Raw genomic sequence first — 229600 nt, forward strand, 5'->3', positions numbered from 1 at the left:
TGTCATCGAAGTCACCAATGTAGAGATCAGCACCCAAGTAGTCTGGCCCTGGACTTTCCTCTTGATGATCGGAACCAACAAAAGCCCTGAACCATATCAAAGTGATGACAGCCAACATCATCATAAAAAAAGTAACCAGCCAAACGCTGACAAGGAGCAAACCTCCGATCAATGCCAGCTTGGCAATCAGAAAGCTCCCGCGAACGAGTAATTTACCCGCAGGCATACCTGCCGTCACCGCACGCTCCGCCAGGTGGGACTCAAACGCTTTCAATTTGCGATAACCACGCTTTACCGACATGCCACAGGCGTACGCCCAGCGGAGGGCACGTGAATTCTGAACAGGGTTCTGAGTCGGCATGTTCTCGCCCTCTTCTGAGCGTTTTCATGATTGAGACAGGAGTAACAGCCTACTACTGAAAACTGTCCGTGCTTGACCGTTTATCAGCTTGCCCAGCCAAAAAATCTTCACTGGAAGATAGAAGACGAACATCAGGGCACAGCTTTTCTTCGGAGGTTGACCCGTATAAATCGCTACGCTAAATACAAGGTACGGATCGCTGTTATCGACAGCACCTTCCCAGGCAGCCAGAACCTTCAAGGCTACGTCACTTCGGTGATGGTTCTTCCCCAAGTGCGATGAGCGTTCGGTGGCTCGCACGGTCACCGTTTCTACGGTGATGAACGCCTACTGCTCTTTTGAGCGTCTTCCGAGCTCCGCTCGCCAGGCAAACCTTCTTGTTTTTCTTCAACCCACCGCGGGGAAATTCTCTCCCGCACGGGCAGGTTTCTTCGCGTTTTCAACGGAGGCACACCATGTCCGACCCACTTACGCCGGAAGCACTGAACACCCTACAGTTACCCATTGTGTTCACGCCTGGCGCGTGGCAACGCGCAGTACTGCTCGAGCGCTCAGGTCATCCTGAGAAGCTGCAGGTCGATCGCCTGAGCAACGTATTGCGCGCAGCCTTCGAGGCTCACCTGGCCCATCCACACGAGCCCTATGTGCTGTTCGAGGTAGCCCACATCGCGTCAACCGGTCATCCACGCCAAAACCCGTTGCTGCAACTAAACCTTAGCCTGCTCCTCGAGCCAGACCAGCCTAACGCCTTACTGATAGCGCTCGCAGAAGAGCATCAGCGCTAAGTGCATATGGCCGTACTCGGCACCCACATCCACAGTCGGAGCGCTTGCAAGACCTGCATCAATCCAACCCATCACCCACCGGGGAACCCTCCCCGACGGGCAAGGCGTTCCTCCGTTGTTGAGGAACATGCCATGCGCGATATCTACCAAGACGTGACTGACAAAATCGTTACCGCGTTAGACCAAGGCGTTGCTCCCTGGATCAAACCCTGGTCCTCAAGTGGCTCAGCTTACGTCGGCAATCATCAACCCTACCCCATCAACGCCATCACGCTTCGTCCCTATTCGGGTATCAACTTGCCACTGCTCTGGGCCGAAGCCAGGTTGCAGGGATTCACTCAAGATCGTTGGCTGACCTTCAACCAAGCCAGAAAGGCCGGTGGGCACATCCGTAAGGGTGAGCACAGCACCCTGGCGGTACTCTACAAGCCGATGGAGCGCGAGGAACAGACCGAGTCAGGCCAACCCGTACTCGATGAACACGGTCAGCCCAAGGTCGCTAACTTTGGCATTCTCAGGACGCATTTTCTATTCAACATCGAGCAAACAGAGGGGCTCGAAACGCTCAATGAAACCCTGCTCGAGACAGAACCGACCGATCCCTTCCTGGCCAACAGCGTTGCGGAAAATCTGCTGCTCAGTTCCGGGGCGAAAATCGTTCATCGATCTGCCGACGAAGCCTTTTACCACCCGATCAGGGATCTCATCCAACTGCCGACAAAAGCGCAATTTCACGATGAAGGTGGGTATTACGCCACCGCACTTCACGAGCTGACGCACTGGACCGGGCATCGCACTCGGTTGCAGCGCGAAGGCGTGACGTCAGTCTGTCCGTTTGGCTCGCCAGGCTACGCGTTTGAGGAGTTGATCGCGGAAATGGGCGCGGCGTTTTTATGTGCCTACTCCGGTATACAGGGAGAGCTTCGGCACGAGGGCTACATCGACTCCTGGCTCGGTCTGCTCAAGGCAGACAAGCGCGCGATCTTTCGCGCCAGTGGTCACGCCCGAAGCGCATCGGAGTATGTACTCGACTTGGAGCAGCAACTGAAGCAAGCGGTCATGGATGACTCGCCTTGCATGAACGATGGAGCTTAATCGATACCTCACCGTTGCAAACGCTTCAAAGGGCCTGACACGAGTTGGGCCCTTTTTTATGCTCAGAAGAAAGGCTCCATGCCGCGGGACTCTGGCGCAAAGAACAAGAGAGGCGCGCACACCAGCAGCCTGTCATTCCGCATCCAGGTTCTGCGCCAGAAAATCCACCAGCTCGAGTGGTCTCCGGCTGTCGATCACCTTGTAGATCAGATCGCGCTTACTGCGTGGCAACTTCTTGACCACGCTCCTCGCCGAGGCCCTGACGGCTTCGTCTGTCCCATGGATACGTGCCGCAAGGAGCAGCACCAGCGTGGCGTCAGTCAGATTCATGGCAAGCCCCGAGAAAATTCGCACCGCAGTGTACCGACTCTTGTCTTTTCCGTACCAGCCCTCCAACAAAATGATGCCCAGCCGTATCAATATTCCGATTGCGGCACAAAGGGACACGAGCCAAAAGGACAGGTAAGGGTTGGAAGGGAATGGGGATTCAAGGGTAAGAGCCCTATCCGAAAAGGCTAAAGGGCCACTGACCCTGTCACTTCCCGGAGGTCACGATGCTCAGTCTGTTTCGCCACAAAAAGCAGAAGCCTCCTCCACCACCGACCGTCAACGTCGCCGACGGTTACCTGCCCATCGAGTCGGTCCACAGCTTGTTAGCCGCGGAGCACCGCCGCCAGTTGCTCGATCGCATCTGGCAGTACACCGCCCTCTCCCACGCCCAATTCGCCCAGCTCTACTTAAATCCGATCCGTCGCTACGCCGAACAGGTCCAGCAACTCCCGGCCAGCGAGACGCACCACCATGCGTATCTCGGCGGCATGCTCGACCATGGCCTGGAGCTGGTCGCTTGCAGTTTGAAACTGCGTCAGTCGTATCTGCTTCCCACTGGCGCCGCGCCCGAAGACCAGGCCGCTCAGACCGACGCTTGGTCCGCTGGCATCGCCTATGGCGCCCTGCTCCATGACATCGGCAAGATCGCCGTGGACCTGCAGGTCGAATGCCAGGATGGCCGGCTTTGGCATCCTTGGCAGGGTCCCCTGGATCAGCCCTACCGTTTTCGTTACATCAAAGGTCGTGACTACCACCTGCACGGTGCCGCCGCAGGCTTGCTCTATACCCAAATTCTCGACCGCCCGATCCTGGACTGGCTCAGTGGATTTCCGTCGCTGTGGGCCAGTCTGCTGTATGTCCTGGCCGGTCAGTATGAACATGCTGGTGTGCTGGGCGAACTGGTGATTCAAGCCGACCGAGTCTCCACCACACAGAACATTGGCGGCAACCCAAGCAAGGCGCTACAAGCGCCGATTCATTCGCTGCAACATCACTTGATCAGCGGACTGCGTCATCTGGTTCAGCACGAGCTGAAACTCAACCAGCCGGGTGCCGCGGGTTGGTTGACTCAAGACACACTGTGGCTGGTCAGCAAGACGGTCACGGACAAGCTGCGAGCCTATCTGCTGTCGCAATCGATTGAGGGCATTCCCTCATCCAACATCGCTGTGTTCGACGAGCTGCAATCGCATGGGCTGGTCGAGTCGACCCCGGAAGGCAAAGCCATCTGGACCGCTATTGTCGCGCAGGGAAACTGGCAGCAGAGCTTTACCTTTCTGCGCCTTCAACCGGCGTTGATTTGGGGGAGCGAAGAGCGGCCTGAGGCTTTCCGCGGAATGGTGAGCGTTGCAGTCGATGAGCACCCGACTGACGCACCAGTATCATCACCAGCACCCAAGGCAGGCGGAACAGGATCGCATCAAAAACAATCGATGGAAGATCCAATGGCGATGGAAGATGCCGACTACCTCGGAACGTTGCTGGATATGTTCGAAATGGGAGAAGCCGAGGTGCGTGATACGCCGTCAGAAAATGCTCTCGAAGTCTCAGCCCCCCCTTTGGACAACCCAGGTCAGGCTTTCCTGAATTGGGTCAAGGAAGGCATCCAGAACCACAAGCTGATCATCAACGACAGCAAGGCTAAAATCCACACGGTGAGCGGCACCGTGCTATTGGTCACACCAGGTCTCTTCCAACGCTACGCGCGGGAGTTTCCTGGTATCTCACAGGAATCCGATCAAGAGATTGAAGAATGGCGTTGGGTGCAGAAGCAGTTCGAAAAACTGAAGGTCCACAGGAAACGGGACGATGGCTTGAACATCTGGATCTGTCAGGTCGAAGGTCCTCGGAAGAAAGCAAGACTCAAAGGTTATTTGCTAGAAAAGCCGGAACTGCTGTTCGAAACGATGCCTGCCGACAATCCTTTTCTTAAGGTCGAAAAAGCTTAAATTTCCGTAGCATCCCATTGGAGCTCGACACGCAGAATCGACTCTGGGGTGCACTCGCCACTGAACCGCTCTCTTGCCGCTCCCCGGCGGCTCATAGCGTTCGATGATGGATTGGATGCAGTGAACACCGAAAACCCCACCCTGTCAGACCTTTCCGCTCCACTCGGACTGTATTCGTCCGGGACGTTTGGGACAGAAGCGCCTGCATAGCGTGCGACCTCAAGCTGGAGCACACCTGAACGGTTCATAACCAGCTTGCTACGTGCAGACTGTTGTTTCGCAAGATTCCCTGCAGCTCGACTGAAGTCCCGCCATTATCTCTAAGCACGTCGCAAACCGATGCAGCAAACCCCGCGATAACGCGCAGACCCTCTTATTGAAACAACTACTACCACCGATTGGTAACGATCCAGTGGGCTGTCAGGGTAACGCGTTTTCATATGAAGCCGAGTTGATATGATCACTCCTAGGTCGTCACACTGTCCCCACAGTGTGCCCGCGCACTCAAGACCCCGGATTGCTTTACCTCATGGATTGAACAACGTCCGTCATCACGGACAGTACGGATAGTTGAGAGGCATAATGAGAGAGTCAACCAACACCATGACCTCAGGAGAGGGCGAACGCAACGCGCAACGCGGATTCGTTCAACAGTATCAATCCGGCGCAGCAGCCATCTATGCCGCGTTAGATAAAGACCAGTTGAATTGGGTTGGTCTAGCTGATCGTAGCGCAGGTATTGCTGACGATCTCGTACTAGGCCTTCCGGGAAAGGCAGTTGGTCACCAATTCAAGACCTCCACGTTCCCCAAAGCTTTCCAGATTGAAGCCCTGCTGCTTGGCGCAGAAGGCATGTTGCTGAAGCTGGTGACCGCATGGACGAGTCTGCGCCAATCCCATGGTGAGGCCTTGACAGAAGTTCGCTTCGTTACCAACGACATACCCACCACCAATGATCACTTGTTAAGCGACAAGGACGATCACAGCGCTGCTTTCTTGCGAGAGTTCGAGCTTTACCACAGCCGCACCTTATCCGAATGGAAAGCCACCCGCTGGCAGCCCTTCATTGACAAGCTTGCGGCGGCGTCGAAACTCCCTGTCGCGGATTTCGAGACGTTCCTACATGCAGTCCATTTTCTAACGGGATCAGCCGCTGACTTCATCTTGCGCCATCGCCTGTCGTCAGAGTCGTTAAAGCTAGTCCAGCAAATTGCCTCAAAGCTCCCCGACTTGGTCGCCGATCGGCGCAATAAGGATCGTTGGAGCCGCGCCGAGCTGCTTGCAGAACTTGGCTGGAAGGATCGCTTCATCGTGCACCGCCCCCACCAGTTCCCTATTGGCGAGCACGTTCAGCGTAATCGCAAAACCGAACAACAACTTCTCGAATGCATTGACCGACTGGACCACGGATACCTGGCCCTTGTCGGCCCTCCAGGAGCTGGTAAGTCCACCCTACTCCAATCGGCACTCAGTGGCGGGCCGACGCTGCAGCTGGTGCGATACCTTGCCTACATGCCTGGCGAAGGCCAAGGCATTGGCCGCGCCGAAGCCGATAACTTCCTCGACGATCTCAACACTCAGCTTAGGCAAAGTGGCTTGGCGGGACGCTTGGCCCGCAACAACACCCTTCAAGAGCGACAGCTAGAGCTTGAGCAACTGCTGCGCCAAGCTGGAGACCGTTATCGCGATGAAGGCATCCGCACACTGATCATCGTCGATGGATTGGATCACATCCCCCGAGAAGAGCACCCTGCTCGCTCACTGCTGGCAGAGCTGCCACTCCCAGAGGCGTTGCCAGCTGGCGTATTGATCCTACTCGGAACCCAGCGACTGGAACTGACTAGCCTGAAGCATCAGGTTCGGGAACAAGCCTCCCTGGCGGATCGTAATATTCAGATCGCACCGCTCTCACCAGAAGCCGTCAGCGAGATGGCACTGAAGCTTGGGTTGGACAAAGCCGTGCCCCGACCTAGCATCTATGAGCTTTGCCAGGGACACCCTCTAGTAGCGCGGTACTTGATAGAAGCTCTGCGTCAAGCAGACGTAGCTCGTCGGGAAGCACTGTTAAACGGGGCCTTCAGCTTTGAAGGCGACATTGAGCGTGTCTACAAGGCGGCATGGCGCGAAATTTCCGATGATGCAGACGCGAGAAAGGTCATCGATTTTATTGCACGTGCTGAAGGTCCAATCCCACCCGAATTGCTGGCAGTAGCCACGTCAGAGCACGCTGTAGAAACGGCATTGAGATCGACGAGCCATCTACTCAGCCAGACCACTCACGGCTGGAGTGTGTTCCACAATAGCTTCCGCCTGTTTGTACTGGAACAACCCAAACTTCGCTTTGGGAAACTTGACCCAGACTATGCACCATCCATCTATTGCAAGCTGGCGGAGCTCGCCCGCTTTGCAGAATCCGATAACCCGCAACGCTGGCTCGAGTTGAGGTACCTGGCACGCGCCGAGCTACACCAGGACGTACTCAGGCTGGCACAGCCGCGCCGATTCAGGCATCAACTGGCAGATTCACGCCCAGCGACTGAGATCCAAGGTGACATTCGCCTGGCATTGATTTGTGCCAAGCACGAGCCAGACGCATCTGCGGTCTTTCGTCTGCTGCTCGCACGAGATGAAATGGAACGCCGCTGCTCCGCAATTGAGTACGCCCCTGCAGTTGTCGATGCGCTGCAGGCGCTCGGCGATATTGATGGAGTCCGAACGATGGCAGAGGGACAAATCGGCGACCACTACAAGGCTATTGATGTGCTTCTTGTAGCGGGCGAAATCGATAGTGCCAAGGCTCTATTCAATAAGATTGACCCCTTCTCCAAGGATTCACAGCCGTCCCCTATTCACTCAGATTTGGAAGAGTGGGCACAGCGGGTCTTCCACTTTCGGGACGCGGAACAGATAGAGACATGTTTGGCGAAGTTGACCGCCACCGAAGGCGGACACGGGCTGGACGTTGAGGACATCACCACACTTCGCTGCAACGTCGCCCGTTCGGCCATGCTCGCCGATCCTGATAGCGACCCATCGCTCACGGCAAGGCAGCTTGGTGTCAGTGACTCTGAACTGCCCTACCTGTTGATCGAAGCCGGCCTACGCGCATACGATCACCGAGAACTTGATAGAGCACACACATTTGTCGACGCAGCGCATACACATCCAAGCTTCCCAGGCATTGCTAGTGGCATGCGTAGGCAATTGGCGACCCTCGCCCTACGCCTCGGTAACGAAACAGTGTCCACCACGATTTTTGAAGGACTGGAAACTCCATCCATCGCATTAATGGATGACGCCATCGGGGAGCATAATGCGGAGAACATCACCCATGCAGTCATACAGCACGCAGCACTCGCCTCAGCACTTAGGCTACCCGTTACCAATACCGCAAAGTCGAAGAGTCCGGTACTGAGACCACTGCAGCACCATGCCAACACAATTGGCATGCTGCTGGGTCGAGCACTTACAGGTCATGAAATCACGCCAGGTGAAGTCATTCAGGCGACTCAAGCTCTGCTTGGCTTTCTCGACAATGCTCGCGCGGCGAGTTCTAGTGAATTCTATGCGACCCATCAACTGAACAACATTGATCCGATCTTGAGCCGGATGATGATTCGGATCGCCTCAATGTGTGGCGAGCAAGAATTCAAAGCAGTGGTGCAACTGTTTGACTCGTCATTTGCCAATAGAAAGGGGACCGCCAAGCAGAACATTCCTTCCCGAAGAGCGGCGATTGAAGAGATTTTTCACAGCAATGGCGATATGCAAGCAGCCTTCGATCGACTGGAAGACCTTTTGGGTGTGATCCACGGTAATACCCCTGAAGAACACATCGATCTGATCGCAGGCCTGGCAAAACTGTTCGCTGAGATGGGCAACACCGAACGCGCCCGCGAACTGTTGCAACAGCTGCATACCAACACGCTTGGCTATGCCCTGCCGGCCAAAAAAGATCCACAATACTCTTTGTGGGGAGATCTTCTAGAATGCGCCAACCATCAGGATCCTGCTGGTCGCGCGCAGCGTGTAGTCCTTATGCTAAAACAGCTTGCTGGCATGACCCTGACGGAGGGCCGTGATGCCGCTCATCGTTTGGCCTCCAGAGCGCTGTCAGAGGCGGCGTTGTGCGATTCTGCACTCGGGTATCGCGCCGCCAAAGTACTCACCTCAGAGGGGCTTTTGAGCTGGGATCGCGCTATCAATGCGCTGATGATCGGAGTAGTCCGACGAAATCCAGAATTGGCCGCGTCATGCGCGGTCACTTGGCGATCACTTGCCCTTCCTTTCTACACTGAACCGTACTACCGGGAGGATCAAACTGGCGAGTTCGTCAGCCAAGTCGTTGCCATTGCTCCAGAAACAGACCTTTCCGCGGTTGTTGGAACCCTGCTGGATGGTGTTGAGATTCACAGCACGAGCGCAGCACGAGTCAGGTTGCTTCAGCGCCTTGTCGCGGCGCTGAAGCAAAGGGGAATCAACAACGAGCGTGCCCATGATGCACTGCGTCGTTGGCAAGCTGAGACACCCATACCTCATGATAGGGGCACGCCAGGAAAGTACGATGACATTGGCTCATTGAGCCTCCTTGATGATGAGCTTAGCCGCGACAAAGCTCCGAGCTACGACTCTGCCCGCGCATTCTCGCGCCTCTTGGATACCGCAACACTGGAAGAAGCGACTGCTATTTTTGAACGCTGGCCCTCCATCCAACGCGACAGTCATGCCCGCTTCTCACTGATCGAACGAGCGCTTGCCGAAGATGACAAGACACTGGCTAGGCGTCTGGTGAATGATAGCCAGAGCCATGACGATGGTCGCCCTGGCTGGAGCTACTGGAGAGGCGCAGCGAAGCTAAAGTACTTTCGAGCACTCATTGAGCTTGATGGATCAAAGGTGCATAAAGAAGCCTACGCAGACTTGCTCGAGGAACTCATTACCGCGCCGGACAATTCATCCCCGATCCTGTTTGACAGTAAGGATGTGCTGTCGACTATCTGCGCAACGCCAAATTGGGCAGCAGTGTGGGAGCTTCTTGCCGAACAACTTGCAACGACCAGAGAGCATTCGCTCGCTCAGATTAACCTTCCAACGCAGGCCCCTGAATCTGATGAAGCACTGATTGCGGCGCTGTTCCAATGGTCCTTTTCCCTTTCTGCCATTGAACTGACAAATCTTGCCCGCGCTGGTGCCCTGCAGCTATCGAGGGCACCTCAAGGCAGGGCGGCCTTTCATTTACTGGTAGACGCCCTATTGGAAGGCAACGCGGATGAGCCAGCGGAGGCGCTTCAGCTACTTCTGCGCGACACGCACGCTACTGCGACGGATTGGGCCGAGCGGATTTCGCCGTTGGTAAATGATCCGGACTACGTAGTGGCGGTCTTTGCAGGTTGTCTTCTGGATCGTTGGGGAAATGCCTGGGCAATGACACGACAGGAGCTACCATTTTTCTATCGTTTGCAGATGCCTGCCAGCAAGGGTGAACTCGAACCCTCGTTTCTGACCGACCCCTCGTCCGGGGCGATGCGTGTGAACGACCCACTCGGATGGACAGCTGCACTCACCTCTCAAGTCGATGACCTGGCCCGAACCGGCATCTCAATGGCAACCATCCGCCATCGCTGCTACTTCCTGATCGAGTCATGGGGTGGGCTGGAGGCATTTGGCCAATCCGAGACAACACGCTTGCAATCCGGGCTGTCTAAAGTGGACATGAAGATCACCTTCTTTAGACCGCATATGCTCGCAGCGCTCAGAGCGCTTCGCCATGTTGCGGGAGAGCTTCGTCTGGCAGGACAAGTGGGGGCTCCCGCCATCCCCAATTTGCTCTATGGCATGAACTATCAAGCCGACACGCCACCGCTCATTGGTCCGACGGTGCGACCAGCCTTCATGCCACGTCCTTTCGCGCACCATGACGCAGGATGGCATTCGGGGGAGATGCAGTGGCTGGATGAGACTGAACTCGACCTTTCGCCGCTGATGGATAACGGCGACTCTGTCATTGCCGAGATATCTCATTTTTACTGCCGTTTTGTGAGACGCAACCTTGAAATGACAAGGGCAAGAGCGCCGTTCTTTGCCGACAAGGAACGCAGGGCGAGTACGGGCTACTCACTTCCCGGCGCCCTGTGGATTGAAGGAGTGTGGGCGCCTGAAGAGCCATCTCCGACTATTGTCCGTAGGGTGTCGATCAGTCGCATACCTAGTTATCCAGAGCATTTCTTGGTGCTGTGCCCTGAGTGGCTGCAGCGTCTGGAGTGGCAACATGATCCAGACAATTGGATGAACTACATTGATCAGGTCGGCGAATGCGTTGCGAAACTAATCTGGTGGCGTGATGGCGCCTCGCTGGATGTTGATCAAGATCAATTCTGGGGAGAAGGAGTCGCGCTCGTCGTTACGTCGAAGGGTCGCAAAGCTCTAGAAGACGTTGCAGGTCCTCTTGATATCTGGGTACACGCTTGTCGCTCAGTGGACGGTGATAAACCTGCCGAAAGCTACCTGAGCCGAGTCGAGCGATAACCTGCTAACTGGAATAGCCCCGTCAGAACGATGATGGGGCGTTCTTGCTCCTTTACTGCCCCAATCAATCTGTGAGTTCGTTCATAGACCACATTGGTTGCGTCTACACGCAACACGCCACACATGATGCACCCTAAAGCCATGAGCAATGGGCTTATTAGGAACTAGTACTTCGCTTTCGTGGGCTTCCTCTTGGGGACCGCAGGCTTCGATGACGCCATACACTCTGATTTGTGCTGTCCCCAAGCTTTTAGGGCGGGAAATGGGAACTCCTGACCACAGCGTGGGCACGTATGTTTTGCGCTCCAATGAACATCCATTTTTTCGCCTCAATAGTTACCATAACTCAAGAGATCGCTCGGAATGCCCCGTAGTTGCAGCTATAGGGGCGCCCACTCAGAAAATGCAATTCAGTCCTGCCATTCTGACAGACTCTTACAAAATGATGCTAATGTGCCATTCATCAGCACTGCTTAATTAAGAATTCATCTGCGCATTGAAGCGCACGACGTAATGGGGGGCACCGTCCGTTGAGTTCTATTCCCATAGCCAGCGATCGTCAGAGCGCTGTACGACTTCTCGCTTGCATTGATGCTGGCTCCACAGACGTCATCAATCAATCTTGGGGAACCGATGTCGTCGCAACGTTGCGTGCTCAGTCTCGTCTTCAGGCCTTGGATTTCTGGATGCGAAATCCCGACTATCTTGCCAACGAATTGCTCACGGAGTTTGAAGCTGGAGGCGATCCGGCATCATTAGTTCTGGCGCAAAAAATACTTGATTCCCGAGAGCCCGATCTGCGTCGTGTCCCGATGATCCGCTATCGCTTTGGTGCTTTTGAACCGTTAGACAACGCACTATCGATTCTGCGCGCTGCCGAGTTTATCAGGATCAAACGTCAAGGCTCTCCCGGCAAGGTACAAGAGCATATCTACCTGCTGACGCTTAAAGGTAGATATGCCATGAACGAGCTGTCGGAAATGGCTGAGGAGATCGCCTGGTACAGAGATAGGGCCTGCGTGGTAGCCCGGATAGCCGGTGGCGCGGGAGGTAAGGCACTGAAAGACCGCCAGTACCTTCAGGCCGAGTACGCCGACACCGCACTCAAGCACATCATCGCGCCTATCACAGATCGCGTACGACAACGTTTGGAAGCTCTTTTGCAAGGAAATGCCGCATGACCATGAGTTGGCTTGAAACGGTCGCCAATGACACCGGATTGTCGGTAACAGAGGCAGAATCCCGCCTTCAGCGGCGCGGTGTTTATGTAGATCGGCCTGTAAGGCCCACGCCCAAGATGACCGTATCCGGAATTGCATTCAAGGGCCAGAAGGTGGGAAAGGTCAGCGGCCCCATCGACTTCACCTGGGCAGACTTGAGCTCGGGTGTCTGGGCCGTCACCAGCCATGGCAGCTTAGGAAAGTCCAATCTGGTGGGTAAATCGAGTGTCCTCGAGGTCATCCTATGGTGCTTGCGCGGTGATGCCAAGGACCTACAGGAGGACGTGCGCAGTTGGCTTTCATGGGTCCAGCTCAGCTTCAACCTTGATGATCGTCATCACATCGTCGAGTTTGACGTCAATGATAAAAGACCCAATGGAGTGCTCAAGGTTATTCGCCCCAATGGCATGCCCGAAGTCATTGACCGATTTAGCAGCGATGAAGGATTTGCTGCTGCCATGTCACGATTCATGATGAGCGCTTTTGATCTTCAGTCAATTCCATCCCGCAAGAATAACGATGAAGGCGGCAGCACCGTCTCTCATGGATGGCCAGCCTTGTCTGGGGCACTCTACTTTGGAGGGGATCACAAGGCACTGCTGGGTGACGTCCTGATGGCAGGGCTGCCGGCACGCATGCTCCAACTCTACATTGGCTTGCCATGGGCAAGCACTGTCATGCAAGCAGGCACTGCCAAGAAGGAAATAGAGCAGCAGTTGGCATATGCAAGTCGCACTCACTCCGCCCGAAACGAACAGGGTAAAGAATCGAGAGGTCGAATCACGGTCCAACTTGAGCAAGCCCGCCGTGACCTAGCGTTGCTCAATAGTACAGGCATAACTGCAGAGTCCCTTGACAGGTTGACTGTAAATGCCAGGGAGCTTTCCAACCAGACACTCCAACTGGAGCAGGCAACGCTCGGCGCAGCAGTTGAGCTAGCGGCACTCAGGGGGGTAGCAGATGGCGACCAGCGAGCACTCCGCGACCTGCGAGAAAATCTAGTGACTGCAGCTTTCTTCACCGGCCTGCAGCCGAGCAGCTGTCCTCGCTGCGAGAAAGCCGTGCCCAAGGCACGGATCAAGCGGGAGAGCGTTGAGCAGAGTTGCTCGTTGTGCTCAGAGCCCATCAGCCAAGACGGACAAGACGACAGTTCAGAGCTGCTGGACGAAGCAGAGGCCCGTACAGTCGCTTCGCAAGCCGCTTATCAAGCGGCGAAGGCAATACATCGGGATCTCGAAGCCAAGACCAAGACTGCGTCGCGAAATTTTTCCCTTGCCCAAGAAACGCTAGCAAGTGCAAGTACGAGCAAAAGTTATCAGCAACAGCGGGAGGCTGAACTTCTCGTCGCACGGCTAGAGGGGGAAATGCACGCACACAGCGACCCGACCCCGTCGCCACAACCACCCGAGGATGCAGGGTTGATTGATGTTGCCCTGAAAGAGGCGAAGAAAGCCTTTGATGAAGGCAAGGTCGATCTAATGGATAAACTCAATCAGGAGATACTTCGCCTGGCAAACGAATTCGGTGCGCTCGGGCTTGAATCTATTGAGCTTGGCTCCGACGCGAAGATGGCAGTACGCAAAGGCAATCAGAAATCAGCGTTCAGCAGGCTGACTCCCGGTGAACGTCTCAGGCTGCGCATTGCTACAGCCATCGCGTTGTTACGCGTCGGCCAGAATCTGGGCGTCGGGCGCCACCCTGGCCTGCTGATCATCGACTCACCCGGCTCCGAGGAAACCAGTGAGAATGATCTGGCAAAGCTTCTGACCGAACTTCGGCGAGTAGCCAACGAAACGCAGGGCCTGCAGATTTTCATTGCGAGTGCGAACGCGCCTGCCGTACTCAAGGCGCTTGGGGAAAAGCAGTGTCGTGTGGCTCCGGAAGGCGGCTATGTCTGGTAACCAGCAGCCTTGCTTGCTGGGTGCCATAGAGCAGCACCTGCAATCCGCGACGCCACTGACGATTGCGTCGCTGGGAGGGATGGCAGCCTTGATGGCACAAGCGCAGTCGTTGGTGGAGTCGCCGTATCTTGATGTGCTCGCAGAGTTTGCAAACAGCGCGCTCCCAGATGAGTCGGCTGACATTGACAAGCTGCTGCTTCAAGGATTCGCGGAGTGTCAGGATCCTTGCGCCATACGTTCAGCGGCAGACATCGTCATCTGCAGCCCCCCCCTCCGCCAGCGTATCAGCACCCGACTTGCTAGCGTACTGGAACAACGCATCGAATCTCAGACCACAAAAAAACAGGAGCTGATAGCCGCTTACGCGCTTGAAGCATTGTTCCGCCTGGCTCTGGCATCCAGCATCTCAAAGTTCATACCGCTCAAGATCCTGGCCTGCATCAAATCCAACGCGAACAACCTGTATGCGCAGCATGCGGCAAAACTAGCTGGCGTCGCCCTGTACGCCTGGCAAGAGCCAGAGCTAGTAGTCACCTTGAACGAGTTGCGCAAGATCGAGGATGCAGAGGGTGAGGCAGCCTTTGAACTTGCACTGGTGAGCCTATCCAAGGCTCTGGATGCTGGCTCCCTTGAGGAGATCAACCAGCATCTAGAAATCACTAAGGCTCTTTTGCGAGACGCCCAGGCAGTGGACGAGGACCGAGCTGATGCTGCGGCATATGCGGCAGTCGTAGACATCATTCGAGGATTCTCTACAGGTGCACCAGCGGAGTTCATGAATGAGCGCGCTGAGTCCCTAACCAGAGCCGTTCAAGACCGGAGACTCGCTCTAGGTAATCAGCACCTTCCAGATTGGCTCATGCCTCGAGCGGATCGAGAAATCCAATGGGTACGATTGATGAGATCAGTGCAGCAAGCATGCAGAGACTTAACACGTCCAAGCTGGCTAAAGGCGAGTGCCATCATCGAAAACCTGCTAGCGGTCTTTGATGCTGACCGCACCTTCGAAACCAAAGGTGGACTAGGCCAGCTTTTGCGCCCCCGGATAGAAGCCAGCTTCGTACGGGAGCGCGGGCAGCTAGCCCTTCTTGACGATCTTCTCGCTGAGCCCGACTGGGAGCCAGGACACAAGGATACCGCACGCATCCTTCGTGCTCGCATTGCGCAACTGGAGGTCAATAATGTCGAATTGGGAAAGCCGTCGCCTAACGAAAGCTATCCGATGCTTCAGCAGTTGCTCAGAAGCCCTGAACTTCCGCCCGAGTGGTCTTCCGACGCATTGCATCGCATCGAAACAGCGCTGAATGATCGGTACGACGTATCGAATGATTTCAGCAACCCGGTGGTCCAGCGACTACTCAAGGGGCTCACATCCCACCTAGAGGCCTGTCAAGACTATTCAGGGGAGGTCCGGATCCATTTCAACGAACTCCTTGCTCAAATTGTCCTCTTCTGCAAAACCCGTCAGGATGGGGGAACCAAGGAGCTACGTGATCGAGGTAAGTATCTACGTGATCCAGCGGCAACAGAGTTCCAGCTGCAGCAAGATCTTTGGCAGTGGCTGTCTGGCAACTATCGAAGCTGTGAAATCCTGGACGAAGTAGAAGGTGTTGCAACAGGGCGGGCGGATCTCTATGCCGGATTCGGTGGCCATAGGCTCGTCATCGAGATGAAGCGCCATCATGGACATCTGGACCGAGCGGCTGCGAGAACCTACTGCGATCAAGCCGCTAGCTACCAAAATACGAACGTGAAACTTGGCTTTCTGGGCGTCTTGGAGATTGTGGATCGCAAGGGTCCACCGCCCAGCCTGGAGGAGTGTATCTGGTACGATTCCGTCCTCCCCACAAACAGCAGCATTGTGCGTCACCTTGTTGTTTTCAGAGTGCCAGGAAATCTCAAATCACCTTCGTCGATGTCCCTGAAGACGACCAAACCTAGAAAGAGAGCTGCAAGCCAGTAGCAATGGAAGCAGTGCGCCTACCGTCCTCATCGCAGTACCTTCGGATCACATAGCAGTCGACAGAGAGCTATCTTTCAGAGAAAGATACTTCACCGCCACCCTCCCCTGATGCAACGTATCCGTCCGGCCAACTCACCTTCCGAACTCCAGCATTAAGGACGATGGTGTCCGCGTAAATATGATCTGACCCCGAAATGTTGGACGCCATCTATGCCCGCCGTGCTTGAGTCCTGTATTCCACAGGGCTCAGGCCACTTAGCTTCAGCCTGATTCGCGAATGATTGTAGTAGTGTATGTAGTCCTCTATACCTGCTTCAAGCTCATCGAGACTGTTGAATTTGTTCAGGTAAAAGAACTCGGATTTCAACGTGCCAAAAAAGCTTTCCATAGCCGCATTGTCATAGCAATTTCCTTTGCGGGACATGCTTGGCTTTACCGCATGCTCGTTCAGTACGCGGCGGTAGATAGGCATCCGGTACTGCCATCCCTGGTCGGAATGCAAGATTGGTTTATCGCGTGGCCGCAGCCTCTCAAAAGCTTGCCGTAGCATCGCACCAACCATGTCGAACAGCGGGCGCCTCGCGGTCTTGAAGGCGATTATTTCGCCGTTATAGAGGTCAAGGATCGGCGAGAGATAAAGCTTCTGCCCCCCGACCCGAAACTCCGTCACATCGGTTACCCATTTCTGGTTCGGTCGTTTGGCATCGAACTTCCGTTTCAGCAGGTTCGGCGCTACCTGACCCTCTTCGCCTCTGTAGGCCCGGTATTTCTTTATGCGCACACGGCTTTTCAACTGAAGCTCGCCCATGAGGCGCTGAACAGTCTTGTGGTTCACAAGATGGCCAGCTCGCCGAACGGCAGCAGTGATTCGGCGATAGCCATATCGGCCCTTGTGCTCGTCGAAAATTGAGCGAATTCTGGACTTCAGCTCTGCGTATTTATCAACGGATTGCTGCACCTTTTGTTGATAATAAAAAGTGCTACGGGCCAGGCCAGCCAATTTCAGAAGGCCTTCCAGAGAGTGCTCCTGCCTCAGTTCAATCACGATTTGCGCTTTTTCGGCTGCGCTGCTCGTTCCTTCACTTGAACCAAGGCATCGAGCTTTTTTAAATAAGCAATTTCCATCCGCAACTGGCTCAATTCGGCCAGCAAATCATCACGCGTACGAGCTTCATCGTCCGAAGATTCAAGCTGAATGGACGGGATGGGGTTTGTCATTTTTTTGTGAAGTCCGCTTGCTGGCTGCCGGGACAAGGCCTCCAAACCGCCTTCATCATACCTGCGCTCCCATTCGCCAATGATGTCGGATTTCCGGATATCAAACAGGGCAGCGACTTGGCGATAGGACAGCTCTTCCTCTCGCATACGCTGCAATACATTCAGCTTGAACTCAGGGCTGTAGTTCTTCTTTCTCTTACTTTTGAGGCCTGCGGCACCAAGCGCCTGATATGCCGCAATCCACTTTCGAAGCGAAGAGGCATTGACCCCGTGACGATGCGCGACCTCTCTGTGACCTGCGCTCCCCGAACAGTAATCTTCAACAACCGACAATTTCGCCTGCTCTGTGTACTTTTTCATGACACCCCTGGATGTTGATGTCCAACATTTCGGGGTCAGATCAATACGCGGACACCATCGTCCTTAATGGTAACCGATCCATCACTCACACATTCAAAGCCGCCCATTGAAGCCCGATGCTGCGCTCCCGATCTCTTTCTGGAGCCAGCACCTCATGATGCGTCCCGACGCCAAAGTCGAAAAAGTTTACCTTTACCCCAAGTCCGTGGACTTCCGAAAATCCATCGACGGCCTGGCCGCCCTGGTCGAGCTGGATATCAAGGTGGCCGTCTTCGACCCGGTACTTTTCGTTTTTCTGAATCGCTCCCGCAACCGGGTGAAAATCCTCTATTGGGAGCGCAACGGCTTCTGTCTTTGGCTCAAGCGCCTGGAATCCGAGCGTTTCAAAACCTCGCCCCACGTCACCGACGAAGCCATCGTATTGAGCGTCCAGGAACTGAACTGGTTGCTCGACGGTTTTGACCTTTGGCGCAACCGCCCTCATCAGGTTTTGACCCCACGCTACGTAGCCTGACCCGGTATAATCCGGGCCATGATTTCCCTGCCCGACGACCTGCCTGATGATCCTGTTTTGCTCAAGCAACTGCTGCTTGAGGCACTCAGTCGCCAGGAAGAAGTGGCCCAGGCTTATCAAACCCACATCGTCGACCTGAAAGAGCAGATCAAGTTGCTGCGCGACCGCTTGTTCGGGCGCAAGTCCGAACAGACTGTCGAGCCCAACACGCCGCAACTGGCGCTGTTCAACGAGCCCGAAAGCGAGCCGATGCCGCTCGTTGATGACCCTGACGAAGAAGCCGTTGCGCCGACGCCGCGCCGTGGCAAGCGCAAGCCGTTGTCGGCCGATCTGCCGCGTATCGAAATCATCCACGAACTGCCTGAACACGAACTGACCTGTGCCTGCGGTTGCCGCAAACACGCCATCGGCGAAGAAACCAGCGAACAACTGGACATCGTGCCGATGCAGATCCGTGTCATCAGGCACATCCGCAAGGTCTACGGTTGCCGGGGCTGTGAAACTGCACCGGTCACGGCTGACAAGCCTGCTCAGTTGATCGAAAAGAGTATGGCCAGTCCCAGCGTGCTGGCGATGCTGCTGACTACCAAATACGTCGATGGCTTGCCGTTGCACCGGTTTGAAACCGTGCTCAGCCGACATGGCGTCGAGATTGCGCGCCAGACGCTGGCGCGCTGGGTGATCCAGTGCAGCGAACACTTCCAGCCACTGCTGAATTTGATGCGCGACCGCTTGCTGGAAAGCCCGGTGATCCACTGCGATGAAACCCGCGTGCAGGTGTTGAAGGAGCCGGATCGTGACCCGACCAGTCAATCCTGGATGTGGGTGCAGGCCAGTGGCCCACCGGACAAGAAAGTCGTGCTGTTCGACTACACCTCCAGCCGAGCGCAGGATGTACCGTTGCGTTTGCTGGACAGCTATCGCGGCTATGTGATGACCGATGATTACGCCGGCTATAACGCCTTCGCGTTGCAGCCGGGCGTGGAGCGACTGGCATGCATGGCGCATGCACGCCGCAAGTTCGTGGATGCGCAAAAAGTGCAGCCTAAGGGTAAAACCGGGAGGGCTGATATCGCGCTGACGATGATCAACAAACTGTACAGCATCGAACGCGAATCCAAAGACGCCAGCGATGAACAACGGTTTATCGCTCGTCAGGAGAAGAGCTTGCCGATCCTGGCCCAACTGAAAAGCTGGCTGGCTAAGACCCAATCCCAAGTGACGCCGCAAAGCGCATTAGGCAAGGCTGTGCACTATCTGGCGAATAACTGGAACCGACTGGAGCGCTATGTCGAAGCGGGTTATTTACCCATCGACAACAACGCCGCTGAAAGAGCGATCAAGCCGTTTGTGATCGGACGCAAAGCTTGGTTGTTCAGTGATACCGTCAACGGCGCCGCCGCCAGCGCAAAGATTTACAGCTTGGTCGAGACCGCCAAGGTCAACGGCCAGGAGCCCTATACGTGGCTGCGCCACGTACTGGAGCGGTTGCCATATGCCTCGACGGTCGAAGACTACGAAGCCTTGCTGCCGTGGAACTGCTCACCGGAGATGCCACGGTAAACCGTTGACCCACCTTGGGATAGGTGGGGTTTATGGATCGCTTACCCTTAATGCTGGAGTTCGGAAGGTGAGTTGGCCGGACGGATACCCTTTAGCGACCGATAAAAATGTTATGGCACAGCCACTCATGGCGGGCCTCAACGGGTCCTTTACCGACCTTAAGCATAGGCAGCAAGCGGCCAACAACTGCCGCGTATGGAGGTGACGCCCTTGTTGAAGGGCGTCGGTCAGTCATTTGATACCTCCCGAAGTCTTCCGGCTGACACACCACCTTCAACAATGCGCCAAGGTTAGGGAGGCCCAAAGAAAATCCAGGTTCTGACCAGTTTCCTGCGAGAAGTTGACAAACTTAAAAACTCGGTCCATCTGATAACGAGTCATCGCGAGTCAGAAATCTCAATGCTCCTCGGATTTGGTTTGACCATGGATTGGGGATGAGTAATAGATCGCGTTCAATCTCTAAAATTCGCTGCCCTCCCCCAGCTTGTTCAGCGATGCGATGAAGTATCTTGTCGAGATCTCCTGCACGTGCGGCAGCCAGCGCTATGTCCGTAGCGCGCCAATTTGAATGCATAAACGCATCTACCAAATGATGGCGCGCAGTTTTGCACTTGTCCCAATCAGCGAAAAGAAAAAACTTCAGGATGTCAGGTGCGTTATTTTCTTTCATCAACAACTTGTAAACTGGTGGAAATGCAGCCGCTATCAGTGGCGAAACAGGATCGTGCCTCGCTTGCAATAGGAATGGCATTAACGCCGCAGATGCGTCGAGAAACCCGCGCTGGTGGCGGGCACCAGAATCCCAAAGCAAGTTGGCCGCATCCAAGACCGCCGACTCCGGATAATCAATTCGTCCTCTCGCGATAATAGCTGTAGCAAGTTCGGGAATTGCAGACATTATTTGCTGGCGAACTTCACTCGATGAATGATTAAAGGCTGATAAATGCCCTGCAAATACATTAGCCGATGTCTTCCTGTTCAATCCAATGAAGATAGCTCTGCGCCCGTCCAGGCAATCACCGGCGGTCTGAAGTAACAATGCTAATGCAGTACTGTCAACCTCACCCGCTTCGCGCGCTAGAATAACCTCCACCGCGCGCGAAGCCAGCCTTGCGACATCATCACCAGCTGCATATGGCAGCAGATGCAGCGTCATATTGATCGTTGAAGACGCAGACAGAACATTGGCGTTCAGGATCCGTTTAACAATATCGACGTTTTCACTAAGATCCTTCATCAATAGTTCTAACACGTCAGCTTCGTTCACACCTCCGAGCATAGATCTTAGTTGACCTAAACTGGCTGACTGCAACAATCGGGATACATGTTGAAGCCGTCGCTGATCCGTGATCAGACTAAGAGTCATCATCCATTCGAGGTCTTCCCTGACTGGCGCTATAAGATGAGTAAGGAGCGCATCTGCTCCCGCACTCTCTGGAAAACTAGCGGTCAGGGTGCGTAAAGGAGATAGTGCGCCTATTTCCTTTGCCCTTTCAGCCAAAGGTCGGTGCAGGCTCTCAGCAGCGAGACGGTTTGCCTCAAAGAGTAAGCTGGTTTCCGCCAACAGTTCTTCTTCATCAAGTTCAGCGATCAAGGACCGCGCGGCCGGAGCATATAGTTCTTCGACTAAGTATTTCAGAATACGCCGCGTCGCTAAGTCACGAGTTGATTTCGATGCGTTAGCAATTGCCGTCGCAAGCGGTTCTGAGAGGCTCGGAAATTTTTTTAGGGCCACTTTAGAGAGCGGGGAGCTTAGCAATAAGAGTTGAAGTACATTCGCCGGCTGAAGCGCGGCTATCCCTTCAGCAACATCAGTGTCAAACCGCTGGGACAATCCGTCTCCAATCGCACCAATCAGCAGCTTACGACCTCGACTAGAAGCAAGCATTTCGACACTGCGAATAGCATCGTTTGGGGACTTCGCGGCTAAGTTCATCGCCGCATTCCGGATAGCCTTGGCCGATGAAAGCTTTAGCCGTACGCCATTCAGCTTTTCCGTAAGTGCTAATAAAAAGCGCCAAGCGTCGGTGGACGGGAGCGTTTCAGCGGCACGTATTGCCGCACTACCGAGTTCCGGCTCAAGTCGCTTAATTGCCCTGATATTACGAGGAGATCGGCTATTTGCAATGTCCAACAGTCCCAATGCTGCGTTGGGTGAAACTTCCAGCTTTTCGTACAGCTCGTTCCAAAGAAGAGATATCCTCAAATCCGCCTCGGTTCCACCTTGAGCTGTCGATAGCTCACCCAACACGTCGTCGCTCAGCAGAACAGGCGGCTGATCCTGAAATACGCTCTGCACAATTTTTCGAGACCATCGGTGACGGCCTTCAGCAAAATTGCGCCCATCAATGCGACGACCCGGCCAATCACTGAAGCGAGACCTGGCATTCTTGGGCGCGAACACTAGGTCAAAGCTGATGCTGCCGATGGATCGAGGTGATAGAGCAAAAGTGGAGACAGCAAATCTTGTTCGCAAAGACGGCCATAGCGCTGTCAGAAGCCGAAGCGTAATTCCTTCCGGCTTAGAAGCGTCGAAAACGACAATCGGTTTACGATCCTCAAGGAACAACGCTTCGACCAATTCGATGCATTCAGAGGCGTCAACTGACGCAAACGTACCAGTTTCTCGAGCAAGATGAATTCGCTTAGCGGGCGCAGTGGGTCCTTCGAGAGTAAGCGATTTAACCAATGCCAGAATGTCAACATTAGTGGTCCAATCCGGTACCGGAATGAAATAACTTCGGGTTCGAACACAACCCGCTCTCGGCGCATCCAAGTCCTGCCATGTTCGTGCAATGACGTAGTACGATCCCGATGGAAGTGGGTAGCAGGTGAGGTAGGAATCAAAATGCTCGCCAGGTCGAAGCGGTCCGGCCACGTCAGATAGGCGGTCAACCAAATCCTGATCGGCCTTTGACAGCTTGGCCGAAGAAGAGAGGAGCTGATGCCCATTACGGTAGCCATGTAGCTGCTGATCTAAAATTGTCATGATTTCATTGGGCGCCAATCGCCCAAGCTACAGGTATTGTGACATCAGCATCTTGATACCATGCGCCATCACGCTCGAGAGTAACGGAACCACTCTCAGCCATGATCATACTCTGATATTTTTCCTGAAAGTCAGGGTCGTACTGCAGATCTCCGCCCACGATGCTGACCCCGTAGACTCGCGCCTCGACTCGCCGAGCATCCTCTAGCGCCCCAGCAAATAATGGAAATTGCTTACGTAAATAGGCCTGCGGACCAGCTTCTTGGCTAGCAGCGTCTAACTTATCCCAAGCAGTCACAACAATGGCCACTCGTGGTTTTTTACCATCTGGTCTCATAGAGAGACGCTGCTGCAAGAGACGTAAGAGCTCACAAAGAATCACTTGAGTAGGCAGCTCCACCTCCTCGTTCCCCTCTCCGATGAAGCTAAGGGCACTTCGTGTGGCCACCCAGTCGAGCGGTTGCACGTTCAGGGGTGAAAGTACTCGCACAAAGAGCAGCGCACCCTCAGCGCTCTCCAACGTGTCCAACCATTCACGTGGGATGTCTGAGTTTTTCACAGCGTCTCGCCAAAGCTCACCAGTAAAATCCGGGACGATTAATTCAGTCGGATTATTACTCTGCTCAAGTTTGAGCGGTACACAAAAATCCTGCCGCTCAGTATTGGTATCCGTTCGACCAGCGAATTCGCCTTGAAGCAAGTTTTCGCAGATGCTCTCTACATACTCAATATTTTGCGGCATACCTGCGCGTTGCAGTTGCCCTTTGCCAGCTTTCAGCGCGGCCCAAAGCCTCCCTACGTAATTGCTCTTACCGGAGTCAGGCCCGCCTACAAGAATTATAGACTTCCGATTCATAAATTCTTTCCGAAGTTGAGAAACGCCCGATGCGAATTTGACGCTTGGTCCATAGGCCATGGATCCGGAGTTTTCTCTGAAAGCTTAAGCGACCGACTAATTAGCTCAGCAAAACCAGAACCCGGTGCTACTTCGTGACTCTCAGAAAAAGATGCGATCGAAGCAAGCTCAATCTTGAAACCAAATTCTCCGCCCGAGTCCTGCACGCGCTTTAATACCTGCTCAGGGATGCTTCCGCTGTCTCGCCAACTGGCGACGAGAATAATTTTTGGCCGTGAGACTGGAAGCAGCAAAGAAAGACGCTCGAGGAGATTCGTCGTCCTATGGATTGCCAGTTCGCGAGTTTTAACGTCAAGAAAGTCTCGGCCGTTCACCATAATCCAAACAACCTCGGCGGCCTGGAGAAAGGTGAATCTCTCTGAATCGCCAGATTGAATCAGGCTCCGAGACCATTCGCCTGGGAGGTCAGGCATCAAAACATCGAATTTGTGAGCGTCTGAATGGCGTCGCAACCTCAGATGTAAAAAGCCCGCCTGCCTGTCATCGGGCAGTTCTGTATGGACCGTCATCTGTCTAGGAGGACGGCCATCATTCCAGCGTCGTGAACCGCGGGAAATCTCCTCCAACGCCATGAGCGTCATGCTATCTGCATAGCTGAAGCCCTCGAGGGAGTCATGAGCCAGTTGTAGATAAAGGCTTGCAATACAGGCTGTTTTACCGGCATCGGGTAGACCAACAATGCCGATCAGGTTGACGTATCTCTCGCTCATCAGTAGATCAGCCTCTGCTAATCCAAGTGTGCCACTGCGTGGCAACTGAGCCTTGTGCATGGGCGCATTTAGGACGGCCTCACCTAGACCAAGGTCTGCCTTAATTTCATAGACCGTCTTCCCCTCATAATCGGTGCTCGTCTCATCCCTCAAGAGGTCCAAATCGTCAGTCACGGACAAAAATGCGTGATGAGCTGGGCACTCCTCAAGCGTGGCATAGCTCTGCATGCATACCCCAGTCTGTGAGTATGTGCATTCCGGGACTGTACACACTGGCTCGGTCATAGTCCGTTGGCCGTCCCTTTACGCAAATGCTGAATTGCCCCCTCCAGTAATGCGCGGCCCCCCCATTCCCAAGCGGTCCTCTTTTCCTCCGATGCGCAAGCATCAGTACTCCCGGTTTTAATCGCCGCCATAAGCGGAAATACCGCGGATTCATCAGCCTTAATCGAACCAAAATTTGTGGCTAATTTAGTACGGCGCTCACCTAAAAGCTCGATAAGCTCCATGAGTGACAACGGTTCGCCATTCTCAATATTACGCAGAACGATGTTGCGGTGAGCGTCTGCTGGAAGTCTTCTCAATTTGAGCGCCCCATCCAATCCGGCGGCGACGGCGCGAACTGCACCCGGCAAGCTATCGAGCGGCTCGTCCAGCAACTCGCTCCGCCCGGAGAGGAGCCACCACATAAAGTCCAGCTCTTCACGGTCGAGTACAGCATTTTCACGCATCGCCGAGATCATTGGCTCTACGGCCTGGCTAAAGGCTTTATTGACTCTAGACGGCTGTGTTGAATCCTGACTGATGGACACGAGACCGATTGATGGCACCGTCTGCCGCGCACGCGCGGCATCGGCAATTTTCAGCGCATGCGTGCGGCTGGCTGTCAGCAAGTCTTGACGAAGGCGTTCAACCTTCTCCAATTCAAGAGGGCGCTGAAACGCAAGGGCTGACCAGAAGGCCGCCGCCAGAGCATCCACCGAAGTTCCACCGCTTTTAGCAGTGACACTTTGAAAAACGTCGATTGCGGCGACTGCCAAAACCACCTTGATTTGCAGATCATCTGGATTAGCGGACCGAACAAATGAGACAGCATGCCGCTGAATTATTTCTTCACCAATGACTGCAATTTCATCGGGAAGACATGTGCTGGTGCCGAATGAGGATGAAATACGACTCGCCGTACTAATGGCCAAATCCGGGGTGAGACTTTCAAACCACGCTTTGATTTCAGCCACAGCTTTTAATCGTTTCTCCACCAATCCGTCGTCAGTACCAGTATCAAAAATACGAGCATATTCGGCCATGTTGCTCATTGATTGTCCTTGTTGGTTTTACGCTTGGTGAGGGCTTCTTCCACCTTTTCGCGCAGTTGATCGAAACGATTCATTTTAGCGATATTTCGGAAAAGTTTGCTTTCCGTCTCGTGAGTAAAATGATCCATATTTTCATTAGGTACGGCGTCAAGCTCCACCAAAATACGAAGTCGTTCGCCCTCTGTAAGATCGCGGAAGAAACGCAAATGGAGATTCTGATACTCCGTCTCATCAACGCGCGAGTTGCCGGCCATCTCTTCCTCCGGCGGTAAGATAATCTCGACCGGCGCCGGCTCCATATCCTGGCCTGTTTTGACCCTGGTGCCGATGGAAGGCCTTGTTGCCTTAAGAAAATTGGGTGAACCTAAAACGGTTCGTTGCCCATGCCCACCAAGACGCATATCGTCCGACTCGAACCGCTTCATGTCGTCGTTCCATGCTCGGGCGTACAGTGTTACGGCAAGAGCATCGTCGTTCTCATCCCAGTCAAACTGGATAATGTTGTAAGCATAAGTGTAGGTGTCATCGAAGCTATCAGGTGTCGTAGCTCCAGCGGCAAGCATCATGAGGTCGCGCCCAGGTTCTACGTTTTGGACATCTACTGCTGCCAGGTGCTCATGGCCGGAAATGAAAACTCGAGCTCGGCTTCTTAAGAACCTCTTGGTCTCAGCCGAGTCGGCGTACCAATCAAGTGGATGATGAGTTAGCACCACCAGCTCTTCGCCGATCGCCTCATTCATAACCCGCTGGCGGGCTCCCAGAAGCAAATTTCCCTTTTCGTCTTTACGCCTCGAACAAATCAAAGCGGAGTTTAGTCGGACAAAGCGAATCGCTCGTCCATTGGCGAGCTCCACCCTACGCTCTGCACTGCTATTGCCGCTGCAGTCGAGCGGACACTGGTAAGCGTCGGCGAAGCGTCGGTACTCTTCAAAGCGACGATAAAGGACCTCTCTTGCCACCGCCTCTTCAAGAAAGTCATCCAGCTTCGCTTCACCTTCGTTACCGATCGCCGCGAGCATCATTTCAGTCAATCCTTTGATCTGATCTCGATCGACATCGTGATTTCCTGGGACCATTTGAATATCAGCTGCCGTACAACCAACGCGGGAGGCAAGTTCATCAAGCCACAATCCAGCTGCGTCATACTCATGACGTTTGCCCGCATATGCGATGTCTCCCGTCACTAAGATGCCCGAAGCTGTTCTGGTAGGTAGTGTAGCCACGTGTGCGGCCGCATCTTCGATTAACTGCCTGCGAGCGTCCTCGTTGACTATCCGAATGCTGCTAGCTTTTTCTTGTCCGAAGTGAATATCGGAGAGGTGGATAAATACGGCCGCCAAACTGAACTCCTTGTTTGCCTCACGCAACTGATGTGAAAGGGGCTGGAAGACTGTCCTTGCGCGCGATCTCAACCCTAGGCGGTACTTGGTTGTACCCAACAGAGCTGTAAAACGGGTCAGTCGACGCCGAAAAGGTCACCTAGGGAGTAACGGAAAATGAATCGAAGCTAGCAAAATGCTATACCCACGTCCACCCGTGGTTGCTGCTGATGGTTGCGGCTCGCTGAGCGGGATCATGCTTGATCAGCCCTCTCCACGTCACGCCGCTGAAACTGCGTGATACCTAATACCTCTGCCGGCCTGAGAGATTGTCTGAATGGCCTCCGCAGCAACCGAGACTATCACCCGCCAATACCCATCCCCCGGTGCTCGCCTCTCGGACCTCCGATATGGGCAATGCAGTAGACGAACGCACTTGCCACTTCAGAGCATCGCCTTGGCACGGAGAGCCTCCGGACATGAGATCAGAACACAATTGCGCCTTCGGAATGGCAACGCTATCCAGATCCAAAATATCCGTGGGAGTATTTTTTAGACATGAAAAAGCCCAACCGGTGAAGATTGGGCTAAGTCATAGAATATGGCCGGGACGGAGTGATTCGAACACTCGACCCCCTAGCACCCGATACTATTAATCAGCCGACTCCCGCTGTGCACTCAGACACCCCATTGAAATTCGCCCGGTATGCGGCATGTATGCTTCGGGCGTAGGCGGAGAAACGCCGCCCTCTAGCGCATCTAATAAATCCGCCCAATATTGCATCATCCTACGTCTCGGCTCGACGTATTCTGCATGATTGTATGCAGCCCGAATTTGGTTGGTATCAGCGTGTGAAAGCTGCGCCTCAATCCACTCTTCTACAAAGCCAACCTCATTAAGCGCCGTGGAGATGGTAGCCCTGATGCCATGACCGGTGAGCCTTCCTTTGTAACCCATACGGCTAATCGCGGTGTTAAGGGTATTTTCACTGATCATTTCCTGCGATTCGTATCGGTGAACCAGCAGGTACCGCGCACCGCGCGCCCTTAGCTGCATTAGCCGCTGCACAATTGCAATTGCTTGGGTAGACAGTGGAATTACATAAGGTGGGATCTCATTCCCCTGGGTTCGAACACGACTCCGGAGTTGCTTGACACCCTCCGGCGGCACCAGCCAGATCCCCTTGTCGAGGTCGAATTGGTCTGGCGTCGCCGCACGTAGCTCTCCTGTACGCACCCCTGTCAACAGCAATAGACGGATACCAAGTCGTGTCGCTTCTGCACACCCATAGTTGGTTACGGTCCTTAGCAGTCCTGGAAGTTCATTTACCTGGAGGAAAGGATTATGGCGAACTGGCCGCGGCGTCTCGGCAACGATATCAAGATCTGCTGCTGGGTTCACATCAAGGAGCCCTTCCGCCATGGCAAAACGGAAGATCTGGTTGAGCCAGGTGCGCACCTTTCGAGCAGAGACCAGCGCCCCTCTGCGCTCAATTCGCCTAATGAGCTCCAGCACGTCACCACGAGAAATATCTGAGATCGGAAGATCGCCCAAACACGGCAGCATGTCCTTCTTCAGGTATTTGCTCGCTTGCCCTGCACTGCCCCTCTTACTTTTCGTCAGCTTTTTACTTCGGAACTCATGCCAGCGACCAGCAACCGCTTCAAACGTGTTGTTGGCGGCGTGAGAGGCTTTTTGGCGCTCGGCGCGACGATGTGAGCGGGGATCGATATTGTTGGCCACCAGCGCGCGTGCAGCCTCTCTCCGCTGGCGAGCCTCCTTGAGACTGACGTCGGGATAGATGCCAAGGGAAATACGCAATTGCTTGTCATGCCAATAGAAGCGGAAATGCCAGCGCTTCGAACCCGTCGTGGGCACTTGCAGAGATAAGCCATCCCCATCAGTTAACGTGTAAGGCTTGCTGGCGGGCTTGGCTTGCTTGATCGCTGTATCTGTCAGAGCCATCAGACACCTCCTTTTGCATCAAGGAGGGGAATACAACCCAGCGGTAGACGGACCAATAAGAAAATTGATGCGCAAGGAATCGTAAAAGGCTGTGCCAGCGGTGTACTTAAATGTGTACTTAAAAACCGTGGCTGGAGATGGATTCCAATGGAATTCAGAAAACGAAAAAAGCGGCTCAAGGCCGCTATTTCCGTAGCTTCCAGGCGTTCAGTGGGCCTTAGTGGAAGCAAATATGGCGCAGCGGACGGGACTCGAACCCGCGACCCCCGGCGTGACAGGCCGGTATTCTAACCGACTGAACTACCGCTGCGCGTAACACTTGAAGCGAATGGTGGGTGATGACGGGATCGAACCGCCGACCCTCTGCTTGTAAGGCAGATGCTCTCCCAGCTGAGCTAATCACCCTTCGTTTCGGTGTGGCGCGCATTCTACGGAGCGACCCAAGGTCTGGCAAGCACTTTCTTAAATCTTTTTTTTGAGGCCTTCCAATGGCTTAGGCAGGGTTGGCCTCAGCCGCTATCAAGACAATAATGCCCCCCTTTGTATAAAGGAGAGACTCACCCCATGTGGTTCAAGAACCTGCTTATCTATCGCCTGACCCAAGATCTGCCTGTTGATGCCGAGGCGTTGGAAGCGGCCATGGCCACCAAACTGGCGCGCCCGTGTGCAAGCCAGGAGTTGACCACTTACGGTTTCGTCGCACCTTTCGGTAAAGGTGAAGACGCTCCCCTGGTTCACGTCAGCGGTGACTTCCTGCTGATCGCCGCGCGCAAGGAAGAACGCATCCTGCCAGGTAGCGTGGTGCGTGATGCGCTGAAAGAGAAAGTCGAAGAGATCGAAGCCGAGCAGATGCGCAAGGTCTATAAAAAGGAACGGGACCAGATCAAGGATGAAATCATCCAGGCCTTCCTGCCGCGCGCGTTTATCCGTCGTTCGTCGACCTTCGCCGCTATCGCGCCGAAACAGGGCCTGATCCTGGTCAACTCGGCCAGCCCGAAACGCGCCGAAGACCTGCTGTCGACCCTGCGTGAAGTGATCGGCACCCTGCCGGTACGTCCGCTGACCGTGAAAACCGCCCCCACCGCGATCATGACCGACTGGGTCACCACCCAGAAACCGGCCGATGACTTCTTCGTCCTCGACGAATGCGAACTGCGCGACACCCACGAAGACGGCGGCATTGTGCGTTGCAAGCGCCAGGACCTGACCGGCGAGGAAATCCAGCTGCACCTCACCACCGGCAAAGTCGTGACTCAACTGTCCCTGGCCTGGCAGGACAAGCTGTCCTTCATGCTCGACGACAAAATGACGGTCAAGCGCCTGAAGTTCGAGGACCTGCTGCAAGACCAGGCGGAACAGGACGGCGGTGACGAAGCCCTGGGCCAACTGGATGCCAGCTTTACCCTGATGATGCTGACTTTCGGCGAATTCCTGCCGGCATTGATCGAAGCGCTGGGCGGCGAAGAAACCCCACAGGGCATCTAAGCCCACTATCGCCTTACTGTAGGAGCGAGCTTGCTCGCGAAAATCGTCAACGATGACGCGGGCATTCTGCATGCACGCGGCGCGCTCAGGTTTTTCGCGAGCAAGCTCGCTCCTACAGTGGTGTTTCCGCCCAACTAATAATAAGGACCTCCCCATGCGCGCACTCGCCGCCTTGAGTCGCTTTGTCGGCAATACCTTCGCCTACTGGGTGTTGATCTTTGCCGTGCTGGCCTTCGTCGAACCCGGCTGGTTCATCGGCCTGAAAAGCGCCATCGTCCCGCTGCTGGGCCTGGTGATGTTCGGCATGGGGCTGACCCTCAAACTTGATGACTTCGCCGAGGTCGCCCGCCATCCGTGGCGCGTGGCCCTGGGCGTGGTCGCGCATTTCGTGATCATGCCGGGCGTGGCCTGGCTGTTATGCCAGGCGTTTCACCTGCCGCCGGAAATTGCCGTCGGCGTGATCCTGGTCGGCTGCTGCCCAAGCGGTACCTCGTCCAATGTGATGACCTGGCTAGCCCGTGGCGACCTGGCTTTGTCGGTGGCCATCGCCGCCGTCACCACCCTCCTCGCCCCGCTGCTCACACCGGCGTTGATCTGGCTGCTGGCGTCGGCCTGGCTGCCGGTGTCGTTCATGGAGCTGTTCTGGTCGATCCTGCAAGTGGTGCTGCTGCCGATCGTGCTTGGCGTGGTCGCCCAGCGCGTGCTCGGCGAACGTGTGCGCCATGCGGTGGAAGTGCTGCCGCTGGTATCGGTGGTGAGCATCGTGATTATCGTCGCGGCGGTGGTAGCCGCCAGCCAGGCGAAGATCGCCGAATCAGGCCTGCTGATCATGGCGGTGGTGATGCTGCACAACAGCTTCGGCTACTTGCTGGGCTACTTCACCGGTCGTCTGTTCAAGTTGCCTTTGGCGCAGCGCAAGTCGCTGGCCCTGGAAGTGGGCATGCAGAACTCCGGGCTGGGTGCTGCCCTGGCCAGCGCGCACTTTTCGCCACTGGCAGCGGTGCCGAGCGCGCTGTTTAGTGTCTGGCACAACATTTCCGGGGCGTTGCTCTCGACGTACTTCCGTCGCATGAGCGAGAAGGAAGACCGTCGCACCCTTGAGAACACGCCACAAACTTGATCAAGCGATCCATATTCGGCACTCTATCGACTTTCGCGGGGACGACCCCGCGACGCCATCGAGCGCTCACCAGGGGACGACCCCGCCTATAAAAAGGGAGGTCATCATGTCCTGGATCATTCTGTTTTTTGCCGGCCTGTTCGAGGTCGGTTGGGCCGTCGGCCTGAAATACACCGACGGTTTCAGCAAGCCACTGCCCACCGTCCTGACCATCGCCGCGATGGCCATCAGCCTCGGTCTGCTGGGGCTGGCCATGAAGGAACTGCCCCTGGGCACCGCCTATGCCATCTGGACCGGCGTGGGTGCCGTGGGCACGGTGATCGCCGGGATTATCCTGTTCGGCGAATCCATGGCGCTGTTCCGGCTGGCCAGCGTGGCATTGATCATTTGCGGGTTGATCGGGCTCAAGATCAGCAGTTGAGCCCTTGGAGCGTTCCCACTCACCAGGAACGCTCCTTACCTGAGATGACCGCGCAACGTTCCTACCCTCTCCTGCAACTGCTCGGGTGTCGCGGCCTCTACCCCGACGGGCTCACCGGCCACCAACACCACCCGCGACCAGATGCGATGAAAGAATCCCTTGTTCGGATCGCGACTGAAGAAACTCCCCCACAGCCCCTGCAAGGCCATTGGAATCACCGGCACCGGCGTCTCTTCCAGAATGCGCGTGACGCCACCGCGAAACGGGTTCATCTCCCCGTCCGCGGTCAACTTGCCTTCCGGGAAGATGCACACCAACTCACCTTCTTTCAGATACTGGGCAATGCGCGTGAAGGCCTGTTCGTAGATCTGGATATCTTCGTTGCGCCCGGCAATCGGAATCGCCCCGGCGGTACGGAAGATAAAGTTGAGCACCGGCAAGCGGTAGATCTTGTAGTACATGACAAAGCGAATCGGCCGACGCACCGCGCCGCCAATCAACAGCGCATCGACAAACGACACGTGGTTGCACACCAGCAAGGCCGCGCCCTCGTCCGGAATCAGCTCCAGATTGCGGTGCTCCACGCGGTACATGGAATGGCTGAGCAGCCAGATCATGAAACGCATGGTGAACTCGGGGACGATCTTGAAGATGTAGGCGTTGACCGCGATGTTGAGCAGCGACACCACCAGGAATAACTCAGGGATCGACAGCTTGGCCACGCTCAGCAGCAGGATCGACACAATCGCCGATACCACCATGAACAACGCGTTGAGAATATTGTTGGCGGCGATCACCCGCGCCCGCTCGTTCTCGGCGGTGCGCGACTGGATCAGCGCATACAACGGCACGATATAGAAACCGCCGAACACACCCAGCCCCAGGATATCCAACAGCACCCACCACGCCTGGCCGTAACCGAGCACCGCCAGCCAGTCGTTGGCCTGGAGGTTCTGCGGGAAGCCGCCGGAATGCCACCACAGCAGCAGGCCGAACACGGTCAGGCCAAAGGAACCGAACGGCACCAGGCCGATTTCCACCTTACGCCCGGAGAGTTTTTCGCAGAGCATCGAACCGAAGGCGATCCCCACCGAGAACACCGTGAGGATCAGCGTCACCACGGTTTCATCGCCGTACAACCACTCTTTGGCGTAAGCCGGGATCTGCGTCAGGTAGATCGCCCCGACAAACCAGAACCATGAGTTGCCGACGATCGAGCGCGACACCGCTGGGGTCTGCCCCAGGCCCAGGCGCAGGGTTGCCCAGGACTGGCTGAAGATGTTCCAGTTCAAGCGCAACTGCGGGCTGGATGCCGCCGCGCGTGGAATGCTGCGGCTGGCCAGGTAACCCAATACCGCCACGCCGACGATGGCCACCGACACCACCGGCGCGTAATGGGCGGATGACATCATGATCCCGGCACCGATGGTCCCGGCCAGGATCGCCAGGAACGTGCCCATTTCCACCAGCCCGTTGCCCCCCACCAACTCATCGTCGTGCAGCGCCTGGGGCATGATCGAGTACTTCACCGGCCCGAACAGCGCCGAATGCGTGCCCATGGCAAACAGCGCCAGCAGCATCAGTTCCAGGTGATTGAACAGGAAGCCCGTCGCGCCCACGGCCATGATCACGATCTCGCCGATCTTGATCACGCGGATCAGTGCGTCCTTGTTGAATTTCTCGCCAAACTGCCCGGCCAGCGCCGAGAACAGGAAGAACGGCAAGATGAACAGCAAGGCGCACAGGTTGACCCAGATCGCCCGGTCCCCGTCGATGGTGAGCTTGTACAGAATGGCCAGGATCAGCGATTGCTTGAAGATGTTGTCGTTGAAGGCACCCAGCAACTGGGTGATGAAAAACGGCAGGAAGCGCCGTGTGCGCAGCAAGGTGAATTGTGAGGGGTGGCTCATCGTCCGTGTTCCTGCGTGGCCTGAAGGCTGTTGTTGGTTTTCCAGGCCACGACTTTACCTAATCGCGCTTACTTATTCCCTAGTCCGGCAATACACGGTGAAACAAAAAGCTCACCTTTATAAGCGCCCTGCACGGTGCGCTTGGCGACGATCAACCACATCAGCGCCAACGCCACCACCAACACGCTGCCAAACACGCTGAAAAAGCCCAGGTGCAGCACGCTCGCCAGCTTGAGGGTGGCCAAGGCGTACACCCCCAACGGGAAAGTGAACCCCCACCAACCCAGATTGAACGGGATACCGGCGCGTAGATAACGCAGGGTGATCAACACCGCGATCAGCATCCACCACAAACCGAAACCCCACAGGGTAATCCCCGCCACCAGCCCCAGGCCGGCGGCGACCTCCCCGACACCGGGCATGCCATTGGCCGCGAAGATCGCCGGGGCATCGCCACCGAGCAGCAACATGCCGAGGGCACCGGTACCGATGGGACCAAGCGCCAGCCAGCTCGACGCCGCCATATTGGCGTGGGGCAGTTTATGCAGGGCCATGCGCAGCATCAGGATGGTCAAGATACTGAACGCCACCGGCAGGGAAAACGCCCACAACCCATAACTGGTCACCAGCATCACTAATTGGCCATGGGCATCCGCCAAGTGCGGCGCGAGCAAACCTCCGCTGGCCGCTGCGACTTCGGCAGCGACCACCGGCAACAGCCATACGGCGGTCATCTGGTCGATGCTGTGTTCCTGGCGGGTGAACATCATGAACGGGATCAGCACGCCGCAGGCCAGGGCCATCGCCACATCCAGCCACCACAGGGCTTCGGCCAACGGGATCACGTCGCTGCCCCAGCGCGGCAGGCCGAACAGCAGCAAGCCATTGAGAATCGTCGCCAGCCCCATGGGAATGGTGCCGAAAAACATCGATACCGTGGAATGTCCGAAAATGCGCCGGGCTTCGTGGAAAAACATCACCCAGCGCGCGGCATAAAGCACGCTGAACAGCACGAACAAGCCAATGGTGAATACCCACAGGCCTTCGGCAAGGGTGCGCAGCCCCGGCAGATCGGCCGGCAATTGCGCCAGAGCCAATGCCAGTACGCCGGTGCCCATGGTGGCGGCGAACCAGTTCGGCGTGAACTGGCGAATCACTTCCCGGGGACGGGTCAGATGGCTGAAGGGTTTGTAGCTGATGGTCGTCGAGCAGGTCATGATGGCGATCCTCTTCCTCGCATGAGGTTGAGGCCATGGTAGAACCTGAGCGAATATCTATATAACGGGTAATATCTCTATCTGTTATCTATTTTACAGATACACCCTCACTCGCTGCCTTCGCATTCGATCACTAGAATGCGCGCCGGGCCCTGGGGATGGGCCACATGCTCAGTGCCGACACTGGCGTAGAAGATGTCACCCACGGCCAATTCAGCCACCTGTTCCAGGCCGCCGTCGCGGTAGTGCATGTGCACCCGGCCATCGAGCACCACGAACACCTCGTCGCCATCGTTGATGTGCCAGCGATACGGCTGGTCGGTCCAATGCAGACGGGTGGTGATGCCGTTCATGTTGGCGATATCCAGTGCCTCCCAGGCACGGCTGCCGGTGAAGTCCTTGCTGCGGATGATCTTCATGCTTGAATCTCAAGGCTATGGGGGCCGGCGATTATGAACGCATCACGGGTTCGATGTCGCCCTGGCCCGGGCGCAATCCTGCAACAGCAGGGCCACCCGTGCACTGAGTGCCAGCACGATCAGCGACACGCCATACGCATCGGTCGTGGCAATCAAGCCGAACGTGCGCGTCAGGTTGCCGGCCAGCAGCGATGGCACGCAAAACGCCAGGTAGCTCAGGACGTAGAACGCAGACATCAAGCCCGCCCGTTCATGGGACAAGGCCAAGGGTACGACACTGCGCAAGGCACCGAGGAACCCGGCACCAAAGCCGCCGCCGGCGACCAACGTCGCGATGAAAAACAACGGCAGGCTGGCAGCGTGCACGGCGCTCAGGATCAGCCCCACCCCCACCGCCAACAACACCGCTCCCAGGCGCAGGGTCTTGTCCGCCGGACGATTGCGCAGGCTGAAAATCATCACCGCGCCGCTCAAGGTCAGCACCGCCACCAGGCCGCCGCCGATCAGGTTGGAGGTCGACCCCGTGGCCGCGCGCACCAGCGAAGGCGCCAGGGACAGATAGAAACCGCCCATGGCCCAGACGGCGACATCCACCGGCAAGGCAATCCATAATGCGCGGCGGGCCTGATGAGGCACATGCAAGGTGGGCCACAGAGACGCCAGCGCGCCCGGAATCCGGCTGACGGTTTCCGGCAGGCGCCATAGGTACAGGGCCTGCAGCAGCATCAAGCTCAGGAGTGTCCAGTAAATCAAGGTGGTCGGAAACGGTGCGAACTCCACCAGCAGGCTGCAGCCCATCGCACCGCATGCCATGCCCAGCAAGGGCGCGACGCTATTGATCAGCGGCCCCTGCTGGCGGTCGGTATCCAGCAGCGCGGCGCCCAGCACTGCGGTGGCCATGCCAGTGGCAAAGCCTTGCACGGTGCGCGCAGCGATCAACCAGGCCACGCTGTCTTCATTGATAAACAGCAGCATCGCCAGCATCTCCAGGACCAGCGCGGCAAAAATCACCGGCTTGCGCCCCAGGTGGTCCGACAGCGAGCCGACGGTCAACAGCGCCGTCAACAGGCTCAAGGCATAAACACCGAAGATCAGCGTGAGCATACCCGCAGAGAAATGCAGGCCTTCCTGATACACGTGATACAACGGCGTCGGCGCGCTGGACGCCGCGAGAAAGGTCAGCAAGGTGAACGCCAGGAACCCCAGGCTGCAACGATGAGAAGTAGGACTGGACATGGGCACGCCCCACTAAAGCTAATATTTTGCTTTTGTGCAGTGTGCTACCCATCAAGGCTTAAAGCAAATTCTTTGTGTTAAGGTCACAAACATGGCGATTAAAGAAGGCCTCCGCCCGGGGGGCCGTAGTGCCCGGGTACAAGAATCGGTCCATTCGGCCGTGCGTGAGCTGCTGGAAGACCATGAGCGCTCGAGTGTCACCGTACCGATGATTGCGGCGCGTGCGGGCGTCACCCCCTCGACCATCTACCGTCGCTGGGGTGATCTTTCCGTGCTGCTGGCCGATGTGGCCCTGGCCCGCATGCGCCCCGACAGCGAACCGGCCAACACCGGCAGCCTGCGTGGCGACCTGCAAGCCTGGGCCGAGCAATACCTGGATGAAATGAGTTCGGAGCCGGGGCGCAACATGATGCGCGACTTGCAGTGCATGATCACGCCGGGATACTGCGTGAGTATCTTGAGTGGGCAGTTGCAGGCGATTGTCGATCGCTATCCGGACCAGGCGCCGCCGAGCGTGGACCATTTGATCAATCTGCTGGCGGCGCCAACGGTGTTCCGCATTCTGTTTTCAACGGCACCGCTGACCGTTGAAGAGCTGCATGCCCTGATCGAACTGGCACTCCAGCGCTGAAAATCCCCCACCATCCGTAGGAGCCGACAAGCCGGCTCCTTGCGGATCGACGCTTACGTACGCATCCCGCGCCCGCTCACCAGCAACCGCGCACAGCCGATGTACAACACCACCGTGGCCACCATCATGAAGGTGATCGCCACGCTGATCTTGATATCCGACACGCCAAGGATGCCGTAACGGAACGCGTTGACCATATGCAGCACCGGGTTGGCCAGCGACACGGTCTGCCAGAACGGCGGCAGCAAGGTGATGGAGTAGAACACCCCGCCCAGGTAGGTCAGCGGCGTCAGCACGAAAGTCGGGATGATCGAGATGTCATCGAAGTTGCGCGCAAACACTGCGTTGATGAAGCCCAGCAGCGAGAAGATTGTCGCCGTCAGCACCACCACGATCAGGGTGACGCCGAGGTGATGCACCTGCAGGTGGGTGAAGAACAGCGACAGCAAGGTCACGATCACACCGACCATCAAGCCCCGCAGCACACCGCCCAGGGTGTAGCCGATCAGGATGGTGTGCGGCGACACCGGCGACACCATCAGTTCCTCGATGGAGCGCTGGAACTTGCTGCCGAAGAAACTGGAGACCACGTTGCCGTAGGAGTTGGTGATCACCGACATCATGATCAGCCCCGGCACGATGTATTCCATGTAGGTGAAGCCACCCATGTCGCCGATCTGGCGGCCGATCAGGTTACCGAAGATCACGAAGTACAGGACCATGGTGATCGCCGGCGGCAGCAGGGTCTGCGGCCAGATCCGGGTAAAGCGTTTTACTTCACGGTAAACGATGGTTTGCAGTGCGATGAGGTTGGGTTGCAGTTCGGAACTCATACCGCCACCTTCGCCAGATTTTTTTCCACCAGGGACACGAACAACTCCTCGAGGCGATTGGTTTTATTGCGCAGACTCAACACTTCGATGTTCTGCGTCGCCAGTTGGGCGAACAACGCCGTGATGCCCATGGCTTTGTCCACCTGGACTTCCAGGGTGCGGCTGTCCACCAGATGGCAGGGGTAGCCGTGCAGTTGCGGCGCCGCCGACAGATTGTTCTTCAGGTCGAGTACGAAGGTTTCCACATGCAACTGGCCCAGCAGATTACGCATGCTGGTGTTCTCGACGATGGTGCCATGGTCGATGATGCCGATGTTGCGGCACAGTTGCTCCGCTTCTTCCAGGTAATGGGTGGTGAGGATGATGGTGATGCCTTTCTGGTTCAGCTCGGTCAGGAACGTCCACATCGAACGACGCAGCTCGATGTCCACACCGGCGGTGGGCTCATCGAGAATCAGCAGGCGCGGTTCGTGCACCAGTGCACGGGCGATCATCAGCCGGCGCTTCATACCGCCGGAAAGCGAGCGCGAAGGCACATCGCGCTTATCCCACAGGCCCAGCTGGGTCAGGTACTGCTCGGCGCGCTCCTTGGCGATTTTCGCCGGAATGCCGTAGTAACCGGCCTGGGTCACGACGATGTCGAAGGTCTTTTCAAACTGGTTGAAGTTGAACTCCTGGGGCACCACGCCGATGCAACGCTTGAGCGCCGCCGGGGAGGTGTCCAGGTCGTGTCCGAAAATATTCACCGTACCGCTGGTTTTGTTGACCAGGGTCGAGAGGATACCGATGGTGGTGGATTTGCCGGCACCGTTGGGGCCGAGCAAGGCGAAGAAATCACCTTCGGCAACGTCCAGATCGATACCACTCAGGGCCTGGAAACCGTTGCCGTAGGTTTTGGTTAGCTGCCGGATGGACAGAGCGGAACTCATATCTGAATACGCACCAAAGAAGGGAATAGGAACAATAGATGAGGGTACACCGCACGTCGTTCAACGGCGGCGCACGACAAGCATGGTGCTTGCCCGCGCCGCACAAGTACAGTCACCTGTATTAATAGTCAGTATTAAGTCAACGCGGTCATGACCGCTTTGCGGTAGGCCGGGCGCTGTTGCAAGCGCTGGTACCAGGCCTCCAGGTGCGGCATTGGCGGGCGTTCGATGGGCATTTCGAACCAAGCGTAGATAAAGCAGCCCAGGGGGATATCGCCCATGCCGATCTCGTCGCCCGACAGGTAAGGCTGGGTGGCGAGGGCTTGCTCGACGGTGTTGAGCGCGTCGATACAGGCCTGGCGCCCGGCGTTGATACTGTCCCAGTTGCGCTTGTCAGCCGGGGTGCGCACGATGCCCCAGAACACCGCCTTGAATGGTTCGGCGAGAGTCGAGGTGGTCCAGTCCATCCATTTTTCCGCATTGGCCCGTGCTTTCAGATCGACGGGGTACCAGCTCGACGCCTGCTTGGCGCAGAGGTAGCGCACGATGGTGTTGGATTCCCACAGCACAAAGTCGCCGTCTTCAATCACCGGCACACGGCCATTGGGATTCAGCGCCCGGTATTGCGGCGTATCGACCACACCGAAAGCACCGCCCGCATCAATTGCTTCATAGTCCAGGCCGAGTTCCTCGGCGCACCACAGTGCCTTGCGGACGTTCGATGAATTTTTACGACCCCAGATCTTCAGCATGACCGCACCTTATTGTTGATGAACGCAGGAGCATACCCCGGTTCACGTGCGACTCAAATCGCTGTGCATGTCGCCCAGCAGCGCCGGCATGTCCCCGGCAAAAAGGTGTGGGTAGCACTGCTGAATATGGGCGAAGAAAAAAGCCTCGGGCACGTCAGGAAATTGCCCATGATCCACCACGTACTCCATCGACCGCTGGCCCTGGCGGTTGAACGGGTGGAACACACTATCGTTGACTCCGTCGAAATCCAGCGGTGCTACATCGAACACCTCGCACAGTTGGCGGTTGAACGCTGGCGTGGCCTTGACCCAGCGACCGTTCAGGTACAGCTCGGTATATCCGTGCATGGCGAACACATCGCTCTTGAGCAACGCGATCAGGCGCGGCGTCGACAGATGATTGCGCACATCCGCCAGGCCGATGCGCGCGGGAATGCCACAGTGCCGCGCGCACGCAGCGAGAGAGGTGGCCTTGGGCACGCAGTAGCTTTCGCTGGCGGCCAGGGCAAAGCTGGCGCTCAGGGTGTGTGGATCAAGACTGAAGGTGTAGGGGTTATAGCGAATCGCCTCACGCACGGCGTAATAAAGACTGACTGCCTGGTCACATAAATCCGCACTGGAACCGCGATGCGTTTCGGCGAACTCCACCACCGCAGGGTGGTCACTATCGATGAAGCGGCTGGGACTCAGGTACGTATCCATGAGCTTGATCTCCGAGGGAAGCCTGGAGTTTAACGACGGGCCTGCCATAGAGATAACGACGATTCGGCCAAATGTCGGCGCCTGACGATGGCTGCCCCCAGTACAACTCGTTACACCCTGATCACCCCACTTGCTCAGATGCCGACTAAGCTCCTTGTTGGTTTCGCCCCTGGTTTCACGGAGGATTGAATATGCTGTTGTTGTGGATACTGGTTCTGGTGGTCGGCATTGCCTACCTGGCACACCGCCGCACCGCGCCCCTGCCCGCCCTGGGCGTGGTCGCCGTCTACCTGTTGGCGATGGGTGCCTGGAGTCACGCACCGGGTTGGCTACTGCTGGTCTTCTGGGTATTGATCGCAATCGTGGCCGCGCCCTTGCTGCTGCCGGACCTGCGTCGCCAATACTTCACCAAGCCGCTGTTCGGCTGGTTTCAGAAAGTCCTGCCGCCGATGTCTGAAACCGAACGCGATGCCATCGATGCCGGCACCGTGTGGTGGGACGGTGAGCTGTTCAGCGGTCGCCCCGACTGGGACAAGTTGCTGGCCTACCCCAAGGCCCAACTGACCGAAGAAGAACAGGCATTTATCGACGGCCCTACCGAAGAACTCTGCGCCATGGTCAGCGATTGGGAAATCGGCCAGGCCATGGACCTGCCACCCGCTGCCTGGGAGCACATCAAGACCCATGGTTTCTTCGCGCTGATCATTCCCAAGGAATACGGCGGCAAGGGCTTTTCCGCCTACGCCCACTCCCAGGTCGCGATGAAACTCGCCACCCGCAGCGGCGACCTGGCCTCCACCGTAATGGTCCCCAACTCCCTCGGCCCGGCCGAATTGCTCCTGCATTACGGCACGGACGAACAACGCAACCACTACCTGCCGCGCCTGGCCCGCGGCGACGACATCCCCTGCTTCGCCCTGACCGGTCCGCTGGCCGGCTCCGACGCCGGCGCCATGCCCGACACTGGGGTGATCTGCAAAGGCGAATGGGAAGGCAAGGAAACCCTGGGCCTGCGCCTGAACTGGGAAAAACGCTACATCACCCTCGGACCGGTCGCGACTTTGCTGGGCCTGGCCTTCAAGGCCCATGACCCGGATCACCTGCTGGGCGAAGAAGAAGACCTGGGCATCAGCCTGGCATTGATTCCCACCGATACCCCCGGCGTGGAAATCGGCCGCCGTCACCTGCCCCTGGGCGCCGCGTTCATGAACGGCCCCAACTCCGGCAAGGACGTATTCATCCCCCTGGAATTCCTGATCGGTGGCCAGGAGATGCTCGGCAAAGGCTGGATGATGCTGATGAACTGCCTCTCGGTCGGCCGCTCGATCTCCCTGCCCGCCGTCGGCACCGGCGCCGCCAAGTTCACCAGCCTGGTCACCGGCCAATACGCCCAGGTACGTGAGCAGTTCAATGTGCCGCTGTCGGCCTTCGAAGGTATCCAGGAAGCCCTGGCACGCATCGGCGGCAACGCCTGGCTGATGGACAGCGCGCGCATGCTCACCGCCAACGCCGTGGACCTGGGGGAAAAACCCTCGGTGCTGTCGGCGATCCTCAAGTACCACCTGACCGAGCGCGGCCGTGAGTGCATCAGCCACGCCATGGACGTGCACGGCGGCAAGGGCATCATCATGGGCCCGAACAACTACCTGGGCCGCAGTTGGCAGGGCGCGCCGATCTTTATCACCGTGGAAGGCGCGAATATCCTCTCGCGCAACCTGATGATCTTTGGTCAGGGGGCGATCCGCTGCCATCCATTCGTCCTCAAGGAAATGGCCCTGGCCGGTCGCGAAGACCACGACCAGGCATTGAAGGAATTCGATGGCCTGTTGATGCAACACATTGGTTTTGCCGTGAGCAATGCCGCCAGCACCCTGGTGCTGAACCTGGGCGTCGGTCGCTTCGAGAAAGCACCGGGCAACCGCTTGAGCCAGGGTTACTTTCGCGCACTGAACCGCCAGGCCGCTGCCTTCGCCCTGCTCGCCGACCTGAGCATGATGCTGCTGGGCGGCGAGTTGAAACGCCGCGAACGCCTGTCGGCGCGCCTGGGGGACGTGCTGAGCCACATGTACCTGGCGTCGGCGGCGCTCAAGCGCTATCACGACCTGGACTCGCCGGACCACCTGGAACCGCTGTTCGCCTGGGCCATGGAAGAAAGCCTCGGCGAGTCGGAGCGCGCACTGGATGAACTGCTGAGCAACTTCCCGAACAAGGTCCTCGGCTGCCTGCTGCGGGTGATCGTCTTCCCGTTCGGGCGTCGCCACACCGGGCCGTCCGATGCATTGGATGCACAGGTGGCCGCCGTGATCGGACGCGCCAAGGGCGACCCGACCCTGGAAGAGCTGCTGGCCGGCTGCTACCGCCCGCAATCGGCGGACGATCCGGTGGGCGCCCTGCAACAGGCCTACGACCTGCTCGGCGCCAGCCATGGGCTGCAAAAGAAACTGCATACCGCGCTCAAAAGCGGCCAGGTCAAACCCGCTGCCGAGGAACATGCCATCGACGCTGCACTGCAGGCTGGCGTGCTGCAACCGGCCGAAGCGCAAACCCTGCGCGACGCTGAAGCGGCACGGCGCAAGGTGATCGACGTGGATGACTTCAGCAAGGAAGAGCTGACCCAGGCTGAAGGTAAAGTCCGCTGAGTCGAGCGGTCATATAAATACGGGCGCGAGAGGCATATACTCTCGCGCCCGTTTTTGCTTTAGAGGACTTATCTCGTGTCCAACGTCGTTGCCGATCATCTCGTCTTGCTCGACCACCTGCGCAGCATCCTGGTTGCCGTCGGCGAAGCCGAACAGGTACCCGAGGAAAGCCACACCCTGTTCCTGGAGCGCTTCGATGAACTGCGCGCCCTGCTGCCGATCGATCCGATCGAAAGCCAATACCTGGGCCAGGACCTGATGAGCCAGGTCATCCTGCGCTACCCACAGATTGCCCACCTGGTGCCCCGCGACCTGCTGTGGTTCTTCGGCGGCGATTGCCTGCACTTCATGCCCGACGAAGAACTGGACCTGTACCAGGCCCTGGAAGAACGTCGCTTTGAAGCCGAACAGAACGACGAACCGTTCGACTGGAACCAGGAAAAGCAACTGCTGGCCATGCCACAGGACCAGAGCAAGCACTGATCATTCGGGGCGCTACAGAACCCCATGTGGGAGGGGGCTTGCTCCCGATAGCGGTATGTCAGTCAGCCTATCGGACACTGATCCACCGCTATCGGGAGCAAGCCCCCTCCCTCAGTCAGATCGGCGCAACGTCGGTTCGGTGGCCATGCACGCCACCAGATAATCGATAAACACCCGCAACTTCGGTGGCAGGTAACGCGTTGGCGAATGCAGCAACCACGCCTCGCCATGGTAGGACGCGATAAAGTCCCACGCCGGCAACACCTGCACCAAGCGTCCCTCGTCCAGGGCATGGCGTGCCGTAAAGTACGGCAAGCTGCCGATCCCCACATGCTGCAACACCGCATCCAGGCGCACACCGGTGTGGTTGGCCGCATAACGCCCACGCACGCCAACCGTTACTGCCTTGCCGGCCTGGCGAAACTTCCAGCGTGAGTCGCCCGGCGTCTCCCCCAGGTAGATGCAACTGTGCGCCAGCAAATCATGGGGATGGCTTGGCGTACCGTGCTCAGCCAGGTACTGCGGCGTCGCACACAGCAAATGCTCAATGGGCAATAACGGTCGCCCGACCAGGCCCGGCGGCGGGCTGTCGGTGATGCGGATACTCAGGTCAACGTTGTCATCGATCAAGTCCACCTGCCGATCCTCAAGGATCAACTGCACATCCACCTTGGGATAACGACGCAGAAACTCCGGCATATGTGGGTGCACCACGAACCGCCCCACGGCCTTGGGCACGCTGACCCGCACCAACCCCTCGGCTTCGTCGGTGAACTGGCCACTGATTTCCATCACCGAACGCGCTGCGTTGACCATCTCCTGGCAACGCTTGAACACCTCTTCCCCACCCTCGCTCAGGCGCAACTTGCGCGTGGTGCGTTGCAGCAAACGCATGGCCAGGGCCTGCTCGAGACGCGAGATACTGCGGCTCACCGCCGAGGGCGAAACGCTCAATTGCCGTGCAGCTTCGGAGAAACTGCCGGCTTCCACCACTTTGACGAAAATCGCCATTTCACCCAGCAGCGGCAAAGGAAGATTGATGCTCATGACGCACAGGTCCATTGAAATATGAACGGATTATCACTCATCCAAGCACTATTTATACTGGCGCAGAACCTTGATGCGGATGCAAATGATGACCGAGCGCCTGTTTTTCACCCACGACCACCTGACGGCAGAGCTTGAAGTGCTGGACTGCAAGCCCCACGAAGACGTGTTTGCAGTGACCCTGCAGTCAACGATTTTCCACCCTCAGGGCGGTGGCCAGCCGTTCGACACCGGTTACCTCGGCGAGAGCCAGGTACTGCGGGTCATGCAGGAAGCCGATCATGTGGTGCACTACGTCGACCGTCCGGTGAAACCCGGCCCGACCACCGCGCGCGTCGATGAACAACGCCGCGCCTTGCACACCCGCCTGCATTCGGCCGGACACTTGATCGGCAATGCTGGCGAAACCCTGGGCTGGATGCCGATCAAGGCCCACCACTGGCCGGGTGAAGGCAAGGTCTCTTTCATCCGTGGCGATGCCGCGCAAGTCATGGATGTCGAGACGCTTCAACAGCAGATCGATCAATGGATCGCCGCGAGCTACACACGCCACATGACCCTGGAAGACGGTACCCGCAAAGTGGGCTTCGGCCCGTTGCCGGCCTATTCCTGTGGGGGCACCCATGTGCAGGCGTTAAACGAGTTGGGCCAGGTGACGATCCTGGCCCTGTCGGAGAAAAAAGGCGTGTTGTCAGTGCGCTACAGCCTGGATTAAACCGCGATAGCCCCGGCCCGCCCAGGTTCCACCACGAACGACTGGAGCGTCGAAACCGTGGCGGCCGGGTCACGCGGATCGGTAATCACGCGGAAATTCGTGAGCATGCGCTGTGCATCCAACGCCACCGACACGTACCCCCGCTGGCGGCTGTCGAAAAACTTTACATGGGGATTCAGCGGCAGCATCTGGGTGAAGGCATCATAGGGCGGCCCATCGGAGGTCACCGAGGTGCCGACGAACTCGGTGGCGAGCACGGGCGAGTCCGGGTTGTTGGCATCGGCATGCAAATCCGTGGCCCAGAATGAATGTATATCGCCGCCCCAGAACACCGGGTTCTTGACGTGATGGCGCGCGATGGACGCGAGCATCCGAGACCGGTTCGCCATGTAGCCATCCCAACCATCGGTCCAATGGCCCAGCGTGTGCTGGGTCAGGTCACGCTGGAGCAGCGGGGCCACCAGCAAGTCCTGGGCAATCACGTTCCATTGCGCTTTCGACTGGCTAAACCCCTGGTCCAGCCAGGCCTCCTGCTGCCAACCGAGCATGGTGCGAGCGGGATCGCGCAAGTCGGTGCAGGTGTTGGCGGCGATGTGGCCTTGGTGGCTGCCGCTGGCCTGAATGCACGGTTGCTCGGAGCGATACTGTCGACCGTCGAGTACATGGAAACGTGCCAGGCGGCCGTAGTCCAGGCGCCGATAAATCCGCATGTCCGGCCCGTTGGGCAGGCTACTCAGGCGCAGTGGCATATGCTCGTAATAGGCTTGATACGCCGCCGCCCGTTGCTTGAGAAACTGCGCCACGGCAACCTTCGGGTCCTGGGACCAGCGGTTGGCATAGTCGTTCTGCACCTCGTGATCGTCCCAGGTCGCAACGCTGGGCGCCGCCGCGTGCAAGGCCTGGAGATCCGGATCGGTCTTATACAGTGCATAGCGGTTGCGATAATCGCTCAGGGTCTGCGCGTTGCCGCTGCCGTGGGAACGAATGACCTTTCCCGAATCTGCCGCGTAGGAACTGTCGTAGATATAGTCACCGAGGAAAAACACCAAGTCCGGCTGCTCCGCCGCGAGGTGGCGATAGGCACTGAAGTAGCCGCGTTCCCAGTGGGAGCACGACACGAACCCCAAGCGCGCCGCCGCCATGGCATGCAGGGCCGGCGCGGTACGCGACTGGCCCACCGCGCTCTGTGCCCCCAGCCCTTCGAACTGATACCAATATGGCCTGCCGGCCTCCAGCCCCGCGACCTCCACATGCACGGAATGGGCAAAGCGCTCGCTCGCCATCACTTCACCCTGCCTCACAATGCGCGTCATTCCCGCATCGCTGGCGACCCGCCAACGCACCGGCACCGCACGCGCCAACCCGCCCCGACCGTCCGCCGCATTGAACAACGGCGCCAGACGCGTCCAGATCACAAAACCATCCGGCAACGGATCACCCGAGGCCACGCCCAACGTGAACGGATAATCGATCCCCGCACTGCGTGAAAACGGGCTGAGGATCGAAAAGGTGGTGGCCAGAGCCAGCCCGGCAAGCACCCGTCGCCGATCATGGTCAACCGCGCGACTCACGCTCGGCACTCCCAGACATTGCGCACGGCCGCAAACCCGAGCAAGTCCTCATACACCCCATTCTTGAGAAAAGCGGCGCGCATACAACCTTCGTACAGCAAACCGATTTTCTCCATGACCCGCGCCGACTCCTTGTTACGGGCAAAACACTGGCCGCCCACGCGGTACAGACCCAGTTCAGCGAACCCGAAGTCCATCACCGCACGCGCCGCCTCGGCGGCATACCCCTGGTTGCGACAATGCGCCGCCACCCATCCGCCCAGACTCCCGTAGTGGTGACGCGCATTGAGACGCAGGCTGACGATGCCGATCAATTCGCCGGTTTCGTGCAGGTGCACGCCCAGGCTCAACAGATCGCCGACGAGGTATTTGTCTTGCAACCCGTCAATAAACGTCCGGGCCGTTTCCAAGGTATAGGGCGATGGAATATTGGCCGTGTTGTCAGCAATCTTCGGCTCGTTGGCGAGACTGCAAAGCACTGCGGCCTGGTCGATTTCCAGCGCCCGCAACAGCAAACACGACGTCGATAAATACGGCAGTGACTGACTCATACAAGACGGTTCTCGGTGTAAATTTTTTGAGAATGTCCCGCGGACGTTTCAATTTCATTGCCCCCTCGAATTAATCGGAAACTGATCTGTAAGACACGTCCTAGACACGTCAAAACGTAAATTAAAGTTAACCGTTCGGTCATTTTTCGTTGTTAGCGTGTCGCCCCTAATTCAATAACGGGGTAGCGGAATGAGAACCTGGGATGAACCGAAAAAACGTAAGGCACACATCGAACTGATCCCGATGATCGACGTGATGATGTTCCTCCTGGTGTTTTTCGTACTCGTGAGTCTGAACGTGATTCCGGCACTCGGTATGAAGACTCAACTGCCCAGCGCCAGCAGTTCACAGCAACTCAAGCCGCAGAACAAATTCATCCTCACCTTGGGCCTGGAAGGCCAGTTGCAACTGGATGGCAAGGACCTCACGGTCGACGCTCTGGTACCGGCGCTGAAGGCGGCTGAAAAGCCGGATACCAAGTCGACGATCATCGTCAACAGCGACAAGGGCGTGGAAGTTTCGCGCCTGGTGGAGGTGATGGACACCCTGCGTCTGGGTGGCTTTACCTCCGTGTCCATCGCCACGCGTAAGTCCTGATCATGTACGTCCTGTTTCGTGCGCGTCGGCTGCTGGGGAGTGTCCCGGCCCTGATCGCCCTGGTGCTGATTGCACTGGGTATCCAGTCCCAGACGTTGAAGGTCGAACCGGTATATGACGAATCGGCGGTCGAGTTGGCATTGGTCGAACCGGAGCCCGAGGTGATGCCGCAACCCGTGGTGGAGCAAGAACCGCCACCGCCGGTGATCGAGGATGAAGAGGCCGAGCCGGCCCCTCCACCACCGCCCCCACCACCACCCAAGCCGTTGCCGAAACCTGCACCCAAGCCGGTGCCCAAGCCAGTGGTCGCCAAACCCACGCCTACACCGCCCCCGGTGGCGGCCAAACCCGCGCCCGCAGCGGTCGCACAGGCTGCGCCGACACCGGCCCCGCCCGCACCGCCCAAGGTCGATGGCCAGGCCTTGGAGGGTGGTTACCTCAAGGGTTTGCGTAACGAGCTGGACACTTACAAGCAATACCCCACCGGACGCCAGGCTTCCCTCGAACGCCCGAGTGGCGACGTGGTGGTCTGGCTGCTGGTGGACCGCCAGGGTCGGGTACTCGACTCCGGCGTGCAGACCCCGGCCTCGAGCATGTTGCTCAACCGGGCAGCCGCCAACAGCCTGCGGCGTATCAAGCAGGTCAAGCCGTTCCCCGAGCAAGCCTTCGGGGGCGCAACGAGCAGCGCTTCACCGCCACCTTCAACTACAGCGTGCAATAAGCACCCGACACTAGGACGACACTGATGAGGTTCACACGGATTCATCTGGCACTCGTTGCCGCGAGCATGGGGCATGGCATGGTCATGGCCGACACCGGCGACAGCGACGTCGGCACCATCGGCGTACAGGGCAAGGCCACTGCCGGTGGCGGTTATATGGTGCAGGAAGAAAGCATCAAGGGACGCTCCACGGTGACCAAGGAAGCGCTGGATAAACAAACCGCCACCGGCAACGCCATCGACAAGCTCAAGTACACCCCGGGCCTGAACATCTCCAGCGAAGATGCCACCGGCCTGTCGGGCTTTCGCTTCACCATGCGCGGGCTTAACTCCGACCAGGTGGGAATGTCGGTGGACGGCATGCCGATCAACGACTCCGGCAACTACGCGCTTTACTCCAACCTCTTGGGCGACCCGGAAAACATCGACCAGATTTTCGTCACCCAAGGCTCGTCGGAGGCCGACGGCCCGCACATCGGTTCCAGCGGCGGCAACATCGGTATCGTGACCATTCGTCCCACCAAGGAAACCGGGGCCTTCGTCAAGCAGACGGTCGGCAGCAACGCCACCCGCAAGACCTTTGCCCGACTCAACACCGGCGAGGTCAACGGCCTGAGCAACTGGCTGTCGGCGTCCCATACCGAAGGGCAGATGTGGCGCGGGTCAGGCGCCGTGCGTGCGGACAAGGTCGAGTGGAACAGCTTCTTCGACGCCGGCAATGGCAACACCGCCAACCTGATCCTCAAGTACCACGAGCAGGACAACAACAGTTACAGCCAACTGACCAAATCGCAGTTCCAGCAGAACGGCCGAAAGTTCGACCCCTACCCCGCCACGCCGACAGTCGGCAGTAACGGCAAGCTCAACAGCTACTACGCCCTCGCGCAGAACCCGTTCCAGACTTTTACCGGCGTGCTCAATACCCAGTTCAAACTGGCCGACAATCTGGCGCTTTCGGTGATCCCGTATTACTACTGGGGTAACGGTAGCGGCGTTGGTTCGTCGAGCTACGCGCTGAACCGCGGCTCGAACGCAGGCGGCGTCTTCGACCTAGGCAACTTGCCCACCGCTGCCCAATACAACGCCGATGGCTCCTCCACCACCGGCGTGTACTACCGCCCCTCGCGCACCCAGACCTGGCGCCCCGGCATTACCACCAAACTGAACTGGGACCTGGGCGATCACAGCCTGCAATTCGGCTACTGGTATGAGCGCGCACGCCAAAGCCAGACCCAACCGTTCATCGCGCTCAAGAGCAATGGCAAGCCTACCGACACCTGGCCGGACGGCGACGCCGTGGTCGATGCGAACGGCAACACCGTGCAGGGTCGCGATCGCTTCACCGTCACCCCGGCGCAAAAAGTCTGGACCCAGGACACCTGGTACATCAATCCAGACTGGACCCTGGTGGCTGGCTTGGCCTACATGAACGTCAAGCGCGACGGCACCAACAACGGCAGCCTCACCGAGCAGCCGGAAAAACGTCACCAGACCTACAACAAGCTACTGCCCAATGCTGGCCTCAAGTACCAGCTCGACGAACGCGACCAGTTGTTCTACAGCCTGTCGCGCAACATGCGTATCCCACAGAACTATGTGCTGTACGACAAGGGCGTGGACTCGATCAACTCCAAGCCGGAAACCAGCTGGAACCATGAGCTGGGCTGGCGTTTCACCGGCGACGACATGACCGTGGCCGCCACCTTGTTCTATATGCAGTTCAAGGATCGCCAGGTTTCATCCAAGGACATCAACGGCGATTTCGCCGACATCAACGCCGGATCGGTCAACAACAGTGGCCTGGAGCTGGAATGGAGCGGACTGCTGCCCCACCACTTCAACTACTACACCTCCTATACCTATACCAAGGCCGAGCAACAGGACGACTTGACCGTATACAACGCGGGCAAAGCCATCCTGTTGCCCACCAGCGGCAAGCAGTTCGCCAACGTGCCGAAAAACATGCTGGCCGCCAACATCGGGTATGACGACGGGCGCTTCTACGGGACTTTCGGAGGCAAATACACCAGCAAGCTCTATGGCGACCTGACCAACGACGAAGCCATCTCCGGCCGCACCGTGTTCAACGCCGGCGCCGGTATCTACCTGCCGGTGGACAAGAAAGTGGTGAAGGACGCAACCCTGCGCCTGAACGTCGACAACCTATTCGACAAGAAGTACCTGGACGGCGTGTACACCACCAAGACCAACGCGGCCAGCTACAGCGGTTTCCGCGACGGCGACCCGGCCTACATCGTTGGCCTGGAACGCACCGTGACGGTGTCCCTGGAAGCCAATTTCTAACGGCGAGGTAATCGAACATGAACATGAACCTGCTCCACGACATCACCTTCTATGTGATGTACGCCGCGATGGCCATCGCCATCTTTATCACCATCGAGCGCGGTATTTACTTCGCCTATGTGCGCCGCCAGGCCCGTGCCTTGACCGAGGTGCTGGGCGCCCATGTACACAGCGAACGTGACCTGCCGGAAAGCCTGAGCCGCCGCGACAGCCTGCCGCTGAACATGGTGATGCCGGTGCTGGCACAGAAAGCCTCGCAGGGTTCACGCAAGGACCTGGATGATGTGATCGAAACCCAGTACCTGACCACCCGCGCCCCGCTGGCCCGCAGCCTGTGGATCATCGAAACCATCACCACCGCCGCGCCGTTGCTGGGCTTGCTCGGCACCATCCTCGGCATCATCGACACCTTCAAGGCGTTGGCCAGCGCGGGGGTGTCCGACCCTGGGCAGATTTCCGGCGGTATCGGCACCGCGTTGTTCGCGACGGGCCTGGGGATCGCCATCGCGCTGTTCTGCGTGGTGTTCCACAACTTCTTCCAGGACAGCCTGGAACGCATCAACGATCAGTTGAAAATCTTGCTGATCCGCGCCGCCACCGGGGCCCGCGTACAGGGCGAAGTGCCGCACCTGGTGTCCACGCCGTTGCATAGCCGCACGGCATGACCGTCAGGGCTGGCGTCTGAGGCGCCCGCCCTGTCTTTTTCCCTGACGAGATGCCTATGAGCCTATCGATGAAATGCCGTATCGCCGGACTCGCCGGCTTGCTACTCAGTCCGCTGGCCCAGGCGGACTTTTCAATTCCGGGGTTTGAACTGGTACATACCGTGCCGCTGGACACCGAACTGGCTACCACCGATTTGCGCCAGCCGGGCCCGGTATGGATCGAGCTGTTCGACGGCGCGAAAAGCACGATCGACATCGGCCAGTTTTATGCCGCCGACCATCCAGGTTCAGTGCTGGAGCGGGTGATCGAGCGCCTGGAAGCCGCCGGTAAACGCGGCGTGAAAATTCGCTTCCTGCTGGAGGAAAAAGGCATTCGCCTATCAGAAGCCTCCACCCTGGAACGCCTGCGCGCGATTCCCAACCTGACCTTGCGCGTGCTGCCCTACGCGCAACTGAGTGGCGGCATCATCCACGCCAAATACATGGTGGTGGATGGGCGGCAGGCGTTTGTCGGCAGCCAGAATTTCGACTGGCGTTCCCTGGAACATATCCACGAAACCGGGCTGCGCATCACCGACGCCACGGTGGTCGGCCAGGTCCAGGCGATTTTCGATCAGGACTGGCAAGCCCAGGCGGCGCTGAGCGCACACAGCCCGGTGCCGCTGCCGATGGCCGGCCAGGCGCCTGCGCGCAGCGGCAATTACCTGGTGGCCAGCCCGCAACGCTACAACCCGCCCGGGGTGGGCGATTCCCAACTCGAATTGCCGCGCTTGCTCGGCGAAGCCAAGCATGAAGTGCGCGTGCAACTGCTGGACTACGCGCCGCTGTCCTACGGACCGGATAAAACCCGACCCTACTATGCGGTGATCGACAACGCCGTACGTGCGGCCGCCGCACGCGGAGTGTCGATCAAGCTGATGGTGTCCAACTGGAACACCGACGCGCTGGAACTGCCCTATTTGAAAAGCCTCGCGGTGTTGCCCAACGTACAGATCAAGATCGTCACCCTGCCCCAGGCCAAGCAAGGGTTTATCCCCTATGCACGGGTGATCCACAGCAAGACCCTGGAGATCGACGGGCAAGTGGCGTGGGTCGGCACCAGCAATTGGCTGGGCGGCTATCTGGATAATTCGCGCAACCTGGAGGTGGTCATGCGCAGCGAAGCGATGGCCAAGCGTATAGGACAATTGCATGAACAGTTGTGGGATGGGCCCTATGCTAAAGCACTGGACGTAACGGCCGATTACCCCGCGCCGCACCCTGGCCAACCTTGACCTGCACACGATTCAACGCCCGCACCCACAAGGATGTACTCACCGACGGGGGGGCGTTTGACTTAGAAATTTCCTACACCAAGGTCTGCCACTCTCAACCCCGGCGGTGGTAGTGTGTGGAAATATTTCTGACTTAATGATCAGAAACTTCCCACTCATTACCAGCAAAGGAATGCGTCCCGCCATGTACTTTCCACTCAAGCAATTGGCTGTCGCCAGCGTGTTCGCAGCGGGCCTCTCGACCTTAGTCAGCCCAGCTTTCGCCAACATCACCCCACAGCAAAGCACGGCGATTCTGAAGAATTTCAGCGAAACCTCGGTCACAGACTTCAACAGTTTCCTCGGCACCCTGGCACAGGGCGAGCTGGGCAAAACCAGCGATGTGGGCCAGGCGATCAACGCCTTTCTCGAGCACAAACCCCTTAGCGCCGAGCAACAGAACGAACTCAATCGCCTGCTGGGCATTTATGCACGGCTGAAATACGCCAAGGCCGCCACTGAGACCCTGCGCGAGCTGGTGGAAATTCCGACGTTCAACGTCGACGGCCTGCCGCAGTATAAAAACCCGCAATTTCTCAAAATCGCCGACAAACTGCAGGGCTTGGCGAAAGCCTTCAACCTGAATTTCCGTAACATCGACAACCGCGTGTACGAAATCTCCCTGGAAGGCAGTGGCGATGAAGTGGTGGGCATCCACGCGCACGCGGATGTGGTGCCGGTGACGCCGGAAAACTGGGTGCTGAAAGACGGTACCCGGCTTGATCCGTTCAAGTTCACGCTGATCGGCGACCGCATGTACGGCCGCGGGACTGAAGACGACAAAAATGGCATCGTGGTGGCGATGTACGCCATGAAGGTGATCAAGGAAGAGAAGCTGCCGCTGGCGCGCACGTTCAAGCTGCTGGTGGACACCACCGAAGAAACCTCCGGCGACGCGATCCCCTATTACTTTGAACGCAACCCGACGCCGCCTTACAACCTGGCGCTGGATGGCGGTTACCCGGTGGTCATTGCCGAAAAAGGCTACGGCACGGTCATGGCCATCTTCCCGCGCCGCAAAGGCGAGGGCAAAGGCGCAGAAATCATCGCTATGACCGGCGGTAAAGCTACCAATCAGATTCCCTCGGCGTCGGTCGCCACGTTGCTCAGTGACAAACCCGCCGAATTGGCGGCCAGCCTGCAAGAGGCCGGCGCGCAATACGCCAAGCGCAATGGCGCTGACTTTCAGGTGAATGCAAAGGTGGTAGGCAAAGAGGTGCAGTTGACGGTCACTGGAGTCTCCGCGCACTCATCCGAACCCGAATCCGGGGTGAACCCGGTCGCGCGTATGCTGGGGCTGATCCACAGCGTCGACGGCAAGATCGCCCTCAAGCACAACCACATCACCGACGCGGCGCGTTATGCCGCCGACAATTGGGGACTGGACTATCTGGGCGGCAAATTAGGCGTGGGTTTCGCCGATGACTTCATGGGGCCGCTGACCACCTCGCCGACATTCGTCGACCTGGATGACAAAGCCTTCAAGCTGGCGGTGAACCTGCGCGTACCCAAGGGTAAGTCGCCGGAGAAACTCAAAGCGGAGATCGCCGACAAACTCAGCACCTGGGACAAGAAAACCAAGATCAACGTGAACTTCACCTACTCGATCGCCGAACCGATGTACCGCAACCCGGAAGGTGAGTGGGTCAAGGCCTTGTTGGCGGTGGCCACGGAAAACCTGGGCATGAAACATGCGTTCGGCACCTCGGCCGGCGCCACCTCCGTGCATGAACTGCCCAACGGCGTGCAGTTCGGCCTGGCACGCCCGGAAGAGAAGTACACCGGGCACACTGACAATGAGTTCAAGACGGTCGAGCAGTTCCTCCTGGACCTGCAGATCGTCACCGAAATGATGGCGCGGGTCGGTCAGTTACCGAAGCTCTGAGTGCGGCAGGAGCCCGCCGCACTGGCGGGCTTGTTTGAGTTGGCGCAGATACCTTAAACGCTGGCAGCCGCCACCTGCATGGAACCGGTTTCCTGCAGGTTGATGTGCCAGCTCAAGGCCTTGCTCAAGACGTGAGGCGTATGCCCACCCTTGGCACACGCCGCCGTGAAATAGCTTCTCAATGCTTCGCGGTAATCCGGATGCACGCAGTTGTTGATGATCAACTCGGCTCGTTCCTTCGGCGCCAGGCCACGCAGGTCTGCCAACCCTTGTTCAGTCACCAGGATATCGACGTCATGCTCGGTGTGGTCGACATGGCTGACCATCGGCACCACGCGGGAAATCGCACCGTCCTTGGCGATGGACTTGGTCACGAAAATCGACAGCAGTGCGTTACGGGCGAAGTCTCCCGAGCCACCGATGCCATTCATGATGTGCGTACCGCCGACGTGGGTGGAGTTGACGTTTCCGTACAGGTCGAACTCCAGCGCCGTGTTGATGGCAATCACGCCCAACCGGCGAATCACTTCCGGGTGATTGGATATTTCCTGGGGTCGCAACACCAGGCGATCGGCGTATTTGTCCAGGTTGCCGAACACCCGCTCGCCACAAGGGCCGGACAGGGTGATCGAACAGCCAGAGGCAAACTTCAGCTTGCCCGCGTCGAGTAGTTCAAAGGTGGAATCCTGCAACACCTCCGAGTACTGCACCAGATCGCTGAACGGCGCATCGATCAGCCCACACATGACGGCGTTGGCAATGGAGCCGACGCCGACTTGCAACGGCGCCAGGCTTCGACCCAAGCGCTCGTGTTCTACCTCTTGCTCGAAAAAAGCCACCAGATGATCGGCAATCGCCTGGGTCTCATGATCGGGCGGCAGCATGGGAATGGCCGATTCCGGCGTATCGCAAAGCACGATGGCGACGATCTTGGCAGGGTCGATCGCGATGGCCTGGGTGCCGATGCGATCATCCGGGCTGATGATCGGAATCGGTCCGCGGCCAGGGCGTCCGTGGGGCAGGAAAATATCGTGCATCCCTTCAAAATAAGGGCTGCTGGCCAGGTTCAGCTCAACGATGACCTGCCGTGCCGTCTGGGCGAAACTGGCCGAATTGCCGACTGAAGACGTCGGCACGATATGACCCTGCTCGGTGATCGCCACCGCTTCAATCACCGCAACATCGGGATTGGGCAGGCTGCCGTCACGCAGTTGCTCGACCACTTCGCTCAGATGCTGGTCGATAAACACCACGCGACCTTCGTTGATCGCCTTGCGCAGCACCGGGTCGCCTTGAAACGGCATGCGCCGCGCCAGCAGCCCGGCCTCGGCCATCTGCCCGTCGAGGCCACGACCGAGGCTCGCGCCGGTAATCAGGTTGATCTTGAGCGGGTCTTGCCGAGCCCGCTCGATGAGCGCCAGTGGCACGGCCTTGGCGTCCCCTGCGCCACCGAAACCACTCATGCCCACGGTCATGCCGTCGTGAATGAACGCGGCGGCCTGCGCCGCGCTCATGATTTTTTCGTGCAAGGAATCCAGGCGGATGCGCTGGTGATGCATGGGGTGAACCTCAAAAAAGTTAGGCACAAAAACCAACGCGATGTCAGAACTGTTCGTCGTCCAACGCCATGATGCTCGCGCTCCCAGCGCTGACTGCTGCCAACAATGCGTGTACACGGGGCAGCAGTTGCTCGGCGTAGAAGCGTGCGCTGACGCCTTTAGCCTTGAGGAACTCGGCATCGCCCGTGCCGGCTTCCAGTTGCGCGTGCGCCTGCACGGCAGAACGTGCCATGAGCCAACCGCCCGACAGGTAGCCGAAGAGCATCAGGAAGTTAACGCTGACACTGCCGGCCCAATCCGCATCGCGCTTGGCGTTGTCGAGTAACAGCGACAAGGCCTCGCGTCCGGCGCCCAGCGCGGCGGCCAACGCCACTGCCTGATAGTCGAGGGCGTCGATGTGGCGCAGTTGCTCGACGGTTTGATCCATTTCTTCGAGCAGGCTGTTCAGCAACGCGCCTTGGTTCAGCAGGGTCTTGCGCCCTACCAGGTCAAGGGCCTGAATGCCGGTGGTGCCTTCATAAATGGTCAGGATGCGCGCATCGCGATAATGCTGCGCCGCACCGGTCTCTTCGATAAAGCCCATGCCGCCGTGGATCTGTACACCGAGGGAGGTGACTTCCTGGGCCAATTCGGTCAGCCAGCCTTTGACGATCGGGGTGAACACATCGACCCGGCCCTGATGCTGGTGCGCAAGCTCTGGGGTGGGCGCATGCGCAGCACGGTCGACCTCGGCGGCGGCCACCAGGGACAACGCACGCATCGCTTCGATGGACGCTTTCATCTGCATCAGCATCCGGCGCACATCGGGGAAGTGAATGATCGAGAAACGGCTGCCGTCCTTGCGCGTGCCTTGCAGACGGTCTTTGGCGTATTGACGGGCCTGCTGGTAAGCGCGCTCGGCAATCGACAAGCCCTGCAGGCCGACACTCTGGCGGGCGTGGTTCATCATGGTGAACATGCAGGCCAGGCCCATGTGCGGCTCGCCGACCAGATAACCGACCGCGCCTTCAGGATCGCCGAAATTCATCACGCAGGTCGGGCTGCCATGGATGCCCAATTTGTGTTCCAGGGAGATGCACTGCACGTTATTGCGCACGCCCGGCTGGCCTTGGGCATCGAGCAGGAACTTGGGGACCACGAACAGCGAAATGCCTTTGACGCCCGCTGGCGCATCCGGCAAGCGCGCCAGGACCAAATGCACGACGTTGTCGGTCATCTGGTGGTCGCCCCAGGTGATGAAAATTTTCTGACCAGTGATCAAATAGTGGTCGCCCTGAGGCACGGCGCGGCTCTTGATGGCCGCCAGGTCGGAGCCGGCATCCGGCTCGGTCAGGTTCATGGTCCCGGTCCATTCGCCACTCACCAATTTGTCCAGGTAGGCAGCTTGCAGTTCGGCCGAGCCGTGATGGGCGATGGCTTCGATAGCGCCCTGGGTCAACATGGGGCACAAGGCGAAGGCCATATTGGCGGAGTGCCAGATTTCATTGACGGCCGTGCCGATTACGTTCGGAAGGTTTTGCCCGCCGTATTGTTCCTTAGCGGTCAACGAGGGCCAGCCGCCTTCCTGGAATTGCCGATACGCATCGGCAAAACCCGGCGCTTCCTGTACCCCGTTCTCCCCCAGGTGCGTACCTTGGGTATCACCGACCCGGTTGAGCGGCGCCAGTACGCCGGAACCCAGGCGGCCCGCCTCGCTCAAGATGGCCGAGACCAGCTCGCTGTTGACATCCTGAAGCTGGGCGCTCGCGCACAGTTGCTCAAATCCGACCAGAGCCTCCAGCACGAATTCGGTGTCGCGGTACGGATGGGCATAACCACTCATTGTTACTTTCCTCATTCACTCGTTAGACAGGCCGCTCCCCCTTTGCCCATTGCCCCGTACTGGGTAATGAACCAAAACGGCCATTACCCTGAAAACCAGGGACGGTATCAAGCAGGGATAGCGCCAGCAGCGCATAGCTCTATTCAGCTTCCTCCGATCCAGCCCTGCGTGGCAATTACAAAATCAGTCTAAAAACAGACATAAACGGACAGTCACTTTTGGCTAAACTACCCTCCCCCTGCTACCGGACCACTGAACGATGGGCATCGAGCGTTATTCAATCTCCATGTACTTCGCCCATATCCTGATGGCGGCCGCGCGCCGCCTCACGCTTGACGAAGAGGTATTGCTCAAGGAAGCCGGCATCAGCCGAAAGCGCCTGGATAACCTTCACCTGCGCATCACTCCCGACCAGTTCAGTCGCTTGATGCAAGCCGTCTGGCGGTTGAGTGACGACGAGTTTTTCGGCGCGGGTTCGCAGCGCTGTCCGAAGGGCTGCTTCGCGATCATGGCCAAGCAAGTGATCCACTCGCACAACCTGCATTCGGTGTATTACAAGCTCAGCCACTTCTACAACGTGATGAACGACTCCCTGCACCTGGAGCTGAAAGTCGTCGGTGATGAGGCCATGTTTTCAATGGCCTTGAGCGATCCGAGCCTGGACCCCGAATACCTGCTGAGGGGATTTTTACTGTTGCTCTGGCATCGCTTCCCGAGTTGGCTGATTGGCCAGCGGATCACGCTCAAGCGGGTGACGTTCGATCATCCCGAGCCGGTCCACTCGGCGGAATACCGCTTGATGTTTCCTTGCCCCATACATTTTGACCAACCCGAGACCTGCCTGGTGTTCGACGCCCGGATCCTCACCGCGCCGCTGGTGCAGACCGCGGAAACCCTGGCCTATCACCTGCAGCGAGCCCCGGTGGACTGGTTCACTCGCCCCGCCTATTACCCGGTTTATACGCGGCGGGTGCTGGATCACCTGGAGAACATCGGCGATCTCGCCAAGGCCACCATCCAGAGCACCGCCAGTGAGCTGCACCTGACGGAAAGAACACTGCGGCGCAAGCTACTGGCCGAAGGCAGCAAGTTTCAGAAGCTCAAGGACGGGGTGCGCCGCGACATGGCCATTCACTACTTGAGCCAGACGTCGATGTCGATCAATCAGACATCGCAACAGCTTGGCTTCTCGGACCCTTCGGCATTCACCCGGGCCTTCCGCCAATGGACTGGCGAGTTACCCAGAACTTACCGCGACGCAGCGCTCAACCGGAAATGACTCAGGCGTCCAGGCGCGCAGGCCGAGACGCCTTGCCCTGGACCCGCTCGCGGTAACGACCAGGGCTCTCGCCAGTCCACTTCTTGAACGCGCGATGGAATGCACTGGGTTCCTGAAAACCGCTCTGCGCGGCAATGTCGCCGATGCTGGCACGTGTCTGGCACAGCAACTCCAACGCCACACTGCGGCGCACTTCGTCCTTGATCTCCTGAAACGAACACCCCTCACGCTCCAGGCGACGACGCAAGGTACTGGGGCTCATATGCAAGTCCGCCGCCAGGGCCTCCAGCGCCGGCCATCGGCTGTAGTGGCTGCCACGCAAGCGTTGATACACCTGGGTCGACACGCCGTCCTGGTTGCGAAAGCGGATCACCAGCCATTGCGGCGCGGTACGCAGAAATACCTTGAGCGACGCCAGGTCCTGCACCACCGCCAGACGCAGGTAGCTGCTGGCAAATTCGATTTCGGTACGGGCCGCGCCAAACGTGAGGTTGTAGCCCCACAGCAGTTGATCGTCGCTGAGGGGCGCACGCGCATGGCGAAAGTCCGCGCGATCGATGGGCACGCGCCGCCCGCCCAGCCAGCACAGCAGGCTGATCATCAACACCAGAAAGGTTTCCTCGCCGTAACGACGCGTCTCTTCATCGCCGCCGCCGATGTCCAGACTGAGTACCGCGCGCTTGCCATGCACGCTGAGGCTGCCGCGAAAGTCGCGCAGGAACAGGGCGAAGCTGGCCAGGCACTGGGTGAGCGCCTTGCCCAGGTTCGGCTCTTGGATCAGGCCGCGGCAGATCAGGGCAAAACTGCCCGGCGGCATGCCATGAGAGTCCAGGCGGAAGAACTCATCGTTCAACTCACGAATCTGAATCAGCCATAACGCCGCAAACGCACTGGCCGGCACCCGGGCCTCGGGCTGGGTCAGCAGCGCCGGCGCGATGCCCGCTTCGTGCAGCACGGCGGCGAGCCGCTCCGGCTGATCCCGCAGCGCATGGATCATGACCTGCACGAAGTAGACTGCAACCGAATCCTTTTCCCGCGTGGGCATCATTCTGAGTTCCTGTAGCGGACACATGGTAAGAAACGCCAATACAACTGACAGGTTTCGGCATAGGCCGCCACATTGTCGGGCCCTAGACTCTCGCCCAATAGACCGTATTGCAAGGCATGCCTGTCGTGCAACGGCACCGCACAATTGAAGAGAGAGTGACGATGAATCTGCACAATATCGGCGTGATCGGCGCGGGCACCATGGGTAACGGCATCGCCCAGATCTGCGCCGTGGCCGGCATCAACGTGACCTTGCTGGACATCTCCGCAGGTGCCCTGGAAAAAGCCCTGGCCACCGTAAGCAAGAACCTCGATCGCCAAGTCAGCAAGGGCATCCTCAGCGAACCCCAGAAGCATACGGCCCTGGGCAATATCCACACCAGCACCGACTACGCCAGCCTGGCCAATGCCCAGTGGGTCATCGAGGCGGCCACGGAAAACCTGGAACTGAAGCGACGCGTGCTGCAGCAGATCGCCGCTAACGTCAGCGAGCAGTGTGTGATCGCATCCAACACATCATCGCTGTCCATCACCGAACTGGCCGCCGGCGTTAATGCCCCCGAGCGCTTTATCGGCCTGCACTTCTTCAACCCAGTGCCGGTGATGGGCCTGATCGAAGTGATTCGTGGCCTGCAGACCAGCGACACCACCCACGCCCAAGCCATCGAGCTGGCGCAGTACCTGGGCAAAACCGCGATCACTGCCGGCAACCGCCCAGGTTTCGTGGTCAACCGGATTCTGGTGCCGATGATCAACGAAGCGATCCTGGTGCTCCAGGAAGGCCTGGCCAGCGCCGAAGACATCGACGCCGGCATGTCCCTGGGCTGCAATCAGCCAATCGGCCCGCTGGCCCTTGCCGACCTGATTGGCCTGGACACTTTGCTGGCGATCCTCGAGGCGTTCTACGAGGGCTTCCAGGACAGCAAATACCGCAGCGCGCCACTGCTCAGGGAAATGGTGGCCGCCGGTTACCTGGGGCGTAAGACCGGGCGTGGCTTCCACACCTATGGCTGAGTATCGCTCGCGCCTGTGCGAACACCGTAACAAGGCCCTGGAGTTGCTCGCCAGCAAAGGCTTCGGTCAAGTCGGCATGCGCGAGCTGGCCAGCAGCCTGGGGCTGACCCCGGGCTCGCTGTACCACCACTACCCCAGCAAGCAGCACCTGTTGCTGGATTGGATCGAAGAGTTCTACGAAGAATTGCTGACCACCCTGGGGCGCGTCGAACAACGACCACGCGCTCGCCAGGACAATCTGCAACGGCTGATTCACGCCCACCTGGATTTACATCAGGAAATGCCCTGGCATTTCCGCCTGGCGGAGCGTGATTGCAGCTGCCTCACGGAGGACCAGCAACTGCGGGTCCGACAACTGCGCGAACAATACGAGCGCCGACTGCTGCAAATGCTCGGGCGACCACGGCGGTTGAGCGTCCACGCTCTGCAAGCGGCCGGCCACGCCATCGCCACGCTACTGAACAATGCGCCGAGCTGGCTGGCCGGGCAGACGCTGGACGATGCCGAACGCACTGAGCTACTGGAAAACCTGCTGACCGGCGCCATCGAGCGCGTGCTGGCGCCGAGAGCCAGCGACAGGCCAAGCTTGCAGATCGCCGTGGCCTGAGGTCGATCAGCGCAGTTGCAAAGGGTCCACCAGGCCAACGGCAATCGCCATGCCCACCAACTCCGGCAAATGGCTGGCCGCCATGCGCTTCATGACGCGGGCGCGATACAGATCGATGGTCTTGACGCTGACGCCCAACTGCTCGGCGATTTCCCGATTGGTATAGCCCTGCACCAGCGGGAGCAACACATCACGCTCCCGTGGCGTGAGTTGCTGCATCCGCGCTTGTACCCGCGCAGGCCCTTCACCGAGGCTCTGGCGATGATCGGCCTTGCTCAAGGCTTGCAGCACACTGTCCAGCAGCAACTGCTCGTTGTAAGGCTTCTCGATAAAGTCATGCGCCCCGGCCTTGAACGCACGCACCACAATCGGCACATCGGCGTGACCACTGACGAAAATCACCGGCAGGTGCAAGTCACGGCTGCGCATGTGTTCCTGCACATTCAGGCCGCCCATGCCCGGCATGCGCACATCCAGCAGCACGCAGGCGTTGAGGCGGCTGTCGCAGGCCTCGAGAAACTCGCGGCCACTGGTAAACGGCAGCGCCTTGAGGCCCACCGATTCCAGCAACCACACGGTCGAGTCGAGCATCCCCTGGTCATCATCGACCACATACACCACCTGCTCCGTCACGCTCACCATGACTTGATTCCTCTTCTTATTGTGGGGCACCGCTCTGGGCGAGCGTCGGCAAGCGACAGCACATTTGCAGCCCGACCGGCATCGGCTCGGCCTGCAACTCGCCACCGAAACCTTCGATGATGCTGCGACTCATGGACAAGCCCAGGCCCAGGCCATTGGCCTTGCTGGTGTAGAACGGCGTAAATATCTGCTCCAACTGCGCCGGCGAAACGCCGGGGCCCTGATCGCTCACATCGATCTGCACCCACCCGTCACGTTGCGCCAATGCGCTCATGACGATCAGCGAAGGCTGGCCGGGATGGGCTTCGCGATTCGCATCAATGGCATTGCGCAGCAAGTTCAGCAGCACCTGCTCGAGCAGCACCCGGTCGGCGTAAATCAGCGGCAGATTATCCGGCAGGCGATCCTCGATCGCCACCTGACAATCGCTGGCCTCCCAGGCACACAGGCGCACCGCTTCGCGGGCCACCTCGCCGGGGTTGAGCGCCTCCATGCGGCGGCGCCCCTTGCGCAGAAACGCGCGCAAGCGCTTGATCACTTGCGCGGCGTGATTGGCATGCACCGAGATCCGCTCCAGGCCTTGGGCCACCCGCTCGGCTGCCGGCGAATCGCTGCCCAGAGCGGTCAAATAACGCTGGCTCGCATTGGCGTAATTGACCACTGCCGCCAACGGCTGATTCATTTCATGGGCGATGCCCGACGCCAGCTCACCCAGGGTCACCAGGCGCGCGGTGTGAGCCAGTTCGTCCTGATGATGACGCTGCTGGGCTTCACGCAATTCGCGCTCGGTAAGATCACGGACCACCAGCGAATAAAAGCGCTCGCCACTGGCGGAACGATGGGCCAGCACCATCAGCACCACCGGCACCGACACGGCCACACCCAACGGCTGCAGGCGCGTATCGAGGCTCCAACAGCCATCGCGTTCGGCGCCGCTCCAACCTTCGTGCTGCAAGCGTGCCAATACATCGCGACCCAGAAACTGCGCCAGGCTCGGCATGCTGGGCGATTCAGCCAGCCTCAGGATGCGTCGCGCGGCAGGGTTGAGATACGTGACGGCACCATCGGGCTGGATAAACAACACGGGGTCGGTATTGGCTTCCACGACATCGGCCAGGCGCCGTGTGGTTTCCTCGGCCTGGACCCTGGCGGTGATATCGCGGGACACGCTGACCACCTCCACCACCGCCCCCGTGTAAGTCTCGCGGATCGCCCGGCAAGCGGTTTCAAACCACAGGTAATGGCCACGGCGATGGCGGATGCGATAGGTCATGGTGTAATAACCGTCCTGCTCCAGGCCTTCCCGGGCCCGCCGCACCATGGCCGCCAAGCCCTGGCGATGGAACAGGCGTTGTGCCAGCGTCCCGCGCAACTCCCCCGGCCAATACCCCAACAAGGCCCAGGAAGCCGGCGAAGCATCGAGAAAACCGCCGTCCGGGGTATGCCGGGAAATCAAGTCGGTGGTGTTTTCGATAATCAGCCGATACAGCCGCCGTGCCTTGGCAGATTCGCGCTCGGCGACAATCTGCGCGCTGGCTTCCCGGCAACGGGCCAGCACGCGATTTTCGCCAGGGCCAGGAATGAAGGTCCACACCAGAATGCGGTCGGCGAATTGCGCCTCGACGCCTTCGATCGCCCGTTGCTGCACGAGGCAGGCCTGGACCAACGGCAAGCAATTGATCGGCAACAGGCGTCTACAATCGACCAGGGACAACTGCTCAAGCAACACCCGCAGTGCGGCGTTGAGCTCCAGCGGCTGCGCCTGAGCGTCCAGCAGGAGACTCGGCTGCGGATCATGCGCAAGCAGGGGTGAACCGCCGGGTAAATGTGCAGAATTACCGATCATCATCAAACCTTTGCAGGGGTAACGCCGCCGGTATCTGCGGAAGCGTTTAATCAAGATATAGTAGATATACTATACAACACAGGTAGTACTTCCATATATCCACACGAACAGTATATAAAAGCCGCCGGAGAGGTCTTCGAGCTTTTCCCGCAGGGATCGGCTTGCCAACGATAAAGCCCCCAGGCCAGCACCATCAGCCTGTCTGCCGTTACCAGCGTCTCGAACAATAGAGCTAATAATCAGCCACCGGGTATCCGCACCATGTCCATTTTTGACCAAGGCCTCGAGCCGACCAACGTTAACCATATTGCTCTTTCGCCTTTAAGCTTCATCGAACGTACTGCCAGCGTCTATCCCGATTACCCTGCCGTGATCCACGGGTCGATACGCGCCACCTGGGCACAGACCTACAGCCGCTGCCGGCGCCTGGCATCGGCCCTCGCCGGTCGCGGGATCGGTAAAAACGACACCGTGGCCGTCATGCTGCCCAACATTCCCGCCATGCTCGAAGCGCATTTCGGCGTGCCGATGATTGGCGCGGTACTCAATGCACTCAACGTACGCCTGGATGCCGAAGCCATCGCGTTCATGCTCGCCCACGGCGAAGCCAAGGTACTGATCGCCGACCGCGAATTCCATGATGTGGTGCATGCAGCCATCGGCATGCTCGACCATCCGCCCTTGGTCATCGACGTCGACGACCCGGAATACGGCGAAGGCCAGCCGGTCAGCGACCTGGACTACGAGGCGTTTCTCGCCGAGGGCGACCCGGATTTCGCCTGGCAGTGGCCTGAGGACGAATGGCAAGCCATTTCGTTGAACTACACCTCGGGCACTACCGGCAACCCCAAGGGCGTGGTCTACCACCACCGTGGGGCTTACCTGAACTCCCTGGGCAACCAAATGATCTGGGCGGTCGGCAACCACCCCGTGTACCTGTGGACACTGCCGATGTTCCACTGCAACGGCTGGTGCTACCCGTGGATCATCACGGCATTGGCCGGGGTCCACGTGTTCCTGCGCCGCGTCGACCCGCAGAAAATCCTCAACCTGATCCACGAACATCAGGTCACTCACCTGTGCGGCGCACCGATTGTGCTCAACGCCCTGGTAAACATGCCCGACTCGGCCAAAGCCGCCATCGATCATCCGGTGAACGCCATGGTCGCCGGCGCGGCACCACCCGCCAAGGTCATCGGCGCCGTGGAAGAAATGGGCATCAAGGTGATCCACGTCTACGGCCTGACCGAAGTGTATGGCCCGGTGACGCTGTGCGCCTGGCACTCGGAATGGGATGAACTGCCGCTCGACGAACGTGCGCAGATCAAGGCTCGTCAGGGTGTGCGCTATCCGACCCTGGAAGGGGTGATGGTCGCCGACCCGAAAACCCTCGAACCCACCCCCCATGATGGTCACACCATCGGTGAGATTTTCATGCGGGGCAATACGGTAATGAAGGGCTACCTGAAGAACCCTACGGCAACCGCCGAAGCGTTCGAAGGCGGCTGGTTCCATACCGGCGACCTGGCGGTGACCCATCCTGACGGCTACGTGGAAATCCGCGACCGGCTCAAGGACATCATCATCTCCGGCGGCGAGAACATCTCCACTATCGAACTTGAAGGCGTGCTGTACCGGCACCCGGCAATCCTCGAAGCTGCCGTGGTCGCACGCCCCGATGAAAAGTGGGGTGAAACGCCGTGCGCCTTTGTCACCCTCAAGGCTGACCACCAGAACATCCGCGAAGCCGACGTCATCAGCTTCTGCCGTGAACACCTGGCAGGCTTCAAGGTGCCGCGCACCGTGGTTTTCACCCAGCTGCCGAAGACCTCGACAGGCAAGATCCAGAAATTCATGCTGCGCGACATGGCGAAAAAGCTCTGACCCGCGCCCATCAATCCTGATCGCTGCGCCCACCCCATGGACGCCAGCGGGCAGGATTGATGCAGCCGGCCAAAAAAAATGCCCTCCTGATATGGAGGGCATTTTTTTTGGTTCAGGGGTGCGGTGCTCCGCCCCCCCCCCCCGAATCCCATTGAACTGAGATTCTGTATTTAATTTATTGCACAAACGAAAAAAGACGCCGAAGCGTCTTTTTTTCGCTGACTCCCAGGCCCAGCGGGCACTGCGAATCAAAAATTGGAGCGGGAAACGAGACTCGAACTCGCGACCCCGACCTTGGCAAGGTCGTGCTCTACCAACTGAGCTATTCCCGCAAATGGCGTCCCCTAGGGGACTCGAACCCCTGTTACCGCCGTGAAAGGGCGATGTCCTAGGCCACTAGACGAAGGGGACACGCTACTGAAATACATGGTGTGTATTCCAGTGCCCAGAGGCCTCGTCCGAAGACTTGGTCCTGGTTTCACTCAATGCCGCCCGAAGGCAACACTGCTTAAAATTGGAGCGGGAAACGAGACTCGAACTCGCGACCCCGACCTTGGCAAGGTCGTGCTCTACCAACTGAGCTATTCCCGCATTGGCGTCCCCTAGGGGACTCGAACCCCTGTTACCGCCGTGAAAGGGCGGTGTCCTAGGCCACTAGACGAAGGGGACACACGTACAACATTCACTCCCTACCGCGTTTCGCTGTGTGCTTTACGCTGTAAGTGGCGCGCATTCTATGGATGGATTGAAAGGTCGTCAACCCCTAAGGATAAATTTATTTAAATCAATGACTTCGCCCTGGTTTACCGGCCTGTGCGGGGATTCTGCCCGTCCGAGCTTTGACGCCTATATTCTGGCGCCCGACAAGGCGTTATAGTCCACCTCAGCAAATGATGGCAATGTGCATCTACCCACGGGACGCTTACCTATATAGAAGAAACTACCTGGGCAACTGGTCGATCAGTCCTATCCGCCGGATGACTCAGTCACTACACTCCACAGCAAACCCTATAAAGAGGTCGCACCGGTGACACCACTCATGATCACCCTGCTGGTAATAGCCGGGATCGTAATACTGATCGCCATTGGCTATATGAACCACATGGTGGAAAACAACAAGCTGGAAAAGAAGCGTACCGAGATCGAGCTTAACGATCGCCTGCGCCGTTGCGGTGAAATCACCGAGACATTCCCTGGCCAGTTGATGACCCCGGCGCTCAAGCTGCTGTTGACCCGGCTGGAGCTCAACGTCAACCAGCGTCTGTTGAACCTCAATCGAACCAGCGCGCCCCTCAAGGCCCGCATCGCTGAGCTGAACGCACTGGTGGCCCAGGGTGAATCGATCCCGGTGACCAACCCGCCCGCCCCGATCCAGACCGAAGCCAAGGCCAAGGATGTACGCTTCCTGCTGGAAGCCTTGCACGGCCAGGTCACCCGCGCCGCACAGGACGGTTTCCTGCCGACCAACGAGGCCAAGCACTGGATCAAGGAAATTCGGCATATCCTGGTGCTGCTGCACATCGAGTTTTTCAACAACCTCGGCCAGCACGCCCTGCATCAGGGCCAGCCCGGCCAGGCGCGACTGGCCTTCGAGCGTGGCGTGCAGTACCTGCGCAAGCAGCCGGAGCCCGCCCTCTATAGCGCGCAACTGCAATTACTGGAAGGTCAACTGGCCCGCGCTAACTCCACCGTACTGACCAACAGCAAGCAGACCGAAGACGAGGTCAACGAATTGACCGAAGGCATGAAAACGGTCGAAGCCGATGCCGAGTGGAAAAAGAAAGTCATCTACGACTGATAGGCCCCTTCACCGATATGGCGAACCCTGTTCGCCATATGCAATGCGGATTCCAGGCCCCAGGTATATCTCCAGCGGGGAAAACCGGCCGTTCGTCAATGGTGCGCCGCTGACGTTCCTGGCCGGCCGCAACCGAGCCCCCCGGCACATTGATCGCCCTCCGACGACGATCACAGCCGGAAGTGCCCCACCATCCCTTTGAGCTCCGCCCCCAATTGCGCCAGCTGGGTACTTGAGGCGGCATTGCCCTGCATGCTCAACGCCGACTGATCGGCGCTCGCACGAATACTGGTGACACTGCGATTGATCTCTTCGGCCACCGAGCTTTGCTCCTCGGCCGCAGCTGCGATCTGCTGGTTCATCTGCTGGATCAACGACACGGCCACCGCGATGCTGCCCAGGGCGCTTTCGGTTTCCAGGGCATCGCTGACCGCCAGTTTCACCAGCTCGCCGCTCTGTCGGATCTGCTGCACCGATGACTGCGCGGCGCCGCGCAACGTGCTGACCAGCCGTTCGATTTCTTCGGTCGATTGCTGGGTGCGCTTGGCCAATGCCCGCACCTCGTCCGCCACCACCGCAAAGCCCCGCCCCTGTTCGCCGGCGCGGGCAGCTTCGATGGCAGCGTTGAGCGCCAGCAGATTGGTCTGTTCGGCCACGCTTTTGATCACACTCAACACGGTGCCGATGTTCTGGATTTCCGCACTCAGGCTCTCGATACTCGCGCTGGCGCTGGTACTGGAGGTGGCCAGCAACTCAATGCGCTGCAAGCTCTGGCGCACCACCCGCTGGCCGCTGTCGACCTTGTCATCCGCCGTCTGCGCTGCTTGTGCGGCCTCTTCGGCGTTGCGCGCCACGTCATGCACCGTGGCGGTCATCTGGTTCATCGCTGTGGCGACTTGTTCGGTTTCTTCCTTCTGGCTGCTGACTTCGACATTGGTCTGCTCGGTGACGCTGGACAAGGTATGCGCCGAACTGGCCAGTTGCTCGATACCGGCCTGCAGGCCGCTGACCATCTGGCTCAAGCCATTGCCCATCTGTTGCATTGCCAGCATCAACTGGCCGATTTCATCGCGACGGCTGACGTCCATGCGCCCACTCAAATCGCCAGCGGCGATCTGCTGGGCCACGGCGATCACCCTGCGCAGCGGCGCAACGATCAGCCGGGTAATCACCCAGGCGGCAATCAACCCCACCAGCAAGGCCAGGGCCGACGAGCCGATGATCATCAGCGCGCTTTTCTTCAGCTGCGTCTGCATCGACAGGTCTTCGGCGGCATAGGCCTGGTTGACCTGGCTGACCACTTGGGCGGCTCGATCATGCAATTGCTTGTAGACCACTTTTTCCTGCGCCAACAGGCCGGTGTATTCGCCCAGTTTTTCGCTGAACGCGGCGATATGCCCCGAGACTTCGTTGAGCACCGTCTGGTAGCCGGCGTCCTTGACCGAAGTTTTCAGTTGCTCGACCTGGGCCAAGGCCTGGTCGGCCTGCTCGATCTTGCCTTGCCCGGCAGCGTCTTCATCCCCCTTGCGGCTCTGATCGAGACGCACATGGGCCTCGTTCATCGCCTGCAACATCAAGCGCGAAACCTGGCTGACCTGCCCCGCCTGCTCAATGAACTCGCCGCCCGCCTTGCCCTGGCTTTCCTTGAGAGCGTAAGCCCCATCGTCGGCCAGCCCGGCCTGCAAGACGTCAAGGTTATTGGCCACGCTGGACACTGACCAACTGGCCATTTCCAGGGCCAGGTCCTTGGTCTGGGTCAGTTCGACAAATTCATCGAAAGCCTTGCGGTAGGCGGCCAAGGCCTGTTCGACTGCAGCCATCGCCGGCCCATTGGCGGTTGACTGCGCCTTGAGCGTATTGGCCTGGGCCGCCAGGGCGTCGAGGCTTTCGTGCAAGGCGTCGACCGACTTGGGGTCGGCATGCAACGCATAGTCCTGCTCGATCAGGCGCACGTTCAATAAGCCACTGTTGAGCGACGACATGGCCTTGAGGCCTTCGAAACGCTGCCCGACCGTTTGCAGGGACCACACACCAATGGCGGCTACCAGCGCCGTCAGCAGCAGCACCAGGGTGAAGCCCAAGCCCAGTTTTTTTGCCATCCCAAGGTTGGCGAAACGTCGTTGTGCGCCCGAAATCATTGCGTTGAATCCTCTTGCAATGGCAGATGCCATGAAGCCTGGTTACAAGAAGTGAGATTGGCAATCACAAGCCACAGAACACAAGACGTTGGCGCCGGAATAATGGCAAAAAGCTACACGCCCGTCGTTTTCAGAATGGTCGAGGTCGATCTGGTGGGCCCCATGTCCCGGAACAACGCCACGGCCCGCTCGTCCGCCGCATAAGCTACGTTGATCCGCAGCCACTCACTGTGCTCGCAGGTCGGACTGAACAACGCCCCTGGCGACAACAACACCCCGAGCCGCCGGGCACACGCCTGCAGCCGGGAATGATCGGCTCTCCCCGGTCGCGCCCACAGGAACATGCCCCCGGCAGGCACGGCGAATACCTCCCACTCTTCATCCTCCAGCACTTGCAAGGTGGCGGCCATTTCCGTGCGCAGCCGTTTGCGCAGACGCTGCACCCACTTGCGGTACGTGCCATTGGCCAGCAGCGTCGCCACCACGGCCTCGGCAAACCGCGAAGTGCCGAAACCGGTCAAGGTCTTGAGGCTGGCCAATTGCTCGATGAGCGTCACGCTGGCACTGAGATAGCCGACCCTCAGCGCACTGCTCAGGGTCTTGGAAAAGCTGGCCACATAAATCACCCGATCCTCGTGGGGCAGTGCCGCAAGGCGTGTGCAACTGGCGTGTTGCAGATCGCCGTAGACGTCCTCTTCAATGATCAGGAAGTCGTGGCAGGCCGCCAACTCCAGCAAACGCTCGGCCACTGCGCGGCACAGGCTGCTGCCTGTGGGATTGTGATACAGGCTGTGGATGAACAGGCACTTGGGACGATGGCGCTGCAACAGCACTTCCAACGCCGGAATATCCGGGCCCCCACAAGTGCGCGGGACTTCCAGCAACCGGACCCCGTGAAACGCCAGTTGGCGATAGAGGTTGCCATAGCCAGGGGTTTCGACCACAACGCTGTCACCGGGCTTGAGCAGCGTACGGATGAGCAGGTCCTGGGCATGGCTGGCGCCTGCGGTCGTCAGGATACGATCGAGGCTGGTGGCGACACGAAGCCGGGTGAGGTGCTTGAGCAGTTGCTCGCGCAACGTCGGCAGCCCCAATGGCGTGCTGTAGTTGAACAGGCCGGCGGTGTCGGTGCGGGTGACTTCGCGAATCGCATAACTGATGTCGTCGCTTTCGCGCCAGGCATCCGGCAACCAGCCGCACCCCAGCTTCAGTTCACCCAATGGATTATCGGCAAAGGCGCCCCACTCCCGCTCTGCGCCTTCATACCAATGGCCTTCATGCAGCGTAGGCGGTTGGGCCACTACAAAACCAGAACCCTGCCTGGACGCCAGCAACCCCTGAGCGACCATCCGCTCGAATGCCTCGATCACACTGGACTGGCTGAGCAGGTTATCGAGGGCCAACTGCCGAATGGACGGCAGACGTGTACCGGGGCTCACGCCGTTCTTGCGAATCCACTCTGCCACGGCGCTGACGATTTGCTGCACCACCGGTACAAGGGCTTGTCGATCGATCCCTAAATCCATGAGCCACTCACTTCAACTGTCTGTTATCAACCCAAAGAGTTAAGCACAGAAGCCTGTATTGACCGGCCATAAACAATTATTAAAGTATTGATTTTATTGACTTATTTACCTGTTGATACATATTCGGCCACGGCGTTTTGCCAGCCCTGGAAAAGCCTCACAGCCCTCCCAGAACTTTTCAAATAGCCTGCGGCGCAAGGTCCTAGATGGCGGTCGCGCCGCCGTCCACCGTCAACGCATGGCCGGTGGTAAACGCAGCTCCGTCGCTGCACAGATACAGTACCGCGCTGGCAATTTCCTCGACCTTGCCAATGCGCCCGACCGGATGCATGGCCGCAGCGAATTCGGCTTTACGTGGGTCGGCTTCATAGGCACGCCGGAACATATCGGTATCGATCACTGCCGGACACACGGCGTTGACGCGGATTTTCTTCTTCGCATACTCGATGGCCGCCGACTTGGTCAGACCGATCACCGCATGTTTGGAGGCGGCGTAAATGCTCATTTTCGGCGCCGCACCCAACCCCGCCACCGAGGCGGTATTGACGATGGCCCCGCCGCCCTGGGCCAGCAGCAACGGCAACTGGTGCTTCATGCACAGCCACACGCCCTTGACGTTGACCCCCATGATGGCGTCGAACTCATCCAGGGTGCCGTCAGCCAGCTTGCCCTTCTCGATCTCGATCCCGGCGTTATTGAACGCATAGTCCAGGCGGCCATAAGCGTCGACGGTGCGCGCCATCAATTGCTGCACATCCGCCTCCAGGGTGACATTGCAGCGCACGAACAGTGCTTCGCCGCCGGCCTGCCGGATCAATGCAACCGTGCCCTCACCGCCGGCCACATCAAGGTCGGCGACGACGACCTTCAAACCTTCGGCGGCGAATGCCAGCGCAGTCGCGCGGCCAATACCGGCAGCGGCACCAGTGACCAGGGCGACCTGGCCGGAAAACGTCATGCTCATGAAGAATGTCCTGTGGGAGAAATAGCCGTGGGTCGAGTCTAGTCAACGGGCTGGCGCACACGTCAGCACTATCAGAAGGCCAGTTGGCCCTGCATGAATCGCAGTGATAAGGCTGCCCGGATCACTATCAACGACATCTATCGACGAGCATTCGTCCCCCCGGTGGGCCTTGCTCTCGAATCGTTCAGGGTCTATCACTTCAGGTTCATTTCCATAAGAGTCCCTGCCATGACCGCCCAGACCAATCGCCAATTCCTGCTCGCCAAGCGCCCGGTCGGCGCGGCTACCCGGGAAACCTTCACCTATCAGGAAGTGCCCGTGGGCACACCCCAGGACGGGCAGGTGCTGGTGCGCAATGAGTACCTGTCCCTCGACCCGGCCATGCGTGGCTGGATGAACGAAGGCAAATCCTACATTCCGCCTGTGGGTATAGGCGAAGTGATGCGTGCTTTAGGTGTAGGAAAAGTGATTGCGTCGAACAATCCGAATTTTGCCGTCGGCGACTATGTAAACGGTGCCTTGGGCGTGCAGGATTATTTCCTGGGCGAGCCGCGCGGCTTCTACAAGGTCGACCCGAAACTGGCGCCCCTGCCCCGCTACCTGTCGGCGCTGGGCATGACCGGCATGACCGCCTATTTCGCCCTGCTGGAAACCGGTGCGCCCAAGGCCGGCGAAACCGTAGTGATCTCCGGCGCAGCCGGCGCCGTGGGCAGCATTGCCGGGCAGATTGCCAAGCTCAAGGGCTGCCGCGTGGTTGGCATTGCCGGCGGTGCCGACAAGTGCACGTTCCTGGTGGACGAACTGGGCTTCGACGCCGCCATCGACTACAAAAACGAAGACCTGCCCGCCGCACTCAAGCGCGAGTGCCCCAAAGGCGTGGATGTGTACTTCGACAACGTCGGCGGTGACATTCTCGATGCGGTCCTCAGCCGCCTGGCAATGAAAGCCCGGGTCGTGATTTGCGGGGCCATCAGCCAATACAACAACAAGGAAGCCGTGAAAGGCCCGGCGAATTATTTGTCGCTGCTGGTCAACCGCGCGCGCATGGAAGGCTTTGTGGTGATGGACCACGCCGCCCACTTTGCCGCCGCCGGACAGGAAATGGCCGGCTGGATGGCGCAGGGCAAGCTCAAGAGCAAGGAAGATATCGTCGAAGGGCTGGAGACGTTCCCGGAAACGTTGATGAAGCTATTCAACGGCGAGAACTTCGGGAAGCTGGTGCTCAAGGTCAACTGACACGGCACAGCTATGAATGTGGGAGCAAACCCCCTCCCACAATTTTTGCCGTGTGCGCTTCAGGTTTCAGGCGATCTCAGCGACCACCGCTGCCAACGCCTTGGCCGGGTCCGCCGCCTGGCTGATCGGGCGGCCGATCACCAGGTAGTCCGAACCCGCATCCAGTGCCTGGCGCGGGGTCAGGATGCGGCGCTGGTCATCCTGGGCGCTGCCGGCCGGGCGAATACCCGGCGTCACCAATTGCAGCGACGGGTGCGCGGCCTTCAAGGCGTGGGCTTCCAGCGCCGAGCACACCAGGCCATCGAGACCGGCTTTCTGTGCCAGGGCGGCCAGACGCAACACCTGCTCCTGCGGCTCGATGTCCAGGCCGATAGCGGCCAGGTCCTCGCGCTCCATGCTGGTCAGCACGGTCACACCGATCAACAGAGGTTTGGGGCCGCTACGCTGTTCCAACACTTCACGGCAGGCCGTCATCATGCGCAGGCCGCCAGAGCAGTGCACGTTGACCATCCACACGCCCATTTCGGCGGCGGCCTTGACCGCCATGGCGGTGGTGTTGGGAATGTCGTGGAATTTCAGGTCGAGGAACACTTCGAAGCCTTTGTCACGCAGGGTGCCGACGATGTCCGCGGCGCAACTGGTGAACAGTTCCTTACCGACCTTGACCCTGCACAGCTTGGGGTCCAACTGGTCAGCCAGCTTCAGTGCGGCGTCACGGGTGGGGTAATCCAGGGCGACGATGATAGGAGTCTGGCAGACGGACATTGGAATGGGCTCTCAGGCAAGTCGAAATCGGCGCGGATTGTAGCGCAAGCGACACCGTTGCGGGATCCGGTGATCGGTAAATACTGACCAAGCGCTATCCGGCGGACATTTCGGTCTATTGTTTCAAAGCGGATACATTCACGACACGCCCACAACACGCCGCACGATTAGCCTCGCCCGCACGACCCCGACCAGCACTTCCAGCCATGGGGCTGGGCGCCTATGCTGACCGCAACAACCAGGCAGATGATCGCACTATGCATACCCCACCCGTCCCTGTGAAAGACGAGCAAAAAGCCGCGGTGATCGCCGATGACAAGCGCTGGAATACCCGCGCGCTGATCGTTGACGACGACGTACCGATCCGCGAACTGTTGATCGATTACCTGGCCCGCTTCAATATTCTCGCCACCGGCGTGACCGACGGCACCGCCATGCGCCTGGCCATGCAAGCCGAAACCTTCGATGTGGTCGTGCTCGACCTAATGCTGCCGGGCGAAGACGGCTTGTCGCTGTGCCGTTGGCTGCGCGGCGAATCGGACATCCCGATCCTGATGCTCACCGCTCGCTGCGAACCCACGGACCGCATCATCGGCCTGGAACTGGGCGCCGACGACTATATGTCCAAGCCTTTCGAGCCCCGTGAGCTGGTGGCGCGCATCCAGACCATCCTGCGCCGCGTGCGTGACGATCGCACTGAACAGCGCGCCAATATCCGCTTCGACAACTGGCGACTCAACAGCGTGCTGCGCCAACTGGTGGCCGACGATGGCCTGGTGGTGCCACTGTCCAATGCTGAATTCCGCCTGTTGTGGGTGTTTATCGAACGTCCGCGCCGCGTGCTGAGCCGCGAACAATTGCTGGATGCCGCCCGGGGCCGCTCCATCGAAGCCTTTGATCGCAGCATCGACTTGCTGGTCTCGCGCCTGCGCCAAAAACTGGGGGATGACCCAAAGGCACCGCAGTTGATCAAGACTGTGCGTGGCGAAGGCTACCTGTTCGACGCCCGGGATATCGGCTGATGCGTGCCCCCTTCAACACACTGTTCGGTCGGCTGTTCGGCGTGTTGCTGGTGGCAATTGTGCTCGCCCATGGACTGGCATATTTCTGGTTTCACCATTACGGCCAACCGCCCCCACCGCCGCCACCGCGCCCTGAACAGTTTATCGAACCGCCCGATGGAGCAAGGCCGCCGCCGCCACGCGAGAACAGCGACCGTCCCTGGTTCGGCGGTCCCGTGGTGCCCCTGACCTTTCAATTTTTCTCGCTGATCATCGCGGCCTGGTACGGTGCCAAACTGCTGAGCCGCCCGATCCAGCGCCTGAGCGAAGCAGCCGAACGTTTGAGCCTGGACCTGGACAGCCCCCCACTCGACGAATCCGGGCCTCGGGAAGCGCGGCAGGCGGCATTGACCTTCAATCTGATGCAAAAACGTATCCGCGAGCAGGTCAGCCAGCGCGCGCGCATGCTGGGGGCGGTCTCCCATGACCTGCGCACCCCGCTGTCACGCCTCAAGCTGCGCCTGGAACAGATCGAGGACACGCGGTTGCAAGGCCAGATGCGCCAGGACCTGAACGACATGATCGGCATGCTCGACGCCACCCTGAGCTACCTGCACGAACAGCGCACCAGCGAAACCCGGCAGTGGCTGGATGTGCAGGCGTTGGTGGAGTCCATGAGTGAAAACGCCCAGGATCAGGGCAGCGATGTGCAGTTCGCCGGCACCTGCGCGCCCTTGCAAGTGCAGCCGATGGCACTGCGTTCGTGCCTCAACAACCTGATCGATAATGCATTGCGCTACGCCGGCAGCGCGCGCCTGGAGCTGGACGACAGCCGCGAGGCCCTGGTTATCCGGGTGATCGACCATGGTCCGGGGATTGCCACGGATAAACGCGAGACGGTGTTCGAGCCGTTCTATCGGCTGGAAGGCTCGCGCAACCGCAACTCCGGCGGCGTTGGCCTGGGCATGACCATTGCCAAGGACGCGGTTGAGCGCCTCGGCGGCCGCCTGACCCTGGAAGAGACCCCGGGCGGAGGCTTGACCGCCGTGATGTGGCTGCCAAGGGCTTAGAGGGGCTTGTCTTCGTGACGCCCCTGGGCCTGAGTCGCGCTCCAATCCATCAGCAGACTGTACGCGACCGCCAGCAACGTTGGACCGATAAACAGGCCGATAAAGCCAAAGGCGATCAACCCACCGAACACGCCCAGCAATACGATCACCAGCGGCAGGTTGCCACCGCGACTGATCAGGTAAGGCTTGAGCACGTTGTCCACGCCGCTGATGACGAACGTGCCCCATACGCCGAGGAACACCGCGTAGGTGTAATCGCCCTTCCACGCCAGCCAGGCCGTGGCCGGGATCCACACCAGCGGCGGGCCCATGGGGATCAGGCTCAGCAGGAAAGTCACGATCCCCAGCACCAGCGCGCCCGGCACACCAGCGATCAGGAAGCCGATCAGCGCCAGCACAGCCTGGGCAGCGGCTGTGCCGATCACCCCATTGACCACCCGTTGCACGGTACCGGCCACCAGTTCGATGTAGTAACCCGCACGTTCGCCGATCAAGCGCTCCAGCAAGCGGTGCACGAACATGGCCAGACGCGGCCCGTCGCGGTAGAAAAAGAACACGAACACCAGGCTCAGGGTCAACTCGAGAATACCGCCACCGATCTGCGCGCTGCGTGCCAGCAGCCAGTTACCGACCTGCCCCAGATACGGCTTGAGGCTGACCATCAACGCCGCGCCCTGCTGATCGATGCTGTTCCACATCGCCACCAGGCGCTCGCCGACAAACGGGATCGCACCCAGCCAGCTCGGCGCCTCAGGCAAGCCGTCGACCTGTATGTCCTTGATCAACGCCACGGCATCGCGCACATGGTCAGCCAGGTTGAACCCCAGCCACACCAACGGCACCGCCACCAGCAGCATCCAACCCAGGGTCAGGATTCCGGCAGCCAGGGATTCCCGACCGCCCAGCCAGCGCGTGAGCAGCACCATCAACGGCCAACTGGCAAAGGCCAGCACCGCGCCCCAGAACAGCGCCGACCAGAACGGCGCCATCACCCAGAAGCTGGCCCCGAACAGCACCAACAGCAGGATTTGCACCAGCAGGCGATCGTTATTGAGCATGGAGTATCTCTAGAAGAAGGCTGTAAGAAGAGAGCTTAGGCGAACGGCACGGGTCCGTTCGCCCGGTGGCGTTCAGCGTATCAGATGCACATGCAAGCCTTTGGTTTCAGCGCTGCCGGTTTCCATGCGCGCGCCACGCACGCCCTTTTCGATCAGGGCCTGGCGCCAGGCTTCGGCATTCGGCCCGGTCAAGCTGACGCGCAACGTGGTATCGAGGTTCAACCCACGGGAAATCAGGGTCAGCCAGGTTTCATCCGGCTCGGCACCGAGCGCGGGGAAGTCCAGCTCGCCGGTGCTTTTCAGTTCGCGCAACAACGTCGCCGAGGTAGGCAACAGCCCACCCAGCGGCGCGCTGGCATCCAGTTGCTCGACGTGCAGGTAGGCGCGGCGGTTACCCCGCGTAATACCGTAAAGCGCAATCAGGGAGTTTGCCTGCGGCTCGGCCAGGCGCAGCAACAGGTATTCCTGCTGGCTGTCGGCCCCCACCAGCTTGGCATTGCCGAAAATCTCGTTGGCCCACAGGCTGCTCTCACCGCAATCGCGGGCCTTGCACCAGAACAACAATTGCGCGCCCTTTTGCTGCAAGGCTTCACGGGTGGCGGTAAAGGCGTCGCTGGAGGTGTGTTCGGCGGGCAGTTCGTAGGTGATGGCTGTGGCTTGGCCGCGTGCGATGGCCTGGTCTTCGTAACGCAGTTGGCCACTGATCTTGCGGATCGCCCCCATCGGGTAAATGCGCTCTTTTTCTTCGGCGGGACGGTAGTCGACGATTTGTGAGTCGATCTGGCGGGCTACTGCGGGCAAGTCCTGGCTGCCCGGCACATCGGCGGCGAATACCAATGGGCTGAATGCACACAGCCCCAGGAAACGGATACATCCTTTACGCAGGCTCATCGGATCGTTGAGCCCTGGCCATCGGAGGTCGCTGCTGTTTTCAGATCAGTGTCGAGATAGTGCATGGTTGACTCCCTTTCGATCCGCCCAGCCTCGGCAGTTGACCGCGCCAAGTCAAGGCATGGAGAAGAACCGATTGAAACAGCCTGCAACAAGGATCGCGCCAGACTCGTCATTCAAGTGCAAATGATGGCCACCTGGCAGGGTTGTCACGGTAAAGGGTAGCTGGGAAAGCAATTCGGGATGTTTCGCCAGCATGCCGTCAGCGGCGACCACCAACTGTGCAGGGCACCCTACGCGGCGCACGAATGCCATGGCTTGTTCGTCAGTCAGACGCACCGGCGAGGCCAGGGTCAAACGGCTATCCGTACGCCAGGTGTAGCCCCCCGGCACCGGCATCAAACCACGCTGGGCCAGCAGTTCGGCGGCTTCGCGACTGACGGCCACCAGGCCTTTCATCCGCACTTCAACCGCGCGTTCAAGGGTGTCGTAGACCGGCTTGCGCTTGTCCCGCAGGTCCAGTTGCGCCTGCAACGCCATGCCCAGTCGCTCGGCAGCGTTCTCGCCACTGGCGGTGGGAGGGATCACGCCGTCGATCAACGCCAGGTGCGTCACGCGCTCCGGCAAGGCACCGGCCAGCACCAGGGATACGATGGCGCCAAGGGAATGGCCAAGTAATGCAAAACGTTTCCAACCCAGTTGCTCGGCCACTTGCAGCACGTCTGAGACGTAATCCCACAAGGCATACCCCGCACCTGCGGGACGATGCGCCGAATGCCCATGCCCCGCCATATCCAGGGCCACGATGCGCAAGCCCACAAGCTTCGGCGCCAGGCGCGCAAAGCTGTTGGCATTGTCCAGCCAGCCATGCAGGGCGATCACCGGTAAACCGTCCTCGGGACCATACAGGTGGGCCGCCAACTCGATATGCGGCAGGCTCAGGCGAACCTCTTCGACGGATGTGCTCATGCGCAACTGCGCTCCCGGGCTTGCCAGCGGGAGAACAGATCCTTGATCAAGGTGGCGGTGTCCTGCGGGCGCTCAAGGGGGAACATGTGACCACCGGGCATGGTGAGCATTTCGCCCATGGGCAGGCGCCCGACGCCGGTGACGTGGTGACGCATCACCACCCGGCTTTGCCGACCGCGCACCACCGCCAGTGGCACTTTCAATTGACGCACCTGGCCTGGACTGGTGTGGGGCACGCCACGGTAGATACTGATTTCGGTGGCCGGGTCGAAGCGCAAGCGCAGGCGATCGCCCACTTGCTGAAGGCCATGTTGCAGGTAGGCATCGAAGCATTCCGGGTCGAAGCCGCGAAACAGGGTCTTGCCGGCAAAGTAGCTGCGGGCGGCATCCAGGTCGCTGAACTCCTCACGCCGGCCCAGGGTGCGACCGGCCGGAGTCAGGCGGTCGATGAAACCGAAGCGCTTGGCAGCGCGGATCACCCAGCGGTCGGCGCGGGTCAGTACCGGCGAATCCAGCATCACCACGCCGCGATACAGGTGCGGACAACGCATGGCCGCATGCAAATGCAACACGCCACCCAGGGAGTGGCCCACGCCCCATACCGGTTCGGGTTGCAACTCCAGATGGTGGATCAGTTCGTCCACCAGGTTCTGCCAGTTATCGTCCACCGGAAACCTGGGGTCGTGACCGTGCTGGGGCAGGTGCGCCACCGTATATTCCGGGGCCAGGGCGGCAAACAGCTTGCCGTAGGTAGCCGAAGGGAACCCATTGGCGTGGGCAAAAAACACGTGCTGCGACATACCGGCCCCACCTTCAAAAACAGAAATCGATTGTCACCATGCCCGGGCAGCTCAGCAATGACTGTAACTGCCAGGAATGATGACACTCACGCCACGCCTATCGCGCCGGCGGGTTCTCGCCCAAGGGCACCACGGCCATGGTCAGGCGCGAGACACAACTGGCCTTACCGTCATCGTTGCTCAAGCGAATGTCCCACACCTGGGTGGTGCGACCGATATGGATCGCCTTGGCCACTGCCGTTACCCGCCCGCTGCGCACCCCACGCAGGTGGTTGGCGTTGACCTCCAGGCCCACGCAATAGAACTTGCTGGCGTCGACGCACAGGTAAGCGGCCATGGATCCGACAGTCTCGGCCAACACCACCGACGCACCACCGTGCAGCAGGCCAAAGGGCTGATGGGTGCGCTGATCGACCGCCATGCTGGCGGTCAACGAGTCGTCGTCGAAGCTTTCAAAGCGGATATCCAGCAGCTCGCCGATGGTGTTTTTCTGGCTGGCGTTGAGTTGCTCGATGTGCGGTTGGGTACGCCACAGGCTCATAGGGTTGTCCTTTTGGGTTTTATGATGACCCTAATCCTGCCACAGAACGGCGTCCGTGCGCTCGCTCCAGGATTGGAACTGTGCACCATAAGTCGCTTCGATCACGTTGCGCTTGATCTTCAAGGTCGGGGTCAGAAAACCGTTTTCCACCGCCCAACTGTCCTTGACCACGACCAGTTGGCGCAAACGCTCATGTTTATCCAGGGCTTGGTTGACCTGTTCCAGCCAGCGTTCAAGGCTGCTGTGCAACGCTTGCCGGTCCTGGTCCACGGCCGACAGCACACACAGACCGATCGGCGCGATGAGGCCGTCGCCGACCACGCATACCTGCTCGATGCGCGCATGTTCGGCCAGGCGGTTTTCAATCGGCGCAGGGGCCACGTACTTGCCTTTACTGGTCTTGAAGATTTCCTTGAGCCGTCCGGTCAGGCGCAGGTGGCCATCGGCGTCCTGCTCGCCCTTGTCGCCGGTGCGCAGGAAGCCGTCGGCGGTGAGGGTCTCAAGGGTTTTTTCCGGGTCCTTGAAATAGCCGACCATGGTCGCACCGCTGCGTACCTGCACCTCGCCCGTGGGGTCGATACGCACTTCAACTTCCGGGCAAGGCAGGCCGATCCAACCGATTTTCTGCTGCCCTGGGCGGCAGACATGGGAGTAACCGCAGCTTTCGGTCATGCCGTATACCTCCAGTACATCCAGGCCCAGGCGCTGATACCAGCGCAACAGTGCCTCAGGCACCGGCGCCGCACCGGACAGCGCAATGCGCAAAGCGTCCAGGCCCAGGCCGGCAAGCACCTTGTGCCCCACGCGCTTGCCGATAAAGGGCAGTTGCAACAAGGTATCGAGGCGTTTCGCCGGGACCTTGGCGTAGACGCCCATCTGGAATTTGGTCCAAATCCGCGGCACACCGAACAATGCCGTCGGCCGCGCCCTGCGCAGGTCTGTCAGAAAGGTGTCTAGGCTTTGCGCGAAAAACACCGTTTGCCCGGTATAGATCGCGGCCATCTCCACAAACATCCGCTCCGCCACATGACACAGCGGCAAGTAGGACAGCAGCCGATCCTCCTCGCCCAAGCCAAACAACTCAGTGCCCCGCGTTGCCGCAAAGCCCAGGGCGCCAAAGCTGTGCATCACGCCTTTGGGCAAACCGGTGGTGCCGGAGGTATAGATGAGGGTGGCAAGGTCCGAAGCGCCGGGCAGCGGACCATCCTGGAGTGGCTGGCAGGCTTGCAGGTCGGCCCAACTGAAATCGAACGGGCCGGCCGGGCACAACGGCAGGCTGACGGTCGGCACGCCCGCCGGCACACCGGGGGCCATGGCAGGCCAATCGTCGAGTTTGCCGATAAACACCAGCGCCGCCTCGGAGTGGGTCAGCACATGGGCGACGGAATCGGCGGTGAGGTTCGGATACAGCGGCACCGACACATGCCCAGCCATCCAGATCGCCAGGTCGGCGATGATCCAGTGGGCGCAATTTTTCGAGATCAGGGCAATGTGCGAACCAGGCGGTAATGCCCTGGCGCGCAACCACTGCGCAGCGCAACGGGCCTGGTGGCCGACCTCACCCCAGGTGAGCGTCTGCACCTCGCCCGCATCAAGGGGCTGCACCAGAAAGGGTTTGCGCGGATGCCGCGCTTCACGTTCGAAGAAGACCTGCAACGGCAAACGAACAGCGACGGGCATGGGACGCGCTCCTTTGTGGTCCGACGATAGCCAACCAAGCACTTGCTCGGCTGACTATATAGCACACACAAAGCAGCGACAAAGCCTACGGATTCTTCACACTGACCAGGCTCATCAGCCCCGCCAGTGGGAACTCTCCCTCCAATTCCGCCAGGCTGGCGGTGTACATCGGTTGTGGCTGACGCTGATGACCATGCCGCAGAAAGCCGATCAAGTTGCCCACCAGCGGCTGGTGGCTGACCAACAGCACATTCTCATCGGCGTCGAGTTTCTCCAGCACCTGTTGCGGATTGCCTTCCGGCGTCAGCCACGGCACCGTGCGGATGTCCGGTTCGAAACCCAACGCCTCGCGTACCAACTGTGCGGTCTGCTGTGCCCGTACATAGGGGCTGGCGAAAATCGCGTCGATGGGCTGGCCGATCAGGTGCGCCGCGCTGCGCAACGCTTCGGCGCGGCCCTGTTCGGTGAGGTTGCGCTCGGCGTCCGTCCGCGCATGCGCTTGCGCCTCACCGTGGCGCAAAATCCACACCTTCACAGTTTTGGCTCTTCATCACGCACCGGATGTGGCGCCGGCGGCACGCTATGGGCCGCCTCGCCCTCGGGTACGCGCGGGGTGGGCCAATCGTCGAACGGCCAAGGCTTTTGCTCGGTATGGAAGCTGCCGAAACGGCCGATCTGCGCCAGGAACTGGCTGAGGCTGTCGCCGAAGTTCATCAGCCCCAGGTTCGGCGCGCCATAGATCAGGCGGTAAATCAGTTGCACCACCACCAACGCGCCGAGCAGGAACTGGGCCACTTGCCACACCAGGGCAAATACCAGCATCCACAGGATGCGCAGGGCAATGGATTCGTACTTGGGCGCTGCTTTCGGATCGTTCATGGCGCGTTCCTCAGTTGAAACCACTGGTGGAAATAAAGTCGACATCGGTTTTCGGCTCGGCACGCATCAGCAGCTCGATGACCTGGTTCAAGGTGCGCCCTTCAAACAGAATCGCATGCAGCCCGGCGACCAACGGCATATACACCCCCGTTTCCTGAGCCTTGGCCTTGAGCACCTTGAGGGTATTGACCCCTTCCGCCACTTCGCCCAGGCGCGTCACTGCTTCTTCCAGGCTCAAGCCCTGGCCCAGGGCGAACCCCACTTGGTAGTTACGGCTTTTCGGCGACGAGCAGGTGACGATCAGGTCACCCACGCCCGCAAGGCCGAGGAAGGTCATTGGATTGGCGCCCTGGCTGACCGCGAAGCGGGTCATTTCCGCCAACGCACGGGTGATCAGCATGCTCTTGGTGTTCTCGCCCATGCCCAGCGCCACCGCCATGCCGGCGATGATTGCGTAGACGTTTTTCAACGCGCCGCCCAGCTCCACGCCAAAGCGGTCGCTGCTGGCATAGACGCGGAAGGTACGACCGTGCAGCACCGCCTGGACGCGCTCGCACAACGCTTCGTCTTCACTGGCGATCACGGTGGCGGTCAGCGCGTGCTCGGCCACTTCCCGCGCCAGGTTCGGCCCGGACAGCACACCAATGCGCGCCTGAGGGGCGATCTCTTCGAGGATCTCGCTCATCAGCTTGAAGGTGTGCGCCTCGATGCCCTTGGTCAAGCTCACCAGCAGCTTGCCCGCCAGCCGTTCGGCATGGGGCGCCAGCACCGAGCGCAAGGCGCTGGAAGGCAGCGCGACGAAGCACAGGTCGCAGTCGGTCAACGTGGCCAGCAGGTCCGTCACCGGCTCGACCCCCGGATGAATCTTGATGCCTTTGAGGTAACGCGGATTTTCCCGGTGCACCCGAATGGCTTCGGCCTGCTCGGGATCACGCATCCACTGGCGCACGGCATGACCGTTCTCGGCCAGCAGATTAGCCACGGCGGTACCAAAACTTCCGCCTCCCAGGACCGCAATAGGGCGCTGTTCAGTCATATGCAATCCGTTAATCCATACCAGTGGCGATGGCGGCATTATACGGGGCGACCCGCTTGCGGCCAGCCCCCGTGTCAATTCGTACGCTTGTCGGAAAAGGCCAGACAGGTGTGACGTAATTGCAAGTTCCACGACTGGCAAAAGGCCCCACCTCAGTTAACATGGGCGGCTATCCGCAATTATCAAGGCCGTGCCGTGTATTTGGGCCCTCCTCGCCGTTCATCTGTGTTGCTATTGCTGTTGGGCATTCCGTTGGGGAGTAGCCCCGTGCTGGCTGACGATCTGTTCCTCGACAGTCAGCCGCTGCCGCAGGTATTGACCGCCACCCGGCTCAAGCAATCGGCCGCGGCCGTGCCCGGCAGCATGACCGTGATCGACAGCGAACTGATCAAGGCCAGCGGCGCCCGCGACATCAGCGAACTGCTGCGTCTGGTGCCGGGCATGATGGTCGGCTATACCACCGGCAACCAGGCGGCGGTGAACTACCACGGCACCAGCGCGAGCGATGCGCGGCGCATGCAAGTGTTGATCGATGGCCGCTCGGTATACCGCGCGGGCCTGGCCACCGTGGACTGGAGCGACATTCCGGTGGCCATGGAGGACATCGAGCGGATCGAAGTATTCCGAGGCCCCAACACCGTCAGCTACGGCGCCAATGCCTTGATGGCGGTGGTCAATATCCTCACGCGCTCGCCAGCCAACAGCCACGGTTCACGGCTGAAGGTGGTGCGCGGCGAACGCGGTATCAACGACTTTTATGCCAGCCAGGGCGAGGGCTGGGAAACCGGCGATTTGCGCCTGTCCCTGTCCGGGCAACAGGACGATGGCTTCGACAGCAATGCCGTCGGCGCCGACCGCCGTGACGGCCGGCGCCTCAACCGCTTCAGCCTGGCAGTGAGCCAGACCTTGAACACACAGCAAAGCATCGACTGGCAACTGGATGCCAAGGAAGGCACCAACCAGCGTCCATATACCTACAGGCCGGTATTTGCCGGAATTACCGAAAGCGGCAACAATTCCGACGTCACGGCCAAGGACTACGCCGGTTCCCTGCGCTGGAACTTTGATTTCAACCCCGAGCACAGCCTGTATATCCAGGGTTCGGCCCAACAGTGGGACCGTCGGCAAATCTGGAAAGCGTGCGACGCCAAGGTCTCGTTCAGCCCGGAACTCACCCAGCTATGGCAGCTCAATCCCAACTATGCCGAGTTACTGGCCCGGCACATGGACACCTACAGCCAAGGCTCGGCACCACCCGGCAGCGCCGCCGAGCAGGCCCTGGCCAATCAAGTGCTGGACCAATGGCGCAACGGTGCCAGCCAGAGCGTATGCGGCGACATCGACCAGAGCACCCGCGAAAGCCGCTACGACCTGGAGATCCAGGACACCTTGAGCCTGTCCGACAGCCTGCGCCTGGTCAGTGGCATGAACTATCGCTACGATCGCGCCGACTCCGACACCTACTTCAACGGCACCCTGGACGACACCACCTGGCGCCTGTTCGGCCAGCTTGAATGGCGCGCCAGCGAACATTGGCTGCTGCAGGGCGGCGCCATGTATGAAGATACCCACCTGAGCGGCAACTCACTGACGCCCCGGGTAGCGGTCAACTACCTGATCAACCCGCGCCATGGCCTGCGCGCGGTGTACTCCGAGGCGATCCGCTCGCCGGACATGTTCGAGAACAACGTCAACTGGAGCTACCGCGTCACCAACCTCAGCTCTCCGGCCTATGGGCAGTCGTCCGGGCAGTACTTCGTGAAGACACGTGGCCCGGGCAACCTCGACAAAGAACTGATGCGCTCGCGGGAACTGGGCTACAACGGTTTCTTTGCCGACATCGGGCTGAACCTGGACGTGAAGCTGTTCCACGATGAAATCACCGACATGATCAGCTCGCCACTGCGCAATAACCAGTACATTGCCAGCAACGCCAACAGCTCGCGGTTCACCGGCGCCGAATCCCAGTTCGACTGGCGCGTGAGCAACGCCGACCGCCTGCGGCTGACTTACGCTTATGTCGATGCCACCACCAGTAACCCACTGGACAAAGCCCAAACCGCGCGTAACAGTGGCTCGGCCGGATGGCTGCGCGAATGGGGACAAGGCTGGTCCAGCGCGCTGTTCTACTATGGCGACGACGCACTCAACCAATATCGCTTCGAACGGGTCGACCTGCGGGTGGCCAAGCGCATTGCCCTGGGCAAAGCCAATGTGGAGCTGGCCGGCATGTTGCAACAACGCCTCGATAACCAGCCCACTACATGGGCCGACAACACCTACGACCAGCGTCACGTCCTCTACTTCAGCGCGGAGTTAGAGTTCTGACATGGGCGACTCGTCACGGATGACCTTCTGCTTTATCTACTCACTCTGTCGACGCGCTGCGCTGCTGGCGTGCCTGTTGCTGGCACAACCTGCGTGGAGCGCGGACATCCTGCTGACCGCAGCCGAAGACGGGGTGGGAGTACAGACCTTTACCCGGGCCCTGGCCCAGCAACGCCCGGCAGACCGCATAACCTTCACTCCCCTCAAGGACTTGCCGCCCCCCAACCGCCTGCCCGCCAACACGCGCTTGATCCTGCTCGACCTGCCCGGCCTCGACTGGCGTCTGCAGGATGCCCAGGGCCCTCCGACCCTGGTGCTGCGCATCAGCCGGCTGCAAGCCCATCAGCGCCTGGGCAGCACGCAGCATGCACGAATCAGCCTGCTGTGGAGCGACCCGCCGCTGGAGCGTCAACTGCATCTGATTGCCGCCATCCTGCCCCAGGCGCGGCGTATCGGCGTGCTCTATGGCGCCGAGAGTGAGTTCCTGCTGCCCGAACTGCGCCAGCACGCCACAGCCCTGGGCCTGGAAATCGTGCCCCAACGCTGGGACAACACCAACGACAGCCGTCCGTTGCAGAGTCTGTTCAGAAGCAGTGACGTACTGCTCGGCCTCGACGACCCGCAACTGTATAACCCCAAAACCGCGAAGAACCTGTTGCTGAGCAGCTACTCCCAGCAATTGCCGCTGGTGGGACCGAATGCAGGATTCGTGCGGGCCGGCAGCCTGGCCAGCACCTACAGCGACCAGGCCGACTGGCTGGCCGTGCTCGACGACCTGCTGGACCACCCGCCGGCCAACTGGCCGCGCACACTCTACCCGGAACACTTCAAAGTCGTGGGCAACCCGCAAGTCGCGCGCTCACTGGGCATCGAACAGGTGGACGAAGCCGGCGTCGCCGCCCGATTGGCCGAAGGAGAAAAACGCCCATGACCTTGCGTCGTCGTTGGGACATCAATACCCGCACCCAGCTCATCACCCTGGGCCCGGCGCTGTTGCTGACCTTGCTGTTGATCAGCTTCTTCACCTTCGTGCGTATCCAGGACCTGCGCCAGGAACTGGACCACACCGGCCAACTGATCGCCAACCAACTGGCGCCCGCCACCGAATATGGGGTGATCTCCGGCAACAACGATGTGCTCGACAGCCTGCTGCGCGCCACGCTGGCCACACCCCATGTGCGCTTCCTGGAGATTCAGGACAGCAACGAGAACATTTTGGTGTATGTCGAACAGTCCACCGAGAAAAACGACCGCTCGTTGTCGGTGAAAGTGTTCCAGGCGCCGATCCGCCTGCAGCATATCCAGCTGAGCAACGACTTTTTCCAGGACAACCTCAACGAGCCCAAGGCGCCCCGCGCGGACTACTTGGGCCGGGTGATTGTCGGCATGTCCAACGACGCATTCAGCCAGCGTCAGCAGGAGATCCTGTTCAAAGCCGCGATTCTCGCGCTGTTCGCCCTGCTGTTTACCTACCTGCTCGCACGGCGCCTAGCGGCCAGCCTGTCGCAGCCGATCAGCGCCATGGGTAACGCCGTGAAAGCCATCCAGCAAGGCGATTACAAGACACCGCTACCGATCGTGGATGACTCGGAACTGGGCGACCTGTCGCGGCACATCAACAACCTTGCCGAAGGCCTTAACCAAGCCAGCCGCGAACAGCAGCAGGCCATGGCCCAACTGATCCAGACCCGTGAAGAAGCCGAGCGCGCCAACAACGCCAAGTCGGACTTCCTGGCGATGATGAGCCATGAACTGCGCACTCCGATGAACGGCGTGCTGGGTATGCTGCAGTTGCTGGAAACCACCGAGATGACCGAGGAGCAAGCCGAATATGCGGCGCTGGCCTCCGAGTCCACTGAGCACTTGCTCAAGGTCATCAACGATATCCTCGACTTCTCGCGCATCGAACGCGCCGCCCTGGAGCTGGAGCACATCCCGTTCAACCTGGCCGACCTGATCAACAGTTGCGCCCAGGTCTTTCAGCACAGCGCCCAGCAGCGAGGCCTGACGCTCACGCTGCCGATCCCACCGGGCATGGACACCCTGCGGGTGCTGGGTGATCCGACGCGTATCCGGCAGATCCTGGTGAACCTGATCGGCAATGCCCTCAAGTTCACCGAGCACGGCACGATCAGCATCGAGCCGCACTGGCAGAGCCTCGATCATGACCTGGTGTGGTTTACCTGCGCCGTGCGCGACAGTGGCATCGGCATTTCCGCCGAGCGCCTGGAACTGATGTTCGATGCGTTCCAGCAAGCCGACAGTTCCATTTCAAGACGTTACGGCGGCACCGGCCTGGGCCTGCCCATCGCCCGCACCCTGGCCGAACGCATGGGTGGCACCCTGCGCGCGCAGAGCGAAGAGAGCCGTGGTTCGGTGTTCACCCTGGAAATCCCCCTGGCCATCGACCAGCAAAACGTGCCGGCCATCGCCGCCAACGCCGAAGGCAAAGCCAGCGCGGGCAACGGTCGCCATGTGTTGCTGGTAGAGGACAACCCGGTCAACCGCACTGTGGTCGAAGCCATGCTGCGCAGCCTGGGGTTCGAAGTGAGCCTGGCCACCGACGGTGCCGAAGCGATCCGCAGCGCCGAGAGCCTGATTTTCACGGCGATCCTGATGGATTGCCGGCTGCCGCTGATCGATGGCTACGAAGCCACCCGGCAGATTCGCCAGTTGCCGGGCTGCGCCGACCTGCCAATCATCGCGTTGACCGCCAACGCCTTGCAGGGCGACCGAGAAGCCTGTCTCACAGCGGGAATGAACGATTACCTGGCCAAGCCGTTCAAACGCACGGATTTGCAGCAAATCCTGCAGCGCTGGGTGCAATAGCGCCGCGCCATCAGCCAACTCCGACTGGCGTGAAAGACGAAAGTGCGGCAGTCTTAGGCACCCGAACGGACCGATAAACAGGCCCGGTTTAAAATTTCAGTGAACAAGTGTACATTCAGTGCCTTGACGCTGTGACTTTCACTACAACGCAATAGTCTATGTGTAGGCTGCCGACATGAGGCATGAACGCTTCATTCGGTTCGGGAAGATTTGCCCCACCCTGCCGCATGGGATTATTGAGGAGCTCGCATGACCAAACAAAACGCCTTTACTCGGGAAGACCTGCTGCGCTGCAGTCGCGGTGAGCTGTTCGGCCCAGGTAACGCGCAACTGCCCGCCCCGAACATGCTGATGGTGGATCGCATCACCCATATCAGCGAAGAGGGTGGCAAGTACGGCAAAGGTGAATTGGTCGCCGAGCTGGATATCACCCCGGACCTGTGGTTCTTCGCCTGCCACTTCGAAGGCGACCCGGTGATGCCAGGCTGCCTGGGCCTCGATGCCATGTGGCAACTGGTCGGTTTCTACCTGGGCTGGCAAGGCCTGCCAGGCCGCGGTCGCGCCCTGGGTTCGGGCGAAGTGAAGTTCTTTGGCCAGGTCCTCCCGACCGCGAAGAAAGTCACCTACAACATTCAAATCAAGCGCGTCCTCAAGGGCAAGCTGAACCTGGCCATCGCCGACGGTTCGGTGACTGTCGACGGTCGCGAGATCTATACTGCCGAAGGCCTCCGGGTCGGCGTATTCACTTCCACTGACAACTTTTAAGGGTTATCCGCATGCGCCGCGTCGTTATCACTGGTCTGGGCATCGTTTCTTGCCTGGGCAATGACAAAGAGACCGTCACCGCTAACCTGCGTGCAAGTCGCCCTGGCATCCGCTTCAACCCGGAATATGCCGAAATGGGTCTGCGTAGCCAGGTTTCCGGCTCCATCGACCTGCCCCTCGAAGAGCTGATCGATCGCAAGATCTATCGCTTCGTCGGCCACGCTGCCGCCTATGCCTACCTGGCCATGAAAGACGCGATTGCCGACTCCGGCCTGAGCGACGACCAGGTATCGAACGTGCGCACCGGCCTGATCGCCGGTTCCGGCGGCGCATCGACCCTCAACCAGATGGAAGCGCTGGACATCCTGCGCGAAAAAGGCGTGAAGCGCGTTGGCCCGTACCGTGTTACACGGACCATGGGCAGCACCGTTTCGGCCTGCCTGGCCACGCCGTTCCAGATCAAGGGCGTGAACTACTCGATCTCCTCCGCATGCGCCACCAGTGCTCACTGCATCGGTAGTGCCGTTGAGCAGATCCAGTTGGGCAAGCAGGACATCGTGTTCGCCGGCGGCGGTGAAGAAGAGCATTGGAGCCAGTCGTTCCTGTTCGACGCCATGGGCGCCCTGTCCACCCAGTACAACGACACCCCGGAAAAAGCCTCCCGTGCCTACGACGCCAAGCGTGACGGTTTCGTCATCGCCGGCGGTGGCGGCATGGTGGTGGTCGAGGAGCTGGAACACGCTCTGGCCCGTGGCGCGAAGATCTACGCGGAAATCGTCGGCTATGGCGCGACCTCCGACGGCTACGACATGGTTGCGCCAAGCGGTGAAGGCGCTATTCGTTGCATGCAGATGGCCATGTCCACCGTGGATACCCCCATCGACTACCTGAACACCCATGGCACGTCGACTCCAGTCGGCGACGCCAAGGAAATGGAAGGCGTGCGTGCGGTATTCGGCGACAAGGCCCCGGCCATCAGCTCCACCAAGAGCCTGTCCGGTCACTCCCTGGGCGCCGCCGGCGTTCACGAAGCGATCTACTGCCTGTTGATGATGGAAGGCAACTTCATGGCCGGTTCGGCCAATATCGAAGAGATCGATCCGGTCGTCGCCGATATGCCGATCCTGACCAAGACCATTGAAAACGCCAAAGTCGACACCGTGATGAGCAACAGCTTCGGCTTCGGTGGCACTAACGCCACGCTGGTGCTGAGGCGCTGGCAGGGCAAATAAGCCCCGCAGGTCGATTACATGAAGACGCCCCGACTGGTTCGGGGCTTTTTCATGGGCAACTGAAAATCCTCAATCACGGAACACCCAAGCCCCTGCATGCTCTATAACTGCATGACCTTTATCCTGTCAGTCTGTGAGGTTTACCATGCCTGTTACCGTCAATACGCTGAACCACGACAACTTCCGCCACAGCGTCAACATCGACAACCATGAACTATTCACCGACCTGCCCAAGAGCCTGGGCGGTGATGATTCCGCGCCCTCCCCCCACGATTACTTCGATGCCGCACTGGCGTCGTGCAAGGCCTTGACCGTCAAGCTCTATGCGCAGAGAAAAGACATTCCGCTGACCGGCGTGACCGTGGAAGTCAGCCGCGATGACGCTGAAGAGCAAAAGGGCAAATACAAGCTCAACGTCAAGCTGACCCTCAAGGGCGTACTCTCCGACGAACAGCGCAACGACCTGCACCGCATCGCCGATCGCTGCCCGGTGCACAAGCTGATGACCACCGCCGACGTCACCATTGAGACGAAATTGTCCGAAGGCGCCTTCAGCCAGTAGCGCCAATCCTCCGTCGAGCGGGTTATGCTCTGGGTCATCCAACCCGCTCAGACTGGGACCCACCATGACCACCCTCACCGTAATCCGCCCTCGCCCCGAAGATGTCGAGGGCCAACCCATCCTGCGCCCATTGCCATCGCGCGAATGCCGCCAAGTCGGGCCGTTTGTGTTCTTCGACCATATGCTGCCGACCCGCTATGCGCCGGGCACCGGCATGAATATCCGCCAGCACCCGCATATCGGCCTGTCGACTCTCACCTACCTGTTCGACGGCGTGCTGCAACACAAGGACAGCCTGGGATCGGACCAAGTAGTGGAGGCCGGCGATGTCAGTTGGATGACCGCCGGCAGCGCGATTGCCCACGTCGAGCGCACGCCCGAGGCATTGAAGACCAGTGGTTTCAGCCTGCACGGGCTGCAAGTGTGGCTGGCTTCGCCCCAGGACCACGAGACGGGGCCAGGGCACTACAGCCATCACCCGGCCGCCAGCCTGCCCATCAGTGACAACCTGGGCGTGCAGATCCGCTTGATCGCTGGAAACGGCTTCTGCCTCACATCACCGGTGCCAGTACTGTCGCCTACGCTGTATGCCGACGTGCGGATGCAAACGGCCACGACGCTGCTGATCCCCGATGAACATGAGGAGCGCGCGGTGTACGTACTGGAGGGTGACGCGCAGTTGGATGGTGAAACGCTGGAAGTGCGCAGCCTAGTGGTATTGCCGAGCGGACAGGCGATGACGGTGTTCGCCGAGTCCGATTGCCACCTGGTGATCATCGGCGGAGCGCCGCTGGATGGGCCACGGCGGATCAACTGGAACTTCGTCGCGAGCGATCCGTTGAAGATCGAGGCGGCACGACAGCGTTGGGCCGCAGGGGATTGGCCGACGGTACCCGGCGAAACCGAAAGGATTGAGTTGCCGGTGAGGTAGCATTCGCGAGCAAGCTCGCTCCTACACACGAATGTGTGGGCTTGCTCGCGAAAAGGTCGGAACAGGCGCTGAAAAATCAGCCCCTGAACACTTCATCCAACAGGTTATGCATCGACTGGAACGCCCGCGCAGCGGTCTTCGCGTCGTACATCATCATGCCCGGCACATTCGCGTGGGGGTCGGTGAAGGAATGCACCGCACCGCCATAGCTGAGCAGTTGCCAATCCACCCCGGCCGCGTTCATTTCTGCTTCGAACGCTGGCAGTTGCTCTTTCGGCACCAGCGGATCGGAAGCACCGTGCAGCACCAGGACGGAACCCTTGATGTTCTTCGCGTCGGCCGGGTTCGGCGTGTCGAGGGTGCCGTGGAACGAGATGGCCGCCTTGACCGGCACGCCGGTACGGGCCAGCTCCAGGGAGCAGCAACCGCCAAAGCAGAAACCAAAGGTCGCCAGCTTCGATGTGTCGACTGCCGCTTCGGTCTGAGCTTGCAACTGCTCGAAGGCTGCCTTCATACGCTTGGTCAACAACGGGCGATCGTTCTTCAACGGCATCATCGCCGCACCGGCTTCATCGTTGTTCGACGGTCGCACGGTTTGCCCATAAAGATCGGCGATCAGCACCACGTAGCCCTTGCTGGCGACACTCTTGGCGATCTCTTCGGCCCCCGCACTCACCCCCATCCAGTTCGGCGCCATCAGCAAGCCCGGCAGCGGGCCTTTGTGGCTGGCATCGAATGCAAGGCGGCTTTCATAAGACTGACCATCAATCTGATAGACCACGGAACGCACAGTGACTTGGCTCATCATTTACTCCAGTTGAGGGTTTTGTGGGAGCCTGCTCGCGAATAATGTCAATGAGAACGCGGGTAGCCCGGATAGAACGCGACGTTCTCAAGTTTCTCGCGAGCAAGCTCGCTCCTACAACGAAAAAACCCGCCGAAGCGGGTTTTTCTACATCGGTGTCAAACCGACAGTTCAACCAACAGCTTGTTCAGTCGGCGCACGTAGGCGGCCGGGTCCTTCAAGCTATCGCCAGCGGCCAGGGCCGCCTGGTCGAAGAGGATGTGCGACAGGTCGCCAAAACGCTCTTCGCTCTGCTCGCTGTCGAGTTTCTCGATCAGCGGGTGAGCCGGGTTGAATTCGAAGATCGGCTTGGAGTCCGGCACCTTCTGACCGCTGGCTTCGAGGATCTGGCGCATCTGCATGCCCAGGTCCTGCTCGCCAATGGCCAGGATCGCCGGCGAGTCGGTCAGACGGTGGGAAACCCGCACTTCGCTGACCGCATCGCCCAGGGACGCCTTGATCCGCTCAACCAGGCCTTCTTTGGCCTTGGCGACCTCTTCGGCTTCTTTCTTCTCTTCTTCGGAGTCCAGGTTGCCCAGATCCAGGTCACCACGGGCCACGTCGACGAAGGATTTGCCGTCGAACTCGTTGAGGTAGCTCATCAGCCACTCGTCGATACGGTCGGTCAACAGCAGCACTTCGATGCCTTTCTTGCGGAAGACTTCCAGGTGCGGGCTGTTCTTGACCTGAGCGTAGGTTTCACCGGTCAGGTAGTAGATCTTGTCTTGACCTTCCTTGGCGCGTGCCAAGTACTCGGCCAGGCCTACCACCTGCTCGCCGTCGTCACCCTGGGTGGATGCGAAGCGCAGCAGGCCGGCGATTTTCTCCTTGTTGGCGAAGTCTTCCGCCGGGCCTTCTTTCATGACCTGGCCGAAGTTTTTCCAGAAGCCTTGGTATTTCTCCGGCTCGTTCTTCGCCAGTTTTTCCAGCATATCGAGGACACGCTTGGTCAGCGCCGACTTCATGGAGTCGATGATCGGGTCTTTCTGCAGGATTTCCCGCGACACGTTCAGCGACAGGTCGTTGGAGTCGACCACGCCCTTGATGAAGCGCAGGTACAGCGGCAGGAAGGATTCCGCCTGGTCCATCACGAACACGCGCTGCACGTAGAGCTTCAGGCCCTTTGGCGCTTCACGCTGGTACAGGTCGAACGGCGCGCGGGCCGGTACGTAGAGCAGCGAGCTGTATTCGAGCTTGCCTTCGACCTTGTTGTGGCTCCAGCTCAGCGGGTTTTCATAGTCGTGACCGATGTGCTTGTAGAACTCCTGGTATTCCTCGTCCTTGATCTCGGTACGCGGACGGGTCCACAGGGCACTGGCGCGGTTGACGGTTTCCCATTCCAGCGCAGGCTTCTCTTCGCCTTCGGCGGCTGCCTGCTCTTTCGGCAGCTCGATCGGCAGGGCGATGTGGTCGGAGTACTTCTTGATGATGTTGCGCAGGCGCCAGCCATCGGCGAACTCGTCTTCACCGGCTTTCAGGTGCAGGACGATACGGGTACCACGGTCCGCCTTGTCGATGGTGGCGATCTCGAATTCGCCTTCGCCTTTGGATGCCCAGTGCACGCCTTCGCTGGCGTCCAGGCCGGCACGGCGGCTGAACACTTCAACTTTGTCGGCGACGATAAAGGCCGAGTAGAAGCCCACGCCGAACTGGCCGATCAGGTGCGAATCTTTCTTCTGGTCGCCAGAAAGGTTCTTCATGAAATCGGCAGTACCGGATTTGGCGATGGTGCCCAGGTGGGTCACCGCCTCTTCGCGGCTCATGCCGATACCGTTGTCTTCGAGGGTGACGGTCTTGGCGTCCTTGTCGAAGCTCACACGGATTTTCAGTTCCGCGCCGCCTTCCAGCAACTCAGGCTTGGACAGGGCTTCGAAACGTAATTTGTCGACAGCGTCAGAGGCGTTCGAGATCAATTCGCGAAGGAAAATTTCCTTGTTGGAATACAGCGAATGGATCATGAGGTGCAGCAGTTGCTTCACCTCGGTCTGGAAGCCCAGGGTTTCCTTTTGAGTTTCCACACTCATGGTCATCAAACTCCAATTGGATGGCAGTGGCCGCGCCCTAGAGGGTTGGCGGCGGGTTGTCATCAAAGTTGGGGGCTAAGACCAGGATTTCAAGGGCGGGGCACTTCCTCGATCTTGAAATGGGCACGGGCGGTGGCGATGGGCTCGGTCGAGGTGCTTTGCCAGGCGGTGATCGCCACATTCGCCACCCGGCGCCCCTGGCGCCACACCCGGCATGTGGCGTAGGTGTCTCGAAACTGCCCGGCACGCAAGTAATCCAGGGAGAAATCGATGATCTTCGGGACGCCGGGCGCGCCGGTGAAGACCAGCAAGTGCAACGCCGCGGACAGTTCCATGAAGCCGGCAATGACCCCGCCGTGGAGCGCCGGCAATATGGGGTTACCAATATTGTCTTTATTGGCCGGCAGGCGAAACAGCAACTCATCACCCTGCCGGGTGCATTCGATGCCGATCAACTTGGCGTAGGGAATCAGGTCGAGCAGCGCCCCATAGTTGCCGCGTTCATGGGCCTGCTCCAGTCGGGTCTTGAATCGGTGCATCAGGCCTGCCCTCCCTTGATCGTCTCACCCAGCCCTTGCGTGCCCTTGAGACGTTTGCCCATACGCATGAACGTGCCCACGACATGGGCGATAGGCTGCTGTCGGTCATCCTGATAGGCGAAACCACGGGTGAAAATCACGTCGGTGGTGACCCGATAGCATTGGGCAAACCCATAGACAGGTTTGTGCGGTTCGGCGGGATGCATGTAGTCGACTCGCAGGTCAAGGGTCGGGCACACCTCGAACTCCGGCAGCACACACAAGGTCGCCATGCCGCAGGCGGTGTCCATCAAAGAGGTCAACGCGCCGCCATGAATCACACCGGTGCTGGGGTCACCGACCAGATGGGAGGCATAGGGCATGACGAGGGTGATGCCCTCCTCGTCAGCATAATGAGCGGCAATACCCAACACCTGGCAATGACGCAGGGCCGATACGAAGCGCGTCGCGCGCGCTAACAAGGGATTTTCGGTCATTCGTCGCAGACTCTTATTAGTGTTTATTTGCCGAATAGGCGGAGCAAGCGAAAGTTCCTTCACGCCCGCTATTTATATATCTATGGAATAAAAGGAACTAATGCCGAACACCCACGCTCGAAAGGCCAGTAGATATCTTCACTAAGGAGAAACACCCCATGCGCAAGACTTTAGCTATTTCCATGATGTTGGCCGCTGCCCTCGGTCTCGCTGCCTGCGATAAGAAATCCGAAGACAAAGCCCAAGACGCCGCCGCGCACTCTGAGCAAGCTCAAAAAGATATGGCCAAAGCACAGGATAAAGTGAACGACGCTGCGAAAGAAAACGCCGATGCTGCCAAAGCTCAGGCTGAATCGAACGAAGCGGCCGCAAAAGAAGCAGCACCTGCTACCCCAGCCACCGGTTCTTGAGACCGCGGCTTGAATTAGCTTCGTAGCAAAAAGTAAGCCCGCTTAAACAGCGGGCTTTACTTTGTCTACTGTTTTAAATCACCGCGCTAATACCCAGGTTCGGACTAAGCCGCCTCTTTGACCGCCTCCGGCAGCGGCGTATCAGTCTGGGTATACACCATCACTTGCAGTACGTCGGAATGAAACTCCCGGCGGTACAGTACGAACACCACCCCGCTGCTCATCAACATGAACAACCAGGGGCTGACAAACCACGCCAGCATGGTCATGCCGAAGTAATAAGAGCGCAGGCCGAAGTTGAACTGGTTGGCGGCCATGGAGATCACCCGTGCCGCGCGCAGAGCAAACGCCTTACGCTCCTGTTCCGACACATGCCGCTCACCGATCATTGGCGCCGACCCGACCAGTACCGCAGCGAAGTTGTACTGGCGCATGCACCAACTGAAGGTGAAAAAGGCGTAGACGAACACCAGCGCCAGGCACAGCAACTTGATCTCCGACATGCCCTGGGAGGCTTGTTGAACCATAGGAATGTCCGCCAGCAACGACACCGCACGTTCGGAAGCGCCCAGCACGGTGAGAATACCGGCGAGGATAATCAGGGTACTGGAAGCGAAAAACGAGGCGTTGCGCTCCAGATTGCCGATCACGCTGGCATCGGCGATGCGGTTGTCCCGCAGCAGCATGCGGCGCATCCAGTCTTCACGATACAAGTGCAGCACGCTAGCCAGGCAGGCGGTGTCGCGGGCCTTCCAGGTGGCGTAACGGGTGTAGCCGCCCCAGCACAGGACGAACCAGAGAGCGGCAAGCAAGTGGATCTGATTGGTTTCGATGAACGACATGCGGGTCCTTATACACGGGGTTTCGACTTAAAGAGGCTGGCAACTCTTTCGACGTTAGCCCATAGAAAAAGACACTGCCCATGGCCCATAAAAAATGCCCCGCATCAATCGATACGGGGCATTTCAGTACAACGCGAAGCCTGAGTGTCAGGCGATGGCTTCGCTGCGTTTACCCAGCATGCGGTCAACCACAATGGCCACCACCAGAATCATCACCGCCGGCACCAGCCAGGCCAGGCCTTGGTCGCTCAATGGCAGGTTCGCCAACTGCCGGGGCAACCGATCAGCCTCGCCAGCGCTCTTGAGCGCATCGATGCAACCAACGATAAACGACACCAGCATGACCGGGCCGACAATGCGCGTCTGCTCCTGCCAGAAGTCTTTGCAGAAGCTCAGGGCCACCAGCACGATGCACGGCGGGTAGATCGCGGTAAGCACCGGGATCGAGAACGCAATCAGCTTGGTCAGGCCCAGGTTCGACACAAACAGCGAGAACAGCGCCAGGATCACCACCAGGGTCTTGTAGGACAGCGGCAGGATGCGGCTGAAGTACTCGGCGCAGGCGCAGGTGAGGCCCACCGCGGTGACCAGGCATGCCAGGGAGATCAGCACCGCAAGAAAGCCGCTGCCCAGGGAGCCGAAGGTGTGTTGCACGTAGGCATGCAGCACCACTGCGCCGTTTCCGGCACCGGCTGCCACGGCATGGCTGCCCGAACCGAGGCGGAACAGGCTGATATACACGAGGGCCAGGCCCACGCCGGCAATCAGCCCGGCGATGATCGCGTAACGGGTGATCAACTTGGGCGATTCGACGCCACGGGAGCGAATGGCATTGACGATGACGATGCCAAACACCAGCGCGCCCAGGGTATCCATGGTCAGGTAGCCATTGATAAAGCCGTGGGAGAACGGTGCAGCCACATATTCCGGGGTGGCGACGCCCACCTCACCAGCCGGCAGGGCAAACGCGGCGATGCCGAGGATGGACAGCGCGACGATCTTCAGCGGCGCGAGGAAACGCCCCACGGTGTCCAGCAGCCGACCTGGATACAGGGAGACGAAGAACACCACCAGGAAATACACCGAACTGTAGAGGAACAACGCCAGCGGGCTTTCACCGGTCAACGGCGCCAGGCCCACTTCAAAGGACACGGTCGCCGTCCGCGGAGTGGCGAACAGCGGCCCTACCGCCAGATACGCCGCCGCCGCGAGCAGGCCACCGGCGATCTTGCCGATCGGGCTGCTCAACGCGTCCATACCGCCGCCGACCTTGGCCAGCGCAATCACCGTGACCACCGGCAGACCGACCGCCGTGATCAGGAAGCCCAACGCCGCCATCCAGACATTCGGTCCGGACTGCAAACCAACGATAGGCGGAAAAATGATGTTGCCGGCGCCCACGAACAGGGCAAAGGTCATGAAGCCCAACGCCAGGATATCCTGGCTTTTCAACACTTTCATTTGAGGAAATACCACACTACTGAATCGGAATTTAGAGAGGGATTCCCTGTGGATGAGGGAACTACTGCCGGCCCTTGTGGGGACCGAGCGGTCTAGCGCGCAGCTTCCTTTTGGGAGGCGGACGCATAAAGAGGCGGCTAGGGTACAGAATTAGCCCGATAAACGCACTGTTGCGGGGCAAACTGTCCGATAAGCGACATATCCGTGTCGCGTTTTCGTATCCAATATTGTAAGTAATCCCTGTAGGAGCCCTGCTCCCCAGCGATAACGGCCTTGAGAGCAGCGGTACGTCGAAGGCTGCATAGCTGGCAAGACGACGCCTACAGAGGAATATTTTCCGCCAGAATGCACAAAGGCCACCCGAAGGTGGCCTTTGTGTTGGTGAAGCGTCAGCTAAGCACGAGGCTTACTTGACAGCCCAACCAGTCAGCTCGGCCAGGGCCTTGCCGATGTCTGCCAGCGAACGCACGGTTTTGACGCCTGCGTCTTGCAGTGCAGCGAATTTCTCGTCTGCAGTGCCTTTGCCGCCAGAGATGATTGCGCCAGCATGGCCCATGCGCTTGCCCGCTGGGGCAGTCACACCTGCGATGTAGGAAACAACCGGCTTGGTCACGTGGGCCTTGATGTAGGCAGCGGCTTCTTCTTCAGCCGAACCGCCGATCTCACCGATCATGACGATCGCTTCGGTCTTCGGGTCTTCCTGGAACAACTTCAGGATGTCGATGAAGTTGGAGCCTGGGATCGGGTCACCGCCGATGCCGACGCAAGTCGACTGACCGAAACCGGCGTCAGTGGTCTGCTTCACAGCTTCGTAGGTCAGGGTGCCGGAACGGGAAACGATACCGACTTTACCTGGCAAGTGAATGTGACCTGGCATGATGCCGATCTTGCATTCGCCTGGAGTGATCACGCCAGGGCAGTTAGGGCCGATCAGGACAACGCCCAGCTCGTCGCACTTAACTTTAGCGTCCAGCATATCCAGGGTAGGAATGCCTTCGGTGATGCACACGATCAGCTTGATGCCGCCGAATGCCGCTTCCAGGATCGAGTCTTTGCAGAAAGGAGCAGGAACGTAGATCACGCTGGCGGTTGCGCCAGTGGCAGCGACTGCGTCCTTGACGGTGTTGAACACGGGCAGGCCCAGGTGCTCGGTGCCGCCTTTGCCCGGTGTTACGCCGCCAACCATCTTGGTGCCGTATTCGATGGCTTGCTGGGTGTGGAAACTACCTTGCGAACCGGTAATACCCTGGCAGATAACTTTGGTGTCTTTATTGATCAGGACGCTCATTATTTGCCCTCCGCAGCTTTGACAACTTGTTGAGCAGCGTCGGTCAGGCTGGTAGCCGCGATGATGTTCAAACCGCTTTCTGCCAGTACTTTAGCGCCCAGTTCAGCGTTGTTACCTTCAAGGCGAACAACAACCGGGATTTTAACGCCGACTTCTTTCACTGCACCGATGATGCCTTCGGCAATCATGTCGCAACGAACGATGCCGCCGAAGATGTTGACCAGTACTGCAGCGACGTTGGAGTCGGACAGGATGATCTTGAACGCTTCGGTCACGCGTTCTTTGGTAGCACCACCGCCCACGTCGAGGAAGTTGGCTGGTTTGCCGCCATGCAGGTTGACGATGTCCATGGTACCCATGGCCAGGCCGGCACCGTTGACCATGCAGCCGATGTTACCTTCCAGGGCTACGTAGTTCAGTTCGAACTTGGCAGCGTGCGCTTCGCGCGGATCGTCTTGCGACGGATCGTGGAAAGTCTTCAGCTTAGGCTGACGGTACATGGCGTTGGCGTCGATGTTGATCTTGGCGTCGAGGCAGTGCAGATCGCCATCAGCCTTGATCACCAGCGGGTTCACTTCCAGCAGGGCCAGATCGTGATCCTGGAACAGTTTGGCCAGACCAACGAAGATCTTGGCGAACTGGGCAACTTGCTTGCCTTCCAGGCCCAACTGGAAAGCCAGCTCGCGACCCTGGAACGGCTGAGCGCCAACCAGTGGATCGATAGTGGCTTTCAGAATTTTTTCTGGGGTTTCGTGAGCGATCTTTTCAATGTCCACGCCACCTTCGGTGGAAGCCATGAACACGATGCGACGGCTCGAACGGTCAACGACAGCGCCCAGGTACAGCTCTTTAGCGATATCAGTGCACGATTCAACCAGGATTTTGGTGACTGGCTGACCATTGGCATCAGTCTGGTAAGTCACCAGACGCTTGCCCAGCCACTGCTGTGCGAAGGCCTTGGCGTCCTCTTTGCTGCGAACCAGCTTAACGCCGCCCGCTTTACCGCGACCACCGGCGTGAACCTGGGCTTTGACAACCCATTCAGTGCCGCCGATTTTGTCGCAAGCTTCTGCTGCTGCTTCCGGGGTGTCTACTGCATAACCAGTGGAAACTGGCAGGCCGTATTCAGCGAACAGCTGCTTACCCTGATACTCGTGAAGATTCATGCTTTTTACCGTCTTCGTTAGGTACTGCGCATTCGGCGCTGCGCTCATTATGAGTGCCGCGCCACCTGTGACTGCTGCTTGCGCAACCCGCCGGACTTTGAAGCCCGGTCAAGCTGCGCAAGACTGCGTCCAGCGGACATTCCGCGGTGAGTCTTGCGCGCAAGGCTCACGACGGGCAGCCGCCGTGGTTTCTTATTATCTCTTTTAGCGCTTCTTCTTATTGGCGATGTGGATGGCGTGGCCATTCACTGCCAGCGCGGCTTCATGCAGCGCTTCGGACAGGGTCGGATGGGAGAAGACCATCATGCCGATGTCCTCGGCACTGGTGCCGAACTCCATACCGATCGCACCCTGCTGAACCAGTTCTGCTGCGCCTGGGCCAATCACGTGGACGCCCAATACGCGGTCAGTCTTGGCATCAGCGATGACTTTGACGAAACCACCGGTGTCGTTGGCTGCCATGGCACGGCCAGAAGCAGCAAACGGGAAGGTGCCGACGTTAACTTCAACGCCTTCAGCTTTCAACTGCTGTTCGTTCTTGCCTACCCATGCGATTTCCGGGTGGGTGTAGATAACCGATGGGATCAGGTCGTAGTTCATCTGGGTTTTATGGCCCTTGATGCGCTCGACAACCATGATGCCTTCTTCGGAAGCCTTGTGCGCCAGCATCATGCCGCGAACCACATCACCAATGGCGTAGACGCCTGGAACGGTGGTAGCGCAGTGATCGTCGACGTGGATGAAACCACGCTCATCGATGTTCACACCGCTGTCAGCCGCCAGCAGGTCGGTGGTCACTGGACGGCGACCCACGGCTACGATCAGCTTGTCGAAAGTGATGGTCTGTTCGCCATCCTTGTCGGTGTAGGTCACGACTACTTCTTCGCCATTGACCTTCGAGCCGGTCACGCGAGCGCCCAGCTTGATGTCCAGACCTTGTTTGGTCAGGGTTTTGTAGGCTTCTTTGGACACCGCGGTGTCGGCAGCCAGCAGGAACGTATCCAGGGCTTCCAGCACAGTCACTTTGGCACCCAGGCGGGACCAGACGGAACCCAGTTCCAGGCCGATCACGCCAGCGCCGATCACGCCCAGACGCTTAGGCACTGCCTGGAATTCCAGGGCGCCGGTCGAATCAACGATGACCTTCTGGTCAACCGGAGCCGGTGGAATGTCGATTGGACGCGAACCTGGGGCCAGGATCACGTTTTCAGCTTCGATGACTTCAACCGAACCGTCCGGCTTGGTGATTTCGACTTTCTTGCCGGCCAGCAGTTTGCCGTGGCCTTGCAGGGAAGTGACGCCATTGGCCTTGAACAGGGTGGCAACGCCGGAAGTCAGGCCCTTAACAATGTTGGCTTTACGGCCGACCATTGCTGGTACGTCCATGGTCACGCCAGCATGGTGGATGCCGTGAATCGCAAAGCCGTCTTGGGCTTCGTGGAATTTCCAGGAACTGTCCAGCAGCGCCTTGGAAGGAATGCAGCCTACGTTCAGGCAGGTACCGCCAAGCGCCAGTTTGCCTTCCTTGTCGGTGTATTTTTCGATGCAAGCAGTCGAGAGGCCCAGTTGTGCGGCCTTGATGGCGGCAACATAGCCACCAGGACCTGCACCAATCACTACAACGTCAAATTTCTGCGACATGAAAATAGTTCCTCTATTTAGCAGCAAGCTTTCAAGCCACAAGCCCCAAGCCCGACTGCCATATCCGGCAGCCTGTCACTTGAGGCCTGCAGCTGCTTCTATCAGATATCCAGCAGCAGACGAGCCGGGTCTTCCAGCAGGTTCTTGATGGTCACCAGGAAAGTCACGGCTTCTTTACCATCGATCAGGCGGTGATCGTAAGACAGTGCCAGGTACATCATTGGGCGGATCACGACTTGGCCGTTGATGGCCATCGGACGCTGGATGATGTTGTGCATGCCCAGGATCGCGGCTTGTGGTGGGTTGACGATCGGGGTCGACATCATCGAACCGAAGGTACCACCGTTGGTGATGGTGAAGGTACCACCGGTCATCTCGTCGATGGTCAGCTTACCGTCGCGGGCTTTCTTACCGAAGCCGGCAATGCCGCCTTCGATTTCGGCCAGGCTCATCAGTTCGGCGTTACGCAGAACCGGAACCACCAGGCCACGGTCGCTGGACACGGCAACACCGATGTCTGCATAGCCGTGGTAAACGATGTCGCCGCCGTCGATGGAAGCGTTGACTGCCGGGAAGCGTTTCAGCGCTTCGGTGGCCGCTTTCACGAAGAACGACATGAAGCCCAGGCGCACGCCGTTGTGGGACTTCTCGAACAGGTCCTTGTACTTCGAACGCAGTGCCATGACTTCGGTCATGTCGACTTCGTTGAAAGTGGTCAGCATCGCCATGTTCGACTGTGCTTCAACCAGGCGCTTGGCCACGGTGGCACGCACGCGAGTCATCGGTACGCGCTTCTCGGTGCGGTCGCCAGCAGCGAACACAGGTGCAGCGGCAGCCGGGGCAGCAGCCTTGGCCGGTGCGGCAGCGGGTGCGTTTTTCTTCGCTTCAACAGCAGCAACCACGTCTTCCTTGGTCACGCGGCCGTCTTTGCCGGTGCCTTTGAGGGAAGCCAGGTTGATGCCGTTTTCTTCGGCCAGCTGACGTGCAGCCGGTGCGGCGATTGGATCTTCAGCGCCAGCGGCCGGGGCAGCAGCAGGGGCCGAAGCAGCAACAGCCGGTGCAGCAGCGCCAGCGGCCGGGGCAGCAGCAGGGGCCGAAGCAGCAACAGCCGGTGCAGCAGCGGCGGCGGCAGGAGCAGGAGCAGCAGCGCTGCCCTCTTCGATCGAACCCAGTACCTGGTTCGACAGAACGGTCGCGCCTTCTTCGGCGATGATTGCGCCCAGCACGCCGTCAGCTTCGGCCAACACTTCCAGCACGACTTTGTCAGTCTCGATGTCGACGATCAGGTCGTCACGCTTGACGGCCTCACCTGGTTTCTTGTGCCAGGTGGCAACGGTGCCATCGGCAACCGATTCCGGGAATGACGGGGCTTTGATTTCGATAGCCATTATCTGTGTGTCCTTAAAATTCGGTTTCAGTCAGCGCAAAGGCGTTAGACAGTGAAAGCATCTTTCAGCAGTTTTTCCTGCTGCTCGGCGTGCATCGACGCATAACCACACGCAGGTGCCGCAGACGCATCACGACCGGCGTACTCCAGGCCCAAGGCCTTGTTGTGGTTACCGATACTGCGACGCAGATGATGCTGACTGCTGTACCACGCGCCCTGGTTCATCGGTTCTTCCTGACACCACACCACATTGGTGAGGTTGGTGTAAGGCGCGATGGCCTCCATCAGGTCGTCTTCCGGGAACGGATAAAGCTGCTCGATACGCACGATGGCGATGTCTTCGCGGCCTTCGGCACGGCGTTTTTCCAGCAAGTCGTAGTAAACCTTGCCGCTGCACAGGATCAGGCGAGTGACCTTGGCCGCGTCCAGGGTGTCGATTTCTGGAATCACGGTCTGGAACGAGCCGTCCGCCAGATCTTCCAGGGTCGAGATGGCCAATTTATGACGCAACAGCGATTTCGGCGTCAGCACTACCAGCGGCTTGCGCAGAGGGCGGATTACCTGGCGACGCAGCAAGTGGTAGATCTGGGCCGGGGTAGTCGGCACGCACACCTGGATGTTGTGCTCGGCGCACAGCTGCAGGTAACGCTCCAGACGGGCCGAGGAGTGCTCCGGACCCTGACCTTCATAACCGTGCGGCAACAGCATAGTCAAACCGCACAGGCGGCCCCACTTGTGCTCGCCGCTGGTGATGAACTGGTCGATCACCACCTGGGCACCGTTGGCGAAGTCGCCGAACTGGGCTTCCCAGATCACCAGCGCGTTAGGCGTGGTGGTCGAGTAACCGTATTCGAACGCCAGTACGGCTTCTTCGGACAGGAACGAATCGTACAGGTCGAAACGTGGCTGGCCGTCGTACAGGTGTTGCAACGGGATGTAGGTGCTTGCGTCTTTCTGGTTGTGCAGAACCGCGTGACGGTGCGAGAACGTACCACGGCCGATGTCCTGGCCGGTCATGCGGATCGGGTGACCTTCGAACGCCAGGGTCGCGTACGCCATGGTTTCAGCGTAACCCCAGTTGATCGGCAGGCCGCCGGCTTGCATCTTCTGACGGTCTTCGTAGATCTTCGAGACCTGGCGCTGTACCACGAAGCCTTCTGGAATTTCCAGCAGCTTGGCAGACAGTTCCTGCAGGGTCTTCAGATCGAACGAAGTGTCGTGACGCGCGGTCCAGGCGTGGCCCAGATACGGACGCCAGTCCACGAACAGCTCTTTGTTCGGCTCTTTGACCAGGCTCTTCACTACATGCAGGCCGTTATCCAGCGCGTTGCGGTATTCGTCGACTTTCGCCTGAACGCGCGCATCGTCAATCACACCGGCCTTGGTCAGGCTTTCGGCATACAGCTCACGGGTGGTGCGCTGCTTGGTGATTTGCTGGTACATCAGCGGCTGGGTGCCGCTTGGCTCGTCCGCTTCGTTGTGACCGCGACGGCGGTAGCAGACCAGGTCGATCACCACATCACGCTTGAACTGCATGCGGTAGTCGATGGCCAGTTGGGTCACGAACAGTACGGCTTCCGGATCATCGCCATTCACATGGAGGATCGGCGCCTGGATCATCTTGGCAACGTCGGTGGCGTACTCTGTGGAGCGCGCGTCCAACGGGTTGCTGATGGTGAAGCCCACTTGGTTGTTGATGACGATGTGAACGGTACCGCCAGTCTTGAAGCCGCGAGTCTGCGACATCTGGAAGGTTTCCAGGACCACGCCTTGACCGGCGAATGCCGCGTCACCGTGGATGGAAATCGGCAGAACCTTTTCACCGGTGGTGTCGTTACGACGATCCTGGCGAGCACGCACCGAACCCTCGACCACTGGAGAAACGATTTCCAGGTGGGATGGGTTGAATGCCATGGCCAGGTGGACTTCGCCGCCGGTGGTCATCACGTTGGACGAGAAGCCCTGGTGATACTTAACGTCACCGGAACCCAGCTCGACTTTCTTCTTGCCTTCGAACTCGTCGAACAGATCGCGCGGGTTCTTGCCGAAGGTATTGACCAACACGTTCAGGCGACCACGGTGGGCCATGCCGATCACGATTTCCTTGGTGCCGTAGGAGCCGGAACGCTGGATCAGCTCATCGAGCATCGGAATCAGGCTTTCGCCGCCTTCCAGGCCGAAACGCTTGGTGCCTGGGTATTTGGTGCCGAGGTATTTCTCGAGGCCTTCGGCCGCGGTCACGCGCTCAAGCAGGTGGCTGCGCACATCGGCGGACAGCACCGGACGGCCACGCACACCTTCCAGGCGATGCTGGAACCAGTGACGTTGTTCGGAGTCGGTGATGTGCGTGAACTCAGCGCCAATGGTGCGGCAATATGTCTGCTGCAACGCTTCGTGGATTTCGCGTAGGCTCGCCTCCTCTTTGCCGATGAACAGGTCGCCGGCACGGAAGGTCGTATCAAGATCGGCATTGGTCAAGCCGTAATGATTGATCGACAGGTCTGCTGGTGCAGGACGCTTCCAGAGCCCCAGCGGGTCGAGCTGGGCCGCCTGGTGGCCGCGCATTCGGTAGGCCTGGATCAATCGCAGTACTTCAACTTGCTTCTTCTCGTGCTCACTGCTCACGCTGCCGGCGGAAACCGGTTGGGCGCGGCGCTGGTTCTTTGCCAGCAGCACGAACTGATCGCGAATTGTTGCGTGCGATACATCGGTGGCAGCGTTGCCGTCTGAAGACAACGTCTGAAATTTGGTGCGCCATTCTTCTGGCACAGCGTTAGGGTCGTGCAGGTAGAGCTCATAAAGCTCTTCCACATAGGCAGCGTTACCACCTGATAGATAGCCGCTGTTCCACATGCGCTGCATCACGCTTTCTTGCATGCTTGGTCACCCTCAATTTGGGGACACCACCGGCGAAAACACCGAGTCTGCTTGCAAAAGGCCAAGTGCAGCGACCAAAACAAGCCACTAGGATCACGCTGATAGTTCGGGTACCAACCCGAATGCCCCTGCTTGTCTCATTTCTTCAAAATAAGAGCCGCGGCTTTGTAAGTCGCTGCTCAGGTTAAAACCACGGCGCCGGTTGAAGCCTGCGCCGTAGCATTTACGGGCACAACGGTCCTGCTTTGTTACAACGTCGGTTACACGCCGCTTTGCAGCAACATGTTACGGATGTGACCAATGGCCTTAGTCGGGTTCAGGCCTTTGGGACATACGTTGACGCAGTTCATGATCCCGCGGCAGCGGAATACGCTGAACGGGTCATCCAGCGAAGCCAGACGCTCGGATGTCTTGGTGTCACGGCTGTCTGCCAGGAAGCGATATGCTTGCAGCAGGGCAGCTGGGCCCAGGAACTTGTCCGGGTTCCACCAGAAGGACGGGCAGGAAGTCGAGCAGCAAGCGCACAGGATGCACTCGTACAGACCGTCGAGCTTTTCACGTTCTTCTGGGGACTGCAGACGCTCGATGGCCGGAGCCGGCGTATCGTTCTGCAGGAACGGCTTAACCTTCTCGTATTGCTTGTAGAAGATGCTCATATCGACGACCAGGTCACGGATAACCGGCAACCCTGGCAGAGGACGAATGATCAGCTTGTTGCCTTTCACCACGGCGGACAGCGGCGTGATGCACGCCAGGCCGTTTTTGCCGTTGATGTTCATGCCGTCGGAGCCGCATACACCTTCACGGCAAGAGCGACGATAGGAGAACCCTTCGTCCTGCTCTTTGATCAGGGCGAGCACATCCAGCACCATCAAGTCTTTACCACCGGTATCGACCTGGAAATCCTGCATGAACGGCGCAGCGTCCCGATCAGGGTTGTAGCGATACACACTGACTTTCAACATGGCAGCCACCCTTAGTAAGTCCGAATTTTCGGTTCAAACATCGGAACCGTCTTCGGCGAGAAGTTAACGGCACGCTTGGAGACGCGCTTTTCACCCGGGAAGTAGAGGGTGTGGCACAGCCAGTTTTCATCGTCACGGTCTTCGTAGTCTTCACGAGCGTGAGCACCACGGGACTCTTTACGAACCTCGGCGGCAATCGCAGTCGCTTCAGCCACTTCCAGCAGGTTTTGCAGCTCAAGGGCTTCGATACGAGCGGTGTTGAACGCCTGGCTCTTATCGTTGATCTTGACGTTGGCGATACGCTTGCGCAGGTCGGCCAACTGGGCAATACCCTTCTGCATGTATTCGCCGGTACGGAACACACCGAAGTAGTTCTGCATGCAGCTTTGCAGCTCGCGACGCAGGGTTGCCACGTCTTCGCCATCGGTACGCTCGTTCAGCGCATTCAGACGCGCCAGGGCGGCCTGGATATTGGCGTCGGTGGCGTCATCGTATTCGATGCCGTCGGTCAGTGCTTTTTCCAGGTGCAGGCCGGCGGCGCGACCGAATACCACCAGGTCGAGCAGCGAGTTACCGCCCAGACGGTTGGCACCGTGTACCGATACGCAGGCCACTTCGCCTACCGCGAACAGACCATGGATGATCTCGTCCACGCCTTCGGCGTTCTGAGTGATCGCCTGGCCGTGAATGTTGGTCGGCACGCCGCCCATCATATAGTGGCAAGTCGGAACAACCGGAACCGGAGCAACCACCGGGTCAACGTGAGCAAAGGTCTTGGACAGTTCGCAGATACCTGGCAGGCGGCTGTGCAGCACTTCCTCGCCCAGGTGATCGAGCTTGAGCAACACGTGGTCGCCGTTCGGGCCACAGCCGTTGCCGGCGATGATTTCTTTCACCATCGAACGGGCAACTACGTCACGGCCAGCCAGGTCTTTCGCGTTCGGAGCATAACGCTCCATGAAACGCTCGCCGTGCTTGTTGATCAGGTAACCACCTTCACCACGGCAACCTTCGGTAACCAGTACACCGGCGCCGGCGATACCGGTCGGGTGGAACTGCCACATTTCGATGTCTTGCACCGGCACGCCAGCACGCAGCGCCATGCCAACGCCGTCACCGGTGTTGATCAGGGCGTTGGTGGTCGACGCGTAGATACGACCTGCACCGCCGGTCGCCAGCACGGTAGCCTTGGCGCGGATGTAGGAGGTTTCACCGGTTTCGATGCAGATGGCGATCACGCCAACGAAAGCGCCGTCCTGGTTTTTTACCAGGTCAACCGCATAGTACTCGTTGAGGAACGTGGTGCCGGCTTTCAGGTTGCCCTGATAAAGGGTGTGCAGCAGCGCGTGACCGGTACGGTCGGACGCAGCGCAGGTACGGGCAGCCTGGCCACCCTTACCGTAATCCTTCGACTGACCGCCGAATGGACGCTGGTAGATACGGCCTTGCTCGGTACGGGAGAACGGCAGACCCATGTGGTCCAGTTCGAACACCGCAGCCGGGCCTTCCTGACACATGTACTCGATAGCGTCCTGGTCACCGATGTAGTCGGAACCCTTGACGGTATCGTACATGTGCCAGCGCCAATCGTCGTTCGGGTCGGCGGACGCGATGGCGCAGGTGATGCCACCCTGGGCCGATACGGTGTGGGAGCGTGTCGGGAACACCTTGGTGATCACGGCAGTCTTGTGACCGCCCTGAGCCAGCTGCAGCGCAGCGCGCATGCCCGCACCGCCGCCACCAATAATGATGGCGTCGAATGAAATAGTTGGAATGTTAGCCATGAATCAGATACCCCAAAGAATCTGCACACCCCAGACGAAATAAGCGAACATCACGACGCCGCATACTGCCTGGAAGAGAAAACGGACTGCTGTCGCGGACTTGCCCAGCGCCATCGGCGTCAGGTAGTCGGTCGAGATGGTCCACATGCCGACCCAAGCGTGAGCGCCCAGGGCTACAAGGGCCAGCAGACTGAAGATTCGCATCGCATTGTGGGAGAACAGGCCATGCCATTGCTCATAGCCGATACCCGGGTTTGCGACGAGGTATCCGATCAGGAAAATGAAATAAGCCGCGAGAACGACCGCAGACACACGTTGTGCCATCCAGTCATAGAGGCCAGAACGCGACAGATTCGTTACGCTGGTTACCATATCCAAACTCCTGCCAGAACGATCAGCACCACGGAAATGGCGATGACGATTTTCGAGCCCAGGCGGCCGCCTTCCAGCGTCTCACCGATGCCCATATCCATGATCAAGTGGCGCACGCCGGCTACCAAGTGATACAGCAGAGCGGACAAGAGACCCCATGCTACGAACTTGGCCAGCGGACTGGTCAAGCATGCCTTCACCTCGGCATAACCTTCCTCGGAACCCAGGGATTTGCTCAATGCATAAAGCATGATGCCCAAGCCCAGGAAGAGGATGATGCCGGAAACACGGTGCAGGAACGACGTAACGCCGGTGATGGGGAGTTTGATGGTCCTTAGGTCTAGGTTTACAGGTCGTTGGCTATTCACGGCTTTTTTTCACACTGAAGAGCCCCTAACAATCAGGGCAAAGTTGTTGGGGAGTGAACTGGTCAGGTAAGCACCACCCAGGGAGTGCGACCCCCAATGAAAGCAAGCCCAAAAGCCCTTGGCGGTCGGTGGCCGAGTATAGACAGTTAGGTTACTAATGACAACGCGCGCACCTCACGCTAATAGCGGATTGCGCTGACGCAATAAAAGGCGTAAATGGCGGCAAATTTCGAGAAAAAAGTCCAGTTAAAGCCCTCTGGAGCAAGACTTTAGGCAAATTGACATCTGAATTTATCTCACTATAGTGGTGCGGGCCCTGCGTGGGGGGTCTGTCTGATGATTTGAAGCATAAATAGGAGGCCACATGGCTGACAAAAAAGCGCAGTTGATCATCGAGGGCGCAGCCCCCGTCGAGCTGCCCATTTTAACCGGCACCGTTGGTCCTGATGTTATCGACGTACGGGGCCTGACGGCCACGGGCCGTTTCACTTTCGACCCAGGCTTCATGTCGACTGCATCTTGCGAGTCGAAGATCACCTATATCGACGGCGACAATGGCATTCTGTTGCACCGGGGCTACCCGATCGAGCAACTGGCTGAGAAATCGGACTACCTGGAAACCTGCTACCTGCTGCTCAATGGCGAACTGCCAACAGCCGCGCAAAAAGCTGAGTTCGTCAGCACCGTGAAGAACCACACCATGGTTCACGAGCAGTTGAAGACTTTCTTCAACGGCTTCCGTCGCGACGCCCACCCGATGGCCGTCATGTGCGGCGTGGTCGGCGCCCTGTCGGCCTTCTATCACGACTCTCTCGACATCAATAACCCGCAGCATCGCGAAATTTCCGCGATCCGCCTGGTTGCCAAGATGCCGACCCTGGCCGCAATGGTTTACAAGTACTCCATGGGCCAACCCATGATGTACCCGCGCAACGACCTGACGTACGCGGAAAACTTCCTGCACATGATGTTCAACACACCGTGCGAGATCAAACCGATCAGCCCGGTACTGGCCAAGGCAATGGACCGGATCTTCATCCTCCACGCCGACCACGAACAGAATGCCTCGACGTCCACCGTACGCCTGGCCGGTTCTTCGGGCGCCAACCCGTTTGCCTGTATCGCCGCCGGTATCGCCGCACTGTGGGGCCCTGCCCACGGCGGTGCGAACGAAGCCGTATTGACCATGCTCGATGAAATCGGCGATGTCTCGAACATCGACAAATACATCGCCAAGGCCAAGGACAAGAACGATCCGTTCAAGCTGATGGGCTTCGGTCACCGCGTTTACAAAAACCGTGACCCACGCGCCACCGTCATGAAGAAAACCTGTGACGAAGTGTTGAAGGAACTGGGCATCCAGAACGATCCGCAACTCGAACTGGCCATGCGCCTGGAAGAGATCGCCCTGACCGACCCGTACTTCATCGAACGCTCGCTGTACCCGAACGTCGACTTCTACTCGGGGATCATCCTCAAGGCGATCGGCATTCCAACCAGCATGTTCACCGTGATCTTCGCCCTGGCGCGGACCGTGGGCTGGATCTCCCACTGGAAAGAAATGCTTTCCAGCCCGTACAAGATTGGCCGTCCACGCCAGCTGTACACCGGCTATCCGTCGCGTGACATCACCAAGCTGGAAGATCGCAAGTAAGCTATCAGCCGCTTAGCTGCACTGAATAAGGCCTCCTCTGGAGGCCTTATTCGTTTAGGAACAATGGCACGCACTGCGGCGGCAAGCCTATCGGCGCTGCTCAATTTTCGCTGCCGCCGCTTGACGCACCTGCGGGGCTGATCTTGAATCCTGTCTACCGCTGCACCTGCGTAGTCAGCGCGCCCCTTCCGACCAATGTGCCAGGGCACACTCGCAACATGCCGCCAAAGCCGTCGTCGGGCCCCTTGAACTGATTCCTGCATACCGGGAACAAGGATTTGCCATGGCCAATCTAGTGATTTGCTGCGACGGCACTTGGAACACCCCCGACCAACTCGATAAGGGCGCCCCCGCACCCACCAATGTGGTGCGGCTGTACAACGCCGTAGCCGACGTCGACAACCAGGGCCTCGAGCAAACCAGGTACTATCACCCCGGTGTCGGCACCAATGGCGGCTGGTGGGATAAGGCCGTCGGCGGCGGCACCGGGGCCGGTCTTGATAACAACATCATGAGCGCCTACCAGAAGCTCTGCTATTGCTACCAGCCCGGCGATGCCATCTATCTGTTCGGCTTCAGCCGCGGAGCGTACACGGTGCGCAGCCTTGGCGGATTCATCGGCCGTTGCGGCCTGCTGCGCATCACCGACCTCCCTCCCAAAGAGGTATGGTCGCGAATTCAGACCCTGCTCACCCAAGGCTACCGCCGTAAAACCGAACAACGGGAAGACTGGAGCGCTCAAGGCTGGGAGTTCCACAACAAAGCGGGCGAGTCGATCCCCATTCATTTCATTGGCGTCTGGGACACTGTCGGCGCGCTGGGCATCCCCGACGACATGGCCCTGCTCAACCTGCTCGACAATCGCGAACGCTATACCTTCCACGACACCAGCCTGCACCCGTCAGTCAAGCACGCTCGCCACGCACTCGCGATGGATGAGCACCGCGCCTCGTTCCAGCCGACGCTGTGGAGCGAGCCACCGGAAAACACCGTGCTCAAACAAATCTGGTTTCCCGGCGTACATTCGGATGTCGGCGGCGGCTACCAGAACTGTGGCCTGGCCGATGGTGCGCTTAAGTGGATGATTGACGAGGCGAGCGCAACCGGCCTGAGTTTCAACGCCGACATCGTCAAACAGGTCAAACCAGACCTCTACGACACCATGCACGATTCGTGTGATGGAATATTCAACGTGCTGCCGACTCAGCCGCGCAGCGTGGCCGATATGACCGGACAACCGACACTGTTCCACAGCTCAGCCCTGGCCCGCCAGAAAACACCGCCCATTACCCAGTCGCCCTACCGCAAAGCGCGCTTGCTGACGCCATCCATGCCGCTGGTACTGGATATTTCCGCACGCCTGCCGTGGAATGAAACCGGTCTCTGGCTCAACGCCGGCACCTCTTATACCTTCAGTGCCAGCGGTGAATGGCTGGACGCATCGATCGTTTGCAACCCCGACGGCCCCGTGGACAACCATTTTCAACCCGGCGAACTGGCCTACCTGGCCGGCACAGCGCTGGGCAAGCTGGAAACCTGGTATGGCAAGCTCTTCAACAACAGCAACGCAAACTTTTACTTCACCCGCCGCCATGAAAATCATCCCTGGTTCAGTCTCATCGGGGCCATTGCCAACAGCGATGGCGTCGATGCCAAAGGCATATTACTGAAACCGGAAACCTTCCTCATCGGCCACGGTTGCACCTATACACCGAAGCGCTCGGGTTATTTCTATGCCTATGCCAACGACGCGTGGAATTGCTATGAGAACAACAAAGGACATGTGGCACTGACGATTCAGTGATCCATTGCCGATTAGCAGCCCACCGCACGCGCTTTATATCGTCAGCCCTCCAGCGCCTTCTAAAAGCGTGGTCACCGGGCAATAAAAAATGCCCCGGCCTTTCGACCGGGGCATTTCTTATTCAGCTACATCCTTAGTGGGCAACCGCCCCACTCGCCCCCAGACCAGTCTGCGAACGCACAAACTGCGGGAAGTACAGCGCACGTTCTTTCACTGCCGCCGCCGACTTGTCGGTGATGGAGAAGAACCAAATACTGATGAACGCAATGATCATCGAGAACAGCGCTGGGTATTCGTACGGGAAGATAGCTTTTTCATGATGCAGGATCGAGACCCAGATGGTCGGGCCCAGGATCATCAGGCCCACGGCGCTGACCAGGCCCAACCAGCCGCCAATCATCGCGCCACGGGTGGTGAGGTTTTTCCAGTACATGGAAAGCAGCAACACCGGGAAGTTACAGCTGGCAGCGATAGAGAACGCCAGGCCAACCATGAACGCAATGTTCTGGCTTTCAAACAGGATACCCAGACCGATGGCCAACACCGCCAAGGCGATAGTGGTGATCTTCGAGACGCGGATCTCCTCTTTGTCGTTGGCCTTGCCTTTCTTGATCACGCTGGCATACAGGTCATGGGACACCGCCGAAGCACCGGCCAGGGTCAAGCCCGCAACCACCGCGAGGATGGTGGCGAACGCCACGGCCGAGATGAAGCCCAGGAAGATACTGCCGCCTACTGCGTTGGCCAGGTGCACCGCTGCCATGTTGTTACCACCCAACAAAGCGCCTGCTGCATCCTTGAACGCCGGGTTGGTGCTGACCAACAGGATCGCGCCGAAGCCGATGATAAAGGTCAGGATGTAGAAGTAGCCGATGAAGCCAGTAGCGTACAACACGCTCTTACGCGCTTCCTTGGCGTCGCTTACAGTGAAGAAGCGCATAAGGATGTGCGGCAGGCCGGCAGTACCGAACATCAGTGCCAGGGCCAGGGAGAACGCGGAGACCGGATCTTTCACCAGGCCGCCGGGGCTCATGATCGCTTCACCTTTAGGGTGAACCTTGATCGCCTCGGAGAACAGCGTGCTGAAGTCGAAGTTGACGTGCTTCATCACCATGACGGCCATGAAGGTAGCACCGGACAGCAGCAACACTGCCTTGATGATCTGTACCCAGGTGGTCGCCAGCATGCCGCCGAACAACACGTACATGCACATCAGGATCCCCACCATGATCACCGCTACGTGGTAATCGAGGCCGAACAGCAGCTGGATCAGCTTGCCCGCGCCAACCATCTGCGCGATCAGGTAGAACGCTACCACCACCAGCGAACCACAAGCCGACAGGCTGCGGATCTGGGTTTGCCCGAGGCGGTAGGACGCCACGTCGGCAAAGGTGTACTTGCCCAGGTTACGCAGGCGCTCGGCGATCAGGAACAGAATGATCGGCCAGCCCACCAGGAAGCCGATCGAGTAGATCAGGCCGTCGTAGCCAGAGGTGTATACCAGCGCGGAAATACCCAGGAAGGACGCCGCCGACATGTAGTCGCCAGCAATCGCCAGGCCGTTCTGGAAACCGGTGATCTTGCCGCCGGCCGCATAGTAGTCGGCCGCCGAGTTATTGCGCTTGGATGCCCAGTAAGTGATGCACAACGTCGCACCAACAAAGACCACGAACATCAGGATCGCTGGAATATTCAGCGGTTGTTTTTGCACTTCACCGGTCAATGCTTCGCCCGCCCAAATAGCAGGGGCAAAGACCGAAGCGCCGAGTACAGCCAATAGACGACGGATCATTGCGCAGCCTCCTTGAGAATCGCATTGTTCAGGTCGTCGAATTCGCCGTTGGCGCGTCGCACGTAGATCGCAGTGAGGACAAAGGCCGATAGAATCAGCCCGACACCGATAGGGATTCCCCAGGTGATGGATGAGGTGGGGTTGATCTTAGCGCCCAGCAATTGTGGCCCGTAGGCGATCAACAGGATGAATCCGGAGTAAAGCCCTAGCATGATCGCCGAGAGAATCCAGGCGAACCTTTCCCTTTTTCTAACCAGCTCCTTGAAACGGGGGCTGTTTTGAATCGAGAGGTAAATGCTGTCGTTCATTGTTTTTATCCTCGCAGCACAGCTTTGTTATTATTGAAACAATAGCCACTGTATGCGGCTACGGGACAGGTTCCAGACGACCTTAGTATTAGAGGGAGTGTAGCGAGGGTTCGGAGGGACGCAGAAACAATTGTAGGAACGAGCTTGCTCGCGAAGTTCGTCAACGATAACGCGCTCATTCATGATGAGCGCGGTACCTTTGCGTTCTTCGCGAGCAAGCTCGTTCCTACAGTTTTATCGGGGGTTATTTACCGACCCACTCGGCCACACGCTCAGGGTGCTTGGCCACCCAATCCTTGGCCGCCGCGTCAGGCTTGGCGCCGTTTTGGATCGCCAGCATGACTTCACCGATTTCATCCTTGGAGGCCCACTGGAATTTCTTCAGGAAGGCCGCGACTTCCGGCGCTTTCTTCTCCAGATCCTTGCTGCCGATGCTGTTGACGGTTTCGGCAGCGCCATAAACCCCTTTTGGATCGTCCAGGAAACGCAGTTTCCACTTGGCGAACATCCAGTGTGGCACCCAACCGGTGACCGCAATGGATTCCTGTTTGTCTTCGGCACGTGTCAGTTCGGCGATCATCGCCGCACCCGAACTGGCTTGCAGCTTGTAGTCCAAGCCGTAGGCCTTGATGGCTTCGTCGGTCTTGAGCATCACGCCTGAACCGGCGTCGATCCCGACGATCTTGTTCTTGAAGGTGGTATCGGTCTTGAGGTCTTCGATGGACTTGGCCTTGACGTACTCCGGCACGATCAAGCCGATTTTCGCATCCTTGAAGTTGGGGCCGTAGTCGACCACCTTGTCCTTGTTCTTGGCCCAGTACTCACCGTGGGTCACCGGCAGCCAGGCGGAGAGCATGGCGTCGAGTTTGCCAGTGGCCACACCCTGCCACATGATCCCGGTGGCGACCGCTTGCAGTTTTACGTCATAACCGAGCTTTTCCTTGATCACCTCCGCCGCCACATGGGTGGTGGCTACGCTGTCGGACCAACCGTCCACGTAGCCGATGCTCAGGGTTTTGCTGTCGGCACTGGCCAGTGTGGAGCTCATCGCAACTACCAGCGTGGCAGCTGCGCCCAAGAGTCGTCGCATCTTCATAGTACTTCCCCGAAAGTGCTGCGCCCGACGGATGCCGAGCGACGTCAACCTGTTGTTGTGTGGTGCATCGCGCCCCCTTCACGCGCATCGATCCGGCTGCTGCGACATCAGTGGAGTGCTGACGCGTCGATCATCAACCTGCCGGGGACGTCGACCTGCTCTGTCAGCGACCTCACGCAAGCAAGAAACGACATCACATCGCCAGCAGATTGTTTTGTAGGCGTTGACGCCAAAATCCCGCCCGAACTTTGCATGTCAAAACTATGCCGCCCCACTGGGACGAGTTAAATCCGGGTAAGATGCGCGCCTTTGCCCCCCAGATAAGCCGACCATGCCCGCGACTGCCCGCTTCCCCGCCCTGCCCTATTGCTTCGCCTTGATTCTCGGCCTGCTGGCCCTTGTCGGCTATTGGTATGGCCTTGGCCGGCCGGTGGTGTTGCCGGATGTCGCCAGCGCCAGTCATAAGCTGCAATGCGCGTCGTACACCCCATTCGACAAGGACCAGTCACCGTTCGATCAGCCGTTCACCCTGCGCCCTGAGCGCATGGACGCCGACCTGGCCTTGCTGGCTACCCGCTTCGAATGCATCCGGACTTACTCCATGACCGGCCTGGAAGGCTTGCCGGACCTGGCCCGCAAGCATGGGTTGAAGCTGATGGCTGGCGCCTGGGTCAGTAGCGACCCGCTGGCGACCGAAAAGGAAATCGACTTGCTGGTCGCCTCCGCCAACGCCAACCCGGATGTCGTGACGTCAGTGATCGTCGGCAACGAGGCCCTCCTGCGCAAGGAAGTCACCGCCAAACAACTGGTGGCGCTGATTCATAAAGTCAAAAGCCAGATCCGGCAGCCGGTCACTTACGCCGACGTCTGGGAATTCTGGCTGCAGCACCCGGAAATCGCCCCGGCGGTGGATTTCCTGACCATCCACCTGTTGCCGTACTGGGAAGATGACCCTTCCGGCATCGACCAGGCCCTCAAGCATGTGGGCGATGTGCGCCAGACTTTCGGCAACAAGTTCGCCCCCAAGGACGTGCTGATCGGTGAAACCGGCTGGCCCAGCGAAGGTCGCCAGCGCGAAACTGCGGTGCCGAGCCGGGTCAACGAGGCCAAGTTCATGCGTGGTTTTGTGGCCATGGCCGAAGCCAATGGCTGGCGTTACAACCTGATCGAAGCATTCGACCAGCCGTGGAAGCGCGCCAGCGAAGGCGCAGTCGGTGGTTACTGGGGCCTGTTCGATGCGGATCGCCAGGACAAGGGCGTCCTCGTCGGACCGGTGACCAATGTGCCGTATTGGCCGCTGTGGCTGGGTATCGGTGGGCTCATCCTGCTGGGCACGCTGGTGCTCGGTGGCCGCGTTCACAGCCGTCGCGCCGCACTGGCCTTGCCACTGCTGGGTGCGGTGGCCGCCTGCTCCATCGGCACCTGGGCCGAATTGACCCGCGTGACCGCGCGCTTTAATGACGAGTGGGTCTGGGCCGGCTTGCTGGTGGCGCTGAACCTGCTGGTGCTGGCCCATGCCGCCCTGGCCCTGAGCGCCCGTGAAGGATGGCGCCAGCGGGCTTTCGACTGGCTGGAACAACGCGCAGGCTGGCTGGTGGCATTCGCTGGGTTTGCCGGTGCGGTGATGATGCTGGCGCTGGTGTTCGACCCACGTTATCGCAGCTTCCCCAGCGCGGCCCTGGTGCTACCGGCCCTCGTCTACCTGGTTCGCCCGGTGACCGGACCCCGCCGGGAGATTGCCCTGCTGACCTTTATCATCGGAGCCGGCATTGCGCCGCAGTTGTTCCGCGAAGGTCTGTTGAACCAGCAGGCGTGGGGCTGGGCGGTGGTCAGCGGATTGATGGTGGCGGCTTTGTGGCGTTGCCTGCGGGTGCGCAGGGGCTGATGCTTCTTGCTGTAGCCGTGGGCTTGCTCGCCACGGCAAGCTCGCGCCTACAGGGGAACGGGGTTATTCAAGACGCCCTTGGCTTCCTGACCAACCGCAACCCCGCAATCACCACCGCAAATACCGCAAAAGTGGTGTTGTACAACGCCAGCGCCGGCAACCCGAACGCCAACCCCAACACAGCCAGGCCCCACCCTGCGCGACCCGGCACAAAGAACCCCGACACTGCGGTGATCAAGGCCGCCCAGCCCAGCATCTTGAAGTGAATCATCAAGCCCAGGTTCGAACGCACCTGGCATTCCCAACGGCTGGCTTCGTCAGCGCAGATGCCGACCCACTGGCCATCCTCCATAAAGCCATAACGCGCGGCATAGCTGGCAGCCAGCCATAACGGCAGGGCAATAAGCAGCAGGATCAACGGCAAGCGGCGGGACATGGGGCACTCCGATAGGCAAAAACGGCGCTCAGCTTAATGCGCCGGGAGCCGTAAGCAAGGTGCATATGCACAATTAGTGTCCACCGATACGTGGCAAAGTGTATCGTCTCGCGACTATTGCCCCGATTCCGACGTTATTTTCCGACTTTTCGTGCCGAGAGCTGGCACTTCGGTGGCAACGCGGTGGTCATAGCCTGCGAACTTCATCAAGCACGTTTCCTCTTAGGGATTAAGTCATGCTCCGTTCCTTGCGCTGTGCTGCCTTGCTGGGTAGCGTTTTTTTAAGTGCGTCAGCACTGGCCGTCGATATCGACCAAGCCAGCTATGGCTTCCCTTTGACGAACCCGTTCGAAGCGACCATCGCCACCACCCCGCCCGACCTTCGGCCAACACTGCCGACTGACGATCAGATCAACCAATCCGACTACACCTTGAACATGCGTCCCGAGCGCGAGTTCAGCCTGCCGGACAACTTCTGGGCAGTGAAGAAACTCACGTACCGCATCGCCAAGCAGGATCGCGCCGCGCCGCTGATCTTCCTGATTGCCGGCACCGGGGCACGGTTTGACAGCAGCATCAACGAATACCTGAAAAAGCTGTACTACCAGGCCGGCTACCACGTGGTGCAACTGTCGTCGCCCACCAGCTTCGACTTCATCGCCTCGGCTTCGCGCTTCGCCACCCCCGGCATCAGCAAGGAAGATGCCGAAGACATGTACCGTGTGATGCAAGCCGTGCGGGCACAGAATGCCTCGCTGCCGGTGACTGACTTCTATCTCACCGGCTACAGCCTCGGCGCCCTGGATGCAGCGTTCGTCAGCAAGCTGGACGAGACCCGCCGCAGCTTCAACTTCAAGAAAGTGTTGCTGCTCAACCCGCCAGTGAACCTCTACACCTCGGTCACCAACCTCGACAAACTGGTGCAGACCGAGGTCAAGGGCATCAACAACACCACCACCTTCTATGAGCTGGTGTTGAACAAGCTGACCCACTACTTCCACGAAAAAGGCTACATCGACCTCAACGACGCCCTGCTCTACGACTTCCAGAACTCCAAACAGCACCTGACCAACGAACAGATGGCCATGCTGATCGGCACCTCGTTCCGTTTCTCGTCGGCCGACATCGCGTTCACCTCGGACCTGATCAACCGTCGCGGCCTGATCATCCCGCCCAAATACCCGATCACCGAAGGCACCAGCCTCACGCCATTCCTCAAGCGTGCGCTGCAATGCGACTTCGATTGCTACCTCACCGAACAAGTGATCCCGATGTGGCGCGCCCGTTCCGACGGCGGCAGCCTGCTGCAACTGGTCGACCAGGTCAGCCTGTACGCCCTCAAGGACTACCTGCATGCCAGCCCGAAAATCGCGGTCATGCACAACGCCGACGACGTCATCCTCGGCCCCGGCGACCTCGGTTTCCTGCGTAAAACCTTCGGCGATCGCTTGACCGTCTACCCCCTGGGCGGCCACTGCGGCAACCTCAATTACCGCGTCAACGCCGACGCCATGCTGGAGTTCTTCCGTGGCTAAATATCTTCTGCTGCTTGCCGCCCTGATGTGCGCAGGCATGGCCAATGCCGACAACAGCAAGGCCCACGCCCCCACTGTGGTCGGCGCCGACGGTTTCAAGGAACCGCTGACCAAGCTCAAGTTCAATCCGGGCCTGGACCAGCGCGAGTTCGAGCGTTCGTCGCTGAACGCCCTCAACGTCTATGACCCGCTGGAGTCATGGAACCGTCGCGTGTACCACTTCAACTACCGCTTCGACCAATGGGTGTTCCTGCCGGTAGTCGACGGTTACCGCTATGTCACGCCAAGCTTCCTGCGCACCGGCGTGAGCAACTTCTTCAACAACCTGGGCGACGTGCCCAACCTGTTGAACAGCCTGTTGCAACTCAAGGGTCACCGCTCCCTGGAAACCACCGGGCGCCTGCTGCTCAACACCACGATCGGCATCGCCGGCCTGTGGGACCCGGCGACCGCCATGGGCCTGCCGCGCCAGACCGAAGACTTCGGCCAGACCCTGGGCTTCTATGGCGTGCCCGCCGGCGCCTACTTGGTGCTGCCGATTCTCGGCCCGTCGAACCTGCGCGACACCGGCGGTTTGATCGTCGATTACAGTGCGGAAAACGAGATCAACTTCCTCAACGTGGCCGAAGTCAGCTCCAACCACCCGGAGATCTGGGCCCTGCGCGTCGTCGACAAGCGTTACCAGACCAGCTTCCGCTATGGCCAACTGAACTCGCCGTTCGAGTATGAAAAGGTGCGCTACATCTATACGGAATCGCGCAAGCTGCAGATTGCTGAGTAAACGCTGACAAAAAAGGCCATTCGATTGAATGGCCTTTTTCATTGCAGTGTCCGCGAAACCAACACCGGCATTCGCCCCCCGCCCCTTTCCTGCGACAGCCCAGCCCCGCGCTGACCTTCAGCAAGGGAGCCCTCAGTCGTCGAGCAAAACCAATCCGCTGCGTCCTGCCATGAATCGGAGATCCGTAAAACGTGAGACGGTACAGGCATAACGCGGCGCAGGGCTTCTCGGGCACATTGTTGAGGCTCGCGGATGGCCGGTGCTACCATGCGCAACCGCCTGTCATGGCAAGGAATCTCCTGGTTTATGAGCACCATTCGCGAGCGCAACAAAGAAAAGATCCTGCGGGCGGCGAGCGAGGAGTTTGCCGACAAGGGCTTCGCCGCGACCAAAACCAGCGACATCGCCGCCAAGGCCGGGCTGCCCAAGCCCAACGTCTACTACTACTTCAAGTCCAAGGACAACCTCTACCGCGAGGTGCTCGAAAGCATTATCGAGCCGATCCTCGCCGCCTCCACGCCATTCAACCCCGAAGGCGAACCGGCGGCGGTGCTGAGCAACTATATCCGCTCGAAAATCCGTATCTCCCGCGACCTGCCTTTCGCCTCCAAAGTGTTTGCCAGCGAAATCATGCACGGCGCCCCGCACCTGAGCGTCGATCAGGTCGAACAGCTCAATGCCCAGGCCAAGCACAACATCGACTGCATCCAGAGCTGGGTGGATCGCGGCTTGATCGCCGCGATTGACCCCCATCACCTGATGTTCAGCATTTGGGCCGCGACGCAGACATATGCGGATTTCGATTGGCAGATCTCGGCGGTGACGGGCAAGGCCAAGTTGGAAGAGGCCGACTATGAGGCGGCGGCGCAGACGATCATTCGGTTGGTACTCAAGGGCTGCGAACCCGACTGAACGAGCGCGGTGCCTGTGCCAATCGGGAGCAGGCCCCCTCCCACACCTGACCGTATTCACCGATAGAAATGTGTAAACCCAATCAAATGTGTGGGGGCTTGCTCCCGATAACGCCATTGCAGTCATTGCAATATCAAGCACTCACCCCGGCATCCGCCCACAACCCCACCCCCTCGATCGCCGTGATCGCGCATTGTTCATCAATATCCGGCGTATCCCCGCTGATCCCGATCGCCCCCAGTACCCCGCCGGCCTGATCCCGAATCAACACCCCACCCGGCGCCGGCACCACGCTGCCCTGCCCCAGACTGTTCAATGCGGCGATAAACGCCGGGCGTTGCTGTGCGTCCAGTGCCAGCAAGCGCGAGCCTTTGCCCAGGGCAATCGCGCCCCAGGCTTTGCCAATGGCGATGTGCGGGCGTAACAGGCTGGCGCCGTCTTCACGTTGCAGGGCGATCAGGTGGCCGCCGCTGTCGAGGACCGCGATGGTCAGCGGTGCGGCTGAAATCGTGCGGCCCGCGGTGATGGCCTGACTGGCCAGTTGAGTGGCGATTTTCAAGGTTAAAGCGCTCATGGTGCCGTCCTTCTTTGGTTATGGGGAAAGCGATGGAGGCCTGTTAAATCAGATGCCAGAACGACAAATAGAACACAATATTTTTATACTATGTATACAATAATTCCAAATACTCTCTACAAAACCCGCAAAACGGGCAAAAATATCCGAAAATAAAATGCATTGACCTGTGCCGCCAGCCATGAATACACTCCAATCAAACACCACTTGTATACAATTACAAAACGCAAGAGGCACCAATATCATGAGCAAAATGAGAGCAATCGAAGCCGCCGTTCTGGTGATGCGCCGCGAAGGCGTGGACACCGCCTTCGGTATCCCAGGCGCCGCGATCAACCCGCTGTATTCGGCCCTGCAGAAGATGGGTGGCATCGATCACGTCCTTGCTCGCCACGTAGAAGGTGCCTCGCACATGGCCGAGGGCTACACCCGCGCCAAGGCCGGCAATATCGGCGTATGTATCGGCACCTCCGGCCCGGCGGGCACCGACATGGTCACGGGCTTGTACAGCGCCTCGGCCGACTCGATCCCGATCTTGTGCATCACCGGCCAGGCGCCGCGCGCACGGATGCACAAGGAAGACTTCCAGGCCGTGGACATCACCAGCATCGTCAAGCCGGTGACCAAGTGGGCGACCACCGTGCTTGAACCGGGCCAGGCGCCTTACGCGTTCCAGAAAGCCTTCTACGAAATGCGCTCCGGCCGCCCCGGCCCAGTGCTGATCGACCTGCCGTTCGACGTGCAGATGGCCGAGATCGAATTCGACATCGACGCCTATCAGCCGCTGCCGTTGGCCAAGCCACTGGCCACGCGCATCCAGGTCGAGAAAGCCCTGGCCCTGCTGGACCAGGCCGAGCGCCCGCTGTTGGTCAGCGGGGGCGGGGTCATCAACGCCGACGCCAGTGACCTGCTGGTGGAATTCGCCGAGCTGACCGGCATCCCGGTGATTCCGACCCTGATGGGCTGGGGCAGCCTCCCCGACGATCACCCGTTGATGGTGGGCATGGTCGGCCTGCAAACCTCCCATCGCTATGGCAATGCCACGTTGCTGAAGTCGGACGTGGTGCTGGGCATCGGCAACCGCTGGGCCAACCGTCACACCGGTTCGGTGGAGGTCTACACCGAAGGGCGTAAATTCATTCACGTCGACATCGAGCCGACCCAGATTGGCCGCGTGTTCACCCCGGACCTCGGCATCGTTTCCGACGCCGGTTCCGCGCTGACGATGTTCATTGAAGTGGCCCGCGAATGGAAAGCCGCCGGCAGGCTCAAGGACCGTAGTGCCTGGCTCCAGGACTGCCAGCAACGCAAGGCCACTTTGCAGCGCAAGACCCACTTCGATGCGGTGCCGGTCAAGCCGCAACGGGTGTATGAAGAGATGAACCGGGTGTTCGGCAAAGACACTTGCTATGTCAGCACCATCGGCCTGTCGCAGATTGCCGGCGCGCAGTTCCTGCATGTATACAAGCCACGGCACTGGATCAACTGCGGCCAGGCCGGCCCGTTGGGCTGGACCATTCCGGCGGCGCTCGGCGTGGTCAAGGCCGACCCGAGCCGCAAAGTCGTGGCGCTGTCGGGCGACTATGACTTCCAGTTCATGATCGAGGAGCTGGCCGTGGGCGCGCAGTTCAAGCTGCCGTATATCCACGTGGTGGTGAACAACGCCTACCTGGGACTGATCCGCCAGGCCCAGCGCGGGTTTGAAATGGACTACTGTGTGCAGTTGTCTTTCGACAACCTCAATGCCCCGGAACTCAACAGTTATGGTGTGGATCACGTCGCCGTCGCCGAAGGCCTGGGATGCAAGGCCCTGCGCGTGTTCGAGCCGGGCCAGATCCAACCGGCGTTGCGCAAGGCTCAGGAAATGATCGAAGCATTCAAGGTGCCGGTGATCGTTGAGATTATCCTTGAGCGCGTGACCAATATTTCCATGGGCACCGAAATCAACGCCATCAACGAATTCGAAGACCTGGCTCTGGTCGGCAACGATGCGCCGACTGCCATTTCCCTGCTCGATTAAGGAGAACCCTATGCCGCGCTTTGCCGCCAACCTGTCCATGCTGTTTACCGAACAGGATTTCCTCGCTCGCTTCAAGGCCGCTGCCGATGTCGGCTTCACCGGGGTGGAGTACCTGTTCCCGTATGAATTCAACTGCGCCGAGATCAAGGCACAACTCGATGCCAACGGCCTGACCCAAGTGCTGTTCAACCTGCCGGCCGGCGACTGGGCCAAGGGCGAACGCGGGCTGGCGTGCCACCCGGATCGGGTCGAGGAGTTCCGTGCCGGGGTCGACCTGGCCATCGCCTATGCCCAGGTGCTGGGCAATACCCAGGTCAACTGCCTGGCGGGCATCCGGCCGCAGGGCGTGGACGACGAAACCCTGGAAAAAACCTTTGTCGCCAACCTCAAGTACGCCGCCGACAAACTGCAAGCGGCAGGCATCAAGCTGGTGATGGAAGCGATCAACACCCGCGACATGCCTGGCTTCTACCTGAACAACACCGCCCAGGCCCTGACGATTCGCGAGCAGGTGGGCAGCGCCAACCTGTTCCTGCAATACGACATCTACCACATGCAAATCATGGAAGGCGACCTGGCCCGTACGCTGGCCGCGCACTTGGGTGAGATCAACCACATCCAACTGGCCGACAACCCAGGCCGTAACGAACCGGGCACCGGCGAGATCAACTACCGCTTCCTGTTCGAGCATTTGGACCGCATTGGCTACCAGGGCTGGATCGGCTGTGAATACAAGCCGCTGACCACCACCGAAGCAGGTCTGGGCTGGCTCAAAACCCATAACGCCATCTGACTGACAACACCTGATCCCTATGGCAGGTCGCTGCCTACCGAATAAAAAGAGGATTGAATCATGGCTAACATCGGATTTATCGGCACCGGCATCATGGGCCAACCCATGGCCGCCAACCTGCAGAAAGCCGGCCACCAACTGTTCCTGTCCGAACACCACGGCAAAGCCCCACAAGCGCTGATCGACGCCGGCGCGGTGGCCCTGGCCAACCCGCAGCAGGTGGCCCTGGAAGCCGAGTTCATCATCGTCATGGTGCCCGACACCCCCCAGGTGGAGGACGTGCTGTTCCGCGCCGACGGTGTGGCCGCCGGCCTGTCGCCGGACAAGGTGGTGATCGACATGAGTTCGATCTCCCCCACCGCCACCAAAACCTTTGCCACCAGGATCAACCAGACCGGCGCACAGTACCTCGACGCACCGGTGTCTGGCGGCGAAGTCGGGGCCAAGGCCGGTACCTTGAGCATCATGGTCGGTGGCGAACCGCAGACATTTGAACGCGCGTTGCCACTGTTGCAGTGCATGGGCAAGAACATCACCCTCGTCGGCGGCAATGGCGACGGCCAGACCGCCAAGGTCGCCAACCAGATCATCGTCGCCCTGAACATCCAGGCGGTGGCCGAAGCGCTGCTGTTCGCCGCGAAAAACGGCGCCGACCCGGCCAAGGTGCGCGAAGCACTGATGGGCGGCTTTGCCTCGTCGAAGATCCTGGAGGTCCATGGTGAACGCATGATCAAGGGCACCTTCGATCCGGGCTTCCGTATCAACCTGCACCAGAAAGACCTGAACCTGGCCCTTACCGGTGCCAAAGAGCTGGGGATCAACCTGCCGAACACCGCTGGCACCCAGCAAGTGTTCAGCACCTGCACCGCCCTCGGTGGCGGCAACTGGGACCATTCGGCGCTGATCAAGGGGCTGGAGCATATGGCGAACTGCTCGATCCGCGACAAATAACCCCACCACGCCCCCTGTAGGGGCGGGCTTGCTTGCGAAGGGCGCGACCCGTTCATTCGTGCCTGTTGGTTGGCGCGTACCGGCCGTCGAACACTCAGGAAACACCGCATGGACAGCCCCTTCGAATCCCCCTAGGCTTGCTCGATATTCGATTCAGGCAGGTTTTATGGACAGCAACAACGACTGGCGCCAGCGCCTCTACGTCATGGTTTTTCAAAGCGACACCGTCGCCGGGCGGCGCTTTGACGGCATCCTGCTGCTGATCATCCTCGCCAGCCTGGTGGTCGTGATGCTCGACAGCATCGACCAGGTGCACCAGGACTATGCCGATGTACTGGCCTATATCGAGTGGGGCTTCACGCTGATTTTCCTGATCGAGTACGGCCTGCGCCTGTACTGTTCGCCCAAGCCGCTGCGCTATGCCTTCAGCTTTTATGGGCTGGTGGATTTGCTGGCCATCGTGCCCGGCATTCTCGCGCTGTATTACAGCGACGCGCAGTACCTGCTGATCATTCGTATCATTCGGATGCTGCGGATTTTCCGCGTACTCAAACTCAGCCCCTACCTCAAGCAAGCCAACTACCTGATGGCGGCACTGCGCGGCAGCAAGCAGAAGATCGTGGTGTTCCTGCTCAGCGTGTGCACCCTGGTGACGGTATTCGGCACCTTGATGTACGTGATCGAAGGCCCGGAACATGGGTTTACCAGTATCCCCAAGGGCATCTACTGGGCGATCGTGACGCTGACCACCGTGGGCTTTGGCGATATCGTGCCCAAGACACCCCTGGGCCAGGTGATTTCGTCGCTGGTGATGATCACCGGTTATTCGATCATCGCCGTACCCACCGGTATTTTTACCGCCGAACTGGCCAGTGCCATGCGCGGTGAGCAACTGCAAACCGACTGCCCGGTGTGCAAGAAGAGCACCCATGAACCCAACGCGGCGTTCTGCTCACGCTGTGGCAATGCACTGTTTAAGAAACTGGAATAAGCAAAGTGCGTTTTAATCTTTAAACGTCTATGCGGCCCCGGCTATAGTCGCTGGCAAAATGCCTCCCCTCTTCTCTCGAACAATAAGGAATGAGCAGTGAAAAAACTCGTAAGCGCCTCTCTTCTGGCCGCCGGCCTTGCCCTGGCGAGCGCCGTCCAGGCGGCCCCGGTCACTCTGCTCAACGTCTCCTACGACGTAATGCGCGATTTCTACAAGGACTACAACGCAGCCTTCCAGAAGCACTGGGATGCCGAGCACCCGAACGACAAGCTGACCTTGCAGATGTCCTTCGGCGGCTCCAGCAAACAAGCGCGCTCGGTGATCGACGGCCTGCCGGCCGACGTGATTACCATGAACATGGCCACCGACATCAACGCCCTGGTCGACAACGGCAAACTGGTGCCGGACAACTGGGTCACCCGCCTGCCGGACAACAGCGCGCCGTTCACCTCCGCCACCGTATTCATCGTGCGCAAAGGCAATCCGAAAGCCCTGAAAGACTGGCCGGACTTGCTCAAGGATGGCGTGCAGGTGATCGTCCCCAACCCGAAAACCTCGGGTAACGGCCGCTACACCTACCTGTCGGCCTGGGGTTATGTGCTGAAAAACGGTGGCGATGAAGAGAAGGCCAAGACCTTTGTCGGCAAGCTGTTCAAACAGGCACCGGTGCTGGACACCGGTGGCCGCGCCGCAACTACCACGTTCATGACCAACCAGATCGGCGACGTACTGGTGACCTTTGAAAACGAAGCGGAAATGATCGCCCGTGAATTCGGCCGTGATCAGTTCGAAGTGGTCTACCCAAGCGTCTCCGCCGAAGCCGAGCCGCCGGTGTCGGTGGTCGACAAAGTGGTCGACAAAAAAGGCACCCGCGGGGCTGCCGAAGACTACCTGAAATACCTGTGGTCACCGGAAGGCCAGGAAATCGCCGCCAACAACTACCTGCGCCCGCGTGATCCAAAGGTACTGGCCAAGTACACCGACCGCTTCCCGAAAGTCGACTTCCTGTCGGTGGAGAAAACCTTTGGTGACTGGCGCACCGTGCAGAAAACCCACTTCAATGATGGCGGGGTGTTCGACCAGATCTACTCCGGCCAATAAGTGAATCGCCCCCTGTAGGAGCCGGCTTGCTGGCGATGCAATCTTGAAGCTGGCGGCGTTGCCACTGGCCTCATCGCCGGCAAGCCGGCTCCTACAGTATTCGGGTTACATCGGTGGGGTCACGCCATCCTTGCCTGCGCAAATGTCCTGGGCCGTAACGGTCCTATCCGCCTCTCCTGATCAACGTTTCAGTCATCAATGCCCGGCATGAGTGTTATCACCGCCAGCGGCCTACTACCCTTTGGGTCTTGCCTTTATTCTCGCTCGCTATCTTCCTTCGCTTTTTTGAGAACACCATGAACGCTACCTCACACACCACGAGCACCATGACCCGCGGGATGGTCATGCTGTTTGCATTTTGCTGCGGCGCCATCGTCGCCAACATCTACTACGCGCAGCCGATCATCGAACTGATCGCGCCGGACATCGGCCTCACACCCGCCATGGCCAGCCTGATCGTGTCCCTGACACAAATCGGTTATGCCCTGGGCCTGTTTTTCCTGGTGCCCCTGGGCGATCTGCTGGAGAACCGCAAGCTGATGATCGCCACCACCGTGGTCGCCATCGCCAGCCTGCTGGGTGCGGCGGTCACCGAACAGCCGAACCTGTTTCTGCTGGTGTCGCTGCTGATCGGTTTCAGTTCGGTGTCGGTGCAGATCCTGATCCCGCTGGCCGCCCATCTGGCACCGGCGGAATCGCGAGGCCGGGTGGTGGGTAGCATCATGGGCGGGCTGCTGCTGGGCATTCTGCTGGCACGGCCGGTGTCCAGCGTGGTAGCGGACCATTTCGGTTGGCGTGCGATGTTCATGGCGGCCGCTGCGCTGATGGCGTTCATCAGTATCGTGCTGATGCTCACCATCCCCAAGCGCCAGCCCGACCACAGCGCCAGCTACAGCCAACTGCTGCGCTCCCTGGGCACCCTGCTGCGTGAACAACCGCTGCTGCGCCAACGTGCCTTTTACCAAGGTTGCATGTTCGCCACCTTCAGCCTGTTCTGGACCGCCGCCCCACTGGAGCTGGTACGCAACCATGGCCTGAGCCAGACCCAGATCGCGATCTTCGCCCTGGTCGGTGCCATCGGCGCCATCGCCGCGCCCATCGCCGGACGCTTGGCGGATGCCGGCCACACTCACCGCGCTTCGCTGCTGGCCATGCTGTTTGCCGTGCTGAGCTTCCTGCCGGCCTTTGTGCACCCGCTGTACAGCGTGATCGGCCTGGCGGTGACCGGCGTGGTCCTGGACTTCTGCGTACAGATGAACATGGTGCTCGGCCAACGCACTATCTACGCCCTCGACGCCAACAGCCGCAGCCGCCTCAATGCGCTGTACATGACCAGCATCTTCATTGGTGGCGCGTTCGGCTCGGCCATCGCCAGCAGCGTGTACGAGCACGGCGGCTGGCTCGGTGTGATGCTGGTGGGCAGCGCGTTCCCGCTGGTGGCGCTGCTGCGGTTCCTGAGTGCATCGCGGCAAGTGGCGGTCGCAACCGCCTAGGAGCGCACCAACTTCTCCAAAGCCGCGTCCGCCAGAAATGACGAGCGGCTTTTGACCTTGTGTTCACGCACATAACGGTCGATGCGCTGGATGACATAGCCGGGCAAGGTCACATTGACCTTCTCGGTCTTGCCCAGATAGGGCGAGATGTCCAACTCCAGCATTCCCCAGCCCATTGCCGCGTACGCCTCATTACCGTGGTGATTGGCGACCGAAGTCGGCATCGGTATCGCCGTGCCCTCTGCCGCCATCTCCTGCAGCAGAATGTGTGCGACTTCCACGGCGGCGTTGTACGCCTCTTCGAAACTGTCCCCGGCGGTGACCGCCCCTGGGATGTCGGGGATCTGAATGCCGGTGGCGGTAAAGTCGTCACCCCACTCGATACAGATTGGGTATTGCATGAATGCTCTCCTTAAAACTGAAACAGTCCGGCGCGTTTCCTGATGCTTGTGACGGTGCCCAGGGGCAGGTCCTTCTTGGGATGCGGCACCGGAATCGTGTACGGGCTATAGCGATGGATAAAAATGTGGTGGCTGCCCGTGACTCGATCCAGCACCCAACCCGCTTCCTGCAACTCCTTGATCAATAGCCTGCTTTGCACCTCAGCCTCCTTGGCTCGGCCCGAATTAAAGTAACCCTAGAGTTATCTTTAACTCAAGCACAGAATCGCTCAGCCTGACTGGTGGTTGTTTTGCTTCATGTTGAAATCCCTCCAGCGGATGACACCTCACGGCCATTCCCCTTAGGCTTGTAGGCCGCAACACTTCACGTTGCGCCCAACCCAGCAAGGAACCGTCGATGGACCGCCTCACCGCCATGGAAACCTTCGTCCACGTCGTCGAAACCGGCTCGTTCTCCGCCGCCGCCAAGCGCCTGGGCATCGGCCAGCCAGCGGTGTCCAAAAGCATCGCGCAACTGGAGGCGCGCCTGGCGGTACGCTTGGTGATGCGCTCCACCCGGGGCCTGACGCCCACCGAAGCGGGCCTGGCGTTTTTCGAGAAGGCCAAGCGCGCCATCGAACAGGCCAACGACGCCGACGATGCCGCACGCGGTGCCGGTGCCGGGCTGTCGGGCAACCTGCGGATCAGTGCGGCGGTGACCTTCGCCCGCATGCACATCATTCCGCACCTGGGGCCCTTCCTGGAGCAGCATCCCGAGATGACGGTGGACGTTGTGCTCGACGACCGCAGCCTCAACCTGGTGGAAGAAGGCATCGATGTGGCCCTGCGCATGGGCAACCTGAGCGATTCGAGCCACACGGCGCGCAAGATCGGCGAATCGCCCTGCGTCATCCTGGGCACCCCGGCCTACTTCGCACGCTTCGGCGAACCTGCGACCCCGCAGGATTTGCTGCAACACCAGGCCATCATCTACACAAGGGTCGAAGGCTCGCACTGGAACTTCACCCGCGGCGACACGCAATTCCCCCTGGTCGCCCATGGCCGCGTGCGCGTCACGGCGGCGGAGGGGGTGCGCGCCGCCGTGTTGAGTCATTTGGGGTTGACCCTGTCGTCCACCTGGATGTTCGCCCCGGAGCTGGCCAGCGGCGAGGTCAAGACCGTGCTGGACGACTGGCATTTGCCCGCAAGGGACTTGTGGGCGGTATACCCCACCGGCCGCATGGCGAGCGCCAAGGCGCGGGCATTCGTGGAGTATGTGGAGCAGTTGTTAAAGCGCTGACGAGTCCAGGCAGCACAGCAACCGCTCGACCGTGTGCGCCAGCGGGCCGGAGTTATCCAGCACGAACAACCCTGCGCCATTGGCGGCGATCAGCGCTGCTGTAAACCGCGCATTGCGCGCCAGGCGCGCCTCGATATCCGCCAGCGACTCACGCCCCCGCGCGACCAGGCGTTGACGCAGCACCGCTTGATCGACCGTCAGCAGCAACACCAGCAAGGTGGGATAGCGCTCGCGGGTTTGCGCCAGATGTGCACGCGAGCCGTTGACCAGCACATCGTCCCCGGCTGCCAGCCAGTCATCGATTTCCCTGGGAATACCGTAGGACAGCCCGTTGGCGTGCCAACTCAAGGCAAACGCCCCGTTGGCGTCCATCGCGGCAAACTGCTCCGGACTCACCCCGTGGGCCGCCTCCCCCACCGCCTCGGCCGAACGTGTGATTACACGGCGCACAATGCGGCAACCGCGCTCGGCCAAGGATTGGCGCGCGGCATCCAACAAGCTGTCCTTGCCCGAACCGGATGGCCCGATGAGATAGATCAACCTGCCCGCCATCAAAACACCCTCTTCGCCTGTCGCCAGACGTATTGCACGACTGAAAGCCTTTCGCGGCGGCCACATTACCCGACTGTGCACTGCGGTGCATCACGTTCGGGGTAGCAATTCTTGGAGCCGGCTTGCAAGCGATGGTCGTCAATAATGACGTGGGCATTCAGGATGGCCGTGGTGGCTGGGCGTTTTTCCCTGGCAAGCCAGCGCCTACAGGGGGTTATGGCAGAGGTGTGGCGTACAGGCATTAAAAAGGCGACCCGCAGGTCGCCTGTTGTCATTGTGCGTAATGCTTGCTCAACCCCGGCGGTACGCCGTGTACGTCGGTGTCTTCCCATGGCCCGTTGGGGCTGATGGAGCGGCTCCAGCCGTTACTCCAGCGGTAGTAGGTGCGCTGGCGGTAGAAAGTGTCGGGCTGGTCGTCCAGCACGTATACCTGCATCTTGCCGTCCCAGTGGCTGGCCGCGCCTGGTGGCGGGGCGAAGGTGGGCGACGAGCTTGGCGGTGCTTTTGGCGGCGCTGTGACCGGGCCGGAAGGTCGGCTACCTGGCTGGGTCGATGGGGGAATGGTCGGGCCGCTCGGCGCGGCAGGTGGCCGGTGGACCGCACAAGCGCTCAGCCCCAGTACCAGGCTGAGCAGGGTGATGCGTGCAAGGGCGGTCATGGGCGTTTCCTCGAAGTTACTTGTCCGGACGGTCGATGGTCAGCTGCTGCAAGGCAGTCGTGGTGCTGGCCAGGGGTTGGCTGCGGCCGATCCACTCGCCAGCGGTCGGTCGACCGGCCCGGGATATGCGCGCAACCAGTTGGACTTCAGGGAAGTTGGACAGTTTCAACTGCGGCATCATCGCGTCGACATCGCCCAGTTCGACGGTGACGGGCAGCTCGGCAACGGTAACGCGTTTAGCCGCCAGCGGCGCCGGCGGGCCGTTCACGGCGCGGGCGAAGATGAACACGCTGTCGGTTGGCAGCGCCTGAGCCTTCACCTCGGCCGACAGGTCCACACGCACTTTCATCACCGCCTTCTGGGCCACGGTGCCACCGCTTTCTTTAATCTTCTCGGCGGCACGATCGATACCGCCTTGTAGCGCCACACGGGAGTTGTCTTCCGGTGGCAATTGGGCCAACAGACGGCTCCAGTAATCGATCGCGTCCTGATAACGCTGGCCCTCGAAGGCAGCGATACCAAGCAGGCCAAGGCTGGTGACTTCCTTCGGATCGAGCTTCAACGCCTCGTCGGTCAACGCCTGGACCTTGGGCGACCACTGTTTATTGTCAGCGAAATACTGCGCCTGGGCCCACTGGCCGAGCAGCTCCGGTTGGCGCCCGGCCAGGGCCACGGTGCGCTCGAAGATTCTGGCGGCGTCGGCGGAACGGTTCTGGGCCATGTAGGCACGGCCGAGGAAGTACAAGCCTTCCGCCGAATCCGGTTGAGCAGCGGCGGCGCGTTCCAGACGGCGGGTCATGTCTTCCATGGACACCGGCGGCTGGGAGAATTCGCGGGTCAGCTCGACCTTGTCGCTGGCGCCAAAGTGCAGGTACAGGCCCAGGCCCAGCACGGGGACCAGAATCGCAGCGAGCACTGGCAATGGCTTGCCCAGACGCGATTCGCGGGGCTTTTCCACGCCTTCGGTGTCGGCCAGCAATTCGCGCGCGGCTTCGGCACGGCCCGTGTCGAATTGTGCGGCATCAAGCACGCCCTCGCCCTGCTGCACTTGCAGTTCGGCCACGCGTTCTTGGTAGAGCGCCACGTTCAGCGCGGTGCGATCCTCTTCACGCTGGGCACGGCGGCCGCGCAATACGGGGATCAGCAGGAAACTCAGGGCAATCAGAAGCAGCAAGCCGGCTGCGAGCCAGAAATCAATCATCAGTCTTGGTGTCCAGCAATTGGTCGAGGCGTTTGCGCTCTTCGAGGGATAGTGCGTCGCTGCCATCGGTAGGTGCGGCGCGGCGACGGCGGACGATCATGACCATAACGACCACACCGGCCAGCAGCAGCCCGGCAGGGCCGAACCAGAGCAGCGCGGTCTTGCCGGTAAGGGCCGGCTTGTAGCGCACGAAATCACCGTAGCGGTCGACCATGAAATCGATGATCTGCTGGTTGTCCTTGCCCTCCCCCAACATGCGGAAGATCTCTTTGCGCAGGTCGGCGGCGATGGGGGCGTTGGAATCGGCGATGTCCTGGTTCTGACACTTAGGGCAACGCAGTTCCTTGGTCAGATCGCGAAAGCGCTCACGCTCGGCGTCGTTGGCGAATTCGTAGGTGTCGATGGCGGCGTGGGCGACGCCGGCCAATCCGAGGGCCAGGACCGCAGCGGCTAGCAGACGCTTCATGGCTTGGCCTCATCGACCAGGGCCTGGTACTTGGCGGCCAGTTGTTCGCGCCAGACCACTTCGTCGATCACGCCGACGTATTTGTCGCGGATCACACCCTTGGCATCGATAAAGAAGGTTTCCGGCGCGCCATAGACGCCGAGGTTCAACCCGAGGTTGCCATCTTCATCGCGGATATCCAGTTGGTAGGGGTTGTGGAATTCCGCCAGCCACTTCAAGGCCGCCGCGTTGTCGTCCTTGTAGTTGATGCCGTAGATCACCACGCCCTTCTCGGCCAGTTTGTTCAGCACCGGGTGTTCGACGCGGCAGGAGATGCACCAGGTCCCCCACACGTTGACCAGCGCCGGCTTGCCCTGCAGGTCGGCCTGGGTCAAGGTCTTGTCGCCCTGCACCGTCGGCAGCGAAAACGCCGGGAACGGCTTGCCGATCATCGCCGAGGGCAACTCGGCCGGGTCCAGGTACAAACCGCGATACAGGAACACCGCCACCACCAGAAATGCCGCCAGCGGCAACACCATCAACCAACGCTTCATACCACCGCTCCTTGCAAACCGAGCGCTTCACGCACCCGGCTCTTGACCTTGACCCGATAACGCCGGTCTAGCGCTGCGAGCAAACCACCAAAGCCGGTGAGCAACCCACCAAACCAGATCCAGCGCACGAACGGTTTGACATGCACCCGCACCGCCCAGGCGCCGTCGCCCAAGGGTTCACCCAGCGCCACATAGAGGTCGCGGGTGAAACCGGCGTCGATCCCGGCTTCGGTCATCATCGAGCTTTGTACGGTGTACAGACGTTTTTCCGGGTGCAGCACCGCCACTTCCTTGCCATTACGGACCACACGCACGGTGCCTTTGTCCGACGTGAAGTTCGGACCTTCGAAGTGTTTGGCACCGTCGAAAATGAAGTGATAACCGGCCAGGTCCATGGACTCGCCCGGGGCCAGGCGCAGGTCGCGCTCGGCGCTGTTCTGGCTGGACAACACCACGCCCAGGGCGCACACGGCGATGCCGATGTGGGCGATCTGCATGCCCCAGTAGCTGCGGGTCAGGCTCGGCAGGCCTTTGATCAGGCCTTTGTGACGGGTCTTGTCGAAGATGTCGCGCACGCCGGCCAGCAGTACCCAGGCAGCGAGCAGGAAGGTGGCGAGCACCGCCCAGTTGAAGTCGCCATAGGCGATCCCGGCGATCACCGCCAGGGCCACACTGCCCAGCAGCACCGGCATCAGCATGCCGGCCAGCCATTTCACCGGCGTGTCTTTCCAGCGCACCAGCACGCCGACGGCCATCACCACCATCAACAAGCCCATCAGCGGGATGAACAACGCGTTGAAGTACGGCGGGCCGACGGACAGCTTGGCGCCGCTCAGGGCATCCAGCACCAGAGGGTAGAGGGTGCCGAGCAGGATCATCGACGCGGCCACCACCAGCACCAGGTTGTTGCCCAGCAGCAGGGTTTCCCGCGACCACAGGTTGAAGCCGACCCGGCTCTTGACCACCGGCGCGCGCAGGGCAAACAGGGTCAGGGAACCACCGACCACGAACAGCAGGAAGATCAGGATGAATATGCCGCGCGCGGGATCCGACGCAAACGCGTGCACCGAAGTCAGCACGCCCGAACGCACGAGGAAAGTGCCAAGCAGGCTGAGGGAAAACGCCGCGATGGCCAGCAACACCGTCCAGCTTTTGAACACGCCACGTTTCTCGGTGACCGCCAGCGAGTGAATCAGCGCGGTGCCCACCAGCCAGGGCATGAACGAGGCGTTTTCCACCGGGTCCCAGAACCACCAGCCGCCCCAGCCGAGTTCGTAGTAGGCCCACCACGAGCCCAAGGTGATTCCAATGCCGAGGAACGCCCAGGCGACGATGGTCCAAGGCCGCGACCAACGCGCCCATGCCGCATCCAGGCGCCCGCCGAGCAAGGCGGCGATGGCGAAGGCAAAGGCCACGGAGAAACCCACATACCCCATGTACAGCATCGGCGGGTGCACGATCAGGCCGATGTCCTGCAGCAGCGGGTTGAGGTCGTGCCCGTCCGCCGGGATCTGCGGCAGGATGCGGCTGAACGGGTTGGAGGTCATGATCAGGAACGACAGGAAGCCGATGCTGATCAAGCCCATCACCGCCAACACCCGCGCCAGCATGACTTGCGGCAATTGGCGGGAGAAGATCGACACGGCAAAGGTCCAGCCGCCGAGGATCAACGCCCACAACAGCAGCGAGCCCTCATGGGCGCCCCACACGGCGCTGAACTTGTAGTACCAGGGCAAGGCGCTGTTGGAGTTATTCGCGACGTAGGCGACGGAAAAGTCGTCAGTCATGAAAGCGTAGGTCAGGCAACCAAACGCAAACAGCAGAAAGGCAAACTGGCCCCAGGCGGCCGGCTGCGCCAGGCTCATCCAAAGGCGGTCGCCGCGCCAGGCGCCGAGCAAGGGGAACACAGCCTGAACGATGGCCAGGCACAGGGCGAGGATCATCGCCAGCTGGCCCAGTTCCGGAATAAACAGTGCGGACGTCATCACTTAGCCCTCCTTTGCGGGGGTTGGCGCGGATTGGCCGCTGTCTTTGAGCGCCTTGGTGACTTCCGGCGGCATGTATTTCTCATCGTGCTTGGCCAGCACTTCATCGGCCACCACCACGCCGTCGGCGTTGAGCTTGCCCAGGGCGACGATGCCCTGGCCTTCGCGGAACAGGTCCGGGAGGATGCCGCGATAGGTGATGGTCACGGCCTTGTTGAAGTCGGTGACCACGAAGGTGACGTCCAGGGAATCGCTGGAGCGCTTCAGCGAACCCTTCTCCACCATGCCGCCGGCACGGATGCGCGTGTCCAGCGGGGCTTCGCCATTGGCGATCTGGGTCGGGGTATAGAACAGGTTGATGTTCTGCTGCAGGGCGCTCAAGGCCAGGGCCACGGCAATGCCGACGCCGGCCAGGATGGCAAGGATGATCAACAGACGCTTTCTACGCAGCGGATTCACTTTTCGGTCTCCCGGCGCAGACGACGCGCCTCTTGTTGCAGGTAACGCTTGCGGGCCAGGATCGGCATCGCAACGTTGAGGGCCAGCACGGCCAGGCAGATGCCATAGGCTGTCCAGACATACAGGCCGTGGTGGCCCATGGCGAGAAAATCACTGAAAGAAGCAAAACTCATCCACGCGCTCCCAGGCTGGTTTGCACTTCGGCCTTGACCCAACTGGCGCGGGCTTCACGCTTGAGCACTTCGAGGCGCATGCGCATCAGCAGCACGGCGCCGAAGAAACAGTAGAACCCCAGCACCATCAGCAGCAGCGGCGCCCACATTTCCACGGGCATCGCCGGCTTTTCGGTGAGGGTGAAGGTGGCGCCCTGGTGCAGGGTGTTCCACCACTCCACCGAGTATTTGATGATCGGAATGTTGATCACGCCGACAATCGCCAGCACCGCGCAGGCCTTGGCGGCGCTGTCACGATTGCTGATCGCGTTGCCCAGGGCAATCAGACCGAAGTACAGAAACAGCAGGATCAACATGGACGTTAGTCGCGCATCCCACACCCACCACGAGCCCCAGGTGGGTTTGCCCCAGATCGCACCGGTGACCAGCGCCACGGCGGTCATCCACGCCCCGATGGGCGCGGCGCATTGCAGGGCCACGTCCGCCAGCTTCATCTTCCACACCAGGCCGACGACGCCACACACGGCCAGCATCACGTAGCAGGACTGGGCCAGCATCGCGGCGGGAACGTGGATGTAGATGATGCGAAAGCTGTTGCCTTGCTGATAGTCCGGCGGCGCAAAGGCCAGGCCCCAGACCAGGCCGATGCCGATCAGCAGCACGGCGAAGAGGCTCAACCACGGCAGCAGCTTGCCACTGATGCCGTAAAACCATTTGGGCGAGCCGAGCTTGTGAAACCAGGTCCAGTTCATTGCTGTTTCCGTCACGGTTGCTTCTCGTCTTGGCAAGAAGCTTAGGGTCTTTACTGACCGGGGCATAACGCCCGGTCAGACCTCATTATTCGCCGACGCTGATCTTCAGGCCGGCCGCTATAGCAAAGGGTGTCAGGGTTACCGCCAGGGCGGTCAGGCTACCCAGCCACAGGAGGTAACCGGTCGCCGGCATGCCCATGAGCGCGGCTTGCAGAGCGCCGCTGCCCAGGATCAACACCGGGATATACAAAGGCAGAATCAACAGCGCCAGCAACAGGCCGCCGCGCTTCAAACCCACGGTCAGCGCCGCGCCCACTGCGCCCAACAGGCTGAGGACCGGCGTGCCGAGCAACAGGCTCAGGAGCAGAATCGGCAGGCATTCGCTGGGCAGCCCCAGCATCATCGCCAACAGCGGCGAAAGCAAGACCAGCGCCAGACCGGAAAACGCCCAGTGTGCCAGTACCTTGGCCAACACCAGAAGTGGCAGGGGGTGCGACGAAAGGACCCACTGTTCCAGGGAACCGTCTTCGAAATCACTGCGAAACAGCCCGTCCAGCGAGAGCAGGACGGACAAAAGTGCCGCAACCCAGACCAGTCCCGGAGACAAGGTTTGCAACAGTTTAGTTTCCGGGCCGACCGCCAGCGGGAACAGCGCGATCACGATGGCGAAAAATACCAAGGGATTGGCCAACTCAGCCGGTCGGCGGCACAGCAGACGCGCTTCACGGGCGACCAGCAGGGCGAACACACTCATGCCGACCACCGTCCCAGGTCCAGGTCGCGGTAACCGACAGGCAGGCGCGTCAGGCTGTGGTGGGTGGTGAGGATCACCAGGCCACCCTGCTCGCAGTGCTGCGCCAAGTGTTCTTCCAATTGGGCAACGCCTTGTTTATCGAGAGCGGTGAAGGGTTCGTCGAGAATCCACAGCGGCGGCCCCGGCAGGTACAGGCGCGCCAAAGCCACACGGCGCTGCTGGCCGGCGGACAAGGTGTGACAGGGAACATCTTCGAAACCCTTGAGGCCAACGGCGGCCAGGGCCTGCCAGATGGCATCGCGGGAAGCGGGATGATGCAGGGCGCTGAGCCAGCTGAGGTTTTCTTCGGCGGTCAGCACGTCCTTGATCCCGGCAGCGTGGCCGATCCAGACCAGGTTGCGGGCAAGCGTGGTGCGTTGTTCGTTGAGGGGCTTGCTGTTGAGGCGCACTTCGCCGGCCGTCGGCTGCATCAACCCGGCCAACAGGCGCAGCAAGCTGGTCTTGCCGCTGCCGTTGGGGCCGCTGATCTGCACCATGTCGCCACTGGCCAGCCGCAGTTCGAGGTGCTCGAACAGCAGGCGCAAGTCGCGTTCACAGGAGAGCGCTACGGCTTCAAGAAGGGGGCTGGTCAAGAGATCGCGGGCCTTTACGGTTCAAGTCGGCGGTGCAGTGGCCGTTAAAGAGAGGTGCACAATAACGGCTTTGGCGACCGAGTTTAGAGAGCTGGATCAAATAGTTGTGAGGTTTTTACCGCTCTCTTTGCAGACGGGCGGCATTATACATGCGATGCCCTACTCTAAAGAGGGCAATTTCCCAAGAGACGGCGCGCGCGATGACCGGTGAGATCAACCTTCCTACGCTTCCTTCCACTCCGGCTGCCGGGCAAAGCCCCGCGCCGGCGACGGGAGCATTGCTGAAACTGCTGGAGCCGCAGATCGGGCTGATCGACCCGGGAAAAACCGCGAACGCCGAAGTGATCGCCCTCAAACAGGGCGGTGATGCCTTTCAGTTGCTGCTCAAGTTGACCCTCGACGGTGGTCGCCAGACCCTGGTGCAAGCCAGCAGCCCCCAGCCGTTGCCGCTCGGCAGCAATGTGGCGGTGAGCCAGACCCCGACGGGTAACCTGACCCTCAGCCTGCAGCAGGCCTTGAGCGCCAACGTCGCCGCCCTGACGCGCATCGACACCACACAAATGCCCGAAGGCACGCTGTTGCAGGCCAAGGTGCTGACCACGCAGATGCTGCCCCAAGGCACCACGCAGCCGGCGATCTACCGTTCGCTGGTGACCGTGCTCAATAACGCCATGGCCGGCGCCACCCTGACCGTGGAGAGCCCGCAACCGTTGCGGGTCGGCAGCTTGCTCAGCGCCGTGGTGCAGAACGCGCAAACCCTGAACTTTGTGCCGCTGAGCGGGCTCAAGGATCAGTTGGCCATTACCCAACAACTCTCCACCCAGCAAAGTCGCCAAGGCTCGCTGGATGCGGTCTTCAGCGCACTGCAAGACCTGCCCAGCGACGACACGACATCGACCGACCTGCGCGCGGCCGCCGACCGTTTACTGGCCGCCCTGCCCGACCTGGCGCAAGTCAGCAATCCCAAGGTGCTGGCGCAGGTGATCCAGAACAGCGGCGCGTTTCTGGAAGCCAAACTGCTTGCCGGGCAAAACCCGCAAGTCCCGCCGTTGGACATGAAGGGCGCCCTGTTGCGCCTGGTCGCGGACTTATTGCCCGCCCTGCCCGCCAGCACCAATATGAATGCCGTCCTCGCCGCCAATACCCTGGCCCAGGTGCTGCCGAACTTTGTACGCAGCCCATTGGGAACCCTGGGGCAAATCGGCGCCCGACAGGCACCCGTCGGCTTCCCGCTGCCCGAGCGGCTGATGGCGAAACTGGAAGGCGAAGGCGACCTGGAAAACCTGCTGCGCCTGGCCGCCGGGGCGATTTCGCGCTTGCAGAGCCACCAGCTGTCGAGCCTGGAACAGACCGGTACCACCGCCGACGGTCGCCTGCAAACCACCTGGCAACTGGAAATCCCCATGCGCACCTTGCAAGACATCGTGCCGTTGCAAGTCAAGTTCCAGCGCGAAGAACCAGCGCCGGACAAGGACGAACCCGACCGCAAAGACAGGAAAGACCCCAAACACATGCTGTGGCGCGTCGAACTGGCTTTCGACATGGAGCCGCTGGGTCCCTTGCAGGTCCAGGCGCAACTGACCCAGGGCAAACTGTCCAGCCAGTTGTGGGCGACGCGGCCTTACACCGCCAGTTTGATCGAAAGCCATTTGGGCACCTTGCGCGAGCGCCTGGTGACCTCGGGTCTCAACGTTGGCGACCTGGATTGTCACCTTGGCACGCCACCGCGCGGGCCGAAAACCGGACTGGAACATCGCTGGGTGGATGAAACCGCATGAAGAACGCTACCCCACCGCGCCAGGCGATTGCCCTCAAGTACGACGGCCAGCAAGCGCCGACCCTGACCGCCAAGGGCGACGATGCCCTGGCCGAAGCGATCCTGAAACTGGCACGGGAAAACGAAGTGCCCATCTATGAAAACGCCGAACTGGTGAAGCTGCTGGCGCGCATGGAATTGGGCGACAGCATCCCCGAGGAGTTGTACCGCACCATCGCCGAGATCATTGCGTTTGCATGGACATTGAAGGGCAAGTTCCCGGTGGGGTACGACCCGGATGCGGGGCCGGTGGAGCGGGATGTGACTGAACGCGGCGAGGATTACTGAAGACCCCAACCATGAAAAGCAGGCAAGTCCAGTGACAAGCCCGCTGCCACAGGGGAGGTCAATTCAGAACTTCACTCAACGGAATGAAGTTGACGCGATCCCCCACCTCCAACGTCGTCCCCTCCAACACCTCTACAAACCCCTCCGCCCACGCCGCGCTGCGCAGGACGCCGGAGCTCTGGTTGCGGTAGATGATCGCCTTGCCCTGTTCGAGGCGCCCGCGCAGGTATTCGCGGCGGTTGCCCGGCTTGGGCCAGGTGAACCCCACCGGCACTTCAAAACGCAGCGGTGCCACATCTGTCACGCCCTGGCGGCGCAGCAGGTACGGCCGCGCCAACAAGGCGAAAGTCACCAGTGTCGAGGCCGGGTTGCCGGGCAGGCCAATCACCGGCACGCCACGGAAATGGCCAAATGTCAGCGGTTTACCGGGTTTGATCGCCAGCTTCCACAAGGCCAGTTCGCCCTCTTCGCGCAAGGCAATGCCGAGAAAATCCGCCTCCCCCACCGACACACCGCCGGTGGACAGGATCAGGTCGACCGCGCCCAGGCCCGCCAGGCGGTCACGGGTGTGTTCCAGGTCATCCGGCAGAATGCCCGCATCGATCACTTCACAGCCCAGGCGCGTCAACCAACTGCACAGCACACGACGGTTGCTGTTGTAGATCTGCCCCGGCCCCAGCGGCAAACCGGGTTCGATCAACTCGTCGCCGGTGGACAGCACGGCCACGCGCACGCGGCGGATCACGTCGAGGCAGTCACGGCCGAGGGACGCGGCCAGGCCCAGTTCGATCGGGCCCAGGCGCGTGCCGGCTGGCAGCACCCGTTCGCCGACCGTGGTCTCCTGGCCTTGGGGGCGGATGTTCTGGTCGAGCTGCAAAGGTTCGGTAAAACTCACGCGCTCGTCGGCGTGGACCACGGCGTTTTCCTGCATCTCTACGCAGTCCGCGCCTTCGGGCACCGGCGCCCCGGTGAAGATCCGCGCGCAGGTACCGGCGGCCAACGGCTGTGGCGCCTGGCCCGCGAAGATGCGCTGGCTGACCACCAAGGGCTCGCCCGTCCAATCCGCACGCCGCATGGCGTAACCGTCCATGGCGCTGTTGGGCCAGGGCGGCAGGTCGAGGGTGGAGATCAAGTCCTGTGCCAATACGCGGCCATCGCACGCGGCCAGGGCCAATCGTTCCTGTTCACGGATCGGCGCCGCGGCGGCCATGTCCAGCAGTCGCTCCAGCGCGTCCTCCACCGGCATCAACGGGCCGCCCTTGCCAGGCTTACCCACGGGATTCACAGGGTTCGGCCTGTTTCAGATGCGGTACGAAGTTGCACGGGCGGTGACGGTTATCCAGCTGTTCGGCGAGGATGCCGTCCCAGCCGGTACGCACCGCATTGGTGGAGCCCGGCAGGCAGCACACCAGGGTGCCGTTGGCCAGGCCGGCCAGGGCACGGGACTGCACGGTGGAGGTGCCGATATCGGCCACGGAAATCTGGCGGAACAGTTCGCCAAAGCCGTCGACCTGTTTATCCAACAGGCAGCTCACCGCTTCCGGCGTGCTGTCGCGGCCGGTAAAACCGGTGCCGCCGGTGATCAACACCACTTGCACCACGTCCTCGGCGATCCAGTGGGCGACCTGGGCGCGGATCTTGTAGAGGTCATCCTTGAGCAGCACGCGCTCGGCGAGGTGGTGGCCGGCGGCGGTGAGGCGGTCGACGAAGACCTGGCCCGAGGTGTCGGTGTCCAGGGTGCGGGTGTCGCTGACGGTCAATACAGCGATGTTCAGGGGTACGAAGGGCGCATCAGCCTTGGCTTTCATGGCACGGTCCGGTTGTCGAAGGAACAGCCCAGTGTTATATCACAGGGCCCTGTTTACCTGCCCACGCGGAACCCACATGCCACTCGACTCGCTGCCCCTGCCCTGCTCGATCCTGCTGTTGGCCGGTGGCCGTGGCCAGCGTATGGGGGGGCAGGACAAAGGCTTGCTGGAGTGGCATGGTCGGCCCCTGATCGAACACTTGCAGCGCCTGGTGCGCCCGTTGACCGATGAGCTGCTCATCTCGTGCAACCGCAACCACGATCGCTACGCGCCCTACGCCGACCATCTGGTGAGCGACGACAGCCCGGACTTCCCCGGGCCACTCGCCGGTATTCGCGCCGGGTTGGCCGCCGCACACAATGAGCACCTGCTGGTATTGCCGTGTGATGTGCCGAACATCGACGTTCGATTACTTACCGACCTGCGTAAGACGGCGCAGCGCAATCCGCGGTTGCCGGTGATGGTGCGTCACGGCGAATTCTGGGAACCCTTGATCTGTATCATCCCCGCCTACCTGCGAACCGAGGTAGAACACGCTTGGCACGCTGGCGAACGCAGTCCGCGCAAGATCTTGCTGCAGCTCGGCAGTGTGGGCCTGGAATGCCCGGCAGATGACCCTCGTCTGGCCAACCTGAATACGCCAGCGCTGTTACAGCCAAGGTCTGACGTGTCAGAATGAACTTTCGTACAAGGAACTTTGGCGACGTCTTACACGTCACAGGGTCAGCAACTAAAAAGAATTCTCTTGGAGACACACTCATGACTCAACGGACCATCGCCGCTCTCATGCTTGCACTGGGCCTGGCCACCCTCGCCGGTTGCGCTTCGCCAACAGTGATCACCCTGAATGACGGTCGTGAAATCCAGGCCGTCGACACCCCGAAATACAACGAAGCCTCGGGTTTCTACGAATTCGAACAGCTTGACGGCAAACGCACCCGCATCAACAAAGATCAGGTTCGCACCGTTAAAGACCTGTAAGCCTCAGGCGCTTGCACCAAGGCCCGCCTCGCGCGGGCCTTGTCGTTTCCGGGGATTACCAGTCGAGGGTGATTCGGCTGCGGAAATTGCGTTCCTCAGCACTGACCGGGTCGATGAAACGCACGCCCTGGGCCAGCAGTTTCAAGGGGTTGGCGTAGTCGTCCACGGCGTCCTTGATCACATCGGGGTAGAACGGGTCGTTACAGATACTCGCGCCGAGCGCCGTCATGTGAACCCGTAGCTGATGCTTTTTGCCGGTCACGGGGAACAGGCCATAGCGCCATAAATCGCCATGCTTCTCGCGCACTTCCACGGCGGTTTCGGTGTTGCTGGCACCGGGGCCTTCCTGCATGCGGAAGAAGGGTTCACCGTCCACCAGGCGGCTTTTATGCACCATCGGAAAAGTCAGGTTCGGCAAGGCCGGGGCAATGGCTTCGTAGAATTTGTCGATCCGACGTGTAGGAAACAACTGTTGATAAGCTGCGCGACTGGCCGGGTTGGCTGAGAACAGCACCAACCCTGCGGTATGCCGGTCGATGCGATGCAAGGGCACCAGGGACGGGTTGTCCAGGCGACGGATCAGACGGCGCAACAGGGTTTGCTCAACGTACTCACCGGCGGGGGTCACGGGCAGGAAGTGAGGCTTGTCGGCGACCACCAGATGCTCGTCGGCGTACAGGATGGTTTCCTGCACGGGGATTACCTTCTCGTTGGGCACTTCGCGAAAGTAATAGATGCAAAGACCTTCCCTGTAGGCCAGGTCCAGGTGGATCGGGCTGCCGTTGATATCCAGCACCCGACCGCGGGCGATGCGGTCCAGCCACTGTTCACGACCAATGGCCGGGAAGTGCTCGCACAGGCACTCCAGCACTGTCGCCCAACGGCCGGGTGGCAGGTACAGGGTGCTGGCTTGGTGCTGGGACGCGGAGAAAGCAGAAGTGGACATGAACATGCTCGAAGCCTGGAAAAACAGGCGGGCATTATCCCGCATGGAGCGGGATTGAGCCTAGGGCGGATCTCAGGCCTTGGCCAACTCCGCGCGCAGGATCGGCGATGCACTGGCGGCCTCGGTGAATTCCTTGAGCCAGCGCAGCACGTCCACCGCTTCCCAGCGGCCGGGATCGTAAAGCGCATATAACAAGCCCTGGTACCCGACCACATCCAACTGCTTGTGGTAGCCGGCGCGCTGGAACAACGCCTCGATCTCCGCAAAGCAGGTGTTGAAATGCACTTTGTTAAACGGCGTCTTGCCTTCCGTGACCAGGCCGTCGAGGCGCAGCTCGTTCACAGCATCGCGCACGACGTCGGCGGACATGCGATTGACGCTGCTTTTCAGTTGTTCAACATTCACCACGGGCGTTCCCTCTATTCAATCGCTGTACAAGCGTACAGTAACTCAATATCTGGAAACCCGCCATCGTCCAAACGCTAAAGCAGGAAGGCAACCACCTGCTCAGTGTCGAACGGCCAACCGAGTTCAGCGCCCGTATCCAGCCGGCGCAGCACCGGAATCCTTAGGCCGTAGGCGTCGACCAGGGCTTCTGAATCGGCGATATCGATCAACTCGACCATCAACCCATGTTCGACCAACGGCATGATTTCCTCTTCGGCGAGTTCGCACAGATGGCACCCCAGCGTGGTAAACAACTGGCATTCAGGAGGCATGACGAAAGGACCTGCTCAGAAGTAGGCCATCATTCTAAGCCCGCTGAATACTTGTGGCGAGCGGGCTCGCCACAGCAACCCCTGATCCAGATCACCATGACCTATAACTGATTCAACGATTCTCGCGGCTTTTTGCCGCCTCCCTGCAAGGAAGATGCGTGTGTTCGCCACCCTGCTGATCATTCTGGCCTCATCCCTGGTGGTGATTGCGCTGTTTCGCCGGCTGCAACTGCCGCCCGTGCTGGGCTACCTGTGCGTAGGCCTGGCCGTGGGCCCTACCGCGCTGGATTGGGTGAATGACAGCGAAGAGCTGCCCGACCTCGCCGAACTGGGCGTGGTGTTCCTGTTGTTTTCCCTGGGCCTGGAGTTCTCCCTGACCAAGATGCTCAGCCTGCGCAGCGTAGTGTTTGGCCTGGGCAGCTTGCAGGTATTGGGCTGCGGGGTGCTGCTGGGGGCCTTGCTGATGGCCTTGGGTGTGGCGCCGGGCATCGCCTTGTTGCTCGGAGCGGGACTGGCGCTGTCGTCCACCGCCATCGTCAGCAAGGAACTGACCAGCCTTGGGGAAATTTTCAGCAGTCATGGCCAGAACGCGATTGGTGTCTTGCTATTCCAGGATGTGGTGGCTGTGTTGCTGCTGACGCTGGTCCCGGTGTTCGCCGGCAACAGCGAGCAAACCTGGTATGTGGCGTTGCCGCTGACCCTGGGCAAGACCGTGGTGTTATTCGTCGGGCTGTTGCTGGCCAGCCGCTGGCTGTTGCCGCGCCTGTTTCGTGAGGTGGCCGCGTCCCATTCGGCCGAGTTGTTCGTGCTGCTGGCGCTGGTGATTGTGTTGCTCACTGCCTGGTTGACGCACCTGCTGGGCCTGTCCCCTGCCCTTGGCGCGTTCCTGGCCGGTATGCTGCTGGGGGAAAGCCATTACCGCCATCAGATCGAAGCGGATATACGACCGTTCCGCGACATCCTGCTGGGGCTGTTCTTTGTCAGCATCGGCATGCTGATCGACCTGCAACTGTTCCTCAGTCACAGCCTGCTGATCCTCGGCATGACACTTGCGCTGATGCTGGTCAAAGGCTGCGTAGTCGCCGCACTGGTCAAACTGCGCGGCAGCGACAGTGAAACCGCCTGGCGCAGCGGCCTGGCCCTGGCCCAGGGCGGCGAGTTCTGTTTTGCGTTGATGGCGCAGATGCAACAGAGCCGCCTGATACCGGATGAATTCAACGGTCTGCTGCTCGCCGCCACGTTTTGCTCAATGCTGCTCACCCCGCTGCTGTTGCGCGCCGCGCCGGCCATTGCCCTGCGCTTGCACCGCAAGCCCAATCAGCAAGTGCAACTGGAAGAAATCACCGCGCTCAACGCCCAGTTGCAGGGCCATGCGGTGATCTGTGGCTATGGGCGGGTCGGACAATCCATCGGACGCTTCCTGCGCCGCGAGCAGCAAGCCTTTATTGCCCTGGATGACGACCCGGAACGGGTACAGGAAGCGGCCACCGACGACAGCAGCGTGCATTACGGCGACTGCCGTCGCGGCGCCCTGCTCACTGCGGTCGGCCTGGAGCGCGCGCGCTTGGTGGTGATTGCCGTGGACAATAGCGATGTGGCACTGGTGGTGCTCAAGGAAGCCCGCCGACTCAACCCGACGGTGCCGATCCTGGTGCGCACCCGTGATGACAGCCAACTGGCAGAGCTCAAAGCCGCGGGCGCCAGCGAAGTGGTGCCCGAGCTCTTGGAGTCGAGCCTGATGCTCGCCTCCCACGCCTTGATCATGCTGGGCCTACCGGACCAACAGGTTCAGGCGCGGATCGATGATGTGCGGCGCAACCGCTACCGCCTGCTGCACGGTTTTTACTCGCACCCTGGCAGCGAAGAAGAGGCGCCGATCAATCCTGACTGACCGCGCCGATCTTGTGGATCGACAGGTCCGCGCCGTAATACTCCTCTTCCTGGCTCAAGCGCAGCCCGTGTACGCGCTTGATCACGCCATACACCAACAGACCGCCCGCCAGCGCCACGGCGATGCCAAGGGCGGTACCGATCAGTTGACTGACCAGGCTGACGCCCCCCAGTCCGCCCAGCGCCGTCTGGCCGAAGATGCCGCAAGCGATGCCGCCCCACACGCCGCACAGGCCGTGGAGTGGCCACACACCCAACACGTCATCGATCTTCCAGCGGTCCTGGGCCGCAATGAAGAACCACACAAACAGACCGCCGGCCACCACGCCCGTCACCAGCGCACCGACCGGGTGCATCAGGTCCGAACCAGCGCAGATCGCCACCAACCCGGCCAGTGGGCCGTTATGCAGGAAGCCAGGGTCGTTTCGACCGATCACCAGGGCGGCGACGGTGCCTCCGACCATGGCCATCAACGAGTTGACCGCCACCAGGCCGCTGACGCCGTTCAGCGTTTGCGCGCTCATGACGTTAAAACCGAACCAGCCCACGATCAAAATCCACGACCCCAACGCCAGGAACGGAATGCTCGACGGCGCGAACGCCACCAGGCGCCCTTCGCGATAGCGCCCATTGCGCGGTCCCAACAGCAACACGGCCGCCAGCGCCAGCCAGCCGCCCATGGCGTGCACCACCACGGAACCGGCAAAGTCGTGGAAGCTGGCGCCAAAGGTTGCCAGCAGCCAGGCCTGCAGGCCGAAATTGCCGTTCCAGACCATGCCTTCGAAAAATGGGTAGATAAACGCGACGATCAGCGCTGTGGCACACAGTTGCGGAACAAATCGTGCACGCTCGGCAATACCCCCGGAAATGATCGCCGGGATCGCCGCCGCAAAGGTCAGCAAGAAGAAGAATTTCACCAGGCCGTAACCATGATCGACGCTGATCACCGCCGCCGGTTGCATGAAGCTCACACCATAGGAGACCCAATAGCCTATAAAGAAGTAGGCCAGGGTGGAGATGGCGAAGTCGCTGAGGATCTTCGACAGGGCATTGACCTGATTTTTCTGGCGCACAGTACCGACTTCCAGAAACGCAAAGCCGGCGTGCATGGCCAGGACCATGACCGCACCAATCAGGATGAACAGGGTATTGGAACTGTGGACAAGGGTATCCACCGCACTTTGCAAATTTTCCATGGAGGTTGGCAGGTCTACATTAAAGGCAAAAAGCACCAAAGCGGTTCAAGCCAGCGTTTCATGCACTAAATTGGCACCACCGGTTTCACCCTTCTTCAGAGGGCGTGAACCGCTTTAGCGCAGCGATTAACACAACAGACCGTTCCCGACAGGGTTTTTCCGCGAGTTTGAGTGATTTAGGGTAAGGTTTTTCAAGGCATTAGCCTCAGGCCGCCCGGATTCGGCGCAGCGCCTGAGGCATGCGCACCAAGGCAAAGCAAAAGCTGTACCACACAATTGCACTGAACCTTCACCGATACCGGTGACTCGAAACCACACGTACACACCAGCCAATCACGGAGATATCCATGGCCAGAAGAACTGCAAAGACTGCTCAAGAAATACTGATGGCGGATTTTCAAACCCTGGTCGACGACACTGAAAAGTTGCTGGACGACACCGCCCTCCTGGCCGGGGACCAGGCCGATGAGCTGCGCAGCAAGATCAATGAAAGCCTGCTCAAAGCCCGCCAAACCCTGCAACTGACCGAAGACTCCCTGCGCGAACGCGGCCAGGCAGCGGTCACAGCCACCGAAGATTATGTGCAAGCCAACCCGTGGCAGTCGGTAGGTATCGCCGCCGGCGTGGGCTTCCTGATCGGTCTGCTGGCTACAAGGCGCTAAATCATGTCTATCGGCGAATCCGGCTCGTCCACGGGCCCAAGTTCAACGTCCCGACGCCTGGGCGCAGCTGTACTGGGCTTGCTGCACAGCCACGTCGAGTTGTTCGGGATCGAGCTGCAGGAACAAAAGGCACGCACCGTCAGCCTGCTGCTGTTTGCCGGCCTGGCGCTGGTGTTTGCCCTGCTGTTACTGGTGGGGTTGTCGACATTGGTGATGATCCTGGTGTGGGACACCGGCTACCGCCTGACCGGGATCATCTGCCTCTGCGTGTTCTACACCCTGGCTGCCGCATTTTGCGGGATACGCTTGAAAGCGGCGGTGTTCGATGAGTCCACGCCGTTCCATGCCACCCTCGAAGAGCTGGCCAACGACCGGGAGCGCCTGCTGCCATGAGCCTGACTGAAATCCCGCAAACCGCCTCCCGCCGCGAAATGCGCAAGGCGCTGATTCGCCTGCGCATGGAAATGCACCGCCAGGAGATCCGTCACGAGTCCCAGCAACTGATGGCGCCCCTGAACAAAGTGCGTAACCTGGGGCACAGCTGGCAAGACGGCCTGGGCATCAAGCACGCGCCGCTGTGGGGCGTGGCCGCCGTCACGCTGATCGGTTTCTTTACCGGCAAAGGTGCCAAGGGCGGCGGCATCGCCAATCTGACGCGCCTGGTGCGCCTCGGCGCCGGCCTGATCCCATTGATCAAATTGGCGATGCAGGGCAGTTCACGCAAACAGTGAGCCTTGCTGGCTGCATTCTTGCTAACAGAATCGGCCCGGCCCTCGTTTTCGAGGGCCGGGCCTTTTTTCTCCACCGCTCTTAAGGAGGCCCCGTGATCGACGGGCAACCGTTTGCCTGCTTCCAACCGTTCATCGACACCGCCACCGGTCGTATCGCCGGCGTCGAAGCCTTGGGCCGCTTGCGCCAGGCTGACGGCCGTTTGGAGTCCGTGGGCCCGCTGTTCGCCGACCCGCGCACGCCGAGCGTCACCTTGCGCCGCCTCGACCGGCAGATCCGCGACGATGCGCTGCGCCGCTTGCATGAAGCCCCTGAAGACTGGTTTCTGAGCCTGAACATCTCACCGCGCTGGATCAACCAACTGCGCCCGGGCCAAGCCTTGCCGAGCCTGAAACAGATTCACGCCCATGGCGTCGACCCGGCGCGCATCGTGTTTGAGATCACCGAACTGGGCGGAGATATCCAGCGTCTGACCGACGTGGTCGTGCGCTATCGCGAGGCCGGTGCACGCATCGCCATCGACGATTTTGGCGCTGGCTACTCCCAGCTCGATCGAGTGCTGGCGTTGCAGCCGGATATTCTCAAGCTGGACATGCGCCTGTTCCAGGAGGCCGCCCGGGGTGGACCGAGCAGTGAGGTGGTGCGGGCATTGGCGCAAATGGCAGAAAAGACCGGGTGCTGGATCATTGCCGAAGGCGTGGAAACCGAGGCGCAATTGAGCTTCGCCCTGGAATGCGGTTCGCGGTATGTCCAGGGCTATCTGTTCGCCCAGGCACAGTTGGACTGGTTCGCCGCCGACGCCTTCGTCCCACGTTTTGCCCAACTGCGTGCGGCGTATGTCCAACAGAAACTGGCGGAACGCGGACGCGTCAGGCAACTGCGCCAGCAACTGGCCGAACTGATGAACATCCTGCAAACCTGGGCCCAGACCCAGGCGCCACTGAATCACTTGCCCCAACTGCCGGCCTTTCCCTGGCTGCTGCGCTTTTACCAGTGCGACCGGCACGGCACCCAGCTGACGCCCAACTTCGAGTGGCGCCAGGACGCCTGGCAAGCCGACAGCCGCTACCTGGGCCACAACTGGTCATGGCGACCGTACTTCTACCTCCTGCTCGCCGAAGGGTGGGAGGAGCGGCGACTGACCTTGTCCTCGACCTACCGCGACGCCACCACCAACCAGTATTGCCTCACCGCCGGACAATTCTTCGATAACGGTCAGCGCTTGCTGTTAATCGATATCGACGCAGCCGGGCTGTAGATTTTCGCTTGCTCCGCCCACCCGGAACCGGGAAGCTGGGCGGGTCATTTACTGCACGGAGAGTACCCGCCTTGGATTGGCCCACCCTGCTGACTCGCGAACGTCTTGGCAAGCCCCTGCATAGCCCCGAAGAACTGGGCCGCAGCCCGTTCCACAAAGACCATGACCGCATTATTTTCTCCGGCGCGTTCCGCCGCCTTGGCCGCAAGACCCAAGTGCACCCGGTGTCGAGCAACGACCACATCCATACCCGGCTGACCCACTCCCTGGAAGTCAGCTGCGTCGGCCGCTCCCTGGGTATGCGTGTCGGCGAAACCCTGCGCAGTGCCCTGCCCGACTGGTGCGACCCGAGCGATCTGGGCATGGTGGTGCAATCGGCCTGCCTGGCCCACGACATCGGCAACCCGCCGTTCGGGCATTCCGGCGAAGATGCCATCCGCCACTGGTTCCAGCAGGCGGCCGGACGCGGCTGGCTGGATGATATGAGCAACGCCGAGCGCAATGATTTCCTCAATTTCGAAGGCAACGCCCAGGGCTTCCGGGTCCTGACCCAGCTGGAATACCACCAGTTCGACGGCGGCACGCGCCTGACCTACGCCACATTGGGCACTTATCTGAAATACCCCTGGACCGCCCGTCACGCGGATTCGCTGGGCTACAAGAAACACAAGTTCGGCTGCTACCAGAGTGAACTGCCGATCCTTGAACAGATCGCCCACAAGCTCGGCCTGCCGCAACTCGAAGACCAGCGCTGGGCCCGGCACCCACTGGTTTATCTGATGGAGGCGGCAGACGACATCTGCTATGCCCTGATCGACCTGGAAGACGGTCTGGAAATGGACTTGCTTCAATACGCCGAAGTCGAGTCGCTGCTGCTCGACCTGGTCGGCGACGACCTGCCGCAGACCTATCGCCAGCTGGGCGCCCAGGACTCCCGCCGACGCAAGCTGGCGATCCTGCGTGGCAAGGCCATCGAGCATCTGACCAACGCTGCGGCACGGGCCTTCGTCGAACAGCAGGATGCCTTGCTCGCCGGCACCCTGCCCGGCGACTTGGTGGAGCACATGCACGGCCCCGCCAAGCGCTGCGTACTGGACGCCAAGGACATGGCACGCAAGAAAATCTTCCAGGACAAGCGCAAGACCCTGCATGAAATCGGCGCCTACACCACCCTGGAGATTCTCTTGAACGCCTTTTGCGGCGCGGCACTGGAGCAGCATGGCGGACGCACGCCCTCCTTCAAGAACCGACGCATTCTCGATCTTTTGGGCAACAACGCACCGGACCCCGCCTGGCCGTTGCACGCGTCCTTCCTACGCATGATCGACTTCATCGCCGGCATGACCGACAGCTACGCCACCGAGATGGCGCGCGAAATGACAGGGCGCTCCAGCCCTCAATGACCTCACCGATCATGCCGCCTGTTCACTGAACAGAATCTGCCTACGACGGGAACAGAGCGGCCTGATCGAATTCGCACAAACATACGAAGAATAATCTCGCACGCTCCGGGCAGATCAGGCGAACAGTTCCTACATGCCCTCCATCGACGCTTGACTCACCGTGTGCCTTCTATGCCCAGTTACTCCCTTCGCATCCTGTTGGTGGAGGACCATCCCTTTCAACTGCTCGCCACCCAGTGCCTGCTCAGGAGCTTCGGTTTCGAGCGACTGACCCCGGCCGAAAACGCCGAGCAGGCGATCCGCTTGATGACCCTGGCCGAAGCGCCTTTCGACATCATCCTGTGCGACCAGTGCCTGCCAGACCTGCCAGGGATTGAATTGATTGAAATCGCCAGCCGCCGACGCTTTATCACCGGCGCCATCCTGCTCAGCGGGCTCCCCGAAGCAGAACTGTACACACTACAAACCCAGGCACTGGAACGCGGCCTGCCCCTGCTCGGTTACTTGTCGAAACCTTTGAACAAGGATGAGCTTGCCGGCTTGACCCACTTATTCCATGCCTCATGAATGTAGGACTTCAAACATATAAACCCGTCGAAAAGTTTCCGCATAACGCCCATTGAATCCCTGATTTCACGATTCAGCGTGCACGGCAGCGAAACGCTGACCTCTCGTGTCACAAAGCCTAACCAACTGGTAGGCCTTTACCTTTTTTAATGTAGGAATTTTCCTGTTTTATATCTACTCCCCCTTGGGTTCATGCTCCCCCCTAAGCTTCTGAGCTAATGTGCCCGCTTTATTTGCACTTGCATGGAATATGATCATGAACACCGTTTTTATTATTGATGACCATCCGGTTATAAGACTTGCTATCCGAATGTTGCTGGAACACGAAGGTTATGAAGTGGTGGGCGAAACGGATAACGGCTGCGACGCCATACAAATGGTCCGCGAATGCCTGCCGGACCTCATCATTCTGGATATCAGCATTCCAAAACTCGACGGCCTCGAAGTGCTTTGCCGATTCAACGCCATGAATACCTCGATGAAAACCCTCGTCCTGACGGCCCAATCCCCCACCCTGTTCGCCACACGCTGCATGCGATCGGGTGCCGATGGCTACGTGTGCAAGGAAGGCGACCTGAGCGAGCTGCTGAGCGCCATCCGCGCCGTGCTGTCGGGCTACAACTATTTCCCCAGCCAGGCCTTGAATGCCAGCGGCGTGGACAACGTGGATTCCAAGGAGCTTGAACTGTTCAAGGCCGTCAATGATCGCGAGTTGATGGTATTGCAACTTTTTGCACAAGGTCGCACTAACAAGGAAATCGCCAAAGGCATGTTCCTGAGTAATAAAACTGTAAGCACCTATAAAAAGAGGCTGATGCAAAAACTTCAAGCCAAGTCCTTGGTAGAACTTATCGAGATGGCAAAACGAAACGCGCTAGTGTGAGAAAGCGGATGCCCAGATGTATAAAGGACTATCTGATTATATTGAGTGCCGGTTTGTGCTTCAGCACCGCAGTGCCTGCCATACCGCCGTCGGGCGCGGGACATTTCAACTTATTGAGTCGCGCAAGCTCCGTACAACTGGAAAGCCAACTGAGCAAGGTCCAGCGCCAGTGGCTGCAGAACAGACGCGAACTGGTGCTGGGCACGGCGTTCCCGGACTATCCTCCCTTCGACCTCACTTCCAGTGGCCGTGACTATGAAGGACTCACCGCCGACTACGCCGGCCTGCTGTCCAAGGCGCTGGCCTTGCCCGTCAAGGTGTTGCGCTACCCGTCGCGGGAGGCCGCGATCCGTGCCCTTGAAGCGGGGGATATCGATTTGCTCGGTTCCTCCAACGGCTTCGAAGCGGCAAACCTCAATCTCATTCTGTCGGAGCCCTACGCCGTGGACCGGCCGGTGCTGGTCACCCGCGAAGGCGAAACCCGCAGCCTGAGCGATGGCCTGGCCGGGATGCGCCTGGCACTGGTCTATCATTACCTGCCGCTGGGCGAGGTCGAGAAGCTGTACCCAGAGGCGATCATCCGCGCTTATCCCTCTTATCAAAATGCGCTGAATGCCGTGGCATTCGACCAGGCCGACGTGTTTCTCGGCGATACCATTTCCACCCATTACATGATCAACAAGGGCTACCTGAAAAACATCCGCATGGCCAACTTCGGCAAACACGAGGCCTATGGCTTCAGCTTTGCGATGCGCCAGCACGACCACACGTTGTTAAGTATCGTCGACGCCGTACTGAGAGCCGTGCCCACCAACGAGCGGGAAGCAATCGCCAAGCGCTGGAGTGCCGGCAGCGATATCCTGCTGACCGACCAGAAACTGCAACTGACCCTGCGCGAAGAGCGTTGGCTCAAAGACAATCCGGTGGTCAAGGTGATCGTGAATCCCACCTTTGCGCCGCTGACATTCTTCGACGCCGATGGCAACTTTCGGGGCGTCACCGCCGACCTGCTGGAGTTGATTCGCTTGCGCACCGGCCTGCGCTTCGAGATCCAGAGAGGGCGTGATGTGAACGCAATGATCGACCAGGTCGAAGCCGGCAAAGCGGACATCATCGGTGCCATCATCCCCAGTGCCGAGCGGGAAGCCCAACTGGACTTCAGCCGCCCCTACCTGGAGAACTCCTATGTAATGTTGACCCACAAGGAGAGTCTCGCCCCCATCGGCCTTGAGGAAATGGAGGGCAAGCGCCTGGCGGTGACCAGGGGCAGTCCGCTGCAAAAATTCCTGCGCGAAAACTTTCCGAAAATCCAACTGGTTGAAACGGGTGACACCTTCAAATCGGCCGAACTGCTGTTGCAAGGCCATGTGGAAGGTGCGGTGAATACCTTGGTGGTCGCCAACTATCTGCTGTCGTCGCAAATGTTCCAGGACAAGCTCCAGATCAGCTTCAGCATTGGCACGATACCTGCCACCTTCGGGCTTGCGACATCGCGCAGCGCCACCGAGCTCAGCTCGATTCTCGACAAGGCCTTGCTCAGCATCGCCCCGGACGAACTGGGCGTGATCAACAGTCGTTGGCGCGGCTATACCGCCGCCTCCGACAGCTACTGGCGCGACTATCACCAACTGATTGCCCGTATCGTCATCGGCACCGGGTTGCTGCTCCTGATCTCCTTGAGCTGGAACGCCTACATGCGTCGCCAGATCAAGCATCGGAAAATGGCCGAGCGCGCCCTCAATGATCAGTTCGAATTCATGCGCGCACTGGTCAATGAAACCCCGCACCCGATCTACGTCCGTGACCGCAGGGGCCTGCTGCAGACCTGCAACGACAGCTACCTGCAAGTGTTCGACGTCAAGCGCGAAGACGTGATCGGCAAGAGCGCGATGCAGATCAGTACCGCCCTCGCCGCCGAAGCGGCGCAATACCACGCCGACTATCAACGCGTGGTGGCCGAAGGCAACCCACTGATCCTGGACCGCACCCTGCATATCCGTGGGAAAAAACTGACGATCTACCACTGGATCCTGCCGTACCGCGACTCTGTCGGTGAGGTCCAGGGCATCATTGGTGGTTGGATCGATATCAGCGAGCGACGCCAGTTATTCGACGAACTTCGTGCGGCCAAGGAACGCGCCGACGAGGCCAATCGCGCCAAGAGTACGTTCCTGGCCACCATGAGCCACGAAATCCGCACGCCGATGAACGCCGTGATCGGCATGCTGGAACTGACCCTCAAGCGCGCGGACCAGGGCCACCTCGATCGCCCCGCTATCGAAGTGGCCTACAACTCGGCCAAGGACCTGCTGGAGTTGATCGGCGATATCCTCGACATCGCCCGTATCGAATCCGGGCGCCTGAGCCTGGCCCCGGAGCGCGTCAACCTGCGGGAAGTGATCGAGTCGGTGGTGCGCGTATTCGACGGCCTGGCACGCCAGAAGACCCTGAGCCTGTTGCTGGAATTCAAGCCCGACCTCGACGACACCGAAGTCCTGATCGATCCGCTGCGCTTCAAGCAGGTGCTGTCCAACCTGGTCAGCAATGCAATCAAGTTCACCGAGCATGGCCAGGTCAAAATAAAGGTCGAGGTGCTGCCCACCCCGCTGCCGCAACAGGTCGAGATGAAACTGGTGGTGGAAGACACTGGCATCGGTATCAGCCGTGACGATCAGTTGCGCCTGTTCGAACCCTTTGCCCAGGCCGACAACTCCGGTCAACTGGCGCGGAGCGGCGCTGGCCTGGGCTTGGTAATCTCCCGCAGCCTGTGCGCCATGATGGGTGGCGAGCTGAGCCTGAGCAGCGTGCCCATGGTGGGCACCCAAGTGCATGTCAACCTGAAGATGACACGCCTGCAGCAAGTGCTGGCCGTGGACGAGCTCAAACCCGAGGCCCCGGTGACCGCGCCCGTACTCAACGTGCTGGTGGTGGACGATCACCCGGCCAACCGGCTGTTGATGTGCCAGCAACTGGGCTACCTGGGGCACCAGTTCACCGCCGCCCACAATGGCTCCACCGGCTTCCAGGCATGGCGCCAGGAGCACTTCGACCTGGTCATCGCCGACTGCAACATGCCCATCATGAATGGTTATGAGTTGAGTCGTTCGATCCGCGAATACGAACAGCGCGAGCAACTGACGCCCTGTGTCGTGCTGGGGTTTACCGCCAATGCCCAACCCGAAGAGAAGCTGCGTTGCGCCCAGGCGGGCATGAACGACTGCCTGTTCAAACCCATCAGCCTCACGGCCCTGGAGCGGCAACTGGCACGGATCAGCCCTCGACCCGCCAGCCTGATTCTGGACCTCGGCAACTTCGAGGCCCTGACCGGCGGAGACCCGCAGATGAGTCGGCGCCTGCTGGAAGAGTTGTTGAGCAGCAGTCGTCGGGATCGCCAGGAGTTGCTCGCACTGATGGACGCACAAGCCTCGCGCCAGGACGTCATCGAACAGGCGCACAAGATCAAGGGCGCTGCGCGTATCGTTCAGGCGTGCGCACTGGCGTCTCAGTGCGAAGCCCTCGAACAGGCCTGTGCGCGGGGTGACGACCGGCCCCAGATCGAAGCCGGTGTAAAAGCCCTGGAAAAGCTGATGCTGGAACTGGAAAGGATGCTGCAAGTGCAGCTTCACAGGCTGGATGGCCAGTAAGAGGGCGTGACCCGCCCCCCTGTTGCGTCAGCAGTCGGTCAAACGCAGGAAAATCGCCGCAAGCTGTTCGATGCCCGCCTGGTCCTGCTGGGTAAAGCGGGCCAGCGACGGGCTGTCGAGGTCAAGAACGCCAATCAGTTGGCCGTTCTTGACCAGCGGCACCACCAACTCACTGTTGGACGCGCTGTCACAGGCGATATGCCCAGGGAACGCGTGCACATCTTCCACTCGCTGGGTCTGGCGTGTCGCCGCAGCGGCACCACATACCCCCCGGCCAAACGGAATACGCACACATGCGATCTGCCCCTGGAAAGGGCCCAGCACCAGCTCTTCATTGCGGTTGAGGTAAAAACCCGCCCAGTTCAGGTCATCGAGCTGGTTGAACAGAAAAGCGGAAAACTGGGCACTGTTAGCGATGAAATCGCGCTCGTCGGCCAGCAGCGACTCCAACTGCGCGCAGAGCATCGCATAGCCGTCGAGGCCGGTGCCGGCGTGTTGCAGATCGATCATGGTTGACGCTCCAGCAATTTGAGGCCCACCCAGTAACGGGCGAATTGATACGCGCAACGACCGTTGCGGTTGCCGCGCCCGGTGGCCCAGCGTACGGCAAGGATGTCGAGCGCTTCATCGCGCTGCCACTGCAAACCGGCCTTGTTCGCCAGCTCGCCGATCCAGTGCTCCACCACATTCAGGAAATGCTCCTGAGTGAACGGGTAGAACGACAGCCATAAGCCGAAACGGTCGGACAAGGCAATCTTGTCCTCCACGGCCTCACTGGGGTGCAGCTCCCCGTCCACGCGCTTCCAGTTGTCGTTGTCACTCTGGTTTTCCGGTACCAGATGGCGGCGGTTCGACGTGGCATACAGCAACACGTTTTCCGGGGCCTGCTCCAGGGAACCGTCCAACACACTCTTGAGCACACGGTAATCACCTTCGCCGGCCTCGAATGACAGGTCGTCGCAAAACAGGATGAAGCGTTGCGGCAACTTGAGCAGTTGTTCGACCACGCGCGGCAGGTCGGCCAGGTGATCGCGTTCGATTTCGATCAGGCGCAAGCCAGCCTTGGCATGCTGGGCGAGCAAGGCGCGCACCATGGACGACTTGCCGGTACCACGCGAACCCCACAGCAGCGCATGGTTGGCGGGCAGGCCGTCGAGGAATTGTTGGGTGTTGCGCGCCAATGTTTCACGCTGCGTGTCTACGCCGATCAGGTCAGACAAGCGCATGTCCAGGCTGACCTCCAGCGGCAACAGGAAACCACTGCGGCCTTCGCGCTGCCAACGGGCGGCCAGGCACTGGCTCCAGTCGATGGCGTGGCGTGGCGTGGGCAACAAGGGCTCAAGGCGCGCGAGGACGGCGTCGGCCCGCTCAAGAAAGGCATTCAATCGAGAATCCACGATTATTCCTCTGGCAAGTTTTTGCAAAAGATGGCGTATTGGCAACCCTGCGGCGGATCGCACGAGACCGCGTAAACAACGATACATGTCGGGCAAGCCAGAGCCGGTGGATGTTCAGCTATGCTTGCCGGGCGAAGGGAAACGTGAAGTGGTTCAACGCTCGATGGATATCAAGTTCGCCCACCGCTTGTCTTATAAACAAGCCAGATTGACTGTGCTGGTCGGTTTCGTCTTGGGAACCTTGCTCAGCCTGATCCAAATCGGCATTGATTATGCCAGCGAAGACGCATCCATCAACCGTGAAATTCGCTCGCTGATCGAAATCAGCCATAACCCCGCGTCACGTATCGCCTACAACATAGACGCCGAACTGGCCCAGGAACTGACTCTGGGCCTGCTGCACTCCCCTGCAATCATTCACGCCCAGTTGATCGACAACAACGGCCTGGTGCTGGCGGATGTCGACCGGCCACGCAAGGAAAGCACCTACAGGCCCATCAGCGACTTCCTGTTTGGCGCCAACCGCCAGTTCGAAGACCGGCTGTTTCTGGGGCACATGCCCACCGAATCCCTTGGCATGTTGCGCCTCGAGGTGGACACCTACGCCTTTGGCAGCCGCTTCCTACGCCGCGCCGAGATAACCCTGCTCAATGGGTTTGTGCGCAGCCTGCTGCTGAGCGGCATCCTGCTGGGCCTGTTCTACACCATGCTGACCCAACCGCTGGTGCGCATTATTCGTGAATTGAGCAATCGCAAGCAGGCGCGCCTGGACTGTCCGCCCGGGCACGAACATGACGAAATCGGCGTACTGGTGAATGTCGCCAACCAGCAATTTGAAAACATGGAGACCGAAATCCAGCAGCGCCGTCATGCCGAGGACCGGCTGACCGAATACCTGGGCCAACTGGAAGACATCGTTTCGGCCCGCACCCTTGAGCTCAAGGCCAGTAACCAGCAACTGAGCCAGTCCAACGAAGAACTCGAAGCCGCGAAGATGACTGCACTGGGCATGGCCCAGGCCCGGGCAGCGTTCCTGGCGAACATGAGCCATGAAATCCGCACCCCGCTCAACGGCCTGCTGGGGATGATCGCGCTGTCGCTGGACAGCCCGTTGACCGCCGAGCAACGCCAGCAACTGTCCATCGCCCATGACTCGGGCAAGGTGCTGGTGGAATTGCTCAACGATATCCTCGACCTGTCCAAGTTCGACGCCGGCCAGCTCGAGCTTGAGTCGATCCCGTTCGACCTCGGCTCGCTGGTGGAAGACACCGCCAACCTGCTGTCGCAGAACGCCGCGCCCAGCGTCGAACTGACATGCCTGATCGACCCGCAGTTTCCCGCCCAGGTACTCGGCGACCCGACCCGCGTACGGCAGATCGTCAGCAATTTGCTGTCCAACGCCTTGAAGTTCACCCGCTTCGGCAGAGTGGACGTACGCCTGAGCGCCTTGAACGGTAGAGTGCGTATCGAAGTGTGTGATACCGGCATCGGTATTGCGCAGGAAGCCCAGGTGAAAATCTTCCAGCCGTTCACCCAGGCTGGTGCGGGTATCACCCGTCAATTCGGCGGCACTGGACTGGGCCTGGCGCTGACACGCAACCTGTGCGAAGCGATGAAAGGCCGCCTGAGCATCAGTTCGGAAGTCGGCTTTGGCAGCCAATTCTGTGCCGACCTGCCGCTGCCTATGCATTTACCCGCCACACCACAGCCGCGGCTCAAAGGTGAGGTGATCGCCATCACCAGCGCCGGCAGTGGCCTGACCGAACTGCTCACCACCCTGCTGCCCCATTGGGGGCTGACACCACGTTGCTACGGACAAGACGAAGACTTGAGCGGGCAAACCCCAGACCTGGTGATCAGTGATTGCCCGGAATGCCTGTTCCGCTTGCGCCCCACCATGACCGCGCCGATCCTGCTGGTGACCGCTTACGGCAATTTCATGCCCGGCGAAGAGGTCGCTGCGCTGGCGCCGTTGCAGCAACAGGCACGCCCGTTGAGCCGTAATGCGCTGTACCAGATCCTGCAACGCAACTTGCGCAGCGGCGCCCCTCCGATCCTCGACCCTATCCAACTGGACGCCGCGCCCCTGGCTCACCGCGCGCGCATCCTGCTGGTGGAGGACAACCCGGTCAACCAACTGGTGGCCAAGGGCATGCTGACCAAACTGGGCTGTGAAGTGGTCGTGGCCGCCCATGGTGGCGAGGCGCTCAAACTCCTGGAAGAACAACGCTTCGATATGGTGTTGATGGACTGCAATATGCCCGTGATGGACGGCTATGAAGCCAGCCGGCAGATTCGTCGCAGCGGACGTTGGCCGGACCTGCCGATTGTCGCATTGACCGCCAATGCGATGTCCGAAGAGCGCGAGCGATGCCGGGCAGCGGGCATGAATGACTACCTGGCCAAACCGTTTCGCCGCGAAGAACTCAGCAGTCTGCTGGATCTGTGGGTGCCAACGACGACAAGCCTTTGATCTGCCGCAGCAACTGGTCCAGGCCGTCACGCAAGGCGTCGGCCTGGTTCAGGTCGATACCGCTGTCGCACAACAACCGGGTCTTGAGGCCATGGGCGTGCTCACGCAGATGCACACCGGCTTCGCTGAGACTCAGATGCACTTCGCGCTCGTCCCTGGCACTGCGCTGGCGCCTCACCAGCGCGAGCTGCTCAAGACGCTTGAGCAACGGCGTCAGCGTGCCCGAGTCGAGCATCAGGCGCTCGCCCAGGGCCTTGACCGTGGGTTGGGCCGGGGCAGCGGCATGCCATTCCCACAGCACCAGCATCACCACGTATTGCGGGTACGTCAGGCCCAACCGATCCAGCATCGGTTTATAGGCGCGGGTCACGGCCCGTGACGCCGCATAGAGCTTGAAACACAATTGGTCGTCGAGGGCCAGGGACACGCTGGACAGGTCGGTCATTTGAGCAGGGCTTCGATCTCTTGGGTCAGATCCTGGGGCTTGGTGGTGGGGGCAAAGCGCTTGACCACCTGGCCGTCGCGGCCGATGAGGAACTTGGTGAAATTCCACTTGATCCCCTTGGACCCCAGCAGGCCCGGCGCCTGTTTTTTCAGTTGCACGAACAGCGGGTGGGCATCGGCACCATTCACATCGATCTTCTTGAACAGCGGGAAGCTGACGCCGTAGTTCAGCTCGCAGAATTCGGAAATCGCCCCTTCATTGCCCGGTTCCTGCTTGCCGAACTGGTTGCAGGGAAAGCCCAGCACCACCAGGCCACGGTCCTTGTATTGCTGCCAGAGCTGCTCCAAGCCCTTGTACTGCGGGGTGAAGCCACATTTGCTGGCGGTGTTGACCACCAGGACGGCCTTGCCGGCGAAATCGGCCAAGGTCTTTTGCTCACCCTTGATGGTGGTGCAAGGGATGCTCAGCAGGGTAGCGCTCATGACAGTGCCTCTCGAAAGATGGGGACGAAAATAAAACATAGCGATCAATTCAATTGCACGCAATTTAATTGACCCCATTGATAACGCGCCATCAGCCGATGCCTGCCGCTGTGGCGAGGGCGCTTGCTCGCGCTCGACTACGCAACAGTCGTAGGCGCCAGTGAGCGATTCCCCCCATCACAACGGGGCGTCTTTCTAGCGTGGCACCAGATCCAGACACACCGAATTGATGCAGTAACGCAGGCCGGTCGGCGGCGGGCCGTCCGGGAATACATGCCCCAGGTGCGCATCGCACTTGGCGCAGGTGACTTCGGTGCGGATCATGCCGTGGCTGAGGTCGCGGATCTCGATCATCGCGTTTTCGGCGATCGGTGCGTAGAAGCTGGGCCAGCCGCAGCCGGAATCGAATTTGGTGGTGGAGTCGAACAGCGGCTCATTGCAGCAGATGCAGTGATACACGCCGTCAGTCTTGGTGGCATTGTACTTGCCGGAATATGCCCGCTCGGTACCCTTCAGGCGGCAAACGTTGTATTGCTCCGGGTCGAGCATCGCTTTCCATTCATCAATGGTTTTCTGCAGCTTTTCCATCAGTACACCTCGGTCACTGAAAAACCCTGATCTGTGTCTTTTCCATGGATCAGGCGGCACGTATGATTGCGCCTCTTCAATCCGCCAGTCTGGCACCCGCGTTAGCGGCATTCAAACGTATTTATGGGTGCGACCGACGCAGGCTTCTCGGCACGGTAGGCTCCGCACCGTCTGGATCGTTCATTTTCAGGATCACATCGCCATGCAGGTCAGCAAATCGAACAAGCTCGCCAACGTCTGCTATGACATTCGCGGCCCAGTGCTCAAGCACGCCAAACGCCTGGAAGAGGAAGGTCATCGCATCCTCAAGCTGAACATTGGCAACCCGGCGCCCTTTGGTTTCGAAGCGCCGGACGAAATCCTCCAGGACGTGATCCGCAACCTGCCCACCGCCCAGGGCTACAGCGACTCCAAAGGCTTGTTCAGCGCGCGCAAGGCGGTGATGCAGTACTACCAGCAGAAGCAGGTCGAAGGTGTCGGGATCGAAGACATCTACCTGGGCAATGGCGTGTCCGAGCTGATCGTGATGTCCATGCAGGCCTTGCTGAACAACGGTGACGAAGTGCTGGTGCCGGCGCCGGACTATCCCTTGTGGACCGCCGCCGTGACCCTGGCCGGCGGCCACCCGGTGCACTACCTCTGTGACGAAGGCGCCGACTGGTTCCCGGACCTCGCCGACATCAAGGCCAAGATCACCCCCCACACCAAGGCCCTGGTGATCATCAACCCAAACAACCCGACCGGCGCCGTGTACTCCAGGGAAGTGCTGCTGGGCATGCTCGAACTGGCGCGCCAGCACAACCTGGTGGTGTTCTCCGACGAGATCTACGACAAGATCCTCTACGACGATGCGGTCCACATCTGCACCGGCTCCCTGGCACCGGACCTGTTGTGCCTGACCTTCAACGGCCTGTCCAAGTCCTACCGCGTGGCGGGTTTCCGCTCCGGCTGGATCGCCATTTCCGGGCCCAAGCACAACGCCCAGAGCTACATCGAAGGCATCGACATCCTGGCCAATATGCGCTTGTGTGCCAACGTTCCGAGCCAGCACGCCATCCAGACCGCCCTGGGCGGCTACCAGAGCATCAACGACCTGGTATTGCCACCGGGCCGCCTGCTGGAGCAACGCAACCGCACCTGGGAACTGCTCAACGATATTCCCGGCGTCAGCTGCGTGAAGCCGATGGGCGCGTTGTACGCCTTCCCACGCATCGACCCGAAAGTCTGCCCGATCCTCAACGACGAGAAGTTCGTGCTCGACCTGCTGCTGGCGGAAAAGCTGCTGGTGGTCCAGGGCACCGCGTTCAACTGGCCATGGCCGGATCACTTCCGCGTCGTGACCCTGCCGCGTGTGGATGACCTGGAGATGGCCATCGGTCGTATCGGCAACTTCCTCAAATCCTATCGCCAGTCATAAATATCCCGCGGTACCACCGACATCCGGCCGTACCGCGATTATCTGGCAACACTTCTCTGCCCCTGGACCCTGGTGCCACGTGCCGACTCCCCTGCCGGTCATCTGGCCCCTATAATCAGAGGGCTGCAAGGCAATGGGCAGGGTGATCAAACCGCTTCTTGGGAGTCGGAAAATCCCTTCAAGGCGCTTCATTCTGGCTGTAGGACACAGTTTGAAATAGTCGCTCGGTTGAATCACCCCATGCCGCACCTTATATACCCCGCAGTACGCGACATATTAAGCATGAGGAGAACCCAACAACCATGATGCGCATCCTGCTGTTCTTGGCCACTAACCTGGCGGTCGTGCTGATTGCCAGCATCACCCTGAGCCTTTTCGGCTTCAACGGGTTCATGGCGGCCAACGGGGTTGACCTGAACCTCAATCAGCTGCTGATCTTCTGTGCGGTCTTTGGTTTTGCCGGCTCGCTGTTTTCGCTGTTCATCTCCAAGTGGATGGCGAAGATGAGCACCAGCACCCAGGTCATCACCCAGCCACGCACCCGACATGAGCAATGGTTGCTGCAGACCGTCGAGCAGTTGTCCCGCGAGGCAGGTATCAAGATGCCTGAGGTCGGGATTTTCCCGGCTTATGAAGCCAACGCCTTTGCCACCGGCTGGAACAAGAACGACGCGCTCGTTGCGGTGAGCCAGGGCATGCTGGAACGCTTCTCATACGATGAAGTGAAAGCGGTGCTGGCTCACGAGATCGGTCACGTGGCCAACGGTGACATGGTCACCCTGGCGCTGGTCCAGGGCGTGGTGAACACCTTCGTGATGTTCTTCGCGCGGATCATCGGTAACTTCGTCGACAAGGTGATCTTCAAGAACGACGAAGGCCGCGGCATTGCCTACTACGTGGCGACCATTTTCGCTGAACTGGTGCTGGGCTTCCTGGCCAGCGCAATCGTCATGTGGTTCTCGCGCAAACGCGAATTCCGCGCAGACGAAGCCGGTGCTCGGCTGGCCGGTACTGGAGCGATGATCGCAGCGCTGCAGCACCTGCGCTCCGAACAGGGCCTGCCGGTGCATATGCCGGACAGCCTGACCGCCTTCGGCATCAACGGCGGCATCAAGCAGGGCCTGGCACGTATGTTCATGAGCCACCCGCCGCTGGAAGAACGCATCGACGCACTGCGTCGTCGCGGCTGATACCCGGCGCAGCAAAAAGGGGGCGATCCAATCGCCCCCTTTTTTTGTGCGCGAGAGTTACACCCTGGCAAGCCGATAGGCGCGCTCTACAAGCCGCGTGACGCCGTCCTGCACGAACTTCCAGCTGTCTCCCAGGATGTCTTGCTCCTCCAACGCCTCCAGGGTCCAGTGCGAACCGAACAACACCTTCACTTCATCGTCGGTCACAGCGAACGGCGGACCGGCTTTTTGTGTCTGGTCATAATCAAGGGTGATCAGCAACCCTTGGCAGCCTGGGCGCAGGAGCGTGTGCAAATGCGCCGCGTACTGCTCACGCATCAAAGGTGGCAAGGCGATCAGTGCCGCGCGGTCATAAAACGCATGGCAATCGGCCAAGGCATCAGCGTCGAGAGCGAAGAAGTCGCCGCACCATATCTCGATCCCGTCGGCCCGATACACCTTGAACGCGCCTTGGCTGCTGATACGCGGCGTCAGGTTCTGTTCACTGAAGAAGGCCTCGACCGCCTGCTCCGACAGCTCCACGCCCATTACCTGAAAGCCATGACTGGCTAGCCACATCAGGTCCAGGCTCTTGCCACACAAAGGCACCAGCACCTTGGCACCGTCGACCAGCGACAGTTGCGGCCAGTGCCGGAGCAAGTAGGGATTGACCTCTGACAAGTGAAAGCCGATCTGATTACGCGCCCAGCGCGCCTGCCAAAACTTAGGTTCCATGGATCACCCTGAAAATTCGATAATAAGGTGCTAAAACTTATATTAGATTTAGATCAATGATCTGATTGAAGATGGGCTCATGTTAACGCCAAGGACCCTATTTATGCTCCCCAGCCTGTTTATCTCCCATGGTTCACCCATGCTCGCCCTGCAACCCGGCGCCAGTGGCCCGGCACTTGCGCGCCTTGCCGCGGAACTGCCAAGGCCGAAGGCAATCGTGGTGGTATCGGCGCACTGGGAAAGCCAGGAACTACTCGTCACCGGCAGTGCCGCCCCCGAAACCTGGCATGACTTTGGCGGCTTCCCCCGCGAATTGTTTGCCGTGCAGTACCCAGCGCCGGGCGACCCACAACTGGCGAGCGAAATCGTCGACCTGCTGCGCGCCGACGGTTTGAATGCCCGCATCGACGATAAACGTCCGTTTGACCACGGTGCCTGGGTGCCGCTGTCACTGATGTACCCGGCGGCGGACATACCGGTGGTGCAGGTTTCCTTGCCTACCCGCATGGGCCCTGCCCTGCAGACACGGGTCGGGCATGCGCTGGCCAGTTTGCGCGCGCAAGACGTGCTGTTGATCGGTTCCGGCAGCATTACCCATAACCTGGGAGAACTTGACTGGCATGCAGGCCCCGAGAGCATCGAGCCTTGGGCCAGGGACTTCCGTGACTGGATGGTGGCCAAGCTGGCGGCCAATGATGAGACCGCCTTGCATGACTATCGCCGCCAAGCGCCGAATGCTGTGCGCAGCCATCCCAGCGATGAGCATTTGCTGCCGCTGTACTTTGCACGCGGTGCCGGTGGCGAATTCAGCGTGGCGCACCAGGGCTTCACCATGGGCGCGCTGGGCATGGACATCTACCGCTTCGGCTAACGCCGTGCCTTTCCCCTGGCGACAGGCAAAAAAAATCCCCGAACCAGTCGGGGATTTTTTATGTGCGATCAATCAGCCCAGGGGCGGATCAATCTTCGCGGTAGCGACGCAGCTTCAACTGCTTACCGGCAACGCGAGTATCTTTGAGCTTGGCCAGCAGTTTCTCCAGACCGTCTTCCGGCAGCTCCACCAGGGAGAAGCTGTCACGGACCTGGATGCGACCGATGGCTTCACGTGCCAGGCCACCCTCGTTGAGGATAGCGCCCAGCAGGTTCTTGGCCGCGATACCATCACGCGCGCCCAGCGCGGTACGGCAACGAGCACGGCCTTCAGCCAATGGAACCGGAGCGCGACGCTCACGATCACCGCGCTCAGGACGGTCGCCGGAACGCTCTGGACGATCACCGCGTGGCGCGCTGTTCGGTACCAGTGGACGTTCTTTTTCGATGGCTGCCAGGGTCAGGGCCTGACCATTGGTAGCCTTGCGCAGCAGGGCGGCAGCCAGAGCGCGTGGGGTGCAGCCGATATCGGCGGTCAGGCGGTCCAGCAGGTCGCCGTGGGTCGATTCAGCGTCAGCCACCAGGGGCGACAGGCTGTTGGTCAGTTTCTTGATGCGCGCATCGAGAACGGCCTGGGCATCCGGCAGGCGGACTTCCGCGACTTTCTGACCGGTTACACGCTCGATCACTTGCAGCATGCGACGCTCACGCGGAGTCACCAGCAGCAATGCACGACCTTCGCGACCGGCACGGCCGGTACGACCGATACGGTGAACGTAGGACTCTGGATCGTAAGGCATGTCAACGTTGAACACGTGGGTGATACGTGGAACGTCGAGACCACGAGCAGCTACGTCGGTCGCCACAACGATGTCCAGGCGGCCATCCTTGAGGGAGTCGATCACGCGCTCACGCTGGTTCTGGGCGATGTCACCGTTCAGCGCAGCGGCTTTGTAGCCTTTGGCTTCCAGGGCACTGGCCAGGTCCAGGGTCGCTTGCTTGGTACGCACGAACATGATCAGGGCGTCGAAGTCTTCGACTTCCAGCAGGCTCAATACAGCCGAGGTCTTCTGGTCAGCGTGAACCAACAGGTGAGCCTGTTCGATCGCAGTAACGGTCTGAGTCTTGGTCTGGATTTTCACGTGTTGCGGATCGCGCAGGTGGCGTTCGGCAATGGCACGGATCGACTGTGGCAGAGTGGCCGAGAAAAGCACGGTCTGACGGGTCGGTGGCAGTGCCTTGAAGATGACTTCCAGGTCATCCATGAAGCCCAGCTTCAACATTTCGTCAGCTTCGTCCAGAACCAGGTGGTTCACGGTCGACAGGACTTTCTCGTCACGACGCAGGTGGTCGCACAGACGGCCTGGTGTGGCGACAACGATCTGTGCGCCATTACGGATTGCTTTCAGTTGTGGGCCCATAGGCGCGCCGCCGTAAACGGCCACAACGGTAACGCCCGGCATTTGCTTGGCATAGGTTTCGAAAGCGGTTGCTACTTGCAGCGCCAACTCACGGGTTGGCGCCAGGATCAGGGCTTGCGGTTCGCGCTTGGCAGGATCGATGCAGTGCAGGATAGGCAGGGCGAACGCGGCGGTTTTACCGGTACCGGTTTGCGCCTGGCCAATCATGTCGTGGCCGGCCATGATGATCGGGATCGATTGCTGCTGAATAGCCGAAGGCTCTTCGTAGCCGGTCGCGATGACGGCTGCAAGAATATTCGGATTGAGATTAAAAGCGGCGAAGCCGCCGGTTTCCTGGGTCATGGGTCTGCCTCTAAGTGCATCCGCAAAGACCCATGCTCCAAAGCTGCGCATGCCGTGTTGAGACTCAAGAGTCGCCCTGGCTGCTTTGTCGGCGGGGATTTGCGAAAACGAATGAATGAAAAAGATTCGTCAAGGAAGAGTCCGCTGTGCGGACGTGCAGCCGAAGCTGACTTCGGGGAATTGCGCTACCTAAACGCGGCCCGGTTAAAGGCCGGCGCGCACTATACCGGAAATAGCTGAAAAAGGGAGCTTTTTTTATCGCAAAGCGCCGATATACCGTACCGCATCACCGCCTTTGCAGATCAACGCAGCAGGGTCTATTTTTCAAAGGCCCGGCCCTGCTGGTCAAAACACTTAAACGGTTCACCCAGCGACTGAGACCTTTGGTCTGAAACCCTCCCCCGCGCCCGAGGCCACACCCGATGAATCAAGCCAGCAGCAGCCGCGTCAGTCGTGAACTTCAAGGCCACGTCCTGTTATTGGGCCTGGATCGGGTAGCCAAGCGCAACGCTTTCGACCTGGATTTGCTCAATGCACTGAGCCTGGCATATGGCGAATTTGATCGAAACGACGAAGCGCGGGTGGCGGTGGTATTCGCCCATGGCGACCACTTTACCGCCGGGCTGGACCTGGCCAATGTCAGGGAGGTGATGGCGCAAGGCTGGCAACCGCCGCCGGGGGGATGCGATCCGTGGGGTGTGTTTGCGGGTCCGAGGGTCAACAAACCGGTGATCGTCGCGGCCCAGGGCTACTGCCTGACCATCGGCATCGAATTGATGCTGGCGGCGGATATCAATCTCTGCGCGAGCAATACGCGCTTCGCGCAGATGGAAGTGCAGCGTGGGATCTTTCCGTTCGGCGGCGCGACCCTGCGCTTTCATCAGATCGCCGGCTGGGGCAACGCAATGCGCTGGTTGCTCACGGGCGATGAGTTCGACGCCCATGACGCCCTGCGCCTGGGCTTGGTGCAGGAGGTGATGGCCAGCGAAGACCTGCTGCCACGTGCCATCGAATTGGCCACCCGCATCGCGCGTCAGGCGCCGCTTGGGGTTCAAGCCACTCTGATGTCCGCCCGCCTCGCGCGCCTGGAAGGCGAAGCCGTTGCGGCCGCGGCGTTACCGCCGATGGTCGAGCGATTGCTCAACAGCGAAGACGCCAAGGAAGGCGTGTGCGCCATGCTCGAAAAGCGCCCGGGGATATTCAAGGGCCTGTAGGAGCGAGCTTGCTCGCGAAAAACCCGAGGGCCCCGCGCACCTTCTGGATGCACGCTTTATCGTTGAAGTCTTTCGCGGGCAAACTCGCGCCTACAGGCGTGTGGCATCAAGTCGCAGGACGAATGGCCTTGATCAAAGGTTGCAACGAATAACCCAAACGCGGCGCCAAGGCTTCGGCGCGAGCCGAAAGCGCCGCATGATCCAACTCCTGATCCAACTCCGAAGGCACCAGGAGGATCACGTTGCCCTCCTTCACCGGTAGCTCCCAGTAATGCCGGTGATACAACCCACGCAGCAACGCCGCGCCCAGCGGTTTGCCGTCGTCGGTAGCCCACTGGTTGATCACCAGCCAGCCGCCTGGGTTGAGTTTCTTCTGGCAGTTTTCCAGGAACGTCCACGCCAGGTGCCCGACGCCAGGGCCGACGTCGGTATAGAGATCGACGAAAATCAGATCGGCCGATTCTGCGCTGCCGAGCAGTTGCAGGGCGTCGCCGATGCGGATGTACAGGCGTGGATCGTCATCAAGCCCCAGGTATTCGATGGCTAGGCGCGGCACGTCAGGGCGCAGTTCGATGGCCTCCACGTCTTCCAGTGGCAGGAACTTGAGGCATGCCTGGGTCAGCGTGCCCGCCCCCAGGCCGAGGAACAACGCGCTCTCCGGCTGTTCATGGCACAAAGCGCCGATCAACATGGCGCGGGTGTAGTCGTACTCCAGCCAGCTCGGGTCGGCGGTGAACACGCAGCTTTGTTCGATGGCGTCGCCGAACTCGAGAAACCGATAATCGGCCACTTCGAGCACACGGATCATGCCGAATTCATCATGGACTTCGGCCAGCAGGCGCTCGACACGCTCCTCGCTCATCACTACTCCTAAACGGTTTACCGCACGGCAAAGGCGCGATTGTCGGCCAACCGACGGCAACAGGTCACGCACTAATTGCTGATAACATTGGCGCCCGACCGTCAATCACCCTATCGAGTTCACGATGAGCCAACCCTGGAGCCCCGACAGCTGGCGTGCCCTGCCAATCCAGCAACAACCCCAGTACCCGGACGCTGCGCACCTGTTGCAGGTGGAGCAGAGCCTGGCCAGCTATCCGCCACTGGTGTTTGCCGGGGAAGCCCGCGAGTTGCGCCGTCAGTTTGCCGAGGTGACTCAAGGGCGTGCCTTCCTGCTGCAAGGCGGCGACTGCGCCGAGAGCTTTGCCGAGTTCTCCGCCGCCAAAATCCGCGACACCTTCAAAGTGCTGCTGCAGATGGCAATCGTGATGACCTTCGCCGCCGGCTGCCCGGTGGTGAAAGTCGGGCGCATGGCCGGCCAGTTCGCCAAGCCGCGCTCGGCCAACGATGAAACCATCGACGGCATCACCCTGCCCGCCTACCGTGGCGATATCGTCAACGGCATTGGCTTCGACGAAAAAAACCGCGTACCGGACCCGGACCGCCTGCTGCAGTCCTATCACCAGTCCACCGCTACCCTCAATCTGCTGCGCGCCTTTGCCCAGGGCGGTTTTGCCGACCTGCACCAAGTGCACAAGTGGAACCTGGACTTTATCGCCAACTCCGCACTGGCCGAAAAGTACAGCCAACTGGCCAGCCGCATCGACGAAACCCTGGCGTTCATGCGCGCCTGCGGCATGGACAGTTCGCCGCAACTGCGCGAAACCAGCTTCTTCACCGCCCACGAAGCGCTGCTGCTCAATTACGAACAAGCCTTCGTGCGCCGCGACAGCCTGACCAACGACTACTACGACTGCTCGGCCCATATGCTGTGGATCGGCGACCGCACCCGTCAGTTGGACGGCGCCCACGTTGAATTCCTGCGCGGGGTGAACAACCCGATCGGGGTCAAGGTCGGCCCGAGCATGAACCCCGACGACCTGATCCGCCTGATCGACACCCTCAACCCGGACAACGACCCCGGTCGCCTGAACCTGATCGCCCGCATGGGCGCAGGCAATGTCGGCAACCACCTGCCAGACCTGATTCGCGCCGTGCAGCGTGAAGGCAAACAGGTGCTGTGGAGTTCCGATCCGATGCATGGCAACACCATCAAGGCCAGCAGCGGCTACAAGACCCGCGACTTTGCGCAGATCCTCGGCGAAGTGAAGGAGTTCTTCCAGGTGCACCAGGCCGAGGGCACTTATGCCGGCGGGATTCATATCGAGATGACCGGGCAGAACGTCACCGAATGCATCGGCGGCGCGCGGCCGATTACCGAAGACGGCTTGTCGGACCGTTACCACACCCATTGCGACCCACGGATGAACGCCGATCAGTCGCTGGAGCTGGCGTTCCTGATTGCCGAGACCTTGAAGCAGGTCAAGCGCTAGCGCCTATTGTGGCAAGCGCGCTTGCCACACGACCTCATGCCTTTAGCATCGCCGCCCGCAATCGGGCGGCACTCGGCCGCTGGCAATTGAGCTGAACCTGCTCCAATCCCAGCCAGTTGGCCATTTGCCACAGGTTCGACGCCAGCGCCAGCATGCCCTCGTCATCCAGTCCCGGCTCTTCTTCATGCACCGCATGCACCGCCAGGCGCCCGTTCGCGCGTTCGGCGCGCAAATCGATGCGCGCGGCAATACGCTCGTTGTGCAAAAACGGCAGCACGTAATAGCCATACACCCGCTTGTCTTGAGGGGTATAGATCTCCAACCGGTAGCGAAAATCGAACAGTCGCTCGGTACGGCTGCGCTCCCAGATCAAGGAATCGAACGGCGACAAGAGTGCACTGGCCGCCACCTTGCGCGGCACTTTCGGCGTGGGCAGGCAGTACGCCGGAGACTTCCAGCCTTGTACCTGACAGGTCAGCAATTGCCCGTCCTCCACCAGTTCAGCCAAGCGATTACGGCTATCGACCGGGTCGAGACGGAAGTAATCACGCAAGTCTTTTTCGGTACCGACACCGAGTGCGGTGGCGCTGTGCAACAACAAACCGCGCTGAGCCTCGGCTTCGCCCACGCTGGTTTGAAGGATGCCGCCGGGGATCACACGTTCCGGTAAATCGTAGAGACGCTCGAACCCGCGCCGACCGGCAACGGTGACCAGGCCCGCGGCAAACAGCCATTCCAGCGCATGCTTTTCATCACTCCAGTCCCACCAGGGGCCGGCACGTTCCTCGCGGGTCGACAAACTGCCCGCGCCCACTGCGCCTTGCTGCTCGACAGTCTTCAGTACCCGCTGGATGATCGCCTGCTGCTCGCGGCCAAAACGCGCCATCTGCGCATAAATGCCCTGCCCCTGCCGGGCCCGCGCCATGCGCCAGCGCATCAGCGGGTATAACGCCATCGGCAGCAGCGACGCTTCATGCCCCCAGTATTCGAACAACGAACGCCGCCTCCCCTGGCTCCAGGCTGCCTGTTCAAGAAGCAATGGGGCGTAGTGGCCCAGGCGGGAAAACAGCGGCAGGTAATGGGAGCGCACCACGGCATTGACCGAGTCGATCTGCAACACACCCAGGCGCTCGATCATGCGATTGAGGTGCGCAGCCTTGATCGACGCAGGCCCCTGGCGGCCGGAAAAACCCTGGGCCGCCAGGGCCATGCGTCGAGCTTGCTTGACGGAAAACGACAGGTCGGCGGGCATGAGACGCTCCTTGTGGACTCGCCGACTACCCTACTGCATCCAGGGTCATTTCTGCAGCGGGGCTTGTCAGAAATGCAGGCGGCGACCCTATTCGACGTCGCCGCGATTGAGCCAGGGGTGGATATCGACGATGACCTCACCCATGACCGAATGCCGGGGCAAATACATCCTCGAAGGCTTCAGACTTTAAAGGTCAGCATCACCGCGCACACCACCAGGAAGCCGCAGAACAGGCCGCGCAATACGCGCTCCGGCAGCGCATGGGCGATTTTCACTCCCCAGCTGATACTGAGCAGGCCACCGACGGCCAGCGGCACGCCGATCATCCAATCGACTTCGTGGTGCCAGGCGTAGGTGACCAGGGTCACACCGGTGCTGGGCAGTGCCAGGGCCAGGGACAGTCCTTGGGCAACCACCTGAGTGGTGCCGAACACGCTGGTCAGCACCGGCGTGGCGACGACCGCCCCACCGACGCCAAACAAACCGCCCATGGAACCGGAAACTGCGCCCAATACACCCAGCCACGGCCAGCCATAACGCATCTGCGCCGTCGGTGGCGCATTGCGCGTGAACATGCGCAACAGGTTGTAGGCCGACAGCGCCACCAGAAAGGCGATAAAACCGATACGCATCGCGCCAGCATCCAGGCCCACCGCCCAGATCGAGCCCAGCCAGGCGAACGTGAAGCCCATCGCCCCCAACGGCAGTGCGTGGCGCAGCTCGATGCGGTTGCGCTGGTGATAGCGCCACAAGGCCAGCATCACGTTCGGTACCACCATCACCAGCGCCGTGCCTTGGGCCAGTTGCTGGTCCAGGCCGAACACTACGCCGAGCACCGGGATCGCAATCAACCCGCCACCAATGCCAAACAGCCCACCCACCGTGCCGAGGGCTGCGCCCAATACCAGGTACATCACTAAATCCAACACTGCCCGTCACTCCACAATCCAGGGCTTGCATGCTACGCAGTCGAACCTGGCGCGGAAACGCACAGCAACGCACAATGGCTGTGCCAATCTCGCATAAGCACCCATCGATGAACCCCAATACCCTGACCGATCAACTGAGCCTGTTTCTCGATGTACTGGAAACCGGCAGTTTTTCCGCCGCCGCCCGACGCCATCCACTGACGCCCTCGGCGGTGGCGCGACGCATCGACAGCCTGGAAAGCTCGGTGGGCAGCCGTTTATTCCAGCGCAGCACCCATGCCGTGGTGCCGACCCCGGCGGGCCTGGCTTTCGCCGAGCGGGCGCGGCGGATTGTCAGCGAGTTGCAATTGGCGCGGGCCGAAGCGGTGTCCCTGAGCCATGCGCCGGAGGGGCTGATTCGCGTGGATGCACCGGCGGCGTTTGGTCGACGCCATCTGGCGCCGGTGATCGCCGACTTCCTGAATGTGTATCCGGGGCTGGATGTGCACCTGCATCTGATCGACAGCTTTGTCGATATGCAGGGCGCGCACCTGGGCAAGGTCGACCTGGTGTTGCGCGCCGGGCATATCGTCGACACCCGGCTGATTGCCACGCCACTGGCCCGTATCGTGCGCATTGCCTGCGCCAGTCCGGCGTATCTGAAAAGTCGTGGCACCCCGACGCATCCGCGTGAACTCAGCGAGCATGACGGTCTGGACTGGGATGGCCTGGCGCCCATGTTCGCCTGGCGCTTCGAGCTGGACGGGCGCCGTGCCACCTATCGTCCGCAGCGTATCCGCATGAGCGCTAACAATGCCGAAGCACTGCTGTCCGGCGCCCTTGCCGGGCTGGGTATCGCCCATCTACCCACCTGGCTGGTCAGTGAATACCTGGTGCGCGGCGAACTGTTGCCGCTGTTTTGCGAAGACGGCTTGCCCAGCCCGGAGACCGCCGGCATCTATGCCTTGCGCCTGGAACAACAGCCCAACGCCCGCAGCCGGTTGCTGCTGGAATACCTCAAATCCCGTTTCAGCCCCATACCGCCCTGGGATCTGGCGTTGCAAAGCGGGTTAGTCTGACCGCCCGGACAGAATTATCTGGCGCATTAAAGATTTGCCCGCTAGATTCCAGCCCAGACACGCTTTTTTCGAGGCACACCATGCGCAAAAATCCTGATCCTTGCGAATCCCTGATGCTGGACAACCAGCTGTGCTTCGCCCTGCACTCCACGTCACTGCTGATGACCAAGGTCTACAAGCCACTCCTGCAAGCCCTTGGCCTGACCTACCCGCAATACCTGGCCATGATGGTGTTGTGGGAAGAGGACGGTTTGACCGTCGGCGAAATCAGCAGCCGCCTGCTGACCGATCCGGGCTCCCTCACGCCATTGCTCAAGCGCCTGGAAGCCGAAGGCTTGCTCAGCCGCACCCGCAGCCGTGAAGACGAACGTGTCGTAGTGGTGGAGTTGACCGACGCCGGCCGCGCTTTGCAGGACAAGGCCATAGGTATTCCACAGTGCATCCTCGGCGCCAGCGGTCTGCAACTGGAGCAGCTGCGCAAGCTGCAGGCCGACCTGCTTGTGTTGCGGGGCAACCTGCAGAACGCAATCTAAAACACCACAAAACACTCAACATGCGGGAGGGGGCTTGCTCCCTCCCATATTGGTTTCTAGCGGTTCAAAAAATATTTGTAAATTTATCTTGCGCACTAAACATTAGCGCTATACATTCGCCTCACCAACTACTTAGCGCGCAAATGTTTAGCGCTAAAACTCAAGAGGACGACACCATGCAAACGCTCTATACCGCAGTAGCCACCGCCACCGGCGGCCGTGATGGTCGTGCTGTTTCCAGCGACAACATTCTCGATGTCAAACTTGCCACCCCTAAAGAATTGGGCGGTGCCGGCGGCCAGGCCACCAACCCTGAACAACTGTTCGCCGCCGGCTACTCGGCCTGCTTTATCGGCGCACTGAAATTCGTCGCCAGCCAGACCAAACGCAAGATCCCGGATGACGCCTCGATCACGGCCCATGTCGGCATCGGCCAGATCCCCGGCGGTTTCGGCCTGGACATCGACCTGCACATCAGCCTGCCGGGCCTGGCTCAGGACGATGCGCAAAGCCTGGTCGACGCGGCTCACCAAGTCTGCCCGTACTCCAACGCCACCCGTGGCAATGTCGATGTGCGCCTGCACGTAACCGTCTAATCACCGTCGCTGTCACTGGAGGAGAAGAACATGAACACATTGGCCAAAGCACTGACCGGTAGCCTGCTCGCCCTGTCCATCAGCCACGCCTTCGCCGCGACAGGCGATGTCGAGCACACCACCCAGACCTTCCTGGATGTGTTGAACGCCGGTACCGGCAAGCCGCTGGAGCAACTGGCGCCCAAGGACGCCCGTGCGGTACTCAGCGGCGCCCAGGCAGGTGTGAAGTTGACCTTGCCCAAGGCGGATGTCAGCCAGAAGACCATCCAGGTCGATGGCCAGCCGCTGGACCTGACCATCGTGCGGCCAGCCGGGGTCAAAGGCACATTGCCGGTGTTCATGTTCTTCCACGGCGGCGGTTGGGTGCTGGGGGATTACCCCACCCATGAACGGTTGGTGCGAGACCTGGTGGTGGGTTCGGGTGCAGTGGCGGTGTTCGTCAACTACACGCCATCACCGGAAGCGCATTATCCGGTGGCCATCAATCAGGCCTACGGTGCAACGAAGTGGGTGGCCGAGCACGGCAAAGAGATCAACGTCGACGGCAAGCGCCTGGCGGTCGCAGGCAACAGCGTCGGCGGCAATATGGCGGCGGTGGTCAGCCTGATGGCCAAGGACAAGGGCACACCGGCGATCAAGTTCCAGTTGCTGCTGTGGCCGGTGACCGACGCCAACTTCAACACCAGTTCCTACAACCAGTACGCCGAAGGACACTTCCTCACCAAGAACATGATGAAGTGGTTCTGGGACAACTACACCACCGACGCCCACCAGCGCGCCGAGATCTACGCCTCGCCGCTGCGCGCCACCACGGATCAGCTCAAGGGCTTGCCGCCCGCGCTGATTCAGACTGCCGACGCCGATGTGTTGCGCGATGAAGGCGAAGCCTATGGGCGCAAGCTGGATCAAGCCGGTGTGCCGGTAACGGCAGTACGCTACAACGGCATGATCCACGACTACGGTTTGCTCAACGTGGTCAGCCAGGTGCCGGCGGTACGTTCGGCCTTGCTGCAAGCCTCGGATGAGCTCAAGCAGCACCTCAAGTAACCCGTAGACGCCCATGAAAAAGCCCGACTCAAGGTCGGGCTTTTTTTCGTATCGGCGAGGCCAGAATTACTTCTTGGCGCGACCTTTGTACGAACCACCTTCGCGGGTGTCGATCTCGATCATGTCGTCGATTTCGATGAAATCGGCCACTTGCAGCTCGGTACCGTTAGCCAGCTTGGCAGGCTTCATGACCTTGCCCGAAGTGTCGCCGCGAGCGGAACCTTCGGTGTAGGCAACCTTACGCACGATGGTGGTCGGCAGCTCTACGGAAACCAGACGGTCTTCGAAGAAAATAGCTTCGCAGACGTCTTCCATACCTTCTTCAACGAACGGCAGAACGGCTTCGATATCTTCAGCGTTCAGCTCGTACATGGTGTAGTCGGTGGTGTCCATGAACGTGTAAGCGTCGCCGCTGATGAAGGACAGAGTCGCTTCTTTACGATCGAGGATCACGTCGTCCAGCTTGTCATCGGCGCTGTAAACAGTTTCGGTCTTGTAACCGGTCAGCAGGTTTTTCAGCTTGGTCTTCATGATCGCGCTGTTACGGCCCGACTTGGTGAACTCAGCTTTCTGAACCAACCAAGGATCGTTGTCGATACGGATCACCATACCGGGTTTCAGTTCTTTACCAGTTTTCATTGCAGATATCCGAAATTTGGATGGGGTTTACAAAAATCAAGGTCGCGTATCATATCCAACTTTCATAAAACTGTACCAGCGCCGTCGCAAGATCGGCCTGCAAGCCTTGTTCCAGACACCACCTCTCGGCGTGCGCAAGTACCTCAGGCCAGTGTTCCATGAGCATTTTCCACGGTTGGGCCATATCGCCCTCAGTGTTCCAGGCTTGCCAGAGCGAGACCAGGGCTGCCCTCGCAGCGGGCGACAAGGCCGCCGTATACAGCTCCAGGAACGCGTCGAGTTTGTCGAGGTGGATGTCTTCGTCCTGGCGATAGATGTGCCACAACAGCGGCCGCCCGGCCCACTGGGCACGCACGAACGAGTCTTCGCCGCGCACGGCGTTGAAGTCGCAGCACCACAGAAGACGGTCATATTGCTCCTGGCGCACGAACGGCAGCACCTGCACGGTCAGGGCTTGACGCTGATGCACAGCCCCCGCCGCCAGGCCTTCCACACCGAGCCAGCGCGCCACATCGCCGAGAATGCGCCCTTCCGGCACCAATAGATGAGTGGCACGCCCGTCCGTCGACAACACATCCAACCAACGGGCCAGGCCGGCATTTTCATAGGCGAACAGCGAGATCAGCCGCGCACCGGCCAGCGGAAATACGCCCAGGCCCTGCAGGAAATGTTGCTGCGCGGCGACATCCTGCTGAAACGCATGACGCTGTTCCAGTAACCCAGCTTCGCGCAGCAGGCCGCCGGTGCCAGGGCGGAACCCTGGGAAAAAGAAGTACTTCTGGACCCCCTTGAACTTCACCGAGGGCAGACGGTGACAGCCCACCACCCATTCTTCGGCACTCAGGTAATCCAAGTTCATCCACAACGGTGTGCGCTGGCGCTCGGCCATGGCCTCCATATAGTCGGGCGGCAACTGACAGGCGAACGCGGCAATCACCACATCCGCCGCTGGCGCCGCCACCCATTCGGACGGCCAATGGCGCACGTCGACACCCTCTTGCCATTGCTGGGCCAGGTGCACATCGATATCGGGGCACATGCGCTCGAAGGCCCGTAGGTCATCGACCCACAAGCGCACGTCACAGGCGTGCTCCACTACCAATTGCCGGGCCAGGCGCCAGGTCACGCCGATGTCGCCATAGTTATCAACGACGCTGCAAAAAATATCCCAGCGGGCTTTCATTCCGGGCTCCAACGCTCAAAGGCTCGATTGTCCGCATAAACGCGCCGATGCAGAAGGCTTGATCGCGATTATTCTTCACGGCGGCTGTGCGACAATCGCCACCCCGCCACAAAATGCCTGCCAGGAGGCCACCATGTCTGATCGTCCGCTGTCGCTGCCAAAGCTCACACTCGCCATCGCCTTGGGCCTGTGGCTGGGGTTCATCGCCATTGCCCTGAGCACCTGGCTGGCATCGCGCTACCTGTTCCCGCAAAGCCTGGCCCCCGTAGCCCAGGCGGTTCAGCAACTGGGCAAGCCGGCTATTGTGGCGCCCGAACCGCCGAACCGCATGTTCGAGCAGTACCAGGAAAACCTTCGCAAGCAGGAACAACAGCAAGCCCTGGACCAGGCACGCAACAACGCACGCAACCTGTCCAACCCCAAATGTCAGTTCTGGCTGCAACAGGACCAGAACGCGCCCACTGAAAAGACTCGGGCCAATGTCCTGCAATTCTGCGATTGATGACCATGAATAAACACGCCGTTCTCCAATTGATCCTGGAAAAACTCGCCGCCGACCTCGATATCGCCCAACGCGCCGCGCAGACCGCCTACGAAACCGCGACCCACGAAGAAAATATCGCCGAGAACAAATACGACACCCTGGGGCTCGAGGCCTCTTACCTGGCGGCGGGGCAGGCCAAGCGGGTCGAGGAAATCAAGCAAGCGCTGGCGCTGTGCCAGAACCTGCAACTGCGTGCCTACGATGAGCAACGGGGAATAGAAGTCGGCGCGCTACTGGGCCTGGAAGACGAGAACGGTCGCCAGCAATGGCTGTTCCTGGCACCGGATGCGGCGGGATTGAAAGTGGACGTGGTCGGCCAACCGGTCACCGTCATCACCCCGCGCTCGCCCATGGGCAAAAGCCTGCTGGGCAAGTTCGAAGGTGATGAGGTGGAGATTCTGGTGGCCGGCGCTCGGCAACTGTTTACGGTGACCGAGGCCAAATAAGGCGTGGTAGGAGTGGAGCTTACTGACGAAAAACCTGAGCGCGCGTGTTGAACCGCAAGCACGGCGTTATCGTTGAAGTTCTTCGCGAGCAAGCTCGCTCCTACAATGGATCGGGTTCATTCACTCAGTGGACGGGCAATTCAACGCCGTCGAACAACTCTTCCAGTTCCTGCTTGTTGTGGCACTGGATCGCCTTGGCCATAACTTCACGGGTCAGGTGCGGTGCGAATTTCTCGATGAAGTCGCACATGAAGCCACGCAGGAAAGTGCCGCGACGGAAGCCGATCTTGGTCACGCTGGACTCGAACAGCTCACTGGCATCGAGCACCACCAAGTCTTTATCGAGGGTCGCGTCCACCGCCATCTTGGCGACGATACCGACGCCCAGGCCCAGGCGTACATAAGTCTTGATGACGTCGGCGTCGGCGGCGGTGAATACCACTTTCGGCGTGAGGCCGCGATGGCTGAAAGCTTCGTCGAGTTTGGAACGGCCGGTGAAACCGAATACGTAGGTCACGATCGGGTATTCCGCCAGGGCCTCCAGGGTCAGCTTCGGCAACTTGGCCAACGGGTGGCCCTGGGGCACGACCACGCAACGGTTCCAGCGATAGCACGGCATCATCACCAGGTCACCGAACAGCTCCAGGGCTTCGGTGGCGATGGCGAAATCGACGGTGCCATCAGCAGCCATTTCGGCGATCTGCATCGGCGAGCCCTGGTGCATATGCAGGGCGACGTCCGGGTATTGCTTAATGAAGTCGCGGATCACTGGCGGCAATGCATAACGCGCCTGGGTATGGGTGGTGGCGATCGACAGGGTGCCTTTCTTCTCGTTGGAGAATTCCTGGGCAATCTGCTTGATGCTTTCGACTTTGCGCAGGATCTCGCCGGCAGTGGTGATGATGCGTTCACCGGCCGGGGTGACGCGGGTAAGGTGCTTGCCGCTGCGCGCGAATACTTCGACGCCCAGCTCGTCTTCGAGCAGGCGGATCTGCTTACTGATACCGGGTTGCGAGGTGTAGAGGCTTTGAGCGGTAGCGGAAACGTTGAGGTCGTGGTGCGCCACTTCCCAGATGTAGCGCAATTGTTGAAGCTTCATATGTGTCCCTCAAAGCAAATAGACGCCACGGGTATCAGCGACGGTATATAACTATATTAAAGGTTCGACGGATAAATCTAGAACTTTTTATCGTTTTCTACCCGTCACACGTCATCACTGCGTCGACGCTGTAACGAAGGCACCAGGTAAACCGGCACGGTAGACAACTGCAGCACCCGTGCAGCGGTTCGCCCAAGCGGCGTGGAGGCCCCGGTTGCATGGCTATGACTGCCGACGATCAGCAGGTCGACGGACAATCTGCGCAACTGGTCGAGTATCACTTCGCACGGGTCCCCCTGGATCACCCGTACCGAGCGAATCAACTTCAGATCCTGCTCGCCATCCCCCAATTCCTCGCGAAAACTGTCCAGCACCCGCTGCTCGATCGTCGCCATCACGGTGCTCAGTCCCTGGTTTTGCCATTCATTCAGGGCCTTTTCATCAAGGTAGCTCTGCAACACCGATTCGGCGAACAGCCCGATGGGCTCGACCACATGAATCACATACAGATCAGCCTTGAACGTTCGCGCCAGCGCCAGTGCATGTTGCATCACATAAGGCGCATACAGACCGAGGTCCGTGGCGTACAGCATCGAACGAATCATAGAACCTCCTGGATTGCCAGGATGGCGGAGATCAAATCAGCTTAGCAGCGCCCCGGGGAATTCGACTGACTTAGCTCTCGGACTTCACCCCCACTTCATTGCTGATGCCATGGGGAACATGCCCGGTGGCCACCACGTCCCTGGCTTTCTCGCAATGACCGGCCTGGTCATCGAAAAACACATCGGCAGCGAACGCCTCCAGGAACGCGGATTTTTCCAGGCCACCGAGGAACAATGACTCGTCCAGGCGAATATCCCACTCACGCAGGGTTCGAATGACCCGCTCATGGGACGGCGCCGAACGGGCAGTGACCAACGCGGTGCGGATCGGGCAGGCCTCGTCCGCAAACTCGCGCTGCAACAAGTTGAGAGCCGCCAGAAACCCCTTGAACGGTCCACCGTGCAGAGGCTGGCGCGCCGACTCGCGCTCATTGGCCTGGAACGCCTCCAATCCGCCGGCTTGATACACACGTTCCGACTCATCGGAAAACAGTACCGCGTCGCCGTCAAAGGCAATCCGCAGTTCATCGCTGGAGGCGCGACGCGGACCGCCCGACAGAATCGTCGCTGCGGCGAAACCGGCATCGAGTGCGCTGCGCACATCTTCGGCGTGGGTGGAGAGAAACAGATGACAGCCAAAAGCGGCCAAATAAGGATAAGGACTGCGCCCGCCGACAAAGGCGGCGCGGGAAATGTCCAGACCGTAATGCTGGATCGAGTTGAACACACGCAGGCCCGTGTCGGCACTGTTGCGCGATACCAGCACCACTTCGACCCGGGCACGGCCCAGGCTGGCATTGAGGCTCAACAGCTTCTTGACCAGCGGGAAGGCATCGCCGGGCTCAAGGATTTCTTCTTCATGCTCGATTTGATATTTGCGGTAGGCCTCGACCCCTTGGGCCAGGTAGACCTTGTGGCTGTCGCTCAGATCGAACAGTGCTCGCGATGAAATCGCCAGCACCAGTTTATCGCCCAATCCTTTAACCATGATGCTCCCCTCGACTCAGCGGTTATGCCGATCAATAAAACTCAAGGCCTGGTACAGCGCCTGAATCCGCGGCAACTCGCAACCGGCGGCCTTGGCGACGGCCAGTGGTCGCGCATAGATCGCCGCCAGTTCCAATGGGCGCTTGTGCACATGGTCGTGGTACATGCTCGGCAAATAGTCATCCATGGTTTCGGTGATAGTGAACATTTGCTCTGCGTAACTGGCGGGAATTTCATGCCCACATGCACGGGCGCCCTGCACGACTTCGGCCATCAGCGCCTGGATCAGTTCACGGCTGGATTCGTCCGCCATCATCGCTGTGGTACCGGCCCCCAATAGCACGGACAGGCCGTTATAGGGCACGTTCCACACCAGCTTGTGCCAGCGGGCCTGATGCACGTTGGCCATGGCCTGGGACTCGATGCCGGCCTGATGAAACAATGCGGCTCCGGCTTCGACGATGGCCTGCTGGCGAGCTGGGTCGTTGGCCGCCGTTCCGCTGTGGTAACCCAGGTTGACCCGACCTAACGCCTGATGCTCGACGACGCCAGGCGCGGCGCGGTGCACGCCGATGTAGCACAGCCCACCGAGCAGATGCAGCGACGCTGGCAAGTGTTCGCGCAAACTGTCTTCCACATCCAGGCCGTTTTGCAACAGGACGATTTTGGCATCCGGCGCCGCGACCTGGGCGAGGGTCGGAGCCAACTCGACATTGCCCGTGGACTTGGTGCCCACCAGCAGCCAGTCGCAAGGCGGTATATCGGCGGCGCGGGCGTAAGCCTGCACCGGATGCAGGTGCAAGCTGCCATGCACGCTGCTGTTGACGTGCAGACCCCGCTCGCGGACTGCCGCATATTCGCTGCGCAACAGAAAGTGCACATCGAACCCGGCGCGCGCCAGCATCAGGCCGTAGAAACCGCCGATGGCGCCGGTGCCGATGATGCCAATGCGTGGCGATTGTGCTGTCATGGCAAGTCCTCTGGAGTGCGGGCGAGCGCTTGATTGATCGCGTCGGTAAGGTCAGAAAGCGTAAGACGTGTCTGTATTTGCCCGAGGAATTGACCCTCGCACACCACGAACAGCGCCGGCAAATGAAAGATCTGGTAGCGTTCGACCGCGCCGCCATTGTGCCCGGCATCCACCCAACACAAGCGATCCACCGGCAAGCGCCAGCCCGGCAACTGCTGGCGGGCCCAACGGCAACCGGAACAACCGACGCTGGTGAACACGACCAGCGAAATGCCTGGTAAAGCCAGCAATTGCTGGTCAATATCCAGATCGGTCAATTCCAATTCCTTCACTATACTGCTGCCACCGCCGTCAACTGGACGGTGCTCGGAGTCCGTGTACATGGGTCGTTTTTTACCTCACCCTGATGATGTCGCTGTCGAGTTAATCCAACGCCCCTCTCCTGCCATACCCCGCCAACGCCTGCACACTATCGGCCTGGGCGGCATCGCCTGCAATTGGCCGCGCGCCTGGCGCCAGGGTACGGCCGTGGATCTGCACATCCCGTCCCTGGGCGCCAGCGCCCGTTACCCTGGGTATGTGGCATGGTGCCGCAAGGTGGAAAACGGCTATCGCATTGGCATCTCGTTTACCGATGAGCATGCCCTGTTCGGGGCACGTATGGGTGAGCAAGCATGCCGGATGGAGCGCTATTGCCGCCAGCACGAAGACGCCGCCCCGACTCCCGAGCAACTCGAAACCCTTGCCCGTGAGTGGGTGGCGCGCCATGCCGGTGAGTTCTCCCATGAGGCATTTGTACGGCCAGCACGGGATTAAAGCGGGCTTTGCCCATTGTCGCGGGCCCGTGTTACGCGCTAAGGTTCCTCCCCCCTGCATTCAAATCATGCTGTGCCCGCCGCACGGGGATGGCAGGCGGCCGGCACCCGTGACCCTGGCGAGTAACACGATGGCTGATTTACCGATCAATGACCTTAACGTCGAATCCAACGAGACCCTGATCACACCCGATCAGCTCAAGCGCGAAATCCCTCTGAGCGACGCTGCCCTGCAGACCGTCACCAAGGGTCGCGAAGTCATCCGTAACATTCTCGACGGCACCGACCACCGCCTCTTCGTCGTCATCGGGCCATGCTCGATCCACGACCTCAAGGCTGCCCACGAATACGCCGAGCGCCTCAAGGCGCTGGCCGAAGAAGTGTCCGACACCTTGTACCTGGTGATGCGCGTCTATTTCGAGAAACCACGCACCACCGTCGGCTGGAAAGGTTTGATCAACGACCCGTACCTGGACGACTCGTTCAAGATCCAGGATGGTTTGCACATCGGTCGCAAATTGCTGCTGGACCTGGCCGAAATGGGCCTGCCCACCGCCACCGAAGCCCTCGACCCGATCTCTCCGCAGTACCTGCAGGACCTGATCAGTTGGTCGGCCATCGGCGCACGGACCACCGAATCCCAGACTCACCGTGAGATGGCATCCGGCCTGTCTTCGGCCGTAGGCTTCAAGAACGGCACCGATGGTGGCCTGACCGTGGCGATCAACGCGCTGCAATCGGTCTCCAGCCCTCATCGCTTCCTCGGCATCAACCAGGAAGGCGGCGTCTCCATCGTCACCACCAAAGGCAACGCCTACGGTCACGTGGTATTGCGCGGCGGTAACGGCAAGCCCAACTATGACTCGGTCAGCGTTGCGCTGTGCGAGCAGGCGCTGACCAAGGCCAAGATCAAGCCGAACATCATGGTCGACTGCAGCCATGCCAACTCCAACAAGGACCCGGCCCTGCAGCCGCTGGTCATGGAGAACGTCGCCAATCAGATCCTCGAAGGCAACCAGTCGATTATCGGCCTGATGGTCGAGAGCCACCTCAACTGGGGCTGCCAGGCGATTCCAAAGGACCTGTCCGACTTGAAGTACGGCGTGTCGATCACAGACGCCTGCATCGACTGGTCCACCACCGAAAACACCCTGCGCAGCATGCACGCCAAGCTCAAGGACGTATTGCCTAAACGCAAACGCACCTGACCCTTGTCTGCGCACACAAAAACGCCGGGCTAAGCCCGGCGTTTTTCATGTTGCTGTTCATGCCCTACAGCTTTGCAGCATGGCGCTGGTGGCGCTCCATGTAGCGTTCGACGTAAGAGCACGACGGGATCACCGTGTAACCGGCCTCCTCAGCGAACTTCAAGGCTTCCTCGGTCAATGCCGCCGCAATACCACGGCCTCGCAGCGCGTTGGGCACGAAGGTCCGATAGATGTCCAAGGTCTGTTTCCCGAGGTCCATATAGGTCAGGTAGGCACGATGACCGTCCACATTGGTCTCGAACTGATGACCAGCCTGGTCATGGTGGATGGACAACGCCTCGCTCATCACTACTCCTCGCGGGTCTTGAATTACGACCCCTACCTTACCGATGTTTTTCCGGCGAAGGAACATCTACGCCACCCCGTGCCGGTTTCGACAACGAGAAAACCCTGAGCGCTCACAACCAGCACGTAGAGAATAGTAGGCAGCAATCCTGAAATTGCTCAAGACGCACTCGTCATCCCTGTGGCTGGCGGATATAGAAATGGCCTCGATCAATCGCGACCGAAAGCCTGAACATTGCCGGCAGTTGAAGCTTGAGACGAACAGGCGCTGTTAAAGTCACCTCTACATGCGCAAAAGATACAGGGTTTGGCAAAGTCAACCTGTACGAAAGTGCTAGCTTCGATATATAAATTTTCATCTATCTTCACGGCTTGACACATGCGGGCCGGCCCTCTCAGGCAGGCCCTCATGTTCAGCTGACGGAAAAAAATTGAACACTTTTTATACAATTCGGCAACGGATTAGCCAAAATAGATTCGCCACAGAATTTTTTTTTGCTTCTTGCGCTACGTCAGTTTACTTACTACAAGTAATGAGTAGTATGTACGCCGGCTATTAGCTCACTCTGAGAAAGTAGCCATTTAATAGAAAGTCCTTGAAGGGGAACACGATGAACAACGTTCTGAAATTCTCTGCTCTGGCTCTGGCCGCAGTTCTGGCTACCGGTTGCAGCAGCGTCTCCAAAGAAACCGAAGCTCGTCTGACTGCAACTGAAGACGCAGCAGCTCGCTCCCAGGCTCGTGCAGACGAAGCCTACAGCAAAGCTGATGCTGCTCTGGCTGCTGCTCAAAAAGCACAACAGACTGCTGATGAAGCTAACGAGCGTGCTCTGCGTATGCTTGAAAAAGCTAGCCGCAAGTAATAGTCCTTCGGGGTTGTTACCAAGCCGACCCATTCTTGGGTCGGCTTTTTTATTGCCCGAAATTCATGCGCTCCCACCTGCGGGAGCAAGCTTGCCCGCGAAGATCGTCAACGATGACGCGGGATTCCTGAATTGATACGGTGCCCTGACTTTCGTCTCGAGCAAGCTCGCATCTACTGAAGGTCGAGTGGCGTACTCGATACCACGGATGCCGCACCCGGCACACCAATCTCGGTCGGCAGGCCATCTTCGGCGGCAACCACGTCACGCACCTGATCCCAGTTCACTCGCAGGTTGTTAGCCAGGTCTTCGCGCTTGAGCAAAGCGTTGATCACTGCCGTGTGCTTGTCGACCACGGACGGCGTGCCATCGTCGTTCAGGGGCGTATGCGCTTCGAGGTAGACCTTGCCGCCGCTTCTGCCGAATTTGTAGGCATCGTTGATAATCCGCACCGGCGTACCCACCGGCACCATGCTGGCCATTTCCAGCACGTTGTTGTTGAACATGCGGAAGCAACCGTGACTGGTGCGGGTGCCAATGCCGAACTTCATGTTGGAACCGTGGATCAGGTAACCCGGCGTACCCAGGGTGAACTTGAACGGGCCCAGGGGATTGTCCGGACCGGCCGGCACCACGTTGGGCAACGGATCGCCATTGGCGGCGTGCTCGGCCTTGATCGAGGCTGGCGGGGTCCAGGTGGGGTTCGGCGTCTTGGCGACAATGCTGGTATGGGCAATGGGCGAACCCCAACCTTCGCGACCGATCCCCAGCGGGAAGGTGTAGACCACGTTCTGGCCCTTGGGAAAATAGTAGAGCCGGTATTCCGCCAGGTTGATTACGATGCCTTCCCGAGGACCCGGTGGCAGGATGAAACGTGTCGGCAGCACGATCTCGGTACCCGCGCCCGGCAACCAGGCATCGATGCCCGGGTTGGCCGCGACCATCTCCGAATACCCCAGGTCATAGGTGGTGCCCAGGTCGGCAAAGGTGTCTTCGTACTTGGCCTTGATCACTTGGACCTGACCGACGATGTCTTCACCAGGCGGTGGCAAGGGCAGTTGCAAGGCAGCCGCAGAACCGGCCGCACACATGGCAGCGAGAGACAGGCAGCAGGTGACGACGGAAAGGCGCGACAGCATCCGAAAAAATCCTTTGCAGAACGACGGGTAGTTAAAAAATCGATTGTATACGTGAAGTGAGCGTCTAGCTGCAAGGTTGTCGCAGCCGGCTACAGCTCAAAACGCAGCTCCGGCCAGATCGGCGGCGTACCGCGCTTCTGCGACTCGAGAATCGCCCGGCACAAGGGGCACAGGCGCTGGTCCTGGAAGATCGAACGGTCGACCAACGACCAGCGCGGTTGCGCCGGCAGCAAAGTGCCACACAGCGTGCGATCGATGGAGCCGCCCAGTTCCAATTGACGCGTTACCAGATGCACCCGCACTTCCTGGCAGGCGAACAGATCCAGCTGCTCGTCCGGCTCGATCAGTTGATAATTAAACAGGGACCAGGCAGGACGCGACATCGAGGGCTCCAAATCGGGGGGGCGCCACCTTAGCCGAAAGCCTGCCGGTAGAAAAGCGTCACAGCAGCGGTTTTAGCGTCGGCCAGACATTTTCCAGCAACTTGCCCTGGGCGCCGACCGAAGGATGCAGTTGATCGGCCTGCATCAACTCCGGATTCCCACCCACGCCTTCAAGGAAAAACGGCACCAGCGGGACATTTTTTTCCTTGGCCAGCAGGCCATACACCTCAGTGAACGCTTTGGTGTATCGCGGGCCGTAATTGGGTGGCAACTGCATGCCCAGTAACAACACCTTGGCACCGCCGGCCCTGGACTGGTCAATCATCGACGCAAGATTTTGTTGCAATTGCGCGGGTGGCTGCCCGCGCAAGCCGTCGTTACCGCCCAGTTCGATCACCACCACATCCGGCTTATGGGCCGCAAGCGCCGCCGGCAGCCGTGCCAGGCCTCCGGCACTGGTGTCGCCACTGATAGAGGCGTTAACCACGTTATCGTCGAAACCTTCCTTCTTGAGCCGTTGCGCCAGCAAGGCCACCCACCCTTTGCTGGTATCCAGGCCGAAACCGGCACTGATACTATCGCCAACGATCAGGACTGTACCCGCCGCTGCGTTCTGGGCCATGCACATCAAGGCCAGGCCAGCACTCAAAAACCACATTCGCATCGGATTCTCCATGGGCGCAAGCATTCTCACCGCGCGAAACCTTAGCAAAGTGGTTCCCAGCGCGGAAGGTGAACTGACTATCCTGCACGAACTGAACCTGGAACTGAACAAGGGCGACAGCCTGGCTATCGTCGGCAGCTCCGGCTCCGGTAAATCCACCCTCCTGGGTCTGCTGGCCGGCCTCGATCTTCCCAGCAGCGGCGAAGTCACGCTCGCCGGGCTTGCCCTGAGTACCCTTGACGAAGACCAACGGGCGCGCATCCGCGCCGAGCACGTAGGCTTCGTGTTCCAGTCCTTCCAACTACTCGACAGCCTCAACGCCCTGGAAAACGTCATGCTGCCGCTGGAGCTGGACGGTCGCAAAGACGCGCGCGAGCGTGCCAGGTACCTGCTCGAGCGTGTTGGCCTGGGCCAACGCCTGACCCACTCGCCGCGCCAACTCTCCGGGGGTGAGCAGCAACGGGTGGCGATTGCCCGCGCCTTCGCCGCCGAACCTGACGTGCTGTTTGCCGACGAGCCCACCGGCAACCTCGACAGCCATACCGGCGAGCGCATCAGCGACCTGCTGTTCGAACTCAACAAAGAGAACGGCACGACCCTGGTATTGGTCACTCACGACGAGCGCCTGGCCCACCGTTGCCGACGCCTGATCCGCCTTGAAGCCGGCCTGATGGTCGCGCCCCTGGAGCCTTGATGGCACGTTTGCCGCTGTTGCGCCTGTTCAGCCTGGCCATGCGCCAATTACTGCGCGATGCCCGTGCCGGCGAACTGCGCGTGTTGTTTTTCGCCCTGCTGGTGGCCGTGGCCGCCAGTACTGCAATCGGTTACTTCGGTGCCCGCCTTAACGGCGCCATGCTGTTGCGCGCCACCGAGTTCCTGGGGGCCGACCTGGTGCTCGAAGGCAGTTCGCCGGCGCGGCCCGAACAGATCAGGTCCGGGACTGAACTGGGCCTGGATCACGCCCGTGTCGTGGAGTTTTCCAGCGTCATTGCCACCGACAACGGTATCCAGCTCTCCAGCATCAAGGCGGTCAACGAGCAGTACCCACTGCGGGGCGAACTGAAGAGCGCCGCCGCGCCCTTTGGCGATGAAACCCCGGGCGGCGGCCCGAAACCCGGTGAAGCCTGGGTAGAAGCGCGGCTGTTGACGGCTCTGGATCTCAAGGTCGGCGACAGTATCGACGTGGGCATGAAGGCCCTGCGCCTGGCCCGCGTGCTTACCTATGAGCCAGACCGCGCGGGTAATTTCTACAGCCTCACGCCCAGGGTGATGATCAACCTGGCGGACCTGGACGCCACCGGCGTGGTCCAGCCCGGCAGCCGCGTCAGTTACCGCGAACTATGGCGCGCGCCCCCGGAGAGTACGGCACTGCAAACCTACCGTGATCTGGTCAAGCCGGGCCTTGCCGCCAACCAGCGCTTGCAGGACTCACGGGACGGCAACCAGCAGATCGGCGGTGCCCTGGGCAAAGCCGAGCGCTACCTGAACATGGCCAGCCTCGTGGCGGTGCTGCTGGCTGGCGTGGCCGTGGCCTTGTCGGCCAACCGCTTTGCCACTCGACGTTTCGACGCCAGTGCATTGTTGCGCTGCCTGGGCTTGTCGCGGCGCGAAACCATGTTGCTCTTCAGCCTGCAATTGAGCGTACTGGGCCTGTTCGCGAGCTTGACCGGCGCCGTGCTGGGCTGGCTGGCGCAATTCGGTCTGTTCTACTTTTTGCACGACCTACTGCCGGCCGACGTACCGCCTGGCGGCTTGCTGCCGGCCATTGCCGGGATCGGCACCGGGCTGATCGCCCTGGCCGGCTTCGCCTTGCCACCGCTTGCCGCACTGGGCCGCGTACCGCCGCTGCGGGTATTGCGTCGCGACATGCTACCCATCCCGTCCAGCACCTGGATGGTCTATGGCGCGGCACTGTTCGCCCTGGGCCTGATCATGTGGCGCCTGAGCCTGGATCTGGTACTGACCTTCGCCCTGCTGGGGGGTGGCGTGGTGGCGGCGCTGATCCTCGGCGGCTTGCTCTTGCTGCTGTTGCAAAGCCTGCGTCGATTGCTGGCCCGTGCGTCCCTGCCTTGGCGCCTGGGCTTGGGGCAGCTGCTGCGCCATCCATTGGCGGCGGCAGGCCAGTCCCTGGCATTTGGCCTGATCCTGCTATCCATGGGCTTGATTGCCTTGTTGCGCGGCGAGTTGCTCGACACCTGGCAAAACCAGTTGCCCAAGGACGCCCCCAACTATTTCGCCCTGAATATCCTGCCCGCCGACAAAGACGCCTTCGGCGCCCGCCTGCTGGATGTGCAGGCACAATCGGCACCATTGTATCCGGTAGTGCCAGGCCGACTGATCAGCATCAACGGCGAGCCGGTGCAGGAACTTGTCAGCAAGGACTCCAGCGGCGACCGCGCGATACAGCGTGACTTGAGCCTGACCTGGGCCGCCGACCTGCCGCCGGGCAATGCCCTGACCGCAGGTTCCTGGTGGTCGCCGCAACCGAGCGACGACATTCCCGGGGTCTCGGTGGAAGCCAAGGTGGCAGAAAGCCTCAAGCTCAAACTCAACGACCACCTGGTGTTCACGGTCGGCGGGGAAAATCGTGAAGCGCGGGTCACCAGCCTGCGCACCATCAACTGGGATAACTTCCAGCCCAACTTCTTCATGATTTTCCAGCCAGGCACCTTGAAGGATCTGCCCGCGACCTACCTGACCAGCTTTTACCTGGCCCCCGGTCACGACCAGCAGATCGTCGAGCTGTCGCGGGCATTCCCGGCGGTCACCATCCTGCAGGTCGAGGCGCTGCTGGAGCAATTGCGCAGCATCCTCGCCCAGGTGACCCTGGCGGTGGAATACGTGCTGCTGTTCGTGCTGGCAGCCGGGATGGCCGTGCTGTTCTCCGGCCTGCAAGCCACCCTCGATGAGCGTATCCGCCAAGGCGCACTGTTGCGCGCACTGGGTGCCGAACGCAAGTTACTGGTCAAGGCCAGGCGCATCGAATTCGGCCTGCTGGGGGCTGTCAGCGGCGTGCTGGCGGCGCTGGGGACAGAACTGGTGACCTGGGTGCTGTACCGCTATGCGTTTGACCTGGCCTGGCATCCGCACCTGTGGTTGCTGCTGCTGCCAGTGATCGGTGCAGTGCTGATCGGTGGGGCCGGGGTATTCGGTACGCGGCGCGCATTGAACGCCAGCCCACTGACCGTATTGCGCGAAGGCTGAGACCTCGCTGGCGCGCCTCCTGCCCAGGAGACGCGCCAGCGGCGGTCACTTCACATACTCGATACGGGTGATCCACCAGCACACTTCGCCCCCTGGCGTCTGCACAATGGCCTCATCGTCCACTTCCTTGCGCAACAGCGCCCGAGCCATGGGGGAGTCGATGGAGATGTAGTCCATCCGGTCATAAATCTCGTCATAACCGACGATGCGAAAACGCTTGGTCTCGCCCTGCTCGTTTTCGATTTCGACCCAGGCCCCGAAAAACACCTTGCCTTCCTGCTCGGGCATGTACTCCACCACCCGCATGTCTTCCAGACGCTTGCGCAGGTAGCGCACCCGACGGTCGATCTCACGCAGCAGTTTCTTGTTGTACTGGTAGTCGGCGTTTTCGCTGCGGTCCCCCAGCGAAGCGGCCCATGTCACTTTGCGCGTAGTGTCCGGGCGTTTTTCACGCCACAGGTAATCCAGCTCTTTCTTCAGCGCTTCATGACCTTCTTTGGTAATCAGCTTGGTACTCAAACGCTCGCATCCCCAGGCAATGTCCATAGGTGCCGATAGGCCAGGCATTCACAGCCTGGCGTCGGCTGACTGGAGTCGATGATAAATGAACGCGGCAAAGTAGCCAGGCCAGTCTAACGATCCAACGCCTGATCCAATTCAAGCAATACACTTCGCAAGCTCTGCCGCAGGCCGGACACCTGGGACGTCATGACCGTCAACATTTCAGTCCTGTGGCTGACCGCCTGCGACTGCTCCTGCAACTGCACAGCGCGCCGCTCCAGTTCATGGGCCTTTTCATCCAGTTGGTTCTGCTCTTGCTGCAATCGGGCCTGCCATTGCTCAAGCGCTGCTTCACGTTCGATGGCAGCGAGTTTTTGTTGCGTCAGTTCCTGAGCGACACGCGCCAGGTTGGTCAACGTACTGTCGACTTCAAATAAAGCGCTGTCGCCCCCTGACGCGGGAAGCCTCGGTTGTGCCGCAGCGTCTGGCTCGCGCGGTAAAACAGGTGCGACCTGAACAAAGCTTGAGGACGTCTGCGCGGATACCTGATGCACCTCCTCAACAGAATGCTCATGGGCAGGCACACGCTCAGGTTCCGGCAGACTCGCGACCTTTGGAACCGAGCTCATCTGCGATGAGAAGCGAATGGACGGCACAATCAAGGAAGGGCTTTCAATGGCAGGAAGCGTTGGCGCAGACACGCCAAGCGTGATCACTTTCATCACCAGCGCCTTCTTGATGATCACCGAATGATGATCCTCGGGCCTGGCAGGCGGCAGCTTGCAGCCCTTCAAGTCGACAAAATGATAAGGAACCTGGGGTTCGGTCACGCCACCCGGCTTGGCGCCCGACGCGGCCAAGGTCAGGATTTGCTTGAAAACATGCATGGCCACTTGCAAGTCATCTTTGGACTCGACGCCGCCCAAAAAATACCGTTCGAGTTTTTTGCGTAAGGCCGCAATGTAGACCCTGGAACTCCCCGGTTCCACTTCTTCGTCAAGGCTATAAACAAGAAAGTTGGAAGCAATCTGACCTACCGCAAAGCCACAAAGCAATGCACCGTTGACTGGCGCATCCTGACCGTTACGTTCAAGAACAAGTGTACGTAGAAGCATCATGATAATCAGGCCTCATCACAAGGGGCGGAAAGTTTAAATAAACAACAAATAAACATTCGACAATAGAAAAGTTATAAAACACCAAACAATTGTTTCAGCGACGCGCTGGGCACGCACGTAGGACTTGTCTTATTAATGCCCCTCGGCGTTCCCAAAAACGTCTATTGTCCGTAACCTTTTTCGATCTAGCCACTGACGTCATACCAAACTTATTCGGTAAAAATATGATCGAAATAAGCAATCTGACAAAACACCTGGACAAGAAAAAAATAATCAGCAACTTCTCTTTCAGTGCCAATCACCCAGAATGCCTAGGATTATTTGGCGAAGACCGTATCGCTAAAACGGCACTTCTCCAGTTGATATCGGGCTCAACCCAACCTTCCAGCGGCTATATAAAAATCCAAGGGTTCAACACTCAAACCCATCCGTTTAAAGCCAGAAAATTCGTCGGCTACCAGCTTGACCAAAACCTCGATCACCCCACCCTGTCGGTTAAAGCGTTTCTTGAATTCATCGCCGCCATGCGTGGGCTGCGCGGCAGCGAAAAACGCGCGCGAGTGGAAGAGGCCGCTACGCGGCTGGACTTGTTACCTGCGCTCAATGCACCACTCGACGCCCTGTCCATGGGGTTGAAGCGCAGGGTCGCGATTGCCCAGGCCATCCTGCATGCACCGGCCTTGTTACTACTGGATGAGCCAACCGAAGGGATGGCGCCGGATCAGAAACACCACTTCAAGGCCCTGATCCAGTCATTGACGCAAGAAATGACGGTGATCATCGCTTCTCGCCATTGCGAGCAATTGTCGCAAGTCTGTACCCGCGCGCTGGTTATCGCAGACGGTCGCCTGGTGGCCGATACACCGCTGTCCGAGCTGCGGCGCAACTCCCGCCATTTCCAGGCAGTCACCCTGACCGCGGACAGCCCCTTGGATCTGCTGGCCCTTGCCGTGCTGCCCGGCGTGGCAGGTATCGAAGAACATCGGCATGCCCCCGGCACCGTGACCGTCCTGGCCATGCCGGGGCATGCGATCTACCCCCACATCAATACCCTCATCGCCAATCGCCGCTGGAAAATCAATTCACTGAACCTGGAACCAGGTCGCCTGCACGACGTGGTTCACCATCTGAGCCGCGAGGCCCCTCTTTGAAACTGCTGCCTGTCATTTTCAAGCGTCAAATCGCCACGTATGCCTGCACACCTGGCACTTACCTGAGTATTGCCATTTTCCTGGTACTGTCGGTGACATTGGGGTTGTACACGAGCCCGTGGCTGGAGCGCGACACCCACCACCTAGAAGCTTTCTTCCAGTTACATCCCTGGCTTTATCTACTCTTGATCCCTGCCCTGGCGTTGCAACTCTGGTCGGATGAGTCCAATACCGGCTTTCTCGACCTGATGAAAACATTGCCCGTCACGACGGTTGAATGGGTAATCGGTAAATTTCTTGCCGCCTGGGTCGTGGCTGGCATGGCACTGCTGTTGATGTTTCCCCTTGTCATCATTGCCAACTATCTGGACACCGCGGACAACAACATCATTGCCTCGCAATTCCTGGCGAGTTGGTTGCTGGCAGGCAGTTATCTTTCGGTTGCGTGTTTTATTTTTACGTTGGTACGTCAGCGCATCGTTATTTTGCTATTGACGGTAGGCTTATTGCTCTCGGCCAGCGGACTTTCTGCTGTGGTAGATGCGCTGGAACACCAGGCGCCTGTCTGGATGATCGACAGTTATACCGCCCTCAGCCCGTTCTCCCGATTCAGCATGATCGACAATGGAAAGTTCACGCTTCGCGATACGCTTTATTTCATTAGTTTGATTCTGGCCTTTCTCACTGCGACCACAGTGACCCTCAACTATAAGCACAGCTGAGAAGGAAAGTCCTTAATGCGATCAGCGCTGCGCACCGGCATGACACTTACGGTCATCGTGTTACTTTTTATGGCCTTCAACTTGGTTTGGGTAAACAAACTCCCCGATATCCGATGGGACTTTACCCAACAAAAAATGCATACCTTATCGGTTCCCCAGCGTCAATTTCTCGGTTCGTTGCAAGCCCCGCTGGACCTGTATTACTTCAATGCAAACAGCGACCCACAGAGAAACTACGCACTAAAACGCTATGGCAAGCGTATTGAGGATCTGCTCAAGGAATACGAAAAAGCAGCCAAGGGCATGATCAACCTGCACCTTATCGACCCTGCACCTTTCTCCGAAGACGCCTACAGAGCCCGGTTATTTGGCCTCGATGACAAGTCCGGGTTTATCGGCCTTATCGGCACCCGCGCCGGTCACAGCGCACAGCGCATCGAATCATTCAGCCTCGACCGGGAGCCCTTGCTCGACTATGAAATCAGCCACCTGATCTATAAGTTGCAGCACCCGGAGCGCCCTACTGTCGGGTTGCTGTCGGGGTTGGCCATGAAGGAGTCCGCCGCACGATTACTGAAGGAACTGCAGCAGCATTTCAACCTGGCCAAGCTGGAATCAACCACCGAGCGTATCCCGGAACAGGTCAAGACCCTGATGGTCGTGCACCCGCGCGCACTACCTGAGCGAACCCTGTACGCAATTGAGCAATTTGTATTGAAAGGCGGCAAGTTGATGGTGTTCATCGACCCCATCAGCGAGCGTAGCCCGGACACCAAGGCGGCCAACGCTCGCCTGGATGAACTGCTTGCCGCCTGGGGTATCCAGATGCCGGCGAACAAATGGCTGGTCGATAGCCTCTACACACCGTTGGAGACGCCCGGCGCCGAAAAGAACGGGGCGCATCATCCCGGCCGATTGAACCTGCCCCGGCAGGCAATGAATACCCGGGATATCAGCACGTGGAGATTGAATGGGGTGACGGTATCGAGTAGCGGCGCCCTCTCCCGACGCAGTAAGAGTCGTACAACCTTCACGCCCCTCCTGCAAAGCTCCGAGCAATCCGAATTGCTCGAGGTTGAAGGCTTCGCCGGAGCTACCGCACTCGATTCATTGATCGATGACACACCCATCCAGGGAAAACGCCACGTGATTGCCGCCCGTATCGAAGGGCCAGGCTATTCGGCATTTCCCGATGGCATCAAGGGGCACCCGCCCGGTTTGCAAAAGGCGGCGCAAATCCACGTAGTCGTCGTCGCCGACACGGACTTGCTCATGGACCAGGTGAGCCGCTTGGCGCCTGATAACAACGCGCTGTTTGTCTTGAACACATTGGATAGCCTGTCCGCCCTTGATGCACTGGCCAGCATTCACCCTCGCGCGCAGATGCAAGCGTCGCCGACGGTGCTTGAAGCCATGCGCAGCGCTGCCGAACAGGTCTATCGCATGAAGGCGAGCGAGTTGGAGCGACGCCTGCAGCGCACAGAACAGGAATGGCAGCTGTTGAGCCCACAAACGACCGTCCTCGGCACCCAAACGGTGGATGCCACCACGCAACTGCAAGCGCTCAACAAGGAACGCCTGCGCTTGCCCATGGAGTTGCATGCGTTGCGGGTCGAGGCGTATGCGTCGGTGCATCGCCTGGAACTGGCGATCAAACTGGTCGTGACCTACACAATACCGCTGGCGTTATGCCTCGCAGCGTGGATGGTTTTCCTCGACCAACGCCGGCGTCGCACTGCGTTTCACTGAGCCTTCAACGCCTGGCGATCAGCCCCTGCCGAGCGATACGCGTCAGTTGGTGGATCACTTCCTTCGCATCGGCGGCACTGGGGGCCTGGATAACCGCCAGGTCGAAGCTGTCGGTGGCGAACCGGGCAAGGGATTCGCCGTCTTCGGCAAACTGGATCAGGAACGCCGATGCCCGCCCGGTACGGCGCGGCCAGCCATCCAGGTAACGCAACAGCGTCGGCTGGTGGTTGCCGCCCAGGAGGATTTTCGGATTACGTTGAGTGAGGGCTGCGGTGATCGGAGCCAGGCGTATCAGGGGGCGTAATGCATTCATCGTGTCGTGTCTCTGCCTCAAAAGTCTGCGGGCAGGTGAGAGGCAACACCGAACCAGCGCTTTAGCGGTATTTCAAAGCGGTCTCGGCAAGGGAGACCAGGCTTCTGTCGGGCTATAGGAAGTCCCGGTGGCGCCCCGCAATTAGCTGTTTAAATCGGCGCATGAGCGGCATCCTAGAGAAGCCGATGGGGCGGTGTCAAGAATCACGGGCAACGAAAAGGCCCGCACATCGGCGGGCCTGCTCTGGGTTTTATACGGGGATCAATGGGCAATGGCGCGGTCGGCAGACAGCTTGCCAGCACCTTCCAGCAGCACCGCCAGCGAACCACCCAGCAAGGCCAGTGCGAACTCGTAGCCGTTGTTGGCCATGAACAGACCGTTATGGATATGCACCGAGAAGATCGCCACCAATGACAGGATGGTCAGGCCCAGCGCCGCCGGGCGCGCCAACAAACCAATGATCAGCGCCAGGCCGGCGAAGAATTCGGTACCACCCGACAACAGTGCCATCAGCGTACCAGGGGCCAGACCGATGCTTTCCATCCACTGGGCAGTGCCCGCCAAGCCATAGCCACCGAACCAGCCAAAGAGTTTTTGCGAACCGTGGGCCGCGAAGATGATGCCGACAACGATACGCAAAATGGTCAGGCCAAAACCTGCACGGGTGGACAGAATGCTTTTGATCAGTGGGCTCATGGTGTCAATCCTTTTCAAGACGGGGTGGGTTGGCCGCCATATTAATCAGTTTAAGCAATGATAAAAGCCGAAAAAACGCACCATTAGCATCGATTAAATCGATTATTTCCGTGAGGCAACGCTCGGCGCCAGCGGCTCCAAGGACTCCCGGTCCCGATCGAACGCCAAGTAGTACTTATTGACGCTATTAACGTAGCTCACCGCTGCCATGCCCACTTGTTCCATGGCAATGCGTTCAACCTGGAAAAACCATTGGTTGGGGTTGAGCCCACGGCGTTTCGCCTCCGTGCGCATGCCCTGCACCCGCTCCGGCCCCATGTTGTAAGCCGCCAGTACAAAGGCCATGCGCTCGCGCTCGTTGAGCTTGGGACTGGCGAAGAACTTGCGACGAATCATCGCCAGGTAACGCGCACCCGCCTGCACATTACTGTCAAGGTTCTCGATATTGCTGACCCCCACCCGTTGCGCCGCCGAGGGTGTGATCTGCATCAGACCGGTGGGCCCACCGCCGTTGCGCGCCCCAGGGTCGAACGCCGACTCCTTGAAGGCCAGTGCAGCAAGGTTCAGCCAGTCCATGCCCTGTTCGCGCGCGTGTTTTTGCAGGACCGGGCGCAGTTTCTCCAAACGCTGGCGATCGACCCGGGCCAGGGGGTTGCGGACTTGATAAAGGCGACGGTAAATACGTTGGAACGCCACATCCTGGTCGGAAGGAGTTCGATAGGTCTTGATGAATCGATCGATACTGGCACGCAGCATCGACGCATCCTGGCGCACGAACCAGAACTCATCACCGGGTTCGTTGATGGCCACCTGCTTGTCGAAGCGCAACTTGGGCAGGATCTTCGACCAGCGTTCGGCAATCGGCTTCTCGACAATGGTCAGGTGAAAAATCCCGGCCTGGACCATCTCCAGCACGTCTTCAACGGCCAGGGACGGATCGACCCACTCCACTTTGATCGGCGGCTGCTTGTGCAAGGCCAGCTTCTGGTTGACCTGGCTGATGGCATCCGCTGCGGCGCTGCCAGTGGTCAATGTCAGCGTTCGCCCGGACAGTTGCTCCAACCGGGTAAATCGCCGCTCCCCCTTCACGCCCACCAACCATAAAGGCACGCCACTGGCAATCGGATCACTGCGGCTGATCTTGTGTGTGGCCTTCACATCAAGCAATTCGCCGGGAGCCACCAGGTCGCCTTCCCCACGGGCCAACGCACCGAGCAGTTGGTCCTTGGCCTTGGGAATGATCTTGAGGCTGATTTCCTGGCCATCCTGGGCATGACCGTTAAGGTATTGCTCGAAGGCGCGTAAACGATGGTATTCGACACCAATAGCCTGGCCCTGGATTTCGCCGGAACTGTTGCGGCTCTGGTTGACCAATACACGCAAGGTACGACTGGAGCGAATGTCCGCCAGATCTCGCACCTTACCGGGCTTGGCCACTTCCAGCGGCCCGTCCAGACGCGCGACCGCCGCCATGGGCAGCAGTAACGTCAGGCACAACATAAGCAACGCCGAGGGTCGGATCATCCGCTCTCCGGAAAGAATACTGGCCAACGTCCTCGCGAAAAACGAGGCGATGGGGGTCAGAAACAGAGCGCTTTATGCGCTGGCAAGTGACGCAATGACGGCATTGGAAAAGGCCAGTGGCCCATTGCAATGTCGCTTGCGACGTTCAAAGACAGCTATAACTCGTTGTAGTTCTTCAGTTTTCTTATAAATCTACAGCTCTGATATGCTTTCCGACCGCAGGCGGAGATAGCACCATGCAACTCATTGATATCGGCGTCAACCTCACAAACTCCAGTTTCGACGAGAGGCACCAAGCCGTTCTCGAGCGCGCCTATGCCGCCGGCGTACAACAATTGGTGCTCACCGGCACCAGCATCGACGGTAGCGAACAGGCCCTGGAACTCTGCCTGAAACTGGATGAAAGTGGCCAACGCCTGTTCAGCACAGCAGGAATCCACCCCCACTGCGCCAGTGACTGGAACGGCGACAGCGCCCAGCGTTTGCGCGGTTTACTCAATGAACCTCGTGTGCGTGCCGTGGGCGAATGCGGGTTGGATTTCAATCGGGATTTTTCCCCACGGCCGCAGCAGGAGAAAGTCCTGGAAGAACACCTGGCCCTGGCCGTCGAGCTCAAACTACCGGTGTTCCTGCACGAACGCGACGCCAACCAGCGCCTGCTGGAGATTCTCAAGGACTACCGCGACCATCTCACCGCCGCCGTGGTGCATTGCTTCACCGGCGAGCAGCAGGCGCTGTTCAGCTACCTCGACCTTGACCTGCACATCGGCATCACCGGCTGGATCTGCGACGAACGCCGTGGGACACACCTGCACCCGCTGGTCAGGGAAATTCCCCGGGGCCGTCTGATGCTGGAAAGCGATGCCCCCTACCTGTTACCACGCACCCTTCGACCGAAGCCGAAAAATGGCCGCAATGAACCGGCCTATCTCCCGGAAGTGCTGCGCGAAGTAGCCCGGCACCGTAACGAAAGCGTGGAAGACCTGGCCGAACACAGCACTGCCAGCGCACGCGCCTTTTTTGGATTGTCCGCCGTGAACTGAGGCAACGCATTGACCCATGTCAAAACCGATTTTCTCAGTAGCGGCACAATAATGGCACCTTGCCAATGCTGTTTCCGCTATCAGAGAAAACCTTCCATGGGTGCCTGGCTTAGCAATATCTCGCTGAAGTACAAATTCTGGGCCGTCAACGCGGTCGCTTTCATCACCACCCTGCTGCTGGTGCTCTATGCCGTGCAGCTCGAACAACAGGCTCGCAGCGATGCGTCCCAGGCCTCGGCACAGGCGCAAGGTCGATTGCTCAGCGCCTGGCCGGTCGACAAAGCCCTGCCCAAAAGTGAGCACTGGCTGACATTCGCCCGTGGCCAGACCCCACAACTGGCTGACATGGATCTGTCAGCCCTGAGCAGCGCCAACGGCTGGATCGAACTCAATCACATGCCCCTGTTCGGCGAAAATCCGCTGAGGGGTGCAGAAGTGGTCACTCGCCCTGGCGGCCAACAGGTTGCCGTGCTCGCCTATGCCCCCAGCCTGAGCCAAGTGTTCACCGAACGCTTCGCCAACTATGCCGTGGCGGTATTGATCCTGATGTTGGCAATGCTGGGTGCTTCGCAGCTGTTGATCCGCTTCCTGCTCAGCCAACTCAACACCCTCAAGGACGTCATGCTGCACGTCGAAAAAACCGGCGACCTCTCGGCCCGTGTGCCATTGGCCTGCAAGGATGAAGTCGGCCAGATGGCCACTGCCTTCAACGCCATGCAGGCTGGCTACCAGCGCGTGGTCAGTACCGTAGCGCGCACCGCCCAGCAACTGGATGAAGGGGCCGCACGACTGGCCAGCAGCATGAATGAGGTGCAGCACGGCATGCTTGGTCAGCAAAGCGAAACCGACCAAGCGGCCACCGCCATCAACGAGATGACGGCCACCGTGCACCATATCGCCCAGCACGCCGGCGCCACCCGCGACCTGTCCCAGAGCGCCGACACCCTTGCCGGCAGCGGCCAGGCCGTCGTGACCCGTGTCCGGCATTCGATCGCAGGCCTGTCCAGCGGCGTACAGCAGACCGCCGAAATGATCCAGAAACTGGCAGAAGACAGCCAGAAAATCAGCAGCGTGGTCAGTGTGATCCACAGCATCGCCGAACAGACCAACCTGCTCGCCCTGAACGCCGCCATCGAAGCCGCCCGCGCCGGGGAAATGGGCCGCGGGTTTGCCGTGGTCGCCGACGAAGTGCGCAACCTCGCCAAACGCGTACAAAGCTCCACCGACGAAATCACCCGCATGATCTCGGCGTTGCAGGCCGGCACGCGCGACGCCGTGGACTTTATGCAGGAAAGCTCGTTCAAGGCTGACGATTGCGTACAGCAAGCCCAGGAAGCCAGCTCCGCCCTCGCCGAAATCACCGGCGCCGTGGCGCAGATGCGCGAGAACAACACGCAGATCGCCGTCGCCGCCGAACAGCAAAGCCATGTGGCCGAAGAAATGAACCGTGCGGTGGTGAGTATTCGCGATGTCACCGAGAACACCGTGCAGCAGACCGTCGATTCGGCAACCACCAGCAACGAACTGGCAACCTTGGCTGGGGAGTTGAGCAAAGCGATTGGGCAGTTGAAGTTGTAGGACTGTTCAACCTGTAATCCTCCGCCTACAACAAAGCCTCGGTTTACCTGAGGTTTTGGCGAAACTTCCGAGTCATCACGGCGAATAACGCCGACTTCTTTCCCCCGCCAACCTCTCCAAAGTCTCTCGCCTGACCAACCAGCGCGAGGGACCGCTGATGCACTTCTCCACCCATGCCCCGGTCAACGGGGCTGCCTCTTGATTCCGCCCATCGCCAGCTTTGTCCTGGCCCCCATGAATGCCCAGGCGCCGGACGCCGAAAGCGTCTTTCATGATTTCAGGGCGTGCCTCAACACGTTTGACCAGTGGGCCTCGAGCTTCTGGAGCGTTTCGGCGCTGGAGGTCGAGCAGGTATTCAAGGTCGGGGATGAGGTGGCGCTGGTCGCGCCGGCTTCCTCCACGACACCCAGCAGCACCGTGGCCACGTGCAAGGCCCAGGGTTCGTTGACCCTGGTGCATCTGTTCGAAAGCTCGCAATTCGTGCCCATCGGCAATACGCCGGTGATGTTGCAAGCCATCGCCGCGGATGGCAGCCCGATGGGCGCGCCGATCCATCACACGATTGGCCCCAGCGGCATACTTGAAATCACGGACTGCGCCCGCGATCAGCGCTACCAGATCACCTTTTATCCCAACGTTTGCGAAGATCACGTCAAGGCGTTGTATGCGTCCTATCAGGCGCTGATTGCGCAGTTGGAAAATCACCTGCGTGATGAATGGACACAGACGTTCAGCGCGCAATGGGACGACTTCGCAAACGCCACGCCGTTCGAGCGCAGCGCCTTGCAGGGCGTGGCGTTTGCCCACGGGATTGCCAAGGCGCTCTACAACCTGTGGGACAACATCACCCAACTGTACGAGCTGCTGGCCGACCTCAAGGCCAACAGCGAAAAGCTGCTGCAGTACCTCTCCCAGGCCGAACTCGATGAGCTGCTCAAGCTCAGCAAAGACGCGATTGCCCAGGGCCTGCTGATACTCAGCGACGAGCCGCTGCTGTTTATCTATTTATCCGCCATGGTCGGCTGGATACGGCTGCTGCCGCCGCCGCAGATGTACGAACTGCTGGGCGAGATCACCGGCGAGGTGTTGATCAATCTGTTCTTGATCTGGGCCACGCGGGGCATGGGCGTGAAGATTCGCCTGGGCACGCAGGTGTTGAGTCATGTCAAGTCAGGCCGTGCGCGCCAATGGCTGGAACGGCTCGCCGATCAGATCGTCGGGCCCAAGCTGGATGCACATGCCGAGGCGGCCAAGCCATTGCTGCTGGGTAGCGCGCCGACGCCGATCAGGAGCGTGCCGGTTGCGCCGTTGAAGGCGGGCGATCAGTTGGTTTCCAACCCGGTGCCGGCGGTGCGCAACAAGTCCCAGCGGACGACGCTGGTCAGGCAAGAGCCCGTGGACGATGCGCCGACCTCGGCGAAAAATCCCAACGGCGATGCGGTGGCGGCGTCGGACAAGACCGTCACCCACGGCTGCCCGGTGTCGATGGTCACCGGCGAGGAACTGCTGACCCTGACCGATGGGGCGCTAGACGGGATCTTGCCGTTCGAGTGGACGCGTGTGTACCGCACCAGTGCGGTGGACGTGGATTGCGGCTTGGGCTTTGGCTGGAGTCACGCGCTGGCACAGCGGCTGTCTGTGTCGGACGATTCGGTGGTGTGGACCGACCATGAGAATCGGACTACGGCGTTTCCGTTGCCATCCGACTCTCGACCGGCGATCACCAACAGCCTGGCCGAAGCGGCGATCTATCTGGGCGCTTCGCCGGATGAACTGGTGCTGGCGCAGGCTTCACGTTTCTTCCACTTTCGCGACGGCGTGCTGACGGCGATCAGCGACGCGTATGACAACCGACTGCGGATTTTCCGGGATGCCCTGGGACGCATCGAACGGCTGGATAACGGTGTGGGGCGCTCGCTGTGCTTGCGCTACGCGGCGGGCCGTATCGTGGCCGTGGACTACCAGATTCAGCGCGCCAAGGGGCCTGAACCGTTCGAGTGGGTGACTGAACAAAACGTCGTTTCCTACACCTACGACGAAGCGGGCCGACTGATCTCGGCGACCAATGCCGTTGGTGAACGCGAGGTTTATCGGTACGACGAGCAGCACGTCATTCTCGAGCGCCGGCTGGCCGGTGGGGCGAGTTTCTTCTGGGCGTGGGAACGCGCTGGCAAGGCGGCCAGATGTGTCCGGCATTGGGCCAGTTTTTCGCAAATGGACACGCGTTATGCCTGGGACGACAACGGTCGCGTCACGCTGCACAACGCCGATGGCAGCCAGGAAGTGTATGTCCACGATCAGCGTGCGCGGCTGGTGCAGCGCATCGATCCAGATGGCGCCACGCACTTCAAATCCTACGACGATAAAGGCCGGCTGACGGTTGAGCAGGACCCGCTCGGGGCGGTGACGGCCTATCAATACGACGAAGCCGGACGCTTGGTGGCGCTGTTTCCGGGGGACGACGAGCCGACGACCTACGAGCATGACAACGGTTTCGTACGGGTTGTGCGGCGTGGTGAAGCGGTCTGGAAGTACGAGCGCAATGACCAGGGCGACGTCACGCGCAGGACCGATCCCAATGGCCACATTACCGACTACAGCTACAACAGATATGGGCAACTGGTGGGGGTGTGGTACCCGGATCACAGTTGCCATCGGCTGGTGTGGAATGAACGCGGGCAATTGCTTGAGGAGCAGTTGCCCAATGGCGGGATCAAGCGTTATCGCTATGACGAGCTTGGCCGGCAAGTGGCGCGCGAGGATGAGCATGGTGCGCTGACCGGGTATCAGTGGGACAGCGTCGGTCGGCTGATTCGCGTCGTGTTGCCAGGCGGCGCCGAGCGCGAATACAGCTACAACCCCTACGGAAAAATCACCGCCGAACGCGATGAACGCGGCCACGTCACCCGCTACGAATACGCCGACGGCCTGCACCTGATCAGCCGCCGCATCAATGCCGATGGCACCCAGGTCAAGTATCGCTATGACAACGTCCGGTTATTGCTGACCGAGATCGAAAACGAAGTCGGCGAGACCTACACACTCGACTACCACCCCAACGGCCTGATCCAGCAGGAAACCGGCTTTGACGGCCAGCGCACCGCCTATGCCTACGACCTCAATGGCAACCTGCAGGAAAAGACCGAACACGGCGACGACGGCAGTCAGCTGGTTACCCGCTACGAGCGCGATCACGCCGGCCGCCTCGTAAGAAAAACCCTGCCCGATGGCAGCACTGTGGACTATGCCTACGACCGCCAGGGCAACCTTCTCAGCGTCGACGACGGCCACTGGGCGCTGGCCTACGAATACGACCGCCAAAACCGCCTCACCGCCGAACACCAAGGCTGGGGCACCTTGCGCTATGGCTACGACGCCTGCGGCCAGCTTCAACACCTGCGCCTGCCGGACAACAACCGCCTCAGCTTCAACCACGGTAAAGGCGGCCACCTCGCCACCGTCGAACTGAATGGCGCCCTGCTGACCTCTCATCTATTCAAAGCTGGCCAGGAGCATCAACGCCAGCAGGGCCAACTGCTCAGCCATTATCACTATGACGACCAGCAACGCCTGCGCGCCCACACCGTCACCCAACAGGCCCACCCCCACTACCAACGCCAATACGACTACGACCAATCCGGCAACCTCACCCGCCTGCTCGACACCCGCAAGGGCGAACACCGCTACCACTACGACCCACTCAACCGCCTGACCCGTGCCGACCACTCCCAAGACGTCCAGGAACGTTTTGCCCACGACCCGGCCGGCAACCTGCTGATGCAAAACCGCCCCGGCCCCGACATCGTCGCCGGCAACCGCCTGACGAGCCAGGGCGATCGCTCCTACGACTACGACGCCTTCGGCAACCTGATCCGCGAGCGGCGCGGACGTGGGCATGCGTTAGTCACCGAATACCGTTATGACTGTCAGCACCGGCTGATCGGCATTACCCAGCCCAATGGCCAAACCGCCAGTTATCGCTACGACCCGTTCGGGCGGCGCATCAGCAAGACCGTTGATGAGGTAACGACGGAGTTTTTCTGGCAAGGCGACAAACTCATCGCCGAACACCATGCAGATCGCCATCGCAGCTATCTCTACGAACCGGACAGTTTCCGCCCGCTGGCACTGCTGGAAGGCTTTGGTCCAGACAAAACAACGCCCTACCACTACCAACTCGACCACCTCGGCACCCCACAGGAACTCACCGCCGCCGACGGCGACATCGTCTGGTCCGCCCACTACCGCGCCTACGGCGAAATCGCCCGCCTCGACAGCGGAAAAATCGACAACCCCCTGCGCTTCCAGGGCCAATACTTCGATCAAGAAAGCGGACTGCACTACAACCGCCATCGCTACTACAATCCGGACATCGGTCGCTACCTGACGCCGGATCCGGTGAGGTTGGCGGGTGGGATCAACGCGTACCAGTACGTGCCCAATCCTACGGGGTGGGTGGATCCGCTGGGGTTGAGTTCGTGTCCGGGGGCGGATGGGTGTAAGCCACAGTCAACAATTGAGAGTCCTACCAAACAGATAAAGGTTGATGAACGATCGCCATCAGCCCCGACGTCACATAGAAAAAGAAGCTATCTATATCGCGGCGATTTAAGAGAGCCGGATGAAATATTTGAAGATGGGTTTGAAAGTCGAGGTTCGAGTACAGATCTCTTTCTGCACTCTTTAAACAACGCCAGCCCTCCCAGCAACTTTGTCCCCACCTCAACATCAAGGAAACAAGCGTTGGTATTTGCGTCAGGTTATGGGTTTGAAGAAGGCTTCCTTTACACGCTTAAAAGAATTCCAGGAAGAGACGTAAATAAAGAACTGGGCGCGCGCTCAAAACATAAAAATGAAATGGAAATAGCTATTCCTGAGCGTATAGACACCAAAGATATCTTAGGTGCCTCGCCAGTCAATGAAGACGGCACCTTCAAGGGATACACAATATTGAACCCCAACAGGGAATACCCATGAAATCGCGTGAAATCAATATCATCAAAAACGGTATCCGTGAAAGCGCGGTGATTGAATACGAAGGTGGAAAACCAACCCTGCATTTATTACTGAACAATGGAGTAAGAAAAACCTACACAGCGCTGGACCTGTTCGATAGCTTCGGTTTAATGAGAGCAGACATGAAAGATATAAAATTCTTATGCAAGGGCGCCAAAATAAGCGTCCACACCTCTGGAATGTCTTCACACATGTCGAATGGTCTCGTCGCCTACGAGCTGACAATGGGAAACCCCGATGGCGAGCTTGTACATATTTTCGCTTATGAAGAAAGCGATCTAACCAACGACATACAGGAGCAACATGACTTTTGCCGAAGCTGGGCTGAGTCGGTTAAATCATGAGTTCAGAACGCCTGGCCCCGTAGTTGACTCCGGGTGCCTATCACCCCCATAGCCAGCCCCAATTCGCCGCCCCACCCAACCCCACCTAAACTCTGTCCATGTTGTTTCAACGGACAGAGGATTCACCATCATGGGCAAACGTCATCCCAATCTCCCCGCCTGGCAATGGCGTAACTACCCGCAAAACCATCAGCACCCGACCAACCTGGCGTTGCACCTGATTGCCGTGCCGCTGTTTATCATCGGCTTTCTGTTGATAGTGTCCGGCGTGTTCAGCCTGAGCCTGGCCAGTTTCGCCGTGGGTGTTGTCGGTATTCTCGCCGGCCTGGCATTGCAGCGTCATGGTCATAGCCTGGAAGCCCAGGCCAGTGAGCCGTTCAGTGATCGCAAAGATGCAGTGCAGCGCCTGGTGGTCGAGCAGTTCGTGACCTTTCCGCGCTTTGTGTTGAGCGGCGGCTGGTGGCGGGCCTGGCGTCAGCGCCACCGGCACTGAGGGTCAGGCGAAGACCACCACGGTCTGGCGGCTGATGGCGATCAGCTCGCCGGTCGGGCTCCACAGTGCAGCGGCGGCATGGCCGTAGCCGTCGCGGGCGTGTTCGATGGTGACGTGGTATTGGCACCAGTCGAGGGTCGTCAGGTCCTGAAGCGGTTGGATGAATTCGATGGTCCAGGTCAGGGTGCTGCCCGGTGCCGGTTTTTTCAGGTGCGGCAACAAGGCCGGCGGCCAGGCATCCACCAAGGCGAGGATATGGGCCTCGGTCAGAGGCTCTTCCTTCACATCCCCGCGCAACCGAACCCAACCGCCCATCTCGCGCGACTTATTGCCGGTAAACGGCAGGCCACCAACGCTCCAGCGCATCGCAAGATGGCGCATGAACTCCGGTGTAACACCCTTGATATAGGGCAGTTCCTGGCATTCATCCCAGTGTTTGAACACCGGTGGTGGTTCGCTCGCCACATCGATCTCAGACTCGCGGGATGCGCCGAAGCTGGCCTGGACCAGTGTCGCCACTTCACCGTCCTGCACCACGCGACCGAGCAACTGGCTGACCGCCTTGCCTTCGCGCAGCACTTCGACTTGATAATGGGCCGGGACATCGGCAGCCACCGGGCCGACAAAGGTAATCGCCAGCGAGCGTAACGGACGATCCGCTGGGACCCGGGCGCGCAACGCTTCGTACTGCAAGGCGGCGACCAGGCCACCAAATGTGGCACGACCCTGGGCCCATTCGGCGGGAATGGTGACATCCAGCGGGTTGCTACGGACAGCGTCGAGCAAATCACTAAAGCGCATGGCGACCTCACATCAAACGAAACGGATGATGGATCTTAACCATGCCGCCAGTCAGGTACAGCGCCCATTCCAGCCAAAAACCGGACCAGTTTAGAAACAATCACCGCTGAGTTTGTCCAACGCCCGATCCGCCTGCCCTTCCGCCTCAGCCATGGTGCGATGCCACACCCCGACACAGGGCTGTAGATCGGCTTGATGCTCGGCCTGGGCCAACCACTGCCAGCAGTCATGCCAATCACCCAGTGCCGCCTGGGCTTTCTTCAGGTGTAACAGGGACTTGGCGGGGAGCTTGTCCAGTTCGGGATAGGCTTCGGCGGCATAACGCACGCGCTTGATCAACAGACGCAGACGGTGACGGTCATGGCTGGGGTCCTGCAGTGCGTCATCGAGCTTCTGCCATTGCTTGCTCAGACGTTTCTTGATGCGTCGGCGCAGGCCCTTGAGCAGTTTCTGGTGTTCGCAGGCGCGGATAAAACGCGGAAACGCATCGAGGATTTGCAGCAGTTGCGCCAGCTCAGGGCTTTGTGCAACCCGGCGATAGGTCTCAGGTTGCAGGCGCAGGCGACGATCTGCGGCGTCCTGATGACCATGCTGATACAAATACGCCGCCAGGACCTCGCGGTCACGCAGCGGCGTGGTCAGCTGACCGACCGTGCTGGCGGCCGATTCAAGCTGTTCCACCCCCGGCAACCCGCGCAAGGGGCGCAACAAGCTGCGCAGGCGGCGCACGGTAGTGCGCAAATCGTGCAGGGCTTCATCGTCGGTGACGGCGGCGAGGCGAGCCTGGCAGCTCAGTAACCCTACTTCCAGTCCAATGACTTGAGCGACTAGCTGATCGACCAAAGCTGACATCCCTTCCTCCCCAGACAATGAAAAACCCTGCGGTACTCAAGATCGCTGACGCCACCTCGTTGCTCTTGGCAACGGCTACGGATCAACGACCGGCGCGCGACTCACGAATATAGAACCGCGCTTTCTCGGCCTTGTTGGAACAGCCTTCAAACGCTTCAAACTGCTGCTGGGTCTTGGCGCCAGTCAACAGGGACAACGCCTTGGAGTAACTCACGGTACCGGCAAAACCTTCGGCCTTGGCCAGGTCCAGCTCTTTCCAGGCTGCGTCCAATTGCGTGCCGCAGCTGTCGCGGTACGCCGTTTTCCCGGCGCAACCGGCCAGGGCCAACAGGATCACAGGCACACACATCCAGGCTTTCATCGATGACACCTCAAAATTAAAGAAACACAGTCGTACGGTGTAGACGTTGCCTACAAGGAAAAGTGCCTTGTCCACAGCCTGAAATCAGAAGCGCCTATTGCCAGAGCATACCCGAGCCTAGTCGCTATTCTGGAAAAATATTACACGTTTCACGAAGATTGAAGCGGCCCCCTCAATAGGTGCATTGTGGACGCCTGCTCAGTGAAGGACATCGACCATGAAGAAACGTGTTGCCTTGGTACTGGGCTCTGGCGGGGCCCGTGGCTACGCCCATATCGGGGTGATCGAGGAAATCGAACGACGCGGCTATGACATCGCCTGTGTCGCCGGCTGTTCCATGGGCGCCGTAGTGGGCGGGATTTATGCCGCCGGCAAGCTGGACGAGTATCGCAACTGGATCGAAAGCCTCGACTACCTCGACGTGCTGCGCCTGGTGGACGTGAGTTTTCGCCTTGGCGCGATTCGCGGCGAGAAGGTGTTCGGGCAGATCCGCAAGATCGTCGGCGAAATCAATATCGAAGAACTGCGCATCCCCTATACCGCCGTCGCCACCGACCTGACCAACCAACAGGAAATCTGGTTCCAGGAGGGCTGTCTGCACCAGGCCATGCGTGCCTCGGCGGCGATTCCCAGCCTGTTCACCCCGGTGATGCAAGGCAATCGCATGCTGGTGGACGGTGGCTTGCTCAACCCGTTGCCTATCGTGCCGGTGGTGTCCAGCCATTGCGACTTGATCATCGCGGTCAATCTCAATGCCACCAACCAGAAGCACTACCAATTGCCGGTGATCCAACGCCCGCCAGCCTTCAAGAGCCGTTTCAACAGCCTGGCGAAGTCATTGGGCTCGCACCTGCCGTTTCGACGCAAGCAAGCCGAGCAGCTAATAAAGCTGGAACAGGAAGCCTTGCAGGCCCAGGCGGCGGAGATCAACCCATGGCTGGAATCGGCGGAACCCGAATCCCAGCAACCCGCCGCCGCACCGGAAAAGCCCGGGGCCCCGAAGTCGGCCACCGGTTCGTTCATCATTGATAACGTCGGCCCGGCGTCATTGCTGGACCTGATCAACCAGAGCTTCGAGGTGATGCAGACGTCGCTGGCGCAGTACAAGATCGCCGGTTACCCGCCGGATATCCTGATCAACGTACCGAAGCGGGTGTGCCGGTTTTTCGAGTTCTACAAGGCGCCGGAATTGATCGCCCTGGGGCGGGAAATTGCCAGTGATACGTTGGATCGGTATGAGAGTGAGCAACGCTGAGATGGGGGGTGTGGCCAATGGTCCTATCGCGAGCAAGCCCGCTCCCACAGTTAGATTGCGTTCACAGATCAAAATGTGTGCGGGCTTGCTCGCGATAGGCCCCCCCGCCCCGATAAAGCCCCATCAGGCCTGAGCCTCCAGCAATCGATACCCTACCCCCGCCTCGGTCACGATAAAGCGTGGCTGGGTCGGATCATCCGCCAGTTTCTGGCGCAAGTGGCCCACGACGATGCGCAGGTAATGGCTGTCTTCGGTGTGGGTCGGCCCCCAGATGTCCTTGAGCAGTTGCTGCTGGGTGATCACCCGCCCAGGATGGCGCGCCAGTTGTGCCAGCACTGCGTATTCCTTGCGGGTCAGCGCCACTTCGGCACCGTCCAACAGTACGCGCCGATAGGCCAGGTCCACCGTCAACGGCCCGAACCGCAAGGCCGCTTCCTGGACCTCCCCCGCTGGCGCCTGCCGCAGCAACGCGCGCACCCTGGCCAGAAACTCCTGGATACCGAAGGGTTTGGTCACGTAGTCATTGGCACCGCCGTCGAGGGCCTCGACCTTCTGCACTTCGCTGGCGCGTACCGACAGCACCAGCACCGGCACCGTCGACCACTCACGAAATTCACGCAGCACCTGATGCCCGTCCATATCCGGCAGGCCAAGGTCGAGCACCAGCAAATCCGGCTTGCTCAACGCCGCCTGGGCCAGTCCTTCGTTGCCAGTGCTGGCTTCGATCACCTTGTAGCCCTGGGAGGCCAGGCTGATGCGCAGGAATTTGCGGATCTGCGGTTCGTCATCAATGACTAAAATCGTCGCGGTCTGGCTCATGGGGTCCCATCAAAATCCATGTAACAACTCATTGTAGAAGCGAGGGCGGACGCGTGGTTCTGGCTCGCGCGAGATACAAGGGCACCGCGTGTATTCAGAATGTCATCATTCTCGTTACAGAACTTCGCCAGCGCGCTCGCGCCTACATATCACGTTCCAAGCCAGGCTGCGTCGGCAACGGCAGGAACAAGGTGATGCAAGTACCGCGTCCTTCAATGCCATCGGCCACTTTGATATGCCCACCGTGGGCACCGACCATGCCCTGACAGATCGCCAGGCCGAGGCCCGTGCCCTGTCCGCCGCGATCGCCACGAGCTGCGGTATAGAACATATCGAAGATCTTTGCACGCTCATCCTCGGGAATCCCCGGCCCCTCATCGGCCACGGCGAAAAACAGCTGGTTGCCCGATACGCCGGCGCTCAGCTGCAATCGGCCATGGGGCGGCGAAAAGCGCGCCGCGTTTTCCAGCACATTGACCAGCGCCTGTTCGATCAACGCCGCATGCACATACAGCAACGGTAGCTCAGGTGGCACATCGGTGCTCACCTGCAACGGCGCCAGCACCGCACGTAAACGACCGAGGGCGCTGCCGACGATATCGCCAGGCGACACCCAGTCCCGTGCCAGCTTCAGCGCGCCGTGGCCCAGGCGCGTCATGTCCAGCAGGTTCTGGATATAGCGGTCCAGACGCTCGGCCTCATCGCGAGTGCCTTCGAGCAATTCGCGGCGATCTTCCAGGGGAATGGCTTCGCCGAGCGCCAGCAGGCTGTCGATGCTGCCCCGCATGGACGTCAGCGGCGTGCGCAAATCATGGGACACCGAGGCCAGCAAGGCGCTGCGCAATTGCTCGGTTTCGCCGTGCAGGCGCGCCGACTCCAAATCCTGCGCCAGCTGGGCGCGTGCCAGCGCCTGGGCCAGCGGTTGACTCAACGCGGTCAGCAGGCGACGGCGCTGGCCGCTCAGTTCCAGCCCCGGTTTCGCGCTGACGCCGAGCAGGCCCAACGGCCCGTCTTCGCCCGACAGCGGCCACCACCACCAGCGCCCAAAGGGCAAGGTGCCGGTACCCTTGCCCGCCGGCTGGTCGTGCTGCCAGGCCCAATCGGCGGCGGCGCGCTCGGCTTCGGTGAAGGTCAACGGGCCGCCGGTCTCGACTTTCCAACCGCCCTGGCCGTCGCGATTGACCAGACACAGATCCAGGTCGCTCCAGCCTTCCAGGTGGTGCGCCGCCGCACTGATCACCGCCTGGCGATCGGTGGCGGCGGTGAGTTTGCGCGACAAGTCGAGCAGTTCGCTGGTTTCTTCCTGAGTGTCGCGCAGCGCCTGCAACTGTCGGCGTTGTCGTGCGGCGAGGTTGCCGGTCAGGGCCGCCATCAGCAGGAAAAACAACAGGGTCAGCACGTCTTCTTCGCGCTGGATGGCGAAGGAAAATCTCGGTGGGATAAACAGGAAGTCGTAAGTCAGGAAAGACAACGCCGCACACACCAGCGACGGGCCCAGGCTGCTGCGCACCGCCACCAGCAGCACGGCGGCGAGAAACACCAGGGAGATGTTCGGCAGCGGCAATACGCTGGATACGGCCCAGGCCACGGCGGCGGCGACGATGGTCGCGACTACCGCCAGGGCGTAGTCGAACCAGACCAACCCACGCACATCCGGCAGGCGCGGCGCTGCGGGGATGTCATCGCTGTCGAGCACGCTGATTTCCAGGCCCCGCGCATGGCGCAGCAAGCGCATTGCCAAGCCGCCGCCAAACAGACGCCGCCGCCAGCGCATCCGCGACTGTCCCACCAGCAGCAGGCTGGCGCGGCGTTCGACGGCATGCTGGATCAATGTCTTGGCCACCTCCCCGGCACGCAACAGCACCACTTCGCCACCCAGGCGCTCGGCCAGTTGCTGGGCGTTTTGCAGACGCAGGCGCGATTGCTCGTCGACCGCGCGGCCGTTATCGATATGCACCAGGCTCCACGGCAAATGCCGGCGCTGGGCGACGCGGCTGGCATGGCGCACCAGGCGTTCGGCTTGGGCATCGCCGTCCACGCCCACCAGCAAGCGACCGCGCACCGCCGGCGCGGCTTGGCCGAGCTGGCGATAGCCTTGGGCCAAATCGTCGTCGACGTGGGCGGCGGCGGTTTGCATCGCCAGTTCGCGCAGGGCCATCAGGTTGGTCTGGGTGAAGAACGCATCGATGGCTGCCCGGGCCTGTTCAGGCACGTAGACCTTGCCATCGCGCAGGCGCTCGAGCAGTTCGCGGGACGGCAGGTCGATCAGCAGCAGTTCGTCGGCTTCTTGCAGCACCCAGTCCGGAAGGGTTTCACGCACCTGCACACCGGTAATCCCGCGCACCTGATCGTTCAGACTTTCCAGATGCTGGACGTTGACCGTGGTGAACACATTGATGCCGGCGTCGAGCAGTTCCTGAATATCCTGCCAGCGCTTTTCATGGCGGCTACCGGGGGCGTTGCTGTGGGCCAACTCGTCCACCAGCACCAGCTTGGGCTTGGCGGCGAGCAGGCCGTCGAGGTCCATCTCTTCAAGCATCACGCCGCGGTATTCGCTGCGCAGCAGCGGTTGTTGCGGCAGGCCGCTGAGCAAGGCTTCTGTCTCGGCGCGGCCATGGGTTTCGACCACGCCGGCGATCACTTTGACGCCCTGGCGCAGTTGGGTGTGGGCGGCCTGGAGCATGGCGTAGGTCTTGCCCACACCCGGCGCGGCGCCGAGGAAGACTTTGAGCCGGCCACGGCCGTTGCGGGGCAGATCGGCTAACAGGGCATCGGCGCGGCCGGAGTCGCTCATGCTTTACGGTTCCTTCAGGTGTTTAGGTATTAAGCCCACTGAAGCTCCAATGTGGGAGCGGGCTTGCTCGCGAAAGCGGTGTATCAGGCAGAAGATCTGTTACTGACAGACCGCTTTCGCGAGTAAGCCCGCTCCCACAAAGGGTTACAGTTTTTCCAGCGCCATGTTCAGCGCCAGCACATTCACCACCGGCGGGCCCACCAGCGGGCTTTCGGTGTGCTCATCCAGCAAGCGTTGCAGTGTGGACACCGGCACATTCCGTGCGGCGGCCACTCGCGCCAGTTGATAGGCAATCGCCTGGGGTGGCAAGTGTGGATCAAGACCACTGCCGGAGGTAGTGAGCGACACCAACGGCACCGGGCCCTGGCCTGGCACCTGCTGTTTATTGGCGTCATCGAACACGCGGGTAGCCAATGCCGGGTTGCTTGGGCCCAGGTTACTCGCGCTGCTGGAGACAGTCGCGAATGCGCCGGCCGAAGGGCGCGGATGGAACCAGCTGTCACCGGTAAAGTCCTGGGCGATCAGGCTGGAGCCGCGCACCTTGCCGCTGGCGTCGTGCACCAGGCTGCCATTGGCCTGCTCGGGAAAAGCGACTTGGGCGACACCGGTAACCACCAGTGGGTAGGCCACGCCGGTGATCAGGGTCATGAGCACCAGCAGGCTCAGGGCCGGGCGGATCATAGTGGACATTTCAGACTCCTCGAATCAGTTGGATTTACACCAGGTGCAGCGCGGTCAGCAGCATGTCGATCGCCTTGATACCCACGAACGGCACCAGAATCCCGCCCAACCCGTAGATCAGCAGGTTGCGCCGCAGCAGCGCCGCCGCATTCGCCGCCTGCACACGCACACCGCGCAGGGCCAGAGGGATCAGCACCACAATGATCAGCGCGTTGAACACGATGGCCGACAGAATCGCGCTCTGCGGGCTCTGCAGGTGCATCACGTTGAGCACGCCCAGTTGCGGATAGATCGAGGCGAACAACGCCGGCAGGATCGCGAAATACTTGGCCACGTCGTTGGCGATGGAAAAGGTGGTCAGCGCGCCGCGCGTCACCAGCAGTTCCTTGCCGATCTGCACCACGTCCAGCAGCTTGGTCGGGTCGCTGTCGAGATCGACCATGTTGGCCGCTTCACGGGCGGCCTGGGTGCCGTCGTTCATCGCCATGCCGACGTCCGCCTGGGCCAGCGCTGGCGCATCGTTGGCGCCGTCGCCGCACATCGCTACCAGGCGACCGTCGTTCTGTTCGTGGCGGATGCGTGCGAGTTTTTTCTCCGGAGTGGCTTCGGCCAACACGTCGTCCACGCCCGCTTCAGCGGCAATCGCGGCGGCCGTCAACGGGTTGTCGCCGGTGACCATCACGGTGCGGATGCCCAGCTTGCGCAGTTCGGCAAAACGCTCGCGAATACCGGGCTTGACAACGTCCTTCAGATGAATCGCACCGAGCAACTTGCCATCGGCGCACACCAGCAACGGCGTGCCGCCGCTCTGGGCAATCTTGTCGACTTCCCGCGACAACGCCGCTGGCAGTTCGCTGCGTGGTTGGCCGATAAAGGCCATCAGCGAGTCCACGGCGCCTTTGCGCAAAACACGGCCTTGATAGTCGACCCCGGACAAACGGGTTTCGGCACTGAACGGCACGACGGTCAATTCATCCAGGGAGGGCTCGGCCTGCGGGTGCAGGGCGCGCAGGTATTCGACGATGGACTTGCCTTCCGCAGTGTCATCGGCCAGGGACGCCAGCAGCGCCCCCTCGGCCAACTCCCTGCCGCTCACACCGGGAGCCGCGACCACCGCCGCACAGCGACGGTTACCAAAGGTGATGGTGCCGGTCTTGTCCAGCAGCAACACATGCACGTCACCCGCCGCTTCCACGGCGCGACCGGACTTGGCGATCACATTGAGGCGCACCAGGCGATCCATGCCGGCGATACCGATGGCCGATAACAAGCCGCCGATGGTGGTAGGAATCAGCGTCACCAGCAGTGCGACCAGGAACACCAACGGCAAGCTGCCATTCGCGAAGTGGGCAAACGGCTGCAAGGTCACGACCACCAGCAGGAAGATCAGGGTCAGGCCGATCAGCAGGATATCCAGCGCCACTTCGTTGGGGGTTTTCTGGCGTTTGGCGCCTTCCACCAGGGCGATCATGCGATCCAGGGTGGACTCGCCGGGGTTGGCGGTGATGCGGATCAACAGCCAGTCCGAGACCAGGCGGGTGTTGCCGGTGACAGCCGAGCGGTCGCCGCCGGATTCGCGGATTACTGGCGCGGACTCGCCGGTGATCGCCGCTTCGTTGACCGCTGCGATACCTTCGATGACCTCGCCGTCGCCCGGGATCATTTCCCCGGCGGCAACGCGCACCACATCACCTTTGCGCAGGCCGGTGGCCGGCACGACCTTGAAGCTGCCATCGGCTTCCCTGCGACGTGCACTCAGACCTTCGCTACCGGCCTTGAGGCTGTCGGCACGGGCCTTGCCACGCCCTTCGGCCAAGGCTTCGGCGAAGTTGGCGAACAGCACGGTGAACCACAACCACACGGCGATTTGCACCGCGACAAAGGTGGGCACGGCGGTATCGGGCACAAAGCACAGCACGGTAGTGAGGATGGCGGTCAGCTCGACCACCAGCATCACCGGCGAGCGTTGCAACTGGCGGGGGTCCAGCTTGACGAAAGCCTGGACCAGCGCCGGGCGCCACAGGGCGGAGATGGCGGTTTTGGCGGACTCCTGGGATTTGACCGGGGCCGCGTTTTTTGCAGGCATATTCATTTTCATATCCCTTAATCAGAAGCCCATGCTCAGGTGTTCAGCAATGGGGCCCAGTGCCAGCGTCGGCAGGAAGGTCAGGCCGCCCACCAGCAAAATGGTCACGGTCAACAGGGCCACGAACAGCGGGCCATGGGTGGGGAAGCTGTTCTGGCCAATCGGTGCGGTCTTTTTCATCGCCAGGCTGCCGGCCAGGGCCAGTACCGGGAGGATGTAACCGAAGCGGCCAATCAACATGCCCAGGCCCAACATCAGGTTGTGGAACGGGGTATTGGCACTGAAGCCGGCGAACGCCGAGCCGTTGTTGGCACTGGCCGAGGTGTACGCATACAGCAACTGACTGAACCCATGGGGACCGGGATTGCTGATGGCACCGGCCGGTCCAGGCAGGCTGGCGGCGATGGCGCCGAGCACCAGTACACCGATCGGCATCACCATCAGGGTCACGACCAGCAATTGCACTTCCTTGGCCTGGAGTTTCTTGCCCAGGTATTCCGGCGTGCGTCCGATCATCAGGCCGGCGAGGAACACCGCGATCAACACGTTGAGCAACATCCCGTACATACCGGCGCCGACGCCGCCGAAGATCACTTCGCCGACCATCATGTTGACCAGCGCCACCATCCCGCTGAGGGGGTTAAGGCTATCGTGCATGCCATTGACCGAACCGTTGGACGCTGCGGTGGTGGTCACCGACCACAGCACGGTGCCGGTTGTGCCGAAGCGCGCTTCCTTGCCTTCCAGCGGTGCGGCCTGCTCCACGACCGGGTTATTCAGCGCCGGGTTGGGCTGATACTCGGCCCACAGCGAGGTCGCGCCGCCGATCAGGAACAGTGCCAGCATGCAGCCGAGGATGGCGCGGCTCTGACGCAGATCCTTCACGTAGTGGCCAAAGGTAAATACCAGCGCCACCGGGATCAGGATGATCGAGACCAGCTCAAACAGGTTGGTCCAGGCCGTCGGATCTTCAAACGGGTGCGCCGAGTTGACACCGAAGAAGCCACCGCCATTGGTGCCCAATTGCTTGATCGCAATCTGGCTGGCCGCCGGGCCGAGGGGAATCACCTGGTCCGCGCCCTGCATCGTCACGGCATCGACGTAATGGGCGAAGGTTTGCGGCACACCCTGCCACACCAGGAACAGCGCCAGCACCAGGCACAACGGCAACAGGCCATAAAGGGTGGCACGGGTCATGTCGACCCAGAAGTTACCCAGTGTCTTAGTGGATTTGCGACCGATCCCACGGCACAAAGCGACCAGGACGGCCAACCCGGTGGCCGCGCTGACGAAGTTCTGCACAGTGAGGCCGACCATCTGGCTGAGGTAACTCAGGGACGCCTCACCGCTGTAGGACTGCCAGTTGGTGTTGGTGATGAAACTGACTGCGGTGTTGAAGGCCAGAGTCCATTCCAGGCCTGGCAACTTCTGCGGATTCAGGGGGAGGCTGCCCTGGAACAACAGGATCGCGAACAACAACAAAAAGCCCGCGAGGTTGAACGCGAGCAAGGCCAGCACGTATTTCTGCCAGCTCTGTTCCTCATGAGCGTCGACACCGGACACGCGATAACAGGCTCTTTCGACAGGCCCCAACACCGGGGTCAGCCAGGTGCGCTGGCCCTCCATCACCTTGTAATAGAACCGCCCGAGGAACGGCGCGGGCACCAGCACCATCGCGAAGAAGGCGATGATCAGCCAATAGTCATAACTGTGCATAGCCTGCTCCCTAGTTCCGATCCGCGCGTAACAGCGCAACCAGCAGATAAATGAACAGCGCCACTGCCAATAGCAGTGACACCCCGTCCAGAACGCTCATGGAAGTCTCTCCGTTTAGCGGCGAGTGCCGCGTGTGGGGCAATTGTCCGCAGGAGTGGCGTAAAGGAACGAGAGCGAGGGGGTGGGTGGGGCGTAAAGATGGCGTAAAGAATGGGTTTATGCGCAGGTTATACGGGGGTTCAAGCGTCTGGGCGGGCGCTATCGGGAGCAAGCCCCCTCCCACATCTGGACCGGATACATCCTTGGAATACGGTCAACATGTGGGAGGGGGCTTGCTCCCGATAGCGTCGGCACCGTCACCGCCGCACCTATCTGGTGCGACGCCGGGGAATTTCAAACGCCAAACCATCCCCCACACGACAGTTGCGCGGCTTTACGACAATGATTCTCAGGCTGGCATGGCCGCTGCAACACCTTGAATCATTCCAAACGGTTCAGGGAGAGCAGCACAATGAACACACAACTCAAACCCACCTTGGGCACCCTGCATTTATGGGGCATTGCGGTCGGGCTGGTGATTTCCGGGGAGTACTTCGGCTGGAGCTACGGCTGGGGCGTGGCAGGGACCTTGGGCTTTTTAGTCACCTCGCTGATGGTGGCGGCGATGTATACCTGCTTTATCTTCAGTTTCACCGAGCTCACTACTGCGATTCCTCATGCCGGTGGGCCGTTTGCCTACAGCCGTCGCGCCTTTGGTGAAAAAGGCGGCTTGATCGCCGGTCTCGCGACACTGATCGAATTTGTCTTCGCCCCGCCCGCGATTGCCTTGGCCATCGGCGCGTATCTGAACGTGCAGTTCCCCGCACTGGACCCGAAACACGCGGCCGTCGGCGCCTATATCGTCTTCATGGGCCTGAACATCCTCGGCGTGAAACTCGCTGCCACCTTCGAGCTGGTGGTGTGCGTGCTCGCCGTTGCCGAACTGCTGGTGTTTATGGGTGTGGTCGCTCCGGCATTCAGCTTCAGCAATTTCGCACTGAATGGCTGGGCCGGTTCCGACACCTTCGGCGCCCCGGCGATTGCCGGCATTTTCGCGGCGATTCCCTTTGCCATCTGGTTCTTCCTTGCCATCGAAGGCGCGGCCATGGCGGCCGAGGAAGCCAAAGATCCGAAACGCACCATTCCAAAGGCCTACATCAGCGGCATCCTGACCTTGGTGATCCTGGCCATGGGCGTGATGTTCTTCGCCGGCGGCGTAGGCGACTGGCGCGCCCTCTCGAACATCAACGACCCACTGCCCCAAGCGATGAAAACCGTGGTGGGCGAAAGCTCCGGCTGGCTGCACATGTTGGTGTGGATCGGCCTGTTCGGCCTGGTGGCGAGTTTCCACGGCATTATCCTTGGCTACTCACGCCAATTCTTCGCCCTGGCTCGCGCCGGCTACCTGCCGTCTTTCCTGGCCAAACTGTCACGCTTTCAGACACCCCACCGGGCAATCATCGCCGGTGGCGTGGTCGGCATTGCCGCGATCTACAGCGACGGCCTGATCAACCTGGGCGGCATGACGTTGACTGCGGCGATGATCACCATGGCGGTATTCGGCGCCATCGTGATGTACATCATGAGCATGCTCAGCCTGTTCAAACTGCGTAAGACCGAACCGTCGCTGGAACGCACCTTCCGCGCACCGGGCTACCCGATCGTGCCGGGCATTGCGTTGGTACTGGCCTTGGTGTGCCTGGTCGCCATGGCCTGGTTCAACGCACTGATCGGGCTGATCTTCCTGGGCTTCATGGCAGTGGGCTTCATCTACTTCCAGATGACCGCCCAAGACCGCGCCGACGCACCCGCGGATGCGATGTTGACCGGGCTCTGATCTACTGGAGGCAGAACGGGCCTACACTGAACTAGTAAGAAAGCCCGTTACTCAAAGCAGTTATTCCCGTGGGAAAATTCTCCCACGGCAATCTGCCTCAAGGAGAGCCTTATGCCGTGGTATGCATGGTTGATTTTAGTGGTCGCGATCGGGTCGATCGTCGGTGGGCTGATGATGCTGCGTGACAGCGCCAACAAAGTGGAACTCACCGACGAACAACGCAAGCGCGTGGCCGAGCGTAACGCCCAGGCGGATGCCAAGGATCGCTGAGCCTTGGGTTACTCCCAAGCCGCCTTGGCAATCTGCAACCCGTGCTGCCCCTTATAGGCAGCACGTTCCGGCTGGCTCCAGCCGTTGAGTAACGCCTCATCCACCTGGTAGATCTCAACCCCCAGCGGCCGACAGACCGTCAATGGGTCTTGCGCATCCGGCCCCCACATCGGCAGCGACAGATCGCCGCCTGGGCACGTCGACAGCGCGCACAGCAAATCAATTTCGGCAAAAAACTCCAGGTAATCGCCTTTCTCCGCCGGACAGGCCTTCATGAAATACATGTCGTCGTGATTCAGGCCGGTGCACTGGAAAATATTCAGCACGTCATGCACGTCGAACTCCGTCAGACCATGAGGTAAGACCGCACGGGTCAGGTTCGAGTGGCAATGATGATGGAAGTCCTCACCGGTAAGCATGCGGTTCACATAGGGGTCGCAACGCGTGCCAAGCAAATCGTGCAGGCGTCCACCATGCTCGTCGATGCCATAACTGGCCAAACTGTCATCGGTGATGGTGACCAAAGGCCGCAGAAAGGGCAGGTTCGACCACAGACGGTCATGAGTGCTGACATGGGCGCCCTGCAATTGGCGGGTGCGCGCCGCCCACAGGCGCTCGCGGGGGTCATTGGCGTTCCACACATTGAAGTCCCCGACCTGCGGCCCCACCGGCGTAGTGACACGAAACACATGCCCCGCCGGCACCTTCCATGCCCTACCCGTGCGGATCGGTACTTCGAACTGCTCAATCAGCGTGCGTTGCTCTTTTCGGTCACGAATCCGCTCATAAAACGCCGTATCGACCTGCAATGCCGAACCTTTGCTGACTTGGTAAGCGGCCGGATAGTCTTTGTACATGGTAGGGGCCTCGATCAGGGATGGGTAAATAGGGCCAACGACAGACGCTCCGAATCATCCAGGTACAGGCTCATCGCCTCCCCTGCCGCCGGTTTATCCTCTTGGACCAGTAGTTGGTAAATCTCTCGATCACGCTCCAGCCAGGGCGACTGGAACCGTTGCTCGTCGGGCGCAGCGCAAAACACCAGGCGCAGTTGCGCAATGACCTGGGCGAAAAACTCATCGAACAGCGGACTGCCCATCAAGCTGACGATTTGTTGGTGAAACACCAAGCTGTGAGTGGCGACCGCACGCCAGTCTTCACGCTCCCGAGCCAGGGTGGTGGCGTCGATAGCGTTTTGCATGCGTTCGGCTTGGTCTTGGCTAAGCGCACCGCTTTGGGCAATGGCCTGCAACTCAAGAGTGCGACGGACGACAAACAAATCCCGCACCTCATCCCGCTCCAAGCGGCGGACCATCACGCCCTTATTGCGCACATAGCGCGTCAGCCCTTCCTGGCCCAAACGGTGCAACGCTTCACGGATGGTATTGCGCGACGCGTTGTAGGCCTTGACCAGCTCTGCTTCGATCAACGCCATCCCCGGCAAGAGCCGTCCGGCGATGATATCGGCCCGAAGCTCAAGAGCGATTTGGTCGGCAAGAGACAAACTGAGTGTCATTGTTACCTCACGATTGTTGAACAATCTCGTAGGTAGAGTAATCACTTTTCATGCCAACGCCCCAAGCCCGAGGCATAAACGTCTGAATCCGCAGGACTCAGACGAAAAAAAGGCCGGTCAATGACCGGCCTCCTCGTCCCCCTTAATTCAGCGCCAACCTGTCGCGGTTCTTCTCCAGCAACGCCTTGCCGATACCTTTCACCTCCAACAACTCATCCACTGCCGTAAACGGACCATTACTTTCGCGATAAGCGACGATCGCCTTCGCCTTGGCCACACCAATCCCGAACAGATCGCGACGCAGGGTTTCAGCATCAGCGGCGTTCAAATTAACCTTGGCGGATTGCTCGGCCACAGGCATTTGAACCGTGATGGGGGTCGGCGCCTCGGGTTTGATGGACGGCGCTGCAGTGGTGGTGACCGAGAGCGTGGTGAGGAAGGCGAAGATTAGGGAGGTGATGTAGGTGTTTTGCATTGTGACGCTCCATGACATTGGTAAGAGAAAAAAGCAGCTTTTCCGAAGCTGCTTTTCAAACTTAGGCGATGGTGGGAATTCGTCAAAAATGCTTGAGTAACAGAGTGTTAAATCATGGTTCAAGACGGCGCTGCTGGTAGATCCAGTCGACTATTTCGCCATCGGGAGTATAGCCGCTGACTGTGTCGCGCAGGAGTTGGCGGACGCGGGTGTAATCGTCCTCATCGACCGCGGCCAACAGCTCGGCCAGCTTGCTCTTGAGCACGTCCCAGGAGAGATGGTCCTCGTTAGCACTCATGATCATGGGGTGCTGGGTGGCGACTACGTTGTCACCAATGAGTAACTCTTCGTAAAGCTTTTCGCCGGGGCGTAGGCCGGTGAATTCGATGGCGATGTCGCCGTGAGGGTTCTTGTCGGAGCGGACGCTGAGGCCGGAAAGATGGACCATTTTTTCAGCTAGCTCGACAATCTTTACTGGTTCGCCCATATCGAGTACAAACACATCACCACCCTGCCCCATTGAGCCAGCCTGGATAACCAGCTGCGCGGCTTCGGGGATGGTCATGAAGTAGCGGGTGATTTTGGGGTGGGTAACCGTCAAAGGGCCACCGGATTTAATCTGCTTATGGAATAGCGGAATAACTGAGCCCGACGAGCCCAATACATTGCCGAAGCGAACCATCGTAAAGCGGGTTTTGTTGACATGTGACACGTTGGCCCTATCACCAAACAACACGGGAGCCAATTCACGACTGAGCGCCTGTAACGTAAGCTCGGCCAAGCGCTTGGTGCTGCCCATCACATTGGTCGGGCGCACTGCCTTATCGGTGGAAATCAGGACGAAGTTGGCTACTCCCGCCTGCAACGCGGCCTGCGCGGTGCTGAGCGTACCAATAACATTATTCAACACACCTTCGGCAATGTTGTGCTCAACCATCGGTACATGCTTATAAGCAGCTGCGTGGTAGACAGTGTCCACACGCCAGGTTTTCATGACGTCCAGCAGTTTGGGCTGATTACGAACGGAGCCCAGAATCGGCAAAATATTGACCGACAACGACTCGCGCACAACTCGTTGTTCAAGTTCAGAAAGAATGCTGTAAAGGTTGAATTCACTATGTTCAAACAGCAGCAGAGTCGTCGGCCGTAGAGATAAGATCTGACGGCACAATTCGGAGCCAATAGAGCCGCCGGCCCCCGTAACCAAAACGCTTTGCCCTACGATGCAGCGCTCGAGCAAATCCCCTTGAGCCGGGACCGCGTCACGCCCTAGCAGGTCAGCAATATCGACTTCTTGGATATCATCAACCTTGACTCGGCCGCTGGCTAAATCCATGAAACCAGGGACACTTCGCACGTGAAGAGGAAACCCTTCAAGAAAACCAAGGATCTCACGGCGTCTGC

207 protein-coding genes, 6 tRNA genes and 3 pseudogenes (2 of these 216 running past the window's edge) are annotated in these 229600 nt (G+C 59.8%); 93 read left to right on the forward strand and 123 right to left on the reverse strand.

Annotated features, from left to right (window positions below; all coding sequences use genetic code 11):
• Positions 1-361, reverse strand: the 5' portion of a protein-coding gene (locus BLR63_RS12900; RefSeq protein ID WP_010567737.1) for a DUF3742 family protein. It extends 38 nt beyond the left edge of the window; only the first 361 of its 399 coding nucleotides appear in the window; it begins with the start codon at positions 359-361; its stop codon lies beyond the left edge, outside the window.
• 455 nt (positions 362-816) lie between these two features.
• Between BLR63_RS12900 and BLR63_RS12905 the strand changes: the two genes are divergently transcribed.
• Complete coding sequence (locus BLR63_RS12905) at positions 817-1146, forward strand: hypothetical protein (protein ID WP_010567738.1); 330 nt, start codon at positions 817-819, stop codon at positions 1144-1146.
• A gap of 132 nt (positions 1147-1278) precedes the next feature.
• Complete coding sequence (locus tag BLR63_RS12910) at positions 1279-2241, forward strand: ArdC family protein (protein WP_010567739.1); 963 nt, start codon at positions 1279-1281, stop codon at positions 2239-2241.
• Between the two features lie 132 nt (positions 2242-2373).
• Here the strand turns inward: BLR63_RS12910 and BLR63_RS12915 are convergent, their stop codons facing one another.
• The gene (locus BLR63_RS12915; RefSeq protein ID WP_034113511.1) at positions 2374-2571 is read right to left on the reverse strand and encodes a DUF7740 domain-containing protein; all 198 of its coding nucleotides are present in this window, start codon (positions 2569-2571) and stop codon (positions 2374-2376) included.
• Between the two features lie 224 nt (positions 2572-2795).
• Here BLR63_RS12915 and mobH point away from each other — a divergent pair, with 224 nt between their 5' ends.
• The 5 genes from mobH to BLR63_RS12940 all read left to right on the forward strand — a co-directional run bounded on the left by mobH (position 2796) and on the right by BLR63_RS12940 (position 16129).
• A complete protein-coding gene (mobH, locus tag BLR63_RS12920; protein ID WP_010567741.1) occupies positions 2796-4520 on the forward strand; it encodes a MobH family relaxase in 1725 nt (574 codons plus the stop codon).
• 582 nt (positions 4521-5102) lie between these two features.
• On the forward strand, positions 5103-11045 hold the full coding sequence (locus tag BLR63_RS12925) for an AAA family ATPase (RefSeq protein WP_010567742.1): 5943 nt from the start codon (positions 5103-5105) through the stop codon (positions 11043-11045).
• 530 nt (positions 11046-11575) lie between these two features.
• Positions 11576-12226 (forward strand): hypothetical protein, encoded by a 651-nt coding sequence (locus BLR63_RS12930; RefSeq protein WP_034113479.1) that lies wholly within the window; start codon positions 11576-11578, stop codon positions 12224-12226.
• Complete coding sequence (locus BLR63_RS12935) at positions 12223-14166, forward strand: coiled-coil domain-containing protein (protein ID WP_010567744.1); 1944 nt, start codon at positions 12223-12225, stop codon at positions 14164-14166. Before BLR63_RS12930 ends, BLR63_RS12935 begins: the two co-directional genes overlap by 4 nt.
• Entirely contained in the window at positions 14156-16129 is a 1974-nt protein-coding gene (locus tag BLR63_RS12940) for a hypothetical protein (RefSeq protein ID WP_034113481.1), read from the forward strand. Before BLR63_RS12935 ends, BLR63_RS12940 begins: the two co-directional genes overlap by 11 nt.
• A 208-nt stretch (positions 16130-16337) precedes the next feature.
• Here the strand turns inward: BLR63_RS12940 and BLR63_RS12945 are convergent.
• A protein-coding gene (locus BLR63_RS12945; protein ID WP_086008204.1) for an IS3 family transposase occupies positions 16338-17707 on the reverse strand; the annotation gives its coding sequence in 2 pieces (ribosomal slippage) (positions 16338-17239 and positions 17239-17707; 1371 coding nt in all).
• Positions 17708-17861: 154 nt separating this feature from the next.
• Between BLR63_RS12945 and tnpB the strand changes: the two genes are divergently transcribed.
• Together tnpB and tnpC are read left to right on the forward strand one after the other, a co-directional pair.
• On the forward strand, positions 17862-18221 hold the full coding sequence (gene tnpB / locus BLR63_RS12950) for an IS66 family insertion sequence element accessory protein TnpB (RefSeq protein ID WP_010568142.1): 360 nt from the start codon (positions 17862-17864) through the stop codon (positions 18219-18221).
• 18 nt (positions 18222-18239) lie between these two features.
• The gene (gene tnpC / locus BLR63_RS12955) at positions 18240-19784 is read left to right on the forward strand and encodes an IS66 family transposase (RefSeq protein ID WP_010568141.1); all 1545 of its coding nucleotides are present in this window, start codon (positions 18240-18242) and stop codon (positions 19782-19784) included.
• A gap of 349 nt (positions 19785-20133) precedes the next feature.
• Here the strand turns inward: tnpC and BLR63_RS12960 are convergent, their stop codons facing one another.
• From BLR63_RS12960 to BLR63_RS12995, 8 genes are all read right to left on the reverse strand, one after another.
• Complete coding sequence (locus BLR63_RS12960; protein WP_081480398.1) at positions 20134-22773, reverse strand: GAP1-N1 domain-containing protein; 2640 nt, start codon at positions 22771-22773, stop codon at positions 20134-20136.
• A gap of 4 nt (positions 22774-22777) precedes the next feature.
• A complete protein-coding gene (locus BLR63_RS12965; protein ID WP_010567518.1) occupies positions 22778-23629 on the reverse strand; it encodes a TRAFAC clade GTPase domain-containing protein in 852 nt (283 codons plus the stop codon).
• Positions 23626-24627 (reverse strand): TRAFAC clade GTPase domain-containing protein, encoded by a 1002-nt coding sequence (locus BLR63_RS12970; protein ID WP_010567519.1) that lies wholly within the window; start codon positions 24625-24627, stop codon positions 23626-23628. Before BLR63_RS12970 ends, BLR63_RS12965 begins: the two co-directional genes overlap by 4 nt.
• Before the next feature lie 53 nt (positions 24628-24680).
• Positions 24681-25715 (reverse strand): GTPase-associated system all-helical protein GASH, encoded by a 1035-nt coding sequence (locus tag BLR63_RS12975; protein WP_010567520.1) that lies wholly within the window; start codon positions 25713-25715, stop codon positions 24681-24683.
• The gene (locus BLR63_RS12980; protein WP_042947641.1) at positions 25712-27055 is read right to left on the reverse strand and encodes a metallophosphoesterase; all 1344 of its coding nucleotides are present in this window, start codon (positions 27053-27055) and stop codon (positions 25712-25714) included. The genes BLR63_RS12975 and BLR63_RS12980 overlap by 4 nt, the downstream gene beginning before the upstream one ends.
• Positions 27056-27686: 631 nt before the next feature.
• Positions 27687-29000 carry a tyrosine-type recombinase/integrase gene (locus BLR63_RS12985; RefSeq protein ID WP_010567522.1) on the reverse strand — a complete coding sequence of 438 codons (1314 nt, stop codon included), beginning with the start codon at positions 28998-29000 and terminating at the stop codon, positions 27687-27689.
• Between the two features lie 233 nt (positions 29001-29233).
• Positions 29234-29310 (reverse strand) — tRNA-Asp (locus BLR63_RS12990).
• A gap of 19 nt (positions 29311-29329) precedes the next feature.
• A tRNA-Val gene (locus BLR63_RS12995) sits at positions 29330-29405 on the reverse strand.
• Positions 29406-29564: 159 nt separating this feature from the next.
• On the opposite strand from BLR63_RS12995, the gene rdgC reads away from it, so the two are divergent.
• The 4 genes and pseudogenes from rdgC (at position 29565) to sugE (ending at position 32026) form a co-directional block, all read left to right on the forward strand.
• The gene (gene rdgC / locus BLR63_RS13000) at positions 29565-30485 is read left to right on the forward strand and encodes a recombination-associated protein RdgC (RefSeq protein WP_010567523.1); all 921 of its coding nucleotides are present in this window, start codon (positions 29565-29567) and stop codon (positions 30483-30485) included.
• A gap of 30 nt (positions 30486-30515) precedes the next feature.
• Positions 30516-30605 (forward strand): annotated as a pseudogene (locus BLR63_RS31880) (outer membrane lipoprotein carrier protein LolA); the annotation flags it as partial.
• 34 nt (positions 30606-30639) lie between these two features.
• Positions 30640-31605, forward strand: coding sequence for a bile acid:sodium symporter family protein (locus tag BLR63_RS13005; protein ID WP_010567524.1), 966 nt, complete (start codon positions 30640-30642; stop codon positions 31603-31605).
• A gap of 106 nt (positions 31606-31711) precedes the next feature.
• Entirely contained in the window at positions 31712-32026 is a 315-nt protein-coding gene (gene sugE / locus BLR63_RS13010; RefSeq protein WP_010567525.1) for a quaternary ammonium compound efflux SMR transporter SugE, read from the forward strand.
• A 35-nt stretch (positions 32027-32061) separates the two neighbouring features.
• Here sugE and BLR63_RS13015 read toward each other — a convergent pair whose 3' ends face one another.
• The 4 genes from BLR63_RS13015 to BLR63_RS13030 all read right to left on the reverse strand — a co-directional run bounded on the left by BLR63_RS13015 (position 32062) and on the right by BLR63_RS13030 (position 36808).
• Positions 32062-33936, reverse strand: coding sequence for an MFS transporter (locus BLR63_RS13015; RefSeq protein WP_010567526.1), 1875 nt, complete (start codon positions 33934-33936; stop codon positions 32062-32064).
• 68 nt (positions 33937-34004) lie between these two features.
• Positions 34005-35153, reverse strand: coding sequence for a TDT family transporter (locus BLR63_RS13020; RefSeq protein WP_010567527.1), 1149 nt, complete (start codon positions 35151-35153; stop codon positions 34005-34007).
• A gap of 107 nt (positions 35154-35260) precedes the next feature.
• Positions 35261-35572 carry a cupin domain-containing protein gene (locus BLR63_RS13025; protein WP_010567528.1) on the reverse strand — a complete coding sequence of 104 codons (312 nt, stop codon included), beginning with the start codon at positions 35570-35572 and terminating at the stop codon, positions 35261-35263.
• A 42-nt stretch (positions 35573-35614) separates the two neighbouring features.
• On the reverse strand, positions 35615-36808 hold the full coding sequence (locus BLR63_RS13030) for an MFS transporter (RefSeq protein ID WP_010567529.1): 1194 nt from the start codon (positions 36806-36808) through the stop codon (positions 35615-35617).
• A gap of 91 nt (positions 36809-36899) precedes the next feature.
• Here BLR63_RS13030 and BLR63_RS13035 point away from each other — a divergent pair, with 91 nt between their 5' ends.
• On the forward strand, positions 36900-37439 hold the full coding sequence (locus tag BLR63_RS13035) for a TetR/AcrR family transcriptional regulator (RefSeq protein ID WP_010567530.1): 540 nt from the start codon (positions 36900-36902) through the stop codon (positions 37437-37439).
• 53 nt (positions 37440-37492) lie between these two features.
• Here the strand turns inward: BLR63_RS13035 and BLR63_RS13040 are convergent, their stop codons facing one another.
• The 4 genes from BLR63_RS13040 to BLR63_RS13055 all read right to left on the reverse strand — a co-directional run bounded on the left by BLR63_RS13040 (position 37493) and on the right by BLR63_RS13055 (position 40655).
• On the reverse strand, positions 37493-38272 hold the full coding sequence (locus tag BLR63_RS13040; RefSeq protein WP_010567531.1) for an ABC transporter permease: 780 nt from the start codon (positions 38270-38272) through the stop codon (positions 37493-37495).
• The gene (locus BLR63_RS13045) at positions 38269-39201 is read right to left on the reverse strand and encodes an ABC transporter ATP-binding protein (RefSeq protein ID WP_010567532.1); all 933 of its coding nucleotides are present in this window, start codon (positions 39199-39201) and stop codon (positions 38269-38271) included. Before BLR63_RS13045 ends, BLR63_RS13040 begins: the two co-directional genes overlap by 4 nt.
• Before the next feature lie 134 nt (positions 39202-39335).
• Positions 39336-39953 carry a glutathione S-transferase family protein gene (locus tag BLR63_RS13050; protein WP_010567533.1) on the reverse strand — a complete coding sequence of 206 codons (618 nt, stop codon included), beginning with the start codon at positions 39951-39953 and terminating at the stop codon, positions 39336-39338.
• A 42-nt stretch (positions 39954-39995) separates the two neighbouring features.
• Complete coding sequence (locus BLR63_RS13055; RefSeq protein WP_010567534.1) at positions 39996-40655, reverse strand: transglutaminase-like domain-containing protein; 660 nt, start codon at positions 40653-40655, stop codon at positions 39996-39998.
• Between the two features lie 191 nt (positions 40656-40846).
• Here BLR63_RS13055 and BLR63_RS13060 point away from each other — a divergent pair, with 191 nt between their 5' ends.
• On the forward strand, positions 40847-43294 hold the full coding sequence (locus tag BLR63_RS13060) for an acyl-CoA dehydrogenase (protein WP_010567535.1): 2448 nt from the start codon (positions 40847-40849) through the stop codon (positions 43292-43294).
• 75 nt (positions 43295-43369) lie between these two features.
• Entirely contained in the window at positions 43370-43777 is a 408-nt protein-coding gene (locus tag BLR63_RS13065) for a PA2817 family protein (protein WP_010567536.1), read from the forward strand.
• 111 nt (positions 43778-43888) lie between these two features.
• Here the strand turns inward: BLR63_RS13065 and BLR63_RS13070 are convergent, their stop codons facing one another.
• Positions 43889-44824 (reverse strand): LysR family transcriptional regulator, encoded by a 936-nt coding sequence (locus BLR63_RS13070; RefSeq protein ID WP_010567537.1) that lies wholly within the window; start codon positions 44822-44824, stop codon positions 43889-43891.
• Positions 44825-44912: 88 nt separating this feature from the next.
• Here BLR63_RS13070 and BLR63_RS13075 point away from each other — a divergent pair, with 88 nt between their 5' ends.
• Positions 44913-45539 (forward strand): alanyl-tRNA synthetase, encoded by a 627-nt coding sequence (locus tag BLR63_RS13075; RefSeq protein ID WP_042947656.1) that lies wholly within the window; start codon positions 44913-44915, stop codon positions 45537-45539.
• Here BLR63_RS13075 and BLR63_RS13080 read toward each other — a convergent pair.
• The gene (locus tag BLR63_RS13080; RefSeq protein ID WP_042947643.1) at positions 45536-47110 is read right to left on the reverse strand and encodes an alkaline phosphatase D family protein; all 1575 of its coding nucleotides are present in this window, start codon (positions 47108-47110) and stop codon (positions 45536-45538) included. The two genes, BLR63_RS13075 and BLR63_RS13080, sit on opposite strands and share 4 nt — an antisense overlap.
• Positions 47107-47661, reverse strand: coding sequence for a GNAT family N-acetyltransferase (locus tag BLR63_RS13085; RefSeq protein WP_042947645.1), 555 nt, complete (start codon positions 47659-47661; stop codon positions 47107-47109). Before BLR63_RS13085 ends, BLR63_RS13080 begins: the two co-directional genes overlap by 4 nt.
• Before the next feature lie 190 nt (positions 47662-47851).
• Between BLR63_RS13085 and BLR63_RS13090 the strand changes: the two genes are divergently transcribed.
• The 6 genes and pseudogenes from BLR63_RS13090 (at position 47852) to BLR63_RS13115 (ending at position 55147) form a co-directional block, all read left to right on the forward strand.
• Positions 47852-48259: an ExbD/TolR family protein gene (locus BLR63_RS13090; RefSeq protein ID WP_005786670.1), complete on the forward strand. Its 408-nt coding sequence runs from the start codon at positions 47852-47854 to the stop codon at positions 48257-48259.
• 2 nt (positions 48260-48261) lie between these two features.
• Positions 48262-48980: pseudogene (locus BLR63_RS13095) on the forward strand (energy transducer TonB family protein).
• 24 nt (positions 48981-49004) lie between these two features.
• On the forward strand, positions 49005-51284 hold the full coding sequence (locus BLR63_RS13100; RefSeq protein ID WP_042947648.1) for a TonB-dependent receptor: 2280 nt from the start codon (positions 49005-49007) through the stop codon (positions 51282-51284).
• Between the two features lie 17 nt (positions 51285-51301).
• Positions 51302-51949 (forward strand): MotA/TolQ/ExbB proton channel family protein, encoded by a 648-nt coding sequence (locus BLR63_RS13105; RefSeq protein WP_010567543.1) that lies wholly within the window; start codon positions 51302-51304, stop codon positions 51947-51949.
• Positions 51950-52005: 56 nt separating this feature from the next.
• Positions 52006-53223 (forward strand): phospholipase D-like domain-containing protein, encoded by a 1218-nt coding sequence (locus BLR63_RS13110; RefSeq protein ID WP_042947650.1) that lies wholly within the window; start codon positions 52006-52008, stop codon positions 53221-53223.
• 184 nt (positions 53224-53407) lie between these two features.
• Complete coding sequence (locus BLR63_RS13115) at positions 53408-55147, forward strand: dipeptidase (protein ID WP_010567545.1); 1740 nt, start codon at positions 53408-53410, stop codon at positions 55145-55147.
• Between the two features lie 53 nt (positions 55148-55200).
• On the opposite strand, the gene BLR63_RS13120 is transcribed toward BLR63_RS13115, so the two are convergent.
• Positions 55201-56706: an acetyl-CoA hydrolase/transferase family protein gene (locus BLR63_RS13120; RefSeq protein ID WP_010567546.1), complete on the reverse strand. Its 1506-nt coding sequence runs from the start codon at positions 56704-56706 to the stop codon at positions 55201-55203.
• Between the two features lie 43 nt (positions 56707-56749).
• Positions 56750-58528, reverse strand: a complete 1779-nt coding sequence (locus BLR63_RS13125; protein ID WP_010567547.1) for an acyl-CoA dehydrogenase — start codon at positions 58526-58528, stop codon at positions 56750-56752.
• Between the two features lie 259 nt (positions 58529-58787).
• Between BLR63_RS13125 and BLR63_RS13130 the strand changes: the two genes are divergently transcribed.
• Entirely contained in the window at positions 58788-59807 is a 1020-nt protein-coding gene (locus BLR63_RS13130; RefSeq protein WP_010567548.1) for an AraC family transcriptional regulator, read from the forward strand.
• Position 59808: 1 nt separating this feature from the next.
• Here BLR63_RS13130 and BLR63_RS13135 read toward each other — a convergent pair whose 3' ends face one another.
• On the reverse strand, positions 59809-60855 hold the full coding sequence (locus BLR63_RS13135) for an AraC family transcriptional regulator (protein ID WP_010567549.1): 1047 nt from the start codon (positions 60853-60855) through the stop codon (positions 59809-59811).
• 161 nt (positions 60856-61016) lie between these two features.
• Here BLR63_RS13135 and BLR63_RS13140 point away from each other — a divergent pair, with 161 nt between their 5' ends.
• Positions 61017-61868: a 3-hydroxybutyryl-CoA dehydrogenase gene (locus BLR63_RS13140; protein ID WP_010567550.1), complete on the forward strand. Its 852-nt coding sequence runs from the start codon at positions 61017-61019 to the stop codon at positions 61866-61868.
• Positions 61861-62475 (forward strand): TetR/AcrR family transcriptional regulator, encoded by a 615-nt coding sequence (locus tag BLR63_RS13145; protein ID WP_010567551.1) that lies wholly within the window; start codon positions 61861-61863, stop codon positions 62473-62475. Before BLR63_RS13140 ends, BLR63_RS13145 begins: the two co-directional genes overlap by 8 nt.
• A 6-nt stretch (positions 62476-62481) precedes the next feature.
• Here BLR63_RS13145 and BLR63_RS13150 read toward each other — a convergent pair whose 3' ends face one another.
• Both BLR63_RS13150 and BLR63_RS13155 read right to left on the reverse strand, forming a co-directional pair.
• Entirely contained in the window at positions 62482-63117 is a 636-nt protein-coding gene (locus BLR63_RS13150; protein WP_010567552.1) for a response regulator transcription factor, read from the reverse strand.
• Between the two features lie 16 nt (positions 63118-63133).
• On the reverse strand, positions 63134-64966 hold the full coding sequence (locus BLR63_RS13155; protein WP_010567553.1) for a PAS domain-containing sensor histidine kinase: 1833 nt from the start codon (positions 64964-64966) through the stop codon (positions 63134-63136).
• A 258-nt stretch (positions 64967-65224) separates the two neighbouring features.
• Between BLR63_RS13155 and BLR63_RS13160 the strand changes: the two genes are divergently transcribed.
• Entirely contained in the window at positions 65225-66847 is a 1623-nt protein-coding gene (locus BLR63_RS13160; RefSeq protein WP_010567554.1) for an acyl-CoA synthetase, read from the forward strand.
• A 256-nt stretch (positions 66848-67103) separates the two neighbouring features.
• On the opposite strand, the gene BLR63_RS13165 is transcribed toward BLR63_RS13160, so the two are convergent.
• From BLR63_RS13165 to BLR63_RS13180, 4 genes are all read right to left on the reverse strand, one after another.
• Positions 67104-67179: transfer RNA gene (locus tag BLR63_RS13165), tRNA-Gly, on the reverse strand.
• Between the two features lie 3 nt (positions 67180-67182).
• A tRNA-Glu gene (locus tag BLR63_RS13170) sits at positions 67183-67258 on the reverse strand.
• A gap of 104 nt (positions 67259-67362) precedes the next feature.
• Positions 67363-67438, reverse strand: a tRNA-Gly gene (locus tag BLR63_RS13175).
• 2 nt (positions 67439-67440) lie between these two features.
• Positions 67441-67516, reverse strand: a tRNA-Glu gene (locus BLR63_RS13180).
• A 358-nt stretch (positions 67517-67874) separates the two neighbouring features.
• Here BLR63_RS13180 and BLR63_RS13185 point away from each other — a divergent pair.
• Entirely contained in the window at positions 67875-68645 is a 771-nt protein-coding gene (locus tag BLR63_RS13185) for a hypothetical protein (protein ID WP_010564961.1), read from the forward strand.
• Between the two features lie 170 nt (positions 68646-68815).
• Here the strand turns inward: BLR63_RS13185 and BLR63_RS32375 are convergent, their stop codons facing one another.
• The 4 genes and pseudogenes from BLR63_RS32375 to BLR63_RS13200 all read right to left on the reverse strand — a co-directional run bounded on the left by BLR63_RS32375 (position 68816) and on the right by BLR63_RS13200 (position 73273).
• Positions 68816-69733 (reverse strand): methyl-accepting chemotaxis protein, encoded by a 918-nt coding sequence (locus tag BLR63_RS32375; protein WP_373419537.1) that lies wholly within the window; start codon positions 69731-69733, stop codon positions 68816-68818.
• Positions 69722-70816 (reverse strand): annotated as a pseudogene (locus BLR63_RS32380) (HAMP domain-containing protein); the annotation flags it as partial. The gene BLR63_RS32375 and the pseudogene BLR63_RS32380, both read right to left, overlap by 12 nt.
• An 80-nt stretch (positions 70817-70896) precedes the next feature.
• Positions 70897-72309: an aminotransferase-like domain-containing protein gene (locus BLR63_RS13195; RefSeq protein ID WP_010564963.1), complete on the reverse strand. Its 1413-nt coding sequence runs from the start codon at positions 72307-72309 to the stop codon at positions 70897-70899.
• A gap of 202 nt (positions 72310-72511) precedes the next feature.
• Positions 72512-73273 carry an SDR family oxidoreductase gene (locus BLR63_RS13200; RefSeq protein ID WP_010564964.1) on the reverse strand — a complete coding sequence of 254 codons (762 nt, stop codon included), beginning with the start codon at positions 73271-73273 and terminating at the stop codon, positions 72512-72514.
• Between the two features lie 228 nt (positions 73274-73501).
• Between BLR63_RS13200 and BLR63_RS13205 the strand changes: the two genes are divergently transcribed.
• Positions 73502-74509, forward strand: a complete 1008-nt coding sequence (locus BLR63_RS13205) for an NADP-dependent oxidoreductase (RefSeq protein WP_010564965.1) — start codon at positions 73502-73504, stop codon at positions 74507-74509.
• Positions 74510-74575: 66 nt separating this feature from the next.
• On the opposite strand, the gene pyrF is transcribed toward BLR63_RS13205, so the two are convergent.
• The gene (pyrF, locus tag BLR63_RS13210) at positions 74576-75274 is read right to left on the reverse strand and encodes an orotidine-5'-phosphate decarboxylase (protein WP_010564966.1); all 699 of its coding nucleotides are present in this window, start codon (positions 75272-75274) and stop codon (positions 74576-74578) included.
• Positions 75275-75531: 257 nt separating this feature from the next.
• On the opposite strand from pyrF, the gene BLR63_RS13215 reads away from it, so the two are divergent.
• A complete protein-coding gene (locus tag BLR63_RS13215; protein WP_042946844.1) occupies positions 75532-76296 on the forward strand; it encodes a response regulator in 765 nt (254 codons plus the stop codon).
• Complete coding sequence (locus BLR63_RS13220) at positions 76296-77345, forward strand: sensor histidine kinase (RefSeq protein WP_010564968.1); 1050 nt, start codon at positions 76296-76298, stop codon at positions 77343-77345. The genes BLR63_RS13215 and BLR63_RS13220 overlap by 1 nt, the downstream gene beginning before the upstream one ends.
• Here the strand turns inward: BLR63_RS13220 and BLR63_RS13225 are convergent.
• From BLR63_RS13225 to BLR63_RS13265, 9 genes are all read right to left on the reverse strand, one after another.
• Entirely contained in the window at positions 77342-78403 is a 1062-nt protein-coding gene (locus BLR63_RS13225) for an AI-2E family transporter (RefSeq protein ID WP_010564969.1), read from the reverse strand. The two genes, BLR63_RS13220 and BLR63_RS13225, sit on opposite strands and share 4 nt — an antisense overlap.
• Positions 78404-78475: 72 nt before the next feature.
• Positions 78476-79294, reverse strand: a complete 819-nt coding sequence (locus tag BLR63_RS13230) for a DUF4892 domain-containing protein (protein ID WP_010564970.1) — start codon at positions 79292-79294, stop codon at positions 78476-78478.
• Between the two features lie 114 nt (positions 79295-79408).
• Entirely contained in the window at positions 79409-80263 is an 855-nt protein-coding gene (locus tag BLR63_RS13235; protein WP_010564971.1) for an alpha/beta fold hydrolase, read from the reverse strand.
• A complete protein-coding gene (locus BLR63_RS13240) occupies positions 80260-81063 on the reverse strand; it encodes an alpha/beta fold hydrolase (protein ID WP_010564972.1) in 804 nt (267 codons plus the stop codon). The genes BLR63_RS13235 and BLR63_RS13240 overlap by 4 nt, the downstream gene beginning before the upstream one ends.
• A gap of 97 nt (positions 81064-81160) precedes the next feature.
• Positions 81161-81604, reverse strand: a complete 444-nt coding sequence (locus BLR63_RS13245) for a hotdog fold thioesterase (RefSeq protein WP_010564973.1) — start codon at positions 81602-81604, stop codon at positions 81161-81163.
• A 30-nt stretch (positions 81605-81634) separates the two neighbouring features.
• Positions 81635-83284: an AMP-binding protein gene (locus BLR63_RS13250; protein WP_010564974.1), complete on the reverse strand. Its 1650-nt coding sequence runs from the start codon at positions 83282-83284 to the stop codon at positions 81635-81637.
• A gap of 85 nt (positions 83285-83369) precedes the next feature.
• Complete coding sequence (gene sixA / locus BLR63_RS13255; RefSeq protein ID WP_010564975.1) at positions 83370-83819, reverse strand: phosphohistidine phosphatase SixA; 450 nt, start codon at positions 83817-83819, stop codon at positions 83370-83372.
• Positions 83816-84163 (reverse strand): DUF4389 domain-containing protein, encoded by a 348-nt coding sequence (locus BLR63_RS13260; RefSeq protein ID WP_010564976.1) that lies wholly within the window; start codon positions 84161-84163, stop codon positions 83816-83818. Before BLR63_RS13260 ends, sixA begins: the two co-directional genes overlap by 4 nt.
• A gap of 10 nt (positions 84164-84173) precedes the next feature.
• Positions 84174-85199, reverse strand: coding sequence for an NAD(P)H-dependent glycerol-3-phosphate dehydrogenase (locus BLR63_RS13265; RefSeq protein WP_010564977.1), 1026 nt, complete (start codon positions 85197-85199; stop codon positions 84174-84176).
• A 195-nt stretch (positions 85200-85394) separates the two neighbouring features.
• Here BLR63_RS13265 and BLR63_RS13270 point away from each other — a divergent pair, with 195 nt between their 5' ends.
• From BLR63_RS13270 to BLR63_RS13300, 7 genes are all read left to right on the forward strand, one after another.
• The gene (locus BLR63_RS13270) at positions 85395-87527 is read left to right on the forward strand and encodes a TonB-dependent receptor plug domain-containing protein (protein ID WP_078833184.1); all 2133 of its coding nucleotides are present in this window, start codon (positions 85395-85397) and stop codon (positions 87525-87527) included.
• Position 87528: 1 nt separating this feature from the next.
• Complete coding sequence (locus BLR63_RS13275) at positions 87529-88458, forward strand: ABC transporter substrate-binding protein (RefSeq protein ID WP_010564979.1); 930 nt, start codon at positions 87529-87531, stop codon at positions 88456-88458.
• Positions 88455-90356 (forward strand): ATP-binding protein, encoded by a 1902-nt coding sequence (locus tag BLR63_RS13280; RefSeq protein ID WP_010564980.1) that lies wholly within the window; start codon positions 88455-88457, stop codon positions 90354-90356. Before BLR63_RS13275 ends, BLR63_RS13280 begins: the two co-directional genes overlap by 4 nt.
• A gap of 249 nt (positions 90357-90605) precedes the next feature.
• Positions 90606-91121, forward strand: coding sequence for a 3-hydroxyacyl-[acyl-carrier-protein] dehydratase FabA (fabA, locus tag BLR63_RS13285; protein WP_003210552.1), 516 nt, complete (start codon positions 90606-90608; stop codon positions 91119-91121).
• Between the two features lie 11 nt (positions 91122-91132).
• A complete protein-coding gene (gene fabB / locus BLR63_RS13290; RefSeq protein WP_010564981.1) occupies positions 91133-92353 on the forward strand; it encodes a beta-ketoacyl-ACP synthase I in 1221 nt (406 codons plus the stop codon).
• 145 nt (positions 92354-92498) lie between these two features.
• On the forward strand, positions 92499-92915 hold the full coding sequence (locus BLR63_RS13295; protein ID WP_010564982.1) for an OsmC family protein: 417 nt from the start codon (positions 92499-92501) through the stop codon (positions 92913-92915).
• 64 nt (positions 92916-92979) lie between these two features.
• A complete protein-coding gene (locus BLR63_RS13300) occupies positions 92980-93846 on the forward strand; it encodes a pirin family protein (protein WP_010564983.1) in 867 nt (288 codons plus the stop codon).
• 76 nt (positions 93847-93922) lie between these two features.
• On the opposite strand, the gene BLR63_RS13305 is transcribed toward BLR63_RS13300, so the two are convergent.
• From BLR63_RS13305 to BLR63_RS13320, 4 genes are all read right to left on the reverse strand, one after another.
• Positions 93923-94651 (reverse strand): dienelactone hydrolase family protein, encoded by a 729-nt coding sequence (locus BLR63_RS13305; RefSeq protein ID WP_010564984.1) that lies wholly within the window; start codon positions 94649-94651, stop codon positions 93923-93925.
• A 158-nt stretch (positions 94652-94809) separates the two neighbouring features.
• Positions 94810-96714 (reverse strand): molecular chaperone HtpG, encoded by a 1905-nt coding sequence (htpG, locus tag BLR63_RS13310; RefSeq protein ID WP_010564985.1) that lies wholly within the window; start codon positions 96712-96714, stop codon positions 94810-94812.
• An 89-nt stretch (positions 96715-96803) separates the two neighbouring features.
• Entirely contained in the window at positions 96804-97256 is a 453-nt protein-coding gene (locus tag BLR63_RS13315) for a PaaI family thioesterase (RefSeq protein WP_042946825.1), read from the reverse strand.
• The gene (locus BLR63_RS13320) at positions 97253-97729 is read right to left on the reverse strand and encodes a PaaI family thioesterase (protein WP_010564987.1); all 477 of its coding nucleotides are present in this window, start codon (positions 97727-97729) and stop codon (positions 97253-97255) included. Before BLR63_RS13320 ends, BLR63_RS13315 begins: the two co-directional genes overlap by 4 nt.
• Before the next feature lie 158 nt (positions 97730-97887).
• On the opposite strand from BLR63_RS13320, the gene BLR63_RS13325 reads away from it, so the two are divergent.
• Positions 97888-98139, forward strand: coding sequence for a hypothetical protein (locus BLR63_RS13325; protein WP_010211724.1), 252 nt, complete (start codon positions 97888-97890; stop codon positions 98137-98139).
• A gap of 104 nt (positions 98140-98243) precedes the next feature.
• Here BLR63_RS13325 and BLR63_RS13330 read toward each other — a convergent pair whose 3' ends face one another.
• The 11 genes from BLR63_RS13330 to sdhC form a co-directional block, all read right to left on the reverse strand.
• Positions 98244-98981 (reverse strand): DUF599 domain-containing protein, encoded by a 738-nt coding sequence (locus BLR63_RS13330; RefSeq protein WP_010564988.1) that lies wholly within the window; start codon positions 98979-98981, stop codon positions 98244-98246.
• 147 nt (positions 98982-99128) lie between these two features.
• Positions 99129-100442: a branched-chain amino acid transport system II carrier protein gene (gene brnQ, locus BLR63_RS13335; protein ID WP_010564989.1), complete on the reverse strand. Its 1314-nt coding sequence runs from the start codon at positions 100440-100442 to the stop codon at positions 99129-99131.
• Positions 100443-100848: 406 nt separating this feature from the next.
• Entirely contained in the window at positions 100849-101730 is an 882-nt protein-coding gene (gene sucD / locus BLR63_RS13340) for a succinate--CoA ligase subunit alpha (RefSeq protein WP_003172813.1), read from the reverse strand.
• Positions 101730-102896 carry an ADP-forming succinate--CoA ligase subunit beta gene (sucC, locus tag BLR63_RS13345; RefSeq protein WP_010564990.1) on the reverse strand — a complete coding sequence of 389 codons (1167 nt, stop codon included), beginning with the start codon at positions 102894-102896 and terminating at the stop codon, positions 101730-101732. The genes sucD and sucC overlap by 1 nt, the downstream gene beginning before the upstream one ends.
• A gap of 204 nt (positions 102897-103100) precedes the next feature.
• A complete protein-coding gene (lpdA, locus tag BLR63_RS13350; RefSeq protein WP_010564991.1) occupies positions 103101-104537 on the reverse strand; it encodes a dihydrolipoyl dehydrogenase in 1437 nt (478 codons plus the stop codon).
• 101 nt (positions 104538-104638) lie between these two features.
• Positions 104639-105925 (reverse strand): 2-oxoglutarate dehydrogenase complex dihydrolipoyllysine-residue succinyltransferase, encoded by a 1287-nt coding sequence (gene odhB / locus BLR63_RS13355; protein WP_010564992.1) that lies wholly within the window; start codon positions 105923-105925, stop codon positions 104639-104641.
• 44 nt (positions 105926-105969) lie between these two features.
• Positions 105970-108801: a 2-oxoglutarate dehydrogenase E1 component gene (locus BLR63_RS13360; RefSeq protein ID WP_010564993.1), complete on the reverse strand. Its 2832-nt coding sequence runs from the start codon at positions 108799-108801 to the stop codon at positions 105970-105972.
• A gap of 260 nt (positions 108802-109061) precedes the next feature.
• Positions 109062-109766 carry a succinate dehydrogenase iron-sulfur subunit gene (locus tag BLR63_RS13365; RefSeq protein ID WP_010564994.1) on the reverse strand — a complete coding sequence of 235 codons (705 nt, stop codon included), beginning with the start codon at positions 109764-109766 and terminating at the stop codon, positions 109062-109064.
• An 11-nt stretch (positions 109767-109777) separates the two neighbouring features.
• Positions 109778-111550, reverse strand: a complete 1773-nt coding sequence (gene sdhA, locus BLR63_RS13370) for a succinate dehydrogenase flavoprotein subunit (RefSeq protein WP_010564995.1) — start codon at positions 111548-111550, stop codon at positions 109778-109780.
• A 3-nt stretch (positions 111551-111553) separates the two neighbouring features.
• The gene (gene sdhD, locus BLR63_RS13375; protein ID WP_010564996.1) at positions 111554-111922 is read right to left on the reverse strand and encodes a succinate dehydrogenase, hydrophobic membrane anchor protein; all 369 of its coding nucleotides are present in this window, start codon (positions 111920-111922) and stop codon (positions 111554-111556) included.
• Entirely contained in the window at positions 111916-112290 is a 375-nt protein-coding gene (gene sdhC, locus BLR63_RS13380; RefSeq protein ID WP_010564997.1) for a succinate dehydrogenase, cytochrome b556 subunit, read from the reverse strand. The genes sdhD and sdhC overlap by 7 nt, the downstream gene beginning before the upstream one ends.
• Before the next feature lie 364 nt (positions 112291-112654).
• On the opposite strand from sdhC, the gene gltA reads away from it, so the two are divergent.
• A complete protein-coding gene (gene gltA / locus BLR63_RS13385; protein WP_010564998.1) occupies positions 112655-113944 on the forward strand; it encodes a citrate synthase in 1290 nt (429 codons plus the stop codon).
• A 283-nt stretch (positions 113945-114227) separates the two neighbouring features.
• Positions 114228-115748 (forward strand): DUF2235 domain-containing protein, encoded by a 1521-nt coding sequence (locus tag BLR63_RS13390; RefSeq protein WP_010564999.1) that lies wholly within the window; start codon positions 114228-114230, stop codon positions 115746-115748.
• A gap of 133 nt (positions 115749-115881) precedes the next feature.
• Here the strand turns inward: BLR63_RS13390 and BLR63_RS13395 are convergent, their stop codons facing one another.
• From BLR63_RS13395 to BLR63_RS13405, 3 genes are all read right to left on the reverse strand, one after another.
• Positions 115882-117540 (reverse strand): cation acetate symporter, encoded by a 1659-nt coding sequence (locus BLR63_RS13395; protein WP_010565000.1) that lies wholly within the window; start codon positions 117538-117540, stop codon positions 115882-115884.
• Positions 117537-117848, reverse strand: coding sequence for a DUF485 domain-containing protein (locus BLR63_RS13400; RefSeq protein ID WP_010565001.1), 312 nt, complete (start codon positions 117846-117848; stop codon positions 117537-117539). The genes BLR63_RS13395 and BLR63_RS13400 overlap by 4 nt, the downstream gene beginning before the upstream one ends.
• A 244-nt stretch (positions 117849-118092) precedes the next feature.
• Positions 118093-118944 (reverse strand): glycine betaine ABC transporter substrate-binding protein, encoded by an 852-nt coding sequence (locus BLR63_RS13405; RefSeq protein WP_010565002.1) that lies wholly within the window; start codon positions 118942-118944, stop codon positions 118093-118095.
• Between the two features lie 331 nt (positions 118945-119275).
• Between BLR63_RS13405 and BLR63_RS13410 the strand changes: the two genes are divergently transcribed.
• The gene (locus BLR63_RS13410) at positions 119276-120829 is read left to right on the forward strand and encodes a glycoside hydrolase family 17 protein (protein ID WP_010565003.1); all 1554 of its coding nucleotides are present in this window, start codon (positions 119276-119278) and stop codon (positions 120827-120829) included.
• A 67-nt stretch (positions 120830-120896) separates the two neighbouring features.
• On the opposite strand, the gene BLR63_RS13415 is transcribed toward BLR63_RS13410, so the two are convergent.
• Positions 120897-121265 carry a hypothetical protein gene (locus tag BLR63_RS13415; protein WP_010565004.1) on the reverse strand — a complete coding sequence of 123 codons (369 nt, stop codon included), beginning with the start codon at positions 121263-121265 and terminating at the stop codon, positions 120897-120899.
• A gap of 236 nt (positions 121266-121501) precedes the next feature.
• On the opposite strand from BLR63_RS13415, the gene BLR63_RS13420 reads away from it, so the two are divergent.
• From BLR63_RS13420 to BLR63_RS13430, 3 genes are all read left to right on the forward strand, one after another.
• A complete protein-coding gene (locus BLR63_RS13420; RefSeq protein WP_010565005.1) occupies positions 121502-122800 on the forward strand; it encodes a serine protein kinase PrkA in 1299 nt (432 codons plus the stop codon).
• Positions 122793-123581: an MlaA family lipoprotein gene (locus BLR63_RS13425; RefSeq protein ID WP_010565006.1), complete on the forward strand. Its 789-nt coding sequence runs from the start codon at positions 122793-122795 to the stop codon at positions 123579-123581. The genes BLR63_RS13420 and BLR63_RS13425 overlap by 8 nt, the downstream gene beginning before the upstream one ends.
• Positions 123582-123887: 306 nt before the next feature.
• On the forward strand, positions 123888-124493 hold the full coding sequence (locus BLR63_RS13430; protein WP_010565007.1) for a TetR/AcrR family transcriptional regulator: 606 nt from the start codon (positions 123888-123890) through the stop codon (positions 124491-124493).
• Positions 124494-124626: 133 nt separating this feature from the next.
• Here the strand turns inward: BLR63_RS13430 and BLR63_RS13435 are convergent, their stop codons facing one another.
• Positions 124627-125067, reverse strand: coding sequence for a GlcG/HbpS family heme-binding protein (locus tag BLR63_RS13435; protein WP_010565008.1), 441 nt, complete (start codon positions 125065-125067; stop codon positions 124627-124629).
• Between the two features lie 244 nt (positions 125068-125311).
• Between BLR63_RS13435 and gcl the strand changes: the two genes are divergently transcribed.
• From gcl to BLR63_RS13465, 6 genes are all read left to right on the forward strand, one after another.
• The gene (gene gcl, locus BLR63_RS13440; protein WP_010565009.1) at positions 125312-127087 is read left to right on the forward strand and encodes a glyoxylate carboligase; all 1776 of its coding nucleotides are present in this window, start codon (positions 125312-125314) and stop codon (positions 127085-127087) included.
• Positions 127088-127097: 10 nt separating this feature from the next.
• Entirely contained in the window at positions 127098-127880 is a 783-nt protein-coding gene (gene hyi, locus BLR63_RS13445; protein WP_010565010.1) for a hydroxypyruvate isomerase, read from the forward strand.
• Between the two features lie 60 nt (positions 127881-127940).
• Positions 127941-128831, forward strand: coding sequence for a 2-hydroxy-3-oxopropionate reductase (locus BLR63_RS13450; RefSeq protein WP_010565011.1), 891 nt, complete (start codon positions 127941-127943; stop codon positions 128829-128831).
• Positions 128832-128997: 166 nt separating this feature from the next.
• Entirely contained in the window at positions 128998-129822 is an 825-nt protein-coding gene (locus BLR63_RS13455) for an ion transporter (protein WP_010565012.1), read from the forward strand.
• Between the two features lie 96 nt (positions 129823-129918).
• Complete coding sequence (locus BLR63_RS13460; RefSeq protein ID WP_010565013.1) at positions 129919-130923, forward strand: sulfate ABC transporter substrate-binding protein; 1005 nt, start codon at positions 129919-129921, stop codon at positions 130921-130923.
• A 296-nt stretch (positions 130924-131219) separates the two neighbouring features.
• Complete coding sequence (locus tag BLR63_RS13465) at positions 131220-132416, forward strand: MFS transporter (protein ID WP_078833199.1); 1197 nt, start codon at positions 131220-131222, stop codon at positions 132414-132416.
• Here BLR63_RS13465 and BLR63_RS13470 read toward each other — a convergent pair.
• Both BLR63_RS13470 and BLR63_RS13475 read right to left on the reverse strand, forming a co-directional pair.
• Positions 132413-132817: a type II toxin-antitoxin system HicB family antitoxin gene (locus BLR63_RS13470; protein ID WP_010565015.1), complete on the reverse strand. Its 405-nt coding sequence runs from the start codon at positions 132815-132817 to the stop codon at positions 132413-132415. The genes BLR63_RS13465 and BLR63_RS13470 overlap by 4 nt on opposite strands.
• A gap of 11 nt (positions 132818-132828) precedes the next feature.
• Positions 132829-133017, reverse strand: a complete 189-nt coding sequence (locus BLR63_RS13475; protein ID WP_010565016.1) for a type II toxin-antitoxin system HicA family toxin — start codon at positions 133015-133017, stop codon at positions 132829-132831.
• 197 nt (positions 133018-133214) lie between these two features.
• On the opposite strand from BLR63_RS13475, the gene BLR63_RS13480 reads away from it, so the two are divergent.
• Complete coding sequence (locus tag BLR63_RS13480; RefSeq protein ID WP_010565017.1) at positions 133215-134096, forward strand: LysR family transcriptional regulator; 882 nt, start codon at positions 133215-133217, stop codon at positions 134094-134096.
• Here BLR63_RS13480 and phnN read toward each other — a convergent pair.
• The 11 genes from phnN to ccmA form a co-directional block, all read right to left on the reverse strand.
• Entirely contained in the window at positions 134085-134648 is a 564-nt protein-coding gene (gene phnN, locus BLR63_RS13485) for a phosphonate metabolism protein/1,5-bisphosphokinase (PRPP-forming) PhnN (RefSeq protein ID WP_010565018.1), read from the reverse strand. The two genes, BLR63_RS13480 and phnN, sit on opposite strands and share 12 nt — an antisense overlap.
• A 271-nt stretch (positions 134649-134919) precedes the next feature.
• Positions 134920-135306 (reverse strand): hypothetical protein, encoded by a 387-nt coding sequence (locus BLR63_RS13490; protein WP_010565019.1) that lies wholly within the window; start codon positions 135304-135306, stop codon positions 134920-134922.
• A 16-nt stretch (positions 135307-135322) separates the two neighbouring features.
• A complete protein-coding gene (ccmI, locus tag BLR63_RS13495) occupies positions 135323-136507 on the reverse strand; it encodes a c-type cytochrome biogenesis protein CcmI (RefSeq protein WP_010565020.1) in 1185 nt (394 codons plus the stop codon).
• Positions 136500-136973, reverse strand: a complete 474-nt coding sequence (locus tag BLR63_RS13500; RefSeq protein WP_010565021.1) for a cytochrome c-type biogenesis protein — start codon at positions 136971-136973, stop codon at positions 136500-136502. The genes ccmI and BLR63_RS13500 overlap by 8 nt, the downstream gene beginning before the upstream one ends.
• Positions 136970-137506: a DsbE family thiol:disulfide interchange protein gene (locus tag BLR63_RS13505; protein ID WP_010565022.1), complete on the reverse strand. Its 537-nt coding sequence runs from the start codon at positions 137504-137506 to the stop codon at positions 136970-136972. The genes BLR63_RS13500 and BLR63_RS13505 overlap by 4 nt, the downstream gene beginning before the upstream one ends.
• Positions 137503-139491, reverse strand: a complete 1989-nt coding sequence (locus BLR63_RS13510) for a heme lyase CcmF/NrfE family subunit (protein WP_010565023.1) — start codon at positions 139489-139491, stop codon at positions 137503-137505. Before BLR63_RS13510 ends, BLR63_RS13505 begins: the two co-directional genes overlap by 4 nt.
• A 3-nt stretch (positions 139492-139494) precedes the next feature.
• Positions 139495-139950, reverse strand: coding sequence for a cytochrome c maturation protein CcmE (gene ccmE, locus BLR63_RS13515; protein ID WP_010565024.1), 456 nt, complete (start codon positions 139948-139950; stop codon positions 139495-139497).
• On the reverse strand, positions 139947-140123 hold the full coding sequence (gene ccmD / locus BLR63_RS13520) for a heme exporter protein CcmD (RefSeq protein ID WP_010565025.1): 177 nt from the start codon (positions 140121-140123) through the stop codon (positions 139947-139949). The genes ccmE and ccmD overlap by 4 nt, the downstream gene beginning before the upstream one ends.
• Complete coding sequence (locus BLR63_RS13525) at positions 140120-140875, reverse strand: heme ABC transporter permease (protein ID WP_010565026.1); 756 nt, start codon at positions 140873-140875, stop codon at positions 140120-140122. The genes ccmD and BLR63_RS13525 overlap by 4 nt, the downstream gene beginning before the upstream one ends.
• Before the next feature lie 85 nt (positions 140876-140960).
• The gene (gene ccmB / locus BLR63_RS13530; RefSeq protein ID WP_003172769.1) at positions 140961-141629 is read right to left on the reverse strand and encodes a heme exporter protein CcmB; all 669 of its coding nucleotides are present in this window, start codon (positions 141627-141629) and stop codon (positions 140961-140963) included.
• On the reverse strand, positions 141626-142261 hold the full coding sequence (gene ccmA / locus BLR63_RS13535) for a cytochrome c biogenesis heme-transporting ATPase CcmA (RefSeq protein WP_010565027.1): 636 nt from the start codon (positions 142259-142261) through the stop codon (positions 141626-141628). Before ccmA ends, ccmB begins: the two co-directional genes overlap by 4 nt.
• A 200-nt stretch (positions 142262-142461) precedes the next feature.
• On the opposite strand from ccmA, the gene fliK reads away from it, so the two are divergent.
• Both fliK and BLR63_RS13545 read left to right on the forward strand, forming a co-directional pair.
• Positions 142462-144039 (forward strand): flagellar hook-length control protein FliK, encoded by a 1578-nt coding sequence (fliK, locus tag BLR63_RS13540; RefSeq protein ID WP_042946835.1) that lies wholly within the window; start codon positions 142462-142464, stop codon positions 144037-144039.
• Positions 144036-144365, forward strand: a complete 330-nt coding sequence (locus BLR63_RS13545; RefSeq protein WP_010565029.1) for an EscU/YscU/HrcU family type III secretion system export apparatus switch protein — start codon at positions 144036-144038, stop codon at positions 144363-144365. The genes fliK and BLR63_RS13545 overlap by 4 nt, the downstream gene beginning before the upstream one ends.
• Positions 144366-144423: 58 nt before the next feature.
• Here BLR63_RS13545 and BLR63_RS13550 read toward each other — a convergent pair whose 3' ends face one another.
• The gene (locus BLR63_RS13550; RefSeq protein WP_042946836.1) at positions 144424-145650 is read right to left on the reverse strand and encodes a molybdopterin molybdotransferase MoeA; all 1227 of its coding nucleotides are present in this window, start codon (positions 145648-145650) and stop codon (positions 144424-144426) included.
• Positions 145634-146173 (reverse strand): molybdenum cofactor biosynthesis protein B, encoded by a 540-nt coding sequence (gene moaB, locus BLR63_RS13555; protein ID WP_010211803.1) that lies wholly within the window; start codon positions 146171-146173, stop codon positions 145634-145636. The genes BLR63_RS13550 and moaB overlap by 17 nt, the downstream gene beginning before the upstream one ends.
• Before the next feature lie 76 nt (positions 146174-146249).
• Here moaB and mobA point away from each other — a divergent pair, with 76 nt between their 5' ends.
• Together mobA and BLR63_RS13565 are read left to right on the forward strand one after the other, a co-directional pair.
• Positions 146250-146852: a molybdenum cofactor guanylyltransferase MobA gene (gene mobA / locus BLR63_RS13560; protein WP_010565031.1), complete on the forward strand. Its 603-nt coding sequence runs from the start codon at positions 146250-146252 to the stop codon at positions 146850-146852.
• Between the two features lie 80 nt (positions 146853-146932).
• Complete coding sequence (locus tag BLR63_RS13565; RefSeq protein ID WP_010565032.1) at positions 146933-147154, forward strand: YgdI/YgdR family lipoprotein; 222 nt, start codon at positions 146933-146935, stop codon at positions 147152-147154.
• A 55-nt stretch (positions 147155-147209) separates the two neighbouring features.
• Here the strand turns inward: BLR63_RS13565 and BLR63_RS13570 are convergent, their stop codons facing one another.
• From BLR63_RS13570 to BLR63_RS13580, 3 genes are all read right to left on the reverse strand, one after another.
• Positions 147210-148100 carry a pseudouridine synthase gene (locus BLR63_RS13570; RefSeq protein ID WP_010565033.1) on the reverse strand — a complete coding sequence of 297 codons (891 nt, stop codon included), beginning with the start codon at positions 148098-148100 and terminating at the stop codon, positions 147210-147212.
• Between the two features lie 72 nt (positions 148101-148172).
• Positions 148173-148508: a hypothetical protein gene (locus BLR63_RS13575; RefSeq protein WP_010565034.1), complete on the reverse strand. Its 336-nt coding sequence runs from the start codon at positions 148506-148508 to the stop codon at positions 148173-148175.
• A gap of 74 nt (positions 148509-148582) precedes the next feature.
• Positions 148583-148819: a glutaredoxin family protein gene (locus BLR63_RS13580; RefSeq protein WP_010565035.1), complete on the reverse strand. Its 237-nt coding sequence runs from the start codon at positions 148817-148819 to the stop codon at positions 148583-148585.
• Between the two features lie 154 nt (positions 148820-148973).
• Between BLR63_RS13580 and BLR63_RS13585 the strand changes: the two genes are divergently transcribed.
• Complete coding sequence (locus BLR63_RS13585; protein WP_010565036.1) at positions 148974-150710, forward strand: cation:proton antiporter; 1737 nt, start codon at positions 148974-148976, stop codon at positions 150708-150710.
• On the opposite strand, the gene BLR63_RS13590 is transcribed toward BLR63_RS13585, so the two are convergent.
• Positions 150697-151905: an ammonium transporter gene (locus tag BLR63_RS13590; RefSeq protein ID WP_010565037.1), complete on the reverse strand. Its 1209-nt coding sequence runs from the start codon at positions 151903-151905 to the stop codon at positions 150697-150699. The genes BLR63_RS13585 and BLR63_RS13590 overlap by 14 nt on opposite strands.
• A gap of 347 nt (positions 151906-152252) precedes the next feature.
• Here BLR63_RS13590 and BLR63_RS13595 point away from each other — a divergent pair, with 347 nt between their 5' ends.
• The 8 genes from BLR63_RS13595 (at position 152253) to BLR63_RS13630 (ending at position 161051) form a co-directional block, all read left to right on the forward strand.
• The gene (locus tag BLR63_RS13595; RefSeq protein ID WP_010565038.1) at positions 152253-152567 is read left to right on the forward strand and encodes a DUF883 family protein; all 315 of its coding nucleotides are present in this window, start codon (positions 152253-152255) and stop codon (positions 152565-152567) included.
• 3 nt (positions 152568-152570) lie between these two features.
• Positions 152571-152960 carry a phage holin family protein gene (locus BLR63_RS13600; protein ID WP_010565039.1) on the forward strand — a complete coding sequence of 130 codons (390 nt, stop codon included), beginning with the start codon at positions 152571-152573 and terminating at the stop codon, positions 152958-152960.
• Positions 152957-153298 (forward strand): hypothetical protein, encoded by a 342-nt coding sequence (locus tag BLR63_RS13605; RefSeq protein WP_010565040.1) that lies wholly within the window; start codon positions 152957-152959, stop codon positions 153296-153298. The genes BLR63_RS13600 and BLR63_RS13605 overlap by 4 nt, the downstream gene beginning before the upstream one ends.
• A gap of 92 nt (positions 153299-153390) precedes the next feature.
• Entirely contained in the window at positions 153391-154554 is a 1164-nt protein-coding gene (locus tag BLR63_RS13610; RefSeq protein WP_010565041.1) for an EAL domain-containing protein, read from the forward strand.
• Positions 154555-154625: 71 nt separating this feature from the next.
• Positions 154626-155957: a deoxyguanosinetriphosphate triphosphohydrolase gene (locus BLR63_RS13615; protein ID WP_010565042.1), complete on the forward strand. Its 1332-nt coding sequence runs from the start codon at positions 154626-154628 to the stop codon at positions 155955-155957.
• 171 nt (positions 155958-156128) lie between these two features.
• The gene (locus BLR63_RS13620; RefSeq protein WP_010565043.1) at positions 156129-156524 is read left to right on the forward strand and encodes a response regulator; all 396 of its coding nucleotides are present in this window, start codon (positions 156129-156131) and stop codon (positions 156522-156524) included.
• 256 nt (positions 156525-156780) lie between these two features.
• Positions 156781-157407, forward strand: a complete 627-nt coding sequence (locus tag BLR63_RS13625; RefSeq protein ID WP_010565044.1) for a response regulator transcription factor — start codon at positions 156781-156783, stop codon at positions 157405-157407.
• Between the two features lie 8 nt (positions 157408-157415).
• Entirely contained in the window at positions 157416-161051 is a 3636-nt protein-coding gene (locus tag BLR63_RS13630) for a transporter substrate-binding domain-containing protein (RefSeq protein WP_042946838.1), read from the forward strand.
• A gap of 27 nt (positions 161052-161078) precedes the next feature.
• Here the strand turns inward: BLR63_RS13630 and BLR63_RS13635 are convergent, their stop codons facing one another.
• Together BLR63_RS13635 and BLR63_RS13640 are read right to left on the reverse strand one after the other, a co-directional pair.
• Positions 161079-161561 (reverse strand): GAF domain-containing protein, encoded by a 483-nt coding sequence (locus BLR63_RS13635; protein WP_010565046.1) that lies wholly within the window; start codon positions 161559-161561, stop codon positions 161079-161081.
• Positions 161558-162448: an ATP-binding protein gene (locus BLR63_RS13640; RefSeq protein WP_010565047.1), complete on the reverse strand. Its 891-nt coding sequence runs from the start codon at positions 162446-162448 to the stop codon at positions 161558-161560. Before BLR63_RS13640 ends, BLR63_RS13635 begins: the two co-directional genes overlap by 4 nt.
• Before the next feature lie 163 nt (positions 162449-162611).
• Here BLR63_RS13640 and BLR63_RS13645 point away from each other — a divergent pair, with 163 nt between their 5' ends.
• Positions 162612-164921 carry a hybrid sensor histidine kinase/response regulator gene (locus BLR63_RS13645; protein ID WP_010565048.1) on the forward strand — a complete coding sequence of 770 codons (2310 nt, stop codon included), beginning with the start codon at positions 162612-162614 and terminating at the stop codon, positions 164919-164921.
• On the opposite strand, the gene BLR63_RS13650 is transcribed toward BLR63_RS13645, so the two are convergent.
• From BLR63_RS13650 to msrB, 3 genes are all read right to left on the reverse strand, one after another.
• Positions 164875-165366, reverse strand: coding sequence for a MarR family winged helix-turn-helix transcriptional regulator (locus BLR63_RS13650; RefSeq protein WP_010565049.1), 492 nt, complete (start codon positions 165364-165366; stop codon positions 164875-164877). The two genes, BLR63_RS13645 and BLR63_RS13650, sit on opposite strands and share 47 nt — an antisense overlap.
• The gene (locus BLR63_RS13655; RefSeq protein WP_010565050.1) at positions 165363-165848 is read right to left on the reverse strand and encodes a glutathione peroxidase; all 486 of its coding nucleotides are present in this window, start codon (positions 165846-165848) and stop codon (positions 165363-165365) included. Before BLR63_RS13655 ends, BLR63_RS13650 begins: the two co-directional genes overlap by 4 nt.
• Positions 165849-166043: 195 nt before the next feature.
• Positions 166044-166436 (reverse strand): peptide-methionine (R)-S-oxide reductase MsrB, encoded by a 393-nt coding sequence (gene msrB, locus BLR63_RS13660; RefSeq protein ID WP_010565051.1) that lies wholly within the window; start codon positions 166434-166436, stop codon positions 166044-166046.
• 202 nt (positions 166437-166638) lie between these two features.
• On the opposite strand from msrB, the gene BLR63_RS13665 reads away from it, so the two are divergent.
• Together BLR63_RS13665 and htpX are read left to right on the forward strand one after the other, a co-directional pair.
• Entirely contained in the window at positions 166639-167853 is a 1215-nt protein-coding gene (locus tag BLR63_RS13665; RefSeq protein WP_010565052.1) for a pyridoxal phosphate-dependent aminotransferase, read from the forward strand.
• Positions 167854-168155: 302 nt separating this feature from the next.
• On the forward strand, positions 168156-169043 hold the full coding sequence (htpX, locus tag BLR63_RS13670; RefSeq protein WP_010565053.1) for a protease HtpX: 888 nt from the start codon (positions 168156-168158) through the stop codon (positions 169041-169043).
• Positions 169044-169100: 57 nt separating this feature from the next.
• Here htpX and BLR63_RS13675 read toward each other — a convergent pair whose 3' ends face one another.
• Positions 169101-169757 (reverse strand): thiopurine S-methyltransferase, encoded by a 657-nt coding sequence (locus BLR63_RS13675; RefSeq protein WP_010565054.1) that lies wholly within the window; start codon positions 169755-169757, stop codon positions 169101-169103.
• A gap of 103 nt (positions 169758-169860) precedes the next feature.
• Here BLR63_RS13675 and BLR63_RS13680 point away from each other — a divergent pair, with 103 nt between their 5' ends.
• On the forward strand, positions 169861-170628 hold the full coding sequence (locus tag BLR63_RS13680; protein WP_010565055.1) for a DODA-type extradiol aromatic ring-opening family dioxygenase: 768 nt from the start codon (positions 169861-169863) through the stop codon (positions 170626-170628).
• A gap of 88 nt (positions 170629-170716) precedes the next feature.
• Here the strand turns inward: BLR63_RS13680 and BLR63_RS13685 are convergent, their stop codons facing one another.
• Positions 170717-172390, reverse strand: coding sequence for a DEAD/DEAH box helicase (locus BLR63_RS13685; protein WP_010565056.1), 1674 nt, complete (start codon positions 172388-172390; stop codon positions 170717-170719).
• 422 nt (positions 172391-172812) lie between these two features.
• Here BLR63_RS13685 and BLR63_RS13690 point away from each other — a divergent pair, with 422 nt between their 5' ends.
• The gene (locus tag BLR63_RS13690; RefSeq protein ID WP_010565057.1) at positions 172813-173604 is read left to right on the forward strand and encodes a crotonase/enoyl-CoA hydratase family protein; all 792 of its coding nucleotides are present in this window, start codon (positions 172813-172815) and stop codon (positions 173602-173604) included.
• Positions 173605-173710: 106 nt separating this feature from the next.
• Here BLR63_RS13690 and BLR63_RS13695 read toward each other — a convergent pair whose 3' ends face one another.
• Positions 173711-174466, reverse strand: a complete 756-nt coding sequence (locus tag BLR63_RS13695) for a spermidine synthase (RefSeq protein WP_010565058.1) — start codon at positions 174464-174466, stop codon at positions 173711-173713.
• 124 nt (positions 174467-174590) lie between these two features.
• On the opposite strand from BLR63_RS13695, the gene BLR63_RS13700 reads away from it, so the two are divergent.
• The gene (locus BLR63_RS13700) at positions 174591-175937 is read left to right on the forward strand and encodes a class II 3-deoxy-7-phosphoheptulonate synthase (protein WP_010565059.1); all 1347 of its coding nucleotides are present in this window, start codon (positions 174591-174593) and stop codon (positions 175935-175937) included.
• A gap of 34 nt (positions 175938-175971) precedes the next feature.
• On the opposite strand, the gene BLR63_RS13705 is transcribed toward BLR63_RS13700, so the two are convergent.
• Together BLR63_RS13705 and BLR63_RS13710 are read right to left on the reverse strand one after the other, a co-directional pair.
• Entirely contained in the window at positions 175972-177189 is a 1218-nt protein-coding gene (locus BLR63_RS13705; protein WP_010565060.1) for a winged helix-turn-helix domain-containing protein, read from the reverse strand.
• A 179-nt stretch (positions 177190-177368) separates the two neighbouring features.
• Positions 177369-178118 (reverse strand): sulfite exporter TauE/SafE family protein, encoded by a 750-nt coding sequence (locus BLR63_RS13710; RefSeq protein ID WP_010565061.1) that lies wholly within the window; start codon positions 178116-178118, stop codon positions 177369-177371.
• Between the two features lie 107 nt (positions 178119-178225).
• Here BLR63_RS13710 and BLR63_RS13715 point away from each other — a divergent pair, with 107 nt between their 5' ends.
• From BLR63_RS13715 to BLR63_RS13730, 4 genes are all read left to right on the forward strand, one after another.
• Positions 178226-179176 (forward strand): LysR family transcriptional regulator, encoded by a 951-nt coding sequence (locus tag BLR63_RS13715; protein WP_010565062.1) that lies wholly within the window; start codon positions 178226-178228, stop codon positions 179174-179176.
• An 80-nt stretch (positions 179177-179256) separates the two neighbouring features.
• A complete protein-coding gene (locus tag BLR63_RS13720) occupies positions 179257-179709 on the forward strand; it encodes a MarR family winged helix-turn-helix transcriptional regulator (protein ID WP_010565063.1) in 453 nt (150 codons plus the stop codon).
• Positions 179710-179885: 176 nt separating this feature from the next.
• Positions 179886-180305, forward strand: a complete 420-nt coding sequence (locus BLR63_RS13725; protein WP_010565064.1) for an organic hydroperoxide resistance protein — start codon at positions 179886-179888, stop codon at positions 180303-180305.
• 30 nt (positions 180306-180335) lie between these two features.
• Positions 180336-181352, forward strand: coding sequence for an alpha/beta hydrolase (locus tag BLR63_RS13730; protein ID WP_010565065.1), 1017 nt, complete (start codon positions 180336-180338; stop codon positions 181350-181352).
• 66 nt (positions 181353-181418) lie between these two features.
• Here BLR63_RS13730 and BLR63_RS13735 read toward each other — a convergent pair whose 3' ends face one another.
• Both BLR63_RS13735 and earP read right to left on the reverse strand, forming a co-directional pair.
• Entirely contained in the window at positions 181419-181991 is a 573-nt protein-coding gene (locus BLR63_RS13735; protein WP_010565066.1) for an elongation factor P, read from the reverse strand.
• A gap of 49 nt (positions 181992-182040) precedes the next feature.
• Positions 182041-183174: an elongation factor P maturation arginine rhamnosyltransferase EarP gene (earP, locus tag BLR63_RS13740; RefSeq protein ID WP_010565067.1), complete on the reverse strand. Its 1134-nt coding sequence runs from the start codon at positions 183172-183174 to the stop codon at positions 182041-182043.
• Positions 183175-183307: 133 nt separating this feature from the next.
• Here earP and BLR63_RS13745 point away from each other — a divergent pair, with 133 nt between their 5' ends.
• Together BLR63_RS13745 and BLR63_RS13750 are read left to right on the forward strand one after the other, a co-directional pair.
• Positions 183308-183676, forward strand: a complete 369-nt coding sequence (locus BLR63_RS13745) for an alpha-amylase family protein (RefSeq protein WP_010565068.1) — start codon at positions 183308-183310, stop codon at positions 183674-183676.
• A gap of 5 nt (positions 183677-183681) precedes the next feature.
• The gene (locus BLR63_RS13750) at positions 183682-184164 is read left to right on the forward strand and encodes a GreA/GreB family elongation factor (protein WP_010565069.1); all 483 of its coding nucleotides are present in this window, start codon (positions 183682-183684) and stop codon (positions 184162-184164) included.
• 124 nt (positions 184165-184288) lie between these two features.
• Here BLR63_RS13750 and cysB read toward each other — a convergent pair whose 3' ends face one another.
• From cysB to BLR63_RS13775, 5 genes are all read right to left on the reverse strand, one after another.
• The gene (gene cysB / locus BLR63_RS13755) at positions 184289-185263 is read right to left on the reverse strand and encodes an HTH-type transcriptional regulator CysB (RefSeq protein ID WP_010565070.1); all 975 of its coding nucleotides are present in this window, start codon (positions 185261-185263) and stop codon (positions 184289-184291) included.
• 104 nt (positions 185264-185367) lie between these two features.
• Positions 185368-185868 carry a universal stress protein gene (locus BLR63_RS13760; protein WP_010565071.1) on the reverse strand — a complete coding sequence of 167 codons (501 nt, stop codon included), beginning with the start codon at positions 185866-185868 and terminating at the stop codon, positions 185368-185370.
• 70 nt (positions 185869-185938) lie between these two features.
• Entirely contained in the window at positions 185939-186856 is a 918-nt protein-coding gene (locus tag BLR63_RS13765) for a 5'-nucleotidase (protein ID WP_010565072.1), read from the reverse strand.
• 15 nt (positions 186857-186871) lie between these two features.
• Positions 186872-187825, reverse strand: coding sequence for a putative 2-dehydropantoate 2-reductase (locus tag BLR63_RS13770; RefSeq protein ID WP_010565073.1), 954 nt, complete (start codon positions 187823-187825; stop codon positions 186872-186874).
• A complete protein-coding gene (locus BLR63_RS13775) occupies positions 187822-188208 on the reverse strand; it encodes a thioredoxin family protein (RefSeq protein WP_010565074.1) in 387 nt (128 codons plus the stop codon). Before BLR63_RS13775 ends, BLR63_RS13770 begins: the two co-directional genes overlap by 4 nt.
• On the opposite strand from BLR63_RS13775, the gene BLR63_RS13780 reads away from it, so the two are divergent.
• Together BLR63_RS13780 and BLR63_RS13785 are read left to right on the forward strand one after the other, a co-directional pair.
• Positions 188207-188641 carry a PilZ domain-containing protein gene (locus BLR63_RS13780; protein ID WP_010565075.1) on the forward strand — a complete coding sequence of 145 codons (435 nt, stop codon included), beginning with the start codon at positions 188207-188209 and terminating at the stop codon, positions 188639-188641. The genes BLR63_RS13775 and BLR63_RS13780 overlap by 2 nt on opposite strands.
• A 130-nt stretch (positions 188642-188771) precedes the next feature.
• Positions 188772-189848, forward strand: coding sequence for a 3-deoxy-7-phosphoheptulonate synthase (locus BLR63_RS13785; protein WP_010565076.1), 1077 nt, complete (start codon positions 188772-188774; stop codon positions 189846-189848).
• Between the two features lie 64 nt (positions 189849-189912).
• Here the strand turns inward: BLR63_RS13785 and BLR63_RS13790 are convergent, their stop codons facing one another.
• The gene (locus BLR63_RS13790; RefSeq protein ID WP_003189869.1) at positions 189913-190194 is read right to left on the reverse strand and encodes a GNAT family N-acetyltransferase; all 282 of its coding nucleotides are present in this window, start codon (positions 190192-190194) and stop codon (positions 189913-189915) included.
• Between the two features lie 610 nt (positions 190195-190804).
• Between BLR63_RS13790 and BLR63_RS13795 the strand changes: the two genes are divergently transcribed.
• Positions 190805-191056 carry an Lpp/OprI family alanine-zipper lipoprotein gene (locus tag BLR63_RS13795; RefSeq protein WP_010565077.1) on the forward strand — a complete coding sequence of 84 codons (252 nt, stop codon included), beginning with the start codon at positions 190805-190807 and terminating at the stop codon, positions 191054-191056.
• A gap of 173 nt (positions 191057-191229) precedes the next feature.
• Here BLR63_RS13795 and BLR63_RS13800 read toward each other — a convergent pair whose 3' ends face one another.
• The 3 genes from BLR63_RS13800 to BLR63_RS13810 all read right to left on the reverse strand — a co-directional run bounded on the left by BLR63_RS13800 (position 191230) and on the right by BLR63_RS13810 (position 193242).
• A complete protein-coding gene (locus tag BLR63_RS13800) occupies positions 191230-192195 on the reverse strand; it encodes a L,D-transpeptidase family protein (protein ID WP_010565078.1) in 966 nt (321 codons plus the stop codon).
• Between the two features lie 89 nt (positions 192196-192284).
• On the reverse strand, positions 192285-192578 hold the full coding sequence (locus BLR63_RS13805) for a hypothetical protein (protein ID WP_003172705.1): 294 nt from the start codon (positions 192576-192578) through the stop codon (positions 192285-192287).
• 58 nt (positions 192579-192636) lie between these two features.
• A complete protein-coding gene (locus BLR63_RS13810; protein WP_010565079.1) occupies positions 192637-193242 on the reverse strand; it encodes an arylesterase in 606 nt (201 codons plus the stop codon).
• Positions 193243-193252: 10 nt separating this feature from the next.
• Between BLR63_RS13810 and BLR63_RS13815 the strand changes: the two genes are divergently transcribed.
• Together BLR63_RS13815 and BLR63_RS13820 are read left to right on the forward strand one after the other, a co-directional pair.
• Positions 193253-193936 carry an ABC transporter ATP-binding protein gene (locus tag BLR63_RS13815; protein WP_010565080.1) on the forward strand — a complete coding sequence of 228 codons (684 nt, stop codon included), beginning with the start codon at positions 193253-193255 and terminating at the stop codon, positions 193934-193936.
• Positions 193936-196446: an ABC transporter permease gene (locus BLR63_RS13820; RefSeq protein ID WP_010565081.1), complete on the forward strand. Its 2511-nt coding sequence runs from the start codon at positions 193936-193938 to the stop codon at positions 196444-196446. Before BLR63_RS13815 ends, BLR63_RS13820 begins: the two co-directional genes overlap by 1 nt.
• A 45-nt stretch (positions 196447-196491) precedes the next feature.
• Here the strand turns inward: BLR63_RS13820 and greB are convergent, their stop codons facing one another.
• The gene (greB, locus tag BLR63_RS13825; RefSeq protein ID WP_010565082.1) at positions 196492-196965 is read right to left on the reverse strand and encodes a transcription elongation factor GreB; all 474 of its coding nucleotides are present in this window, start codon (positions 196963-196965) and stop codon (positions 196492-196494) included.
• Positions 196966-197078: 113 nt separating this feature from the next.
• A complete protein-coding gene (locus BLR63_RS13830) occupies positions 197079-198065 on the reverse strand; it encodes a hypothetical protein (protein ID WP_010565083.1) in 987 nt (328 codons plus the stop codon).
• A 224-nt stretch (positions 198066-198289) separates the two neighbouring features.
• Between BLR63_RS13830 and BLR63_RS13835 the strand changes: the two genes are divergently transcribed.
• From BLR63_RS13835 to BLR63_RS13845, 3 genes are read left to right on the forward strand one after another with little or no spacing between them, the layout of a single operon-like run.
• Positions 198290-199216, forward strand: a complete 927-nt coding sequence (locus tag BLR63_RS13835; protein WP_042946842.1) for an ABC transporter ATP-binding protein — start codon at positions 198290-198292, stop codon at positions 199214-199216.
• Positions 199213-199938, forward strand: a complete 726-nt coding sequence (locus BLR63_RS13840) for an ABC-2 transporter permease (RefSeq protein ID WP_010565085.1) — start codon at positions 199213-199215, stop codon at positions 199936-199938. Before BLR63_RS13835 ends, BLR63_RS13840 begins: the two co-directional genes overlap by 4 nt.
• Before the next feature lie 15 nt (positions 199939-199953).
• Complete coding sequence (locus BLR63_RS13845) at positions 199954-201687, forward strand: Gldg family protein (RefSeq protein ID WP_010565086.1); 1734 nt, start codon at positions 199954-199956, stop codon at positions 201685-201687.
• A 4-nt stretch (positions 201688-201691) separates the two neighbouring features.
• On the opposite strand, the gene BLR63_RS13850 is transcribed toward BLR63_RS13845, so the two are convergent.
• The 3 genes from BLR63_RS13850 to BLR63_RS13860 form a co-directional block, all read right to left on the reverse strand.
• Positions 201692-202000 carry a hypothetical protein gene (locus BLR63_RS13850; protein ID WP_010565087.1) on the reverse strand — a complete coding sequence of 103 codons (309 nt, stop codon included), beginning with the start codon at positions 201998-202000 and terminating at the stop codon, positions 201692-201694.
• 261 nt (positions 202001-202261) lie between these two features.
• Positions 202262-202696 carry a DoxX family protein gene (locus BLR63_RS13855; protein ID WP_010565088.1) on the reverse strand — a complete coding sequence of 145 codons (435 nt, stop codon included), beginning with the start codon at positions 202694-202696 and terminating at the stop codon, positions 202262-202264.
• 102 nt (positions 202697-202798) lie between these two features.
• Positions 202799-204220 (reverse strand): MltF family protein, encoded by a 1422-nt coding sequence (locus BLR63_RS13860; protein WP_010565089.1) that lies wholly within the window; start codon positions 204218-204220, stop codon positions 202799-202801.
• A gap of 236 nt (positions 204221-204456) precedes the next feature.
• Here BLR63_RS13860 and BLR63_RS13865 point away from each other — a divergent pair, with 236 nt between their 5' ends.
• The 5 genes from BLR63_RS13865 to BLR63_RS13885 all read left to right on the forward strand — a co-directional run bounded on the left by BLR63_RS13865 (position 204457) and on the right by BLR63_RS13885 (position 212694).
• Positions 204457-205263, forward strand: a complete 807-nt coding sequence (locus BLR63_RS13865) for a TatD family hydrolase (protein WP_010565090.1) — start codon at positions 204457-204459, stop codon at positions 205261-205263.
• Positions 205264-205359: 96 nt separating this feature from the next.
• Complete coding sequence (locus tag BLR63_RS13870; RefSeq protein ID WP_010565091.1) at positions 205360-206841, forward strand: methyl-accepting chemotaxis protein; 1482 nt, start codon at positions 205360-205362, stop codon at positions 206839-206841.
• A 198-nt stretch (positions 206842-207039) separates the two neighbouring features.
• The gene (locus tag BLR63_RS13875) at positions 207040-211818 is read left to right on the forward strand and encodes an RHS repeat-associated core domain-containing protein (RefSeq protein WP_231998170.1); all 4779 of its coding nucleotides are present in this window, start codon (positions 207040-207042) and stop codon (positions 211816-211818) included.
• Positions 211815-212201 carry a hypothetical protein gene (locus BLR63_RS13880; protein WP_010566541.1) on the forward strand — a complete coding sequence of 129 codons (387 nt, stop codon included), beginning with the start codon at positions 211815-211817 and terminating at the stop codon, positions 212199-212201. The genes BLR63_RS13875 and BLR63_RS13880 overlap by 4 nt, the downstream gene beginning before the upstream one ends.
• Positions 212202-212331: 130 nt before the next feature.
• Entirely contained in the window at positions 212332-212694 is a 363-nt protein-coding gene (locus BLR63_RS13885; protein ID WP_010566540.1) for an Mpo1-like protein, read from the forward strand.
• 3 nt (positions 212695-212697) lie between these two features.
• On the opposite strand, the gene BLR63_RS13890 is transcribed toward BLR63_RS13885, so the two are convergent.
• The 3 genes from BLR63_RS13890 to BLR63_RS13900 form a co-directional block, all read right to left on the reverse strand.
• Positions 212698-213495 (reverse strand): acyl-CoA thioesterase, encoded by a 798-nt coding sequence (locus tag BLR63_RS13890; protein ID WP_010566539.1) that lies wholly within the window; start codon positions 213493-213495, stop codon positions 212698-212700.
• A 90-nt stretch (positions 213496-213585) separates the two neighbouring features.
• The gene (locus BLR63_RS13895) at positions 213586-214347 is read right to left on the reverse strand and encodes a CHAD domain-containing protein (RefSeq protein ID WP_010566538.1); all 762 of its coding nucleotides are present in this window, start codon (positions 214345-214347) and stop codon (positions 213586-213588) included.
• Between the two features lie 82 nt (positions 214348-214429).
• Complete coding sequence (locus BLR63_RS13900; protein ID WP_010566537.1) at positions 214430-214708, reverse strand: hypothetical protein; 279 nt, start codon at positions 214706-214708, stop codon at positions 214430-214432.
• A 217-nt stretch (positions 214709-214925) separates the two neighbouring features.
• Between BLR63_RS13900 and BLR63_RS13905 the strand changes: the two genes are divergently transcribed.
• Positions 214926-215963, forward strand: a complete 1038-nt coding sequence (locus BLR63_RS13905; RefSeq protein ID WP_010566536.1) for a patatin-like phospholipase family protein — start codon at positions 214926-214928, stop codon at positions 215961-215963.
• A 123-nt stretch (positions 215964-216086) separates the two neighbouring features.
• Here BLR63_RS13905 and BLR63_RS13910 read toward each other — a convergent pair whose 3' ends face one another.
• From BLR63_RS13910 to kdpF, 6 genes are all read right to left on the reverse strand, one after another.
• Positions 216087-216782 carry a response regulator gene (locus tag BLR63_RS13910; protein ID WP_010566535.1) on the reverse strand — a complete coding sequence of 232 codons (696 nt, stop codon included), beginning with the start codon at positions 216780-216782 and terminating at the stop codon, positions 216087-216089.
• 142 nt (positions 216783-216924) lie between these two features.
• Positions 216925-219576, reverse strand: coding sequence for a sensor histidine kinase (locus tag BLR63_RS13915; RefSeq protein WP_010566534.1), 2652 nt, complete (start codon positions 219574-219576; stop codon positions 216925-216927).
• 144 nt (positions 219577-219720) lie between these two features.
• Positions 219721-220266, reverse strand: a complete 546-nt coding sequence (gene kdpC / locus BLR63_RS13920; protein WP_010566533.1) for a potassium-transporting ATPase subunit KdpC — start codon at positions 220264-220266, stop codon at positions 219721-219723.
• Positions 220267-220291: 25 nt separating this feature from the next.
• On the reverse strand, positions 220292-222355 hold the full coding sequence (gene kdpB, locus BLR63_RS13925; protein ID WP_042947259.1) for a potassium-transporting ATPase subunit KdpB: 2064 nt from the start codon (positions 222353-222355) through the stop codon (positions 220292-220294).
• A 9-nt stretch (positions 222356-222364) separates the two neighbouring features.
• Positions 222365-224059 carry a potassium-transporting ATPase subunit KdpA gene (gene kdpA / locus BLR63_RS13930; RefSeq protein WP_010566531.1) on the reverse strand — a complete coding sequence of 565 codons (1695 nt, stop codon included), beginning with the start codon at positions 224057-224059 and terminating at the stop codon, positions 222365-222367.
• Positions 224060-224069: 10 nt separating this feature from the next.
• Positions 224070-224159: a K(+)-transporting ATPase subunit F gene (gene kdpF, locus BLR63_RS13935; RefSeq protein WP_003218754.1), complete on the reverse strand. Its 90-nt coding sequence runs from the start codon at positions 224157-224159 to the stop codon at positions 224070-224072.
• Positions 224160-224570: 411 nt separating this feature from the next.
• Between kdpF and eat the strand changes: the two genes are divergently transcribed.
• Together eat and BLR63_RS13945 are read left to right on the forward strand one after the other, a co-directional pair.
• The gene (eat, locus tag BLR63_RS13940) at positions 224571-225935 is read left to right on the forward strand and encodes an ethanolamine permease (protein ID WP_010566530.1); all 1365 of its coding nucleotides are present in this window, start codon (positions 224571-224573) and stop codon (positions 225933-225935) included.
• A 111-nt stretch (positions 225936-226046) separates the two neighbouring features.
• Positions 226047-226205, forward strand: a complete 159-nt coding sequence (locus BLR63_RS13945) for a DUF2897 family protein (protein WP_010566529.1) — start codon at positions 226047-226049, stop codon at positions 226203-226205.
• An 8-nt stretch (positions 226206-226213) separates the two neighbouring features.
• Here the strand turns inward: BLR63_RS13945 and BLR63_RS13950 are convergent, their stop codons facing one another.
• From BLR63_RS13950 to BLR63_RS13965, 4 genes are all read right to left on the reverse strand, one after another.
• A complete protein-coding gene (locus BLR63_RS13950) occupies positions 226214-227062 on the reverse strand; it encodes an urea carboxylase-associated family protein (RefSeq protein ID WP_010566528.1) in 849 nt (282 codons plus the stop codon).
• A gap of 14 nt (positions 227063-227076) precedes the next feature.
• On the reverse strand, positions 227077-227721 hold the full coding sequence (locus BLR63_RS13955) for a GntR family transcriptional regulator (protein ID WP_042947258.1): 645 nt from the start codon (positions 227719-227721) through the stop codon (positions 227077-227079).
• A gap of 142 nt (positions 227722-227863) precedes the next feature.
• The gene (locus BLR63_RS13960) at positions 227864-228196 is read right to left on the reverse strand and encodes a ComEA family DNA-binding protein (RefSeq protein ID WP_010566526.1); all 333 of its coding nucleotides are present in this window, start codon (positions 228194-228196) and stop codon (positions 227864-227866) included.
• Between the two features lie 112 nt (positions 228197-228308).
• A protein-coding gene (locus tag BLR63_RS13965) for a polysaccharide biosynthesis protein (protein WP_162097539.1) crosses the window boundary here: on the reverse strand, positions 228309-229600 show its 3' portion. 706 nt of this gene lie beyond the right edge of the window; only the last 1292 of its 1998 coding nucleotides appear in the window; the start codon falls outside the window, past its right edge; it ends in the stop codon at positions 228309-228311.

Source organism: Pseudomonas extremaustralis (assembly GCF_900102035.1).
Classification (GTDB): domain Bacteria; phylum Pseudomonadota; class Gammaproteobacteria; order Pseudomonadales; family Pseudomonadaceae; genus Aquipseudomonas; species Aquipseudomonas extremaustralis.

Coding starts and splice junctions, on each gene's coding strand:
- BLR63_RS12905 (WP_010567738.1), top strand. CDS start 817: ATGTCCGACCCACTTACGCCGGAAGCACTGAACACCCTACAGTTACCC.
- BLR63_RS12910 (WP_010567739.1), top strand. CDS start 1,279: ATGCGCGATATCTACCAAGACGTGACTGACAAAATCGTTACCGCGTTA.
- BLR63_RS12915 (WP_034113511.1), bottom strand. CDS start 2,571: ATGAATCTGACTGACGCCACGCTGGTGCTGCTCCTTGCGGCACGTATC.
- mobH (WP_010567741.1), top strand. CDS start 2,796: ATGCTCAGTCTGTTTCGCCACAAAAAGCAGAAGCCTCCTCCACCACCG.
- BLR63_RS12925 (WP_010567742.1), top strand. CDS start 5,103: ATGAGAGAGTCAACCAACACCATGACCTCAGGAGAGGGCGAACGCAAC.
- BLR63_RS12935 (WP_010567744.1), top strand. CDS start 12,223: ATGACCATGAGTTGGCTTGAAACGGTCGCCAATGACACCGGATTGTCG.
- BLR63_RS12940 (WP_034113481.1), top strand. CDS start 14,156: ATGTCTGGTAACCAGCAGCCTTGCTTGCTGGGTGCCATAGAGCAGCAC.
- tnpB (WP_010568142.1), top strand. CDS start 17,862: ATGATGCGTCCCGACGCCAAAGTCGAAAAAGTTTACCTTTACCCCAAG.
- tnpC (WP_010568141.1), top strand. CDS start 18,240: ATGATTTCCCTGCCCGACGACCTGCCTGATGATCCTGTTTTGCTCAAG.
- BLR63_RS12960 (WP_081480398.1), bottom strand. CDS start 22,773: ATGACAATTTTAGATCAGCAGCTACATGGCTACCGTAATGGGCATCAG.
- BLR63_RS12965 (WP_010567518.1), bottom strand. CDS start 23,629: ATGAATCGGAAGTCTATAATTCTTGTAGGCGGGCCTGACTCCGGTAAG.
- BLR63_RS12970 (WP_010567519.1), bottom strand. CDS start 24,627: ATGCAGAGCTATGCCACGCTTGAGGAGTGCCCAGCTCATCACGCATTT.
- BLR63_RS12975 (WP_010567520.1), bottom strand. CDS start 25,715: ATGAGCAACATGGCCGAATATGCTCGTATTTTTGATACTGGTACTGAC.
- BLR63_RS12985 (WP_010567522.1), bottom strand. CDS start 29,000: ATGGCTCTGACAGATACAGCGATCAAGCAAGCCAAGCCCGCCAGCAAG.
- rdgC (WP_010567523.1), top strand. CDS start 29,565: ATGTGGTTCAAGAACCTGCTTATCTATCGCCTGACCCAAGATCTGCCT.
- BLR63_RS13005 (WP_010567524.1), top strand. CDS start 30,640: ATGCGCGCACTCGCCGCCTTGAGTCGCTTTGTCGGCAATACCTTCGCC.
- sugE (WP_010567525.1), top strand. CDS start 31,712: ATGTCCTGGATCATTCTGTTTTTTGCCGGCCTGTTCGAGGTCGGTTGG.
- BLR63_RS13015 (WP_010567526.1), bottom strand. CDS start 33,936: ATGAGCCACCCCTCACAATTCACCTTGCTGCGCACACGGCGCTTCCTG.
- BLR63_RS13020 (WP_010567527.1), bottom strand. CDS start 35,153: ATGACCTGCTCGACGACCATCAGCTACAAACCCTTCAGCCATCTGACC.
- BLR63_RS13025 (WP_010567528.1), bottom strand. CDS start 35,572: ATGAAGATCATCCGCAGCAAGGACTTCACCGGCAGCCGTGCCTGGGAG.
- BLR63_RS13030 (WP_010567529.1), bottom strand. CDS start 36,808: ATGTCCAGTCCTACTTCTCATCGTTGCAGCCTGGGGTTCCTGGCGTTC.
- BLR63_RS13035 (WP_010567530.1), top strand. CDS start 36,900: ATGGCGATTAAAGAAGGCCTCCGCCCGGGGGGCCGTAGTGCCCGGGTA.
- BLR63_RS13040 (WP_010567531.1), bottom strand. CDS start 38,272: ATGAGTTCCGAACTGCAACCCAACCTCATCGCACTGCAAACCATCGTT.
- BLR63_RS13045 (WP_010567532.1), bottom strand. CDS start 39,201: ATGAGTTCCGCTCTGTCCATCCGGCAGCTAACCAAAACCTACGGCAAC.
- BLR63_RS13050 (WP_010567533.1), bottom strand. CDS start 39,953: ATGCTGAAGATCTGGGGTCGTAAAAATTCATCGAACGTCCGCAAGGCA.
- BLR63_RS13055 (WP_010567534.1), bottom strand. CDS start 40,655: ATGGATACGTACCTGAGTCCCAGCCGCTTCATCGATAGTGACCACCCT.
- BLR63_RS13060 (WP_010567535.1), top strand. CDS start 40,847: ATGCTGTTGTTGTGGATACTGGTTCTGGTGGTCGGCATTGCCTACCTG.
- BLR63_RS13070 (WP_010567537.1), bottom strand. CDS start 44,824: ATGAGCATCAATCTTCCTTTGCCGCTGCTGGGTGAAATGGCGATTTTC.
- BLR63_RS13075 (WP_042947656.1), top strand. CDS start 44,913: ATGACCGAGCGCCTGTTTTTCACCCACGACCACCTGACGGCAGAGCTT.
- BLR63_RS13085 (WP_042947645.1), bottom strand. CDS start 47,661: ATGAGTCAGTCACTGCCGTATTTATCGACGTCGTGTTTGCTGTTGCGG.
- BLR63_RS13090 (WP_005786670.1), top strand. CDS start 47,852: ATGAGAACCTGGGATGAACCGAAAAAACGTAAGGCACACATCGAACTG.
- BLR63_RS13100 (WP_042947648.1), top strand. CDS start 49,005: ATGAGGTTCACACGGATTCATCTGGCACTCGTTGCCGCGAGCATGGGG.
- BLR63_RS13105 (WP_010567543.1), top strand. CDS start 51,302: ATGAACATGAACCTGCTCCACGACATCACCTTCTATGTGATGTACGCC.
- BLR63_RS13110 (WP_042947650.1), top strand. CDS start 52,006: ATGAGCCTATCGATGAAATGCCGTATCGCCGGACTCGCCGGCTTGCTA.
- BLR63_RS13115 (WP_010567545.1), top strand. CDS start 53,408: ATGTACTTTCCACTCAAGCAATTGGCTGTCGCCAGCGTGTTCGCAGCG.
- BLR63_RS13120 (WP_010567546.1), bottom strand. CDS start 56,706: ATGCATCACCAGCGCATCCGCCTGGATTCCTTGCACGAAAAAATCATG.
- BLR63_RS13125 (WP_010567547.1), bottom strand. CDS start 58,528: ATGAGTGGTTATGCCCATCCGTACCGCGACACCGAATTCGTGCTGGAG.
- BLR63_RS13130 (WP_010567548.1), top strand. CDS start 58,788: ATGGGCATCGAGCGTTATTCAATCTCCATGTACTTCGCCCATATCCTG.
- BLR63_RS13135 (WP_010567549.1), bottom strand. CDS start 60,855: ATGATGCCCACGCGGGAAAAGGATTCGGTTGCAGTCTACTTCGTGCAG.
- BLR63_RS13140 (WP_010567550.1), top strand. CDS start 61,017: ATGAATCTGCACAATATCGGCGTGATCGGCGCGGGCACCATGGGTAAC.
- BLR63_RS13145 (WP_010567551.1), top strand. CDS start 61,861: ATGGCTGAGTATCGCTCGCGCCTGTGCGAACACCGTAACAAGGCCCTG.
- BLR63_RS13150 (WP_010567552.1), bottom strand. CDS start 63,117: ATGGTGAGCGTGACGGAGCAGGTGGTGTATGTGGTCGATGATGACCAG.
- BLR63_RS13155 (WP_010567553.1), bottom strand. CDS start 64,966: ATGATGATCGGTAATTCTGCACATTTACCCGGCGGTTCACCCCTGCTT.
- BLR63_RS13160 (WP_010567554.1), top strand. CDS start 65,225: ATGTCCATTTTTGACCAAGGCCTCGAGCCGACCAACGTTAACCATATT.
- BLR63_RS32375 (WP_373419537.1), bottom strand. CDS start 69,733: ATGGACGTCAGCCGTCGCGATGAAATCGGCCAGTTGATGCTGGCAATG.
- BLR63_RS13195 (WP_010564963.1), bottom strand. CDS start 72,309: ATGGATTTAGGGATCGATCGACAAGCCCTTGTACCGGTGGTGCAGCAA.
- BLR63_RS13200 (WP_010564964.1), bottom strand. CDS start 73,273: ATGAGCATGACGTTTTCCGGCCAGGTCGCCCTGGTCACTGGTGCCGCT.
- BLR63_RS13205 (WP_010564965.1), top strand. CDS start 73,502: ATGACCGCCCAGACCAATCGCCAATTCCTGCTCGCCAAGCGCCCGGTC.
- pyrF (WP_010564966.1), bottom strand. CDS start 75,274: ATGTCCGTCTGCCAGACTCCTATCATCGTCGCCCTGGATTACCCCACC.
- BLR63_RS13215 (WP_042946844.1), top strand. CDS start 75,532: ATGCATACCCCACCCGTCCCTGTGAAAGACGAGCAAAAAGCCGCGGTG.
- BLR63_RS13220 (WP_010564968.1), top strand. CDS start 76,296: ATGCGTGCCCCCTTCAACACACTGTTCGGTCGGCTGTTCGGCGTGTTG.
- BLR63_RS13225 (WP_010564969.1), bottom strand. CDS start 78,403: ATGCTCAATAACGATCGCCTGCTGGTGCAAATCCTGCTGTTGGTGCTG.
- BLR63_RS13230 (WP_010564970.1), bottom strand. CDS start 79,294: ATGAGCCTGCGTAAAGGATGTATCCGTTTCCTGGGGCTGTGTGCATTC.
- BLR63_RS13235 (WP_010564971.1), bottom strand. CDS start 80,263: ATGAGCACATCCGTCGAAGAGGTTCGCCTGAGCCTGCCGCATATCGAG.
- BLR63_RS13240 (WP_010564972.1), bottom strand. CDS start 81,063: ATGTCGCAGCACGTGTTTTTTGCCCACGCCAATGGGTTCCCTTCGGCT.
- BLR63_RS13245 (WP_010564973.1), bottom strand. CDS start 81,604: ATGAGCCTGTGGCGTACCCAACCGCACATCGAGCAACTCAACGCCAGC.
- BLR63_RS13250 (WP_010564974.1), bottom strand. CDS start 83,284: ATGCCCGTCGCTGTTCGTTTGCCGTTGCAGGTCTTCTTCGAACGTGAA.
- BLR63_RS13260 (WP_010564976.1), bottom strand. CDS start 84,163: ATGAACGATCCGAAAGCAGCGCCCAAGTACGAATCCATTGCCCTGCGC.
- BLR63_RS13265 (WP_010564977.1), bottom strand. CDS start 85,199: ATGACTGAACAGCGCCCTATTGCGGTCCTGGGAGGCGGAAGTTTTGGT.
- BLR63_RS13275 (WP_010564979.1), top strand. CDS start 87,529: ATGGGCGACTCGTCACGGATGACCTTCTGCTTTATCTACTCACTCTGT.
- BLR63_RS13280 (WP_010564980.1), top strand. CDS start 88,455: ATGACCTTGCGTCGTCGTTGGGACATCAATACCCGCACCCAGCTCATC.
- fabA (WP_003210552.1), top strand. CDS start 90,606: ATGACCAAACAAAACGCCTTTACTCGGGAAGACCTGCTGCGCTGCAGT.
- fabB (WP_010564981.1), top strand. CDS start 91,133: ATGCGCCGCGTCGTTATCACTGGTCTGGGCATCGTTTCTTGCCTGGGC.
- BLR63_RS13295 (WP_010564982.1), top strand. CDS start 92,499: ATGCCTGTTACCGTCAATACGCTGAACCACGACAACTTCCGCCACAGC.
- BLR63_RS13300 (WP_010564983.1), top strand. CDS start 92,980: ATGACCACCCTCACCGTAATCCGCCCTCGCCCCGAAGATGTCGAGGGC.
- BLR63_RS13305 (WP_010564984.1), bottom strand. CDS start 94,651: ATGAGCCAAGTCACTGTGCGTTCCGTGGTCTATCAGATTGATGGTCAG.
- htpG (WP_010564985.1), bottom strand. CDS start 96,714: ATGAGTGTGGAAACTCAAAAGGAAACCCTGGGCTTCCAGACCGAGGTG.
- BLR63_RS13320 (WP_010564987.1), bottom strand. CDS start 97,729: ATGACCGAAAATCCCTTGTTAGCGCGCGCGACGCGCTTCGTATCGGCC.
- BLR63_RS13325 (WP_010211724.1), top strand. CDS start 97,888: ATGCGCAAGACTTTAGCTATTTCCATGATGTTGGCCGCTGCCCTCGGT.
- BLR63_RS13330 (WP_010564988.1), bottom strand. CDS start 98,981: ATGTCGTTCATCGAAACCAATCAGATCCACTTGCTTGCCGCTCTCTGG.
- brnQ (WP_010564989.1), bottom strand. CDS start 100,442: ATGAAAGTGTTGAAAAGCCAGGATATCCTGGCGTTGGGCTTCATGACC.
- sucD (WP_003172813.1), bottom strand. CDS start 101,730: ATGAGCGTCCTGATCAATAAAGACACCAAAGTTATCTGCCAGGGTATT.
- sucC (WP_010564990.1), bottom strand. CDS start 102,896: ATGAATCTTCACGAGTATCAGGGTAAGCAGCTGTTCGCTGAATACGGC.
- lpdA (WP_010564991.1), bottom strand. CDS start 104,537: ATGTCGCAGAAATTTGACGTTGTAGTGATTGGTGCAGGTCCTGGTGGC.
- odhB (WP_010564992.1), bottom strand. CDS start 105,925: ATGGCTATCGAAATCAAAGCCCCGTCATTCCCGGAATCGGTTGCCGAT.
- BLR63_RS13360 (WP_010564993.1), bottom strand. CDS start 108,801: ATGCAAGAAAGCGTGATGCAGCGCATGTGGAACAGCGGCTATCTATCA.
- BLR63_RS13365 (WP_010564994.1), bottom strand. CDS start 109,766: ATGTTGAAAGTCAGTGTGTATCGCTACAACCCTGATCGGGACGCTGCG.
- sdhA (WP_010564995.1), bottom strand. CDS start 111,550: ATGGCTAACATTCCAACTATTTCATTCGACGCCATCATTATTGGTGGC.
- sdhD (WP_010564996.1), bottom strand. CDS start 111,922: ATGGTAACCAGCGTAACGAATCTGTCGCGTTCTGGCCTCTATGACTGG.
- gltA (WP_010564998.1), top strand. CDS start 112,655: ATGGCTGACAAAAAAGCGCAGTTGATCATCGAGGGCGCAGCCCCCGTC.
- BLR63_RS13390 (WP_010564999.1), top strand. CDS start 114,228: ATGGCCAATCTAGTGATTTGCTGCGACGGCACTTGGAACACCCCCGAC.
- BLR63_RS13395 (WP_010565000.1), bottom strand. CDS start 117,540: ATGATCCGTCGTCTATTGGCTGTACTCGGCGCTTCGGTCTTTGCCCCT.
- BLR63_RS13400 (WP_010565001.1), bottom strand. CDS start 117,848: ATGAACGACAGCATTTACCTCTCGATTCAAAACAGCCCCCGTTTCAAG.
- BLR63_RS13405 (WP_010565002.1), bottom strand. CDS start 118,944: ATGAAGATGCGACGACTCTTGGGCGCAGCTGCCACGCTGGTAGTTGCG.
- BLR63_RS13410 (WP_010565003.1), top strand. CDS start 119,276: ATGCCCGCGACTGCCCGCTTCCCCGCCCTGCCCTATTGCTTCGCCTTG.
- BLR63_RS13415 (WP_010565004.1), bottom strand. CDS start 121,265: ATGTCCCGCCGCTTGCCGTTGATCCTGCTGCTTATTGCCCTGCCGTTA.
- BLR63_RS13420 (WP_010565005.1), top strand. CDS start 121,502: ATGCTCCGTTCCTTGCGCTGTGCTGCCTTGCTGGGTAGCGTTTTTTTA.
- BLR63_RS13430 (WP_010565007.1), top strand. CDS start 123,888: ATGAGCACCATTCGCGAGCGCAACAAAGAAAAGATCCTGCGGGCGGCG.
- BLR63_RS13435 (WP_010565008.1), bottom strand. CDS start 125,067: ATGAGCGCTTTAACCTTGAAAATCGCCACTCAACTGGCCAGTCAGGCC.
- gcl (WP_010565009.1), top strand. CDS start 125,312: ATGAGCAAAATGAGAGCAATCGAAGCCGCCGTTCTGGTGATGCGCCGC.
- hyi (WP_010565010.1), top strand. CDS start 127,098: ATGCCGCGCTTTGCCGCCAACCTGTCCATGCTGTTTACCGAACAGGAT.
- BLR63_RS13450 (WP_010565011.1), top strand. CDS start 127,941: ATGGCTAACATCGGATTTATCGGCACCGGCATCATGGGCCAACCCATG.
- BLR63_RS13455 (WP_010565012.1), top strand. CDS start 128,998: ATGGACAGCAACAACGACTGGCGCCAGCGCCTCTACGTCATGGTTTTT.
- BLR63_RS13465 (WP_078833199.1), top strand. CDS start 131,220: ATGAACGCTACCTCACACACCACGAGCACCATGACCCGCGGGATGGTC.
- BLR63_RS13470 (WP_010565015.1), bottom strand. CDS start 132,817: ATGCAATACCCAATCTGTATCGAGTGGGGTGACGACTTTACCGCCACC.
- BLR63_RS13480 (WP_010565017.1), top strand. CDS start 133,215: ATGGACCGCCTCACCGCCATGGAAACCTTCGTCCACGTCGTCGAAACC.
- phnN (WP_010565018.1), bottom strand. CDS start 134,648: ATGGCGGGCAGGTTGATCTATCTCATCGGGCCATCCGGTTCGGGCAAG.
- BLR63_RS13490 (WP_010565019.1), bottom strand. CDS start 135,306: ATGACCGCCCTTGCACGCATCACCCTGCTCAGCCTGGTACTGGGGCTG.
- ccmI (WP_010565020.1), bottom strand. CDS start 136,507: ATGATTGATTTCTGGCTCGCAGCCGGCTTGCTGCTTCTGATTGCCCTG.
- BLR63_RS13500 (WP_010565021.1), bottom strand. CDS start 136,973: ATGAAGCGTCTGCTAGCCGCTGCGGTCCTGGCCCTCGGATTGGCCGGC.
- BLR63_RS13505 (WP_010565022.1), bottom strand. CDS start 137,506: ATGAAGCGTTGGTTGATGGTGTTGCCGCTGGCGGCATTTCTGGTGGTG.
- BLR63_RS13510 (WP_010565023.1), bottom strand. CDS start 139,491: ATGACGTCCGCACTGTTTATTCCGGAACTGGGCCAGCTGGCGATGATC.
- ccmD (WP_010565025.1), bottom strand. CDS start 140,123: ATGAGTTTTGCTTCTTTCAGTGATTTTCTCGCCATGGGCCACCACGGC.
- BLR63_RS13525 (WP_010565026.1), bottom strand. CDS start 140,875: ATGAACTGGACCTGGTTTCACAAGCTCGGCTCGCCCAAATGGTTTTAC.
- ccmB (WP_003172769.1), bottom strand. CDS start 141,629: ATGAGTGTGTTCGCCCTGCTGGTCGCCCGTGAAGCGCGTCTGCTGTGC.
- fliK (WP_042946835.1), top strand. CDS start 142,462: ATGACCGGTGAGATCAACCTTCCTACGCTTCCTTCCACTCCGGCTGCC.
- BLR63_RS13545 (WP_010565029.1), top strand. CDS start 144,036: ATGAAGAACGCTACCCCACCGCGCCAGGCGATTGCCCTCAAGTACGAC.
- moaB (WP_010211803.1), bottom strand. CDS start 146,173: ATGAAAGCCAAGGCTGATGCGCCCTTCGTACCCCTGAACATCGCTGTA.
- mobA (WP_010565031.1), top strand. CDS start 146,250: ATGCCACTCGACTCGCTGCCCCTGCCCTGCTCGATCCTGCTGTTGGCC.
- BLR63_RS13565 (WP_010565032.1), top strand. CDS start 146,933: ATGACTCAACGGACCATCGCCGCTCTCATGCTTGCACTGGGCCTGGCC.
- BLR63_RS13570 (WP_010565033.1), bottom strand. CDS start 148,100: ATGTCCACTTCTGCTTTCTCCGCGTCCCAGCACCAAGCCAGCACCCTG.
- BLR63_RS13580 (WP_010565035.1), bottom strand. CDS start 148,819: ATGCCTCCTGAATGCCAGTTGTTTACCACGCTGGGGTGCCATCTGTGC.
- BLR63_RS13585 (WP_010565036.1), top strand. CDS start 148,974: ATGCGTGTGTTCGCCACCCTGCTGATCATTCTGGCCTCATCCCTGGTG.
- BLR63_RS13590 (WP_010565037.1), bottom strand. CDS start 151,905: ATGGAAAATTTGCAAAGTGCGGTGGATACCCTTGTCCACAGTTCCAAT.
- BLR63_RS13595 (WP_010565038.1), top strand. CDS start 152,253: ATGGCCAGAAGAACTGCAAAGACTGCTCAAGAAATACTGATGGCGGAT.
- BLR63_RS13600 (WP_010565039.1), top strand. CDS start 152,571: ATGTCTATCGGCGAATCCGGCTCGTCCACGGGCCCAAGTTCAACGTCC.
- BLR63_RS13605 (WP_010565040.1), top strand. CDS start 152,957: ATGAGCCTGACTGAAATCCCGCAAACCGCCTCCCGCCGCGAAATGCGC.
- BLR63_RS13620 (WP_010565043.1), top strand. CDS start 156,129: ATGCCCAGTTACTCCCTTCGCATCCTGTTGGTGGAGGACCATCCCTTT.
- BLR63_RS13625 (WP_010565044.1), top strand. CDS start 156,781: ATGAACACCGTTTTTATTATTGATGACCATCCGGTTATAAGACTTGCT.
- BLR63_RS13630 (WP_042946838.1), top strand. CDS start 157,416: ATGCCCAGATGTATAAAGGACTATCTGATTATATTGAGTGCCGGTTTG.
- BLR63_RS13635 (WP_010565046.1), bottom strand. CDS start 161,561: ATGATCGATCTGCAACACGCCGGCACCGGCCTCGACGGCTATGCGATG.
- BLR63_RS13645 (WP_010565048.1), top strand. CDS start 162,612: ATGGATATCAAGTTCGCCCACCGCTTGTCTTATAAACAAGCCAGATTG.
- BLR63_RS13650 (WP_010565049.1), bottom strand. CDS start 165,366: ATGACCGACCTGTCCAGCGTGTCCCTGGCCCTCGACGACCAATTGTGT.
- BLR63_RS13655 (WP_010565050.1), bottom strand. CDS start 165,848: ATGAGCGCTACCCTGCTGAGCATCCCTTGCACCACCATCAAGGGTGAG.
- msrB (WP_010565051.1), bottom strand. CDS start 166,436: ATGGAAAAGCTGCAGAAAACCATTGATGAATGGAAAGCGATGCTCGAC.
- BLR63_RS13665 (WP_010565052.1), top strand. CDS start 166,639: ATGCAGGTCAGCAAATCGAACAAGCTCGCCAACGTCTGCTATGACATT.
- htpX (WP_010565053.1), top strand. CDS start 168,156: ATGATGCGCATCCTGCTGTTCTTGGCCACTAACCTGGCGGTCGTGCTG.
- BLR63_RS13675 (WP_010565054.1), bottom strand. CDS start 169,757: ATGGAACCTAAGTTTTGGCAGGCGCGCTGGGCGCGTAATCAGATCGGC.
- BLR63_RS13680 (WP_010565055.1), top strand. CDS start 169,861: ATGCTCCCCAGCCTGTTTATCTCCCATGGTTCACCCATGCTCGCCCTG.
- BLR63_RS13685 (WP_010565056.1), bottom strand. CDS start 172,390: ATGACCCAGGAAACCGGCGGCTTCGCCGCTTTTAATCTCAATCCGAAT.
- BLR63_RS13690 (WP_010565057.1), top strand. CDS start 172,813: ATGAATCAAGCCAGCAGCAGCCGCGTCAGTCGTGAACTTCAAGGCCAC.
- BLR63_RS13695 (WP_010565058.1), bottom strand. CDS start 174,466: ATGAGCGAGGAGCGTGTCGAGCGCCTGCTGGCCGAAGTCCATGATGAA.
- BLR63_RS13700 (WP_010565059.1), top strand. CDS start 174,591: ATGAGCCAACCCTGGAGCCCCGACAGCTGGCGTGCCCTGCCAATCCAG.
- BLR63_RS13705 (WP_010565060.1), bottom strand. CDS start 177,189: ATGCCCGCCGACCTGTCGTTTTCCGTCAAGCAAGCTCGACGCATGGCC.
- BLR63_RS13715 (WP_010565062.1), top strand. CDS start 178,226: ATGAACCCCAATACCCTGACCGATCAACTGAGCCTGTTTCTCGATGTA.
- BLR63_RS13720 (WP_010565063.1), top strand. CDS start 179,257: ATGCGCAAAAATCCTGATCCTTGCGAATCCCTGATGCTGGACAACCAG.
- BLR63_RS13725 (WP_010565064.1), top strand. CDS start 179,886: ATGCAAACGCTCTATACCGCAGTAGCCACCGCCACCGGCGGCCGTGAT.
- BLR63_RS13730 (WP_010565065.1), top strand. CDS start 180,336: ATGAACACATTGGCCAAAGCACTGACCGGTAGCCTGCTCGCCCTGTCC.
- BLR63_RS13735 (WP_010565066.1), bottom strand. CDS start 181,991: ATGAAAACTGGTAAAGAACTGAAACCCGGTATGGTGATCCGTATCGAC.
- earP (WP_010565067.1), bottom strand. CDS start 183,174: ATGAAAGCCCGCTGGGATATTTTTTGCAGCGTCGTTGATAACTATGGC.
- BLR63_RS13745 (WP_010565068.1), top strand. CDS start 183,308: ATGTCTGATCGTCCGCTGTCGCTGCCAAAGCTCACACTCGCCATCGCC.
- BLR63_RS13750 (WP_010565069.1), top strand. CDS start 183,682: ATGAATAAACACGCCGTTCTCCAATTGATCCTGGAAAAACTCGCCGCC.
- cysB (WP_010565070.1), bottom strand. CDS start 185,263: ATGAAGCTTCAACAATTGCGCTACATCTGGGAAGTGGCGCACCACGAC.
- BLR63_RS13760 (WP_010565071.1), bottom strand. CDS start 185,868: ATGATTCGTTCGATGCTGTACGCCACGGACCTCGGTCTGTATGCGCCT.
- BLR63_RS13765 (WP_010565072.1), bottom strand. CDS start 186,856: ATGGTTAAAGGATTGGGCGATAAACTGGTGCTGGCGATTTCATCGCGA.
- BLR63_RS13770 (WP_010565073.1), bottom strand. CDS start 187,825: ATGACAGCACAATCGCCACGCATTGGCATCATCGGCACCGGCGCCATC.
- BLR63_RS13780 (WP_010565075.1), top strand. CDS start 188,207: ATGGGTCGTTTTTTACCTCACCCTGATGATGTCGCTGTCGAGTTAATC.
- BLR63_RS13775 (WP_010565074.1), bottom strand. CDS start 188,208: ATGTACACGGACTCCGAGCACCGTCCAGTTGACGGCGGTGGCAGCAGT.
- BLR63_RS13785 (WP_010565076.1), top strand. CDS start 188,772: ATGGCTGATTTACCGATCAATGACCTTAACGTCGAATCCAACGAGACC.
- BLR63_RS13790 (WP_003189869.1), bottom strand. CDS start 190,194: ATGAGCGAGGCGTTGTCCATCCACCATGACCAGGCTGGTCATCAGTTC.
- BLR63_RS13795 (WP_010565077.1), top strand. CDS start 190,805: ATGAACAACGTTCTGAAATTCTCTGCTCTGGCTCTGGCCGCAGTTCTG.
- BLR63_RS13800 (WP_010565078.1), bottom strand. CDS start 192,195: ATGCTGTCGCGCCTTTCCGTCGTCACCTGCTGCCTGTCTCTCGCTGCC.
- BLR63_RS13805 (WP_003172705.1), bottom strand. CDS start 192,578: ATGTCGCGTCCTGCCTGGTCCCTGTTTAATTATCAACTGATCGAGCCG.
- BLR63_RS13810 (WP_010565079.1), bottom strand. CDS start 193,242: ATGCGAATGTGGTTTTTGAGTGCTGGCCTGGCCTTGATGTGCATGGCC.
- BLR63_RS13815 (WP_010565080.1), top strand. CDS start 193,253: ATGGGCGCAAGCATTCTCACCGCGCGAAACCTTAGCAAAGTGGTTCCC.
- BLR63_RS13820 (WP_010565081.1), top strand. CDS start 193,936: ATGGCACGTTTGCCGCTGTTGCGCCTGTTCAGCCTGGCCATGCGCCAA.
- BLR63_RS13830 (WP_010565083.1), bottom strand. CDS start 198,065: ATGATGCTTCTACGTACACTTGTTCTTGAACGTAACGGTCAGGATGCG.
- BLR63_RS13835 (WP_042946842.1), top strand. CDS start 198,290: ATGATCGAAATAAGCAATCTGACAAAACACCTGGACAAGAAAAAAATA.
- BLR63_RS13845 (WP_010565086.1), top strand. CDS start 199,954: ATGCGATCAGCGCTGCGCACCGGCATGACACTTACGGTCATCGTGTTA.
- BLR63_RS13850 (WP_010565087.1), bottom strand. CDS start 202,000: ATGAATGCATTACGCCCCCTGATACGCCTGGCTCCGATCACCGCAGCC.
- BLR63_RS13855 (WP_010565088.1), bottom strand. CDS start 202,696: ATGAGCCCACTGATCAAAAGCATTCTGTCCACCCGTGCAGGTTTTGGC.
- BLR63_RS13860 (WP_010565089.1), bottom strand. CDS start 204,220: ATGATCCGACCCTCGGCGTTGCTTATGTTGTGCCTGACGTTACTGCTG.
- BLR63_RS13865 (WP_010565090.1), top strand. CDS start 204,457: ATGCAACTCATTGATATCGGCGTCAACCTCACAAACTCCAGTTTCGAC.
- BLR63_RS13870 (WP_010565091.1), top strand. CDS start 205,360: ATGGGTGCCTGGCTTAGCAATATCTCGCTGAAGTACAAATTCTGGGCC.
- BLR63_RS13880 (WP_010566541.1), top strand. CDS start 211,815: ATGAAATCGCGTGAAATCAATATCATCAAAAACGGTATCCGTGAAAGC.
- BLR63_RS13885 (WP_010566540.1), top strand. CDS start 212,332: ATGGGCAAACGTCATCCCAATCTCCCCGCCTGGCAATGGCGTAACTAC.
- BLR63_RS13890 (WP_010566539.1), bottom strand. CDS start 213,495: ATGCGCTTTAGTGATTTGCTCGACGCTGTCCGTAGCAACCCGCTGGAT.
- BLR63_RS13895 (WP_010566538.1), bottom strand. CDS start 214,347: ATGTCAGCTTTGGTCGATCAGCTAGTCGCTCAAGTCATTGGACTGGAA.
- BLR63_RS13900 (WP_010566537.1), bottom strand. CDS start 214,708: ATGAAAGCCTGGATGTGTGTGCCTGTGATCCTGTTGGCCCTGGCCGGT.
- BLR63_RS13905 (WP_010566536.1), top strand. CDS start 214,926: ATGAAGAAACGTGTTGCCTTGGTACTGGGCTCTGGCGGGGCCCGTGGC.
- BLR63_RS13910 (WP_010566535.1), bottom strand. CDS start 216,782: ATGAGCCAGACCGCGACGATTTTAGTCATTGATGACGAACCGCAGATC.
- BLR63_RS13915 (WP_010566534.1), bottom strand. CDS start 219,576: ATGAGCGACTCCGGCCGCGCCGATGCCCTGTTAGCCGATCTGCCCCGC.
- kdpC (WP_010566533.1), bottom strand. CDS start 220,266: ATGTCCACTATGATCCGCCCGGCCCTGAGCCTGCTGGTGCTCATGACC.
- kdpB (WP_042947259.1), bottom strand. CDS start 222,355: ATGAAAATGAATATGCCTGCAAAAAACGCGGCCCCGGTCAAATCCCAG.
- kdpA (WP_010566531.1), bottom strand. CDS start 224,059: ATGCACAGTTATGACTATTGGCTGATCATCGCCTTCTTCGCGATGGTG.
- kdpF (WP_003218754.1), bottom strand. CDS start 224,159: ATGAGCGTTCTGGACGGGGTGTCACTGCTATTGGCAGTGGCGCTGTTC.
- eat (WP_010566530.1), top strand. CDS start 224,571: ATGAACACACAACTCAAACCCACCTTGGGCACCCTGCATTTATGGGGC.
- BLR63_RS13945 (WP_010566529.1), top strand. CDS start 226,047: ATGCCGTGGTATGCATGGTTGATTTTAGTGGTCGCGATCGGGTCGATC.
- BLR63_RS13950 (WP_010566528.1), bottom strand. CDS start 227,062: ATGTACAAAGACTATCCGGCCGCTTACCAAGTCAGCAAAGGTTCGGCA.
- BLR63_RS13955 (WP_042947258.1), bottom strand. CDS start 227,721: ATGACACTCAGTTTGTCTCTTGCCGACCAAATCGCTCTTGAGCTTCGG.
- BLR63_RS13960 (WP_010566526.1), bottom strand. CDS start 228,196: ATGCAAAACACCTACATCACCTCCCTAATCTTCGCCTTCCTCACCACG.